Consider the following 230686-nt stretch of genomic DNA (forward strand, 5'->3'; position numbering starts at 1 on the left):
AGATCGCCAGAGCGGCGCGGGCGGAGATCAGCGCCAAGAAGAGCGAGACCAATCTTGCGGCCGTGCGCATGAAGCGGCTGGTGGATAGTGATGTAGCCTCAATCCGGGAGACCGGAGCGTCGGTTTCTTATGGTGGTGACGCGCTGAACGTTGACCATGTTTCGGCGTTGCTAAGCGAAAAGGATACGCTGAAGTGGCTTGCTGAGCGTAAACAGGCTGCCGCGTTTCATGATGCCACCCAAAGCATGGCGCAGCTTCCTGAAGACGAAGTTCTGGCGCGGGTGGATGCATTGGAGCCGCAGGCGGGTTCTCCCGACTATGAAAGCCAGGCGGCGCTTTATGATGATGTGGCAGATGCGGCCGGCGATATCCTCAAGCTGCGCAAAAACGATCCGGCGCTAGCGGCCTCTGAAGCCTTTCCCGAACTTGAACAACTGGACAAGGAAACGGATCGCTCTGATCCGGAGGCGATGCAAAGGCTGATTGAGGCGCGCCTGGATGCACAAGGGGCAATTGGCCTCGCCCGTATCAGCCAGCAGCCCCTGACGAAGCGCGAGATACGGCAAGAGCGATTGTTGTTCTTGAACACCATGTTGCCGTTTCTGGACGCCAAGAGTGGGCTTAATGATGACCGGCAATCGGTGCTGCAGGAATACGCCGAGATGATGACGGACCGCTTTGGGGCCCATGCTGCGCGCGTTACTGAACAGCTCTCGGCTTCCTACAACTTCTCAGAGAGCGGGACCAGGCTTATTGGCGGTGTGGCGAGCATGCTGGCGCGTGGAAGAGTGCCCGGCATGACGGAAGTCGAAAGTGTTGCTGATGCCGTCGAGGCGGCCCGTGCTGAGGCCGCATATGGCAATGCCCCGACGGTCGATGAGGATGCGGGCCCCGTCAAGTTTGATAGCCGATTACAGCGCGGGGTGATTGGCCTTGGTGTGGCCGGTGTGACGGGTGAGCGCTCGGCACCGCAACAGTCGACCGAAAAGGAAAGCCGGTCACTCATGGACAGCCGGTTCATGCGCACGGGTGGCGGTGTGGATGTACCGGCCGAGCAGAAGGCGACCGATCCGGTTGCCATGACAACCGGCCATGTGGAGTGGCTTTTGGCCAACCCACAAGCCTCTCAGGCATTTGACGGTATTTTTGGAGAAGGGGCTGCTGCCGACGTGTTGGGCCGCTTTGACGTTTCACAGAGCATGGGTGCGCCAGTTGAGCAGGGCGGCCTGACCGTAAGGGGCCGCAACGGGGCGACCTTCATTCCAGCTGATGAACTTGCAAAGGAGTATGGCCGTGGCCGCCGATGACATTCAAAGCCAGATTGATGAACTTTTGGAAGCGGGCAAGACCGGTTCGCCGGTTGCCTTTGGTCACGCCCTGCGTGCCGGCCCCCGGCGTTCGCTGGCGGATCGCTTTGCGATCAACTTTGAGGCCGGCCAACGCTACAACACGCTGGCCGGTGCTGCGGTGGATACACAGTTTCCGGAGGAGCGGGCCCAGTTTGATGACGAGTATGCCGGGTTTGAGGCATGGGACGGGTTTATTGAAGGCCTGACGGCGCTGTCCGGACAGTTGGCGGGATCGGCGCTTGCGGTCGAAAACTTTATTCCTGTGGGGCTTGGAGCCAAGATGTTGCGCGGCGGCCAGGTTGGTTACAACACGTTGCGCGCCCGCATTTTTGCCGGAGCCGTGGATGCTGGCATAACCAACCTGGCTGTTGACAGTGCGATCCAGGGAATGGAAGTGGGTTCAGGTTATCGGGAAGGATTTTCCGCCACTGATCTTGCCGCTTCAACTGCACTGGGCTCTGTGGCAGGTGGTGCCTTTGGAGCTGTGAGCCGCAGCCCTGCGGGCACTCCAGCCAAGGTTGAGGCGGTAGCCGGGCAACTGGAAAAAGGCGCAGAGGCGCTGCCCGCGCAGCGTACGCCACTGGATGCCAGCGTGCGGCAATCCGTGCCAGAGGAGGGCACAACCGCATCGCCCCGCCAGCCGCTTGATGTGACCCTGCGGCCACGGCCCGCACCTGATCGGGGTGTTTCCATTGCCGCATCCGCCAAGGCTGAGGCGTTGCCTGCCGAGGAACGCATTGCACGCGGGTTCAGGTTTTTTGATGAAGAGGCACCTGTGCCAGACGCCCCCCGCTCAGAGGACGGTACTCCAAAGGCGCTGGGGGATCAGTTGTTTGAGGAGGTTGGTCTTGCACAGCCCGAAGTGAAGGCCATGGCGGAGCCACCTGCGGCCAAGCCAGAGGATGTGCTGACTGATGGGCCGTTTGGTCCTGTGATTGATGCCAAGGCCTATGCGGGCAATTGGCAGGGGCTTGTTGCCCGCCTTTCGGAGATGGAAAGCGGTGAGGCGCGCGGGGCGCTGCAGCATCCGGAGGTTGGGCCGATTGATTTGATGTGGGGCTATTATGATGCGGAGGTGGACAAGGGGTTTGGCCTCAAAAAGTTGAAGGACAAACATCCTGAGGTTGTCGATGACTTGCCTGAGATCGTCGCTGGTAGTGAGGTTTACTACAATGATGGCGGGCGGGTTAAGCTCAAGAACGACAAGTATCGGTCCATTGTCAATCTTCAGTATGATGGACGGGACAAGGTGTGGCTCATCACGTCCTACGACAACACGCTGCCACGAAAGAAAGGGAAGCAGCGGCGTGCTGATGGAGATTCGACGTCCCACCGCAGTTACCAGGCAGATACGAACTCTTCTTCTGCCTCGCCGCCGGAGAGTAGATTATCACAAGATCCAGTCGCGGACCAAGGCGGATCCTTACGTGGTGATCGAGGGAGCGATACAACCAAGGCCCGGTTGACCGGTGCCTTGGGCCAGCCAAGTAGGCCGGACCAGGGGCGGACCACCGCGCAGGCCGTCAACAAGCCGCAGGCACTTGCCCGGGTTTCTGATCTGGCGCAGCGGTTGAGCGATGTGACGAAGTTGACCGCGACGCGGCAAGGGCGCTTTGGCCCTCGTGCGCCGGGGAGCGGCAAGCCGCTTGGAACCTACAACCTGCGCAGTGGTGTGGTGCGCATCCGCCACCAGGATGACTTTGACACCTTTGCCCATGAGGTGGGGCACCACATTGAGGAGCGTTTCAAGGAAGATGTCCTGGATCTGTTTCAGCGCCACCCGCTGGAGCTGGAACGGTTGGCCTATCCGGGTGTTCCTGACGAGCTGAAACTGACGGAAGGCTTTGCCGAGTTCTTCCGTCTCTACATGACAAACCGAGCGTTCCTAAAAGAAAAAGTTACCAGTCTTTTCAACCGCTTCGAGAGCCTTCTTGCAAAAAAAGATAAGGCACTTAAGGCCGAGATCGATGATATCTATCTTGCTTACCAGGACTGGATTTTTGCCCCCAGCTCTCAAGTAGTTGATGCAACCATTGTCAGTAGCAAGAAGCCCGGACCGTTCAAAAAGTTCAGCGAGAGTATCAAACGATATGGACTAGGGGGCACAATTGCCGAGCGGCTTTACACTGCCTATGGTTCCGTTCTGGATGACTTTAACCCCATCAAACGTGCGGTGCGGGAGTTGTTGCGGATGCACCACGCCAATACGGGAGAAGTGTTTGACCTGAAGGTGGCCGACGATGCGGGCAAGCTTGTCGATCTAACGAGGGGCGCTCAGCAGCGCGGGCATATGGATTTGATGTATGGGGTGCATGGCTATCGAACACTCGCCCCTGAAAGTCGCGGTATGCATGATGCGCTTGCGGTGGCGCATGGGCCGGGTAAAAACCGCTTTTCCAAGTACGATGAGGACGTGGTGACGAACCTGGGCGCTTATCTTTGGTCGCGGCGCGTCGTGTTTGAATGGGAGCGATATGAGGCTGGCGAGATACCTAACCCCCCGGACAAGCTGAGCAAGGGGGATCATCTTACGAACATCGCTGAAACGGAAGCCGCCAGCCCGCAGTTCATCGAGGCGGCCGAGATTGTCTATGAGTTCGTGCGGGCCTTATGGAAAAAGAAGCTGGATTCGGGCCTGATCAACAAGGAGACATATGAGGCGGGCTTGCGGATCCGGGACTATGTGCCCGGATTGCGCGCTTTTGACTATGATGGCGATCCGGTTGGTAGTGGCGGCCGGGGTGCGAAAGGAGCCGCGCCGGCGACATTGGGCGACAAGCGTTTCAAGGGATCGAGCAGGGACGTGATCAATCCGCTGGAGACCATCATGGCGGATGTCTATGAGACGAATGCGGCCATTGCTCGCAACGATGTGGTGAAGGCACTGGCAAAGCTGGCTCGGGTGGCGGGCCCTGGAGCGGGCCGGGTGGCCGAATTGGTGCCCGCGCATGAAATCCGGGCACTGGTTGTTGATCCACTGGAAGCGCTCAAGAGCGCGGGTGAACGTGCTGGCCTGAGACCTGCCGAGGTGGAGATGATGGCGGACAGCATGGAGGGCGTTCTGGGGGATGCAAAGGCCACCTTGTTCCGACCAGAGCAAACCAATGCCAAGGGCGAACCCATCATCTTTTTCCGGGAGGGCGGCCAGATCAAAGCCTTGCGGCTGGCGGATGGTCAGTTCGGGCAAGAGATGATGGGGGCATTTTCCATGATGAGCCCGCAGCAAAGCCATTTGTTTACCCGGTTGTTGGCCGGACCCGCTCTGGTGCTGCGACAAGGCATTACCACGCACCCCATGTTCATTCTCGTCAACGTTGTGCGAGATCTGATGACCTCGTTCGTTTACTACGATGACCCGCTGAGGATGGCTGGCAACATCGGGCGGGGCTTTTGGGATGAGGTGAGTAACAGCAAGATGGCGCAGGAGTATAATGCGCTTGGCGGTATCATGGGAGGTGCTAACTCGGCATCTGTTCGCGACGGGTTGGTGGAGCGCGACTTGAATGCGTTGCGCGCCAAAGGCTGGCTGGCGCGCCGGGTTTCGAGCTGGAAGGCGTTTCTTGAGCTCACCGAAGTGTCCGAGACTTCAGTTCGAGTGGGACTGACACGCACCTTCAAGAATGAGGCCATGAAGCGGGGGCTGAGCGAAATGGAGGCTGCGCTGGAGGCCGTGTGGCGCGCGCGTGATCACATCAATTTTGACCGGCGCGGGCACCAGATGACCGGGCTTAACCGCGTGGTGCCTTTCCTGAATGCGGCCTTGCAGGGCACGGACAAATTTGCGCGCCACATGGTGGTGCCGTTTGTACGCAAGATGCGGGGTGACATAGTCAGCGCCGAAGACGGGCGGGCGCTAAATACGGCGAGCAAAGCCTGGGCACGGCTGGCGGCCGTGACCGTGGCCGGCATGGGCTTGCATGCCCTGATGAGTAAGCATGAAAAATACAGCGGCTTTCACGAGTATACGCGTGCCACCCACTGGATGTTGAAGTTTGGTGAGGAGTGGTTTGCAATTCCCAAGCCATTTGAAATGGCGGCGGTGATCAACGCGGCCGAAGCGGCGTGGGATGCTTTTGCCAAACAAGACCCAACGGCGGCCGAGCGCTGGATTGAAGGCTTGATGCATGTGGCGGTGCCGCCAAACATCATGGAAAGTAACCCGGTCGTTCGATCCTATTTTGAAGTACGCGCAAACAAGGATTTTTTCACCGATCGGGAAATCGTGCCGGCTCACCTGCGCGGTCTGGAACCTGCCTTACAGTATACGGAGCGGACGGGAAAGTTTGCCAAACAACTGGGCGCTGCTCTTGATATGTCTCCTGCCGTTGTCGAGCAGGTTATACTGAACTTTTCTGGCAGTTGGGGGCGAAGTCTCAGCGCCCTTTACGAGTATACCGATGAGACGCGGCTGGGGAACAGCCTGGATGACATGCCGTTTGTAATGCGGATCGCCAAAGACCCGTCCAAGGGGTCGCGAGATGTTCGTAAGTTCTGGGATCTGATGGCTCCTACAGGGGGACGGTTTGAGCAAGTGGCTCAGAGCTATCGGGCCATAGTGGAGGGCGGTGATGCGGCTGGCGCTGCGGCTTATCTTGCCGAGTTGACAGAAAACGAGCGGGCTTATGTCACGGCGAGTATGCTGCCTGCAAGCGCGCGGCGTCTGCATCCGATGGTGCGTGCGCGCAGTGTCATGCGGGCGGCTTCTGCCTTGCGCAAGGAGCTGCGCGGGCCCTATATCACCTCCGCCTTTGCCCGAACGGATTTTAAGGAGCTTTCCGCCGCCGATCGAGGCGCGGCCAATGACATTCTCCAGGAGCTTGCGATGGCAGAGGCGCGCAATGCGCTGATTGCCCTTGGCGTGCCGGGGTGGGCGCATCAAAAGCCCATGGATACGGCGAGCTATCACCGGGAGCTACAGGGCCTTTCGCCTGTTCTGTTCCAGGCACTGGCAGACAGGTTTGCCACGGCGCGGGTGTGGCCGGCAAAGCAAGTGATCCTTAGTTGGCCGGAGTTGAAAAAACGACTGTTGATGGATGGCACCGACGCGGTGACTGTTGATCTTGAGGTCGTTGCCGAGGCGGGCGGGCCGGAACTCGCCGGGTTTAAAATCGGCCGCTCTGAAAAGCCGGCGGTGCCGGGCCTGCGAGTGCGTCCCTGATCGATTGACGGGCTGGCCGGCATGACAGCATGGCGCTTGAGATTAAACAGGACAGGCACGCCATGTCAGAGCGCATTCCAGAAAACGTGCGGCGGGCGGATTACACGGCCGCCGCCGGTCAAACCGATTTCATCATTTCCTTTCCTTATCAGGATCCTGCGGACGTTGCCGTGGCGCGTTACATCGGCGCTGGCGGTGATGAAGACGGGTTTTTGTTTCTGTCTCAGCCAGATGATTTTGAAGTCGTGGGCCAGCAGATTGTGCTGGTTACACCGGCGGCGGCTAACGATGTGATCCGCGTAGAGGGATCTGCGGCGCTGAAGCGCGTGACCGGAATTGCCCAAAGTGGCAAGTTCGCGTCTAAGCTGCTCGATGGTGAGCTGGACCGCCGGGTGATGGTTGAGCAGGAACTGGGGCGGGACCTTCTGGACTTGCGTGGCCGCGCATTTGTTGCCCGGTTTGATGAAGAGGGCGGCACCTTGCCTGGCAAATCTGCGCGGGCCGGGCGGACGCTGGCTTTTGACCAGGCTGGCGAGCCGAAGCCCGGCCCAACGGCTGATGAGGTGGCACAGGCGCAAAGCCATGCGCAGGCGGCAGCCGGATCCGCCGGGGCTGCGCAGGCCTCTGCAACGCAGGCCAACACTGCAAAGGCGGAAGCGATCAGTGCGCGCGATGCCGCCTGGGCACAGGTGAAAGCGGCAAAGCCGAAGAATTGGGTAATCAATGGAGGGTTTACGGTAAATCAGCGTAATCCTGGAGTTGCAACTTTTTCTTCTGAAGCTTTTTTTGCCGATAGATGGAAGTTTTGGCCGGGCGCAGGGGGGGCTGCTCAAGTAAGTGCGTTCACAGACAATGCCTCACGCGTAGATGACACTTATCCGTCTCCTGTATCATACCTTAAGTGCGATGTGACACAGCCCGGTCGGTACTTAGGGGTGCGACAAGACATTCCAGACTTGATGCAACTCGCAGGTAAGCGGGTTACTGTAATGTTCAAATCAGCCTCAAACTCACGTGATATGCGCCTTGAGCTCAAGTATGATTTTAAAAGCCAGACCCCGCAACGAACGGTTAGGGATGAAGTAGTTTCTTTTCAGGGTCCTTCGAGTTGGGAGGTTATCAGCTTAGTTACCGACCTTCCTGCATTAGAGACTACAGATATCGTAAATGATCTATCTTCGGTATCAGTCAGACTTTGGCAGAATGACGACAATACAAACCCTTATACGTTTCGCTTAGGAGAATTTGGGCTTTACGAAGGTGATTGGAGTGGTCATCTTCAACCTTTCACTTATGAGACGTTTGAAGAAACGTTACAAAAGTGCCTCCCTTACTACACTTCGTCATACTGTTTTCAAGAAGGTGATGCTCCTGGTTCAGTAACCAATAAAGGCGCGATTGGTTTTTTCACCGGTGATAGCACATTGGCGTTAAGTACTTTTGGACGCAGAGTTCTTGTTAATTTTCCTACTCCTTTGGTGCGGACGCCAGATGTTACGATTTATTCCCCCGGCTCAGGTGTAGCGAGTAAAATCGAAGATGTATCATCTTCTTCTGATTTAGATGCCAGTATATTCGGCGTCACTCCTCAACAATTTTACGGTGGGGCTGATGTAGGGGCTAAGGATCGCCTGTACCATTTCCACTACACAGCAGATGCGGAGATCTAACAATGCCTCTCAACTCAATCCAGTTTACAGGGTCGGAGCAGGTGAGCGTTGCGATTTCATATGCTAGCGGTGAGACGGTGTTTTGTGCGTATCCAATTGTTGGTTGGCGTGCTGAACAAGTTGCGGAATGGCTTGCTGCCGGCAACGAGATTCAGCCGTATGTAGCACCAGCCCCAACTGAAGCCGATTATGAGGCTGCCATTCAGGCGGTGATTGATGAAGCTGCGGCAACCAGGCGATACATGCACGGCAACTCGTTGGCTTCCTACACCGCATCAACAAACCCCAGGTGGGCGGCAGAGGCTCAAGCGTTTGTCGCTTGGAGGGACGCTGTATGGGCCTATGCCTACGCTGAACTGGACAAGGTGCTAGCAGGTAAACGAGCCCGGCCAACCGTTGAGCAGTTCTTGACCGAGTTACCGGTCATAGAGTGGCCTTCCTGATCCATTGACGCGGCTTGCGCGCCTCTAAGCTGTGAGGAGCAAGGAGGCGATAATGGCTGGTGGCTTTGAAAAATCATTGAAGGTGGTGCTTGGCTTTGAAGGAGGCTATGTGAACCACCCGCGCGACCCGGGCGGTGCAACAAATCGGGGTGTCATTCAACGCAGTTATGATAGGTTCCGCAAGGCACGGGGCTATCCCTCGCGCCCGGTGCGACAGATCACAGACGCGGAAGTCTATGCCATTTACAAGCACGACTATTGGGACCGTGTTGCTGGTGACTTGCTTCCACCCGGGCTGGATCTCGCAACGTTTGACGGGGCTGTCAACTCAGGCGTGAGCCGGGGTGCCAAGTGGCTTCAAGCGTCAATCGGTGTGGCGGCCGATGGCATTGTGGGGCCGCAAACGGTCTCAAAGGCTCGGGAGGTCCTTGAGCCAACAAAGGTAATCCGCGCCATGTGCGCCAAGCGCCTTTCGTTTCTTCAACGTTTATCCCATTGGTCCACCTTCAAACGAGGCTGGAGCCGCCGTGTTGCCAAGGTCGAAGTGCTGGCCACTGAAATGGCGCTGGATGATCTGGGCTACACGGCTAAATCCAAGGCTGCCCACATGGCCGGTACGTCACAAAAACTGGAGAAGGGCAGAAAGCAGAGCGGCAAAGCCGCTGCCGGGGCGGGCAGTGGGGCCACTGGCGCCGGCCTTGGTGCCGAGCAACTGGATGCAGCCAGCTCAAGCGGCGCGATCTGGCTTATTGCATTGGTACTGGCGGTGGCCGCCGGGGTGTACCTCTACAAGCGCGCGTCTGCTTCTGGTCGGCTGGCCGCCTATCGCCAGCGCTTGGCCGAACTTGCCGAGGAGTTGTGAGCCATGAGCCTTTCCATTCTTCTTCCGATCCTGACTGAAGTTGGCGTTCCATTGCTGCGCAACGTTGTGGGCCGCGCCCTGGGCGCGCCCGCCGGCGAAATCGCTTCAGGTGTTGTGACGCTGATTGCTGATTCACTCGGGGTGGAGCGTACCCCTGAAGCGATTGCCAATAAGTACAACCGTGATCCGCAGGACGTTGCAGAGAGCCTTCGCTATGTGGAGACAAGCCAGAAAGAGTTTCTGGTGACCATGCTCGATACGATCAACCAGACCATGCAGAAGGAGCAAAACGCCCGTGGGTTGCTGACGCGAATTTGGCGGCCGGTATTCGGCCTAATCTTCGGGATGGTGTATGGCCTGCTTGGCTTTTGCCTGGTCTATGCGATTGCGACCAGCGCCGATCCTATTCAGGCGCTTGGGTTGATCGGCGGATATCTGACAACGTATCTGGCCTGTGGCACCTCCGTTCTAGGTGTCTATGTCTGGCAGCGTAGTGCAGAGAAGAAGCAGGGCGTGGCCTGAAGGGAGTTTATTTATGGCGACTGGTTCAGGTAGCGGCTGGCTTCGAATGGATATTTCGCTGGGGAACATCATCACCATTGGCGGCATGCTGGTGGGTATGGCTCTCGGATGGGGGCAGTTACAATCCAAAATCACAGAGCACACTCGTCGAATTGACAAGCTTGAGCAGGCCGAAAGCGATCGTCTCAGCGAGCGCGTAGTGCAGGTTCAATTGTTCGCTGAGATACGGGCGGATATTAAATACTTGAGACAAGCTATTGAACGGTTGGAGCGTGATCCACAACCATGAACGGGGCAAGAACGCGTGAGACTTTCGTGAGACTTTTTTTTGGTCTCACAGGTCTCATGTTCTCGTAGTGTTCTTTTGGGATATTTTGCTAACCAATTGAAATCTCTGTGAGATTTTTGGTGAGCCCGCACGGGTTCGAACCGTGGACCTACTGATTAAAAGTCAGTTGCTCTACCAGCTGAGCTACGGGCTCTCTTGGCTTGGCGTTGCGCCGCTGCCGTGAGGCGTCTTCTAAGGATTTCAGTTTCTTACCGCAACCCCTTTTTTTCATTTTCCACATTGAGCCAAAAAACTGTTTTGTGAGGTGGTTTGGTGGGCTGGATTTTGAAAGGGGCAGCTGGCCAATGCTGATGCGTACAGCAATGCGTGGTCAGTTGGGATACTTGTTATCCCTCAACTTGCCAAATTCAGGCGGCCAATACACCAAACATTCCCCTTGCATTTTTATTGAGAGAATCCCTTCGATTGTGATAGGTATTTTGCATGATCGAGGCTCTGAACCTGTCGCAATCTGTCGCCGCAAGAATGCAGGCTGTTGCTGCAAGCCCTTCCGTGCGTCCTCAGACAGAAGAAACGGCGAAGTTCAATATCGATTATGCGGTTCCTAAGGATTCCGTAGAGATAGGCAGCAACCTATTCAACAATCCCGTTGCTGCGTCCTCTGAAAGCAATGATGCCTCGGGAGAGCGTTTATCGGAAAGCGAGCAGCAGCAGGTAGAAGAGCTGCAAGAACGTGACGCAGAGGTTCGCACGCATGAACAAGCGCACGTTGCCGCTGGTGGGCCTTATGTCAGTGCGCCGACCTACACCGAGCAGCGTGGTCCAGACGGACGTAGCTATGCCATCGGTGGTGAGGTGTCCATTGATGCGTCACCCATATCTGGCGATCCAGAGGCCTCAATTGCAAAACTGCAGACTGTGATTGCTGCGGCACTTGCGCCAATGCAGCCTTCCGCTCAGGATCAAGCGGTTGCCAATCAGGCGCAGCAGAACCTGGCGCAGGCCTATGCGGACCAGCGTGATCAGAAGGGCAATCTTGTAGAAGGCGAGGAAGAGCGGGGCGGTGCGTTGCAGTCTTTGCTTCAGCTTCAGGAAAATGCAGGAGCCTCCGCCGCTTCTGAAGCGTCAACTCAAGTCTTCACTGCCATTCAAGCGTATCAAAGCGTCGGTGCTTAACGCCGCTCTTTTCCGACAGAGCTTCTTACCTGAGGTTTGTTCTTTAAATGGTGCCCCTAAAGGCCTGCCTTTAGGCGTCTCGCGCTTCAAATTCTTGTGTGTTTGATCGTTGAGATGAGTTCACTGGTTTGGGGTGCTCCCGGCTTTGCGGATGTTTCGAGAATTCATGCCGACGGCGGGTGAGGCCAGTTGCCGATTGTCGCCATCGAGTGCCGATGTAAAGGCGCACGCAAAATTACATCACAGAAGTTGAGTGTTGATGATCGATTCTCTTGATCAATGGCTGAGGGTTGCGTATTGCCCTCTACGGGGTTTTTCATAAACAAACCTGAATCGTAGAGGATTTATGCCACCCCACAGGCGTGTCTCCTGCAGATGGTTTATCAAGAAATCTAGCTGTTTTTATCGAAAACTAAGTACTGATTTTGGAAAGATTGTCAGTCTTGTGGCGCATTAGTGTTCCTGCGACTGTTCAATAATCTATCTCCTAGTTATCAATCGGTTTTGTTGTCGGCGCACCCAGTTATGTTTTCGCCCTGCATGGATTCCCTTGGAATGGGGTGGGGCTCAGGAAAAAAATATTACCAATTCTTTTCAGTGGGGATTTTTCTCTTTAATTGTATGGGGTAAGGGTTGTATCCTACGTACGACAACCACGCGTTCAGACTACGGGTAATTGCGTCCGTCCTTTTTGAAGGGTAATGAGCGTTTTGGAGGGTGGCCTCAAAATCACCGGTTTGTTGGTTGGGCGCACCTGCGTTTAAACCGGCGTCCTGTTCAGTTCTTGAATGGGGCTCAACTATAAAAGTTAACTTGGAGGATTCGATGAAGATCAAATCAGTTGCACTTGGTGCCGCACTTGTAGTGGGTAGCATGTCCGGCGCAGCAGTTGCGCAACAGCAGTTCATCTCCATCGGCACCGGTGGTGTCACCGGCGTTTACTATCCAACGGGCGGCGCGATCTGCCGTCTTGTAAACAAGGACCGTCGCGACCACGGTATTCGCTGTTCTGCTGAATCTACCGGTGGTTCGGTTTACAACGTGAACACCATCCAGAATGGCGAGTTGGAGTTCGGTGTTGCCCAGTCTGACGTTCAGGCAAATGCCTACGAAGGCCGTGCTCAGTGGGATGGCAAGCCATTTGAAGAGTTGCGCGCTGTGTTCTCCGTTCACCCAGAGCCGCTGACAGTTCTGGCTTCCCAAGGCGCAGAGATCCAGGGTCTTGATGACTTTGCTGGCAAGAAAGTAAACATCGGCAACCCTGGTTCCGGTCAGTATGCGACTTGGCAGCTGATGAATGAAGAGGGCGTTGTCGACACCGCTGCTTTGGCACTGGCGACCGAATTGAAGTCCGCTGAAGCTGGTCCAGCTCTTTGCGATGGCAAGATTGATGCGTACATGTGGCTTGTTGGTCACCCATCTGCTTCCACTCAGGAAACCATCTCAACCTGTGACGCGCAGCTGGTGAACATTGGCGGCGAAAAGGTAGATGAGCTTGTCGACAAGTACTCCTACTTCCGTAAGGCAACAATCCCAGCAGGCATGTACAACAACGAAGAAGACGTAACCACTTTTGGTGTTGGTGCGACCTTCGTAACTTCTGCTCAGGTTCCTGAAGATGTCGTGTACATTGTTGTGAAAGCAGTCTTTGAAAACTTCGATGATTTCAAGAAGCTGCACCCAGCTTTTGCAAACCTCAAAGAAGAAGAAATGATCAAAGACTCTCTGACAGCTCCGCTGCACGATGGTGCAGTGAAGTACTACAAAGAGCGCGGCTGGATGTAATCATCCAAACGACTTGTCATGATGAGACGGGGCGGACGTGTTCGCCCCGTTCCTTGTTAAACACTTTAAAAACAACAAGTTAAAGAAACCCAATTTCTGTTTGTGGGGAGTGTAGTATGAGTGTAGAGCGGCATAAGGCGCAGGTTGATGCGCAGGAGCTCGTCGCCCAGACGGATACCGGCGCACGGATGCTGACCGGCAATGTTGGACGATTTGTAGCTATTGTTGCGTTTACGTGGTCGGCGTTTCAACTCTATGTGGCGTCGAGCTTGCCGTTCTGGCTGGTGGATACATTCGGGATCAATCTGATCTTCAACAATTCGGAGATCCGTTTCATCCATGTGGCCTTCGGTCTGGCGCTGGCTGCATTCGCCTATCCGCTGTTCGGCAACAGTCCAAGAAGCCGTATTCCCTGGTATGACTGGATTTTGGCCGCACTCGGCGTTTTTGCCTGTCTGTATCTCGTGGTGATGAAAGACGGCATCGCCATGCGCGCAGGGCAGCCCACGCAGATGGACTTGATTGTTTCGACAATCGGCATGGTGGTGACCGGCATTGCGGTGTTCCGCAGCCTCGGCTTGGCGCTTGTTATCGTTGCCAGCGTGTTCCTTTTCTACGTTTTCTTTGGCAATCAGCCATTTATCCCGGAAGCCATTCAGTGGCGTGGCGCCTCCTATGGCAAAGCCATGTGGCACTATTGGATGCAGCTTGAAGGGGTGTTTGGTGTTGCGGCGGGCGTTTCCGCCTCCATGATCTTCCTGTTTGTTCTGTTTGGCTCGCTATTGGAAAAAGCTGGAGCCGGGAACTACTTCATCAAGGTTGCGTTTGCGCTCCTCGGTCACCTGCGCGGCGGTCCTGCTAAAGCCGCTGTTGTGGCCTCTGCCATGAGTGGTCTTTATTCTGGATCATCCATTGCAAACGTTGTGACGACCGGTACCTTCACTATTCCGCTGATGAAGCGCACGGGTTTTCCTGCTGAAAAGGCCGGGGCGGTTGAAGTGGCGTCCTCAGTCAATGGTCAGCTGATGCCGCCTGTGATGGGTGCTGCGGCTTTCCTTATCGCCGAGTTTACCGGTGTTGGCTATCACGAGGTGGTCAAGCACGCGTTCATTCCGGCGGTTATCTCTTATATCGCTCTGGTTTACATCGTTCACCTTGAAGCGCTTAAGATGAACCTGCGCGGTCTGCCAAAGCCGCCAATTCACCTGACGATGATGCGCCGTTTGATGGGCGTACTGATCGGATTTATTGGAATTTCCGTTCTTGGTATGGCGGTCTACTACGGGCTGGGTTGGGTGAAGGTTGCGTTCCCACAGCTCACCTTCACAGCTGTGCTTGGTATTTTCCTGCTGGCCTATCTGTTCCTGATCAATGTTGCAGCCAAGTTGCCTGATCTGGAAGTCGATGACCCGAACGCGCCAATTACTGAACTGCCTCTGGCAGGAGATGTGGGCAGAACGGGATACTATTTCATTTTGCCGATTGTCATTCTGATCTGGTGTATCCTCATCGAACGTTTTTCTCCGTCTCTGTCAGCGTTTTATGCGACCGTTGCGATGATCTTCATCGTGTTGACGCACCGCCCTTTGAAGGCGCTCCTGCGCCAGTCAAACTGGCGCGCTGAGGTGAGACAGGGCATTGCCGACTTCGTGGATGGCATGATTGGCGGGGCACGAAACATGATCGGCATCGCGGTTGCAACTGCGGCGGCTGGTGTGATCGTGGGCACGGTGTCTTTGACTGGTGCGCACCAGATGATTGGTGAGCTGGTGGAGTTCTTGTCCGGCGGTAATCTTCTGGCCATGTTGCTTCTGGTTGCGGTGATGAGCCTGATACTTGGTATGGGGCTTCCAACCACTGCAAACTATCTGGTGGTGTCGTCGCTGATGGCGCCCGTTATTGTGGAACTGGGGGCGCAGACTGGCTTTCTGGTACCGCTGATTGCCGTACACTTTTTCGTGTTCTACTTCGGTATTCTGGCGGATGTAACGCCGCCTGTTGGGCTGGCGGCCTTTGCTGCGGGTGCGATCAGTCAGGGAGACCCAATTCGCACCGGCGTGCAGGGCTTCTTCTATTCCATCCGTACGGCGTTGTTGCCGTTCCTGTTCATCTTCAACACGGATCTTTTGTTGATTGATGTTGGGCCGGTACAGGCGATCTTCGTCTTCATCGTTGCAACCATCGCCATGATGCTGTTCGCAGCGGCGATGCAGGGATATCTTCTGGCCCGCTCCAAAGTATGGGAGAGCCTTGTTCTTCTGCTTGTTGCATTCACGTTGTTCCGCCCGGGTTTCTGGCTGGATATCGTTGATGATCGTTACATCACGACAGCTGGACCTCCGGTAATCGAGAAAATTGGCCGAGCCCCAATCGATACGGAGGTACGCTTGAACCTCGCAGGGCCGGATTTTGACAATCCTGATGATATCATCACGCTCACCGTACCGTTTACCGTTCCTGCGGAGGCAACGGTGGATGGCATGGCGCGTCTTGAGGATCAGGGGCTGACGATCTTTGAAGAAGATGGCAAGTTGTTGATGGATGAACCGTTCCCTGGAACGCCATTCGCACAGCAATTGCAGAAGTTTGACTTCTACGGGGATGAGCCTGTTACAATGGTTTCAGCCCAGGTTGAGGCGGAGCGGATGCCGAAGGAAATCTTCTATATTCCGGCTCTCTTGCTTCTGTTGCTGGTGGTGGTGTCCCAGAGACGCCGGCAGACGCAGCCTGCCTTCTAACTGATAAGATTGGATAGGGAATATGTATTCCAATATCTTGCTTCCTGTGGACTTGAACGAGGAGAGCTCCTGGAAGAAGTCGCTTCCGATAGCCATCGATCTGTGCCGACACTACAAAGCGGAGTTGCATGTGGTGTCGGTAATGCCCGATTTCGGAAAAGCCATCGTGGGTGGTTACTTCAAGAAGGAGTTTGAGCACGACGCTCTTGAAGCGGCGAAAAACGCTTTGGAGGCTCTTCTCGACAGAGAGCTGCCGGACGATACGCTGAATGTAAAAGGGCATATCGCACACGGCACGATCTATGAGGAAATCAACAAGGCTGCGGACAAACTGGGCTGCGATTTGATCGTTCTCGCTTCTCACCGTCCTGAGTTGAAAGATTACCTTTTGGGCCCCAACGCCGCACGTGTTGTGCGTCACGCCAATCAGTCAGTCCTTGTTGTAAGAGATGACGATTGATCACAGGGATTTGTGTGCGCGCGATCTCGTTTGTCGCTAAATAGAAAGCGAGAGCGGCGCGCATGCCAGAACTTTCCTGCAGGTTTGCAGGGTGGCCCGCTCAGTGCTCTGGGCGGGCCTTGTTATTTGAAACGGGAATTCTTTGATGTTGGAACAGGTGACGATTTTAGGGGCTTTTTTGGCGGGGATCTTGTCCTTTGTGTCTCCTTGCGTATTGCCGCTCGTGCCTCCTTATCTTGGGTACATTGCAGGCATGTCGCTTGATGAACTGACTCAGGATGAACAGGAAGCGGCGCGCCGAAACAAGGTCATCATCGCAGCAATGTTCTTTGTTGCAGGGTTTTCGACTGTGTTTGTCTTGCTGGGTGCAAGCGCTTCGTTCCTCGGCCAGTTTTTCCTTCAGCACTCTCAAGTTCTTGGCTATGTCGCTGGTGGGATGATCATCCTGATGGGACTGCACTTTCTTGGTGTTTTCAAGATTGCTTTCCTCTATCGGGAGGCAAGAGTACAGGTGAACTCAACGCCTGCAGGCTTTGCTGGAGCTTACATCATGGGGCTGGCCTTTGGCTTTGGCTGGACGCCATGCATCGGGCCTGTTCTGGCATCTATTCTGCTAATTGCAGGGACTGAGGCTTCCGTTGGCAATGGCATGGTGCTGCTTGCCAGCTATGCGTTGGGCATTGGCGTGCCGTTCCTGATTGCAGCAGCGTTTGCCGGGCCTTTCATGAACTTCATGAAGGGGTTTCGCCAACACATGCAAACGGTGGAGCGTGTCATGGGCGGTCTTCTCGTTCTTACCGGAATCGGGTTTTGGACCGGCTACATGCAGGCGTTTTCTTTCTGGTTGTTGGAGACTTTCCCAGCGCTCGGAATGATTGGCTAGTCGGCGTATGCCTCAGGCCCTTCGTCTGCCCAGGATCTGGAAGGCGGCGGCTGGAAGGGTTGCCAATACGAGACCGGCCATGATTGGCAAGAATCCGGCCAAATGAAAGAGCGCGAGTTTTTCGCCTAAAAACACCACAGCCATCAGGACGCCGTAGGGCGGAAGCAAATACATGAAGAGGCCAGCGATTGAAGCGCCGACCATCTTGATGCCGTATTGGTAAGTGGAGAAAGCCAATACTGACGCCACAATGGTCACGCCCGCAATTGAACCCCACGCTTCGGGGGTTGTTGGTATTGGAGCGACCCAAATCATCTCTGCGATGGCAAACGGGAACAATAGAAGCGCACCAAAACCCGCAAGAGTTGCAAACAGGACGAAAACCGGGATCTCCTGCAATGATCGCTGCCGGATCAGGACAGAATAGGTGGCCCAGCTGAGTGTGCAGACGCCGAATACGAGGTCGCCCCAGCTCAGCTCCAGGGAAATAAGATTGGCCAGAGAGCCTTTAGTGACGATGATCGCGACACCGATAAGTGCGAGCGCTATGCCTATTAGTTCACGGGGGGACATGCGGCGACCGCGAAACACCCACTCGATCAACATGATGAATACAGGTGCAGCGGAATAGATCAGCGTTCCATTGGTGGCGCTTGTGTTCTTGAGCGCAAGATATACGAGAGCGCCGCAAATCCACATGCCAAGAAACGCCATGAAAAGAAGCAGTTTCAAATTCGCCTTGATGGTGGGCAGAGCTGGTGGGAGTTGGCGGTAAGCAATGGGTACCAGAATGAGAAATGCCAGAAACCATCGCAAGAAAGCGAGCGTCCATGGTTCTGTTTGCTCGATACCATACCGGCCAATTATGATGTTTGAACTCATAAAGACCGGCATGATGAACAGCAGGGGGTATATGAGTCTATTTTGTTGAGATTGACTAAACATTGCCTCATCCCTCAAACTGCTACAGCTCAATAAAAGCTGATCTTTTGAGGGGTGGATTTTGCAGATTATTTATCTAAAGTCAAAGATTACTTTGGGTGAATTACCGTTCTGCATGTGGCATCCATCCCCTTGATCTGAGCACAGGCCAGAACGCTGTCACGGGCGTTTGCAAACGGACCCGCCAAGGCCTGATAGAGGATGCCTTGCTCCGCCGTTGGTTTTCCTGGGCGGATGCGTGTGCCCACCTGGTCAATGAGGGTCGACAGTTCCTCGGCACGGCGCAAAATGTTTTCCGCTTCCTCGCGGTCTTCGTAGCTTCCAAGATCTACGGCGAAGGCCGAGCGGGTGAACACTGATCCTGCACGACCATAAACAATGCCCGCTGCTGATGTCACTTCGAGCTGTTCTTGCGGTGATGGAATGGACGCGACCAATTGAGGCGGTGTTGCGTCTGGAAGAGTGACGGATGTCTGGTTGGGAACAAGGGCAGCGAAGGCCGGAAGGTTCTCGTAAACCTCTGGTGCGATTTCCGGTGCGGGCAGGGTGGCAATCTCTGGATTAATGATTGCTGCTTTCGGGCGCGGCGTGGGGACGGTTTCATTTGCGGCTAGCTGAGATGGAGCTTGGGTTTCAGCTGCATCCAGCTTTGGGGCTGCATTCTTGACCGGTCTTTCCGCGATTATCGATTGCCGTTTATCTGGTGCCGGTTGTTTCGCGGCTGGTTCAGAGGTTGCGGTATCAATCGCAGGCTCTGCCTCGGCCGCGGGTTTCGCTGGCGGAGGCAATAGTTCGTCATCCAAGTCCGCAATGCGTTCACGTAATGGGCGCGGGGGTTGGGACTTCAGAAGTTCAATAGTGTCTTGGAGAGCTGCATTGCTCTGGCGCAGATCGACGACGGTTTGCTGAAGAGAGGCCATTTGCAGCTTGATTTCCTGCATGTGAGCGGAAACGGGCTGTAGGCCTGTGAGTTGAGGGCGGTAGGTCGCGACCTCATTGTCTTTATAGACGCGCAAATACTGTGGTTTGCTTTCCATCAGCAAGCTGCGTTCACCGGGTATGGCGATCTCCACCGTGTCATTGAGTGAGCCAGGGGTGAACATAACGGCGCTCAAAGCGACTGTCGCAAAGCAAACGGCTACGAAACCCCAGAACACGATGGTGCTGTTGTTCGGCACGGATGCGTCGGCCACGGTATGGCCGTTATAGTCGACAGAGCTTTTCAAAACGCGTGTCTATTGCAAACGATGATTCCTATGGCAAAAATGCCCCATAACTCTTGTGGGTTTATGGTTAACAGAATGCAAATGCTAATTTAAATGAAGGCGGAGTTTTTTACGTATTCTGCTTAAATCATTGAAAGATGTTGGTGATAGCATGCTGAACTGCATTGAATTGTTTGCTTATGGCTGCTGTGTCACAGCATGAGATCTGGATGAACTAAGGAACAAGAAATGACCGGTGAAAGCTGTTTAGCAATCGTCCTTGCGGCCGGACTGGGTACGCGGATGAAGTCGGCACTGCCAAAGGTTCTGCATGAAATCGGCAACTTTCCGTTGGTCGGTCATGTTCTGAAGGCTGTTCAAGCGGCGGGTGCGGACGAGGTTGCAGTTGTTGTCGGGCCGGACATGGAAGCACTTGAGAAGGCGAGCAGGGAAATTGTTCCTGATGCCAAGTGTTTTGTTCAGGTGGACCGGCTGGGCACGGCTCATGCTGCCAAAGCGGCTGAAGGTGCCTATCTGGAGAGCACGGTCGATCACGTTCTTGTTCTATTCGGTGACACACCTCTTGTTACTCCCCAAACCTTTCGCGCCATTCGGGCGGAGCTGAGCGCAGGATCGGACCTTGTGGTTCTGGGCTTTGAGGCAGCGGACCCGCACGGATATGGGCGGCTTATCACAGATGGCGATAAGCTTCTGGCAATCCGCGAAGAAAAAGATGCAAGCGATGAAGAACGCAAGGTTACCTTGTGCAATGCTGGCATTATGGGGTTCCGCCGCGAGCATTTTGCGTCGCTCGTAAACCGTATCGAGAACAATAATGCGAAAGGCGAATACTATCTGACGGACGCTGTTGAGGTGGCCCACGCTGATGGTCTCAAAATATCCGTCACCACCGCAGCTGAAGCGGAAGTGCAGGGCATCAACAACCGAGCACAGCTCGCCGCCTGTGAGGCGGTGTTTCAGGAACGCATGCGCCAATCTGCCATGGCTGATGGCGTGACCTTGCAAGCTCCCGAGACGGTTTATTTTTCCCAGGATACCCGCATTGCACCTGACGTTGTTGTGGAGCCGAATGTGGTTTTCGGACCCGGCGTTTCAGTGGAAAGCGGTGTTCGGATCAGAGCCTTTTCCCATCTAGAAAGAGCGAGCGTTGCAAAAGACGCAACGGTTGGCCCCTATGCCCGCCTGCGCCCCAACGCAAAGATTGGTGAGGGCGCCCATATCGGCAACTTTGTAGAGATCAAGAATGCCTCAATCGAACAAGGCGCCAAGGTGAATCATCTGTCCTACATTGGGGACGCCCGAGTGGGTGCCAAGACCAATGTGGGTGCTGGCACGATTACGTGTAACTATGATGGCTACTTCAAGTATCACACAGATGTTGGCAATGGCGTTTTCGTCGGGTCCAACAGCATTTTGGTTGCGCCCGTTTCAATTGGTGATGGCGCCTTGGTTGCGGCAGGGTCCGTGATAACCGAAGATGTGCCTTCTCAGGCCATGGCCTTCGGTCGCGCTCAACAGGTTGTGAAAGAAGGCCGCGCCAGCGAGATGCGTGCCCGTCTTGAGAAAGAAAAAGAACTACAAAAAGCCAAGGCGAACTCTTAAAGCTGCTTAGGTATTAGTACGATAATACCGCTGAGCTGTAACGAACCGAAACATCTATTGATTTCACTAAGTTACAGGAGTGCGGCTAGACAAGCCTAAAGACCATTGCGATCCGGTGGCGAAAAGCCATCGGGTATCTCAGGAGAAGATTTATGTGTGGCATCGTAGGCATTCTCGGCCAAACCCCGGCAGCCCCTCTACTCGTAGACGCGTTGAAGCGGCTCGAATACCGCGGATATGATTCTGCGGGTGTTGCAACATTGGAAGAGGGTATGTTGGTGCGCCGGCGAGCTGAGGGAAAGCTGCGCAACCTAGAGGCGCTGTTGCTTGACGAGCCACTACGGGGGACTTCCGGTATTGGCCACACCCGTTGGGCGACCCATGGTGCGCCAACTGTTCGCAATGCCCACCCACATGCCGCTGACGGCATTTGTGTGGTACACAACGGCATCATCGAGAATTTTTTGGAACTGCGTGAGGAAATCGTCGGTGCCGGGATTGCTCTTGAAAGTGATACCGACACCGAAGTGGTCGCTCACCTTGTTTCTCTTGGCGTCAAAAGCGGCAAGACACCGGTTCAAGCTGTGTCTGATGTGCTTTCGAAGCTGAAGGGCGCGTTTGCGCTTGCCATCCTTTTTGACGGCGAGAACGACCTCATGATTGGCGCCCGTCGCGGCTCTCCATTGGCATTGGGGTATGGCGAAGGCGAGATGTTCCTGGGCTCGGACGCCATCGCACTTTCGCCGTTTACCGACAAGATTTGTTACCTGGAAGAAGGCGACTGGGTGGTGATGAACCGCGAAGGCGCTGAAATCTTTGACTCCACTGGTAACGCTGTTTCTCGCCCGATCAGCAAATCAATGGTCAGTGCCTCTGTCGTGGACAAAGGCAACTACAAACACTTCATGGCCAAAGAGATCTACGAGCAACCAGAGGTGATTGGCCACACGATCTCGCGCTATCTCGACCTTGCAACCGGTGAAACCAAGTTGCCTGAAGGGGCTGAGGTTGACTTCACCAAGATTGACCGCCTCGTTGTTTCAGCATGTGGTACGGCCTACTATGCGGGCCTTGTTGCCAAGTATTGGTTTGAAAAATACGCCCGCATTCCCGTTGATATCGATGTGGCTTCGGAGTTCCGATATCGCGAAATGCCAGTCAAGGCGGGTGATATGGCCTTGTTCATCTCGCAGTCCGGCGAGACGGCTGATACGCTGGCTTCGCTTCGCTATTGCAAAGTCCAAGGCATGGTCATTGGCGCGGTCGTGAACGTGCCAGAATCAACGATCGCTCGCGAAGCAAATGTGGTGTTCCCAACATATGCCGGCCCCGAGATAGGCGTTGCCTCGACCAAGGCCTTTACCTGCCAGCTCACGGTTCTGGCAGCGCTCGCAGTCCATGCTGGTGTTCAGCGTGGAACTCTGAGCGAGGCTGATGCGCGCTACATGATCACCGCGCTCTCTGAGCTTCCAAGCTACACCAACAAGGCACTGAAACTTTCTGATCATGCGGAAGAGATCGCGCATTGGCTGTCTCAGGCATCGGATGCTTTGTTTCTTGGGCGCGGTACGAGCTTCCCAATGGCGCTGGAAGGCGCTTTGAAGCTCAAGGAGATCTCGTACATTCACGCGGAAGGTTATGCGGCTGGTGAGTTGAAACACGGCCCCATTGCGTTGATTGACGAAACCATGCCGGTGTTCGTGGTAGCACCGTTTGACAATATCTACGAAAAGACGGTTTCCAACATGCAGGAAGTCGCCGCTCGTGGCGGCCGGATCGTTCTGTTGACCGACGAAAAGGGTGCTGAGGCAGCCGGTCTGGAAGCCGATCACATCATCACTCTACCTGACGTTCCGGAGATTGTGTCTCCAATCGTTTACGCCCTGCCGTTGCAGCTGATCTCGTATCACACAGCCGTCTTCATGGGGACGGATGTGGATCAGCCAAGAAACCTTGCAAAATCAGTTACAGTAGAATAGCGGAAAGGGAGCGGGCTCGACCCGCTCTTTTTCTTTGTCGTTAGCGCTGTAAGAGAGATTGCTGCATGGACCATCTGTTTGTGTATGGCAGCCTGGCTCCCGGAGCCTCGCATGAGTATTTGCTTACGCAAGTTTCAGGTGTTTGGACACGAGCGTCGGTTCGGGCACACTATCAGGATCGCGGTTTCTCCGAAGGCAAGGGCTATCCGGCGCTGGTGCCTGATGAGCAGGCGGACTGGTTGCGCGGGTATGTTTACTCCTCACAGTCTCTTCATGAAATCTGGGATGATATTGATGAGTGGGAGGGCGAAGAATACGTTCGCGTGCCCATAGAGGTGCAGTGTGAAGATGGTTCACTGCTTCATGCACAGGCCTACGTTCTCAGGACGCTCGAGCAGTCCTAGAGCCAGATGGACGGGTCACAACGTAAGACGCGCAAGCTACAAGCACCGCAAGCACAATAATGGCAAGCAGCATTGACGGCGCTGTTGTGATCACAAAGACAGCATAGCCGACCGTCATGCCGAAGACTGCCATGAGTTTCCCTTTGACAGAGATGGCACCATGATCTTGCCAGTCACGCACACTTTTTCCGAATTTGGGGTGGTTCAGCAGCCATTTTTCCAACCGTGGGTTGGAGCGAGCAAAGCAGCCGGTTGCAAGAATGAAAAAAATGGTTGAGGGCAGAAGCGGCAAAACAATGCCGATCAGTCCGATGCCGACCAGGAGAATTCCTGCAATCATGTAAAACGTTCGCGGCACCACCTATCTCCTTGTGGCCATAAAAAAGTGCTGCCTCACCAACAATTTGTAGAGCTCTTGCAATAAAACACTCTCACTTTCACCATATAAAGCAATAGGATGGTGGTTGCCAATCACGCTTGCTTGTCAGGTCCTAAGGAAAGAAAGTGAACATGAAGCCTTCAGATTTCAATCAGAACCGGGAGGGAGATGCAACCGGTATCGGGGTCAAATCAGGTGGTTTCACAAAACTGCGCAACTACTTTTTGACCGGCCTTGTCGTGACCGGGCCCATCGGCATCACGTTGTATCTGAGCTGGTCTCTCATACAACTCGTGGATGGTTGGGTGAAGCCGTTTATTCCTGAGGTCTATAATCCGGATACCTACCTGTCCATGGAAGTGCCGGGTGTTGGACTGATAGCCGCTCTCCTTGCTGTGACTGTTATCGGCTTTCTAACTGCGAATATCGCAGGGCGCAGCCTGGTTAGTCTTGGTGAAAACATCGTTGGGCGCATGCCATTGGTGCGCAACATTTATTCCGCATTAAAGCAGATCTTCGAGACGGTGTTTCAGGAAAATGGTCAAAGCTTCAAGAAGGCAGCTTTGATCGAGTATCCGCGTAAAGGGCTATGGGCAATCGTGTTTGTGGCGACGGACACCAAGGGGGAAGTGGCTGCCCGACTTGAGGATGAAGCCGAGACTGTTTCGGTGTTCCTTCCGACGACACCAAATCCGACTTCCGGTTTTCTGCTATTTGTACCGCGTTCTGAAGTTATTGAACTTTCCATGAGCGTGGAGGACGCTGCGAAGCTTGTGATTTCGGCTGGGCTGGTGAACCCGGAATACCCGAAAATTCTCAAAGAGAACGGTGAGGAAGTTGCTCAAAAGGCAGCGAAAGGTGGACGCGAACAGGCGCAGCCAACGGAAGCGGCCGAGTAGCTACCCAGCACGAAGCAGCTTGACTGCTTCGTCTCTCGAGAAGAGATAGAGCAGGTGACGCAGGGCATCGCCTCTGGGGGATTGGAGTGCAGGGTCCTTCGCAAGAATCAGTTTCGCGTCGTCCCGCGCCACTTCCATAAGGTCACCATGGGCTTCCACATTTGCGATCCTGAAACCTGGCATGCCGGATTGCCGCGTGCCGAGTAGCTCACCTTCTCCGCGCAGACGCAGGTCTTCTTCGGCAATTAGGAAGCCATCGTTGGTTTCGCGCAGGATGTTAAGCCGCGCTGCTGAGGTTTCTCCAAGGGGCGCCTTGTACAGGAGGAGGCAGGTGGAAGCTGCAGACCCGCGACCAACACGGCCGCGTAACTGGTGAAGCTGGGCCAGGCCAAAGCGCTCCGCATGCTCGATGACGATGATGGTGGCGTCGGGAACGTCCACGCCGACCTCAATGACAGTCGTTGCAACGAGAAGCCGGGTGCGACCTTCCTTGAAATCATCCATGGCCTGTTGTTTGTCATCGGCGCTTTGTCGACCGTGAACGAGTGAGACGACAGGGCCCAGCGCGCGCTGCAGGTCTTCAAACCGCTCCTGCGCTGCTGCAAGATCAATCTTCTCCGATTCTTCGACCAACGGGCACACCCAGTAAGCCTTTTCACCGCGATGAATGGCAGCGCGCAGCCGATCCACCACCTCACTGATCCGGTCAAGTGAAACACTGACCGTCTTGATGGGCTGGCGGCCTTTGGGCTTGTCGGTGAGACGAGACACTTCCATGTCGCCGAAATACGAAAGAACCAGCGTACGGGGAATTGGTGTGGCGGTCATCACCAGCACTTCGACATGGTCTCCCTTGGAAGACAGAGAGAGGCGCTGATGCACCCCGAAGCGGTGTTGTTCGTCTACTACTGCGATGCCAAGGTTCTTGAAGTTTACAGAACTCTGAAAAAGCGCATGGGTCCCGACAATAAGATCGATTTCACCGGCTTCCAGTGCTGCGTTGATCTCGCGTTTGGTCTTTGCTGTGTCTTTGCCGCTCATGACAGCAACACGTATGCCTGCAGCCTTGCAAAGCGGCTCCATGGAGGCGAAATGCTGACGGGCGAGAATATCCGTTGGTGCCATCATGGCCGCCTGTGCACCGCTTTCGATGACCTGTGCCATGGCCATCAGGCCGACAACGGTTTTGCCCGAGCCTACATCCCCTTGCAAAAGTCGAAGCATTCTTGCTGGAGCTTCCAGGTCCTCCGAGATCTCCTTGAGCGCTTCAACCTGACCATCAGTGAGTTGAAAAGGCAGTGCTGACAATATTTTTGAGCGCAGGGAGCCGTTGCCATGGCGCTCTGTACCGCCTTGTTGACGCATGGAATTGCGAACAAGGGCCAGAGCGAGTTGGTTGGCCAGATACTCGTCGTAGGCGAGGCGGCGGACTGCTTTGCTTTCCGCAACAAGGTCAGAGGCTTCCTCCGGATGGTGGACGGAAAGAAGCGCTTCTTGAAAAGATGGGAAACCCTGCTTGTCCATGAAGCTGGCGTCTTGCCACTCTGGCAGACTGGGGATCACCTTGACTGCCATCTGCATGGCTTTTGTGATCATGCGCCCGGAAAGGCCGGCTGTGAGCGGGTAAACGGGCTCGATAACAGGAAGGCTGGCGGCGTCTTCCTCTGTGACGATATAGTCCGGATGAACCATCTGGGCGCGGTCGTTGAACCACTCAACTTTTCCGGAGACGAGGCGCTGTTCCCCTATTGGTAGCACGCTTTCCAAATAGTCCCGGCGGGCGTGGAAGAACACCAGTTCAATAGAACCGGTTTCATCATGAGCGAAAATCTTGTAGGGCGCACGACTGTTCCTTGGCGGGGCTCGGTGCTGATCCACATGAAGGGTGAGGGTGACAATCATGCCTTCCGGGCTTCCTGCGATGCCTGGGCGCAGGCCGCGATCGATCATCGAGGTTGGAAGGTGGAACAAAAGATCGGCAATGCGCGCTTCACGCTCGGAATGGCCCACAAGCAAAGATGTCAGTGTCTTTGCCGTTTTGGGACCAATGCCCGGCAACTTGGTTACAGGAGCGAAGAGAGGATCAAGACGAGTTGGGCGCATTCAAAAAATCGGACTATAACGTGAACAGAGGCTTGATTGGTCGCATGTCTTCGCTATTTGTGCAACCGCAGATGAGAAAACACTGACAGATGTGTTTCCGCTCGTTATACACGGCTCTCTGATCCTTTGCGGCGGATTAATCCGCCGGCAGTCAAAAGTTGAGGCTCTCTCATGATCAACGACAATCAGCCCCCAAGTGATGCGCAGACCGCCAACCTTGATCCTCGCCGCAAGCGGATTTTGTTCCGTTGCTGGCATCGAGGGATGAAAGAGATGGACCTGTTGCTCGGCGGTTATGTACAGACCCATGTGGCGATCATGGCAGATGAAGAACTCGATGAGCTTGAAGAGTTGCTGCAGCTTAATGATCAGGATTTGTTCTCGTGGTTCATTGGGTCAAAACCCGTTCCCGAGGACCGGAACACGGAGCTGTTCCGCCGCATTCTCGCGTTTCACAACAAGTAAGAGCGATCAGTCGCCCATTTCATTTTGAGCCAAGGAAGTCTTGACGGTGTTTGAAAGCCTGCTCTCCGATCACGCCAATATCTTGCTGTCGTCTGTGCCAGATGGAGCGGAAGCCTATGTGCTCGCAAAGATGCTGGAAGAGACCAAGGAGGAGGGGCTCGTCCTCACCTATGTTGCGCGGGATGCGACCCGCATGTCTCAGGTGGCCGAAGCGCTGGCATTCTTTGCCCCTCATGTGAAAACACTGGAGCTTCCGGCATGGGACTGTTTGCCCTATGACCGCGTTTCGCCAAACAGTTCCATCGTAGCCCGACGGCTGACGACGCTCGGACTGCTGGCGCGCGGTGTGGAGGCCAAGGGTCAGACCGTGCTGCTGACCACCGTCAATGCTGCGTTGCAACGCCTTCCTGCCCGCGAGTGGGCTGCTGCTCAGGCTCTGACCCTTGTGCCGGGCAACCGGGTGCAGCTTGATTCCATAATCCAGTGGCTTGAGATCAACGGCTTCTCCCGCACGCCCACTGTGCGCGAGACGGGTGAGTATGCGGTGCGCGGTGGCATTGTGGATCTGTTCTCCCCAGGAGCTGAAGAGCCGGTACGTCTGGACTTCTTTGGTGACACGTTGGAATCTATCCGTTCCTTTGACACGGAGACCCAACGAACTCTCGCTCAGAAAAAGAGCCTAAACCTTGTGCCCATGAGCGAAGTGGTTCTGGAACCTGAGACCATTTCCCGTTTCCGCCGCAACTATGTCTCCACATTTGGCGCGGCAGACAGGGATGACGTGCTTTATCACACCATCAGTGAGGGGCGCCGCTATCCGGGAATGGAACACTGGCTTCCGCTGTTCCATGAACGTCTGGAAAGCCTGTTTGATTATGTGGGAGATGTGCCCATCGTTCTCGACAGTTCTGATGAGGACGTAGTCAAAGAGCGTTTGGAGCAGGTTAGCGAGCATCATGCCGCCCGCGATGAAGCGCTGGGCGGATCTGCCATTTCCAGCGGCGTACCTTATAAGCCTGTTGAGCCCAAACTGCTTTACTTTGGTCAGGATGAGTGGACCACCACGCTTAGTGATCGCGGCGTGGGGCGTTTGTCGCCCTTTGCAGCGCCTCCGGGTTCAGCGCTTTCAATTGATTTGCAGGGACGGCAGGGCCGAAGCTTTGCGGCGGAACGTGCGGCCGGAGATGTCAACATCTTCGAAGCGCTTGCCAAGCACGCTTCGGCTTTGCGCGGTGAGGGCAAAACGGTTGTTATTTCTTGCTGGAGTGAGGGCTCCCGCGAGCGTCTTGTACAGGTATTGGCGGATCACGGGCTTGATCGCACCGGGTATGCAGGCTCCATTGAAGAGTTGGAGAAGCTGCCAAAAGGCATGAGTGGCCTCATTGTGCTTGGGATCGAGCAAGGCTTCGAAATCGGCCCCTACGCCTTTATCGGTGAACAGGACATTCTCGGGGATCGGCTTGTTCGTCAGGGGCGCCGCCGCAAGAAAGCTTCCAACGCGCTGACGGAAGCGACCAGTCTTCATGAGGGGGATCTGGTCGTTCATGTGGAGCACGGTATTGGTCGCTTCATCGGCCTGAAGACCATTGAGGCTGTTGGGGCTCCGCACGACTGCCTTGAGCTTCAGTACGCTGGCGGCGACAAGCTTTATCTGCCCGTTGAGAACATCGAGCTTCTTACGCGATATGGTTCCGAGGATCAGGAAGCGCAGCTCGATAAGCTGGGTGGGGGAGCATGGCAAGCGCGCAAGGCGCGCATGAAGAAGCGCATTCTCGAGATCGCCGATGGATTGATCAAGACCGCAGCAGAGCGCGCGCTGAGGTCAGCGCCAGCACTCAACGTGCCGGATGGGGCCTATGACGAGTTCGTTGCCCGATTTGCCTATGACGAGACCGATGATCAGTTGAACGCAATTGATGCGGTGTTTGAGGATCTGGCATCGGGCCGCCCCATGGATCGATTGATTTGTGGCGATGTGGGCTTTGGTAAAACTGAGGTCGCGCTGCGTGCGGCGTTCCTTGCCGCCATGTCCGGTCGTCAGGTCGCAATTGTGGTTCCTACAACTTTGTTGGCACGCCAGCACTACAAGACGTTCTCTGAGCGTTTTCAGGGGCTACCACTCAATGTGCGTCAGGCATCACGGTTGGTTTCTTCAAAGGAGCTGAGCGAGACCAAAAAGGGCTTGAAGGACGGTTCTGTCGATATTGTTGTGGGGACACATGCTCTGCTGGGAAAGAGCGTGAGTTTCCGTGATCTGGGTCTGTTGATCATCGATGAAGAACAGCATTTTGGCGTAAAACACAAAGAGCGCCTTAAAGAGTTCAAATCGGATGTTCACGTCCTGACCCTCTCGGCCACTCCGATCCCGCGCACGCTTCAGCTGGCTCTGACCGGGGTGCGTGAGCTGTCCTTGATCGCAACGCCGCCGGTGGATCGTCTTGCGGTGCGCACCTTCATTTCGCCTTTTGATCCGATGGTGATCCGTGAATCTCTGCTGAGGGAGCACTATCGCGGCGGTCAGAGCTTCTATGTGTGTCCACGTCTTGCTGACCTCGCGGAGATACAGCAATTTCTGGAGCAGAATGTTCCTGAGGTGAAAGTTGCGGTGGCTCATGGTCAAATGGGCGCTGGGCCACTGGAAGACATCATGAACGCCTTTTATGAAGGTAAGTTCGATGTGCTGCTTTCAACGACAATTGTTGAATCCGGATTGGATATTCCGAACGCCAACACGCTGATCGTTCATCGGGCGGATATGTTCGGCCTTGGCCAGCTCTATCAGATCCGAGGGCGCGTAGGGCGGTCAAAGACACGTGCCTATGCGTTGTTTACCGTTCCAGCCAACAAGAAGCTCACAGTGACCGCGGAGCGTCGATTGCGCGTGCTGCAATCCCTTGAGAACCTGGGCGCAGGTTTCCAGCTGGCCAGTCATGATCTGGATATCCGCGGGGCGGGTAACCTGCTTGGCGAAGAGCAATCTGGCCACATCAAGGAGGTGGGGTTTGAGCTTTACCAGCAGATGCTGGAGGAGGCGGTTGCCCAGCTAAAATCTGGCGGTGAAGAGTTTGGTGAGGAGAAGTGGTCGCCGCAGATTACTGTCGGCACGCCTGTTCTCATCCCAGATACCTATGTGCCCGATCTGCAAGTGCGGCTTGATCTCTACCGCCGTCTTGCTGATGTGACGGAAGCAGATGAGATCGAAGGTTTTGCTGCGGAGATGATTGATCGCTTCGGCTCTATGCCGGTCGAGGTCAATCACCTCCTCAAGATTGTTTACATCAAGGGACTATGCCGCAAGGCGAACGTGGAAAAGATCGACGCGGGACCAAAGGGCGTTGTGATCTCCTTCCGCAATTCGGAGTTCCCAAACCCAGCCGGGCTTGTTTCCTATATTGCCGAGCAGGGCTTCTTGGCAAAAATCAAGCCGGACCAGAAGGTTGTGTTGACCAGAGACTGGCCGGGGCCGGAGGACAGGCTGAAGGGAACTGCGACCATATTAAACAAGCTGGTCAAGCTGTCAAAAGCTGCATGAGGAATATTCAGGCTCGCTTCTCACAAGCGGGCCTGATTTTTATAGCTTCACTCGAAAATCAGGGGATGCGGAAACTCTTGGTTAAGGCTATTTCGGCATAGTCTCAACCAGTGACCAATTTGTATTTTGTAGGTCGTTCCCTTGCTAGCAACTACTCGTCAACGCAGAGAATCCTCTCTCAAAAAGATGCTTGGCCCCGCTGTCGCTGTGGCCTTGCTCAGCTACTTCGGCTATCATGCATTCAACGGTGAGCTTGGTCTCGTCGGTAAAGCAGCCATTGAGAATCAGGTTGCTGAACTGGAAACCGAACTCGCGGCTCTAAAAGAAGAGCGTCTGGTCCTGCAACGTAGGGTCTTCCTGCTTATGCCGGACAGTCTGGATCCGGATATGGTCGATGAGCGCGCACGCGCCAGCTTGAACCTGGTGCATCCAAATGAAGTCGCAATCTTACGTCGATAGCCTCGTTTGGAGGTATATTAACTCATATCTGGTTATGTGTAGGTAGATAACCTGATGTTGGTTAATTGCAAATAATCCATATATGTCAATCCTGTAGCCGGTGAATTGTTCTAAATCGTCAGGCTTGGCGTGAGTGGTTCTCCGGAGTACTGTCCTTCCCATAATTAGCACACGTCACGAAAGACGAGGGTCATGGCTGGAACAGAAACCAAGTCTACCGGAGGTCGCTCAAGAGGCGCCTCTAAAGCCCGCGGGGCGATGAAAAATACGCCCGCTATCGCTGAGTTCTCCAAGGAAGAAGAGCTGAAGGCATACCGCGAGATGCTGCTTATCCGCCGCTTCGAAGAGAAGGCGGGTCAGCTGTACGGCATGGGTGTCATCGGTGGCTTCTGCCACCTCTACATCGGTCAGGAAGCCGTTGTAGTTGGCATGGAGATGTCCAAGGTACAGGGCGATCAGATGATCACCAGTTACCGCGATCACGGTCACATGCTCGCTTGCGGTATGGACCCAAATGGTGTGATGGCGGAACTCGCCGGCCGCCAGGGTGGTCTGTCCAAGGGTAAGGGCGGCTCCATGCACATGTTCTCCAAGGAAAAGGAATTCTACGGCGGCCACGGTATCGTTGGCGCTCAGGTTCCTCTTGGGACAGGTTTGGCGTTCACCAACAAGTACAAGGAAAATGGCAATGTTGCCTTGACCTTCTTTGGTGATGGCGCAGTGAACCAGGGGCAGGTCTATGAAGCTTTCAATATGGCGAAGCTCTGGAACCTGCCTGTGATCTATGTGATCGAAAACAACAAGTACGGCATGGGCACCAGTGTTGAGCGTGCCTCATCAACCACCGATCTGTCCCAGCGTGGCCAGTCCTTTGGTATTCCGGGTGTTCAGGTGGACGGCATGGATGTTCGTGCAGTGAAAGCTGCGACCGACTATGCCATGGAATGGTGCCGTGAAGGCAACGGTCCTTACATCCTCGAGATGATCACTTACCGCTACCGTGGTCACTCCATGTCTGACCCGGCCAAGTACCGCTCCAAGGACGAAGTTCAGAAGATGAAGTCCGAGCACGACCCAATCGAGCAGGTTCGTGCACGCCTTCTTGAAAAGAAGTGGGCGAGTGAAGACGAGCTCAAGGCGATCGACAAGGAAGTTCGCGGAATTGCGTCAGCAGCGGCTGACTTTGCGCAGAGCGACTCTGAGCCGGATGCATCTGAGCTTTACACGGACATTATCCTCTAAGGGTGGGAATACAAAGTTATGCCGATTGAAATTTTGATGCCGGCTCTTTCTCCAACCATGGAAGAGGGTAACCTCTCCAAGTGGGTCAAGAAAGAAGGCGATACCGTTTCGGCTGGCGATGTTATCGCTGAGATCGAAACCGACAAGGCAACCATGGAAGTGGAAGCCGTCGATGAGGGTGTTCTGGGCAAGATCCTGATCGAAGAAGGCGCTGAAGGCGTGAAGGTGAACACACCAATCGCCGTTCTTCTGGAAGAAGGCGAAGATGCTTCGGCCATCAACACCGCTGCAGCTGCTCCAGCAGCAGAGGCTGCGCCAGCCGCAGAAGCAGCACCAGCATCGCCTGCTGTTGTGACTTCTCCGGCACCTGCCGCAACGGGTGATGAGTACGTCAGCCCATGTGCGCCAATCAAGGTCGAAGTTGGTCAGGATCCTGAGATCCCAGCTGGCACCGAAATGCGTAGCACCACCGTTCGTGAAGCGCTTCGTGATGCGATGGCAGAAGAAATGCGTCGCAACGAGAACGTCTTCCTGATGGGTGAAGAGGTCGGTGAGTATCAGGGTGCCTACAAGATCTCTCAGGGTCTTCTGGATGAGTTCGGTGAAAAGCGCGTAATCGACACGCCAATTACCGAGCATGGCTTTACCGGCCTTGCCGTTGGTGCTGCTATGTCTGGTCTGAACCCAATCGTGGAGTTCATGACCTTCAACTTCGCCATGCAGGCCATCGACCAGATCATCAACTCTGCTGCCAAGACGCTCTACATGTCCGGCGGTCAGATGGGTGCTCCGATCGTATTCCGTGGTCCAAACGGCGCAGCTGCGCGCGTTGGTGCACAGCACTCTCAAGACTACGCCGCATGGTATGCAAGCATTCCGGGCATGAAGGTGATTCAGCCTTACACTGCGGCTGATGCCAAGGGCTTGTTGAAGGCTGCAATCCGCGACCCGAACCCAGTTGTGTTCCTTGAAAACGAGATCCTTTACGGTCAGCACTTTGATGTGCCTGTCATGGATGACTACGTGCTGCCAATCGGCCGTGCGAAAGTCGTTCGCGAAGGTACTGATGTGACGCTCGTTTCCTGGGGCATCGGCATGACCTACGCGTTGCCAGCTGCAGAAGAGCTTGCAAAGCAGGGTGTTTCTGCCGAGGTGATCGATCTGCGGTCTATCCGCCCACTGGATATCGACACTATCCTTGCTTCAGTTCGCAAGACTGGCCGTCTGGTAACGGTTGAGGAGGCATTCCCAATTGCTTCCGTTTCTTCGGAAATCGCATTCCAGACCCAGGAACAGGCTTTCGACTTCCTTGACGCCCCAGTACTTCGCGTGACTGGCAAGGATGTCCCAATGCCTTACGCTGCGAACCTTGAAAAGCTGGCTCTGCCAACTGCCAAGGAAGTAATCGACGCGGTGAAAGCCGTGACCTACACCGCATAAGGCGAGGGGCAACTCGATGTCTATCAAAATTCTGATGCCTGCGCTCTCTCCAACCATGGAAGAGGGTAACCTTGCCAAGTGGCTGGTTAAGGAAGGCGATTCAGTTTCTGCTGGCGATGTGATCGCGGAAATCGAAACTGACAAGGCAACAATGGAAGTCGAGAGCATCGACGAAGGTGTTGTTGGTAAAATCTTGGTACCGGAAGGTGCTGAAGGTGTGAAGGTAAACGAGCTGATCGCTGTTCTTCTCGAAGAAGGCGAAGATGCTTCTGCAGTAGATGCGGCAACCGACGCACCTGCTGCTGCACCGGCCGCTCCAGAAGCTCCGGCTGCCGAAGCGGCTACACCTGCTGCGCCGGCTGCACCAGCACCAACTCCAGCTGCTGCACCTGCTAAGCCTGAAGGGGAGCGCGTGTTCTCTTCTCCTTTGGCACGTCGTCTTGCAAAGCAGAACGGTCTGGATATCTCCAAGATCGCTGGTTCTGGTCCGCGCGGCCGCGTTGTGAAACGCGACATTGAAGCTGCGCTGGCATCTGGCACTGGTAAGGCAGAGGCGCCAGCCGCTGCCGATGCTGCGCCTAAGGCCGCCGAAGCACCAAAGGCTGCGGCACCTGCTGGTCAGTCTGATGAGCAGATCCTCAAGATGTTCGAGGAAGGTTCCTACGAGGTTGTCCCACACGACAACATGCGCAAGGTTATCGCCAAGCGCCTGACGGAATCCAAGCAAACCGTTCCGCATTTCTACCTGACTGTAGAAACTGAACTGGATGCGCTTCTGGCCCTTCGCGCTCAGCTGAACGCTTCTGCTCCGAAGGACAAAGACGGCAACCCGGCCTACAAGATCTCCGTAAATGATATGGTGATCAAGGCGCACGCGTTGGCGCTGCGCGCTGTACCGGGCGCAAATGCTTCCTGGACTGAAGGTGGCATGCTGTTGCACAAGAACGCTGACGTCGGCGTTGCGGTTTCCATCGATGGCGGTCTGATCACACCGATCATTCGCCGTGCTGATGAGAAGACACTGTCCACCATCTCCATCGAGATGAAGGACCTTGCAAAGCGTGCGCGTGATCGCAAGTTGGCACCAAACGAATTCCAAGGCGGTACGACTTCCGTATCGAACTTGGGCATGTTTGGTGTGAATGACTTCTCTGCAGTCATCAACCCACCTCATGCAACCATCCTTGCGGTTGGTGCGGGCATCAAGAAGCCTGTGGTGAAGGGTGATGAGATTGTTCCTGCAACAGTCATGTCCGTCACGTTGTCTACCGACCACCGCGCGGTTGATGGTGCACTGGGCGCTGAGCTGCTTCAGGCCTTCAAGGGCTTCATCGAAAATCCGATGAGCATGCTGGTCTAACGACTTCATGTAAGGCGGTTGGCTCAGGCCGCCGCCTTACCTGTTCTGGTGCGACGGTTATACGGAAGGCTGCTCCCAAGGGGCGCTGGAAGTTGCAGGTGAGGGTGCCGAATGGGAAGAGTGATTGACGGTTTTACGTTCTTTAATGAGCTTGATGTTCTCGAACTCAGGCTGGGAGAACTTTATGATGTTGTCGATCAGTTCATCCTTGTTGAGGCTACTCAAACTTTTACCGGAGGGGCCAAGGCTCTTTTTTACAGCGATAACAAGGAACGGTTCTCAGCATTTGCCGACAAAATCACCCACGTGATTGTCTCGGATATGCCCGAGGATGCGCCATCAGCCTGGACACGTGAGTATCATCAAAGGGATGCGATCGGTCGAGGGCTGCCGAATGGGGCACCTGACGATCTGATCCTTGTGTCTGATGTTGATGAGATCCCAAAGCCTGAAGCTCTGGAAGCTGCCAGGGCTGACAAGCGGTCCCAATATGGCCTGACCTGGTTTGGAACGGATATCTTTCGGTACCGTCTGAACTACAAAGATGATGTGAATGATCAGACGTCTTGCCCACGCATGATTGCGCGTCGGCATTTCAGAGGGGCTCAGAACCTTCGACGTGAGCGCGTGATTAGAAGTCGTTCGGCGCCGAAGTTCTTGGAGGGCCTCATGTGGCATGCTTCAGCACTGCGCAAGTACGGACGTCCGATGCACCGCATCATCCGACCATCTTCGAGTTGGCACTTCAGCTATCTTGGAAACATGGACAAGGTTTTGACCAAAGTTGCCGCCTATTCGCACACGGAACACATGAATGACGCGTATCTGGGCCGAGCGGAACGCACGCTGAAACGCCTTGATACGGGAGATGGAGGCTCCAAGCTGATCGACAAGAACAGCCCGGAACTTCCCCGATACTTTCGAGAGAACTTTGACCGGTTCTCTGACCTTTATGTCGAGCCTCAGCTAAAAGAGGCGGCAACAACGAGGATTGATCGATGAGTGGCACTGCCTATGACGTCATCATTATCGGCTCTGGGCCCGGTGGCTACACCACGGCTATTCGCGCAGCTCAGCTTGGGCTGAAGACCGCGATCGTTGAGCGCGAGCACATGGGTGGCATCTGCCTGAATTGGGGCTGCATTCCAACCAAGGCGCTTCTGCGTTCCGCAGAGATTTACCACTACATGCAGCATGCCAAGGACTATGGACTGTCTGCCGACAACATCAGTTTTGACCCGACTGCAGTAGTCAAGCGCTCACGCGGCGTTTCCGGCCAGCTTAACGGTGGTATCGGGTTCTTGATGAAGAAGAACAAGGTCGACATCATCTGGGGTGAAGCCAAGCTTTCAAAGCCGGGCGAGATCGTCGTTGGTGCACCAAGCCGCGCGGCTTACGAGCCGCAACACCCAACGCCAAAGGGCGTGAAGGGGCATGGCACCTACACCGCAAAGCACATCATTGTTGCAACAGGTGCACGTCCTCGCGTGATCCCAGGTCTTGAGCCTGACAAGGAGAACATCTGGACCTACTTCGAGGCCATGGTTCCGCCTAAGATGCCAAAGTCTCTCGTTGTGATGGGTTCTGGCGCAATCGGCATCGAGTTCGCTTCGTTCTACCGCACCATGGGTGCGGATGTGACCGTAGTTGAGATGATGAGCCAGATCATGCCGGTGGAAGACCCGGAAATCTCTGCTCTTGCCAAGAAGAACATGGAAAAGCAGGGCATCAAGTTTGTGCTTGAAGCCAAGGTTTCCAAGGTCGAGAAGGGCAATGGTCAGATTACGGCAACGGTTGAGACCAAGGACGGCAAGACACAGCAGATCACAGCTGAAAAGCTGATTTCTGCGGTTGGCGTTGTTGGCAACATTGAGAGCCTTGGTCTTGAGGAAGTTGGCGTCAAGACCGAACGTGGCTGTGTGGTAATCGACGGTTATGGCCGCACAAACGTGCCGGGCATCTATGCGATCGGCGACGTTGCAGGCCCTCCAATGCTGGCGCACAAGGCAGAGCACGAAGGTGTGATCTGCATCGAGAACATCGCCGGTCTGCATGTTCATCCAATGGACAAGGGGCAGATCCCGGGCTGTACCTACTGTAATCCTCAGGTGGCTTCGGTCGGTCTTACCGAGCCTAAAGCCAAGGAAGCAGGTTATGAGGTCAAGGTTGGTCGCTTCCCATTCATGGGGAACGGCAAGGCGATTGCTCTTGGTGAGCCAGAAGGCCTCGTAAAGACGATCTTCGACGCAAAGACCGGTCAGCTTCTGGGTGCCCACATGGTTGGTGCTGAGGTAACCGAGCTCATTCAGGGCTTTGTTGTTGCCATGGGTCTTGAGACCACTGAAGAAGACCTGATGCACACCGTGTTCCCGCATCCAACACTCTCTGAAATGATGAAGGAAAGTGTTCTTGATGCGTACGGACGTGCGTTGAACATGTAAGTTGTGATGCCCACCTGTTGTTTGCAGCGGGTGGGCATGACGTTGCTTGGACGTTCATCAATGGCGTGTACTTCGGTGAATGGCTCAAGCGAGGTACTCATTGATCTGGCGAATTGAACCGCCAAATGAGGTTCTGCCGTGTTCCGGCGGGTCGGTTTGTGATCGACAGGCCGCATAAAGTGGTGGTGCCGGGTCCGCTCATCAAATGCTATGTGTTTGGGCGAGTTGAGCTACGGAGAATGTAAATGGGTATCTTTCTTTGGATTATTGTCGGTCTTATTGCTGGGTTTATTGCGCATCGGGTTTTCGACAGTCGCGGCGGTATGATCGGTAGCCTGGTTCTTGGTCTAGTTGGAGCCCTTGTTGGAGGGTATCTGGCAAATATCTTGAATCTTAATGTAACTGGCGGGTTTATTGATCAGCTGATCATAGCTACCTGCGGGGCTGTTCTCTTGTTGTTTTTGAAGCGCAAGGTGTTTTAGGTCCCTGTTTCCCGGCCGGTTTGTAAATTGCATAGGGTGTTCGGAGAGAAGGGGCCTTGACCTTTCGCTCTGAAAGCAGCATGTGAGTGCCATGGTCACCATCGTAGATACACTGAATAAGCCAAACGCAAAGCCAGCGACACCAGCTGCAGTAAATGCAGAGATCGCAGGTGAGAAGGACGCGCGTCCACGCCACCCGGAAAAGGCACACCGCCCGGACAACCCGGTGCAGCGCAAGCCCAAGTGGATCCGTGTGAAAGCGCCCACATCCCCTGTCTATCGGGAAACGCATGAGCTTGTTCGCGAAAAAAAGCTCGTTACCGTTTGTGAAGAGGCTGGCTGCCCCAACATTGGTGAGTGCTGGTCAAAGAAGCACGCAAGTTTCATGATCCTTGGCGATACGTGCACCCGTGCTTGTGCGTTTTGTAACGTGCGTACCGGTATGCCGGGCGCTGTTGATGAAACCGAACCTCAGCATATCGCCGAAGCGGTTCAGACCATGGGTTTGGAACATGTTGTGATCACTTCAGTGGACCGCGATGACCTTGATGATGGTGGTGCCACGCACTTTGCCAATGTGATCAAGGCTATCCGCGAGGTATCTCCAAACACGACCATCGAAGTGCTGACACCTGACTTCCTGCGCAAGGATGGGGCACTGGAAATCGTTGTGAACGCAAAGCCAGACGTGTTTAACCACAATCTGGAAACTGTGCCTTCCAACTATTTGAAAGTTCGTCCGGGCGCGCGCTACTTCCACTCCATCCGTCTGTTGCAACGGGTGAAGGAGATCGATCCGAACATGTTTACCAAGTCGGGTATCATGGTCGGTCTTGGGGAAGAGCGGAACGAAGTTCTGCAGCTCATGGACGATCTTCGCAGCGCTGATGTTGATTTTCTTACTGTTGGTCAGTATCTGCAGCCAACCAAGAAGCACCATCCAGTCATGAAATTCGTGACGCCGGAAGAGTTCAAGGCGTATGAGCGCATTGCTTACTCAAAGGGCTTCCTGAAAGTCTCTGCAAGCCCACTTACCAGGTCATCGCACCATGCTGGCGAAGACTTTGAAGACCTGAAGAAGGCGCGCGCAGCCAAGCTGGGGAACTGAGTCCTCAGCAAGAGTTGAAGACGGCCACGCCTTGCGCGTGGCCTTTTTGTATTTACATTTTTTCATGTAACTAGTCGCATCATGGCATGTGGACAGTGCGAACTGATGATCGGCCACGTGTTGGCAGTCAGGCTTTCCTGAAGTATGTCAGGGCGCAGAATGCGAACGGAAGAAGGCTTCGGTAGACGATTATGCCGTCATTCAAGACAGTACACCGTGTTCAACATACAGCAGAGGATATGTTCCATCTCGTTGCTGATATTGAACAGTACCCGCGATTTGTTCCGCTTTGTCAGAACCTTGTGGTCCGTGGACGACGCCCTTTGGAGGCGGAACGGGAAGTGCTGATCGCCGATATGACGGTGGCTTACAAGGTGGTGAAGGAGACTTTCACCAGCCGAGTTACTCTTGATCCGTCGAATCTGGAGATTCTCGTTGAGTACCTTGACGGGCCCTTCAAGCATCTTGAGAACCGTTGGAACTTCCTATCTCCAGAAGATCACCTCTGCGATATCTCGTTCTACATTGACTATGAGTTCAAGAGCCGAACGCTCGGGGCTTTGATGGGAACGATGTTTGATCGTGCTTTTCGAAAGTTCTCTGAAGCCTTCGAAGCACGGGCAGATGAGGTTTATGGCGCTGCTGCCTGAGGTGTGTCCTCCCGCTCTATACAGAGCGGAAAGCGTCAGGGCCTTGCATCATATGGTTGCGTTGGCAGAAGGGGGCTTTCTTCTTCCTTCTTCGAGCCAAGGCTGCGATCGTTGAACGTTTTTCGAATGGCCTCAAACCGGTTCTTACGATCGGTTGTTATGTTCCGGGCGTTGAGCATGGCGTCTTCCAAGGAAACATAAACGCCGACTTGACGCAGGCTGACATGCTCAGTTGGATTGTCGCACAGGATATCCCAGCGTCCATTCTTGTGACCCTCCAACGTGACCTGCCGACCAGATTGCTCTTCCCATTTCGACCAGACCACTGTGTAGGGGCGCAGCCAGAAGTTCGAGCCGCAGATCTTGACACGCTTGTGGCCATCCTTTGCCACGCTGAACATCTTGTGGCTGCCGACAAACTCACCTTCATTATCTCGTGAAATCATATAGACCTCCGAAGCAAGGCCGGAGGTCGAAAACAGTGCGCCGAACAGAGCAAGGGCGAAAAGACGCTTCATAAAATATCCAGTAAAATATTCGGTAGTATTTACACTGGATGAAGCATAGGCATGCTGTGTTTTGAAAGGGTTAAGATTGCTCTGCGGCGATCTTTAGCAGTTTTATGGCCGTGGCTACTGATTTGTGTCGGATAACTTCGCGGCCAAGGTCGCCGAAGCGAGCTTCTTCATGGTGCTCGAAGCCACTGCTAGCCTTTACGGCAAAATGCACAAGGCCGACTGGCTTGTCGGGTGAGCCGCCGCCAGGGCCCGCGATGCCAGTAATGGAAACAGCGATCTGGGCACGGGCACGGCCGAGGGCGCCATGAGCCATGGCGAGAGCCACCTGTTTGCTTACAGCGCCGTGTTCCTCAAGAAGGGGCAGGGGGACGCCGATCATTTCATTTTTTGCTTCGTTGGAATAAGTGACAAAGCCTCTGTCGACCACGGCTGAAGAGCCCGCGATTTCCGTAAGCAGTCCGGCCACGAGGCCGCCCGTGCATGATTCTGCTGTAGCGATCATCAGAGACTTTTCGGCGCATAGTGCAATGAGTTGTTCTGCCTGCGGCCGCAATGAAACAAGGTCTGTCATTTGAACCCTACCAATCTTCGTTGCCTGGGAGGCGGATAGTGGCGGTCGCCATGGATGCTATGCCTTCTTCTCGCCCAGTAAAGCCGAGTTTTTCGGAGGTGGTTGCTTTTACGGCTACCCGTTCGATTGGCAGCTCGCAGATCTCTGAGATGCGAGCGCGCATTGCATCGCGATACGGCCCTATCTTGGGGCTTTCGCAAATGATCGTGCAGTCAAGATGCGCGATGCGTCCCCCGCGCTCTGTAACCTTGTCGACGGCATACTTAAGAAACTGGTCTGATGCTGCGCCCTTCCACTGCGGATCAGAAGGGGGGAAGTGAGATCCGATATCGCCATCTGCCAATGCACCAAAGATGGCGTCGGTTATGGCATGAAGAGCCACATCCGCATCCGAATGCCCCTTGAGCTTCATCGTGTGCGGGATGGAGATGCCGCCAAGGATCACAGCGTCCCCCTTTTCAAAGGCATGAACGTCGTAGCCCGAGCCGACACGAATATCCGAGAGCATGAGAGTGTTCTCCATTGCCACCTTCTGACGTGCAAGTTCCATATCACGAGGGGTTGTGAGTTTCACGTTGGCGCTATCACCCTCAACGATCAGGACCGGTATGCCGACATGCTCCATGAGGGCGGTGTCGTCGGTAAAGTCGTTGCGGTTTTCTGCGTTTACCTGTCGATGAGCCCCTGATATTGCATCAAAGTCGAACCCTTGCGGCGTCTGTGCGCTCCAGATGCGTGTGCGATCAATGGTGCCCGCAATGGTTCCATCATCGCCTCTGCTTTTGAGAGTGTCGCTGACTTTTGTTGAGGGCAGGACGGCTTTACTGCCATTTTTGAGCTGATTGACTACCCTATTAATGACGTCCTGAGTGATAAAGGGACGGACCCCGTCATGAATGAGGACAAAGTCAGGGGAAAGCTCCGCCAACGCGGCGAGGCCGAGACGAACGGATTCTTGGCGCTCCCTCCCGCCTACAACAGGGGGAAGAAGCTTGTGGCTCTCCAAAGACAGGGTGGCCTTTTCATAAAGGTCAAAGTCATCTGCATGAATAACGCAGAGAACCCGGGAAACGTGCTCGTTGTCGATGAACTTTTGACAAGTGCGTTGCAAAACCGACTGCCCGGCTAAATCCCGATATTGCTTGGGACTGGAGTCAGTATCGGTCAACATGCGGGAGCCACGGCCTGCGGCCACAACCAGCGCGACAATCTGCGGTTCTTGGGTCAAGAGCTGTCTTCGTCCTTTGTCTGTTGCAGGCATGCCATGCAGGGCCTTCATGCGCCAGTGGCCGCTTGTTCTTGGTGTTTTATTGGCTTATTCGGAGCGCTTGCTCAATACGCTGAGTGAGTATGAAGTGGAAATCGTCTGCTTGATTATTAAGAGTGATTACATTATAGGCAAATAATGCAATGCATACGGAATGTGCAGAATCTTTCGGCGCTCAGAAAACAACCATGACACTCATCGGCACGATCCCTCTTAGAAACAGGTGCGTTCTAGCGCCGATGTCAGGTGTGACTGACTTGCCGTTTCGCCAGCTTGCCTGGCGTTTTGGCGCCGGCCTCGTGGTGAGCGAGATGGTAGCCAGCGAGGCGTTGGTAACAGGGCACCCGGAATCCTTGATGCGCGCAGAAGGGGAAGGGATTTCTCCGCACGTCATTCAGCTTGCAGGCCGAGAGGCGCATTGGATGGGTGAGGGCGCGCGGTTGGCTGAAGCAGCTGGTGCTGACATCATCGACATCAACATGGGATGCCCTGCCAAAAAAGTGACAAGCGGTTACTCTGGTTCAGCGCTCATGAAAGATCTTGACCATGCTTTGACATTGGTCGAGGCCACAATAGCTGCCGTGAAGGTGCCCGTTACCTTGAAGATGCGGCTTGGCTGGGATGAGAATTCCATTAATGCGCCTGAACTTGCGCGCCGTGCAGTGGATGCCGGTGTGCAGATGATTACGGTGCATGGGCGTACGCGCAGCCAGTTCTATAAGGGCAAAGCCGACTGGGAAGCGATTGCCATGGTGCGCGAGGTCGTTGATGTGCCTCTGGTCGCCAACGGCGATTGTTGCAGTTTTGATGATGCGACCGAGATGCTGCAAAAGTCAGGCGCGGACATGGTGATGGTGGGTCGCGGTGCTTATGGGCGGCCATGGTTATCCGGGCATGTTGGGCACTTCCTTGAATCTGGGGAGCGGCTTGAAGCGCCAAAGGGCAAGGATCTGGCAGATTTGGTTGTAGAGCACTACGACGCCATGCTGGATCATTATCCGGGCGATATCGGGCTTCGATCAGCGCGTAAGCATATTGGCTGGTACATTGAGGCCAATCTTGAAAAGGCACAGGTGTCGGGTGCTGTCATGAAGCAGCTAATGACGTCGCAAGATCCGGATTGGGTTCGGATGACTCTTCACCAACTTTTTTCCGACAATACAAACTATGTGCGGAGTGCTGCATAATGAATGACGTTTCTCGGGCAGCTGGTGCAAAGGGGCTCGGCACCACAGGGCAGCAGGTTCTGGATTCACTGCCGCACCCCGTGGTGGTTGTCGGAGAAGACGAAAAAATAAGCCGGGCAAATGCCGCCGCGGAGGCTTTCTTTCAAGCAAGCCTCGCAGTCCTGCAGCGTCATGACCTTTCTTACTTCGTACCGTTTGGCAGCCCGCTCTTGAGCTTGATTGCTCAGGTACGCGAGCGCGGGGCGCCGGTAAATGAGTACAAGGTTGATATCGGCTCGCCTCGCATTGGGTCGGAAAAACTTGTCGACATTCACGCTTCGCCTTTAAGCGATCAGCCAGGGTCGGTTGTGCTGCTCTTTCAGGAGCGCACGATGGCTGAGAAATTGGACAAGCAGCTCACCTCTCGAGGTGCTGCGCGCACTGTTACTGGCCTTGCGGCCATGTTGGCACATGAAATCAAGAACCCGCTTTCGGGCATTCGTGGTGCAGCACAACTCCTGGAAAGTTCGGCGGACGAGAATGACCGGGCTCTTACGCGCCTCATCATGGAGGAGACCGATCGGATCGTGAAACTGGTGGATCGTATGGAAGTGTTTTCCGATGAGCGGCCGATTGATCGCGAGCCAGTCAACATCCACGTGGTTCTGGATCGGGTGAAGCAGGTTGCGGAGAACGGCTTTGCCAAAGACATTCGGATTGTCGAAAAGTATGACCCTTCATTGCCGCCGGTTTATGCCAACAAAGATCAACTCATTCAGGTGTTCCTGAACTTAGTCAAGAATGCAGGTGAGGCGCTATCGGCTTCTTCGGATGCGGAGATTACAATAACAACAGCTTTCAGACCTGGTGTTCGCCTCTCTGTCCCGGGCGCGCGGGAGCGTGTCAGCCTGCCACTTGAGTTCTGCGTCAAGGACAACGGACCGGGCGTACCACAGGACCTTTTACCTCATCTCTTTGAGCCTTTCATTACGACAAAAACAAACGGATCGGGGCTTGGCTTGGCGCTGGTTGCGAAAATTGTAGGAGACCATGGTGGTGTCATCGAGTGTGACAGTACCGGGCGGGGAACAACGTTTCGCATTCTCATGCCGGCCTTTTCAGCTTCAGATGCCGTTACAGAGGAATAGGAATAATCAGCGATGCCAAGCGGGACTATTCTTGTCGCCGATGATGATGCGGCGATCCGCACCGTTTTGAATCAAGCGCTCTCCCGTGCCGGTTACACGGTACGCCTCACATCCAATGCCACGACCTTGTGGCGATGGGTGAGTTCTGGAGAGGGGGATCTGGTTATCTCGGATGTGGTGATGCCGGACGAAAACGCGTTCGATGTGTTGCCACGTATTCGAAAGCTGCGTCCGGAATTGCCTGTGATCATTATGAGTGCCCAGAATACATTCATGACCGCAATAAAGGCCTCAGAGCAGGGCGCCTACGAATATTTGCCAAAGCCCTTTGACCTCAAGGAGCTCACAAACATCGTTGGGCGTGCCTTGGCAGAGCCCAAGTCCCGCCGGGTGCCCGCGGGAGAAGAGGGGCAGGACAACATTCCTCTGGTGGGGCGTTCTCCTGCAATGCAGGAGATTTACCGCGTTCTGGCGCGGCTTATGCAGACCGACCTCACCGTGATGATCAATGGTGAAAGTGGTACGGGTAAGGAACTTGTAGCCCGAGCGCTGCATGATTATGGCAAGCGCCGAAATGGACCCTTTGTCGCTGTGAATATGGCGGCCATTCCGCGGGATTTGATCGAGTCCGAACTGTTTGGGCACGAGAAAGGCGCGTTCACAGGGGCTCAGGCGCGTTCGTCCGGGCGGTTTGAACAAGCTGACGGCGGTACGCTGTTTCTGGACGAAATTGGCGACATGCCAATGGAAGCGCAAACGCGTTTGCTCCGTGTGCTTCAGCAAGGTGAATACACCACCGTTGGGGGGCGTACCCCCATCAAGACGGATGTGCGCATCATTGCCGCCACCAACAAGGATTTGCAGCACTTGATTGCGCAGGGGCTGTTTCGCGAGGACTTGTACTTCCGCTTGAACGTGGTCCCAATCCGCTTGCCACCTCTCAGAGAGCGTACCGAAGATATCCCTGATCTGGTGCGCCATTTCTTCTCTTTTGCGCAAAAGGAAGGGCTCCCATCCAAGCAAATCGAGTTGAATGCACTGGAAAAATTGCGCCGCTATCGCTGGCCTGGCAACGTGCGTGAGCTGGAGAATCTGGTTCGCCGTTTGGCCGCCTTGTACCCACAAGACGTTATCACCTCCAGTCTGATCGATCTGGAGTTGAGCCAGCCAGCCATGGCGCAGTCCAGTGACGAGAGTGCTGCCGACAAAGACCTGAGCAGCGCGGTCGAGAGATTTATGGGAGAATACTTCGGCAGCTTCGGTGATGATCTGCCACCTCCAGGCCTCTATCATCGTATCCTGCGAGAAGTTGAGTATCCGCTTATCTCAGCGACCTTGGCAGCCACCCGAGGCAACCAAATCAAGGCCGCAGAACTCTTGGGCGTGAATCGAAACACCTTGCGCAAGAAAATTCGTGATCTCGATGTTCAGGTTATCAGGACATCCAGATAAGGCCCTGATCTCGTTGGGAGAGCTAGACAATTTCTTGATGAGGCCGCTTTCTGAGCTTTGGTAGCGGCCTTCTTTTCCCCAGTGTCATCCGCATGAATAACCGGGTGTCGCGCATCGGCAACATGTGTGCTAATGATGCAACTGTATTTCGTAGTTTTTAGGTATCCCACGACACGTTGCGCATGATTTTCAAAGCAAACCAACAAAAAACCGAACGTAAATCTGGTTTGATGGGGCACCGAGCACGCTTGGCTGGGTTGCTCGTGGTCATTGTTTCTCTTTTGTCGATTGGGATCTCCTTCACAGTCCTTATGGGACTGACCCCGATCGTCCCCAATGCAAATGTTGTCTATGCCGCGCTTGTGTTGAACAGCGTGCTGGTGGCTTTGCTTGTCGGCCTGATCATGTGGGAGTTTTTCAAGCTCCTTAAAGCGCGCCGGCGTGGGCGCGCTGCAGCTCGGCTTCATGTGCGCATCGTCACGATGTTTTCTCTCGTGGCAGCCATTCCTGCAATTCTCGTGGCAGTTGTTGCGACAATCACGCTTGATCAGGGGCTGGATCGATGGTTCGAGCAGAGGACGCGTCAGATCATCGGCAATGCTCAGTCCGTTGCCGCGGCATACGTTCAAGAGCATGGCAATGTACTCCGCAGTACGTTGATCGCGATGGTCAATGATGTGGATCTCAACCGAAACGCTTACCACTACGAGCCGTCTCGTTTTGACCGCTTTTTCGAGACCCAGACATGGGTGCGCGGGTTGCTCGCCGCCTATATTTTAGAGCGCGACGGGACAGTGGTTACGCGGGTGTTGCGCGATCCGGATGTCGAGCCCTTGCTGCCTCCAGAAATTGCCATGGAACAAGCGCAGGCGGGCGCTCCCGTTTTGATTGCGCCTGGTGTTTCGAACCTTGTTGGCGGCGTCATGAAACTCACCGCCTATGACGATCTCTATCTATATGTGACAAGAGCGCTCGACCCGCGTGTGGTTGAATACCAGCGTCTGGCAGAGGCGGGGATCAACGAGTACGCCGAGCTTGAGGCGCGCCGGTTCGGGGTGCAGCTTGCCTTTGCTCTGGTTTACGTTGGGGTGGCGCTTGTCTTGCTGTTGTCTTCCATCTGGGTGGGCTTTGGCTTTGCCAACAACCTCGTAAAGCCGATCCGAAATCTGATTGGCGCGGCGGATCAGGTTTCGCAGGGCAATTACCTTGTTGAAGTTGAAACCGACAAGGCAGCTGGTGACCTGTCAAACCTTGGCACCACGTTCAACAACATGACCTCGCAGCTGCGCGGACAGCGCGCCGCACTGCTGGCCGCAAATGATCAGATTGACAAGCGCCGCAGGTTTACCGAAGCGGTGCTTTCTGGCGTTTCTTCTGGCGTCATCGGTATTGATGATGAAGGCCACATTACCCTGATCAACCGTTCAGCCTTGAATCTCTTGGATCAAGATGAGAACGAGTTGCTTGAAAGGCCGATTGCAGAAGCGGTGATTGAACTCAATGATGCCGTGGAAGAGGCTCTCAATGGCCGCGGGGATCATCGTAAATACGCTCAGGTTTCGCTGGTTCGAAATGGCCGAGAGCGAACTGTCAATGTTCGCGTGACAACGGAAGAAGCAACCCGGTCTGAGCACGGTTTTGTTGTGACACTTGATGACATCACAGACCTTGTGGCCGCGCAGCGCAATTCGGCTTGGGCAGATGTGGCTCGTCGTATCGCGCACGAGATCAAGAACCCGCTGACACCGATTCAGCTTTCGGCAGAACGTATTCGCCGCCGCTACGGCAAACGCATCAGTGAAGACGACCGGCAGGTCTTTGACCAATGCGTGGACACCATCGTCCGTCAGGTGGGAGACATTGGCCGCATGGTCGATGAGTTTTCTTCGTTCGCCCGCATGCCGAAGCCGAAGATAGAGCAGGGCGATCTTCGCGCTATGGTGCGCGAAACAGCCTTCATGCTTTCCGTCTCGAACTCCGAAATGCAGATCAAGACAGAGTTGCCAGAAGAGCCGGTGCTCGCTCAGTTTGATAGCCGCTTGGTCGGGCAGGCCGTTGGAAATGTGATCAAGAACGCGACCGAAGCTGTCGAAGCGTTTCTTGAACAGACTGACACCGAGGAGAAGGGCGAGATCCGTGTCCGCCTTTATGAGCAAGGCGACAACCGCGTGATTGAGGTGATCGACAACGGAATCGGTCTGCCTTCGGAACAGCGCACCAGATTGCTTGAGCCATACATGACAACCCGAGAAAAAGGGACTGGTCTGGGCCTCGCGATTGTACGAAAAATTATGGAAGATCATGGCGGGGGGATCGAGCTGCTTGATGCGCCTGCCGTTAGCCGAGGGGGGCATGGGGCTATGGTCCGATTGACACTAGCTGCATCTCTCAACCCATCCAGTGAATCCAATCGGACAGAAGAAGTGGTGGATACAAGCCATGGCAAGTGACATTCTTATTGTGGACGATGAAGCCGATATCCGTGACCTTATCGCGGGTATCCTAGATGATGACGGCTATTCAGCACGCACTGCTGGCGACAGCGATAGCGCGTTGGAGGCCATTGCCGAAAGGCGCCCGTCGCTCGTCATTCTTGACATATGGCTTCAAGGAAGCCGCCTGGACGGATTGGAGTTGCTTGATATCATCAAGCAGCAAAACCCTGATCTGCCGGTGGTCATCATCTCCGGTCATGGCAACATCGAAACAGCCGTATCGGCAATCAAGCGCGGCGCTTACGACTACATCGAAAAGCCTTTCAAGGCGGATCGACTGGTGCTGATCGTTGAACGCGCCCTTGAGGCTTCGAGCCTGAAGCGTGAGATCAAGGAGCTGAAGCAGCGCAGTGCGGATGCCGCTCAGCTCGTCGGCTCTTCGGCGGCCATGAACAGTCTGCGCAACACCATTGAACGCATTGCGATGACAAACAGCCGCGTCCTTATCAACGGCCCGTCCGGGGCAGGTAAGGAGTTGGTAGCACGGACCATTCACGAATCCTCTTCCCGCTCTAAGGCCCCGTTTGTGGTGATGAGTGCTGCTAACATCACACCAGAGCGCATGGAGGAAGAGCTGTTCGGGATTGAGGAGACCGACAGCCAGCCACGAAAAGTTGGCGCACTGGAGGAGGCGCACGGTGGAACGCTCTATCTCGATGAGATCAGCGATATGCCGCGCGAAACTCAGAACAAGATCCTGCGCGTTCTTGTCGACCAGAATTTTTCTCGTGTCGGTGGATCTTCCAAAGTGAAGGTTGATGTTCGTATTTTGTCTTCAAGTGCGAGCAACCTGGAAAGCGAGGTCGCGGAAGGACGGTTCCGAGAAGATCTTTATCATCGCCTCGGTGTTGTGCCGATCCGTGTGCCGGCACTGGAAGAGCGCCGCGAGGACATCCCGCAGCTCATCCATTATTTCATGCAGCAGATCTCTAATTCCACTGGCTTGCCGATGCGCCGAATTGGGGAAGACGCTATGGCGGTTTTGCAAACCCATGACTGGCCTGGCAACATCCGGCAGTTGCGGAACAACGTGGAACGCCTGATGATCTTGACCCGCGGAGAACCGGATGCAGTGATCACGGCCGACCTTCTGCCCTCTGAGGTGGCGTCAACACTGCCAAGTATGCCGGGTGCTGGTGGCAACACAGAGCTGATGTCCTTGCCATTGCGAGAGGCCAGAGAGCAGTTTGAGCGCGAATATCTCAAGGCGCAGGTCAGCCGTTTTGGGGGCAATATTTCGCGGACTGCGGAATATGTTGGCATGGAGCGTTCAGCGCTACACAGAAAGCTGAAATCGCTCGGACTTTCATGATAGGGTCGCGAGCAATGACTCGCGAATTGTAGGACAAAGCAATGAAAGTCGTGATTTGCGGTGCCGGGCAGGTTGGCTACGGCATCGCCGAAAAATTGGCTTCTGAGCAGAACGATGTATCCGTTATCGATACATCGCCTCAGCTGGTGAATGTTATTCGCGATACTCTGGATGTGCGGGGTTTTGTGGGCCACGGTGCGCATCCGGATGTGCTTGCGCAGGCAGGTGCGGCGGACGCGGACATGATCATCGCCGTTACGCTCTACGACGAGGTCAACATGGTGGCCTGTCAGGTCGCGCACTCCTTGTTCAACGTGCCGACCAAAGTCTCTCGCGTGCGTGCTCAAAGTTATCTGGAAAGCCGGTATAGCGACCTGTTCTCCAGAGAGAACATGCCGATCGACGTTATCATTTCGCCGGAAATCGAAGTGGGAGAGATGGTGCTGCGGCGCTTGTCGCTGCCTGGTGCCATGGAAACGGTTCGGTTTGCCGATGACCGTGTTGTGGTCGTCGGCATCGATTGTCAAGCAGACTGCCCGGTGGTTGATACACCGCTGAGGCAGCTGACAGACCTGTTCCCAGATCTCAAATCGACCGTGGTTGGTATCTTCCGTGACGGTCAGATTTTTGTTCCGCACAGCAGTGATATGATGCGCGAAGGGGACCTGGTCTATGTATGTTGTGAGCGCGAACAAGTGCGCAGAACGCTTGGTATTTTCGGTCACGAAGAGCCAGAGGCCAGCCGCGTCATCATTGCTGGTGGTGGCAATATCGGTTCCTACGTAGCCCGCCGTCTCGAAAGCCGCCAGGTCAGAACCAAGGTGAAAATCATTGAGCAGTCCCGCGAGCGCGCGATGAGTATTGCCGATGAGCTGCGCCGGACGGTTGTTCTGCACGGCAGTGCTTTGGACCAGGTGCTGCTTCAGGAGGCGGATGTAGAAGATGCGGACATGATGGTTGCCTTGACCAACGAGGATGAGGTCAACATCTTGTCGTGCGTTATGGCCAAGAAGCTGGGCTGTGAGCGCAACTTAACGCTTTTGAACAACTCCAGCTATCCGGCATTTGCGCATGCGTTGGGCATCGATACCTTCGTTAATCCACGTCAAGTGACGATCTCGAAGATCTTGCAGCACGTGCGTCGTGGCCGTATCCGCTCTGTTCACTCGCTGCAAAATGGTGTTGCTGAGGTTATTGAGGCAGAAGCTCTGGAAACATCGCCGCTCGTAGGACAGCCTCTCCGCGAAGTTGAGCTATCAGAAGGCATTCGCATTGGTGCGATCTACCGTAATGGCGAAGTCTTGCCGCCAAGTGGAGAAGACAAAGTTCGCGCAAATGACCGTGTTGTTATTTTCGCTCTGGCCGAGCGCGTACGACAGGTTGAGCAGATGTTCCGTGTATCACTTGAGTTTTTCTAGGATAACGATGAGTGTATAACAGCACTGCTTGATGTAGAACTTCTGTAAAATGCCAACTGCTCTGGGATGATCGGGTAATGTTTCACTAGGAATGCCATGGCGCTTCCTTGGTGCCTTTACCCGGTTCCAATAAGATCAATCAGGAGAAACCGATGAGCAGGGTTGCATATGTCAATGGCCAGTACGTGCCCCACTCACGGGCAGCGGTCCATATTGAAGACAGGGGATACCAGTTCGCAGATGGCGTTTATGAGGTCTGCGAAATCTGGAAGGGACAAATCGTTGATCAGACGGAGCACTTGGAGCGACTGGACCGTTCTCTAAGAGAGTTGGCTATTCGTGCTCCAATGGCACGAGGCGCGCTCATCAGGGTCATGAGAGAAGTGATAGAGCGCAATCGCGTCAAGGATGGTCTGATCTATATTCAGGTTACCCGCGGGGTTGCGCGTCGTGATCATTACTTCCCGCCCGAGGATACGCCGCCTTCAATTGTGATGACCGCCAAGTCAGTCTCTGCCACGAAGAATGAGGCAGCGGCAGAGCAGGGCGTTTCAGTAATCACGACTCCTGAGAATCGCTGGGCCAGGGTTGATATTAAAACCGTAGGTCTTTTGCCTAATGTACTTGCTAAACAAAAGGCTAAGGAAGCTGGGGCAAAAGAAGCCTGGTTTGTGGATAAAGACGGGTTCGTAACCGAGGGTGGTTCTACTAATGCATGGATCGTTCTTAATGATGGGACACTTGTCACTCGTCCGGCGGACCACGGCATTTTGAGGGGTATTACACGCTCTGTTGTGATGAAACTGGCGGAAATGAAGGGTATTTCTGTTCAAGAGCGTGCTTTTACCGTAGAAGAGGCCAAGTCGGCACGGGAAGCGTTTATCACGGCTGCGTCTGCACTTGTAATGCCGGTGACCAGAATTGACGATACAGTTATCGCAAATGGGGCACCGGGCTCGATTGCAAGGGACTTGAGAAAAACGTTTCATGACGCGGCTGAGTTGATTAAACTCGGCGGTGCCTGAAGCGTAAGCTTCTTGGGGGCAATAACAAACTAAAGGTATTTCGGCGGTTCCAATCTAACTCGGGCAATTCTTGTGTTTGTTGGCGTCAGAGGGAGCCGTTTGAGGATGGGAACATTAAACACAGTGGATGCCGCGGCCGCGTCCGCTGAGAAATAGGATAATAAGAGAGATGGCTGACCGCGCTCAAAATCTTCAAGACACATTTTTGAATCATGTTCGTAAGCAGAAGACACCGCTTACAATTTTCTTGATCAACGGCGTCAAACTGCAGGGCGTCGTCACTTGGTTTGACAATTTCTGCGTATTGCTGCGTCGGGACGGACACTCCCAGCTCGTGTACAAACACGCAATCTCCACAATCATGCCAAACACGCCAGTACAATTGTTCGATCCTCAGGACGAAGAAGGCGAAAAAGCAGGAGGCTGATTGAAGCCCCAATCCCCAAAAGACACCGGCCTCTCGCGCAAAGATTTGGATGCGAATGTTGAGGCCGGTGAAACCGAGGTGACCCGGGGAACCCGGTCTCTCGTTGTCGTACCTGTTATCAGTTCGCGGGCGTACTCCTCCGCAAAATCCAACGAGCGTCCTTTCGGGGCCGGGCGCAGCGATGCAGCGCGCCTTGAAGAGGCCGTTGGCTTGGCCGCAGCCATTGAGCTGGACATTGTTTCCTCAGGTCTTGTCAAACTCAACACCATTAAGCCGGGTACTCTGATTGGGTCTGGCAAGGTTGAAGAAATCCGTCTTCAGGTGGAGATGGAAGACATCGCCTTGGTGGTGGTGGATCATCCTCTTTCTCCGATCCAGCAGAGAAATCTGGAGCGCGAGTGGAAGGCAAAAGTGATCGACCGGACAGGCTTGATCCTTGAGATCTTTGGTGAGCGTGCTCAGACAAAGGAAGGCCGCCTTCAGGTGGAACTGGCCCATCTCACATGGCAAAAGAGCCGTTTGGTGCGCTCCTGGACCCACTTGGAGCGACAGCGCGGTGGATTGGGCTTCGTTGGTGGTCCCGGCGAAACCCAGATCGAGGCGGACAGGCGCATCATTCAGGAACGCATCGCGCGCCTGCAAAAAGAACTGGAACAGGTTCAGCGCACTCGTGCCCTCCATCGCAAACAGCGCAAGAAAGTGCCGCATCCGGTGGTTGCCTTTGTTGGCTATACCAATGCTGGCAAATCGACGCTTTTTAATCGGCTAACAAACTCGGAGGTATTTGCAAAAAACCTCTTGTTTGCGACCCTTGATCCAACGCTGCGGCGCCTGAAGCTGCCTCATGGCAAAGAGGTTATTCTTTCGGACACTGTGGGCTTCATTTCAGAGTTGCCGCACAATCTGGTGGCGGCGTTCCGTGCTACGCTGGAAGAAGTCATTGAGGCGGATATTGTGCTTCATGTGCGCGACATCGCCCATGAGGATACCAAGGCGCAAGCCGCGGATGTCGACGAGACGCTTGAGCTGTTGGGTCTGAAGGTTTCAGAAGCTGATCACGTGATCGAAGTTTGGAACAAGATTGACCTGCTGGATGAAGGTTACCGTGAGCGTCTTCTGGAAGTGAACAGCGCGGATGAGGGGGCGATTGCCGTCTCTGCCATATCAGGGGACGGGACGGATGTTCTTCTCGAGCGCATTGAGGCGCGGCTGACGGAAAAGCTGGACTCTGTCTCCATGAGCCTGCCTCTTAGTGCTGGCGCTGAGTTGGCTTGGCTCTACCAGCATTGTGAGGTGTTGGAGCGTGAGGATGGTGAGGAGGCCATTCATCTGGTGGTTCGAGTTCCCGATGCGCACCGGGAGCCCGTCCGCAAGCGCTATGCCAAGTACTTCGATGGTGAAGTTGAGCTTGATATGCCCGATGAGAATGCGGGTGGCAACCAAGGCTACTCACCCATCTAGCGAGGCTCAGAAGGCGGCTATTTTTTCTTTGCAGCCTGCCAGTAAGCTTCCATTTCATCGAGAGAGAGGTCGGCAAGTTGCCGACCTTCTTCATTTGCTCCGCGTTCAATGTGCTCGAAACGCGCTCTGAACTTCCTGTTGGTGCGTTTAAGGGCTTCTTCGGGTGAAATGTCCAGATGTCGTGCCAAGTTTGCTACGGCGAAGAGCACATCCCCGAGTTCGTCTTCCAGTTTATCGCGATCCGGCGTATCTGCGTAAACCTCGTCAGAGAGTTCCTCGAATTCTTCTTTGATCTTCTCAAGAACCGGGCCGGCTGCTCCCCAATCGAAACCTACAGTGGACGCTTTGCGTTGCAGTTTGTCTGCTTCTGTAAGGGCGGGAAAAGCGGTGGGGACGCTGTCCAGAAAGTGTTCTTGCTTTTCTGGTAGCCCCATTGCGGCGCGGCGCCGACTTTTTTCCGCGCGTTCCTCAGCCTTGATGCGTGCCCACATGCCATTTTCCATGCCGGTCGCGCGCGCTTCCTCATCTCCGAATACATGCGGGTGTCGGCGGATCATTTTGGTGGTGACAGCCTCAACTACATCTGAGAACTCGAAACTGTTCTCTTCCTCCGCCATGCGGGAATGGTAGACGACTTGCAGAAGAAGGTCGCCAAGCTCTTCGCGCAGCTCATCCATGTCACCGTTCTGGATTGCCTCCGCCACCTCATAGGCTTCCTCAATTGTGTAGGGTGCGATGGTCTCAAAAGTCTGCTCGAGGTCCCATGGGCAGCCTGTTTCAGGAGTTCTGAGAGCGCGCATTATTTCAATGAGGCGGGAGATGTCGCGGCTTGGAGTCATGATTTGATTTAAGATCCGGGAAAATGAGTGATTTCACGGCACACTATCAGCATGAAATGGCCGAGACCAGTGTCGATTACCTAGTGGTTGACCTCTGGTGATAAAGTTCAACTTTATTACATAATTTCAAAGGGATGTATGGGTTATTTAGTGTGATACCTGCATATTCGAGTGTGGCGCTCAGAGATTGCTTTTGGATGTCGATCATGTAGCTTAAAGTTGCATATCTAACGTCGCGATTGTAGTTATATAGGCTAAGCACTTCATGTGATTTCTTGGGATTTTGGTGGGTTCGGTGGATGGCCTTGGATGGAATGCAAGAATGGCATGCTATGGTTCCTTAACTTGAGGCAGTCGATAATCCTTTCTGTGCTTCTAGTTGAGGGGACCTTGAAATGAAAAATGGTGGTTCCAACGGTGACAAAACGCGCATTCAAAAAATCAATCGTGCGCGGATCATAGAGGCGGCGCTACAAACCTTTTCCCGGTCAGGTTTTCATGGTGCTACGCTAGATGAAGTAGCGGAAGCAGCGGGCATGTCCAAGTCCAATATGCTCTACTATTACCGGTCCAAGAAGGAGCTCTATGAAGCGGTAATGGAGCATATTCTTGAAGGTTGGTTGGAGCCATTGGAGCGTCTGCACAAGGACGATGATCCAGAAGAAGCGCTTGGTAGTTACATCGAAGAAAAGCTTCAGCTGTCTATCGATCACCCGGAAGCATCACGGTTGTTTGCCAATGAGGTTCTGCAGGGTGCGGGAGTGGTTGGAGACGTTCTCAAGGGATCACTAAAGAAGCTTGTTGATGAGAAAGCTGCCGTGTTGAGGGCTTGGATGCGAGCCGGCAAGATGCGGACCCTTGATCCTTATCATGTAATCTTTATGGTGTGGGCCACAACCCAGCATTACTCGGATTTTGATGTGCAGATCAAAGCCATTACCGGTAAGGGGCTGGCAAACAACTCTTTTGCGCGGGAGGCGAAACGTACGCTCAAGACCGTGCTTTTAAATGGACTTTTAGTGCGATGACTGAACAACGCCTTCTCGACGTCGGGGACGGCTATCATATCGACAAGGACGACATTCACCTGGATTTCATTCGCGCATCAGGACCAGGCGGTCAGAACGTCAACAAGGTGTCATCGGCAGTGCAATTGCGCTTTGACCTTGCTGGCAACACAAGCTTGAAAGAAGGCCACAAGGCAAGATTGGCGCGTGCTGCGGGCAGTCGTCTCACAAATTCGGGTGAAATTGTCCTCACAGCAGATCGGTTTCGGACACAGGAGCGAAACCGTGAAGATGCTTTTGAGCGGTTGTTTGCACTCATCCGGCAGGCAGGTTACGTGCCTAAAGTACGCAAGGCAACTCGACCGACGCTTGCCTCCAAGAAGAGGCGCCTGGAAGGCAAGAAACAACGATCTTCCACGAAAAAAATGAGAAGCCGGAAAACCATTGAGTACTAGATGTAGTCAATCCTGTTCATTCTACGGCTGATGCACATTTCCCACTCCACTTAAGATGAGGCTCTAAGGGCCATAGGAGCTTTCGGCAGAAAGGCTCGGGTTAGGGGAGTGTTGCAGCCACATGCCTTTGCGCGAAGATCCATACTATGCTGCGGAGGTTCTGTATCGAAGCCGCTTTTCACTTATTTTGATCAGGCCGGCAGAAGAACATCGGCTTGGCGCTCTGTCCAGATGGCTGGGAAGACAGCCCGCATCAGCAGTGCTTTGTCAGTTTGAGGCTGTGTCGGACGAATGCCGCAAAGACTTTATACTGGGTCCGTCCGTTGCAATTGAAAGTCATGTGTTTGATGAGCGCCGAAGCCGGATTCCTATCAAGAGACTGGCCCGTCATATCAAGCGTACGGGAGCTTCTGCACTGGCCGTTCTTGTGCCGGTTTCAGAGCGGACTTTAGACCGAAGCCTTGAGCTTTACGAAGATCTCACTTCGCTTGGTATTCCCTGCTGTTTGAACCTCAGGGGTGGTTTGGCGCGAGTTGGTCAGGTGCTCAGGAGTGGTAAGGCAGGAAGATCGCTAACGTGCTTGCGCGGAGTGCCCACACCTGCATTGCTTGGCGAGATTTTGGAGGATGCTCACTGCGGAACGCTTGGCCCAATCTACCCAAGCACACTGTCGCGTTTGAATGGGAACACTTCAACGCCAAAGCAGGGCCTGCTCGCAACGGTGTGCAGCGGTCCTGAGCTCAAAGGAGTTTGAGCGTCTCGAAGCAAATCTTATTGTTTGCATCAGGCAAGCCGTCGCGGCTCCAGCTATGTGCAGAAAGAAAAGGACAGTTGCTGTCCAGTGTCTCTTCATTGGCAGGCAGGGGATCAATCAGCCAATAAGGGCGCTACTGCATCGATTGCGAGTATGTAACCGTGCGGGCCCAAGCCGCAGATCATGCCTACAGCCTGTTTCGAAACGTAGGATGTGTGCCGAAACTCTTCACGCTGGTGAATGTTTGAGAGATGCACCTCAATGACAGGGCGTTCAACGCTGGCAATTGCGTCCATTATTGCAATCGAAGTATGCGTATAGGCACCCGCATTCAGCACAATACCTGTGTTTGTTGCACGGGTCTCGTGAATCCAGTCGATGAGCTGACCTTCGTGATTTGATTGCTTACACTCTACGTCGAGGCCCAAAGAGGCCCCGTGCTTGTGGCAGGCCTGTTCCAGTTCCGGCAGCGTGGTCTTGCCATACACTTCAGGTTGGCGCAGGCCGAGCAGGTTCAGATTTGGGCCGTTCAGGACCAGCACTTTCTTCGACATTTTCGATGGACCGCTTGCGTTTTAAGATGTTTTGACAGAACAGCATTTGCTCCTAAGAGTTCTACACTGCCGACCATCTGGTTAAAAGAGTGTTTTGCAGCTGGTTTATGCCAACTTTGCACCAAGTGTTGTTGTAATTTCATCCTCCACGATTTCAAGAGCGGTCTCTCGCGTGAGGTTTGTCTGGGGCATTGAGGAGACGTCCATGATGGTGAAGCACGCACTGATGAGCTTCCATGCCGCTTTATCCGGTTCCATCCGTCGTTCGAACTCTCCAGTCTCGATGCCCCGACGTATGACTGAGGCAACAGCTTTCTGCGTGTCGTTGTTCACCTGCGCAAAGACCTCTGCCATCTCCGGTGAGCGCTGTGCCTCATCTGCGGCGGACATCCAGATGCGTATCTCAAGTTCTTCACCGTGCTCCGGATAGCTGGCCAACAGCTTTCTGATGGCAGCCTTTGGTGTCAATTCCTCTGCCTCTGCCACCAGCTTATTGAAGCCTTTTTCGTTGGAGTATTGAAAGGCGGCGCATTTTAGTTCAGTGAGTGATGAGAAGTGGTGGTGCAGGAGACCGGTCGCCGCACCTAATTCCTTGGCTATGGCCCTAGCTGTAAGGCCAGCAAAGCCGTTTTCTCCCGCCAGTTTTATCGTCGCTTCAAGGATTGCGCGGCGGCGTTCCTCTTTCGGCATGTAGGACATTTTATTTCCTGAACACTTGACCAATTTCAAATTTGAGCATATGTCCAAGTTGTCTTGAACATCTGTTCAAAACACTAGGTCATAGAACCAAGTCAGGTCAATTCTTAAGAGCCGAGTGACCCAGTTCCGCACAGCTGGAGAGCGAAAACATGTCGAATAATGCAAAAATAACAACCGCCGAACCGTTTGGCTTGTTCGCGCGATTTGCCGTTCCAGCCATCCTGGGCCTGATCGCTGTCCAATCTGCCTTCATGGTTGATGGCATTTTTGTCGGGAACTATGTTGGGCCAATCGCACTGGCTGCCATCAATCTCATGTTGCCTTTTTTCGCGTTGTTCATGGGCGTGACCATCATGCTCGTGGTAGGGGCAGCTGTTATCTGTGGCAAGTTCTTAGGGGAACGGAAGACAGGGGATGCGGCTCAGGTTTTTACAAAAGCGTTTATCTCTGTTCAGGCATTCGCGTTTCTGTTTATGGTGCTGTGCTTTTTTGGCGCGAACACGTTAGCAGGGCTGCTGGGTGCCGATGGAGACGTTTCCAGCCTTGTGGTTTCCTATATCCGGGTTGTCGCGCTGTTCCTGCCGTTGTTTGCGGCCTCCATGGCTCTTTGCATCTTTGTTCGGGTTGACGGCCGTCCCGGGTTTGCACTCGGGGCTATGTTGAGCGGCGCTGCGCTCAACGTTGTTCTTGATGCTCTTCTGATTGCCTGGCTTGATATGGGAATAGTTGGGGCGGCTTTGGCAACCGGTATCGCGCAGGTTTTGGCTACCGCGATCTTGGCAACGCATTTGCTGCGCAAACAGTCCCTGCTCAGATTTGTTAAACCGAAGGGGTCTTGGCGCGTTATCGGGCGGGCTGCGTTCAACGGACTGTCCGAGTTTGTTAACGAGAGTTCTGCTGGCGTCGTAGCCTTTGTGTTCAACTGGATCTTGATGCTGGAGTATGGTGCAGAGGGCGTCGCAGCCTTTACAATTGTAAACTACATCCTGTTTCTAGGGATCATGGTGTTCTACGGGGTCAGTGAAGCGCTGGGTCCCTTGGTGAGCATCAATTATGGAGCACGGTTGCCCGAACGCATTCTGACATTCCTTGGCTTTGGTGTTGCCACCAATGTCTTGGCGGGTCTTTGCATTATTGTGCTTCTTCTGAGTGTTCCTGAGGTCCTGGTTGGCGTTTTCTTGAGGGATGGCAGCACGCAGACACTTGACCTGACGCTCGGCTTCATTGCCGTAGTCTGGCCGGTTTTTTTGTTCAACGGCATAAACATCGCGCTTTCTGGTTACTTCACCGGTATGCAGTGCGCGGGCCAATCTGCTGTGGTTGCTGCGCTCAGGGCGCTGGTGCTACCCGTGCCGCTGATCTTCATTGCAGCGTACTATTGGGGCCCCACAGGTGCGTTTGTTGCGCTACCTCTGGCTGAGGCCATGACCTTGGGAATTGCTTTGTTGATGCTTTGGTCCAAGTTGCCCAAGCGGCTTGTCGGCTCTGTTGCCCCAGCGGCTGCCTAGTGAATAGAAGAGGTAGTGGCTTACCGTTGAGCTTAACGCCGAAGCACTTGATGATTTCTCTGGCGGCAAAATTGCCGAAAAGAATAATTGCCTTGTTGTCTAAGTGAAAATGCGGCCTTATCTGCTGTGAAATATTATCACAAGTTGAAGTCGTGGAACCACCGACAAATGAGCCACATTTTCCCTCGACATACCGCCATGCAACTGCCACGTGCCGTGAAGGGTGACGGGTGTTACATCATCGACCAGAACGGCAAACGTTATCTGGATGCATCGGGTGGAGCTGCCGTCTCCTGCCTTGGTCACTCCAACGAAGCGGTTCGCGACGCCATAAAAGCACAGGTAGACCGGATCGCCTTTGCTCATACAGGTTTCTTTACCAGTGAGCCTGCAGAAGAACTGGCAGATCTGCTTGCTTCCAAAGCACCAGAAAACCTTGATAGGGTATACTTGGTTTCTGGTGGGTCAGAGGCTACGGAGGCCGCGATCAAGCTGGCGCGCCAGTATCATGTTGAAAAGGGTGATGTGAGGCGTAGCCGGATTATTGCTCGTCTTCAAAGCTATCACGGCAATACTCTCGGCTCGTTGGCAGCAGGGGGCAACATGTGGCGGCGTGAGCCGTTTGAGCCGCTGCTGGTCGACATGTCCCATATCGATCCTTGCTACGCGTATCGTCACAAGCGCGACGACGAATCCATTGAAGACTACGGCATGCGTGCTGCCAATGCGCTTGAAGAGGAGATTTTGCGGGTAGGACCGGAAACGGTAGCCGCATTTATTGCAGAGCCTGTTGTTGGCGCAACCATGGGCGCTGTTCCGCCCGTGCCGGGATATCTTCGCCGCATCCGCGAAATCTGTGACACCTATGGTGTCCTGCTGATCCTCGATGAGGTTATGTGTGGCATGGGCCGAACGGGTTATCTTTTTGCCTGTGAGGCGGATAAGGTTACGCCAGACATCCTGTGCATGGCCAAGGGGCTGGGGGCTGGGTATCAGCCGATCGGCGCGATGATGTGCTCATCTGAGATCTATAGTGCCATTGAAAATGGTTCAGGGTTCTTCCAACATGGCCATACCTATGTTGGCCACCCGACGGCCGCAGCTGCCGCGTTGGCAGTCTTCAAGCAGTTGAGTGCGGCCGAAACCATGCCTGCGGTAAACATAGCCAGTCAGAAGCTGTTTGCTGCTTTGCGCGCGCGCTTTGGTGACCACCCACATATTGGCGATATTCGGGGGCGGGGCTTGTTCATTGGTCTGGAGCTGGTATGGAACCGGGAAACCAAAGAACCGTTCGTACCTGCCTTGAAGCTCAATGCGCGGGTTAAGAAACATGCCTTTGCCAATGGTCTTGTTTGCTATCCCATGGGAGGGACCATCGATGGCAAGCACGGTGACCACATTCTGTTGGCGCCTCCGTTCATCATTGAAGATCAGCAGATTGAAGAGATCATGGACCGGCTTGATGTTGCTTTGAAGGTCAGTCTTGAAGAAGCAGGCATGCCATGAGCAATGTTCGGCTGATCATGTGTGCGCCGAACGGAGCTCGGCGAACCAAAGAGGACCATCCTGCAATCCCGATTGATATTGCCGAGAGTATTGCTGCTTCTCAAGAAGCCGTAGCAGCCGGGGCGCAGGCAATTCATCTGCACGTGCGTGATGAGGAAGGGCGGCACACCCTTGATGGCGCGCGCTATGCAGAGCTGCTTCAGGAGTTCAAGCTTCAACTGCCAGACGCCGTCTGTCAGATCACAACGGAAGCGGCTGGCGTGTTTTCGCCGCAGCAACAGGCTGCGGCAGTAGAACAGGCGATGCCGGAAGCTGTTTCGGTGGCCCTATCGGAAATGGCCAGTGACCCTGCAGTTGCTGCGAGGTTTTACGGCTTCGCACGAGAGGCCGGTATCGCGCTTCAACACATCCTTTATAGCCCGGCGGATCTTCAGTCCTTGTTGCGGCTTCAACAAGAAAACATCGTTCCAAGTGGCTTTGGAACCTGCCTATTCGTGTTGGGACGCTATTCAACCGGGCAGCAAAGCAGGCCTCCAGACTTGCTTTCTTTCTTTCATGCGAAAAAAGAGGGTGGCCAGACTGAGTGGTCAAAACCTTTTATGCTCTGTGCCTTTGGTCAAGCAGAAACAGCTTGTTTAGCGGCGTCTTTCACTATGGGCGGAAATGCTCGTGTGGGGTTTGAAAACAGCTTGTGGCATGCGGATGGGCGCATTGCCAAGAACAATGCGGAGCGCGTTGCCGCTGTTGCCGACATTCGTCAAAAGCTGGGGTTTTCGGCCCCCAAAGACAGAGAGCAAGTGCTGTCCATGCTGGGCAAGGACTAGTGACCTAAAATTAAAAAAAAGGCCGGTCTATCTTGGGTCCGGCCTTCTTGAAACTCTATGTGGGAGCGTTCTTAGTGAACGTTCAAACCATATTTGCGGAAGGTGTCGCGGGCAGCTTCAGTTTGCTCATGGGAGGGTGCTTCCGTATCATTGAGTTGGTACTTCATGCCGAGTTCATCCCACTTGTTTTCACCCATCTTGTGGAATGGCAGTACGTCCACGCGGGTGACGTTACCAAGTTCTGAGACGAATTTCGCGATGCCCTCAATGTTCTCTTGGGCGTCCGTAAGACCTGGAACCAGAACAAAGCGGACCCAAACCTCTTTTTTCTCAGCAGCAAGGCGCTTTGCGAATTCAAGCGTCGGCTCGACCTCGACACCTGTTACGTGTTTATAGGTCGCAGGTACCCATGACTTGATGTCCAGAAGGAACAGATCGATCAGATCCATCAGCTCCTCGTCCACCTTCTTGCCAAGATAGCCAGAGGTGTCGACCGCAGTGTGCACGCCCATTTGCTTGGCGCCCCACAACAAGGTCTTCAAGAACTGAGGTTGGGCGAGGGGCTCTCCACCACTCACTGTCAATCCGCCGCCGCCGGTTTGGAAGTAGGTGCGATAGCTGGCTACATCCTTCAGAAGCTTATAGGCAGAGGTCTTTTCGCCCCGTTTCATTTTCATGGTGTCGGGGTTGTGACAGTACAGGCAGCGAAGTGGGCAGCCAGAGACGAACACGATGTACCGGAGACCCGGTCCATCGACGCTACCGCCAGTTTCTACTGAGTGTACATAGCCTTCGATGTCTTCCATGGGGATGCACCTTAGAACAAATGGGGCCGAATAAGAACGGGGAGCGCGATGAAATTCACCGCGCTCCCCGCTTTAGAGCACTTGGTGCTTTATTTTGATTAACGCTGACCGTGGAAAGTACGGTTGATCACGTCAAGCTGTTGTTCACGGGTCAGCTTGATGAAGTTCACAGCGTAACCGGATACACGAACCGTCAGCTGTGGGTACAGCTCTGGGTGTTCCATTGCGTCTTCAAGAGTTTCACGGTTGAAGACGTTTACGTTGATGTGGTGACCCATGTCGTGCATGTAGCCGTCCAGCAGGTTGGACATGTTCTCAATGCGCTCTGCTTCATCGTTTCCGAGTGCGTTCGGTACGATGGAGAAGGTGTAAGAGATACCGTCCTGGCTGTCTTCGTAAGGAAGCTTGCAGAGAGACTTCATGGAAGCCACTGCGCCCTTCTTGTCGCGGCCATGCATTGGGTTTGCGCCCGGTGCAAATGGCTCGCCAGCCTTACGACCGTCTGGAGTAGAGCCAGTCTTCTTGCCGTACACCACGTTAGAGGTGATGGTCAGGATAGACTGAGTTGGCATTGCATCGCGATAGAAGGTCTGGTTGCGGATCTTGCCCATGAACTTCTTCACGAGGTTTTCTGCAATGCTGTCTACGCTGTCGTCGTTGTTACCAAAGGTTGGGAAATCACCTTCGATTTCGTAGTCGACTGCCAGACCAGCTTCGTTGCGGATCACCTTGACCTTTGCGTTCTTGATCGCAGAGATACTGTCAGCAACAACAGACAGACCAGCAATACCGCACGCCATTGTGCGCAGGATGTCGCGGTCATGAAGCGCCATTTCGATGCGCTCATAGTTGTACTTGTCGTGGCTGTAGTGGATGCAGTTCAGCGCGTCCACGTATACCTTGGCGATCCAGTCCATCATCTGGTCGTAAAGTGGTTCCAGCTCGTCCCATACGAGAACGTCACCGGTGTAGGCTCTCAGGCGAGGACCGATCTGCTTGCCGGTCTTTTCGTCAACACCACCGTTGATGGCATAGAGAAGAGCCTTTGCAAGGTTAGCGCGCGCACCGAAGAACTGCATCTGCTTGCCGATGGCCATAGCGGATACACAACATGCGATGCCGTAGTCGTCACCCCAGTAGCGACGCATCAGATCGTCGTTTTCGTACTGGACAGAAGAAGTTTCAATGGAGATCTCGGAACAGAAATCCTTGAAGCCCTTCGGCATGAACTCAGACCACAGAACAGTCAGGTTTGGCTCTGGTGCAGGGCCGAGGTTAACCAGGGTCTGCAGAACGCGGAAGGAGCTCTTGGTTACAAGAGTACGACCGTCGATGCCCATACCGCCGATTGCTTCGGTTACCCAAACAGGGTCGCCAGAGAACAGTTCGTTGTACTCTGGTGTACGCATGAAGCGAACCATACGGAGCTTCATGACGAAGTGGTCCATCAGCTCCTGTGCCTGTTCTTCGTTGATCAGGCCTGCGTCCAGGTCGCGCTGGATGTAGATGTCAAGGAAGGTAGAGGTGCGGCCGAGAGACATGGCTGCGCCGTTCTGTTCCTTGATTGCTGCCAGATAGCCAAGATACAGCCACTGGAAAGCTTCCTGTGCGTTTTCAGCAGGGCGAGAAATGTCAAAGCCGTATGCCTTGCCCATTTCCAGGAGTTCTTGAAGAGCACGGGTCTGTTCAGACAGCTCTTCACGCAGACGCATGACGTCTTCGGTCAGAACGTTGCCATCCAGAGAAGCCTTCTGTGCTTTCTTGTCTTCGAGCAGACGTGTAATGCCGTAAAGCGCAACGCGGCGGTAGTCACCGATGATACGGCCACGGCCATATGCATCAGGAAGACCTGTTACGATACCTGCAGAGCGAGCTGCGCGGATCTCTGGGGTGTAAACGTCGAATACGCCGTCGTTATGTGTCTTGCGGTGCTTCTTGAAGATCTCCGCGGTTTCCTTGGAGATTTCGTAGCCGTTGCTTTCCAGCGCAGCTATCGCCATCTTCAAGCCGCCGTATGGCTGCAGAGAGCGCTTCAGAGGCGCGTCGGTCTGGAAGCCAACTACCTTTTCAAGGTCTTTGTTCAGGTAGCCAGGGCCGTGAGAAGTGATCGAGGACACTACTTCGGTGTCTGCGTCGAGAACGCCCTTTTTGTTCTCTTCCTTCATCAGTTCGAGAACCTGGTCCCAAAGCTTTGTTGTTGCCTTGGTTGGACCAGCAAGGAAGTCCTTGCCGCCTTCGTAAGGGGTGTAGTTCAACTGGATGAAGTTACGAACATCAACTTCCTTGTTCCAATCGCCTTTTACGAAACCCTTGTATGCTGCAGGGGTGTCGTCGTCGAGGAATGGAAGGCTGCTGTCTGTAACCTTGTTGATGTCTTGATGGACGCCCATCTTATTTTCCCTCATTCTTGCAGTTCGGCGCGATCGACCACAAAACACCCATCCTCGGATCTGTAGTGCAACGCCTTAGCTGCGTTCCAATGCTTGGTGACCCCAATTTACGCTTCTGCGGGGGCTGTAACTTGATCTAGGTCAACAGTAAGCCGGGTAGCAGGGATGCGCGAAATGCAGACCATGTTCATGCAAAAGTATACCAACGCTGTGCTGTTTAATCTTATTCTAAAGTATGTAATCAATAAAAATGGCAGAATTCAGCCGAATTTATTTTTGTTGTTTGGATTTTTCTAAGTGTAATTACTGGAGTTAGAATGATTTGAAACTGTCATATATTAAAATTTGGCCAATTCTAATGTATACGATGCCACATTTAAACGGTTTTAGCTTAGGGGAATATGCGTAAATGGAAGATATGCAAATGAGTCGTATCTGCCATGCAAAAACTGAAATATCTTGAATCGGGCCGTAAATGGACGCCAGGGGTGGAAAATAAGAGGTATGACTACGTAGGATTTGCCTAAACAGCGCGATTCAGATGCCTTATCTCTAAGCCTTTCAGAGACCCAAAAAAAAGCCAGCCCGCGTTCGGGCCAGCTTTAAAGAAGGCTTGTTCGTAAAGGCGATCAGACTAGAACCTACTTCCTTGATGGTCCTTCACGCTCTGCAGATTGGGCCCAGATGTTTATGTCCGCATCTTTTGCATACTTATCAATCAGGGTTAGCTCCTCTTCAGAGAACTCAAGCTTCTGGATTGCACCGACGCAATCGGATACCTGCTCTGGTCGACTGGCACCAATGAGGGCTGATGTGACACGGCCACCGCGAAGAACCCATGCCAGTGCCATCTGAGCCAATGTCTGGCCACGGCTTGCGGCAATGTCATTAAGTGCCCGAATGCTCGCCAGAGTTTCTTCTTTCAAGAAACCTTGAGGCAGGGACTTGCCTTGAGCGACGCGACTTTCTTCCGGAATACCGCCAAGGTATTTGGTGGTCAGCATACCCTGCGCCAGCGGCGAGAACACAATGCTGCCGACACCTTCCTCATCAAGCGTGTCGAGCAGCCCATCTTCCTCAACCCAGCGGTTCAACATGGAATAGCTTGGCTGATGAATAAGAAGCGGGGTGCCAAGCTGCTTCAATATGGCAATTGCCTCTTTTGTTCGCTGGGCGTTGTAGGAGGAGATACCAATATAGAGGGCCTTGCCCTGGCGCACGATCTGGTCCAGTGCGCCCATTGTTTCTTCAAGTGGAGTTTCAGGATCAAAGCGGTGGGAGTAGAAAATGTCGACGTAGTCCAGCCCCATGCGTTTTAATGATTGGTCCAGACTGGAGACAAGATACTTGCGGCTGCCCCACTCACCATATGGGCCGGGCCACATGTCATATCCGGCCTTTGAGGAAATGATCATCTCATCTCGGTAGCCACGGAAGTCCTCGCGCAGGATCTGCCCGAATGCTTCTTCAGCTGATCCTTTCGGTGGGCCGTAGTTATTTGCAAGATCAAAATGAGTGATGCCGGCGTCAAATGCGGTTTGGCAGATCGCGCGCTTGTTTGCATGTGGGAAGTCTTCCCCAAAGTTGTGCCAGAAACCAAGCGAGATCGCCGGGAGCTTTAAGCCGCTTTTCCCGCATCGGTTGTATTTCATGGTGTCGTAGCGCTGGTCAGATGGGATATACCCCATGGCAGTTGCTCCCTGAATGCTTGCTAGAAAATGATTACGCGGCGAGGTTCACCCAGACCGGTACGTGGTCGGATGGCTTTTCCCAGTCTCGAACATGTTTGTCGATGCCGGTACCCGTCATAATACTTGCGGCCTCGGGCGACAGAAGGAGATGATCAATTCGGATGCCGTTATTTTTTTGCCAAGCACCAGCCTGGTAGTCCCAGAAGGTGTAGACACCTGCATCCTTGTTGGTTGCGCGGATTGCCTCGGTGAAGCCCAAATTTAGGAGCGCGCGGAACTTGGCGCGGCTTTCCGGTTGGAAGAGGGCGTCGCCGACCCAAGCTTCCGGTTTGGCGGCGTCTTCAGGCTGAGGGATCACATTGTAGTCACCCAGCAATATGAATGCCTCTTCCTTCTTCAGTGTCTCCATGGCATGGGCGTGAAGGCGATCCATCCAGCTCAATTTGTATGGGAACTTTTCGGTCTCAATCGGATTGCCGTTTGGCAGGTAAAGGCAACCAAAACGGACCGGCTGCGTGTCGCCAGCGACCACACCTTCGATGTACCGGGCTTGCTCGTCGCTGTCGTCACCCGGCAAGCGTCGATTGACTTCCTCAAACGGGCGTTTGGAGAGCAGGGCTACGCCATTGAAGCCTTTCTGGCCATGGGTCTCAAGATTATAGCCAAGCTCTTCAAAGGGCTGTCGTGGAAAGTTCTCGTCCACTGATTTGATTTCCTGAAAACATGCAATGTCCGGGCTTTCTTCTTTTAGCCACGTCAGAACAGTCTCAAGGCGCGCTTTGACGCCGTTGATGTTCCAGCTTGCAATTTTCATGGGAGCCCTCATCGTTTTCGAACCTGTGATTTGTACAGGGTTTCTACCACGTAAACGAAAGAGGGTGGAAGTGGAGTGAGAGGGCACTGCCCAACCAATTTGGTCGGGCAGCCGAATTGTCAGATGGAAAAGCTTGTTCCGCAGCCACAGCCCGCAGTTGCCTGAGGGTTTTTGATCTGGAAAGACTGTCCCATGATGTCATTGACGAAGTCGATGGTGGAGCCGTCCATGTACTGCACGGAGATCGGGTCGATCAATACCGTTGCGCCGTCTTGCTGCAAGATAAGGTCATCCTCCTCGCGAGAAGTCACGAGGTCGTATTTGTATTGGAAGCCGGAGCATCCGCCACCTTCAACGCTTACACGCAGGACGGTGCCATCCGGCTCATTAGAGAGAATCTTGGCTACGCGTTTGATCGCTGCATCTGTGATAGCCACTGGTGTTTCGCTCATTCTCTTAGTTCCCGTCGAGGCTATAGTGCCCAATCTCTTGTAGTTTCAGCCTGTATCTGTTTTACCTGAGGCAAATCACCTCAGGATTCTGGGGAGGCTGTCACCTATCGGTTTCATTGATGAACTACCTCAATAGGTATGTGTCTCAGAGCAAAGCGTCAATGCCCTTAAAAGGTGTTGCATTGGGGGAAATGAACAAATGACCGTTACACTTGGATATGGCGCGCAGCCCCGTGCTGCCTATGCTGTTGACCCCAACCTCACACGCGATCGGCTTTTTCCCGAGGCTTCAAGCCCGACGCGTACTCCGTTCCAGCGCGATCGTGATCGGATCATCCATTCCACCGCATTCCGCCGGCTCAAGCACAAGACCCAGGTCTTTGTTTATCATGAGGGGGATCACTTCCGTACGAGGCTTACGCATACTATTGAGGTTTCGCAGATCGCTCGTTCGCTCGCAAGAGCGTTGCGTCTTGATGAGGACTTGGCAGAATGCCTGGCGCTTGCCCACGACCTCGGCCATACGCCGTTTGGTCATGAGGGGGAGGATGTGATGCACGAGTGCATGCAAGGCCATGGTGGATTTGATCACAATGCTCAGTCATTGCGGATTGTGACGGATCTTGAGCGTCGCTATGCGCAGTTTGATGGCCTGAACCTCTCGTGGGAGACGTTAGAGGGTCTTGTGAAGCACAATGGGCCTATTACGGACAGGGCAGGGAATGCTGTTGGCAAGCTGGCAAAAAACGGAATTCCATTCGCGATTCAAGAATATGCGAAGCGTCAGGATTTGATGTTGTGGTCCTGGCCGAGTGCGGAAGCACAGGTGGCGGCAATTGCCGATGACATTGCCTATGATGCGCATGATCTTGACGATGGTCTGCGCGCGGGTCTTTTGAGCTTTGATGCGATGCATGAGGTTCCATTGCTCGATGAAATCCTGACGGAAGTAGATACGCTTCATCCAGGGCTTGAGGATGGACGCCGGATCCATGAGATGGTGCGCCGTTGCATTACACGTATGGTCGAAGATGTCATCTCTGAGAGCATCCGCCGATTGGAGCTACTTGCGCCAAGTCGCGTTGATGAAATTCGCTTTGCAGATCATGCGGTGGTCTCGTTTTCAAGCGATATGGCCAAGAAGGAAAAGGCTTTAAAGGCTTTTCTTTTCCAGAATTTGTATCGTCATCCAGATGTTCTTGAGGTGCGAAAGAAAGTTGCGCAGGTAACGCGTGATCTTTTTGATCTCTACATGAAAAAGCCGATAAAAATGCCAGAGCCGTGGTCTGAAGGGTTGGCTGGCATGGATTCCACCTACATTGCGCGACGCGTTTGCGATTTTATTGCTGGAATGACAGACCGTTACGCAATCGACGAGCACCGCAGATTATTTGACGATACGCCAGATTTGCGCTAGTGCCGCCAAGCAAACAAAAAATCTATCCTGCCTTAGTGGCTGCTGGGGAGCCTTCAGCGCGGGCAGGGTGGCAGACACACATTTAGGCTAGAAACAATGAACATCTTCGCAGATTTTGCTGAGCGGATAAGTGCGGTTGTTGCTGCGCTTGGGTTGGAACCGGAAGCGGGAGCGCTTGACCTCTCCCGAGTAACGGTTGAACCGCCGCGAGATGCTGCACATGGTGATTTGGCGACGAACGCTGCCATGGTGCTCTCCAAGCAGTTGAAGATGAAGCCGCGCGATCTTGCTGAGAAGATCGCTGAAGGTCTGCGCTCTGACAGCGACGTAGCTGCTGTTGATGTTGCCGGGCCAGGCTTCATCAACATCCGCGTCAATCCAGTCGTCTGGTCCCGTGTGCTGGGCGCTGTTGTCTCTGCTAGACAGAATTTTGGCCGCTCAGCTCGCGGGCAAAACACCAAGGTGAACGTTGAGTATGTCTCAGCCAACCCGACAGGGCCCATGCATGTGGGGCACACCCGTGGGGCCGTGGTCGGTGATGCGCTCGCCAACCTCCTTTCATTTGCCGGTTACGATGTAACCCGTGAATACCTCATCAACGATGCGGGCTCTCAGATCGACGTTCTGGCACAATCTGCATACCTTAGGTATCTGGAAGCCCTTGGCGAAGATATTGGCGAGATACCAGAGGGCTTGTACCCTGGTGAGTATCTGATCCCGGTTGGGCAATCCTTGAAGGAAGAGTTCGGCGCGTCTTTTAAAGACAAGCCTGAAGCAGAGCGCCATGCCTTTTTGAAGGATTTTACTGTCTCCAAGATGATGGAGATGATCAAGGCCGACCTCGATCTTCTCAATGTGCATCACGATGTGTTCTACTCTGAAAAGTCGATGCATGGTGAGGGGAAGGCCATCGACCTGACGCTCGACTCCTTGCGTGCGCGTGATCTGGTTTATCAAGGCACCTTGCCGCCCCCTAAAGGCGAGTTGCCAGATGACTGGGAAGATCGCGAGCAGACACTGTTCCGCTCTTCCAACTATGGCGATGATATCGACCGACCGCTGGTAAAGTCTGATGGCAGCTACACTTACTTTGCCGCCGATGTTGCCTACTTCAAGGACAAACTCGATCGTGGTTTCAAGGAAATGATCTTCATCCTTGGTGCAGACCATGCGGGCTATGTAAAGCGTCTTGAAGCTGTGGGCCGTGCCGTTTCCGGTGGTTCTGCAGAGGTGATTTGTCGTCTGTGCCAGTTGGTAAAGCTCTTCCGCGCTGGTGAGCCAGTCAAGATGTCCAAACGCTCGGGTAACTTCGTAACTCTTCGCGATGTTGTGGAAGAAGTTGGAAGAGATCCTGTGCGTTTCATGATGCTTTATAGAAAAAATGACGCACATCTGGACTTTGACTTCCAGAAAGTTACGGAGCAGTCAAAAGACAATCCCGTCTTTTACGTGCAGTATGGTCACGCCCGCTGTAAGTCCGTTCTACGCCAGGCTGCCGAAGAGTTAGGCGGGCTTTCTGTTTTTCCTGAAGGTCTTAGAGCTGCTGACTATGCTTTGCTGGAGGATGAAGGTGAGCAAAATATCATTGCTAAACTTGCTCAATGGCCTCGGATAGTTGACGGCGCAGCTGAAGCTCACGAACCTCACAGGGTGGCGTTTTATCTTTACGAGCTGGCAAGTGCACTTCACGGACACTGGTCAAAAGGCAAGGAAAAGCCGCAATTACGCTTTATTAATGATAAAAAGCCAGAATTAACCTTGGCTCGACTCGCATTGGTATATGCGGTTTCCCAAGTGATCGCTTCCGGCCTGAAGGTACTGGGTGTGGATGCTCCTGAGGAAATGCGATAGTGCAGTCAATGACTTAGTGTATCAGAGTACAGAGGTTCGCGGTATTGGTCGCGAGCCTCTGCTTTAGGGGAAGACTTCGCTGCTATGTCCAAACGCACCGACTACGATATTCCGGGTGGCGCGCAACCAGCACCTGAAAAGAACACAGGACAGCAAGGCTGGGTGCCTGACGAAGATCCGTTGGTGGAATTGGCCCGCATCGTAGGCGAGAGCGCCACACGTTACCGCCCAAGCTCTCGTTTGGATGATGGTACCCCTGACAGCATTTTACCGCCGCCACCAACAAGTACACCGGCCGAGACACCAAACTCCGATCCATTCGCCGCTTTGGATGCCGCGTTTCGCAATCTGGGGACTCCAGCAGAACAGGAAGTAACGCCTGAAGAGCAGGCAGCTCAGAGCTCAGATGAGCGGGTTGATGCGCCATCACCGTTGCGCGTTTCGGAATCGCCGCGAGCTACTTCTCCGTACGTCCCGCCCGTTGAAACTGGTGAGCCGTTTGATCCCGAGCGTTTTGTAGCGAATGAACCATTCGTCGCGCCGCCTGCTCCGAATGACAGCGCACCTGAAGTTTACGCATCACCAGCGCCATCTGTTGAGCTCCCAACCCATCGTGAAGCGCAGCTGGAAGTGGCCGAAGCTTCGTCTGCTGATCCGCGCTCCGGTGATACGTTTTATGAGTATGGCGTAGACGAGCAGCCTCAGTCGCCGTCGTCTACACACGATTTTTCGGCGAGTTCTGCCAGTTCGCAGCCGTCCCCAGCCAAGCCTGCTGAAGTAGAGGGGCCTGTTTCTGCGGCGGCTAGTGCTTCGTCAACAACTTACGCAGCTTTTGAGCCTGAAGTCTTTCCAGAGTCTGAAGTCTCTCCTGAAATGCCTGCTGAGCCAAATTTTGGCGAGCCGGAAGAGCCTGTAGCGCCAGCCTTGGTTGGGGATGCAGCGGCTCGTCCTAACGAGCCGAACTTTGACTTTGAAGCCGAACTTTCTCGTGACCTGGAAAGCAGCCTGGCTGCAAGCCTTGGCGGAGAAAAGTCTTCCGACGTTGCTGAGCCGGTTATAGAACCGCCTCTGCCTGAACAGCCAAGTGTGAGCGCGCCAAACGCGGCTGCTCCAACCGTCGCGGCACACGTACCTGTTACGACTGCGCCGGGTGCTGGTGTTGCGGCCAGTTCTAATGAGGTGACCGGTGCTTATGAGTTGGGATCGGGCATTGAGCCAACAAGACCTCAAGCAGTCGACCTGCGTTCCTCCCTTGACGAAACGCACCAGCATCCAGGCGAGTTGGACACTCCAGCCCCCTCTAGCGGTTTCACTCCTGACTTCGGTCAGTTTGAGTTGGACACGAAGGGCGAAGATGAGACTGCCGTTTCTCCGATACCTCTGGAGCCAGCGTCAGTGCGCGCTGCTCCAGAAGTGCCGGAGTTTGAAGCCGATCTTCTTGCAGAGCTGAATGCGCGGCACGTGTACGATACTGGTAACAACGCACCTGAGGTTTCGGTAGAGCAAAGCGCGTCAGAGGAACAGAGTGCACCTGATCCGCTGGCAAGTTTTGAAGATGAGTTGATTGCCTCAATGGATCGCAGTGCCATTGAACGACCTCTTGCAGATGCGCAGGACGACGAGCTGTTTGCCCCTCCGGGTTACTCCGCCGCGCAGATGAAGAAGGACGAGGAAGATATTGATGAAATGACTTGGCCAGCTGCTGCCGAGCACATTTCAAACAGTGAGTACGACGACAACGAAGATCAAACACCACCTCCGCAAGGATATGATCTGGATGCGGTTGCGCAGGCCATGCGCGCCGAGGATCCGTCCTTGAATGGAGAAGGCATTTTGCCGGCTGTCGCGCCCGCTGCTGCCACGCAGAGCGCCTATGACGAGGAAGAGGAAGCTCTTCGCAAGAGCGGTGGTTTGAAACGCGGCCTGTTGGCGGCGGCATCCATTGGCGGTGTACTCATCCTCGGCGGTGCAGGGTACTTTGTGCTCGGCCTCGGCGGTGAGGTTGCAGACAGCACTCCTCCGCGCATCATTCTGGCCGAAAACACTCCGATGAAAGAGTTCCCGGATCCGGCTGAGCAACCCTCGGACAAAAATCAGGCTCAGATCCTTCTTCCAAACAGCAGTCAGGAAGCTCCAGAGGGCGAACGGATGTTGCCTCGGGACACCGCGAGGGTAGATCCTCTGCCACCTGCACCTGATGCAGAGGCGGAAGAAAATAACGCTCTGATCGTCAATACACCAAAGCGTGTTCGCACCGTTGTTGTGCGCCCGGACGGGACAATCGTTTCTGCAGACAGCCTGTCTGAAAACGCCCAGCAGGACAGCACGCGTTTGTTGTCACAGCAGCAGACGGCTTCGCTCGGTACCATTGGCAGTGATGCCTCTGGTTCTGGCAACCAGCCAACCGTTGGGGCGTTCTCTGGAACGACGCAGGCACAATCTTCGTCTCTTGGTATTCGCAGTACCTCACAAGAGCCTGCGACACCTGCGCCTTCGAATCCGTTTGACGTTTCTGCGCAAAATGGCGACGAAGAGGTGACTGAAGTTGCACCTGAAGCAATTGTAGAGGCAACGCCTCGCATCAAGCCAGAGGTTCCGGCAACTCAGGTTGCCTCCGCTTCGTTTAGCGGTAACACCTCAGGACCACTTGTGCTTAGCCCAACCGCCGCACCTCCTGCGCCAGCTGCCGCTGCTCCATCTGTTGGAGGCTCAATACCGGCTGGGGCGTACATTGTTCAGGTTTCCTCTGTGCGCACGCAGCAAGAGGCGAATGGCGAAATTCGTAGCCTTAGAAACCGTTTCCCAAGCCTGATGTCGGGCGTAAACCCTGTCGTGGTGCGTGCTGATCTTGGTGACAAAGGGATTTTCTACCGGGTGAGAATTCCGTTTGACGGGCAGGGCAGCGCCAACCAGTTCTGCACAGATCTGAAAAATGCTGGTGGGGATTGCTTCGTTCGCCGGAACTAAGCTGCTCTCTTGCTTGACGCGGCGGACGCGTCAAGCTACCCCGAATGGGTAATGAGCTACAAAACCTTTATCAGTGGATGCGCGGGCACCTCACTTTCCGAGGATGAGATCGATTTCTTCAAGACTGAAAAGCCTTGGGGTTTGATCGTTTTTGCGCGCAACATAGACACCCCAGAACAGATTTCACACCTTACTTCTCAGTTTCGCATGGCTGTGAAACGAGAAGATGCACCTGTTTTCATAGATCAGGAAGGCGGGCGTGTTCGCCGCCTTCGGCCGCCGCATTGGCCGGAGTATCCGGCCATGGGAAAGCTCGCTCGCCTTTGGGACGTAGACCCGGAGAAGGCCAAGCGAGCCGTATACCTCCAGAGCTATCTGATGGGTATTGATCTGATTTCCCTCGGGATTACAGTCAATTGCCTCCCGGTTCTTGATGTGCGCACTGAAGGGGCGAGCGATATCGTCGGAGACAGGTCCTATGGGACCAGCCCGGATGTTGTCATCGCGCTTGGTCGTGCCGCTATCGATGGAACACTTGCAGCTGGCGTTGTTCCGGTCATGAAGCACATGCCGGGTCACGGCCGGGCGCTTGTTGACAGCCACCTTGAACTCCCGAGAGTGAAAGCGGCTTTGGCGGAACTCGAAACAAAGGATTTCGTTCCCTTCAAGGCGCTCGCGGATTGTCCAATGGCCATGACTGCTCACATTGTTTTTGAGGCGATCGATCCTGACAATCCGGTAACGCAGTCACCCTGCGCCATTTCTGAAGTGTTGCGCGGGAAACTGGGGTTTCAAGGATGCCTGTTGAGCGATGATATCTCTATGAAGGCACTTGGTGGTGATGTTGAGCAACGGGTAAAGCTCATCATTGAGGCCGGGTGTGACATGGTCTTGCATTGCAACGGCGATATGCAAGAAATGGTGGCAGTGGCACGGGCTGTGCCATGGGCGAAGGATGGCTGCTTCATGCGGGCTAATGAAGCAATGCAATCTGCTCTGGCACCACAGCCTGTGGCGAATGCTTCAGGGCTTAGAGATGAATTTGAGGAACTGGTCCGTCAGGCTGGGGAGCTGACCTAATATATGTCTGATACGTCCATCGCAGAAGGTGGGGCGACGGAGGTTCAGGATGATTTTCTGACCCCTTCAGCGCCGGAAAACGCCGGGTTGTCCGAGCCGAGCCTTCGCGTGGATGTGGAGGGCTTTGAGGGGCCGTTGGACCTGCTCCTTACACTTGCACGTTCGCAAAAGGTGGACATTACCAAAGTTTCCATTTTGCAGCTGACTGAGCAGTATCTTTCGTTTGTTCGCGAAGCGCGGCGCTTACGCCTTGAACTCGCAGCGGACTATCTGGTTATGGCAGCTTGGCTTGCCTATCTGAAATCGCGTTTGCTTTTGCCGGTCGAAAGCTCTGACGACGAACCGAGTGGCGAGGAACTGGCCGCGGCTCTGGCCTTCAGATTGCAACGTCTTGAGGCAATGCGTGACGCTGCTGCCAAATTGATGAACCTGGACCGGCTTCGGCGTGACGTCTTTCCTCGCGGGACGCCGGAAACAGTTTCGATCGAAAAAACCAGTGTCTGGTCTGCAAGCCTTTATGATTTGCTCACGGCGTATGCTTCTCAGCGCCAACGGAGCTCGGTAACATCAGTGCACTATGAGAAGCGCCAAGTCTGGTCGCTTCAAGAAGCGCGGGCACTGTTACAGCGGCTGATTGGCGCTGCGGCCGACTGGACACCCATTGATCGCTTTCTGCTGCAATATATGGACGACCCGCGACAGCGCTCGACAATTTTGGCGTCCACCTTTTCTGCCAGTCTGGAGTTGGTTCGGGAGGGGCAAATCGAGCTTCAGCAATCGGAACCATTTGAACGGCTCTATATGCGCTCCAGGCCGAAATCACCCGAGGCCGACGAGCAAGCACAAGAGCAGGGGGTACTTGAATGAGCAAGACTTCAGGTAGCGTTAGCGAGACGGCTAATCCTTTCGAATTGCCACTCAATGATGAAGCTTTTTTTGAGGCAGTAGATCTGCAGCGCAAGATCGAAGCGATCCTGTTTGCCTCTGCCGAACCAATAGGCACAAGCGAGCTTTCTGAGCGTCTGCGGGCTGCCAAGCGCGACGTGGAAGCTGCCATGGATGTTTTGGTTGAGCACTACGCCAAGCGCGGCGTTGTACTGCGAAAGATTGCGGAACGTTGGGCCTTCAGAACGGCTGATGATCTTAAGCACGTGCTCCACAGGGAAGCTGTCGAGCAAAAACGACTTTCCCGTGCAGCGCTGGAGACACTTGCTATCATTGCATTTCACCAGCCTGTGACCCGAGCAGAGATTGAAGAAATTCGGGGCGTTTCTACATCAAAGGGTACGCTGGATGTTCTGATGGAAACGGGGTGGGTGCGAATGCGCGGACGCCGGCGGACACCAGGGCGACCAGTTACTTACGGAACAACAACTGAATTCCTTGATCACTTTGGCCTTGAAAGTATCCGTGACCTGCCGGGACTGGATGAACTGAAAGGGTCCGGGCTTCTGGACAGCGCGATTCCGGCCAGCTTCAAGGTGCCGGTGCCAGACGACAATGCGGAACTCTCCGAGGATGAAGATCCGTTGGATGAGGACGATCTTTTTGCCCTGTCAGAGAGCGAAGAGGAAGGCGGCGCTACGGAAAGCAAGGCGAACAAGGGTGATGCTTTGAAGTGAACCAGGTCAGGCCGGTTGACCTAAACGGCCAGCTGGGGCATGAGGGGCGTAAACTAAGGTAAACTTGGAGACCCCATGGCGCGGTTAGCGTTTGAGCACATAAGCCACTCCTATGGCACTCTTCCTGCCGTCAACGATGTGTCCTTAAGTCTTTCTTCTGGCGAAGTTCTCTGTCTTCTGGGCCATTCGGGCTGCGGTAAGACAACCTTGCTGCGCATCGCGGCAGGCGTCGTTCGCCAAGAAGGCGGGCGGGTTCTGCTGAACGGCGAGGTCGTTGCTGACGATGCACGGTATCTACCGCCAGAACAGCGCGGTGTGGGCCTCATGTTCCAAGACTACGCTTTGTTCCCGCATCTTACGATCCTTGATAACGTGCTTTTTGGCTTGAAGAGCTTGCCCGCAGTTGAAGCGCGGAGCAGGGCAATGGACGCGCTCAACATGGTCGGCCTGGCCCGCTATGCGAATGAATATCCGCATGGTCTGTCCGGTGGAGAACAGCAACGCGCAGCGCTTGCCCGTGCCATGGCACCGAAACCTCATACGTTGCTTATGGATGAACCCTTTTCAGGTCTTGATAGCCGGTTGCGCGATGATGTGCGTCAGCACACGCTCGATATGATCCGCAAGCAGGGAGCGACCGCCGTGGTGGTCACCCACGATCCCGAGGAGGCTTTGCGTGTTGCGGACCGCATAGCTCTTATGAGCGCTGGTAAAGTGGTGCAAGTGGGAACCCCTGAAGAGATCTACTTCCGACCAGTCAACCTTTTCTGTGCCCGATTCTTCTCAGATCTCAACGAGGTTGAAGCTGTGGTCAAGAACAAAACGGTGAACACACCATTAGGTTCTTTTGAAGCCTCAGAATTTGAAGAGGGTGATTCAGTTCTTATCTGTGTAAGGCCTCATCATGTTCGCACCCAGCGAGAAGCAGGGCCTCTGACCCAGCGTGGAACGGTACTAAAGCGCAATATGGCAGGAGAGGTTGACCTGTTAGAAGTCAAGGTAGAGGGCTTGGACAAGCCAATTCGGGTTCGAACCAGCGATGTTTTGCAGTTTTCTGCTGGTGAACAGGTGAATTTCGCCGTGGATCAGAGGGATGTGCTTGTTTTTTCAAGGTGATCCTGACAGATCTTGTGTTTAGGAGTTTGGGCTAGCTCTACCCCTTGCAAGAGGCGGTATGTTAATCTGACTCATGGAAATGAATAGTCCAAGAAACAGGAGTTTGGTCTATGGGCTCTATTGGTATTTGGCAGATCGTCATCATCGCAGTGGTTGTGGTGCTGTTGTTCGGTCGCGGTAAGATTTCCGAGCTGATGGGTGACGTCGCTAAGGGAATCAATAGTTTCAAAAAAGGCCTGAAGGATGATGCTCAAGAGGCGGCTTCCGAGGAGAAAGAACCGAAGGTTCTGGACCACAAGGCCTCAGAGACCGTTTCTCCTCAGTCCAGCGCTGAAAAGACCGGCGACCAGACCAAGGCGAGCTAAGACCGTACTCCGTCGGTCTGCGGCCATCGCGGCCGCAGATGTGGGTTCGGCTGGCGTCGTGTATTTTGAAAGCGGCTTGAGTACATGTTCGATATCTCCTGGACAGAATTGCTGCTCGTTGGTGTGGTAGCAATCATCGTTGTGGGGCCCAAGGAATTGCCCGGTATGCTGAGAACACTCGGCAAGACAATTGGTACTGTGCGACGCATGGCGGGTGATTTTCAGTCCACGTTCAATGATGCGATCAAAGAAGCTGAAAAGCAGGCCGGTATCGATGAGATGCGTCGCAAAGCGGATGCCGCCCAAAACTTTGATCCGCTGGGGGATTTGAAGAAGTCTCTTTCTGAAGAAGAGCGTGAACTCAAAAAGAGCATTGAAGCCAAGCCTGACACATCAACAAAATCCGACGCCCCCAAGAGCGAAGCGTCTGATGATAGCGTGAATGGAGTCAGCAGTGTTCCGGTCGCTGCGCCAACAGTTCAAGAGGCTCCAGAGCCCGTGCTCTCGACTGATTCTGTAGAGGGATCAAACTCTTCCAAGAAAACTCATAAATCTGCTGGAGGGGAAGCGCATGAGTGAAAACGAGATCGAAGCCTCGCGCGCTCCTTTGATTGAGCACTTGATTGAGCTGCGTTCACGTCTCGTGAAGTCGGTGATTGCACTATCCATTGCGTTCATCATCTGCTTCATCTTTGCAACGGATGTGTTCAATATTCTGATCTGGCCTTACGAGCGGGCTGCAGGTGCATCACGGTCCATTGAGCTGATCTATACAGCGCCACAGGAGTACTTCTTCACTCAAATGAAGCTGGCTTTGTTCGGAGCGCTGTTCGTGTCATTCCCGGTTGTTGCAACGCAGATTTACATGTTCATGGCACCCGGGCTTTACAAGCACGAAAAGCGCGCATTCCTGCCATATCTGTTCGCGACCCCAATCCTTTTCGGCATCGGTGCGGCTCTGGTTTATTTCCTGATCATGCCAATGGCCATGCAGTTCTTCCTGTCCATGGAACAAGCTGGCGGAGAAGGGAAGGCAGCCATTCAGTTGCTGCCGCGCGTGAGTGAATATCTCAGCCTGATCATGGTGCTGATTTTTGCCTTTGGTTTGGTCTTTCAGCTTCCTGTTGTGCTGACACTTCTGGGGCGGGCAGGAATGGTGAGTGCTGATACGCTCAAGTCCAAGCGCAAATATGCCATTGTGATTGCGTTTGCAGCTGCTGCAATTTTAACACCTCCTGATCCGATTTCGCAGATCGGTCTTGCGCTTCCCACTTTGCTTCTCTACGAAGTCTCAATCTATTGTGTTCGGCTCGTCGAGCGAAAGCGGGAACGGCAGGATGACCAGGACGAACAAGACGCCTGATCATTTTGGTTTCTAAGCTCCGGCGGGCACAACTACCAACCCTGCCGGGACTAAGATAGCCATGTTTGACATCAGATGGATACGCGAGAACCCAGAGGCTTTTGATGCCGGTCTGAAGGCTCGCGATCACGAGCCACGTGCTGCACAACTCCTTGAACTGGATGATGCGCGCCGATCTCATGTCACCAAACTTCAAGAGGCGCAGCAGCGCCGCAACTCCGCATCAAAGGAAATTGGCAAGGCCAAGGCTTCTGGTGATGAGGAAGGCGCGCAGGCGCTCATGAAGGAGGTCGCCGAGATCAAGGCGTTCATCCAGGCCGGTGAAGAAGAAGAACGCAAGCTCGACGCAGCGCTTCAGGAAGCTCTCAGCAGAATCCCGAATATCGGTCTTTCTGACGTGCCAGTGGGTGCGGATGAGAACGACAACGTTGAGCTTCACATGTGGGGCGAAAAGCCGTCTTTCGATTTCACCCCGAAGGAACATTACGAGCTGGGCGAAGCGCAGGGCGGAATGGACTTTGAGACCGCCGCGAAACTCTCCGGCTCAAGGTTCACCGTGCTGAAAGGCCAGATTGCACGTCTGGAGCGTGCTCTGGGCCAGTTCATGATCGACCTGCATACGGAAGAGCACGGTTACTTGGAGGTTTCTCCGCCGCTGCTGGTTCGTGATGAAGCGTTGTTTGGTACGGGTCAGCTGCCGAAGTTTGCGGACGATCTTTTCCGGGCTACCGAAGGCCGTTGGCTGATTCCGACTGCGGAAGTACCGCTTACCAATATGGTTGCCGGTGAGATCCTCGATTCCACCGCACTGCCAATCCGCGTTACGGGCCTGACCTATTGTTTCCGTTCTGAAGCGGGTTCTGCGGGCCGCGATGTACGCGGCATGCTTCGTCAACACCAGTTTGAAAAGTGCGAGCTTGTTTCCATCACAGATGTGGACAGTTCTTTGGATGAACTGGAACGCATGCGGGAATGCGCGGAGAAAGTTCTTCAAAAGCTCGGTCTTCATTATCGTGTCATGACCCTATGTACGGGTGATATGGGCTTCAGTGCGCGCAAGACCTATGACATTGAAGTTTGGCTGCCGGGGCAGGATGCTTATCGTGAGATTTCATCTTGCTCTGTCTGTGGGGACTTCCAGGCACGCCGCATGAATGCCCGCTACCGTGTTGACGGTGACAAGGCGCTTCAGTTTGCACACACCCTCAACGGGTCTGGTGTTGCTGTAGGGCGCTGCTTGATCGCCGTTCTAGAGAACTATCAACAGGCTGACGGCTCTATTGTGGTGCCGGAAGTGCTGCGGCCATACATGAATGGCCTTGAGAAAATCGGATAATTTGAGGACTGACGCGCAATGCGGATTTTGCTTACGAACGATGATGGAATTCATGCCGATGGTTTGGCGGCACTTGAGCGCATTGCGCATCAGCTATCCGATGATGTGTGGGTTGTTGCACCGGAAACGGACCAAAGTGGCGTTTCCCACTCGCTTTCACTAAACGACCCACTGCGCTTGCGCGAGATTGAAGACAAGAAGTTCGCACTGCGGGGCACGCCGACTGACTGCGTGATCATGGGTGTAAAGAAGGTTCTGGATACGCCTCCGGATCTGGTTCTTTCCGGCATCAATCGCGGTGTGAACATTGCCGATGACATTACCTATTCCGGTACCGTCGCCGGTGCGATAGAAGGCACGCTTCTGGGTATTCCTTCTATTGCGCTTTCCCAACACTATCGGTTCGGTGAAGATGCAGGGCCAAACTATGATCCAGCTGAAGCGCACGGCCCAGGCCTGCTAAAGCAGCTGCTTTCATTCGACTTGCCGCGGGACACGCTGCTCAACATCAACTTCCCGAAACGCAGTCCTGAAGAGGTGGAAGGCGTTCGTGTGGTGCCGCAAGGCAAGCGTCCAGCGGACTCCATGTATATCGAGAGCCGCAAAGACGGGCGCGGCAATCCATACCATTGGCTTGCATTCAACAATCGCTGGTTTGCAGGCGACGCGGGTACCGATATTGAAGCTATTCAACAGGGCTACATTTCGGTGACACCTTTGCACCTCAATCTAACGGCTCGTGAATTGATGGCCTCCCTCGATGAAACATTGAGGGGCGCTCTCTAGACGCTCTCCCGCATGGGGAGCGGTCTTGGACAGGATGGCAATGGACCAAACCGATCTTTCAGAGGTTCCAGGGGCGGCAGAAGCTCATGAAGCGGAACGGGAACGGCGCGCAGCGTGGGTTATGGATCTGCGTTCAAACGGCGTTTCCGATTATGCTGTTCTTGGTGCCTTGGAAGCGGTTGATCGGCGCATGTTCCTCTATGCCAAGCATCAGGCGCTTGCCTATGCCGACAGGGCGTTTCCGATCGATTGCGGCCAGATGAGCACGCCGCCATCCATGACCGGAAAAATTTGCGGCCTCATGGAGCTTAAAGGCGACCACCGCGTTTTGGAGATTGGCACAGGCTCGGGCTATCAGAGCGCAATCCTCTCGAAGTTGGTAGGTGAGGTTGTGACGTTGGAGCGTTACAGAACTTTGGCTCAACTGGCCGAAGACCGAATTCGCTCCTCACGGATCACAAACGTAACCGTGTTGCATGCGGATGGCCTTTCTGCGGTCAGCGATGAAGAGGAGCGGGGGCAGTTCGATCGAATCCTTCTCAATGGATGTGTCGATCGATTGCCGGGTTTTTTGCTCGATGAACTCTTACCCGGGGGCAAAATATATGTCCCAATTCGGGGCGAGGGGCGCTTACCGATTCTAACGGTATTTGAAAAGGCCGGAAGATCCACAGAGCAGAAACCTCTTGGAGCCTTTCGCTTTTTGCCTCTGACACCGGGTATCGCGGCAAAGCTTTAGCTAAACAATTTCTTAAATTAAGCAAATATCAACCGTAGTTGGACTACAAAAAACTAGAGTTTGCCTTTTCTAGTTTTGTGTGGGGCGGTTATGCTTTCCAAATCTGAGTCTTCTAAAAAGCTAAAGCGCGGCGTAGCTGCTTGCGCGTTGATCGTGGCGACTGGCCTTGCTGGCTGCAGCTCGCGCATTGATCGCTTCGAGGTCTCTGAATACGAGAACCAGTCGCTTCCACCTGCAGCGCAGGTCAAGGCGCAAGAGTTGACTTCTGCGCCAACACAAGTGGCGTCTTTGCCGCCGGTCTCTGAGCCGTCGGAACCAATTACAACAAGTTCACTGCAGCCCATTGCAAGTGCACCTCAAAGCTCCGCGTGGCAGCCGGACTTCTCGTCTAGCTATGCGGCTGCTGAAGGTTCACAGCGCGGTTCGTTTCCATCAGCATCGCTTCAGCGCAGTGCGAGCCAACGCGTTCCTGCAAGCCTTGCCAAGGCTCCAGACAAGAACCTCGGTTGGCAGGCGAAAGGCGGGTCGATTGTCGTGCTTCAGCGCGGAGAGACCCTCGACAGTCTAGCCCGTAAACACAACGTTCCTGCTGCTGCCATCATGCACGCAAACAGGGTGACTTCTCCCTCGGCATTCAAGGCCGGAGACAGTGTTATCATCCCGGTGCGGGAGCAAACCCTGCAAGCTTTCAACTCACCTCAGGTGGCAACTAATCCATCGAACGTATCTAGTAGCGGGATTGTACCCAGCTCCGAGACGGCCAGTCTCGCGGTTGCCACTGATACGGACCTGATTCAGGCAGAACGCCAAGAGTTTGGAGCACAGTTGGCGCAGTTGCGCTTACCGCCTGGTAATGTTGGGCAGCCGTCCAGTGCGGGTCAGCAAACCTATCAGCCGCAATACCAACAGCCTGCGCCTGTCTATCGGCAGCCGGTTCAGCAGCAGCCATTGCAGCCAACCTACCAACCACAACGTGGTCAGCAGGCGGCTAATCCGCCAGTGTTTCAAAATCAGCAACCGGTCTACCAAGAACGGACTGTGAAGATTACTGCGTTGCCAAAGTCCAAACCAGGAACAATGCAAGTCGCACAGACCGTTACCCAGCCGGTGTCTTTGGCGGGCATTTCGGCGGTCCCTGAGCCAAAGCGTGTCGGTTCGGTTGCAGCGCCTACACAGCCAGTACAGGTCGCCCGTGCACCTCAACCTGAAACGGTTCAGCGTCAAACACAGCCGACAGTTACGGCTCAGCCCGCCGTGGCATCATCGAGAGTGAACTCGTCTGGTGTGCGCCAAGTATCCACCTCAACGGTTTCTCAGCCGGTACAGCGTGTAAGTGCTCCTGCGACCCAGATGGAGGTAGCTCCAGCTGTTCAGCGTGTCGAGCCAGTGCAACAGGCACAGCCTCAACAGGCAGAGGAGGTGAAAACCGCCTCTTTGAACCCGCAGGAAGGTACGGAACCAAAACGCTTCTTCCGTTGGCCTGTAAGTGGTCGGATCATTTCCGACTTTGGCCCGAAGCCGGGCGGCGCACATAATGACGGGATCAACCTTGCTGTTCCGGAAGGAACAGAGATCAAGGCGACTGAAGATGGCACTATTGTCTATTCCGGTAATGAGCTGAAAGGCTTCGGTAATCTGGTTTTGATCCGTCACTCCAATGGCTGGGTGTCAGCTTACGCCCACAACAGCGAACTTCTGGTCCGCCGGGGAGATTCAGTGCGGCGTGGTCAGGTTATCGCCAAGGCAGGCGCGACGGGATCGGTATCTCAGCCTCAGCTTCACTTTGAGCTGCGCAAGGACAACAAGCCCGTTGATCCATTGCAGCACCTGCCAAATTCCTAGTTGCGAGAAGTTTGATTTGAAAAAGGCGGCCCTTATGGAGCCGCCTTTTTCATATCTCCAGGTAGATTACAGTGTCTGATGGCAGGCCTGAGACCTACGATAGGTTTTGGCCCAGTCGGCCCGCCAGATCCTGGATGAACTGCCACGCAACTCGGCCTGATCGTGCGCCTCGTGTTGTGGACCATTCAAGCGCCTGCGTGCGCAACTCCTTTTCGTCGATCTTCAATCCGTATTGGGCTACATAACCGGAGATCATCTCCAAATAGTCCTCCTGCGAGCACTTGTGGAAGCCGAGCCAAAGACCGAATCGATCTGACAAGGAGACCTTTTCTTCCACGGCTTCCCCGGGGTGAATGGCAGTGGAGCGTTCGTTTTCCATCATATCGCGCGGCAGCAGGTGCCGCCTGTTAGACGTCGCATAAAACAAGACATTTTCAGGCCGTCCCTCAATGCCGCCCTCCAGTGCAGCTTTCAAGCTTTTGTAGGTGGCGTCATCACCATCGAAAGACAGATCATCGCAAAAGACAATGAAACGGAACGCGCTATCGCGAAGCCGACTCAAGAGGTCGGGTAGGGTGCTTATGTCTTCCCGGTGAATTTCGATGAGTTTAAGGGCAGGGGTGTTTTCTGGCCGATCTTCATTGATGCTCGCGTGTATCGCTTTGACCAGCGACGATTTTCCCATACCACGAGCGCCCCACAGGAGCGCATTGTTCGCAGGAAGGCCTCTGGCAAAGCGCTGTGTATTGTCAAAAAGAGCAGTTTTAGAATGATTTACGGCCTTTAACAGGTCAAGTGGTACCTTGTTTACTCTTGCTACAGGTTGTACCCCTTTTGGCAAGGGGTGCCAGATGAAAGCATCTGCGGCCTCAAAATCTGGCGGCCTGTCTTCTTGCGGGACAGCGCGTTCAACGAGTGAAAGAAGTCGGTCAAGTCGCTCGGTCAGAGCAGTAAAATCGGCGTTCTGATTTGTCATATTCTGGAAGTCTTATGATTTGAGTTGGCCGGCTGCGGTTGCTCACAACATAAATTTTCAGAGAACAAGCATCGCGGCAATATTTCGATGCCACAAGCACTAGCATGTCGGTTGTGGCTGGGGAAAGTCCTCTTGAGAGCCGCAAAATCTTGAAAACATTGTTATGGCTTGTATAGTCCGGCGCAAACTAACCGATTTCGGTTGAACGGGGCCACAAAGCCTTTACATAAACCGGTGGTTTGAACTCCCGCTGCAGTTGGCAGTTTCGGGCTAAGGAGAAGAGAATGTTTATTACCCCCGCCTACGCGCAGAGTGCTGGTGGCGCACCGGACATGCTGATGTCCATCCTTCCATTCATCCTGATCTTCGTGATCATGTGGTTTTTGATCATCCGACCACAGCGTCAGCGCATGAAGGCACATCAGGAGTTGGTCAACAATCTGCGCCGTGGGGATACCATCGTTACTTCTGGCGGTCTGATTGGTAAGGTATCCAAAGTAGTCGACGATAACGAAATTCAGGTCGACATTGCTGAGAACGTCCGAATTCGCGTTGTGCGTGCAATGGTTCAAGAAGTCCGCTCCAAGTCTGAGCCGGTAAAAGAAGGCGAATAAGCCGCTTCTTGATTGCAACTTTGAACTCTCCGTAGGCGTATGGACTTTGTCGATACGCGTGCGGGGAGTTTCCTAAACCAGGCAGAGAAACATGCTTTATTTCGCGCGTTGGAAGATCGCCTTGATCCTCCTCGTTGTCCTAGCCGGCGTTTTGGCAACACTGCCAAATTTCTTCTCGAAGTCTACGCTTGAGAGTTGGCCCGATTTCCTGCCCAAACGGCAGATTGTATTGGGTCTTGATCTTCAAGGGGGCGCATATCTGCTCTATGAAGTCGATAGTGAAGACTACAAGCAGCAGCAATTCCGCCAATTGGTTGGCAATGTTCGCCAAGCGCTTCGTGAAAATCCCCGCATTGGCTACACCGGGCTGGGTATTCAAGGAGATTCGGTGCAGGTGCGCATTCGTGATGCCGCCAAGATCGATGAAGCGCGCGCCCGCCTGAACGAGCAGTTGAACCCACTGAACACCGGCGTTTTTGGCGGTCAGACAGTGAATGAGTTCCAGCTCGATGACCAAGGCGATGGTCTTTTCCGGTTTACGTTCACTGATGATGGTTTGCAGCAGCGCCTCGCGAAGGTCGTTGAACAGTCCATCGAGGTTATTCGCCGCCGCGTTGACGAACTTGGTACAACCGAGCCAAGCATTCAGCGTCAGGGCACCGACCGTATTCTCGTGGAGGCTCCGGGTGAAAGCGATCCGCAGCGTCTCAAGGATATCATCGGCCAGACTGCTCAGTTGACGTTCCATTTGGTTGACGATTCCATGTCTCCCTCGCAGGCGCTCCAGTCCCGCCCTCCGGCAGGTACAATGATCGTCTATGGAGTGGAGGATCAACTTCCGTACCTTCTTGACGAAACACCGCTGTTGACTGGTGAAGAGCTTCAGGACGCCTCGGTTGCTTTTGACCAGCAAACCAATGAGCCGGTAGTGAACTTCCGCTTCAACACCGCTGGTGCGCGCAAGTTCGCGGATGTGACCCGTCAGAACGTAAATCGTCCTTTCGCAATCGTTTTGGATAACGAGGTTATCTCTGCCCCGGTAATTCGTGAGCCAATCACAGGCGGCTCTGGACAGATTTCCGGCAGCTTTACCGTGGAAGGCGCTGACAACCTTGCCGTCCTGCTGCGCGCTGGTGCGTTGCCGGCAAAGCTCAATGTGATCGAAGAGCGTTCCGTCGGTCCGGGTCTTGGTGCTGACTCCATTGAGAGCGGTAAAATCGCGTCCTACGTTGGTGCTGCAGCAGTCGTGATCTTCATGATTCTGACCTATGGCGTCTTCGGGGTCATGTCGAACGTTGCACTGTTTGCGAACGTGACATTGATCTTCGGCGTTCTGACAACACTTCAAGCCACGCTTACGCTACCTGGTATCGCAGGTATCGTGCTCACAGTCGGTATGGCTGTGGATGCGAACGTGTTGATCTATGAACGTATTCGCGAGGAAATGCGGGCAGGGCGCTCCGCCGTGAGTGCCATCGATGCGGGCTATCAGCGTGCCATGGGAACCATTCTTGATGCGAACATCACGACCCTTGTTGCAGCACTGATCCTGTTCTTCATCGGTTCCGGTCCAGTGAAGGGCTTCGCCGTTACCTTGATGGTTGGTATTTTCACGACGGTGTTCTCCGCGGTGACGTTCTCGCGCTTCCTGGTGTCCACGTGGTATCGCCGCAAGCGCCCATCTACATTGCCGATCTGATCTGGAGACAAAAAATGAAATTGCTACGACTGGTCCCAGATAAGACCAACCTTCGTTTCATGAGCTGGCGGCGCGTGAGCTACCCGTTTACGGCTTTTGTTGCGATTGCCTCTATCGCGCTGTTTCTGACGGTCGGCCTCAACTATGGTATCGACTTCAAGGGCGGCTCCCTGATTGAGATCAAGACCACCGATGGGCCTGCGAATATTGGCGAAATCCGCGGCAAGCTCGGCGACTTGAATCTCGGTGATATTCAGGTGCAGGAGTTCGGAAGCCCCGAGGAGGTGCTCATTCGTATTGAGCATCAGGGCGATGCAGATGCCGATCAACAGGAAGTCTTGACCAACGTGCGTCAAGCTCTTGGAGAAAATGTAGAGTTCCGCCGTACAGAAATTGTGGGGCCTCGTGTTTCCGGCGAGCTGGCTCAAGCGGGCATCATGGCTGTTGGCGGTGCTTTGGTATTGATCCTGTTCTACATCTGGATCCGCTTTGAGTGGCACTTTGCGGTTGGGGCTATTCTGACGACCTTGAACGATATCATCGTGACCATCGGCTTGTTCTCACTGCTCCAGCTGGACTTCACATTGTCCAGTATTGCTGCCGTCCTAACGATCCTTGGTTACTCCTTGAACGATACCGTGGTTGTCTACGACCGCGTGCGTGAGAACTTGCGCCGCTACAAGAAACTGCCCCTTGATGAGCTGCTGGACCGCTCCATCAACGAGACACTGGCGCGTACGGTGAACACGTCTCTCACCACCTTGTTGGCGTTGTTTGCGCTCTACATCTTTGGTGGGGAGGTCATTCAGTCCTTCGTTCTTGCCATGATCTTCGGTGTCGTTATCGGCACTTACTCCTCGGTCTTCCTGGCATGTCCATTCCTCATCATGCTGAAGCTGCGACCATCGGCTTTCCGCAAGGAAGAGGACGACAACAAGGCCATTCAGGCCTAAGGAGACAAGAGATTGGCAAAACGCGGCGAACCCCTGATCATTCGAGATGCTCACCTTCCGCAACAGGTCGAACTGTCGGCCTATGGGGAAGGCGGCTTCCGGTTCGCCGACATGTCTCATCGCGGCTCCCTGTTAAGTGTGCCTTCAGGTACCTATGGCTGGGAGCCGTCGACCTTCGAAGATATTACATTGAAATCTCTTCAGCGGGTGCTGGATGAGAGCGAGCAATTGGAAGTGCTCCTGATTGGAACAGGGAACAGCCTTGTACCGTTTTCCGATGCTTTCAAAGCACCTTTCCGCGAGCAAGGCATTATGGTTGACAGCATGTCGACCGGAGCTGCCGTTCGCACATTCAACGTTCTTTTTTCCGAAAAGCGGGCCATCGCAGCGGCATTCCTCGCCGTCGATTGAGGCGGCCTGACCTGTTGGCTTGAGGAGCCCGCATGGACCACGCGACTTATTGCGCCGAAGTGGTGCGTAAATTCGATTATCCTCGATACCTGAGTGTTCTTTATGCCCCGCGTGAAGCGCGGGACGCCCTGATGGCGCTTTATGCGTTTTCATCAGAGATCGCGCGCGTGCGCGAACTGGTGCGTGAAGCATTGCCCGGCGAGATGCGTTTGCAATGGTGGCGTGACACCTTGGCCGGACAAGGGCACGGATCTGTCGGCGACAATCCTGTGGCTGCGGCGCTTCTGCAAGCGATCGATACACATGATCTGCCAGTAGAGGCATTTTTGCGTCTCATCGATGCTCGGGTTTTTGATCTTTACAACGATCCGATGCCGAGCCAACAGGACCTTGAAGGGTATGCTGGAGAGACCAGCTCAGTCCTTCTTCAACTCGCTTCACTCGTTCTGAATCGCGATCTGTCAGGCCGCGCGTTTGCGGATGCCTGTGGCCACGGCGGTGTTGCCTATGCCATGGTGGGCCTTGTACGCGCGCTGCCTTGGCATGCTGCGCGCCAGCAGTGTTTCCTCCCTAAAGACCTTTTGGAAAAGCATGGGGTCTCCTCAACCGAGATGTTTCGCGGCAATTCAACACCTGAACTCACAAGCGCGGTGGAGGAGTTTCTGGGCATTGCCCAGATTCACTACGGTAAAGCACAGGTTGCCTTGAAAGAAACACCCAGCGTTGCTGCGCCTGCATTTCTTGTGCTCACGAGCGTGCCTGCACAGCTAAATATCCTGACAGCAGATGATGTGGATTATCTCAAGCCTGGAAAGAGTGAGTCACCGCTCAAGCTGCACTGGACCTATTGGAAGGGCGTGCGCGCCTTGAAAAAACTGATGGCCTAGATGGCCGATACGCTGGAGTTTTGAATGCCTGATTTGGATGGGGATATAGAGCTCAAGCAGTTCTTTGATGCGGATGATCTTGATCGAATACTCGCTTTGGAAGCCGCCTGCGAAGCTCATGATGGGGCTGCGCTAAAGCTGGAGCTGGACTACAAGCGAAGCCTTGCCAGCACACGTCCCGAGGAGGACATGGTCACCGGCATCAACGAGTTCTTCTATATGTTTGAGGGCGAGCTGATTGGCTACCTTGGCCTTTGTGGATTTGGCGGCGCCGCAGCTCCCGTTGAAGCGAACGGCATGGTGCATCCTGACTATCGCAGGAAGGGTGTTTTCTCAAAGTTGGTACGCCTTTCCATCCAAGAATGGCGTCGGCGTGGGTCATCGAAACTCTTGATGCTCAGTGACCGTCACTCAGAGAGCGGTCAGGCCTTTCTGAAAGGGTTTGGCGCGACCTACTCCTTCTCAGAGTATGAAATGGTACTTGTGGGAACTGCAGGTTTTGAAGAGCAAGATGTGGCTTCGGACCTAACCTTGCGGATCGCCATGGCAGAAGATGCTGACGAGATCGCACGTCAAAATGCGATTTATTTTGGCGCCGCAAGGTCTGCTCAAACCACTGCGGAGGTGCGTGTTGAGGAGGCGCTTGGGTTTAAAGTGGATCCGGCGCAGGAGGCCAAGCGCGGCATGAGCATCTTTCTGGCGGAGGTGAACGGTCAGGTCGTCGGGAAGATCAATCTTGAACGCAGCTCCAACCCTGCAGGCATTTTTGGCCTTGGCGTTCTTCCACCTCACCGAAACAAGGGATATGGCCGGGCAATTCTTACCAAGGGGGTCCAGAAGCTACATGAGTTGGGCATACAAGATGTTTTGCTTCAGGTGGCTCCTGATAATGAAAACGCGCTTAATTTGTATCGGTCTGTTGGCTTTCAGGAAACATCGACCATGGATTACTTCGAGTACCCCGGTTAGGTGAACTCGATTATCCGGTTTAAATCGCAAAAAGCCCCTCTGCATGGCAGAGAGGCTTTTTTGTTTCTCATGTACACCAAGCTTAGTGGCCGGTCTTTGCGATCCACCCTTCAAAAGCAGTAAGGCCGCGTTTTGACATGGCCTGCTTCCTGGCGCGGCTTTTTTCTTTGCCACGCAAGCGCTTGCCATCTTCTGTCTTCGGCAACTCTTCCAATGGTGGCAGCAAGCCGAAGTTGATGTTCATTGGCTGGAAGGAGCGGGGCCCTTCGTTATCAGTGCGCGAAATATGGCCGCCAGTAATATGGTTCAGAATCGCACCCATGGCCGAAGTCGCTGGCGGCAGCTCCATGGTTTCACCAAGGAGCTCGTGAACAGCGAACAGGCCAGCAAGGCACCCAACTGCCGTGGACTCTACATAGCCTTCACAGCCAGTGATCTGCCCTGCAAAGCGCACATGCGGCGCCGCCTTGAGCTGTAGTTGCTCTGTCAGCAGCTTTGGCGAGTTCAGGAAGGTGTTGCGATGCAGACCGCCAAGACGGGCAAACTGAGCGTTTTCCAAGCCTGGAATCATGCGGAAGACATCGGTCTGAATGCCGTACTTCAACTTGGTTTGGAAGCCGACCATGTTGTAGAGCGTGCCCAACGCGTTGTCCTGGCGAAGCTGAACGACCGCATAAGGCTTCACCTCCGGGTCGTGGGCATTTGTCAGACCCATGGGTTTCAATGGACCGTGGCGCAGCGTTTCGCGTCCGCGTTCCGCCATAACCTCGATTGGCAAGCAGCCATCAAAGTATGGGGTGTTTGCTTCCCATTCCTTGAAATCGGTCTTTTCACCACTGATCAAAGCATCAATGAATGCTTCATATTGCTCCTTGGTCATGGGGCAGTTGATGTAGTCCTTGCCGGTCCCACCCGGGCCAACCTTATCATAGCGTGACTGGAACCAGGCAACATCCATGTTGATGCTGTCTTTATGCACGATCGGTGCAATGGCATCGAAGAAAGCCAGTGCATCTGTATCGGTGTGCTTGAGAATGCTTTCGCTCAACGACGGCGAAGTGAGCGGGCCTGTTGCGAGAATGACTTGTCCCCATTCTTGCGGTGGTACACCGGGCACTTCCTCACGGCGAACCTCGATTAGGGGATGGTCTTCAATCGCTTTCTGAACCGCTTGAGAGAAACCATCTCGGTCCACTGCGAGTGCGCCACCTGCCGGGACCTGGTGCGCGTCAGCGCAGCTCATGATGAGAGATTTGGCCATGCGCAGTTCCGCATGCAGCATGCCCACAGCATTGTTTGCGGCATCGTCAGAGCGGAAGGAGTTGGAGCAAACAAGCTCTGCCAGTCCTTCTGTCTGGTGCGCATCAGTCTTGCGGTGTGGGCGCATTTCATGAAGTACGACGGGATGGCCTTTTTGCGCGATTTGCCATGCGGCCTCTGATCCGGCAAGGCCGCCGCCGACCACGTGAATTGGTTTTTCTGTCATTCCGAGTCCAGTTGGTACAATAAGATGGAGGCGCAGCGTGTGCGCTCTCTCTGCGGGCCTGACTTCAGACCTCAGTCGTCCAAGGCTTACACACAGCCATGATTTGTTGCCCTTGATTACAGCGCAAACCTGTCGCATGCAATAATTTGAATAGCCAACCGGGATATGCTGTCCCTCGGTTTCTTCGTCAAGTCTTGGAGTTCTTAGTTGAAGCAGATTCGCTTAGGCCTGATTTCGGCCCTGTCCGCGTGCGCTGTTCTTGCCGGGTGCATGACCTTGGCCGGGACCAATCCGAGCACGTGGTATAGCTCCATGAATGGCCGGGAGCCCTCAGGAAACCGGATCTATATCTGCCATGGTTTTGGTTGCACCTACAAGACCGTGGTAGCTTTCTCTGAAAAGGACCGAAAAGCGCTGGCGCGGATCTTCAGCAAAGGCAAGGCGTCGTCTCCCTCAGCAGAGCGTGAAGCTCTCTCAAAGGCGATCATCTGGCAGGAGAGGCGCGTTGGGCGCATTGTTGGCTCTTCAAAAGACATAGGTGGTCTTGATATGCGCAATTCTGGCGTACGAGGCCAAATGGATTGCATTGATGAGGCAACTAACACGACCAGTTTGCTCATCTACGCTCAAGAACAAGGTTTCTTGAAACACCATACGGTCTCTCGCCCGGTAGCGCGTGGTTTCTTCCTTGATGGACGCTATCCGCACGCGACGGCGGTTATCACTGAAAAAGAGAAAGGGGTACAGTGGGCAGTGGACAGCTGGCGTCTCGCCAATGCAATGCCGCCGGATGTAATGCTCCTGGAAAAATGGTTCCGTGTTCGATCCAGTGAGCTGGAGGTTCCTCGACCTGAGAGTTGATCCGCAAAGGCGCGCGCTGGCCAGTGCCAAGGGTGCTAAGCCTCAAACAAATCACGTCAAAAATTTGTCCTGAAAAAGCGAACGCCCGCCGGTGGGAGGAATCGGCGGGCGTAACTCTTGTACGACGAAATTGGGAGGAGGTATCGCCGTACGCTTTTGCCTTTGGGTATGGGAGGAGGTTACCCGCAGGCTATGTTTTGACGCTTGGGGTTTGGGAGGAGGTCCCCGTTGCGTCTGAAAAAAGATATAGAACAGTTCTTGGATTATTGCACCACATCATTGTGCATGTCAGATATGCATTAGCAGCATGGCAATCCAAAAGACGTATTTTTATGAACTGCGACAAATGGTGCAATTCCGGGATTTATTCTTGGAATACAACAAAATACGGACCAATAAAATGCATGCCTTATCTCATGAATCCCTAGGATTCGCAGGAATTTTCGGCGTGTGAATATTTCTCTATATTGTGCACATGCGAAAAACCCCGGAAACGATCCGGGGTTTTAATCAGGTACTTTTAGGGGGGGGGCAGCTACGGGTTGCTATTCGGCAGCGTCCCTGCGCTTGGCCTTGGTGCGGCGCTCAAACAGTTCTGCAAGAAACACGCCTGTATAGCTGCCGGGTGTTTTTGCAATTTCCTGTGGTGGGCCGCTGGCCACAATCTGTCCGCCGCCATCGCCGCCCTCGGGGCCGAGGTCGACCACCCAGTCGGCAGTTTTGATGACCTCCAGATTGTGCTCGATCACAAGGACAGTATTGCCTTGCTCAACAAGCTCATGAAGCACTTCGAGAAGCTTTGCTACGTCATGAAAATGCAATCCGGTTGTCGGTTCATCCAGAATGTACAGCGTGCGGCCTGTTGAGCGTTTAGAGAGTTCCTTGGCCAGCTTGACACGCTGAGCTTCACCACCGGAGAGGGTGGTTGCTTGCTGGCCAACCTTGATGTAGCCCAGCCCCACACGGGCCAGAGTTTCCATCTTGTCTCGAATAGCCGGTACCGCACTAAAGAACTCTGCTGCTTCTTCCACGGTCATGTCCAAGACATCGGCAATAGACTTGCCTTTGAACTGCACTTCAAGGGTCTCGCGATTGTACCGTTTGCCCTTGCAAACGTCACAGGTCACATAAACGTCTGGCAAGAAGTGCATCTCGATCTTGATGACACCGTCGCCTTGACAGGCCTCGCAGCGGCCGCCCTTCACGTTAAATGAGAACCGTCCGGGGGCGTATCCTCGGGTTTTTGCTTCCGGCATCCCAGCAAACCACTCACGGATCGGCGTAAACGCCCCCGTGTAGGTGGCGGGGTTGGAGCGCGGGGTGCGACCGATTGGGGACTGATCGATGTCGATAACCTTATCGAGGTGCTCAAAACCTTCAATACGGTCATGAGGACCGGGGTTTTCGCGCGAACCGTTCAGATGTCTCGCTGCAGCCTTGTAGACAGTGTCGATGAGGAACGTTGACTTTCCGCCACCTGATACCCCTGTAACGCAGGTAAAGGTGCCAAGTGGCAGTGTCGCGTCAACGTTCTTCAAGTTATTGCCGCGGGCTCCGAACACCTTCAAGGAACGCTTCTTGTTCACCTTGCGCGGTTTCGCGGGCATTGGAATCTCCATGGCACCGCTCAGGTACTGTCCAGTCAACGATGCGGGATCGGACATGATGTGCTGTGGTGAGCCTTGAGAGACAACCTGGCCGCCATGAATCCCTGCGCCCGGGCCAACGTCAACCACATGGTCTGCGGTCAGTACGGCGTCTTCGTCGTGTTCGACCACGACCACCGTATTGCCAAGGTCCCGAAGGTGCTTCAACGTTTCCAGCAATCGGGCGTTATCGCGCTGGTGGAGACCGATAGACGGTTCATCCAACACATAGAGAACGCCCGTCAGGCCAGAGCCGATCTGTGATGCCAGACGGATGCGCTGGCTTTCACCACCGGAAAGGGTGCCAGAAGATCGGGACATGGACAGATATTCCAAGCCCACATCATTGAGGAACTTCAGACGCTCGCGAATTTCCTTCAAGATGCGATAGGCAATCTCGTTCTGTTTCGTGCTCAGCCTTTGATCGATTTCATCAAACCAATGGTAGGCCTGCCTGATTGAGAGCTGAGTGATTTCGCCAATGTGTTTGCTGTCGATCTTGACCGCAAGGGCTTCTGGTTTCAGGCGATAGCCGCCGCAGGCGTCGCAGGCATGGTCAGATTGGAAGCGCGAAAGTTCTTCGCGGACCCACTGGGAATCCGTCTCACGCCAACGGCGCTCGATGTTGCCAATCACGCCTTCAAACGGCTTGGCAGTCTTGTACGAGCGCGTGCCGTCGTCGTAAACGAACTCAATCTTTTCTTTGCCCGTTCCATGTAGAACCTTGGCGCGGAAATCTTCTGGCAGTTTGGACCAGCCGGTTGTCATGGACTGACCATAGTGCCGGCACAGTGCTTCCAGCGTCTGGGTGTAGTATGGCGAGGTGGACCCCGTCTTGGCCCAAGGCAGAACCGCACCGCCGCGAAGGCTCAGGTTCGGGTCCGGAACAACAAGATCGGCTTCGAATGCAAGCTGAGTTCCAAGGCCATCGCATTTTGGACAAGCCCCAAAGGGGTTGTTGAACGAAAAAAGACGTGGTTCGATTTCGGCAATAGTGAAACCGGAGACCGGGCAGGCGAACTTTTCTGAGAAGACAAGTTGTTTTGGGTCGCCTTTCTCATCGGTCTGATCCGCGAACTCGGCTGTTGCCAATCCTTCGGCAAGCTGCAAGGCAGTTTCCAGTGAGTCAGCCAAGCGTCCGGCGATATCCTCACGCACAACGATCCGGTCTACAACCACATCAATGTCGTGCTTGTATTTCTTGTCTAGGGCAGGGGCCTCGCTGATTTCATAGAAGGTGCCGTCGATCTTGACGCGCTGAAAACCCTTCTTCATCAACTCCGCCAGTTCCTTGCGGTATTCACCCTTTCTGCCGCGCACGATGGGCGCCAGCAAGTAGAGGCGCGTGCCTTCCTCAAGGTCCATGATCCGATCAACCATTTGGCTGACGGTCTGACTTTCAATGGGAAGGCCGGTGGCGGGCGAGTAGGGAACACCAACACGGGCGAACAAGAGACGGAGATAGTCGTAGATCTCCGTTACTGTACCAACTGTTGAGCGCGGGTTCTTCGAGGTGGTTTTCTGCTCGATGGAGATGGCAGGCGACAGGCCATCAATTTGATCCACATCGGGCTTTTGCATCATCTCAAGAAACTGGCGCGCGTAGGCGCTCAGGCTCTCCACGTAGCGGCGCTGGCCTTCGGCATAGATGGTGTCGAAGGCGAGGGAAGATTTGCCCGACCCGGACAAGCCCGTCATCACAATCAGACTGTCGCGTGGAAGGTCCAGATCCACATTCTTCAGATTGTGCTCACGGGCTCCTCGAACGGAGATCATCTTCGCTTCGCCGTGGGCGGCCTTGGAAAGGGCCGTATCTTGCGATGGTTTCGTAGTCATTTGCCCTTCCCGGGTATGGCGGCCTGCGTGGTTTGGCGGTTCATGCAGATAGCAATCTGTGTCTGTTTTTGTCGAGGGGCAGGCTAGAGGGATGCGTTGGTGAAAAATTTAACTGGAACATATACGGAACACACTACAGCATTCAAGGGATTTCTTGGAGGCTTTATAATTGACCGCCACCAAAGAAAAGGGTGTTGCCGCGCCGCGTCAATCCCGGTTATATTTAGAACAATGTGTGAACAACCTCCGGTCGCTGCGCGCTCCAACAGGTGTTCAGCCTCCCTCGTGTGGACAAGACAGGCTGTGAAGAGCTCGCCGTTTGCTACCTTGGTTCGGAATAGATAGGTTGCGCAAAAGATTTTTGAATATGGCGATGGCGCATTTGCGCTCGCCAAGACTTGCAGGAGTTTTAAATGGCGGGAAGCGTCAACAAGGTCATTCTCGTAGGTAATCTGGGAGCTGATCCAGAAGTGCGCCGCATGCAGGATGGTCGCCCAGTGGTGAACCTACGCATTGCCACCTCTGAAAGCTGGCGCGACCGTGGCACCGGTGAACGTCGTGAGCGCACGGAATGGCACCGGGTTGTTGTCTTTAATGAAGGTCTTGCGAAAGTGGCTGAGCAGTACTTGCGCAAGGGCTCCAAGGTTTACATCGAAGGCCAAATTCAAACTCGCAAGTGGCAGGATCAGGGCGGTCAGGACCGCTATTCTACTGAGATTGTGCTGCAGGGCTTCAACTCCACGCTGACCATGTTGGACGGTCGCGGTGAAGGCGGCGGCCAAGGTGGTGGCTTTGGCGGCGGTCAAGGCGGCGACTTCGGTGGCGGTGGTGGAAGCGGCTATGGCGGTGACTTTGACGGAGGCCAGGGTGGCAGTCAGGGCGGCGGCTTTGGCGGTGGAGGCCAGCAAGGCGGCGGCGGCTTTGGCGGCCCCGGCGGCGGAATGGACGACGAGATTCCGTTCTAAGGTTTCGCACAACAGTACTTTTTGAGCCTTGCACCTTCGGGTGCAGGGCTTTTTTATTTCGTTCGCCAGAACACAGCACGAAGTGAAGAGCTGCGTGCACGACGCCACGAAATTCATCTGATAAGCAAAAGTCGGGAATTTGGAGGAGGAGAGTGGCACGCCCAAGGGGAATCGAACCCCTGTTTCCGCCGTGAAAGGGCGGCGTCCTAACCGCTAGACGATGGGCGCACTCTGTTCGAACCGTGGGCGTTAGGAGCACCCCGTTCGTTTGTGTGGGGCGGTTTATATTCAGATTGCCGTTGGCTGGCAATAGTCAGTCCAACAAAAATCCACAGTTTGAAATAAAAAAAGATAACCTATTGAAATTGCAAGGGAAGGGGCGTTGATAATTCGCATAGAAAAAGCGCGACTGATCAGCCGCGCCCTCTCGTTCAGATCAGGACCTGTTACCAAGTGCCGGTGTTGGCCATGGATGCCCATGGTTCTTGAGGCTCAATGGGCCCATCCTTCTGGATCAGCTCGATGGAGATGCCATCTGGTGACTTGATAAAGGCCATATAGCCGTCACGTGGCGGGCGGTTGATGGTTACACCTTTGCCCTGCAGTTCAGCACATGTCTTGTAAATATCGTCCACCATGTAGGCGAGGTGACCAAAGTTACGCCCTCCGGTGTATTCCTCCGGATCCCAGTTGTAGGTCAGCTCGAGCAAGGGTGCTTTGGTCTCACTTGCGGTCTCCTTGTCTTGGGGCGCAGCCAGGAAGACAAGAGTGAAACGACCCTTTTCGCTTTCGGAGCGACGTACTTCTTCAAGGCCGAGCTTGTTGCAATAGAAATCGAGGGACTCGTCCAGATCTTTGACCCGAACCATCGTATGTAGGTAACGCATTAAGTCAGCCCTTTATTTGGAGTGAGATACTGTTACGCTCTGGGAATATAAAAGAGCGCGGCTGGATATCAATGCATGCTAAAGTGAAGCAGGTGACCTTTAGGGTAAAACCATGAGAAAGCACCTTCCGCTAAAGTCACTTTCGCAGAATAAACTGGTTAATACGAAGTGATCCACAAACTTACCCTGATCTATCCACCAATTCAGGATGTGTAGGATGTGCTAATCTTGTAATCAGTACTCCATAAGACCTACTGGATCTTGTGCCTACTGTGAGAAAAAGAACAAAACAGCAGGGGATCATTTAAGCTTTTTTAATTTTTCATCTGGAGCAGCCGTTGGCGAATGATATCCTCGAAGGCGAGGAATCAATCAGGATCGCATTCCCTGTACGGACTGATTGGTCTTGATGCGGCAACGACTACGGGGCATTAAAATGGCTATAAAAACGACGCCTGAAACAGGTTTCGTTGAAGATGTGAGCGACGACGTAGCAGTTGACGTTCTGCAGATTGGCGGAACGATCAAGTGGTTCGACGTCGGCAAAGGCTTCGGATTCATAAAACCAGATAACGATTTGCCGGATGTACTGTTGCATGTGACTTGCTTACGTCGGGATGGTTTTCAGACAGCATACGAAGGGGCCCGTGTTGTCTGTGAAGTTCTGAATCGACCACGCGGCTTGCAGGCAATGCGCATTTTGTCCATGGACGAAAGCACAGCTGTTCATCCGTCACAGCTTCCTCCATCGCGTACACACGTGCAGGTGGTTCCGGAAGGTGGTTTTGTAGAGGCTGAGGTGAAGTGGTTTAACCGGGTAAAGGGCTTCGGCTTCCTGACCCGTGGTGAAGGCACTGAAGACATTTTCATTCACATGGAAACACTGCGGCGCTATGGCATCACCGAGCTACGTCCTGGGCAAAAGGTTCAGGTTCGTTTTGGCGATGGCCCAAAGGGCAAGATGGCAGCAGAGGTACGTCCGATGGGACTGGGGATTCATATTCCTGCCTCTCATTGATGCTTTGTAGCGACTGGAAACTTTTCTTTCAGAGGCCGAAAGAGAACTCCAGTCGTTCTGGCCAGTCCGTTTCAGCTTGGCGGCACGAAACTGATTGGCAGCGTAAAGTGAAAAGAGTTGAGTTTGATCCGTTCTATCCTTGGTAGCTTTGGGATTTTGGTTGCTCTATGGGCGACGCTGTTCTCTTCATGGGCATCTGAGGTGAAAGTGCGCGAGCTCGATCTGGTGACTGCGCGGGGAACCTACGCGTTCACTGTCGAACTTGCGGAAACACCTGAGGCTCGCGGGAAGGGTCTCATGTATCGCAAGAGCCTGCCTGAGAACCACGGCATGCTTTTCATTTTCGAGCGCACCCGGGATCAGCTTTTTTGGATGAAGAACACGCCTCTGCCCTTGGACATCATCTTTTTGACGGATGATTGGCGTGTACACCACGTTCATGAGAATGCAGAGCCCTTTTCTGAGTCTGTAATCTCATCACGCGGGCCCGTTCGCTACGTTGTGGAGTTCGAGGCAGGTATGGCTGCTCGCACCGGCTTGAGCCGTGGTGATCAGTTCCGCTTGGGCGTTGAGGTTTCTGAAGTGCCAACCCGATAGTAGTCAACGACGGGTAGAAATTTAAAAGGCCGCTTGAGAGCGGCCTTTTGTATCTAGATCCGGTTCAGGCGGGCTTAGACCTCAGTATTGCGCTGAGAGAGCTTCTTTTCCCAGTTCAAAGCATGCTCCACGATCTTAGGCAGGTCGTTGTGCTTTGGTTTCCAACTCAGTTCCTTAAGCACGCGATCATTCTTGGCGACCACCTTGGGGCTGTCACCAGGACGGCGTGGTTGTTCAACAACCTTAAAGTCAACGCCAGAAACGGCTTTCACAGCTTCGATGACCTGTCGCACGGAGTAGCCTTCGCCGTAGCCACAGTTCATTACGAGGCTGTTTCCGCCGTCACGCAGACGGTTCAGTGCAAGGTAGTGGGCGCCAACCAAATCGCTGACGTGGATGTAGTCGCGCACGCCCGTTCCATCCGGCGTGTCAAAATCCGTTCCAAAGATGCCGAGTTCGCTACGCTTTCCGAGAGCAGCCTCTGAGGCCACCTTTATCAAATGGGTCGCATTCTTTGTTGATTGGCCGGTTCGTCCCTCGGGATCGGCGCCAGCCACGTTGAAGTAGCGCAGAGCTGTGTAGCGGAAGTCGTGCGCTGCAGCAACGTCGCTCAACATGAGTTCCGTCATGAGCTTTGACGTACCATAGGGGGAAAGAGGGCGCAGTGGGGCGTCCTCATCCACTGGAACCGTTTCCGGGTCGCCATACACAGCGGCAGTCGAGGAGAAGATGAACTTGCCGACGCCGTGATGTACACATGCTTCGATCAACTCGCGGGAGTTGGCGGTGTTGTTCTTGTAGTACTTGAGCGGATCAGACACGGATTCTGGAACGATGATCGAGCCAGCAAAGTGTATGACTCCTTCAATGGAATGCTCGGTTAACACCTTGTCCAACAGCGTTCGATCACCAATGTCACCCCGTATCAGGGGAACGTCACCTGGCAATGCCCACTCAAAGCCGGTCGAGAGGTTGTCGATGACAACAACCTTTTCTCCTGCATCTTTAAGCAGCCAGGTCATGTGGCTACCGATATATCCAGCACCGCCTGTTACCAGAATGGCCATTTTAACGTCCTTTGGTTTTAAACCTATTTTGCATTCAGGTTATTGGCGCAAATGTTTCGCAATGGTTGACGATAGCGGAATTAGAAGTGGGCTTCGATCAAATTGAACAGCCCATCAGCAACAAACTGCACAGACAGAGCGGCAAGAAGCACACCGAACAACCGCGTAATGATCAACTGGACCGTGGAGCCCATCACCTTCTCAATCTTGTCGGCAAGAATGAAAACGAAAAAGGTGATGATGAGAACAACCAACATGACCGCCAGAAGGCCCATGATGCCAGCTGCGCCCGGCGCCTGTGCTGTCAGCAGGATCAATGCTGAAATGGAAGCTGGACCGGCAATAAGGGGGATTGCCAGCGGGAACACAGCAACGTGTGAAAGGTCGTTATCCTCTTCCACCGCTTTCTCTGCGCTCTCTGCTTTGCGCTTGGTGCGATGTTCGAACACCATCTCGACGGCAATGATGAAAAGCAGCAAGCCCCCAGCTACCTGAAATGCGGGCTGTGAAATGCCAAGCACACTCAGGACTGATTGACCGGCGACAAAGAAGACCATCAGTGTTGCGGTAGAAATGATAATGGTTTTGATAGCAATTGATCGCCGTTCTGCTGTGGTTGCGCCTGCAGTTACCGCCAAGAACATGGGGGCCAGGCCGATTGGATCGATGGTCACAAACAGCATGGCGAAGGAGTTGGTGAGGAAGTCGAGCAAGGCTCTCTCCTGAGTCAGTAGTATAGCCAATATCGGTATTGGTTCGTCGCTAACAAATCCGTATGAAACTAGCAACACGAACCCCGGAAACCGGTGATTTTCATTTGTGCTTTGATGGCTAAGCGGTGCCTTTGCGGTGGATAACGCAACCTATTAAAAATGCCCTGTGATCTCTTGAGGTTACGGGGGCTAGGGAATTTGGAGATCGCCATTGAATCGGCTATAACCTAGCTCAAATTAACTCAACGAAATTAATGAGAATATTCCTTGGCAGATCAGGACAATAGCACCCCTGAGGGTGGTCTCCCCAGCGATATCAAGCCTATTTCCATTTCGGAGGAAATGAAGCGCAGTTATCTCGATTACGCCATGAGTGTTATCGTGAGTCGTGCGTTGCCAGATGTGCGAGACGGTCTCAAGCCCGTGCACCGGCGCATCTTGTATTCCATGCATGAAAATGGCTACGAGTGGAACAAGCCTTATCGCAAGTCCGCCCGTGTTGTCGGTGACGTGATGGGTAAATACCACCCGCACGGTGACAGCGCCATTTACGATGCGCTGGTTCGCATGGCGCAGGATTTCTCAATGCGTCTGCCACTCGTGGACGGTCAGGGTAACTTTGGTTCTGTTGACGGTGATCCGGCTGCAGCCATGCGTTACACCGAATGTCGCCTTGAGAAGGTGGCGCATACGCAGCTGTCTGATATTGACAAGGACACTGTCGATTTTCATGAGAACTATGATCAGTCCGAGACTGAACCGGAAGTGCTGCCTGCACGCTATCCCAACCTTCTTGTAAATGGTGCGGGTGGTATTGCGGTTGGTATGGCAACCAACATTCCGCCGCACAATTTGGGAGAGGTGATTGATGGTGCGATTGCTCTGATTGAGCGTCCCGACATCACGCTGCCAGAGCTCATGGAGATCATTCCAGGGCCGGATTTCCCGACAGGTGGTTTGATCCTTGGTCGCGCAGGCATTCGCAGTGCCTATGAAAATGGCCGCGGTTCCGTTGTCATGCGCGGCAAGGTCGACATTGAAGAGACCCGTAGCGGCCGTGAAAGCCTTATCATCACCGAGATTCCTTATCAGGTGAACAAGGCTTCCATGATCGAGAAGATCGCTGAGCTTGTTCGAGAAAAGCGCATTGAGGGTATTTCGGACATTCGCGACGAATCCGACCGTCAGGGCATGCGCGTTGTTATTGAGCTGAAGAAGGACGCCGTTGCTGACGTGATCCTGAACCAGCTCTATCGCTTCTCGCAGTTGCAGCAGTCATTTGGCGCCAACATGGTGGCTCTGAATGGTGGCCGTCCAGAGCAGATGAACCTTCAGGACATGCTTCGGGCATTTGTCCATTTCCGCGAGGAAGTGGTCAATCGCCGCACGCGTTTCCTTCTGAACAAGGCGCGCGACCGCGCCCACGTTCTCGTTGGTCTTGCTATTGCGACTGCCAACATTGACGAAGTCATTCAGCTCATCCGTACTGCGCCAGATCCTGCCACAGCTCGTGCCCAATTGATGGAGCGTAACTGGCCGGCAAAGGATGTAACGCCGCTCATTCAACTGATTGATGATCCGCGCCACCGCGTTCAGGAGGACGGAACCTACAAGCTCTCCGAGGAACAGGCCCGAGCGATCCTTGAATTGCGCCTGCAACGCCTGACTGCTCTTGGCCGGGACGAGATCGGCGACGAGCTTGATGGCCTTGGTAATGAAATCAAGGACTATCTGGATATTCTCCGCTCACGTGAGCGGGTTTTCGAGATTGTTCGCAACGAGCTTGAAGAGGTCAAAAACGAATTTGCCACCCCGCGCCGTACGGAAATCACCGAGGGCGGCGGAGATCTGGACGATGAAGATCTGATCCAGCGTGAAGACATGGTCGTGACTGTGAGCCACGGGGGCTACATCAAGCGTGTGCCTCTTGACACTTATCGGGCACAGCGTCGTGGTGGCAAGGGTCGTTCCGGCATGCAGACCAAGGATGAGGATTTCGTCACCCGTCTATTCGTTGCCAATACGCACACGCCGGTCCTGTTCTTCTCTTCGCGCGGAATCGCCTACAAGATGAAGGTATGGCGTCTGCCGTTGTCCAGCCCGCAGGCGCGCGGCAAGGCCTTGATCAACCTTCTGCCACTGGAGCCAGGTGAAAACATCACCAGCATCTTGCCACTTCCTGAGGATGAGGAGACGTGGGCAGAGCTGGACGTAATGTTCGCGACGACACGCGGTACAGTGCGTCGGAACAAGCTCTCAGACTTTGCTCAGATCAACAAGAACGGCAAGATCGCCATGAAGCTCGAAGAGGGCGATGGCATCGTGAACGTCATGACCTGCACCGAGCAAGATGACGTTCTGCTCACGACTGCAGCCGGTCAGTGCATTCGCTTCCCAACGACAGATGTGCGTGTCTTCACCGGCCGTAACTCTGTTGGTGTTCGCGGCATTGCGCTAGCTGATCAGGACCGCGTCATCTCCATGACCATTCTGCGTCATTTCGAGAGCGATTCAGATGAGCGTGCCGCGTTCCTCAAGCTGTCCCGTCAAATGCGCGGAGAAACAGATGAGGGTGAGGAAAACGGCGCGGTGGCGAATGGGGCTGGCATCAGTCAGGAGCGCTACATCGAGATGAGCGCTGCCGAGCAGATCATCCTTACGATTTCCGAGGAGGGGTATGGCAAACGTACATCCTCCTTTGAATATCGGACCACAGGCCGCGGCGGTAAAGGCATTGTTGCAATGGCGGTGAACCAGCGCAATGGCCAGCTGGTCAGCTCCTTCCACTGCGAAGAAAGCGATGAAATCATGCTCGTCACCAACGGTGGTCAGTTGATCCGCTGTCCGGTCAACGGCATTCGTATCGCGGGCCGCTCTACTCAGGGTGTCATCGTCTTCAAGACCTCAAAGGGCGAGAAGGTGGTCGCCGTGGAACGCATCAGCGACGTTGAAGGCAATGGCGACAGTGCCATTGATCTGGATGCCGAAGGCGAAGGGCCCGAGAGCCCTGATGCGCCCGAGGCACCTGAAGCTCCACAGGACGGCTCTGACGAGTAAACGCCTGAACTGCTTTGATTTATGACAGATTACGGGGCCTATCGGGCCCCGTTTTCGTAGGATCAACCGTTCTGTTGAGCTTGTGCCAGAATGGAAAGCTGCTGTGCTTCCACGCGGGTTTCCTCAACAAAACTTCCCGGTATCGGCTGTGTTATCGCCTCAACATACCGGTCCTGCTTTAACGTGCTGCTGGTTGCGCAAAGGACTATGTCACTGTTGACCGGTGTCGTCTTGCTCTGCTCTTCAGCTTTGCCGGGCAGGGCGCTGAACGCGAGTGTTGAAAGAACCAAAGCAGTTAAGAGAGCGGGTGTTCGCTCCCTGATGCACGGGATCGTTTGGTGTGGAACGTGCGCGTATGCCATGTCACCCCCTGTTGTTTATCGGGTGCCGGCCCCTGTGCGGTCTTCCAGCTCTACTGGGGCTGGCTGTTGGCCCTTTTTTATGGCCATGCGCTCATACTAGGGGTTTATGCGCAGTATTGCTCTGCTACCTATTTCTACAGGAAACGAGAGTCGGACAATGTTGCGCAGAAAACACAAGCCGTGGTGCGCAAACGATTTGCAACACACATCCTTTGCACATAAGGGGAGCGGGGCCCGTGAGGGCCCCGCAAGACAAATAGAGAGGTTTTTTTGAGGATTAGGACCCTGCTTGGCAGCAGAGAAATCTCTTTACCAACCCCGTTGTGTCGGGGGTTTTGTCGTTATGTTGATATCGGGCCAGGAATGATTTGCTCAATGACATCAACATATTGGTCTTTTGATCGGAGCAATCTGCAAAACCGGGGGGCGCCGGTCACATGCAAACTCCTAGGCTCCGTTTAGAGGAAGTGCTGAAAGACAGGGGCAGTCTTGGCAGCACTTAGATGGGGGATGTTGCCGGACACTTGTTGTTTTGGGGGGCTATTTTTGTCCAGCACCTCTAAAGTTCGCTTGACTGTGATAATATTGAAATCCCGATCAAGTGCTGTGATAGCCGTCACAAAAAGCCTTCTTTTAAGAAAGTGGTTCTTCGCACAATTTCCGGTTGGTTCCCCTGTTGTTTTCCGTAGGCATTGATTGTTAAGGTCCAGCCCAAGGGTTCGGGCCGAACCATCCAAAAACAGGGCTGGCAGATATGAAGCGAATTGCACTTTATCCGGGATCATTTGACCCAATGACCTTTGGCCATCTGGATATATTGGAGCAGTCACTTAGTCTGGCCGATGAAGTGATTGTGGCAATTGGCATTCATCCCGGAAAAGAGCCTCTTTTCAGCTTTGAAGATCGCGTGGCAATGATTGATGAAGCTTGCAATGAGGCCTTTGGCGATGTCGAGGCAAAGCGCATCCGCTGTATCTCATTCACCGGCCTGGTGATTGAGGCCGCCAAAGAGTACGGCTCCAAGATCCTGGTTCGCGGCCTTAGAGACTCCACAGATCTCAATTACGAAATGCAGATGGCAGGCATGAACGGAACATTGGCACCTGAAGTCAAAACCGTGTTCTTGCCCAGTTCACCGCCAATGCGGCCCATAACGGCCACATTGGTTCGTCAAATCGCGAAAATGGGCGGCGACTATGCGCCCTTCGTCCCGAAATGCGTGGTTGGTCGTCTTCAGGCACGCTTTTCCTAATAACCGCGTATCAATTCAGCTTTACCCAAAAGAAGGAACCAACAGTGGCTCGCTTATTTGCTGTAATTGCCGTGATGTTCGCATCGCTCTTTGGAACTTCGGCAGCATTTTCTCAGGATCTGGAAAACACTCTTTATCTGGACCTGAAGGACGGACGCGTTGAAATTCAGCTGCGGCCAGATCTTGCTCCAATGCACGTTGAACGCATTAAACAGCTGACCCGCGATGGCTTTTACGACGGCATCGTCTTTCACCGTGTGATTGATGGTTTCATGGCTCAAACTGGCGACCCGACCGGCACCGGTCGTGGTGGTTCCGATCTGCCAGACCTGAAGGCAGAGTTTTCTCAAGAGCCATTCAAGCGCGGGACACTCGGCATGGCGCGCGCCTCCAATCCGAACAGTGCAAACTCTCAGTTCTTCATCATGTTCGCGGATGGTGCCTTCCTTAACGGCCAATACACCGTTTTTGGTGAGGTCATCTCCGGCATGGAACACGTTGACAAGATCAAGCGTGGGGAACCTGTCCAAAACCCGGATAAAATCATCAAGATGCAGGTTGCGGCTGATGCCCAATAAGGGCTAAGTGGTGCACCGTAAATTTTCACAGGAACTCAAGGAATAGCCCGTGGCTGACATTAAAGATCCAGAAAACACCCTGCTGATGGAAACAACACAGGGTAATGTTGTCATCGAGATGCGCCCAGACTTGGCACCAACACACGTGGCTCGCATCAAGGAACTGGTGCGTGACGGCTTTTACGACGGCATCGTCTTCCACCGTGTGATCGATGGCTTCATGGCTCAGACTGGCGATCCAAACGGCACCGGCACGGGCGGTTCCGGCAAGAAGCTGGCTGCTGAATTCTCCAACGAAAAGCACGTTCGCGGAACTTGCTCCATGGCACGCGCAATGGATCCAAACTCTGCTGACAGCCAGTTCTTCATCTGCTTTGAAGATGCCTCTTGGCTTGATGGCCAGTATACCGTTTGGGGTCAGGTCATCGAAGGCATGGAAAACGTCGACAAGATCAAGCGCGGCGAACCAGTCCAGAACCCTGACAAGATGGTTTCTGTAAAGGTTGCTGCTGACGCCTAATTCGGCGGATTGCAGTTAGTTTCTTCAGAGGCGGTGGCCCTTCAAAAGGCTGCCGCCTTTGTTTTTGGAAGGTGCACTCCGGTTCCTGTTGACCATATGGCTTATTCCACGCTAAACCCCACACCGTTCTTGGGGTTTGGGCTGGTGACAGCGGCTCACCTCAAACATTTCCAACAGAGAACAAATCAACACGCGTCTGGCGATCTTTCAAAGTGTGCCGGACGTTTAGCCCTGAACAAGGCGACTAATGCGCGTAGACGATTTTGATTTTGACCTTCCCACGGAAAACATCGCACTGCGGCCTGTAAAACCGCGGGATGCTTCCCGCATGCTTGTGGTGCGTCCGGGAGCCGATCAGCTTCTTGAGGACAGTGCCGTGCTGTCACTGCCAGACCTTTTGGAACCTGGCGATGCACTGGTCTTCAACAACACCAAGGTAATCCCAGCTCAGCTATTGGGCTTCAGGGACCGAGACGGAGTTCGGGCCAAGGTAGGCGTGACTTTGCACCAGAAGGTGAGTGCCAATGAATGGCGTGCCTTTGTGAAGCCTGCGAAGAAGCTCAGACTGGACGATACGGTCAAGTTTTATGGCAATGATGATGGTGAAGGTGAGCTAAAGCTCTCCGCTCTCATCTGCGAGAAATCCGAGGCTGGAGATCTTTTGCTGCGCTTTGACAAGAGCGCCGGTGAGTTGGACGCGGCCATCGCGGAAGTTGGCCATATCCCATTGCCGCCTTACATCGCTTCAAAGCGAGCGGAGGATGCGCAGGACCGGGAAGATTATCAGACAGTCTATGCTGAGCACAAAGGTGCTGTGGCGGCACCAACGGCAGGGCTGCATTTCACCGATCGCCTGTTTGATGCTCTGAAAAAACGCGGCATCGAAAGCCACTTTGTGACCCTTCATGTGGGGGCAGGTACGTTTCTTCCTGTCAAAGTAGACAAGACTGAAGATCACAAAATGCATCATGAATGGGGTGAGATCTCTGAAGAGACCGCCCAGAAGCTCAATGAAATTCGCGCTCGAGGAAATAAAGTGGTTGCCGTTGGCACCACATCGCTTCGCATTCTTGAGAGCGCAACGGGCGATGACAAGGTCATCAAGCCGATTTCTGGCAGCACAGATATCTTCATCACACCAGGCTACAAGTTCAAGGCGATTGATGGCCTGATGACCAACTTTCATTTGCCGAAGTCTACGCTGTTCATGCTGGTGAGCGCGTTCTCCGGCATGGATGAGATGCGCGCCGCATACACGTTTGCCATCGAAAACGGCTATCGGTTCTACAGTTATGGCGACAGCTCTCTCCTGTTTCCCAAAGGTGATTAATGAGTGAACAAACCCAAGCGCGGTTTTCCTTCAAGCTGCTAAAGACAGATGGCGGTGCCCGCCGTGGTGAAATCAACACGCCACATGGTGTTGTCCGCACGCCGGCTTTCATGCCGGTTGGAACGCAAGCAACGGTTAAAGCCATGTACCCGGAACAGGTCCGCGATCTTGGCGCCGATGTTATTTTGGGCAACACCTATCACTTGATGTTGCGACCAACGGCTGAGCGTGTTGCAAAGCTCGGCGGTCTGCACAAGTTCATGAATTGGCCGCATACGATCTTGACGGACTCCGGTGGCTTTCAGGTGATGTCATTGGCTCAGCTCCGCAAGATGAGCGAGGAGGGGGTTACCTTCCGATCTCATCATGATGGCTCCGTTCATGAGATGAGCCCTGAGAGGTCCATCGAAATTCAGGGGCTGCTTGGCGCTGACATTCAGATGCAGCTTGACCAGTGCATTGCATTGCCTGCCGAGCGCAGCGAGATCGAGGAAGCCATGCAGCTGTCCCTCCGTTGGGCAGAGCGCTCTCGCACTCAGTTTGAAAAAATGGGTGGACCTGAAAAGGGGCAGGGTCTCTACGGCATCGTTCAAGGCGGCGACAATCCCGAACTGCGTGTTCAGTCTGCCAAAGCACTGGGTGACATGCCGTTCGAAGGCTACTCCGTTGGCGGTCTGGCCGTTGGTGAACCTCAGGAAGTCATGCTCAAAATGCTGGAGGTCACTACTCCGGTCATGCCGGTTGACAAGCCACGCTACCTGATGGGCGTGGGCACGCCAGAGGACATTTTGGAAAGCGTCGCCCGCGGGATTGATCAGTTCGATTGTGTGATGCCAACGCGCGCTGGTCGGCATGGCCTGGCGTACACACGCTTCGGCAAGGTGAATCTGAAAAACGCACGCCATTCAGAGGATCCGCGCCCGCTGGACGAGGCCTCAAGTTGCCCTGCCACGCGTGAGTATTCACGCGCTTACCTGCACCATCTGGTCCGTGTGAATGAGGGCCTTGCTGCAATGCTCCTGACTTGGAACAATCTGGCTTACTACCAGTATCTCATGCAGGGCATTCGCGATGCAATTGATACAGGTACCTTTGAAGAATTCCGTCAGAAAACCAAGGAAGATTGGGCTCGAGGAGACATCGAGCCCTATGTCTGGTCCTAGGCCTCATGAAGGCAGTCAGCTTGCGGTTGACTGCCTTTTTTGCAGCATCACGCCGTTGATCTTCCAAATGCCATCTTGCTGCTGGTTCAGCTTGTAAATGCCGAGCCAGGACTCACCGTCGGTGTCGCTCAGCCAAACCTCTTGAAACAGAGTGCCATCGGTTTCGACAGTTCGTCCAAAACCAATATCTTGAGCGGTCAACAGTGGCTGATACCCTGCGCGTACCATCTCGATGAAGTCGCGTGGTGACGGAAACTGTGCCTTGATGGCGCTTGCTGCGTAGCTGTAGGCCTTGGCTGCATCGCTGCGTTTGAGCGCTTCGATCTGCTCAAGTATGATTGACTTGATTTGCTTGCCAGCGGTTAGCTCGTCGGCCTGTGCCTTGATGGGGTGCGCGGTGATGCCTGCGAGGATAAGCAGAAGCGCAAGTACGGTGTGGCGCATCTCTTCGGTCCCTGTTTTTATGCCATATACCCTAACGTAACATAGGGCGTGAGGCTAGAGACCCAAGAGAAGAATGCAGTCAGAGAACGCAGGGCGTCATCACAAACGCCACAACTCCACTTGATCGGGCTTTTCTTCGCGGCAAAGTTTGTCGTGCAGATCTGCAACAAACACGCGCCCGTCTGCCGAGAAGGGTAAAACGGACGCCCAAGCGGTTTCCTTGTTCAGAAGAAGGCTGTGCGGAACGGCAAGCACGACGGCATCAGCTGGAACTGCTTCTGATGCCGGTGTTAGCGCCAAGCCGTACTCCTCCTGAACTTCTGCAGGATCTGCGAGAGGATCGATGATCTGCACGTCTGCGCCAAACTTTTGCAGCTCGCGCACCAGATCGACCACCTTTGAGTTGCGCGTATCGGGTACGTCCGCCTTGTAGGTGATACCCAGAACCGTAATACTCGGCGGCATCTGGCGGCCCAGGCGCACACACCCTTGAATGATCTCACCCGCCACGAACCGGCTCATGGCTTCATTGGTGCCGCGGCCCGCCAATATCACCTGCGGTGAAAAACCCAGCTCGTAGGCTTTGTGCGTCAAATAGTAGGGATCGACGCCAATGCAGTGGCCACCCACAAGGCCCGGCTTGAAAGGCAGGAAGTTCCATTTTGTCCCAGCGCCTTCAAGCACATCACGGGTATCAATGCCCATACTATTGAAAAGCATGGCAAGTTCATTCATGAGCGCAATGTTCAAGTCGCGCTGTGTGTTCTCGATGACCTTGGCTGCCTCTGCAACCCGAATGCTCGGTGCCCTGTGAATGCCAGCGGTAACAACTGTGCCGTACAGCTCACTCAAGGTGTTCAGAGCTGCTTCAGAGGAGGCTGAAACGATCTTGAGAATGCTTTCAAAAGTATGCTCAGTGTCGCCCGGATTAATGCGCTCAGGGGAGTAGCCAACCTCAAAGTCAACTTTGAACTTGAGCCCGCTTTGCGCCTCAAGAATGGGCACTGCAATTTCTTCGGTTGCGCCGGGAAAAACGGTCGACTCAAATACGACAATGTCGCCGCGCTTCATTTGGCTGCCGACAGTTTCAGCTGCTTTTTCCAATGGTTTGAGATCTGGCCGCTTTGCCTGATCGACGGGGGTTGGCACGGCGACAATGTGAATGTGCGCGCGCTTCAGGTCTTCAGGGTTTGCTGTCAGTTGCAGATGGTTGTTTGCAAGGCTGGATGGTTCAACAGATCCGGTGACATCATGACCTGCTTTCAGGGAAGCTATGCGTGCTTCATTGATGTCAAACCCGATGGTCGAGAAACCCTTGTTTGCAAATGCGCTTGCAACAGGCAGGCCCACATAGCCAAGCCCAACAACTGAGACTGTCAAAGACATTGAATTCCTCTGACGGCTTTTAAACGCCGTAGTATTCGCGGTACCACTTCACAAAGGCGGCGACGCCGTCTTCAACACTGGTCTGGGGTTTAAACCCAGTGATGTCAATAAGATCTGTTACGTCTGCCCAGGTAGCAGCTACATCGCCCGGCTGGAAAGGCAAGAGTTCGCGTTTTGCCGTTTTGCCCAGAGCCTTCTCTATAGCTGCAAGATAGGTGAGGAGCTCAACAGGTTCGTTGTTGCCAATGTTGCAGATGCGATAGGGCGCGCTGCTTGTTGCTGGGTCGGCTGCAACCGCATCCCACTCGGCATCCGCCTGCGGTGGAACGAAGCTGACGCGAACAATGCCCTCTACAATATCGTCGATGTAAGTGAAGTCTCGCACCATGTTACCGCCATTGAAAAGCGGCACTGGTTTGTCTTCCAGAATGGCTTTTGTGAACTTGAAGAGCGCCATGTCCGGCCGCCCCCAAGGCCCATAGACGGTGAAGAAGCGCAGGCCCGTGCACGGAATGGAAAACAGATGCGCATAAGAATGCGCCATCGCTTCATTCGCTTTTTTTGTAGCAGCGTAGAATGACACAGGATGGTTGCCACCTTTGTGGGGTGACAACGGCATGTCCTTGTCGAGACCGAACACGGACGACGTGGATGCGTAAACGAGATGCTTGACGGGGTGAGCGCGCGCGCCTTCAAGGATATTCAGGAAGCCGGTTACGTTTGAGTCTACGTAACTTTGAGGTTCTTCTAATGAATATCTTACACCCGCCTGAGCTGCCAGATGGATCACGTAGTCTGGCTTTGCCTCGACGAAGACCTTCATGACAGCATCTCGGTCTTGCAGGTAAACACGGCTTTCTTCGAAATGGTTAGATCCTTGAAGCCTTTTGAGACGGTTCTCTTTCAGATTGACATCGTAGTAGTCGGTTACCGCGTCAAGACCAATGACGTGATAGCCCAATTCGAGCAACCTCAGGGCCACGGCGTTGCCAATGAAACCCGCCGTGCCCGTCACAAGGATCTTTTCCATCTAACTCAATCTCGTAGCAGGCGCTTCGCCTAGTTTTTCAGCAGCTTTTCCAGGAGAGGGCGCACTTCAGCGGCCAACTCCTCATTGTCCATTGCATAGGCAATATTCGCCGCGAGGAAGCCTGCTTTCGAGCCACAGTCATAGGTCTCACCGGTATACTCAACGCCGAAGAAATCCTGTTTGCCCATCAACGTGAGCATTGCGTCCGTTAGCTGGATCTCGCCTCCTGCACCGGTGGCCTGATTTTCCAAAAGGCCAAAGATCTCGGGTTGCAAGATGTAGCGGCCATTTATGTAAAGATTGCTTGGCGCAGTTCCTGGCGCGGGCTTTTCAACCATACCCGTTACTTTGAACGTGCCGTCTGCCATGGGTTCTGATCGCTCGATAATGCCGTAATTCTGCGTTTGATCCCATGGCACTTCTTCGACAGAAATCACGTTGCCGCCATTCTTTTCATAGGCTTCGACCATCTGAGCCAGGCAGCCTTTTTCCGACTTCATGACCATATCTGGAAGAAGCACGGCAAACGGCTCGTTGCCAATGATTTCACGTGCACACCAGACCGCATGTCCTAGACCCAGAGGCTCCTGCTGACGGGTGAAGCTGGTGCTGCCCGCTGCGGGCCGCATGTCTTCCAGCAGGCCTAGAGCCGCCTTTTTGCCGCGGCTGCTCAGGGTTTCTTCCAGCTCATATGCAATATCAAAGTGGTCTTCGATGACGTGCTTGTTGCGGCCAGTCACGAAGACGATGTGCTCAATACCCGCTGCAAGCGCTTCGTCGACAACATACTGAACAATTGGCCGATCCACGACAGTCAGCATCTCCTTCGGCACAGCTTTGGTGGCTGGCAAAAAGCGGGTCCCAAGACCTGCAACGGGAAGAACTGCTTTGCGAATTGTTTTGCTCATATCGGCCTCATTGTTACTAATGTACCTCGGTTTTGATAGGCGCTTCCGCTGCCCTTGGTCAATGCTTTGAATTGTTTCATGGCATTTCGTCCGGTGAAAGCTGTGAAACCTGTCTAATAATGACTCGCGTCGGTCATATGGGCTCAATAGTGTTGCCCGGCTTAAGTATAACTCCTCCATACCGTTGGATCTCGAAGATGATTGAGAAATTCAAAGAAGCCGCCTTGGTCGCTGGTCAAGAAGCCATGAAGATTTATGAGACTGATTTTATGGTGGAGGACAAAGAGGATGGCTCACCGGTTACCATAGCCGACCAAGCTGCTGAAGATGTCATCATCAAGATTCTTGGAGAGGCCTTTCCAGATCTGACGGTGATTGGCGAAGAAAGCACCGCTGCGGGCAAGGTTCCTGAAACCTGCAACCGCTTTGTCATCGTCGACCCAATTGATGGCACGAAAGAGTTCATCAAGAAGAATGGCGAGTTCACGGTCAACATCGGCTTGATTGAGGGCGGTGTCGCCATCGCAGGCGTCGTATATGCGCCAGCGCTGGGAGAACTCTATTGGGGCGACTGCCACAATGGGGCATTCAAGGCGACAGTTGAGAACAACAAGATCGTTTCAACGAAACCCATTCGCTCGCGTGGCCTTGATGAGAATAATGTTGTTGTGCTGGCAAGCCGTTCTCATCGCACACCAGAAACTCAGTCCCTGATCGACCGCCTCGGTAATGTCGAGGTGATGGCCGCAGGCTCGTCTCTGAAGTTCTGCAGATTGGCTGAAGGAGCCGCTGACTTTTACCCGCGCCTAAGTCCCACAATGGAATGGGATACCGCTGCTGGGCAGGCGGTTCTAACGGCAGCCGGTGGCGCGACAATCGTCTCCGGCGGCGGGCCTTTGCTTTACAACAAGCGCGATGAGACAAATCAGCGAGCCTTCGAAAATCCATTTTTCATTGCTGTTGGTGATGAGCAAATTATTTCCCGGTTCAGCTTGAAGTCAGGCTGGTAGACTTCGGCATCTCTGGAAAAACCGTCTAGCTTTCAGTGCAACGACTGACCTTTACGGTTTTATCCGGAGAATTTGATGCCGATTAATCCATCCTCGCATTTAAAGCGTCTTGAGAATGAGAGTATTCAAATCATTCGCGAGGTTGCGGCGGAGTGCCGGAATCCTGTCATGCTGTATTCCATCGGCAAGGATTCCGCCGTCATGCTGCATTTGGCGCTCAAGGCGTTTTATCCGTCCAAACCGCCGTTTCCCTTGCTCCATGTAGACACCACCTGGAAGTTTCGAGAAATGATAAGCTTCCGCGATACGATTGCGGAAAAGTACGGTTTGGAACTTATCGTGCACACCAATGAGGAAGGTGTACGGCAGGGCATCAATCCGTTTGATCATGGCTCCTCAAACTACACCCATGTGATGAAGACCGAGACGCTGAAGGCGGCTCTTACTGAACATGGGTTCGATGCAGCCTTCGGTGGGGCCCGGCGTGATGAGGAAAAGTCGCGCGCCAAGGAACGAGTTTTTTCTTTCCGCACATCCTCCCATTCGTGGGACCCCAAAAACCAGCGTCCGGAGCTATGGAACAATTACAACGCTCGGGTCAAGCCGGGCGAGTCCATTCGAGCATTTCCGCTCTCCAATTGGACCGAACTTGATATCTGGCAGTACATTCTTGCCGAGGAAATCGACATTGTTCCCCTTTATCTGGCGGCAAGACGTCCGGTGGTGAACCGGGGCGGATTGCTGATCATGGTTGATGACGAGCGCTTCCGCTTGGAGCCGGGTGAACAGATAGACGAGAAGATGGTTCGGTTCAGAACCCTTGGCTGTTATCCGCTCACCGCGGCAATTGAATCAGAAGCCACCACACTTCCTGAAGTGGTTCGCGAGATGCTTATTGCTCGGACCTCCGAGCGTCACGGGCGCCTTATTGACCATGACGATGCGGCCTCGATGGAAAAAAAGAAGCGGGATGGGTATTTCTGATGAACATTAATCCGGACATCAAGGCGGAAGACTTTGCGGAGTATATTTCCTCTCAAGAAGACAAGGGGCTCTTGCGTTTTTTGACCTGCGGCAGTGTGGATGATGGCAAGTCCACTCTCATCGGGCGCTTGCTATTCGACACGAAGTTAATTTTTGAGGATCAGCTCTCTGCTCTTGAGCGCGACAGCAAGCGCCACGGCACCGTTGGCGAAGAGATGGATCTGGCGCTACTGGTTGACGGTCTGGAAGCAGAGCGAGAGCAGGGCATCACCATTGATGTTGCTTATCGGTTCTTTGCAACGGACAAGCGCAAGTTCATCGTTGCCGACACTCCGGGCCACGAGCAATACACCCGGAACATGGCAACGGGCGCCTCTACCGCCGATCTTGCCGTGCTGTTGGTTGATGCGCGCAAGGGCATTCTCACACAGACCAAACGCCATGCGTTTATTGCTTCTCTTCTCGGGGTACGACACGTGGTTCTGGCCCTCAACAAGATTGACCTTGTTGACTACAGCCAAGAGCGTTTTGAGGAAGTCCGCGCGGAGTTCGACCAGTTTGCGGAGAGCTTTGACTTTGACAGCGCGGTGGCCATTCCTCTTTCTGCCCGTTTTGGCGACAATGTCACGCAGCGCAGTGACAAGCTTTCATGGTTCAACGGACCGACCCTGCTCGAACACCTGGAAACCGTTGAGGCTGAAAAGGAAGAGGAGGGCGGGCCCTTCCGGCTTCCTGTCCAGTGGGTCAATCGCCCGAACCTCAATTTTCGAGGCTTTTCAGGAACAGTGACTGGCGGTCCCATGCGGGTGGGTGACGAGATCGTCGTGGCAAACTCCGGAAAGACCACGGTCGTCGACAAGCTGGTGACCATGGATGGGGAGCTCAGCGAAGCGCCGTCAGGGCAGGCTGTAACGGTCACCTTGAAGGACGAGATCGACATTTCACGTGGTGATGTGCTGGCACCCGCCAATAATCGGCCGGATGTCTCCGATCAGTTTGCAAGCCATGTGATCTGGATGTCCGAACAGCCCATGTATCCAGGGCGACCATACCTGCTCAAGATTGCCGGGCGAACGGTTTCAGCCCAGGTCACCGAGATCAAACACAAGATTGACGTCAACACCTTCAAACACCTTGCAGGCAAGCAGCTGGAACTCAATGAGATCGCGTTTTGTAACGTGGCTTTGTCTCATCCGGTGGCGTTTGATCCCTACGAGGCCAACAAGGAGACGGGCAGCTTCATCTTGATTGACCGCATGAGCAACGAAACCGTTGCAGCGGGAATGGTGTGGTTCGGCCTTCGGCGCGCAACCAACGTGCACCGACAAGCGCTCGACATCAACAAGGCGGAGCGCGCATCGTTAAAGAACCAGCGTCCGGCCCTCCTGTGGTTTACGGGCCTGTCTGGGTCTGGCAAATCCACGATTGCGAATGCGCTTGAACTGAAACTGAGCGAGCGCGCGAAGCACACGTATGTTCTTGACGGCGACAACATTCGTCATGGCCTGAACAAGGACCTCGGCTTTACAGAGGCTGATCGGGTGGAAAACATCCGCCGGGTGGCCGAAACGGCAAAACTCTTCGTGGATGCTGGGCTGATTACGCTGGTGTCTTTTATCTCACCGTTCCGATCGGAACGCCAGCTGGCGCGGTCTTTGGTGGAAGCAGGGGAGTTCTACGAGATCCATGTAGATACGCCGCTGGAAGACTGCGCAAAACGCGATCCCAAAGGCCTTTACGCCAAGGCAAAGGCAGGAGAAATCCAGAACTTTACGGGAATCGACAGTCCTTACGAAGCGCCGGAAAACCCGGAAATTCGCGTCAGCACCGTGGGACGGACACCAGAAGACATTGCTGATGAGATTATTGATCGTTTGGAAGAAAATGGCGTTCTGGAGCGTGCACTGGAGTGGCACATTTAACTGCAGAAAACACGGTTATCCTTGGATCAAAAGGGGCGGCATGTGCTGCCCCTTGTTTTTTCCATATTCTGCCTCTACCAGAACTACAGACGATTCTACGCTTAGGAGCCTGAAGCCGTGACCCAGCCTAATTCTGAAGTCATTGTTGGAAATGCAAAATTCTCCAACTCCGCCCCATTTGCCTTGATTGCTGGTCCTTGCCAGCTGGAAAGCCGTAATCACGCCATGGAGATGGCTCAGGCGGTAAAGGAGATCACCGACGAGCTGGGCATTGGGTATGTGTTCAAGGCTTCCTATGACAAGGCAAACCGCACCAGCCTTTCTGCGTCTCGTGGTATTGGCATGGCAAAGGGTCTGGAAGTCTTTGCGGAAATCAAGGAGACCTTTGGCCTTCCTGTGATCACCGATGTTCATGAATCCACCCACTGTGCGCCTGCTGCCGAAGTCTGCGATATTCTCCAGATCCCAGCTTATCTATGCCGACAGACCGATCTGCTCGTAGCAGCGGCTCAGACCGGTCGGGCCATCAACGTGAAAAAAGGTCAGTTTCTTGCCCCTTGGGACATGAAAAACGTTCAGACCAAGCTCGTGGAGAGTGGCAACTCGAACGTCCTGTTGTGTGAACGCGGCGCCACCTTTGGCTACAACACACTGGTTTCTGACATGCGCGCGCTGCCAATCATGGCGGCCATGGGCTCTCCAGTGGTTTTTGATGCGACGCACTCCGTGCAGCAGCCTGGTGGCCTCGGTGGTTCCTCAGGTGGTCAGCGCGAATTTGTCGCCACCTTGGCCCGTGCAGCTGTCTCCGTCGGCATTGGTGGTCTCTTCATTGAAACCCATGACGATCCGGACAACACCAAGTCCTCTGACGGACCGAACATGATTCCTTTGAACCGATTGAAAGAGCTTCTTTCTTGGCTTCAGGAGTACGACAAGATCACAAAGGCACGTAGTTTTACTCTTTGATTTCGAAAGGGTTTCGGGGTAATTACGTACCGTCATGGACATATCCACCGCGTGCAACAAAAAAATCAGCGGTGAATGTCCATTTGCTCTCAGGTTGTGAGGTTCGGCTCTTTAACTTTAGTCGGACCTCGGGTACAAGCGCAGCGAGCCAAAATTCCTCACTCGACCAGTACACTGGAGTTTTAGATGACTGCTATCATCGATATTATCGGCCGCGAAATCCTCGACAGTCGTGGTAACCCGACTGTAGAAGTCGACGTCCTTCTGGAAGACGGCTCTTTTGGCCGGGCGGCTGTTCCGTCTGGTGCCTCTACCGGTGCTTTTGAAGCTGTAGAACGCCGCGATGGCGGCGAGCGTTACCTCGGCAAGGGTGTTGAGGACGCAGTAGAAGCTGTAAACGGCGAACTGTTTGACGCTGTTGGCGGCATGGATGCTGAAGATCAGATCAAAGTTGACCGCGCAATGATCGAACTCGACGGCACCGACAACAAGGGCCGCTTGGGCGCAAACGCGATCCTCGGCGTTTCTCTGGCTGTTGCCAAGGCTGCGGCCGAAGCTTCCGGCCTGCCACTATACCGCTACATCGGTGGTTTCGGCGCACGCACTCTGCCAGTTCCAATGATGAACATCATCAATGGCGGTGAGCACGCTGACAACCCAATCGATTTCCAAGAATTCATGATCATGCCTGTTGGCGCTTCTTCCCTTCGTGAAGGCGTGCGCATGGGCGCAGAGATCTTCCACACCCTGAAGAAGGGCCTGTCTGCTGCTGGTCACAACACCAACGTTGGTGACGAAGGTGGCTTTGCTCCAGGCATCGGTTCCACCGACGAAGCCATCAGCTTTGTTCTGAAGGCAATCGAAACTGCTGGTTACACCCCAGGCGACGACGTAATGCTCGCTTTCGACGCTGCTTCCACCGAGTTCTACAAGGATGGCAAGTACAACCTGAAGGGTGAAGGCAAGGTTCTGGGTTCCGACGAAATGGTTCGTTACCTCGAAGACCTCGTCAGCAAGTACCCAGTATTCTCCATCGAAGATGGTATGGCTGAAGAAGACTGGGACGGCTGGAAGGCTCTCACAGCAGCAATCGGCGACAAGTGCCAGCTGGTTGGCGACGATCTGTTCGTGACCAACTCTGAGCGCCTGGCTCGCGGTATCGCAAACGACACTGCAAACTCCATCCTCGTGAAAGTGAACCAGATCGGTTCCCTGACCGAGACCATGGAAGCTGTAGAAATGGCGCACCGCGCATCCTACACCTCCGTCATGTCTCACCGTTCCGGTGAAACCGAAGACAACACCATTGCTGACCTCGCTGTTGCTTTCAACTGCGGCCAGATCAAGACCGGTTCCATGTCCCGTTCTGACCGTATGGCAAAGTACAACCAGCTCATTCGCATCGAAGAAGAGCTCGGCACAATGGGCATCTACGCAGGCCGTTCAATCCTGCGCAAGTAATCGGTTCGGAGCGTATCCAGACCAAACGAAAAGCCGGGTTTCGACCCGGCTTTTTTGTTGTCTGGATTTAGCCTCATGGCGCTTAGTCAAAGCTCTTGCGAACCCACCACACCAGTCCGCAAACAAGAGCGAAGGGCAGGGCCGTGTAGCCAAAGAACAAAGGCACCATCAGCAGCCCCCAAGCGGCTATCATGCCAATAGAGTAGAGGGTGTCGCCCACGTCCACCCCCGCGATCATGCATGGATTGGGAAAGCCCTCGTGCACCATGCAATCTGTGAAATTTCCAACCAAGATCATGATGGCCACACAGCCAAGCCAGATGGCAAAGGGAAATGCCACATAGAGAATGAGGAGAATCTTTGGGCGTAGAACAGCAACAAAAAGGCGTCGCATGGCGCTGTCCCGCGTCTTCAGCTCAAGGACCGGGTCTGGTCTGCATGCATCAGCGCTGCAGCGATGGTTTCGGGTTGCTCGGCCCCGGAAATGCCAAACCGGTTGTCAACCACGAAGAACGGCACCCCAGTAACACCCATCACTGAAGCTTGCTCAACAGCGGCACTGACATTGGCGAGGTCTTCATCGCTTTCCAGTCTTCGACGGATCGCCTCAGTCTCAAGGCCTGCATCCCCAGCAATCTCAGATAACGTGTCGATACGGCTCAAATCTTTTCCGTCGATAAAGAAGGCCTGAAACAGAGCTTCCACCATCTCTTCCTGCCGGTCGTTTTCTTGAGCCCACAGGATGAGGCGATGTCCGTTCAAGGTGTTGGGGGACTTGGTGATCTTGTCGAAGGCAAATGGAATTTCTTCCTGCTGGCCTGCGGCCTCGATCCGGGAATAGACTTCCTTGGCTTGCTCCGCCCCGCCGAATTTCTCTGATAGGTAAAGCTGACGGTCTTTGCCTTCCGCTGGCAGCGTACTGTCGAGCTGAAACGGAAGCCATGTGGTTTCAACTTTGATGTCCGGCACCAATGCCAGCGCCTTTTCAAAGCGCCGTTTTCCGATGTAGCACCAAGGGCACATCACGTCTGAAATCACGCTGACTTTGAGGGGAACAGGTCCAAACATCTTTATGCTCTCGTTGAGTGGCCGGGGACGCCTATGGTCAGTTACCAAGACCTGTTGTGCGTACCATCATCATGATGCGGCTGGAAAGCTGGTCCATGCCCTTTTTGGTGCGCAAAAGCGCGATCGGCCCCCGGTTTTCGACATTGGCGACAAAGTCCTCATCCCGGCACACGGCCATTGCGATAGAAAGAACTGTCCCTGTCCAAGCGTCTCTATTACGAGACATCAGTGAATCGTCGTGAGCCGTAAAACGGCCAATCAAATCGAGAAGGTCCAGCTCAAATACGGACTCGCCGCGTCGACCAGTGGAGTCCTTGAGCATCTCCAGGTAATCGAGATAGATCTGCTCATCCAACAATCCATTGGACTGCCCCCGTGAGAGCAGCTTGCTGGATGCCGTCAAAATTCCGTTGGAGAGGCGCTGGCGCCGTCCTGCGCGCAGAGCTGACATCAGATGCCCATAGACAGCCGGATCGGCCATGTTGCCCACCAGCACGTCCGTAGCGCCTGCTGCGTACAAAGTTTCCGCATCCTCTCGGTTCGAGGCATAGGCAAGGGTGGGCAAGCTGTAAAAGCGCGGGTCAGCTCTCAGGCGCGAAATTGTATCGCAGCTTTCCCAAAGAGGCCCATCCAGCATCAGTGCCTCAAAGCTCCGCTGTCCGAGGAACTCCAGTGTCATGTCAGCGGTAAAGGTTGCAATCACTTCTGCCTTGCGGTCAGTCAGGCTCTGTACCAGCGCAAAATGCCCGCCCATCCCGGCAAGCAGCAGGGTGGGCTTGTCATCAATGTCGCTGAAGGTTTCCGAGGCGATCTGTGTTCCCAGCAAGCGGCGGCGCAAACGCGCTTCTTCCGAGCGCAAGGCCATTCGCCGAACCATGGCAAGGCGGGGGATCAATACGCTTGGGGGAATGGCATCACTAAAGCACGCACTGGCCTTCATGTTGAGCGGCACCTGCGCGTTGCCTGAGGTTATGATGACCAACGGCACTTCAACATGCTGGTTGCGTCTGTATCCCTTCAGATACGCGGCCATTTCCGTCAGCTCTGGTGGGTTTGCCACCGACCACGGCAGGATGACGCAGACCGGCAACGGCGCAGCATGATCAAGTTCATCCTGAAGCGCTGAAAGACTGCGGATGATGGTGAGCCGGTCTGAAAGCTCCGCAAGCGGTGCCAGCATGTCAAGAACGTGCGTCTTGACGGGAGACAGGAGCAGGATCTTCCCGAAGCTGCTGGTCTCTTCTACTTGCAGATTTACGGAGCTCAGATGGGTCATATGTCCTCTCAGGCCACCGCGGTTTTCTCTCTTGGCTGAGAGCGGCGTGCCAATCTTGTTCTATCGACTTCACCCGCTTCCGAGCGTGGCAGCGAGCGCAATGAGAAGATGCGGTGGGGCAGCATCGCCAAGCTGACGCGTTCTGCATCCAGATACGCATAGAATGCGTCCACATCTACCGTTGCACCCTCGCTGGGCACGACTGCGACCATTAAACGGGCACCCAGTACCTCATCTTCTACCAGAAAAGCAGCCGCTTCGCTTACCCCCGGGAATGCACTGTAGATCATATCAAGGTGTGGCAATTCAGAGGAATCAGGTGCAATCGTCCCGGTACGGCCAAAATCGGAAATCGCACCGTTTGCGATCTGAACGGGAAGATTGGTTTGCGTACAACCACTTTCGGTGAGTTCAAGGCAGGTTTCCGCGTCCGGCCAGTTGGCGCTCGGCACCATGGCCCCCTGCAAAGTGATTAGGGTTTCATCCCCGTTATCCAGCGTATCCAAAGACATGAGCACCGGGCCATGGATGTTGCCGGAAGGCGCATGCACGTTTCCAAGTTCCAATTTGTTTGGCAGAACATTGGTGCCGCGCAGTTTGGCGACAAAACCAAAGTCCTCCAGCACATGAAGATCTATGAAGGTGCCATTTGACTTGTAGCGGGCAGGGCGCGTTGAGGTCGGCGACCAGACAGCGGTTACGGCCGTGTTCCAGCCTTGCAAGGCTTCATCGATGTGCGGGGCCAGCGCCCCTGGCACCAGAACATAATCCGCGTCCACCGTTCTGGCATGGTCGGTGAGGCTGTGAAGGGCAATCGGGTGATGAAGGTGCAAGGTTCCTTCGCTCAAAAGCCAGGGAACCAGCCCTGCGCCGATTCCAGTCATGCCACAGGCCACAAAGGGCACGACCAGATTGGCCTTGGTCTTCAGCCGCGCCTCCAGAAATGGCATCAATCCCGCCGAGATCCAGTGGTTGTGGCTTCGAGGTACAGGTGCCGGACCATGTTTGGTCTGGATCCAGGTAAGTGTGGCGATGTGGTTGGCGGCGTTCTTGTCCGCGCTGCGCCCAACTGTTTCTGCAGCCTCCGCGTACTGCTGCACGAGCGGGGCCAACTCCAGCACCCCATCTGGAACGGAACTGCCAAGGCCAAATACAAACTTCAGCGAGAAATAATCCGCAGCGGCATCTCGCGCATCTTCGCCGAGGAAACGCGCTTCAATACGGTCAGCGGTGATGAAAGCCTTAGCGCCCACCGTGCTCAAAGCCTGAAGGATTTCCCGGTGACGCCAGTGCAGCGGGAAGGGGGACACAATCAAACCGGCCCGCCATGCGCCCAGCATGGTCAGCACCGTGTCAACTGTGTTGGGCGCTTGAATGCCGATCACCTTGTCGGGTTCCAGCCCCACGGCAGAGAAAAACGCCGCAATGCGATTGATCTCTTCTTCTGCCTGCTTGAACGTCAATTTGCGCGGCTTGCCGCCGGTCCATTGGGCGCGGTCCGGCGCGTCCACCAGTGCCAATTGGTGCGGGTTTGTCTGCGCGGCGCGTTTCACCAGCGCATCCAAGGTTACCGAGCCCCAGACACCGCTGGTGGTGTATTGCGCGATCGTCTCTTCGCTACAAAGGATCATGTTGCCCCCGTCAGTGACCCTTATTGAGAAGCGGTGGCTGACCACCAATTGTCGTATTGATGACCATAGGTCGGGCTCTTTTCCGGGTGTTCCAGCGTGGTCCAGCGGCCCACCCATTCATTGGGAACGTGGTAAAGAGGTATAGCATAAGCACCGGAAATGAGCACACGGTCCATGGCGCGAACAGCGGCAACGAAGTCTTCACGGCTGCGGGCCGCGACCATGGCGTCAATCAAAGCATCCAGTGCAGGTTCTTTTGCCCCAACAATATTGCGCGAACCTTTGATGTCTGCAGCTTCAGACGACCACCGGGCATATTGTTCACCGCCCGGTGACAGGGAAGCGGACCAACTGTTGAACAGCATGTCGAAATCAAAGTTGAAGCGGCGCTCCTCGAACTGAGAGGCATCAACGGAGCGAACCTGCATATCCACACCAACCAGTTTCATGGTGCGTTGCAGGGTCAGCGCCACACGTTCTTCATCTTGAGTACGAACGAGAATTTCGAAGGAAAGAGGCTCTCCTGTTTCGGCGTTTACCAGTTTGCGGTCCTGCAGCTTGTATCCGGCTTCTTGCAGCAGAGAAAGCGCGCCTCTAAGTACCGCGCGATCGCGGCCAGAACCATCCGCCTGAGAGGGACGCCAAGTTCCATCCATTACATCGCTATCAACCGCGCCTTCAAACTCAACAAGGAGATGGCGTTCTTGTGCACTGGCCGGCTGGCCAATGGAAGACAGCTCGGAATTGTCCCAATAGCCCGCCGTGCGCTGGTAGAGACCGCGGAAGAGCGTGCGATTGATGAAGTCGAAATCAACGAGCATACCCAGCGCCTGCCGGACGCGCTTGTCTTGAAACTGCGGACGACGGGTGTTGAAGGCGAGGCCCAGCATTGGGGCTGGGGTTCCTTTTTCAAAGACGTCTTTGACGACCCGCCCTTCGTTGAATGCTGGAAAGTCGAAACCGGTCTCCCAGGTGGCTGGGTTCCCAATCTGCAAAGCTTCCACATCGCCTTTCTTGAATGCCTCCAACAAGGCATTGCTGTCGCGGAAGTAGTCGATGGAGATCACGTCGAAATTGTCAAAGCCGACTTTTACAGGCAGGTCTTTAGCCCAGTAGTCAGGATCACGCTCATAAACCACGCGGCGGCCGGGATCGACTTCTTTAAAGGTATAGGGGCCCGAGCCGACCGGAGGCACCAAGGTGCTTTGGTCAAAGGTGTCTGGATTCGTATCGCTTTTGGAGAAGATCGGAGCCAAAGCAATCAAGAGGGGCAGTTCGCGATCCTTACCATCGGCGAAGTGCAACTTGATGGAGCGTTCTCCGGTACGTTCAAACTCCGTGATGCGGCTGTACCAGCCTTTGAATGGCGGGCGTCCTTTCTCACTCATGATCTTCAGTGAGAACTCCACATCTTCCACAGTCACAGGCTTGTCATTGGAGAATTTGGCGGCTGGATTCAGGCGAAATTCTATCCAATTTCTCTCGTCTGGCATCCGTACGGCTTCGGCCAGATGGCCATAAAGCGTGAACGCTTCATCATTAGATCTTATGAGAAGGCTTTCAAAAATGTTCTGCCCCATCTGGCGCTCTTTCATGCCGCGCGCAGAGGTCCAGGCCCCTTTCAGGATGAACTGGTTCAAGCTGTCGAAGGTACCCTGAACACCAAGCCGGATACGGCCACCCTTGGGCGCATCGGGATTGGCATAAGGAAAGTGTGTAAACCCTTCCGGGAGCGCGGGTTTTCCGTGCATGGAAATTCCGTGACCCCATGGAACGGTCTCATCGGCGAAGGCGGGGGCGCTCACGCTCAAGGGGGCGGCCAAGGCCATGCCGAGAAATGCAGTAAGCATAAAGCGCAGCCTTTTGGTGGAGACAGCGCTTGGGGAACTGCAGAAAGAGACCATTCAGATTTCTCCTAGGGAACTGTTTAGGAATTATGTTTAATATGATTCTGTCACAACGCCAGCCTACCGACCTTTGGAAAAGCCCCCATTCACGGGTATTCTATGCCTAGAAATTTGCCGTGGACATGTTTAAACAGGGGCTAAATGGCATTCCTCTTCGTGCTTTGGTGTTTACTCTGAACCCTTCAAGCGGGTGCACTGGCGCAATCAGCCGCTGTGTTTATGTGGTGGAAGAGAGCTTGTCTCACAGATTTACAGGTCGCCGACATGCACTGTCTTCAGTTATGGTCGGCCGCAAACAATTGAGGGAATTTGGAATGGCCAATCATTTGAAGCGCATTGTTGCTGGTGGGGCAATGGCTGTCGTGGCGGCACTCGGCTTTTCGACTGCTGCGTCCGCACAGGCTCAGCCTGATGATGCTTGGGTAAAGGTGTGTAACACTGATCCGAACTCTAAGAAGGAATTTTGCCTCATTACCCAGGAACTGCGTACCGACACTGGCCAGTTCCTTGCTCAGGCAGTTGTGCGCGAAGTGACCGGCGAAAGCCGCAAGCTTCTGCACCTGGCAGTTCCTCCAGGAATGCTGATCCAGCCTGGCCTGCGTGTTCAGATCGATGCTGCAAACCCGACCGAAGCCAAATACACCATCTGTTTCCCGAATGCGTGTATCGCTGAACTCGTGATCGACGACGCATTCATCGGTTCCATGAAGCGCGGCAACAAGCTGGTCATCACGACGCTGAACCAGCAGGGCAAGCCACGTCCGTTTGACATGACGCTTTCTGGTTTCACCCGCGTTTACGACGGTGAGGCAATCAAGCCGGAAGAACTGCAGCGCAAGCAAGAGCAGCTTCAGTCCGAACTGCAAAAGCGCGCGGAAGAAGCACGTCAGCGCCTGATCGAACAGCAGCGCAAGGCGAGCGAAGCAGCAAACAACTAAGTTGTTGTTGAGACAACGTTGAACAAAAAACGCCGCTCCGATTGGGGCGGCGTTTTGCGTTTATTGTAGATGTTGAAGACCGAGCTTTAGTGGATCTCTACGTCCCTCGGGATGTAGCTGCCGTCTTCTGCTTCATCAAAAATCTCGTCGATCTGAGGATGGCGCACAGGTTCGCCGCTCTCATCGCTTTCCAAATTCTGCTCCGAAACATACGCGATATACTCGGTCTCGGAGTTTTCGGCGAGAAGGTGATAAAACGGCTGATCCTTGCTTGGTCTGACATCTTCCGGAATGGAATCGTACCATTCTTCGGTATTGTCAAAGGTCGGGTCCACATCAAACACAATACCCCGGAACGGGTAGAGCCGATGGCGTACCACCTGACCAATGCGAAACTTTGCCGTTCTTATCTTCTCCATCACAATCCCATTTCTTCGCCCATGCATATTCATGGACTTCAGGGCGCTCTAAAAGTCATGGGGAGCCGTGAAAGTCAAGTCACAAGTCCCTTGTTGACTTAGTTTCCATCACTCAACCTGATAGAACTTTGCATATTCAGGGTCTTTATCGGCCACCAGTTTTGCCAAATCATCCAGCACCTTAGCCTGCTTCCACGTGGCATCATCCTGCATCTTCCCATCAATCATCACAGCTCCTGAGCCATCCGGCATGGCCGCCAGGATGCGCCGCGCCATGGCAACTTCTTCCGGCTCAGGGGAAAATACGCGTTTTGCGATGTCGATCTGGCTCGGATGCAGCGTCCATGTACCGGCACAGCCCATAAGAAAGGCGTTGCGGAACTGGGCCTCACATGCGGCTGGGTCCGAGAAGTCGCCAAAGGGGCCGTAAAACGCCTTGATGCCAGCCGCCATGCAAGCATCCACCATTTTGGCGAGGGTATAGTGCCAGAGGTCCTGCTGGTAGCTGGCGCGCGGTGCATCGCCAGCATCATCTGCAAGTACCTTGTAATCCGGATGGCCACCGCCGACGCGAGTCGTTTTCATGCCCCGCGAGGCGGCAAGGTCTGCAGGTCCAAGGCTGATGCCCTGCATACGGGGGCTGGCCTCAGCAATGGCGGACACATTGTTGACGCCCTCTGCCGTTTCCAAAATGGCATGGATGCGGATGGGCCGGGAGATCGCTGCCTTGGCCTCCAGCTGCGCCAGCAATTGGTCCAGATAGTGGATGTCCCAGGGACCATTTACCTTGGGCAGCATGATCACATCCAGCTTCTCACCGCAGGCCGGAACAATCTCCATAAGATCATCAAGCACCCATGGGCTTTCCAGAGAGTTGATGCGCACCCAAAGGCCGGTTGATCCGAAGTCGTTGTCGTTTGCGAGTTGAATAAAGCCCTGTCTGGCAGCCTGCTTCGCATCCAGGGGGATCGCGTCCTCAAGGTTTCCAAGGATCACGTCCACTTGCTTGATGAGCTGCGGAACCTTGGCGCGTACCTTCTCCATATGAGGCGGGACAAAATGGATCATCCGCTCCAGCGCAACGGGCATGCTCTGAAAAGGGGCAGGGGCGCCGATCGCAAGTGCTCGATAAAAGGAACGGTGTGATTTCATGCGGCTCTCCGACTGCACCTATGAGGTTGCACTGGGAGAAACTATACCTCAGCTTGCAGCGGGCTAAATCAGGCCATTGGGCTAAGTCGGGTCAGCGCTGCCACTTTTTCAAGATCCACATCCATTGGCTGGGGTCTTCGCGAATCCAGGCTTCAAACTGGTCGTGAATGGCCTGCGTGCCGTCAATGGCGTCCTGCTTCTTGTTGTCGGTGCGGGGCACCGGAACGTCTTTGCCCTCGATCACATAGCGCGCCCCCTTGGTGCGGATGGCACGTACGGCGATCACGGGAACGTTGCCAGCCCGTGCGAGGTAGGCTGGAATGTGCGTAGCGTAGGCCTTTTGGCCGAAGAAGGTGATTTCAACGCCGCGGCGATCCCGAACATCGGCAACGAACGCGGTTGAGCCGCCTTTGCGGATGATGGATATGAGCTTTTGCGCGGTACGGTGGCTCTTGTGGAACAAGCCGAGTTGATAGATTGGGCGGCGTTTTGCGGCCAGATACTCATCTGAAAGCGGATTGGCGAGAGCCTGATAGACACCGGCGATAGGCAGACCCAAACGGCCACTTTCCATGCCGACAACTTCCCAGTTGCCGCCATGCATGGTCACAAACACACATCCGGCATCAGAAGCCTTGATCTTCTCAAGGATCTCCGGGTTCTTGAATCTGACGCGGTCCCTTGCGGCGAACAGACGGTCCAGAAGAAGCGTTTCGGCAGCGACACGACCTAGGTGTTCCCACATTTTCCGGATGGTTTGATCTGCCTCTTCGGCACTCATGTCCGGGTAAGCCTTGCGAATGTGATCTACGGCTCTTGGATGGCGCTCAGTCATTGGTGCGAAGAGGCGCCAAGCCTTGCCCATGAGTGCCGAGGCCGTATCCAATGGCATGAGGCCAAGCAGGCTCGAAACGCACACAAGCGCGAACCATTCCAGCCTCAGCTTCAGTTTTTCAAAAAATTGCATTCGCGCTAAGGATCCGCAGGTTTATTTGTCTTCCGGCATTAATGCGTAGTTGTGCTCAATTCATTGACCGGAAGCATGTATCCCGATAAGGCAGGTTGATTAGCCAATCACTCCGGCAAACGCAACATTTTCCGCAACTCATTTGCCCATTACCGGGGGAGAGGGAAGCAGAATCTCTGCTTAGGTTCAAATGATTGATGTTCTCAATTTGGCGCTGCCATTCTTTCTTCTGATATTTATCGGCTTTGCATCCGGCAAACTCATGAAATTGCCTCAGGAAGGATTGGCGTGGATCAACTTTTTCGTTCTCTACATTGCCTTGCCAGCCTTGTTCTTTCAGTTGCTTTCCGAAACGCCGCTGGAGCAGCTGGCAAGCTTTGAGTTCGTGGCCGCGACCACGGCGTCTACCTTCATCGCTTTCATCATGGCCTTTTGCATTGGCCGGTTTATCGTGCGTGAGGAAATCAACAGCGCTACGGTTCAGGCGCTCATTGGGTCTTATTCGAACATCGGGTACATGGGCCCCGGTGTCACTCTTGCGGTCCTTGGCGCATCGGCAACGGTGCCAACGGCGCTCATCCTGTGTTTTGACACCATTCTCCTGTTCGTTCTTGTGCCTACGATGATGTCGCTCGGCGGCACGGCAACCCAGCCGCTCCACGTTGTTGTGCGCCAAGTGCTGTTCAAGATCGCGACGCACCCTTTTATTCTCGCCGTGTTTGCGGGCATTCTGGCGGCGGCTGTGGAGTTCAAGCCACCCGTTGCCATCGACACGTTGCTGACGTACCTGCGCGGTGCAGCCGCGCCATGCGCGCTCTTTGCCATGGGCGTTACAATTGCGTTGCAGAAGGCAAACAAACGCCCCGCCGAGCTTCCCGTGCTGCTTTTCATCAAGCTGGTGGTGCATCCCGTGGTGGTCTACGTCATCCTAAGCGCCATTGGCGGCATCGATCCGCTTTGGGTGTTCACCGCAGTCCTGATGGCAAGTCTGCCGCCAGCGGCCAACGTCTACGTGCTGGCGCAGCAGTATCACACCTACGTGGAGAGAGCCTCTACCGCCGTTCTTATCGGCACCATCGCCTCGGTGGTGACGGTGCCGGTAGTCATCTATCTCATCACCAACGGCTACCTTTGAGGCGTCACGAAGAACGCATCAGACGGGGCAGACGCCACGATGGGGCAATGCCTTCGCGCATCAACAGCTTGCGCAAGGGACTGATTGTTGCGGCAGTGTAAAGGCCAATGGAACGTAGCACTTGAACGGGCAGGGCGCTGCTCAACAACGAGCGGTTCAGAAGATCAACCGCGCTGGTGCGGGATGTAATGTCGCTCCAGCGGTGCTTCTCATAGGCCTTGAGCACGTCTTCCGAGCCAAGATCGCCGTCTTGCTTCTTGGTGCGCTCCGCAAGATCGGTGATCACGGCCACATCACGAAGGGAAAGGTTCAAGCCCTGAGCCCCAATTGGCGGAAACGCGTGCGCGGCTTCACCAATGAGAACAGAACGGTTGCCCGCCAGTTTCAGAGCCTTCAGACCGGACATCGGGTACACTTGGCGTTCACTGATCACTTCAAATTTGCCAAGCACCGAATGGCAGATCTTTTCAAGTTCGAGGGCCAGCTCCTCATCGGACAGCTTCTTCAACCGCTCTGCTTCTTCGGGGCGCTCGACACACACAAGCGAACTTTCCCGGCCGGGGAGCGGCACCAATGTGAACGGGCCGGTCTCGCGGTGAAACTCCGTCGATACATTGTAGTGGGGCAGGTGATGGGCAAGGTTCAAAACCAATGCGGACTGCTCATAGGTCCATGTTTCCACTTCAATGCCAGCACACTCGCGGACCACAGACCGGCGACCATCAGCACCAACCACCAACGGTGCCTGCAGCTTTGCGCCGCCTGCCATCGTCACGCTCGCAGTCTTCGCGTCAGATCGTACCGCGGAGATCGTACCGGGCACGTGGGTCAGGTTGTCGGTCTGCTCTATGAGGTCACCCAGCAAGCGGTTAAGGTTCTTGTTCAAGATGTTGTAGCCGAATGCTGGCAGTTTCAGTTCGGCCGCATCAAAAGTTGTTTCGCGGGCACGGATCAGGCGATTTGTGCCATCGATCAGCCGCATCTTTTCAAGTGACGTGAAGTCCTGTTCCAAAGCGGACCAGATACCGATGTTGACCAAGAACTCTTTGGAGGCCGCCATGAGCGCCGTAGTGCGGCTGTCTTCAAGGTTTGGGGCGGGGCCTACAATTGCCGTGTTGATCCCTTTTGCCGCAAGCGCCAACGCGCAGATCATTCCGGCAGGGCCTGTGCCAACAACAATACAATCATAGGGTCCTTGGTTCTGGGTCATTTGATTTTCACTGTCCTGCGTGCTTTTGCATCTGATTCAACACTTTAGAACTTGGAGAAATTCTGCCAAAAGACAAGGCGAAAGATCGGCATGGCGATTCATTTCGAAACACCGTTTAATGCGAAACAGGAAACCCTTCGAGTTCAAGGCTGTACAGCATGGCTGACAATCTCTCCACTTCCCATCGGTTTTGGCGCGATGCGCTGCCCGTCGTGGTGCTTACAGGTGCCATTGCCATCGGGTGGGCCTATCTGGGCTACATGGTTGTGGATATGGTTTCCCGCATGGACATGGGGGCCATGGGCCCGGGCATGGAGATCTTCAATGAGTTCAACATGTTCAATGGCTTATCGCCGGAGGTTCGCGCACAACTTGCGGTTTTGTGCCTACCGATGGCCAATGAAGCCTTTGGCATGCCCGGCCTTGTCGACAGCTCGCTCTCCGATTTTCTGCTGATCTTTCTGATGTGGCTGATGATGGTGCTCGCCATGATGTTGCCAAGCGCCGTTCCCATGCTGAGCGCCTATCGCAAGGTTCGTCCCGGCAACGCGGTATTGGGCGTGACCTTCGGCTATCTGGCGGTTTGGACCGCCTTCAGCGTGCTGGCAACAGTCCTTCAGATGCTGCTGCACAGTGTCGGGGCCTTGACCACCATGATGGTTCCCACCATCAGCATTTTGGCCACCTCTACCGTTTTTGCTGCAGGCATCTATCAGTTCACGCCGTTCAAGATGGCATGTCTTGTGCGCTGCCGGCTGCCCAATACAATGCTGGCGGGCTATGCTGCGGAAAATGAGCCGTCATCCTTCAAGTTCGGCATCGAGCAAGGGCTTTACTGCCTTGGCTGCTGTTGGGCGCTCATGGCGCTGATGTTTGCTGTTGGCATCATGAACATCATCTGGATTGCGCTGCTTGGACTTGTTATGGCGCTTGAGAAGACATCCAACTCACGCCCTGTGACCTATGGTATCGGTGTGGCCCTCATTCTGTGGGGAGCTGCAAACCTCTACTTCTCCTCCGGGGCAACGCCGTTTATGAATGCAATCGCTGGTCTGTTCACCATGTAGGTGTACGCGCATTGCAATCAGGATCAAAAGAGAACAATTTTGGCTGACAAATCTGAAAACAAGCTCTTCATCATTCACCTGTTTACAGCGCTTGGCGCGCCTTTGGCGCTGCTGGCGTTGATTGCGGGTGCGCAGGGCGACTTGGCCATGATGTTCTTGTGGCTTGCGATTTCCCTGTTTGTTGATGGGGTTGACGGACCGCTTGCCCGTCGTTTTCAGATTCAAACCCGGTTGCCGCGGTGGAGTGGCGCAATCCTTGATCTTGTCATCGACTATGCCACCTATGTGTTCCTGCCTGCCTTTGCGCTTTATCAGAGCGGGCTATTGAGCAACTTCTGGGCGTTGGCAAGTGGCTCAATCATCGTGTTCAGTGGTGCAATCTACTTCGCCGATACAGACATGAAGGTGGAAACTGGCCACTTCAGCGGCTTCCCCGGTGTTTGGAACATGGTCATCGTTGCGTTGATTGCCATTCAGGCGTCGCCTTGGCTCATTCTTACACTTGTGGCGCTGTGCACGGTTCTCACCTTCCTGCCAGTCCATTTCGTGCACCCGGTCCGCACCGTTCAGTGGCGTCCGCTTACATTGCTTGTGTTTGCCCTCTGGACCTTTGCCATCGCCTATTCAGTGCTGCTCAATTTCCAGGTGGGCGAAACGCTGACTGTGGTGATCACGGTTTCAAGTCTTTACCTGTTCCTTGTCGGCGCTGTTCAGCAGCTTATCGCGAAACTTGCCTAGCCCTGACCTCGCGCTCCGTTTTCTATTGGCCAATAGACTGAGTTAGCGGGCTATGGCCTTGCATTCACGGGTGTTTTTGAGAGACAACTACCCGAAAGAACCCGCGTAGGCTCAAGATTGAAGTGGAGGAGTGAAGTCATGGTGAACGCAATCAGGGTGCATGAGACTGGCGGCCCGGATGTCTTGAAATGGGAGACCATTGATCTTGGGCCACCAGCGCCGGGCGACGTTCGGATCCGCCACACCGCCGTTGGCCTGAACTTCATCGACACGTACTTCCGCTCAGGTCTTTACCCTGCGCCATTCGGCATGCCGTTCATTCCGGGCAACGAGGGCGCGGGCGTCGTCATTGCCGTTGGGCCTGATGTTACCGAGATCAAAGAGGGCGACCGGGTCGCCTATGCCGGTCCGCTGGGCGCCTATACTGAAGAGCGCAACATTCCAGCGGCGAACCTCGTCAAGGTTCCAAGCACTGTCTCGGATGAGACAGCTGCAGGCATGATGTTGAAGGGAATGACGGCTCGCTATCTTCTCAAGGCAACCTATCCGGTGGGTGAGGGCACGACCATGCTGTTCCATGCAGCTGCTGGCGGCGTCGGGCTCATTGCCGGTCAGTGGGCTTCCAAACTTGGTGCGGTCACGATCGGCACAGTCGGCTCAGAGGAAAAGGCAGCGCTCGCCAAGGCAAATGGCTACCAGCACGTGATCAACTACCGCAGTGAGAACTGGATCGAGCGTGTTCTGGAAATTACTGGCGGCAAGAAGTGCGACGTGGTTTACGACAGCATCGGCAAGGATACCTTTCCAGGATCACTTGACTGCTTGAAGCATCGCGGCATGTGGGTCAGCTTCGGCCAGTCTTCCGGGCCTCTGCCAGAGATTGATCTGGGCATTCTGGCCCGAAAGGGCTCCCTGTTTGCCACCCGTCCAACGCTGTTCAACTACATTGAGAAACACGAGGACCTCGTGGAAACCGCCAGTGACTTGTTCGAGGTCGTTGCATCGGGTGCGGTCAACGTGCCCATTAATCAGCGCTATGCCTTGAAGGATGCGGCTCACGCTCACCGCGATCTGGAAGGGCGGCGCACCACAGGGACCACCGTCCTGATCCCTTAACAGGAAGCACTGCATTAATGGACCGTTCCCGGTTTCTTTATGGCCCTGCCATGCGATATTTCGCCTGTACGGCGGAAGAGGGCTCCATTCGTGCCGCTGCCCGGCGGCTCAATGTGGCCTCTTCTGCCGTAAATCGGCAGATCCTGACGCTGGAAGACCAGCTGGGGGTTCAGCTGTTTGAGCGCGTAGGCCGCACCATTCGCCTTTCAACGGCGGGTGAAATCGTGCTGGCGCACATCAAACGCACGCTCTCGGACTTTCAAAGCACCTTTGAAGAGCTGGAAGCCCTGAAAGGCGTGCGGCGGGGAACGGTGTCCATTGCCAGCGTGGAGAGTGTCAGCCAGACACTGCTTCCCGAGGTCATCAGCGCGTTTCGCAAGTCATTCAGCGGCATTCACGTCTCCTTGCACATCACCTCGTCCAAGGGCGTGATTGAAGCGGTCGAGAATGCCGAGGCCGATGTGGGCTTTACCTTCGATCCCACAAGCTCCGGCTCGGTGGACGTGGCCTTCCAGCGTTCATTGAAGATTGGGGCGATCATGTCGCCCCAGCATCCTCTGGCCGAAGTTTCTCCTCTGACACTCGCACAGTGCTTCCTTTACCCGGTAGCCCTGCCGAGCAAGGGCCTTTCTTTGCGCACCCAGCTGGACGCCATCCTTGAAAAGACCATGCCCCGGTCAAAGACATGCATTGAGGCCAACTCCTTGAGCTTCATGCGTCTGTTGACGCGGGACGATCAGACGGTTTCGTTCCAGACCATGATCGGCCTGGAGGAGGAGATTGCCGCCGGTCGCATTCTGTTCAAGGAGCTGGACGAACCGCAGCTCAGTGAAGATCGTTTGTCCGTAATCACTTCTGCCATGCGTGGTCTGCCCTTGGCGCCAGCCATGTTCTTTGACCATGCGGTGGCCAACTTGAAAAAGATGCTGCCCGCCATCAGCTTGCCACCCGACCTGCGGGAAACTTGACGAGGCTTGGCGTCCGCCAGATAGTGTGAGGGCCTACCTTTTAAAACCTCACGTTTCAGGATCCTGCCCGTGTCACACATCATTCGCTCCATCGAGGCCTTGGAGAACATCTATGGTCACCCGCAATTGGCTTCCACGGCCAAGGTCAGTGACCGGATTACCCCGAAGTACCGCGATCTGATCGAGGCCTCCTCTTTTTGCGCGCTGGCCACCGTAGGCCCGGAGGGTGTGGACTGCTCACCGCGTGGTGACGAGGGGGCCTGTCTGATCGTGGAGGATGAGAAGACGCTTCTGTTGCCGGATCGGCGTGGCAACAACCGCATCGACTCCTTGCGCAACATTGTCCGCGACCCTCGTGTTGCCCTGATGATGCTCATTCCAGGCTCAGGAACCACTGTGCGTATCAACGGTACGGCAGAACTCACCACCGATCCAGAATTGCTTGCCCGCTTTGCCAAGGAGGGGAACGCGCCGCGCTGCGTGGTTCGGATCACCATCAATGAACTCTATTTCCAGTGTGCCCGTGCCGTCATTCGGGCAGGCCTTTGGAACATGGAGACCCATGTTGACCCCAAGACGCTGCCCACGCCCGGATCGATCCTTCAGGAAATGTCGCAGCGAGAGATTGATGGCAAAAAGTACGACCGCGAGTGGCCAGAACGGGCTGCGAAAACCATGTGGTGAGGACGGGCAGGACAGGCCTTTGAAGCCCATTACGGCTTAAAATCGCCACAAATGACCGAGCGTTTCCCTTGAAAAATCAGAGGTGATGCCAAAAAAGCATCACCAAGCGCCAAAATTAATTCTTTCTCGATCAGTAATTTTACGGCTAATCTCTTGGCTAGGAGAGAGACGCGCAGAAAGCGCGCTTGAAAACCTAGCCAAAGAGAGACTTCGATGGGGCGCATCACCACGCATGTTCTCGATACGGCCCTTGGGCGGCCGGCTCAGAACCTGAAGATTACCCTTCACAGGCTTGAGGGAAATGACCGGGATCTTCTCGGCACATTCACCACAAACAGTGATGGGCGCGTGGATACCCCCTTGATTGAGGGCGATGCCTTGAAGAGGGGCACCTATGAGCTGACGTTTCACGCTGGCGCCTATCTGCGCCATACCCGCGAGGGCTGTGACGCGGTTCTGTTCCTTGATGAAATTCCAATTCGGTTTGGAATTGAAGCGGCGGATCAGCATTATCATGTGCCGCTTCTGCTTTCTCCGTTTGGCTACAGCACATATCGGGGGAGTTGATCATGCGCCACAACATCCGCTTCTTATGGTCCGGCCAAGTGATCGAACTGAAGGATGTTGGGCCAACTGAAACTCTACTGGACTACATTCGCCTGAGAGCGCGGCAAACCGGCACCAAGGAAGGGTGCGGCGAGGGGGATTGCGGCGCATGCACGGTGGCTCTTGGACGGTTGCGCGACGGTCAGCTTGTCTACGAACCGGTGAACAGCTGCATCCTTCTTCTGGCGCAGATCGATGGCTGCGAGCTGGTGACCATCGAAGACCTGTCGAGAGACGGTACGCTGCATCCGATCCAAAAGGCCTTCGTTGACGTTCACGCCTCACAGTGCGGGTTCTGCACACCCGGGTTCATCATGAACCTCTTCACGCTTTATCATCGGGATACGCCGGGCCTTGACCATCAGGATGTGGCCACGTGGCTTGCAGGCAATCTGTGCCGCTGTACGGGATACCGTCCCATTGTTGAGGCCGCGCTTGAGACCTGCCGGGACGCTGCAAACGACGCGTTCAGTGCTCGTGCCTCCAAGACCATCGCGGCTCTGGAAGACCTTAACGACGGCGATGACATCTTCATCCGCTCCAAGGATACCGGCTTTACGGTTTCTCCCAGCACCATTGCCAGCCTGTGCGCGGTCTATCTGCAGCACCCCGATGCCACACTCGTGTCTGGCGCAACAGATGTGGGGCTTTGGATCACCAAGCATATGAAGGAGCTTCCCAAGGTGATCCTGTTGAACCGCATTGCGGACATGCAGGAGATTAAAGAAAGCCCGATTGGTACCCACATCGGGGCCGGTGTCACCTTTGCTCAGGCTGCAACGGTTCTTGCCAAGCAAGACCCTGATCTTGGCGAAGTTCTTCGCCGCCTTGGCTCTGTGCAGGTCCGCGCCTCCGGTACCATCGGCGGAAACATTGCCAATGGCTCTCCCATCGGGGACAGTCCGCCGCTGCTTATAGCTCTCGGTGCCCGCATTACCCTGCGGCTGGGACGTGTGGAGCGGGAACTGCCTCTTGAAGATTTCTTCATCGACTACGGCAAGCAGGACATCGCAGAGAGCGAAGTGCTGACCGGCATTTTCGTGCCGCGTCTTGATGCCAATCAGGTCTTCCGCGCCTACAAGGTTTCCAAGCGGTTTGATCAGGACATTTCCGCAGTCATGGCAGCCTTCCGCTTCTCTTTGGTCAAGGACCGGGTGGTGGATGCGCGGATCGCCTACGGGGGCATGGCAGGAACGCCCAAGCGTGCGGCCCATTGCGAAACCGCTCTGATCGGGGCCTCCATAAGCAATGAAACCTCGTGGCAAAGCGCCGTTACGGCGCTGGAAAGCGACTTTACGCCGCTTACGGATATGAGAGCGAGCAACACCTATCGGATGGATGTGGCCAAGGCCTTGCTCACCAAGGCACTGCTTGAGGTGGGCGGAAGCACAACAACGCAAACCCGCGTGACCGGGCACCGTGAACGGGAGGTGCGCGATGTTGCATAAGACCCACAGCACACAGGAAGCCATGGCCCTCACAGGAGGGCGCGAAACCGTCTCCGGCAAGGCTCTGCCTCATGACAGCGCCGTCAAACACGTTTCGGGCCACGCGACTTATGTGGACGACGTCCGTGAGCCGGAAGGGACGTTGCATCTGGCCCCGGCCTTTGCCCGCAACTGCGTTCACGGGCGCATTCTCTCGCTTGATCTGGACGCAGCTCTGGCAGTGCCCGGCGTTCTGGACATCCTCACCGCCAAAGACATTCCAGGTATCAACGATTGCTCGCCCTCCATGGGCGATGACCCGGTTCTTGCCGATGAGATCATCCACTTTCATGGTCAGGTTGTCTGCCTCGTTCTTGCAGAGACCCGAGAAGCGGCACGCCGCGCGGCCTCTCGCGTTTCCATTGAAGTCGAGGACTTGCCAGCAGCTCTGACGGTTGATGATGCGCTGGCCAACAATGCGTCTCTTCTACCTGATTATCAGTTCGAGCGCGGCGATCCTTCCGCAACCATTAAGGCCTCCGCCCATCAAGTGGAAAGCCGGTTCTATATCGGCGGTCAGGAACACTTTTATCTGGAAGGACAGGTGGCCATGGCGCTGCCCGGTGAAGATGGCGACATGACGGTCCTTTCGTCCACCCAGCATCCCAGTGAAGTCCAGCACTCCGTTGCCAAGGTTCTGAACACCATTGAGGCGGCGATCACCGTGGAGGTGCGACGCATGGGCGGAGCGTTTGGCGGCAAGGAATCTCAAGCCAACCAATGGGCAGCGCTTGCAGCCCTTGCCGCTCACAAGACCGGACGCCCCTGCAAGCTCCGTCTTGACCGGGATGACGACATGATCATGACCGGCAAGCGCCATGACTTTCGTGTGGATCTTGCGGCGGGGTTTGATGAAAACGGCAAGCTCACGGCCACCGAACTGCAGTTTGCCTCCCGATGCGGCTATTCGGCAGACCTGTCACTTGGCATCAACGACCGCACCATGTTCCACGCGGACAACTGCTACTATTATCCGCAAACAACGATCCGCTCCAAGCGGCTGCGCACGAACACCGTCTCCAATACCGCATTTCGTGGCTTCGGAGGGCCGCAGGGAATGCTTGCGGCAGAGCGCCTGATGGACACGGTTGCCATCACGCTCGGCAAAGACCCACTCGATGTGCGCTATGCCAATCTGTACAGCGCGGGCCGTGATCTGACGCCCTATGGCATGGTGGTTGAAGAACATGCCCTTTTGAAAGACCTTATGGAAACGCTGGAAGCGGACTGCGCGTATCGCACCCGCCGCGAAGAAGTCGCAGCATTCAACGGGGAAAACCGGTTCCTGAAAAAGGGACTTGCGCTGACCCCAGTCAAGTTCGGCATTTCCTTCACGCTCACCCATCTCAATCAGGCGGGCGCGCTGGTCCATCTTTACAGGGATGGTTCGGTTCACCTCAATCACGGCGGCACGGAGATGGGGCAGGGCCTTTACCAGAAAGTCGCCCAGATCGCAGCGGACGAAATGGGTGTCTCCCTGGACAAGGTGAAGATCACTGCCGCCAACACCTCGAAAGTGCCGAACACTTCGCCCACGGCTGCATCCTCCGGCACCGATCTTAACGGTATGGCGGTGGTGCTGGCGTGCCGGGAGATCAAAGGGCGCATGCTCGCCTTTGCTGCCCGTCACTATGATGTGGTGGAAACCGAAATCCATCTGGAAGACAATCGGGTCTACTTCGAAGGTCAGAACAGCATGAGCGTGGCGGACCTTGCCCGCGCGGCTTACTCTGGCCGCGTGTCTCTGTCTGCTGCTGGGTATTATGCCACGCCGAAGATCAACTGGGAGCGGGAGACCCAAAAGGGGCGGCCGTTCTTCTATTTTGCCTATGGCGCGGCCTGCGCCGAGGTCACAGTGGACACCCTGACCGGTGAGAACAGGGTCGACCGGGTGGACGTGATCCACGACGTTGGGCGTTCTATCAATCCAGCCATTGATATCGGTCAGATCGAGGGCGGATTTGTTCAAGGCATGGGCTGGCTGACCACGGAAGAGCTGTGCTGGGACAAGCAGGGGCGTTTTCGCACTCATGCGCCGTCCACCTACAAGATCCCGACCGCCACGGACGTTCCTGAGGCCTTTCACGTCAAACTCTATGAATCCAAGGGCAACCCTGAGGAGACGGTGTTCAACTCGAAAGCGGTGGGCGAGCCGCCTTTGATGTTGCCAATATCAGTACATTGTGCCATCAATGATGCCATATCGAGCCTGAAACCCGGTTTCATCCCGCGTTTGAACGCTCCGGCAACCCCGGAAGCGATTCTTTCTGCTGTTCATGAGATTCGACGCGGAGTGGGCTCATGAACGTCTGGCAAGCTGTTTCACGCGCATTATCCGTCGGCAAATCCTGTGCCCTTGTGACTATTTCACAGGTTCGTGGATCGGCCCCTCGTGAGGTCGGCGCGCGGATGGTGGTGCATGCAGACGGGCATTTTACCGGCACCATTGGTGGCGGTCAGCTTGAGTATGATGTCATACATCAGGCTCAAACCTTGATGGCTAAAGAAGCCATTGGCCTGCACGCCACCAGCTTCTCTCTTGGGCCAGACCTTGGACAATGCTGTGGGGGTTGGGTTGAGGTCTATATCGAAATCGTCCCTCGCGTCCTTATTGGCTTAGCAAACGAACTTGAAGCGTTGGAGCAACGCGGTCCGTTTTCAACGCAGGCACAGATCCGCGAAGGCGAGCCGGTACTACGCGAAGTGACGCAGTGGGCACCACCTCGGGTTTTGAACCTTGAAAAGGGTGTTCTGAAAGAGCAGTTCGGGCAAGCCTTCAGCCAACTGTTTCTTTTTGGGGCAGGGCATGTGGGCCGCTCCATGATGCTGGCGCTCGCTCCTTTGCCGTTTAACGTTCAATGGGTGGACAACAGGCGCGACCTTTTTCCCGCTCATGTCCCTAGCAATGTGAGCTGTATTCATCTAAACGACCCCGTAAACGCAATCGCATCGGTTCCAGCCGATGGATACGTTGTGGTGATGACGCATGACCACGCTCTGGATCAGAGATTGGCTGATGCAGCTCTTCGCCGGAACGACCTCGCTTACGTGGGGATGATTGGCAGCAAAACCAAACGAGCACGAGCACTAAGCAGACTTCGAAGCGCAGGCCTGGCAGATGAGCAATTAGAACGGCTCGTGTGTCCTATTGGTATTCCCGGAATTTCCAGTAAGCAGCCCGCCCAGATCGCCGCTTCAGTGGTCGCTCAGCTATTGCAGGTTGCTGATCAAAAACAGAGCAAGGAACGGTCAAACTTTGCGCTTGCCAAGTCGGGGACACCCGACCAATAAGGGCCTTTACGAAGGAGAGTTCGTGGCGTGAGCAAACAAGGGGTGCCTTCGTCGGACGCGGTTGACCAACCGGTTCTTGTGAAGGCTGTTTCGATATCCAAACGGTTCGGGGAAGTCCTGGCCAATGACAGTGTGGACCTGACAATCCGGGAGGGCGAAATTCACGCGCTTCTGGGTGAAAACGGTGCAGGCAAATCCACGCTGGTCAAGATCTTGTACGGCGCGCTGGAGCAAACTTCAGGTGATATCGTCTGGCGCGGAAATACCGTAAAAATAGCAAATCCTGCTGACGCCCGCACGCTGGGTGTCGGTATGGTGTTTCAGCATTTCTCGCTGTTTGAAGCTCTGAGTGTTGCTGACAACATCGCGCTCGCACTGCCCAAGGACACGGACCTCAAGGCCCTGCCAGAGCGCATCATTTCGGTTTCAAAGAAGTACGGCCTGCCGCTTGATCCCAATGCCATGGTGGCGGATTTGCCCGTTGGGGTGCGTCAGCGCATCGAGATCGTCCGCTGTCTGTTGCAGGAGCCGAGCCTCCTGATCATGGATGAGCCGACCTCGGTTCTGACCCCTCAGGAAGCTGACGAGCTGTTCAAGACACTTCAGCGTCTGGCCTCTGAAGGCTGCGCAATCCTTTACATCTCGCACAGGCTTGAGGAAGTGCAGCGCATCTGTCAACGTGCCACCATCATGCGGCATGGCAAGGTGGTGAACGAGTGCGATCCCCGTCAGGAAACGCCTGCAAGTCTGGCGCGCATGATGGTGGGTGCAGACGTACACGCAATTAAATCTACCTCTGAAATAACCACAGGCAACCCACTGATCACGCTACGCGATCTGAACCTGCCAGCAGACAACGCCTTTGGTATTGAGCTCAAGGACATCAACCTTGAGGTCTTTGCAGGCGAGGTTGTCGGCATTGCGGGTATCGCGGCCAACGGTCAAAGTGAACTGTTCGATGCGATCTCTGGTGAGCGCCGTGTTGAGAACGTTCATGCCGTCAATCTTCTCGGCGTTCCGGTCGGCAAGAAGAAGATCAACCCACGGCGCAAACTGGGCGCAGCTTTTGTTCCTGAAGAACGTCTTGGCCATGGTGCTGTGCCGGGCTTCCGGCTGTCCGACAACGTGATGCTGACCCGGTTCAGCACCGAGCCCAGCCTGCTTTTGCGTGGCATCCTGAAGCGTGGCAACGCAGCGGAGATGGAACAGCGCATCAAGGTGAACTACGACGTGCGCATGACCCACGACAACCCCGAGGCGCGCTCGCTGTCGGGGGGCAATCTGCAAAAGTTCGTTGTGGGTCGTGAACTGGACCGCAAGCCGCGCGTCATGGTCATCAACCAACCCACCTGGGGTGTTGATGCCGGTGCTGCGGCGCTGATCCGACAAGCGCTGATTGATCTGGCGCGCACGGGGGCGGCGGTTCTGGTTATCTCTCAGGATCTTGATGAAATTTATGAGGTGAGTGATCGGATTGCGGTCATCTCCCGTGGCCAACTGTCTCCAGCAGAGCCTGCGAACGTGATGACACGCGAGCGCATCGGCATGCTGATGGCGGGCATGGGTGAAAAGAACACCTCAAAATCGGACGAAGGGCAGGCACATGCGGCTCGAGCTTGAAAAACGTTCTGAGCACTCCGCGTTGATGACCGTGCTGTCGCCGGTCGTCGCTCTGGGTCTCACAGTTGTCGCGGGCGGCATCCTGTTTGCCGCCATGGGGTATAACCCCGGTGAAGCGCTTTATGCATTCTTCATTGAACCCCTGACCAACCAGTGGTCCATTGAAGAGCTGCTGGTCAAGGCCGGTCCGCTCATCCTCATCGCGGTAGGGCTATCGGTCTGTTTTCTATCCAACAACTGGAACATTGGCGCAGAAGGTCAGTTCACCATCGGTGCGCTTGCCGGGTCCATGATCCCAATTCTGTTTCATGAATACACCGGGCCAATGGCCATGCCTCTCATGGTCCTCATGGGGGCGCTTGGCGGCATGGTCTGGGCTTCCGTTCCCGCGTTTCTGAAGACGCGGTTCGGCACCAACGAGATCCTGACCAGCCTCATGCTGGTCTATGTGGCTCAGTTCCTGCTCGACTATCTGGTGCGCGGCCCATGGCGCGATCCGGATGGCTTCAATTTCCCCGAAAGCCGCATTTTCGACGATGCACACACGCTCATGACCCTTGGGGATGGCCGTTTGCATCTGGGCTTCGTGTTTGCGCTCGTGGCTGTCTTCGTGATCTGGTTCATGCTTTCGCAGACCCTGAAAGGCTTTGAAATCAAGGTCATGGGTGAAACGCCGCGGGCAGGGCGCTTTGCGGGCTTTTCCCATCGGGGCATTGTGTGGTTCGGCTTCATGGTTTCTGGCGCTTTTGCCGGCATTGCTGGCATGGCCGAAGTCTCCGGTTCCATCGGCCAGCTCACTCCCGTCATTTCGCCGGGCTACGGCTTTACCGCGATCATCGTTGCCTTCCTTGGCCGTTTGAATCCGATCGGGATCGTGTTTGCAGGCTTGCTTCTGGCGCTGTCTTACATCGGTGGTGAATCCGCGCAGGTGGCCCTCGGCCTGTCTGACAAGATCACGCGCGTTTTCCAGGGCATGCTGCTGTTCTTCGTTCTGGCCTGTGACACCCTCATTCTTTACCGCATCCGGCTGATCAAGTCGGCACCAAAGGCAGGAGGCGCTCATGAGCGCGCTTGAACCTATTCTGCTGACCATCATCACCGCATCAACGCCGCTGCTGCTCGCCGCTATCGGTGAACTCATCACCGAGCGCTCCGGGGTTCTCAATCTGGGCGTCGAGGGCATGATGATCGTTGGCGCCGTCATGGGCTTTGCCATCACCGCCATGAGCGGCTCGCCTTATCTTGGCGTGGTGGCCTCCATGTTCGCTGGCATGGCCATGGCCTTGCTGTTCGGGTTCTTGACCTTGAACCTCATGACCAACCAGGTGGCAACCGGTCTGGCGCTGACCATTCTCGGTCTTGGCCTTTCGGGCATGCTGGGTGAAGCATTCATTGGCCAGCCGGGCATCAAACTGCCGGTGCTGCACATCCCCGGTCTTTCCGATATCCCGTTTATCGGCACGGTGCTGCTGTCTCAGGACATTCTGGTTTACATCTCGCTGGCGCTGGTTGCGGCTGTTTACTACTTCCTGTTCAAGACGCGGGCAGGGCTTGTCATCCGCGCTGTGGGTGACAACCACACCTCAGCCCACGCTCTTGGCTACTCCGTGTTGAAAGTACGCTATCTCGCGGTTTTGTTTGGCGGTGCGTGTTCCGGTCTTGCCGGCGGCTACCTGTCTCTCGTCTACACCCCGCAGTGGGTGGAGGGCATGACCGCAGGCCGCGGCTGGATCGCGCTGGCGCTTGTTGTGTTTGCAAGCTGGCGCCCGCTGCGTCTTCTCGTGGGTGCTTATCTGTTTGGTGCGGTTTCCGTGCTTCAGTTCCACGCCCAAGCGGCTGGCATCGGCCTGCCGTCCCAGCTCATGTCGGCTCTGCCATATCTGGCGACTATCGTTGTTCTGGTCATCATCTCCCGCAATCAGGCGGTGACCCGAGCCAACACGCCAGCCTGCCTTGGCAGACCATTCTCGCCCGATCGATAGGGCCCTCACTGGCCAGCGGTACGGTCCATGCCGGTGGCCAGCATCTTCCTCCAGTGGACCCAATGACTAGATGGGATCGTGCATCCATGCGCAAACTATCAAAATTTCTCGTTACTGCTGCACTGGCACTCGGTCTGGGTGCCGGATCATCCGTTGCCGACGAAGCGCTGAAAGTCGGCTTCGTTTATGTAGGACCGGTATCCGATCATGGCTACTCCTACCAGCATGACCTTGCCCGCAAGGCCGTTGAAGCCCATTTCGGCGACAAGGTGGAAACCACATTCATCGAAAACGTGCCGGGTGGCGCAGACGCTGAACGGGCCGTTGAACGCCTTGCGCGTTCTGGCCACGACCTGATTTTCTCGACTTCCTTCGGTTTCATGAACCCGACCCTGAAAGTGGCGAAGCGGTTCCCGAAAGTGAAGTTCGAGCACGCCACCGGCTTCAAGCGCGCCAAGAACATGGCGACCTACAATGGCCGCTTTTACGAAGCCCGCTATGTCATGGGCCAGATCTCGGCCAAAGCCTCCGAAACAGGAACGGCTGGCTACATTGGCGCCTACCCAATCCCAGAGGTGGTGCGCGGCATGAACGCCTTCATGCTGGGTGCTCAGTCCGTAAACCCTGAGTTCAAGGTGAAAGTTGTTTGGGTCAATTCCTGGTATGATCCGGGCCGTGAAGCTGATGCGGCCAAGGCTCTGGTAGATCAGGGCGTTGATGTCATTCTCCAGCATACGGACAGCCCGGCACCATTGCAGATTGCACAGGAGCGCGGCGTTCTGGCATTTGCGCAGGCCTCTGACAACATCAAGTTCGCAGAGACCTCTCAGGCTTCTGCACTCCTTAACGACTGGACGCCATACTACATCGAGCGTGTACAGGCGTTGCTTGATGGCACATGGGAGCCGACAGACACTTGGGGTGGCATCGACACCGGCATGGTGAAACTGGCCCCGATCCGCAACGTGTCCGATGAAGTCAAGGAAGCGGCAGAAGCAACCATTGCCAAGCTGGAATCCGGCGAGTTCGAGCCCTTCACTGGTCCAATCTACAAGCAGGATGGCACGCTGTTTCTCGAAGAAGGTGTTACAATCACCGATGAGCAACTGCTTGGCATGAACTTCTTCGTCAAAGGTTTTGACGCGGCCCTGCCGAACTGATCGAGAGCTGCCCTAAGCAGCCCGAACGACATGGTCCCAAAGGACTGCCCCGCGCGGTCCTTTGGCACCCGAAACAAACAAAGACCGGCTCATGTTGATGGCGAAGGAGAGCGCTCATCCGTGACGATAAGATCGGTCTCAGGAGATTTGGCTATTCTTCCCGAACCGGGTTGCAGTCCGACTGGTTCAGGAAGGCCTCAAAAATTTTGGACTGCCGTATAGAGAGGGGAGGCGCATAATGCGCAAACTGTTGAGCCTGGCCGCAACGGCTACTCTTGCACTTGGTCTTACTGCGGGTATTGCCTCTGCAGAAGATCCACTCAAGGTTGGCTTTATCTATGTTGGTCCGGTTTCCGACCACGGCTGGTCTTACCAGCACGATCAGGGCCGTCTAGCGATCGAAGAGCACTTCGGTGACAAGGTGGAAACCACCTTCATCGAAAGCGTGTCTGAAGGACCAGATGCGGAACGTGCGATTGAACGTCTTGCTCGCTCCGGCCATGATCTGATCTTCACCACTTCCTTCGGCTACATGAACCCGACTGTGAAGGTTGCCAAGCGTTTCCCAGATGTGAAGTTTGAGCACGCCACCGGTTACAAGCAGGCTGAAAACGTCGCCACCTACGGCGCCCGTTTTTATGAAGGCCGCTACATCATCGGTCAGATTGCAGCAAAGGTTTCTGAAACCGGCACTGCAGGCTACATCGGCTCATTCCCAATCCCGGAAGTTGTGCGCGGCATCAACGCCTTCATGCTGGGTGCTCAGTCTGTAGACCCGGACTTCAAGGTGAAGATCGTATGGGTAAACTCCTGGTACGACCCGGGCCGCGAAGCTGACGCTGCCAAGGCACTGGTTGATCAGGGCGTGGACATCATGGTCCAGCACACCGACAGTCCTGCGCCGCTTCAGGTTGCTGAAGAACGTGGCATCAAGGGCTTCGGTCAGGCATCCGACATGATCAAGTTTGCGCCAAACGCGCAGATGACAGCCATTGTCGATGACTGGTCCGAGTACTACATCGCACGCGTTCAGGCGGTGATGGACGGCACTTGGGAAGGTGGCGACACCTGGGGCGGTCTGGACCAGAAGCTGGTTCACATTGCACCCTTCACCAACCTGCCAGAAGAAGTGGCAGCAGAAGCTGCAGCAACCACAGAAGCAATCCGCAAGGGTGAACTGGTTCCGTTCAGCGGCCCAATCACCAAGCAGGACGGTTCTGTGTTCCTGGAAGAAGGTCAGCAGGCGACCGACGAACAGCTTCTGGGCATGAACTTCTACATCAAAGGCGTTGACGACCAGCTTCCAAAGTAAGCTGCTCAACCAATCTACATTCCAGTTTCAAAAACAGACAGGGCGGCGTACCACCGCCGCCCTGGCTCTGGACCATGCCAAGTTTCACAGAAAAGCAGAGCCATGACCGTCACATTTGCTATGGACTGGCTCAATCTGCTGTTCCGATGGGCTCACTTGATCGTCGGCGTTGGTTGGATTGGGACGTCCTTTTATTTCATTGCACTGGATCTCTCCCTCAAAAAACGGGAGAAAATGAACCCGGGTGTCGCAGGCACCGCTTGGGAAGTTCATGGTGGCGGCTTTTATCATGTCGAAAAGTACATGGTCGCACCAAAGGAGCTTCCAAGTGACCTGATCTGGTACCGCTGGGAAGCCTATCTGACATGGGTCACGGGCTTTGCGCTTTTGGTCGTGCAGTACTACTTCAACGCCTCGGCCTATCTGATCGATCCGAGCGTGATGGCAATCCATCCGTCAGAAGCAATCGTGATTTCCATCTTTTCCCTTGGCGTGGGGTGGGTGATCTATGACTTTTTGTGCCGCTCGCCAATTGGTCAGAACACGCCTGTATTGGCTGCCTGTCTTTTTGTTCTCATTGTTGGTGCAGCCTGGTTCTTCTCCCACGTGTTTTCCGGAAGGGGCGCACTCATCCACGTGGGGGCACTGGTCGGAACGATCATGGCCTTCAATGTGTTCCGGGTGATCATCCCGAACCAGAGGAAGATTACTGCAAGCCTTCTGGCGGGCCACGACCCTGACCCGCGTCTGGGACAAATTGGCAAACAGCGCTCCGTTCACAACAACTATCTCACGCTGCCCGTGTTGTTGATGATGGTCTCCAACCACTATCCCATGCTCACGGGCCATCCGCAGATCTGGCTTGTTACTGCGCTCATTCTGATCATGGGCGGGATGCTGCGCCACTTCATAAACCGCCACGATGCGCACGACAATTTCGCCCGGTTCTGGTGGAGCTTGCCAGCGGCGGCCGTGGCGCTTGTTGCCGCCATCATCTACACCGCACCGCGAGATGTCAGCTCAGCAGAACGCATTGCCGACATTGAGGCGGTTTCACTGGCCCAGACCCATTGCGCTGCCTGTCACGCGGCCTCACCAAGCGATCCGGCCTTCGAGGAGGCACCCAAGGGCATTCTTCTGGAAACCGCGGCGGATTTGCGACGCTACAGCGATCTGGTCATGGCCCAAGCGGTTCATTCCGATGCCATGCCCCTTGGCAACTTGACCGGCATGACACGGGAAGAGCGGGACAAACTTGGCGCGTGGCTTTTGAGCAAGTAAGCTGGACGGGTTAGCCGGACAACAAAATCAAGTCGGCGAGGAGGGGCATGAGCTATTCACTGGTTGAAGTCAATCAAATGGACAAGGAAACGTTCGTCGCCGCCTTTGGGGACGTGGCCGAACATTCCCCCTGGGTCGCAGAAAAGGCTTATGAGCTGGGACCATTTCGGGCCCGTGATGATCTGGCGGACGCTTTTAGCAAGGCGATGGACACAGCCCCGCAAGCTGACCAGCTGGCGCTCATACGCGCCCATCCTGATCTTGCAGGAAAAGCTGCGCTGGCGGGAGAGATTGCCGAAAGTTCGAGAGATGAACAAGCCGGAGCCGGGCTGGATCGGCTCACCCGGGAAGAGTTCGCGCGCTTCTGCGCGCTTAATGACGCGTACAAGGACAGGTTCGGCTTCCCCTTCATTTTTGCGGTAAAGGGCGCAACCAAGACGCAAATCCTTGCAGCGTTCGAGCCGAGGTTGCACAATAGCCCGTCTGAGGAATTTTCTGAAGCGCTTCGGCAGATCGCCCGGATCTTCCGTTTTCGTCTGGAAGCGCTTGTCGAGGCTCCCCACGAGAGAGGATCGGAAGGATGACACTGGCTGTATCGGAGACCGTCCGCGCGCTTGGCAATCGCTCTGAAGAGATGATCCGCGCCCTTGCAGAGATCACCGAAACGGAGGGCCAGATCACCCGCCTTTTCCTGAGCCCTGAACACAAGCGGGCCGCAGCTCTGGTTTCCGACTGGATGGAGCAGGCGGGCTTGACGGTGTCCAACGATGCCATTGGCACGGTGTGTGGCATCCTTCCTGCCAACAACAGGTCTTCTTCCAACAAGACGCTACTGATTGGCTCCCACATTGATACCGTGATCAACGCGGGCGCTTATGACGGCCCGTTTGGGGTGGTGGCCGGTGTTCTGGCTGTCAGTGAAATCCAGAAGCGCGGCATCGAGCTGCCGTTCGCCGTTGAAGTACTTGCCTTTGGCGACGAGGAGGGCGTGCGTTTTCCATCTACGCTGTTGTCCTCCAGCGCGGTTGCAGGCGTGGCAAAGCCCGAAGATCTGGAAGTCACCGACGCCGACGGCGTTCGGCTTTGCGATGCCTTGAAGGACTTCGGCGGCGATCCTGCTGCCACAGCTAAGGCGGCCCGCGACCCTGACAGTGTGCTTGGCTACCTTGAGGTTCATATCGAGCAAGGCCCAGTGCTTGAAGCGGAGCGCCTGAGCGTGGGAATTGTCACGTCCATTGCCGGTGCCAACCGCTACCGCGTTACGCTCTCGGGCATGGCCGGGCATGCGGGCACTGTTCCCATGCATTTGCGCAGTGACGCCCTTGTGGGGGCCGCAGAGCTGATTTGCGCCATCAATCAGATCGCCCACGAGGCCAATGATCACGGTGTTGTTGCCACCGTGGGTGAGCTTTCCGTGGAGCCGGGCGCTGTGAACGTGATCCCGGCGGAAGTGGTGCTGTCGCTTGATCTGCGCGCAGCAACTGACGAACCGCGCCATGAAGCGGCACGGGCGATCAAGCAAGCGGCGGACAAGATTGCAGCAAAGCATGGCCTTTCTGTCGGCTTCGAGCAGTATCATGAGGTCAGCACCTGCTTGTGTGCGGATCGTTTTCAGAACACCGCCGAAAAGGCGATCAAGTCGCTGGGGCTGCGCCCGCTGCGCCTCATGTCCGGTGCCGGGCATGATGGTCAGGCCATGTCCCAGCTAACCGATATCGGTATGATGTTCGTCCGTTGTCAGGGCGGCATCAGCCACAACCCGCTAGAATATGTAGAACCCCACGATATGGGGCTCGCCGTCGAGGCTCTGGTTCGATGGATCGAGACGATTGCCGAGGAGGAAAGGGCAAAATCATGAAGGCCTTAATAGAGGCGCGCTTTGAAGAGCAGGTGAAGTTCCTGCGCAAGCTGGTCAAGGTACCGAGCGACAATCCCCCCGGTGATACAGAGCCCCATGCAATGAAAGCCGCCAAGCTTCTGGAAAAGCTTGGTTTTGTGGTCGAGCAACATCCGGTACCGGAACCGTTCGTGCGCCAGAACGGCATGGTCTCCGTCACCAACCTGATTGTCCGGGAAACCTTCGGCAAGGGGAAGGGGCCGGTGATTGCCCTTAACGCCCATGGGGACGTGGTGCCTCCCGGCGATGGCTGGACCAAGGACCCCTACGGCGCGGAAATCGACAATGGCGCAATGTATGGCCGCGGTGTCGCCGTCTCCAAGTCTGACTTTGCCACATACGCCTTTGCGCTTCTGGCACTCAAGGAAAACGCCAAGGGCCTTAACGGCACCGTCGAGCTGCACCTGACCTATGATGAGGAAGCTGGCGGGTTCGTTGGGCCGAAATGGATCCTGGAGCAGGACCTTTCCAAACCCGACATGGCGATCTCCGCAGGCTTTTCCTACGCCATCACCACAGCCCACAACGGGTGCCTTCACATGGAGGTCATCCTGCGAGGCAAGCAAGCCCATGCGGCCATGCCCGAAACCGGTCACGATGCACTTGAAGCGGCCACGCACGTGCTTCAGGCGGTTTATGGCGAGCGCGCCCGCCTTGCCAAGATCAAGAGCGCGCAGAAGGGCATCGATACGCCCAAAATCACCGTGGGCCTGATTTCGGGCGGCATCAACACCAACGTGGTGCCAGACCGTGTTGCCCTGCGCCTTGATCGCCGGCTGATCCCGGAGGAAAACGGCGAGCAGGTCGAGGACGCTCTGATTGAGCTGATCGAGGGTGCGTTGCCGAAAGGCTCCAAGGTTGAGGTGGAGTGCCGCCGCATCATGTTGGCGGAGCCTTTGCGTGAGCTTCCGGGCGTTGAGAAGATGGTCGCGGCCATTCAAAAGCCTGCCAAGGCAGAGCTCGGCGTGAAGGTGCAGCCCACAGGGGTGCCGCTTTACACCGATGCCCGGCATTACAGCGAGGCTGGCATTCCGACGATCCTCTACGGGGCTGGTCCGCGCTCAATCCTGGAAGCCAATGCCCATGGCGCGGATGAACATCTGCAGCTTAGCGACCTGAAGTCAGCAACGGTAATTGTGGCGGAGGCCTTGTCTGAACTCTTGAAGTAGCCACAACGGGCGCGGCGACAAAGTGGCGGACGCCGCGCCCTCATCAGCCCTTGCCATCAGCTCCTGCATGTCACAGGGCCTGTCAGACAGCACGGTGGATGCCAATGGCAGATCACTTCCTGCGGGCTGTTGGTTGGCTTTCTGGTGTGTTGCCTTGGGCGAGGGGCATTTGCTTTGCAGCCCCCCATGCGCCCCCCAATGCGCCCGCCATGTACCCCAATGCACCTAAGTGGATCAGCGTCTTCAGCTGATCAGCGCGCGAACCGGCGTTTAGTGAACGACCTTGGCCACCAGTTCAGCGACGGGAACAAAATGCTCCTCACGGATCGGCTTGTTTGCGTCCACGCTGGTGTAGAGCTGCATGGCAAGCCCTGTGCTCTTGAAAACCGGGATGTCCAGTTCACGTGCGATTTCGAGGATCTTTACGCCCTTCACCTCTTTGCCCTTGATGGTTACCAGAGGCGTTGCGCTGCTTCCATGTTCATACCGAAGGGCAACTGCCGTGTGGTTTGGCGTCGCAATGACAATGGTGGAGCGGTTCAGGATTTGCTTATAGCGTTTACGCTCTTCCTTGCGCAGCTTTTCAGTGACCGGATGACCGGCATGAACCGGATCATAGTTGCGCCGAGGGCGCTGATTGCCTGCAAAGGAGCGAGGGCCGTTGTGGCGTGGCCCAGAAGGAAGAGGGGCCGCCACGGTTGCCGCGCGGGTTTTCACGATGTGCGTTACCATGAGTGCACATGTCATCAGACCAAGTGTGGCGATGACGAGGAATTCACCAAGAGACTCTGCCAGTTCTATGATCATGTTTGTACGCCGCCCATAACGTAAAACTCAATGAGGCGCCCAGATGGGTCGGACACCTGCTGGTCAGAGACAGTCCCGAAAGTGGTTCTTCCGCTTCTCGGGATGCTTTCAATTTGCGGTGCCCTCAAACCTTGAAACAAACGATTACAATTTGTCTCAAGTTTAAGAGGCTTTGTGCAAACGTCAGCTATTTGCCTCGATTTTTAATTTATCTGTTTGGAACCGACGATAAAAGTAAACCAAAACCTAAATTCACATAATAATCTTGAATGTTTGGCCCCAAAATTACGTAGAAAAATCAAATATGTATCAAAATGAAGCAAAAATGGGGCAATTACAATTTTAGTAAAATGCAATTACAAATATTTATCTCTAATTTTCTTCAATATATGCACTAAACAGGCTTCAAGACTTGTTTCACCTCAGAATCATCAGGCTTTCTTCGCCCTCTAACCTGGAAAACATTGAGTTTTCGATGGTTTCTCTCCGGGCTCCTCAGCAAGAACAGGAGGGGTCAGGCGAGGGCTCCTCAAAATAGACCAATCAGTCTATAGAGCTTGACAAAAAGTAGACGACTGGTCTATTTTGGATCCCAGACGCAGGTTTTGCCGCGGGGATTGATGCAAACCACCGCGCCAAGGCCGCACAGACCCAGGGGCTGTGGAGGCACCATTCAAGCAAAAACCTGATCGGAGCAGGGAGCGTGCGCTCCCAAGGAAACCGAGAATGCGCCAGAAGGAAGCAAGGTGTTTTCATGCCGACAGGCGTAAAAGAAGCCCAAAACACAGCCAAGGGACTGCAGACCCGAGAGAAGATTTTCCAAGCGGCCGAGCAGTTGATCCTTGCCAAGAGTTTCAATGGCATTGGCCTCTCTGAAATCCTGAAGGCATCGCACATACCAAAGGGCTCGTTCTATCACTACTTCGCGTCCAAAGAGGACTTCGGCGCTCGGTTGATAGAGCACTACGCAGCACAGAAGGGGCCGCAGGTACACAAGCAGCTTTTTGAGGCCGGCGGCACCGCGCGCGATCGCGTGTTGGGCATCATCAGGGCCGAGATGGAAAAAACAAAGAGCGCGTCGTTCCGGATCTCTTGTCTGGTGGTCAAACTCTCTGGTGAAATTGCCACGACGAGTGAACCCATGCGCACAGCGCTAGAGCAGGCATCCGCCAGCTGGATCAAGAAGTATGCAGATGTGGTGCGGCAAGGCCACCTTGATGGTTCCATGCCATCTGCACTTGATCCAGATGCAACTGGTCAGGTGATCCACTTGGGCCTTTCAGGGGCCATGATGCAGGCGTCTATCCAGAACTCAACCGAGCCTTACGACGCCTTAATGAAGACAATGGAGCGGTTGACAGCGGCTTGAAGCCCCGTCTTACTCAACCGGGCTTGGACACCACCTCAAGTGGCCCATGATCATCGCAGTGGCCATCGTGTGGGTGGTGGAGGCGCCCATTGACCAGGTAGCAGATGTGGCCGCCGTGCGGCACCGCTTCATGGCCGCATCCGGGTCCGTGCACATGACCTGGCTCATGCCCCAGATCATCTGTGCTCAGGGGCGCACACTTTTCAGGATTCTTGTCGGAGACCTCGATAACGTGCTCTTCAACATCATCGCCATTTTGGTGATGCAGGTGGCCATCGTGCAGATAGTCCACGTGATCACCATGCCTTACGGCCGTATGCCCACACTTGGGTCCATGCACATGATCGTGGTGTGTATCCTTGGGTTTGGTGCTCACTGCGTTCTCTCTGTTTTTGTTGTTGTCGAGCGCATCTCACGGTCATCCAAGAAGGCTTAGTGACCGTCTGTTACGATAGTGACCGAGAAGCACAGTCTGCTTCCAATCCGAATTCGTTGCAAGTCCATCAGGCGAAGGCTCGAGAAACGATCAGCCAGACTTGGTGCGCACATGAGAGATCAAAACTATGATCCGCGAATGCCATAGAGCGCCGTCGCAGCAACACATTTGTAAGGAGAGCAAAGTCTTGTTTGAGAGGCAGAAAAGGCAATTCTGGTACAGCAAGAGTGGACCAACAACCGATCAGCCCTCGCTAAATCCATATTTCGCATAAGCTAGATTATGGAACCTAAGCATATCATAAGGATATCTGAGCTCTCATTGTGCCTGGGATTGAGCTTACGAGGATAACACTCTTTGAAGCCGTCATACTACGGCGCCAACAGACTGGACATGAGCCAACTGTCAGGATCACACAAATCATCGATCACCGTGAAATGGTTCTTGCCGATTGCTTCGTGCTTGGACACGGTCATATCAAAACCACGCCACACTTCGTATAGCGCCGCATTCTGACGACGGAACTCATAGAGCTCATCGGCACCCACCCAACACATCAAGGATGAGCCTTCGACTGGGTCGCACAATATGGGGCTCTCAGATCGGGCGTCCTCAGGGCTCAAGCCCAGGACCTCGTTCATTTGCGTCTTGAGCAACGGCCTGAGGTCCTGAACGCCGCTAATGGAAACCACTCTGCGAAGCCGTGCTGAAACGTCATCGGACAGTTTTACATCCTTACACAACAAACGGCTGACCAAATGTCCACCTGCTGAGTGTCCAGCCACGTAAATGGGTCCATTTACCTTGCGGGCGGCAGCTTCCAAAGCCATGACAATTTCGGCAGTAATTTCAGAGATGCGCGCTTGCGGACACAAGGTGTAACTGGGCAAAACCGCAGTAAACCCGCGTTTTACAGCCCCTTGCGCCACGTGACTGAACGCGTTTTTGTCAAGCGCCTTCCAGTAGCCGCCATGGACATAAAAGAACAGTCCTCGCGCCTTGTGCTCAGGTCGGAACAGATCAAAGCGATGGCGCTCTCCTGGGCCATACGGACAATCCGCAGATGTATTGGCGGTTGCCTTGAACTCGATTGCCATGGCTTGCCGCTGGGCAAAATAGGCGTCGACTTCCGGAAATGCGCCGCTGTTATCGTAGGCCTTATCCCAATCTCGCACGGTCATCCTATCAACTCCCGAAAATGTTCACGTTTTGTCTGTGCCATCATCTGGGGTTGCTGTCAACGCGCTTGAGCTACCTAGGATATCGATCTCAGGGTCTTGTTGAGGAACTCGGTTTCTGCCCCATCAAAGCAACCAAGCAGTTCGTCCACCCAGCATTCATAGTGGGCAGAAATGATCTCATAGCTTCTGCGGCCTTCTGCTGTGAGACGCACCAGATGCGTACGTTTATCTCCATCACGTGAGCGCCTTTCAGCCAAACCGTTGCTAACCAGCCGCTCCACGATGCCAGTAACGTTGCCATTGGAGACCATCAGGCTCCTGGAGAGCTGAGACATCAAAAGCCCCTCCGGCTCCTCATAGAGAGCGGCCAAAACGTCATAGCGCGGCAATGTTACGTCTGCGAAATGAATTCGCATGCGTTCACGCAGTTCAGCTTCAATGCGCGCACTTGCACGCGACAGGCCAGACCAGAGCCGTAGGCGTTCATGTTTCAATTTCTGTTGGTCCAGAGACTGACCGGCAACGTGGTTCTCTCTCATGGTCTCCCTTCCGAGGGGCAAATTCAGCCCCAAGACCCCAATGGGCATTTATTTCAAAAATTGCATGAATAATGCAAATATAAAATCAATTATGGCCATTAGGATAGCCAAAATTTGCGCAACCGCTGCGCACATGGCGCCCATCAACAAGTAATGATCTCCTTGCGGCATCATCGGTTTTGCAGAGGTTGGAAAGCGAAAACCCTGAACTGCCTTTCTAAATCACCGAAAACATGTAGGTATTAGTCGCTGAACGTGCCATTCAAACGCTCCCCAAAACATAATCAATAATCGATTCTTGTTTCGGAATATTCTCAGGGTCATCCTCCGGGTTCACCCAAAGGAATCAGCAGTTTGTCACTGGCAGAAGCGGGAGATTTTATCATCACAAAATTCATTTCGAATACGGTATGATGTGAGCTGAAAATCGTTTGACGGAACCCTCAAAGCCCATAGATGCAACGAGCATGTGTTTGATCTGATGCGTTGATTAGACGCCTATATAAATGCGCTTGGTTTTTGTTGCATTCGACGTAAATCGCAGACGCGACTCACGGCTTTCTGACTGGCAGAGGCGCAAATAATGGTCAGAACGTCGTTTTCCGGCAGTTGGACAGATGATCCTGTGCGTTTTTGAAAGCCGCCTCAAGATTTCTTCAAATTCATCTATATTTTTTAGCGTATCGCCTAGCTGATGTCCTGATAAAGGGTCATGCCGTCAAATGCGGGCTCCACCCCCTCGGGGACCTCTGCCGATAGCGCGTTGTAGTCCAGATCGCAGTGCAGATTGGTCAGGACTGTATGCCGTGGCGCGAACCGTGCTGACCATCTCAGCGCGTCTTCCACGTTGAAATGCGACTGGTGCGGCTTGTGACGCAGCGCATCGATGATCCAGATGTTCAAGCCCTCCAGCGCGCTGAAGGCGGCCTCGGGAATGTCGTTGACATCCGGCGAATAGGCCAGATCACCAAACCGGAACCCGAGAGCGGTGATATCGCCATGTTGAAGCCGGAATGGGAGTGCCTGGATTGAACCACCCTTCCCTTCGACAACGATGGGCTCGCCCTCCGTTATGCGGTGCTCCTCAAGAATGGGCGGATATCCGGAACCGGGAGGTGTTGTAAAGCAGTACTCAAACGCGGTGCGCACCCGGTTGGAGGTTGGTTCATCCATGTGAACGGGTACGCGTGCGCGCTGCATCAGTGCAAAGAAGCGAAGATCGTCAATGCCATGAATGTGGTCTGCATGCGGATGTGTGTAGAGCACCGCATCCAGCGCCTTCACATCCGCGGATATCATTTGTTCCCGCAGATCAGCGCCCGTGTCCACGACCAAGGTAGTGCGGCCGGTCTGCGAGATGCGCTCCACCAGCAATGAACATCTGCGCCGGCGGTTCTTTGGCTCCAGTGGGTCGCATGCGCCCCAATCCCCGCCAATGCGCGGCACGCCGGTTGAGGATCCGCATCCAAGTATCGTGAATTTCAGCTGATCGGCCATATGGAGTTTTATCCTTCAGAGCGAATGTGAAGCTCCTGAGGCACCTTCGAGAAGAGCTTAAAGAAATTATCGGTTGTTTGGGTCGCCATGGTTTCCTCAGAGACACCATGGACCTGCGCCAAAATCTTGTTGGTGTGGGCAACATAAGCTGGCTCGTTGCGCTTGCCGCGCCACGGCTGCGGCGCCAGATACGGTGCGTCGGTTTCAACGAGCAACCGATCCATCGGCAGGTCAGCAACGATCTCACGCAGTTCCTCAGACCTCTTGAAGGTCAGAATACCGGAGAGCGAGTAATAGGCACCCAGATCCTTTGCACGCATCGCCAGCTCACGGCCAGAGGAGAAGCAGTGCAGCAGGAACTTGAACGCCCCCTTCCCCATTTCCTCTTCCAGGATGCGCGCCATGTCCTCGTCCGCGTCGCGGGTATGAATGGCAAGTGGCAATCCGGTCTCGCGGGCAACGGCAATGTGCCGTCGAAACACGGTCTGCTGTTCATCACGCGGAGAGTTGTCGTAGTAGTAATCGAGACCCGCCTCACCGATCGCGATCACCTTCGGCTCCGCGCTCAGTTTCAAGATCTCGTCGGCGCTCACATCGATCTCTTCTGCGGCGTTGTGGGGGTGCGTGCCCACCGAACAGAAGACCGACGCATAATTATTCGCAATCTCACGAATTTGTTCAAACCGACGCACGCGCGTGCAAATGGTGACCATCAGCTTTACATCAGCTTCATGGGCGCGCGTGATTATCTCATCGCGTTCTTCGGCAAAGTCCGGAAAGTCCAAATGGCAATGGCTGTCGATCAGCATGGTCGAAGTCGAGTCCTATCAATTCCAAGGCCCATATGCGCCGAAATGCGCGCAGTTTCCAGAGGCCCATCCGTGTTTACACGCAAAAAAGGGGTGTCGGAACACCCCTTCAATAGTTGCAGGAACCCAAAGGGCGATTACTCTGCAGTTTCCGGTTCCACATAGCGTGGGAACACGCCCTGTGGCTTTGGCAGCTCCTTGCCCGGCGCCAGACGGCCCTGCGCACCTAGCTTGTCAAACTGACGTTCATCTTCAGAAAGAACGAGCAAATCCAATAGCTTGGAAGCTGAGCCCGGCATCACAGGCTGAGCCAGAATACCCACCTGGCGGATGATTTCAGCCGTTACATAGAGCACGGTTGCCATGCGCTCAGGGTCGGTTTTCTTCAGTGCCCAAGGTTCTTGAGAGGCGAAGTAGCGGTTCGCTTCACCCACAGTTGCCCACACGCAGCCAAGCGCCTGATGGATTTCCTGACGCGCCATGGCAGCACGGCAAGTCTCAAGCATCGCATCGGCCTGATCCAGAATGGCTTTGTCAGCCTCTTGCAGTTCGCCAGGTTGCGGCAGCTTCGCCGCACAATTCTTGTGAATCATGGAGAGAGAGCGCTGCGCCAAGTTACCGAGATCATTGGCCAAATCCGCATTGATGCGATTGACCATGGCCTCATGATTGTAGTTGCCGTCCTGTCCGAATGGTACTTCACGCAGGAAGAAGTAACGGATCTGATCCAGCCCGTAGTTCTCCACCAGATCAGCTGGAGCGATCACGTTGCCCAATGACTTGGACATCTTCTCACCAGAGTTGAACAGGAAGCCGTGAGCGAACACGCGGTTCGGCACAGGAACACCGGCGGACATGAGGAAAGCCGGCCAGTAGACAGCATGAAAACGAATGATGTCCTTGCCGATGATGTGAACATTGGCAGGCCAGAACTTGTCCATCATGCCATCCATCTCAGGATAGCCGAGCGCCGTGATGTAGTTGGTCAGGGCGTCAACCCACACGTACATAACGTGTTTTTCGTCACCGGGAACCGGGATACCCCAATCAAACGTGGTGCGCGAAATAGAAAGGTCCTTCAAGCCCCCCTTGACGAAGCTCATCACTTCGTTCCGGCGTGTAGATGGGCCGATGAAGTCTGGCTGGCTTTCATAAAGCTCGATGAGCTTGTCCTGATAGGCGGAGAGACGGAAGAAATAGCTTTCTTCTTCCACCCACTCAACAGGTGTTCCCTGCGGGCCATAGCGCACGCCATCTTCGCGCAGTTCCGTTTCGCCTTCCTGATAATAGGCTTCATCGCGCACGGAGTACCAACCGGCGTAGCTATCCTTGTAGATGTCGCCGTTTTCCTGCATTTTCAACCAGATAGCCTTGCTGGCCTCGTAGTGGCGCGGCTCATTTGTCTGGATGAAATCGTCGTTGGAACACCCCAGAACCTCGACCATTTCGCGGAAGCGCTTGGAGTTCATATCAGCGAGATCGGAGGGTGACATGCCTTCCTTGACGGCGGTCTGAAGCATCTTCTGGCCATGTACATCGGTACCGGTCAGAAAGTGTACTTCACGGCCGTCCAGTCTCTGGAATCGGGCCAGCACGTCAGTTGCGATTGCCTCATAGGCGTGGCCGATGTGCGGCGCGCCATTGGGGTAGGAAATCGCTGTCGTAATATAGAAAGGCGATTTATCTGTCATGTTGTTCGATCGATCTCGAAGGGTTGGATCGTAAGGCACTAAAAGCTCCCGCGTTTCAGACGGAAGCCTTCGACGAGGGATTGACCGGCGTGCAGAAGCGGGTCAGCCCCGCAGGTCCTTCAGGAAGTTGAGGACAACCTGCTTACGATCAAGGTTCAAAGCATCAGCAGCTGCAGCCGCTTGGCCCACCTTTTCCCACACCTCGGCCCACCTGACAAGAGAGCGTGCCCCGTGTTGCGCATCTTTCCGGACCTGTTCCGATAGAAAACTGCGAGCCAAATCAAGGAAGGTAGCCCAGGCATCGTCAGCTCCCCGGCTTGCAACCAGATCTGCAAACCGGTGCCCTTCACTCATGTCCACATGCGGTAAAGAAGAGACTAGCTGGAAGAACCTTGTTGCCACCTCTTGCCCCTCACCGCCAATGGCCAGCATGGCGTGCCGCGGACTGCCATCGGCCATTGCCATCAGTGCCTCTGAGTAGGTTTCGCCGGAATCTGGCGGAAAACCGAAGGTATGGAGCGCTCCATACATCTCCTGATTTTCAAGGCGGCGCAGTTCCAGACGACGGCAACGGGACCTGATTGTTGGCAGCAACCGGCCCGGATTGTGGGAGAGCACCAGAAACAGACAGCGTTCCGGCGGCTCCTCCAGCACCTTCAACAGGGCATTGGCCGCGCTTGCATTCATGTCGTCGGCCGCATCGACGATGCAGATGCGCCATGTGCCACCTGCAGAGGTAGAACCGAAGAAAGATACGGTTCGCCGCACCTCATCAACAGGTAGCTCTTTCTTGAAACGCTTGCCTTTTTCGTCCCATGGACGCTTCAGGTGCAGCAGGTCCGCGTGAGATGCGGCTGCGATCATTCGGGCAGCATGGCTGTCCTCAGGCACGGCCAACGAGGTAGCCTGCGCCACTTCAGGAGCATTTCGGTCCGGATGTGTCAGCACAAAGCGGGCAAAGCGGAATGCAAGGGTTGCCTTGCCTACGCCTTTGGGACCACCCAGTATCCACGCATGATGCATGCGCGTGGAGCGGTAGGCATCCAGAAGCTCCTGTTCCGCCTCTTTGTGGCCGAACAGATGGCCATGCTCACGGGGAAGCGGCACGCCATCGATTGAATCGAGAATGGGAATTTCTTGTATTGCGGGCGCTCTAGCCATTTTCTGCGGCTCCCTGCGCCTCGCCTGCTGGCGTCTTTGCCTTCAAGAAACGGTCTTCTACCGCCTGCCAGATGGCCTGCTCTACCGCGTCCAAGGATTGACTGCCGTCAATCACCACAAACCGGTGTGCGGCATTTTCCGCAATCTTCAGAAACAGTTGTCGGCGGCGCTCATGGGTTTCAATCGTATCCTGCTCAAACCGGTCTGGAGCATGCTCTGCGCCTTTTTCCGAGCGCTGGGTAACGCGCGCAAGCCCCACCTCGGTGGGCACGTCAATGAGAAGGGTCATATCCGGCTCATGGCCATCAATAGCAACTTCCTGTAGCTGGTCGATCAGCGCATCAGATACCCCAGCCTCGCCCTGATAAACGCGAGATGAATCCGCAAATCGGTCGCACAACACCCACTTGCCCGCCTCAAGCGCCGGCTTGATCAACGTATCCACGTGATCAGCCCGGGCAGCGTTGAAAAGAACCGCCTCGGCCTCCGGGCCATAAAGGCGCGCCGCGCCGGACAGGAGAACAGAGCGCACCATTTCAGCGCCAGCCGTACCTCCGGGTTCGCGTGTTGCGATCACATCCACGCCGGACTTTTCAAGCCTGTCCTTCAGACGGGCAATCTGAGTGGACTTGCCTGCGCCCTCACCGCCTTCAAAGGTGATAAATTTTCCGGCCACGCTACCTCAATCCCTTGGTCAATCTCACGTAAGAGACCGGACCTTAAAACAATTTCCAGAACAGCTCAGCAATAGCGTCCATGCTGCGCTGTTGCAATGTTCCTTTCTGGACCGACTCCCCTGTAATCAGCGGGCTTGTGAAAATAACCGTGTCTTCTGCGAGCAGTTGAAGCTCTCCAACCTGCTTGCCCGCCTGTACCGGGGCCGGCAACGGCCCGTCGTATACAACACGCAGGCCATACTCTTCCTTCTTTGAGATATCCAGCAGAGCATGGAGCGCGCCCGGCGTCACCAGCGCCACTGTTGGCTGCTTTCCGCCATAAACTCTGGCTCTTGCTACTTCTTCGCCCTTCAAGAAAACTGGCCGTATGCTAAGCCCGGAGAAGGTTGAAACAAGTAGGGTTTTCAGGTCCTCAAGCCGCTCCTCCTCATTGCGAGCGCCAGCAACAGCGGCCACATAGCGGTTGCCATGCACCAGCAGTGTGCCAATGCCTGAGTAACCGGAGGTTTCCGCAAAACCCGCGGTGAAGCCATCAAGCCCTTCGATTTCCCGCAGGAGCGGGTTTTTATTGCGCTGAGTAATGTTATTCCAAGTGAATCGGTGCACACCAAAAAGACCGTGCAGCTCTGGCTCTTCCTTGATGATGTGCAACACCAGCTTCAACTGGTCCGCCAATGTGGTGGTATTGTTTGGATCCGGATACCCCGTTGCGTTGGCGTAGGTTGTATTGGTCATGCCCAGTTCTTGGGCTTTTTCGGTCATGCGCTGCGCAAATGCGGTCTCATCCCCGGCAATGCCTTGAGCAAGGGCGATAGCTGCATCATTGGCGCTATGAACAACCAGCCCCTTGAGCAAGTTCTCGACGGAAACCGAACTGCGCACATTCGCGAACATGGTTGTAACGCGTGCAGGTGCCCCGCCCCGTCGCCATGCATCTTCGCTGATGGGAAGCTCTGTTGAAGCGGCTACCTGCTCAGCACGGATCGCATCAAGGACGACGAGCGCCGTCATGAGTTTCGTCAGGTTTGCAGGTGCAAAGGGGGTCTGCGCATTCTTGGAGTAAACCAGCGCATTGCGGTCCGCGTCATACAAAAAGGCAGAGGTAGAGTTCAACTCGACCGCTTGCGTTGCGGTCAGACTCATCATGAGAGCAGTGAGGCTTAGAAAAGCCCACCTTAGAAATACGCGAGGAGTATCCATTCAACCAAGGCACCTGAGTGTTTTCTTTGGTTCAAGATACTCCTCGAGAATTATTCAACAAGGGTTACTGTTGCCCTTTTGCAGTTGCAATTAGCAGTCTTTTCAACCCCATTCCGCCTGAGACATTGTCAAAAGCATCATGTGCTGTGGCGACGCGGTCCTCTGCGGCGAAGGAAGAGACCGCATTTCCTGGTGTCCATGTTGGCTGAACCGGACCGGACGATGGCGGCGGCAGAAGCCCACTGTTAAAGCTTGGCTGCGCTGGTTGATACGTTGGCTGGGGTGCTGGCGCTCGATACGCGGTTGGCGTTTGCTGGCGCTGCAGCGCCTCTTGAACCTGATTAGTGAAGCCGTTGTTGGACGCCACCTGAATGGTCGCAGCGCTCTGCTCGAACACGATGCCCGGATCAAGAGAAGCGACCTGCTGTGCTGGATATCCAGTCGGGCTGGCGGACGCGACAAGAGAAGGCGCAGCGTATGGGCGCATTTTTGGTGCTGGAACCGGGCCGGTTATGCGTGTGGATGGCCGGTTGAAGGCCAGCATGGTACCTGGTCGGGTTGCACCCGGCGCAACGGAGCCCGGCCCCGTGTAGGACGCCATGAGATAACTCTCGTCCTGGCCATGCAAAGGAGCGCGGCCAATGTACTCGACCTTTACCTTTGCAACACCATGCTTCTTGGTATCCAGCATTGTCGCAACGCGCTCTGACAAGTCGATAACGCGATTGCCGTGGAATGGGCCACGGTCATTTACGCGCACGATCATGGAACGGCCATTGGTGACGTTGGTTACGCGCGCATAGGATGGCAGCGGCATGGTGGTGTGCGCAGCGGTAAGACCATTGCGGTCAAAAATCTCACCGTTTGCGGTCATGCGTCCGTGAAATGTCGGCCCATACCAAGAGGCCATACCCACCTTGCGGTAGTTCGGATCATCCTTGGGATAATACCATTTGCCAGCGATCTTGTAGGGCTTGCCTACAACGGCACGCCCTCCCCCTTTGGGGACCGGTTTGGCGTCAGTCACCATACGGGGACTGGCTTTCACGCCATAATCAGATTCGCTGAACTTCACCTTGCTGGAATCACCGCCGCAGGCTGCAAGCACAAGACAGCTTGCCGCTACCAGCAGGATGGATCGTGTCTGCTTGGCAGACGTGGTTCCACGTCCTGTCTTTGCTTTTGCAAAAACAAGGGCTTGCCCGCTCTTGGCAGGTGTACACAGAGCATTATTCATCGCGTTTGACTCAATACATTCACGCTGTTGGGGAGATGACGGATACAGTGCAGCAATCCCCGTTCATGAGTGCAGTTTTCACATAAAAACATTAACCAGTTGCAAACCTAAGTGCGCCCCTTGGGTTTTCGCGGGTTAATTGCGGTGATGCGATCCGTGCTACCAGCTTTGCCGGGGCATATCTAGAGTTAACTAACCCCTTCGCTTTATTCACAGTCTCGTTGGGGAGTAGAAAAGAAATGCGCTTGACTTATGCCGTGTGATGATCGAAAAGGTGCCCCACCACGAAGGCCGGAGAGGTGGCAGAGTGGTTGAATGCACCGGTCTTGAAAACCGGCGGGCGTGGAAGCGTCTCGTGGGTTCGAATCCCACCCTCTCCGCCATACTTCCAACGCGAGAGCGTTTCCAGAATCCGGCCTAGGCCGGATTTTTGCGTTTTAATGCGCGTTGGGCGTGACGAGCTGATACATAGCCTTGGTGCCAGTTAGCTCGAACGATGTACCTCAGTGCCGATAGTCAAAGGACTTAACCACCGCACTGATTTCATCTTCTCCCGCAAGAAACAAATCATATTGACCAATGCGCAGTTGATCTTCACCGAGACTGGCCTCTGATAGGCGTTGTATTTTCTCTCACAGCACCCCGGTTACTCCGAGAACAACGAGGGTCAACGATCAACCTTGCTGGCGATGACGTCACCAAGGATGGCGCAGACCTGTTCTGGCTGCTCAACGACGGAGATATGCTTGCCATCAACGGGCTCAAGGTGCGCTATGGCGCAAGGAAAGCCGCTTCTGCCTGCATCGGGATGGGATAGATATCGTCTTTTTCCAGCAATCACGAGGGGCTGCCCCTTCAGCCGGTTAGACTATTCATGTTTCGAAGGAAACTAACGGCCCTACGGCATTTCTTGCCCTAAACCATAAAGGAAACTGTGGTCACTAGTGGCGAGCCAAGGCCGCCATCGCAGGGTCAAGCTGCGCTTCCAGTTGCTCCCGGCTCAAGCCATCACGCGCCTGCATCGAAATTGCCTGCATCATTCCACTGTAAAAGCGCGCAAGCACCGGAATGTCCACTTCCGGCGCAACGTCACCTTCCTCGCGCCCACGCATCAGACGCTTTTCAATTAGGGCGATACTCTCCTGCCGAATGCTTTTTAGGAGCTCTGAAAGCGGGGCGCTCTCTGGCTGACAACTCAAGACGCCTGTAATCAGCATACAGCCAGCGGAATTGGGCGAACAAACTGCCACGTCAATACTGGCTTTAAGCATGGCACGGATGCTGTCTTGTGCCGTTTCCCCGGTTTCAAGGGCGCCCAGGAACACCGAAGCCGTTGTTGCCTTGTAAAGGTCGACCGCCTCACGGAAGGCCGCCTCCTTCGATCCGAAGGCAGCATAAAAACTCGGTGGTGTTATGCCAATCGCCGCTGTTATGTCGTTGAGTTGAGCGGCTTCATACCCCTTTTCCCAAAACACTTTCATCACGGTACGCAAAGCGTCGTCACGGTCGAAGCTGCGGGGGCGTCCTCTTGATACAGCCATCCTCACCCTTTCTGTAGTAGGAATTATATAAATTCCTTGACCCTTTCTGGCAAGCCCGATAGTGATTTATGTAGTCACATTTATACAAAAGGAATAATTGATCATGTCATGCGAAACGGCGGGCACTTGCACCGGCAGCGCAATGGAAAATTTCCCGGCCCGTCAAGGAATGAGACTCCCCATTGTTGTCTATGTTTTGGGGCTGACAATCTTTGTCCTTACGACTTCCGAATTCATGGTCGCGGGGATGATGCCCTCCCTGTCTGCCGCTTTCGGTGTAGGCCTGGGAGATGTGGGGTACCTGATTTCGCTCTACGCAGCTGGAATGGTTGTAGGCGGTCCGGTCTTAACCGCGGTGTTGCTGCGCCTGCGTGTCCCGAACAAGCGCGCGCTGATCTCGCTTCTGGGTCTTTATGTGGCAGGTGGCACGATCGCAGCAACCGCTGCTGACTACGAGATTATGGCATTTGCCCGTGTGGTGACCGGGGTGGCGGGATCGGCGTGCTTTGGCGTCTCCCTTACGATATGCGCAGAACTGGTAGCGCCCGACGCGCGTGGGCGGGCATCATCCATCGTACTCGGAGGCCTTATGCTGGCAACGGTCTTGGGCGTGCCGTTCGCCACCATTGTCGACCAGAATTTCGGCTGGCAGGTCAGTTTCTGGATCGTCGCTCTACTCGCCTTGGCATGTGCACTGGCCGTTATGTTCCTTGTCCCTGCATCACGAGTGTCGGCAGGGGTAAGCCTGCGCGAAGAACTCGCCTCGTTTCGAAAAGGACGACTGTGGGCTGCATATGCCACCAGCGGTCTGATCATCGGCGCGACCTTTGCCGCCTTCAGCTACTTCTCGCCAATTTTCACCGAAATTTCGGGCTTCGCACCCGGCGCCATCCCTCTCCTGCTCGCTGTCTATGGCGCGGTTAACGTGATCGGCAACATCGTTGTCGGGCGTTATGCTGATCGCTATACATTCCTCATTCTGATCGGGGGGCTTGTTCTTCTCGCCATCGGGCTTTCGGCGTTCGCTCTCTTTGCTTGGAGCCCGGTCCTCAGCGTTGCAGCGTTTATCGTCATCGGCTTTGTCGGGGTCCCTATGAACCCGGCCATGGTGGTGCGCGTCATGCATGCCGCCCATCCTGGGCCGCTGGTAAACACCGTGCATACCTCCGTCATCAACATCGGTCTGGGCTTCGGAGCTTGGGCCGGCGGCTTGGGCATCGAGGCCGGATATGGCCTTGTGTCTCCGCTCTGGATTGGCGTTGGCCTGGCACTGATTGGCTTGCTCTCCCTTGCCCCGGCAGGTGCAAGGCGGCTTGATCCGTAAGCGACACATTCGACTGCAAGCAGACCACAAGACCCAACGGGGCTCCCTGCCCGCTTTACGGCGGACAGGGAGCGTTTTGTTAAGGCAACTAGGCGCCTTTTGGCTGAAATTCCAATGCCTTTTGCCGTTCTTCCTTGCTGCGGCGATCCACTCCAAGCATGAGCACAATGTTCTTCGCCACGTAAAGTGAGGAATAGGTGCCGATGACCACGCCGAAGGTAATCGCAAAGACAAAGCCACGGATCACATCGCCGCCAAGGACGAGCAGCGCAATCAACGCCACCAGCGTTGTCAGTGAAGTCATCATGGTGCGGCTGAGTGTTTCATTTGCAGAAAGGTTCAGCAGATCGCGCAATGGCATCTTCTTGTAACGGCGAAGGTTCTCTCTAACCCGGTCAAACACCACCACCGTATCGTTGATTGAATAACCAAGGATGGTGAGAAGCGCAGCAACGGTTGTGAGATCCACTTTTAGGCCGAACAAGGCGAAGACCCCGAGCGTGACGACAATGTCGTGTACGAGAGCTGAGACAGCCCCCAGAGCGAACTGCCACTCGAACCGGAACCAGATGTAGACAAGGATCGCAACGATCCCCCCGCCAATTGCCCAGAGCGCGGCGCTGACGAGTTCTGGCGACACCTTGCCCCCGATGCTTTCGACTGAAGAAAAGGAAAGCTCAGGATCAACGCTCAACAGCGCTTCCTTCACCTGTGCCAGTCCCCCTTCGGCGGCCTCGCTGTCCCCAGCAAGGCGGATTGACGCCACATGGTTCGTGGTTGCGCTGTCAGCGGTGAAGACTTCAGAGATCACCACATCCTCATAGCCCAGCTCGGCTAGAGCGCCGCGGTAGGCTGGCAACTGCAGCTCATGCTGTGTTTCCACGCGCATGCTGGTGCCCCCGGTAAAGTCGATGCCCAGGTTAAGCCCGGCGGTGAAGACCAGCACCAAGGCAGCAACGACTGCAATCAGTGAAAGACCAAAGGTCGCCCACTGGACCCGGAAGAAGTCTATGCTCGTTTTTTCCGGTAGATACCGCAGCAGGCCGGTGACCTTGAGCTTGGCCGTGCCGCGCCAATGCAACCAGGATTGAAGCACCAGTTTGGTGACAAACACGGCCGTAAACATGGAAGTCATGATGCCAAGGCCCATGGTGACCGCAAAACCGCGCACCGGTCCAACGCCTAACCAGAACATGAGTCCGGCAGTCAGAAGACCCGTAAGGTTTGAGTCCAGAATTGCTGAGAACGCATGATCGAACCCACGTCCAACGGCCCGCCACGTGTTCTTGTCGGCACGCATTTCTTCGCGAATACGCTCAAAAATGAGAACGTTGGCATCAACCGCCATACCGATAGTAAGCACGATACCTGCGATACCCGGCAATGTGAGCGTGGAGCCGATGAGCGACAGCAAGCCGATCAATAGGGTCATGTTTACGATTAGCCCAAAGGTGGCAACCAACCCGATCGAGCCGTAGCAAGCAACCATGAGCACACAGACCGCGATGATGCCGACTATGGCCGCTTGAGCCCCTGAATTGATGCTATCTTGTCCAAGCTCTGGCCCAACGGTCCGTTCCTCAAGGAAATTGAGCTCGGCGGGCAAAGCCCCTGCCCGAAGCAATGTTGAAAGCTCAACGGTTTCCTTCACCGAGAAATTGCCGGTGATGATACCGCTGCCGCCAGGAATGTGGCCCTGGATGACCGGCGCGGACAGCACCTTGTCATCAAGTACAATGGCAAACGGTGCCCCAACATTTCGCGCAGTGTACTCGCTGAAGGCCCGTGTACCACTTGCATCGAACCGGAACGAAACGGCAGGCTGACTGTTCTGATCAAAGCTTGCATGAGCGTCCACCAACTGTTCGCCCGTCACCACAGCTCTCGGATCGAGCTGGTAGTAGACATCCGGGGTATTGGCTGCTGGCAGCACCAAACCGGTGCTGGCGACGCTGCGGCCCATATCAAGGACTGGATGGAAAGACAGGTGAGCTGTTGTACCAATAAGGCTCTTGAGAGCCTCTGCATCGAAGATGCCTGGCACTTCAATCACAATCCGGTCAGCCCCCTGCCGCACAATGGTTGGCTCTCGGGTACCAGCCTCATCAATACGCTTGCGGATCACCTCCAAACTCTGAGCCACGACGCGGTCGCGCAATTCTTGCAGGCCTGCCTCCGAGTACTTTAGCGTGATGCGGCCGTTTTCCTCTGACACCACAAAGCGCCGGTCTGCGGTGCCGGTAACAAAGCCCTGCGCGTTTGCAAATGTGGTTGCCGCCTGCTTTGCAAAATCAGTGTGGCTTGTGTCTGAAAGCATCAGGCGCAGTTCGCCTTCTGGTGCCTCAAGACGGCGGAAACCGCCGACCCGGTCACGCTGCTCGCGGAGCGCGGTCCGAAGCTCTGGCCACATGGCGTCCATATGGCGTTTTGCAACGCCCTGTACATCTACTTCAGCCATAAGGTGGGCACCGCCGCGCAGGTCGAGCCCCAAGTTGACCAAGCGCGAAGATAGCCAACTGGGCCAGTTGACCTCCTGATTGGCGGCGACGCTCTGCCCCTGCTCTATCAGGTCGTTGTGGCGTTCTACATGAGAGTAAAATGCATTTGGCAAGGCAAGCCAAAGGCACAAGATACAGATGCCCCACACCGTGAGGCGTTTGAATAACGTTGGTCTTTGCATGAAATCCCCATGGCGCAGTTCATTGGCTCAGCCGAGAAAAGCGCCGCATACTCTTAATTTTTTTGAGGTTTTGCCGCCTGCAACAACCGAGATGATCCGTGCAGCGGCTGGGAATTCAAGCGAAAGGTGGTGCGCGGGGTTGGTTGGCTTGTCCGCAGCGTCCAAACAGAACCACTTGATCTGCGGCGAGCTGTAGCTTTTTCCGCAAGAACTGCGGCACCCCATCTGCAAGGGCTACGGCCTTCAGAACAGGTTCAGAGCCGCCCTGAGAAAGCGTGGTCGCCCGTTCATAGCGGGTTTCGGCAAGCTTGTGGCTGGCGTTGGTTCCTGCGGACGGTGAGCCCGCTTGAGTGCTGGCAAGCTCTGCAGTTTGCAATAGTGATCGTGGCCCGGCTGGCAGCTGCCCACCCAGGGCAACCGACAGGACCACAAAGAAGCCAAGGACGGCTTTCAGCGATCGGTTCACTATTGCAAGATCATGTTTCACGAGCGCCATCTACGCGCTTTGATGGGAGGCTGTCAACGCAGTGCTAACGCTGCTCCCATTCAAAGGCCTTATACCCATTACAGGACGGTAGGCCGAATAGGCGCCGGCAAATGGCGACATGATGTTGTTGCTATCAGCTCTTGGGATGTGAACCGCAATGCCTGAAACGTATTGATGCATGAACTCCCGCATCCAGCTGCGCTGTTTTGGTGACCCAAGCCCGGCCAATCCCCACTGCGCAGCTTTATAATGACCAATTGGTCATAATAAATTGACGGGAGGATTGCAGCTGCGCCATAGTGCCTTGCGAAGCGACAAGGAGTAGACATGAAAACCGTCGTAATTGCCGGGGCAACAGGATATTTGGGGCGACACTTGGTGTGGCGCTATCTGGAAGAAGAATGGCACGTGCGTGCGCTGGTGCGCGATGCAACACGCGCAGCTCGTTTGGACCTCGGCCGTGCAGAACTGGTGGAAGCACAGGCCACCAAACCACAGACCTTAAAAGGGGTTCTTGACGGTGCGGATCTGGTGATCTCAAGCCTTGGTATCACACGGCAGCGAGATGGCCTCACTTATCAGGATGTTGATTATCAGGCGAATGCCAATCTGCTTGAGGAAGCCCTGGCAGCGGGTGTTCCCCAATTTGGTTACATTCATGTCATCGGCGCAAAGCTTATGAAAGGCGTTCCGCTGGTTGACGCCAAGCAGGCCTTTGTAGACCGCCTGCAGAGCACTCCAATTCGATCCACGGTGGTCGCCCCTTCAGGCTTTTTCTCCGACATGAAGGACTTTCTGGAGATGGCGCGCGCTGGCCGCGTGTGGCTGTTCGGCGAAGGGTATTTAAAACTCAACCCCATACACGGTGAGGATTTGGCCGCGGCGGTTTTCAACGCGGTAGAAGCAGAACAGCCCTTCTTTGAGGTGGGCGGTCCCGACATTTTTACCCATGAAGAACTGGCCCAGCTCGCCTTTGCGGTAATCGGAAAGCCTCAGAAGATTGCGCATTTACCAGACGGACTTCGGCGCTTTTTGATCAAGATACTGCCGTGGGTAACGCCCGCACATATCCATGGGCCAGCCAAATTCTTTTTATCGGCAATGGGATCCAACATGGTTGGACAGCCAATGGGAACTCATCACCTCAAGTCCTATTTCGAAGAACTGACTTAGGGCACTAGTCCCAACGGGCTTCATTTTCTCTGCGCGAGAAAAACACCTGTTCTCCGGTCGTCAGGAGCTGGCTGATACGTTTCGGGCCGCCGTTCTCGTCAAATTCCACCAGACCTATGCCACTGGCGTTGAGCAAACGACGCCCGTGGGGCATGCCCTCAGGTTTTCGGGGAATGACCTTCATGCCACGGCGCCGTGTTAGCCAGTTTAGTGGTGAGCGTGGTGAATAAAGCCAGCGGTTCAGGTGATCCAGCTTGCTCAGCAGCGACGCGGGAAACTCGTTCTTGATGCCGCTGCTGCAGATCTGCCAAATGTCGGGGCCGCCAGAACGCCCCCGCAACTCCACATCATAGACAAAGGAGTAATGCACATCTCCTGACAGAATGGTGAAACGGTCAGGCGTCTTGCGATGGCGGAAAACATTCAAGATGCCGTCAGCGGTGCCCGGGTGAGCCATCCAGTATTCAGCATCGACCATCAACGGCTTGCCCAAATAGGTCATGAGCTTTTGCAGCGTCTCGATGAGTTTGACGCCAAAGATCGGCGCAGCGGACACAAGCATGACGCTGTCCCTGCCCCTCAGCTCCCGCTGCAGGTCCGTTACCGCTTCCCAGTCCAGCAGACCTGAGGGCTTGTAACCTGCGCTTTCTGAACGCCAACGCCGGGTGCGGGTATCAAGCACAATCAATGGCGGATCTGTTGGCCACAGATAATCCCATTTTTCGAAATCGTAGAGATCGTCCAAGAACGCGTCGTGGGCTGGCGTGCCGGGTGCGGCAAGCGTTTGATGCAACGCCTCCATGTACTTTGGCTCGAACACTTCCGGCCGATTGCCCCAGCCTTGATTGAGCATGTAAGCCGCCAACGCATTTCCGATGATCCGCCGCGAAAACGGATGGCTATATGCCGTCTCTTCCCAATCGCGGTTGAGATTCCAGTCGTCGGTTACATCATGATCATCAAAGATCATAGCAACTGGCAGGTGGGCAAACAGTCGGCGTACCTGCCCCAGCCCTTCCACAAACCCTTCGATCACTTTTCGCTCTTTTTCATAGAGCGCGGCATGTTCTGCACTCAGGTTCTCCGGCGCTTCCAGAGACAGGCCTTGCCAAACTGCAGGCGACCAGATGAGCAGATACATGCACAAAAATTCGGAGAGCGTAATCAGATGGTTGTGGGCGTGATCGGCTGTGAAGATCGGCTTTTCGACACCGCCAAACAACACCATCCAAAGGGCACGGTTTTTCTCCAGATTGGGAAGAAAGTTCTCGCGTTTGTAATAGGTGTCGTGGTGGGCAAAGAGGTCTTCAGCGGTTGGCGGAATCCGACTTTCCAACTCGCCAAGCTTTTCACCGTGAACACCAAGGCGATTTATCAACTGATGGATGGCCTTGAGCATGGGGCCCGCCACATCATCGGCGTAGACCTGATCGCCGCTCATCACGAGTACGGCAGGCCACTGTTCGCGCGCCTTCGGACCTCGGCCAGCTTCCATCAGGCCTTGCAAGTGTGCATCGGCAGCAACAAGTCCATCGCCGCCATCATGGTGAGGCTTGCGGCAAGACCCATGAAGCAACGTCCCTACTCTCGACTTGATCATGAAGCCGGGCAGTTTCTGCCCCTCATAGGTCAGGTCCGGGGCCCAAACCGAATGATCTTGCCAACCGGTCTCCTCGTCATCCTCCATGAGCAACGACAGGCGATAGCTGACCCATTCATCGAGCGGGAGCTGCTTGTCCAGCGACACGTTCACAAGAAGGTAATGAAGATTGGTTCCGGCAGACAGAAGCTGCAGTTCAGAGGTGCCAGGCACCAGTCCGATGGACTGTGGCTCGCCAGACTCCGGATAGAGCTCCAAGCGCACCTTTGCAGGCGCGCGGGTTGCAAGCCAAATGGTCAGTTGCTCTGGACGCATCCGGCGAAGGATCGGACCGGCAAGAACTGGTGGTGTGTACGCGGGATCTGGCATATTCCAATGAAAGTTTTTCAAGACGTGTTTTTATAATGTAGGTGTACAAAATGCGCTAACAACCGTTAGAGCAGAGATAAGCGCTTACAATAAAAACCAAAACTCATCAGAGTATTTACATTATCAATAATTTTAAGATGTAACGAAATAAATTATTACAAAAATAATGACTATATCATAAATGTTATTGATCTATAAAAATCCATAATGAGAAAATGAAGTATTAGCATGCGGTCCGCACACGATTATATACGGAGACCGACATGTCCAACTACAAGTATTTACTGAATAAAACTTCAGCGATTTGCAGCTCCTTACTACATCTCACATTTACTACAGCAGTCAGCCTCTTGCTTCTTGCTAGTCATGCGCCCTCGATGGCGGAGGATAGTGCCAGTATTGAATGGGGGGAAATAAAACTATTTCGCGCAGACGGACAAACACCTGGCCGGATCATTACTATGGTCAATGAACATGATAGGCCGGCTGGCCTGCTCACCGCAGGCGATACGATCCTTCAAACATTTAACAGCACGCAGGAGATTGCAGACTACATCGCACGAATGCCATTACATTTTAGGCGTTTTTTTAAGGTTGTAGACCTGAATGGCAAGACATTGATGCCTGGCTTTGTAGAGCCTCACGTCCACCTGCCTCTGATGGTTAACTTCTCCGCCGGTGCCGATCTTTCAACCTGTCTACCTGAACCCTACCACTACCGTCTTTACGGCGATGACACGATGATGGTTGATGGTCGAGAGGTTTCTACCTGCGGTGACTTTCCAAATTTTAAAGATGACCAAGGCAACTACTTTACGAGCGACGGCTGGCAAGCTGAGAACCCCCACCTAACAGTTCTCGATTGGACAATGACAGTCCTGAATGAAAGCGAAAGTCGCCTGATCGGCGGCAAGAATGGCAAAACCGAATGGATCGTGGGCAATGGAATTGATCCTGCGCGCTTTGGGGTAACCGAAGAAGCGATCGAGATGACACAGGCTTTTCGTCAAAATCCGGCAGTTTCCATTGAGGAAAATGTAAAAGGCGCAGGCCCTGGTGAGTTACCTGTTTTCCTTCTCGACCAATCTGGACACGTTGCCTACGTAAATGGACAAGCGTTCATCGCATCAGGCATTTGCGAACGCTGGCCGTGTGGTCCTGATGATGCCAAAAAGGACCCTCCCGTTCTCGGAAAATGGGCTGTAGGTGATGATGGAAACTACACCGGCCTACTTCAGGAAGAAGATGCATACGCTTTGTTCCTAAAGGCTATTCAGGAAGCAGTCGGGGCTGATGAGAGCAGCCCGTTCTACTTCATGAATAAGAAAGATGGCGTAGAGGCGACTGGCAAAATCGTCCAGAGGATCGCAGAAAAGGGTGTGACCACCTTGATCGATGCGGGCGGTTTTTCCGAGCCAATGATCCAGTATTTGGGGGCTGTTGCCGTCGGCAGCGAAAAGGTTGGCTATGAAGGAAACATGAAGGCCGCTCCCTTCCGCATCCGCACTCTGGTTGCTTCGAACGTAAACCACAGCAACAGCGAGGAAGCCGCCAAGATTGCTGAGCGCTTGTACACCGGGCCATGGCCTGAAAAAGTGACGATCAATGGCAAAACGATTGACAACGAGCTGGGCACCTTTGGCGTCAATGGCATCAAGTTCTGGATCGATGGCTCGACGCAAGGCTGCAGCGCCTTTCTGGTAGATTCTTACGCATCGAATGGGATCTGCACTGAAGCTGGCGAAGGTGTGCATGGCTCTCATGGTGCGAACTACATTGTCTTCGCGAACGCAGCCCATGATGGCACTCAACATCCAGACAACAATGCAGCTGCACTTACTGCTTCCATCTACACCGGACCGGACTCCGATGAGGGCGTGGCCTTTTACAATGCCATGAAGCCCTTTGTTGAGAAGGGAATGCAAATTCAAGTGCATGCAAATGGTGACAAGGCCATGATAGGCGCTGCGAGAACAGCTCAAAAGCTTGTCGAGGATTGCCACTGGAAATTTGACGACGGATCCCTTCCGATGATCTTACACCATGCAACCGTTGGAGGCGGATTTGCGCAGAGCTATGGACGCACCCCTGTTGCAGAGCTGTTGAGCAAAATTCGTGGGGAGACACGAGACGTTGAATGCGACGGCGAGAAAGTCGCGCAAAAATATGACATCGGCCTATCCCATACATCTGGGCACGTCGCCTACTGGGGCGGCGGCTTCTTGAGCTTGCTTGACGGCAAAGTCAACTTTACAGCACTCGGGACAGACAGCGATGAGGAAGGCCGCGCTCCGTGGCTGGATGCAAACAAAGCGGAACTGGGAGGCGACAAAGCATCTGATGAAAGCGCTCAGAACAGCTACGAACCCTTTGACGTTTCGTTTCATAGCGATGCGCCGATTACACCTGTGAGCCCGCTTTGGTATGTTTCCCAAATGGTGACGAGAAATACTTGGACATACCCAGATATCAAGTCCGATGCCAGCTATGAGCTCCCTTCACCGGGCAGCAATCTGGCTCAGAAAATCGATGTTTATCAGGCGCTCAAAGGCATAACCACGATCCCCGCCAAGCAAAATGGTCTTGATCCGTACATTGGGAGTCTGGAACCAGGCAAACGAGCTGACCTCGTAATACTGGACAGTGATCCTCTGTCAGTTAACAAGATGGACCTACCTTACATCAAGGTTTGCGCCACCTACCTCAATGGTGAAGAGTGGAAACCAGAAAAAACGAGCGAAAAGTGTAAATAATAGGAATTTATAGCCATTGTTTTGCTTGAGGAAGAGAGCCCGCAGACGTTGCTGCGGGCTTTTTTCTATTTATAACTTCAACGCATCTGGGTTGTCATTATTTGTCGCCAAGGAGTTTATGGATCTGAAACCATATGGCATACCAGATATCACAGGCTAGCAACCTCTGACGTCTCTCCTGCTGCCATCAACACAAGGAGGTTCGTTATGGCTCCAATCAAATCCCCATTGAAAACGGCTGGCATCTCACTGCTCGCAGGCTTGCTGAGTTTCAGCTCTGCGTTTGCAGAAGGGGCCGTACTTCTTACCAAACAGATTTGTGCGAACCCGGCGGACATTATGGTTTCGCATTGGGCAGCGACAAAGGGCGCTACAGACGTTTTCTTCATGGCAAGCGATGGCACCGTGTCCAAAGTAAAGACTGACAAGAGTTTTGATGACTTCAGCACGGTCTACATTTCCGCCCACAGCAGCCCTGAAAACGTTGGCGGCATCGCTAACGCAGACTTTGCCACATACTTCAAGGCAGCTCACGCCAGCACACCGGAAACCGTGTTCTTCAGTGGCTGCTATACAGGATCAGGAAATGCGCGCAGCAAGCTGAACGCCGAGTATGACGACAACATCAATTCACTATACGGCCCCAAGGGTCCTTGTGCGCTGGTTGGCGATGGCAGCGCCGTGCTCTCGGAAGCCAAGGATCTATACGATGTCACGAATTCGAACAACGCGGGTTTCAACAAGGTCGTCGACAACATCATGAAGATCTGGTCAGGTGATACCAATGCGAGCGAGTACAACCAGACTGGAAAAAACTGGCAAAAGGCCTGTGAAGCATACACAGACCCATTGAATGCGGCCAAGCTCTCTGAATTTCATGATGAGGTGCTGAAGATGTTCGTCACCGACGCCGCCACAGATCCAGAGGAAGACAGCTACAATTACGGCCTTCTGATCAAATGGAACAACGCTGGCACCGCGTTCTCTGTATGCGGCAAAGAGCACGACGCGTGCTGAAACGTTTGCGTAAAATCTTATGAACAAGTCCCGCCAAACCTAACCTCTTGGCGGGCCTTACCTAATCGTAAATAAAAGTATTTATTTTCGCGATAACAGTTATTTAGCTCGATTTTGCAAACAGGATAACGTAAGGTCACCACGTTAGAGACAAGAAGCTTCATGGAAGGAGCTCCCTATGCAGGTCAAGAACCTCGTCTTCACAACCGCCGCCTACGCTGCCATGTTTTCATCAGTCGGCTTTCTTCTCCTCATTACCACAAAGATTATCGGCTAGGATCTGTTCCAAGGACACAGCTCAGAAAAGCTCTCCTGCCCTTTTCCGGACAAGAGAGCCTTCCTATGTGCGTGTCATGAGGTGAAACGCTGGCTCACTCAATGGTTGTGAGGCTCTTCAGGTTGTCAGCAATCGACTTGCCGCTCTTGAAGACCGCACTGCCGCTGACAATGATATCCGCCTGCATGGCCGCGGCCATTGGAAATGTTGTTGGCGTGATGCCGCCGTCTATGCAGACAAGCGGATCAACGCCCGCCTCTCTTGCCATGGTCCGGATCGCTTTGACTTTTTCGGCCGTCGCCTCGTTGGGGGATCCCCCGCTCCAACCCGGATCAACGGCGATCAAGGTCACCATTTCAAGCGATCGTATCACTGGCCGCACAAGCTCTGCTGAGCTTCCGGGGTTGAGGGCAACGGAACGAATAATCTTGCGGTCGCTTTTCGCTCCAACTACGGGCACATCCAACTCGACCAGCGCGCGATGCAAATGGCGGGTGCCTTCTGCATGCACATGAACGATATCCGCACCAGCCGTGATAAATGCCTGAATGTGGCTCAGCGGATCATCCACCATCAGGTGAACGTCCTTGAGCATGGTTGTTTCAGTTGCTTTGACAAGACCGGCGCCCGCTGTCATTTGCGGACAGAAAACACCGTCCATGACATCGTAATGCAAGAGGTTGACTCCTGCCTGCTCCAATTCTGAGACTGCGGCACCATAGGCCATGGCATTGGCCGCCATCAGCCCGACGCTCAAATGAGGAGCAGCGCTGCGCAACCATGCGACCAGAGCTTCGCGGGAGATCAGATCCTGAGGGCCAGGACGTTGGTGTGATGAACCGGATTGCATGAGCTGGGCCCCTTAAACTTCTGGCAGAATGCCTTTAAAGACGCGGTGTGTGCGCGGACCGGTCATAATGTCTTCCAGCTCAGCCTTCACCTTCAGATAATGAGGCGTCTGCTTGTGCGCCAGAACGGCATCCTGGTCGACATAGGCTTCATAGATGGAAAACTTGGTGGGATCTTCCGGGTCTTGCAGAACGTCAAACCGCAGGCAGCCCGGTTCCTGAATGGACCCTTCATGATTTGGGCGAAAGACGCGCAGAAAGTCTTCGATGCGGTCTGGCTTTACCTGAATTTCGACGAGGGTTACGTGCATGGGTTCAAGTCCTTTGCTGCCCGACAAGGGCACAGTTTTTTGACGTGAGGAGGCGCTGGATGCGCCTCCCCTTGCCGATGAGTTGTGGAGATTGAAAAGCCTCGATTAGAAATCGAAGTTGTCGATGTTTTCCTTGTTGAAGACCTGACGTTCTGGCAGCAGGATGATGCCATTGCCGTCAGCTTCGTACTCGTAGCCCTGAACGCTGTTCGGGCTGACTTCGATGGTGCCAACGCCCGGAATGTCCATGGTGTCACCAACGTTCATTGGGCCTTCATTGAGAAGATGCTCAGCAACGAAGGTGGAGATGCGGCCTTGCTTGGTCACGTCCCACAGCCCAAACTGCTTGACGGTGTCGCGCTTGACATAAGGACGCATGACGTTTGGCGTGGAGAAACCAACGATGATCACTTCACCAGCGCGTCCAAGGTTTTCTGCAGCTTGTGCAGCGGCAGGCAGTGCGTTTGCATCTGGCGCGATGATGATGTCCAAATCCTTGTAGGCCTGAAGAATACCTTCACCGGTCTGCAGAGACTTTTGTGCATCATTGTAGCCAAACTGGGTTGTCACGACTTCCCAACCCGGATGCTCAGCTGCGATCTTCTCCTTTGCCGCCTTTACCCAGGCGTTCTGATCGGTCACCGTCGGGCTTGAGTAGAAAAAGGCAACCTTCGCCTTCTCTTCCTTGTGCTGGTCTGCCGCCATATCCACCAGAAGGGTACCAAGTTGCGCTGGTGTGCCCTGATTGATGTAGTAGCTACGGCATTCTGGGTTCACGTCGGAATCCCACGTCAGAACCTTTACGCCACGCTTCATGGCGCGCTTCAGGGCCGGACACAGGCCATCTGGAGAGACGGCGGAAATAGAGATTGCGTCATAGCCCTGATTGGCGAAGGTGTTGATGTACTGGACCTGTCCGGATACCGAAGGTTCGGTTGGCCCATCATAGGTCACGGTCACGCCAAGCTCCTTGCCAGCCTCGACAGCCCCCTGACCGCCGGAAGTGAAGAAGCCAACGCCGACCAGCTTTGGAATGAACGCAATGCGCTTTTCCGCAGCATTTGCGGTGGTGAGCATGGTGGATGCTGCAAATGCCAATGCCAGTGCTGTAGAAATCGTACCTAGGCGTTTCATAGTGTTTCTCCCGAAGTTTGATTATGTAACCCGCATCCCTGCCAGCTCTCCCAGAAGGCGTGCGGACCGTCTCCCATTGGTGCGCTGGATCAGCTTGTCTGCTGCCCAACGCTCTTGAGCACGCGCCACTGGAGGTAATAAGCGCGTCCCATCTCACTCAGGCTGCGCAGGGCAACCACCAACACCAGCAACCCGCCAGAGAGCGCGTTGGAGACGTGACTGGAAACCCCGATGATTTGCAGACCTGTTTGAAAGTAGCCGACCAGCAATGCTGCCAATGCTGTGCCAAGAATGGTGCCAGAGCCGCCGTAGATGCTGGTCCCACCCAGAACCACTGCGGTGATGGCGGGCATCAGCGCCGCAGAGCCAAAATCTGAACGGGCTGAGCCGAAGTAGCTTGCCAGTACCAGCCCCGAAAGCGCTGCCATGATACCGGTAAGGGCATAGGCAATGGTGAGCGTGCGGAACTGAGGCACCCCTGCATACCGTGCTGCCCGGTCGTTCTGGCCGATCAGATAGATGTAGCGACCAAAGCGGGTGCGATGCAGGATGACCATGAAGATCCCGGTCGCCACAAAGAAGATGACAAGCGGAAATGGCAGGCCGAGGACCTCCAGGTTCGCCAATTCCACAAAGCTTGCATCAAAGCCGCTGATGCCCTCATAGCCGGAGGCCCCACCAAGACCGGAAAGAACCAGTGCTGCCCCGCTGAACAAGAAGCTTGATCCAAGCGTAATCACAAGCGGGTTGACCTTGGCCACATGAATGGCCACCGAGTTAAGAACACCGGTTGCACAGCCAACACAAAGGGCACCAAAGCAGGCGATCCAAATGTTGACGCCGTTCACCCAAAGCAGCCCAAGAGTGATCGCTGCAAGCCCCATTACAGCCCCGATGGAAAGGTCAATGCCGCCGGTGATGATCACCAGAGTAAGGGCAAGAGCCACAATGCCGATATGAACGAAGTCGCTCGTTGAAAACAGCAATGTTGAAGGGCGCAGGAAAGCCGGATTGATGGCGCCAAACACCAGAATTTCGCCAATCAGGAGGATAGCCAGCACTGTCTCCCAGCGCTTCAAGAAGTGGAGCCTGTTCATTTGCGCACCTCACCGAGTTCCTTGATGGTTGGAGTTTCGACGGACTTGTCGTTCTGGGCGTCTGTCTCAATGAACTTGCGGTACTTCTGATAACGCAGAGCGGACCCCATGGCTTCGCGGATCTTTCCGTCGGCGATCAGGACCACCAGAAGGATGCCGCCCGCGATCATGTCGTTCCAGAAAGCGTCAAGGCGCAGCATGACCAGAACACTGTCGATGGAGGTCATGAAGTAGGCCCCAAGACCAGCGCCGATGACCGTTCCGGTGCCGCCAAGCAGGCTCACGCCACCCAGGACACTTGAGGCAATTGCGCGCATTTCCATGCCGTTGCCAGCGGTGTTTGGAATAAAGCCGATCTGGGCTGCGAAGATGATGCCGGCAAGAGCTGCAAGAACGCCGTTGATCGCATAAGCAGTGAGCTGAACCTGCCTTACCTTGATACCCAGCAGGCGGGCCCCTTCCCGATTGTCACCAACGGCGAAAAGCGAACGACCAAAGGCGGTGTACCGAAGCCAGCAGTGGGTGCCGACAAGCAGGAACAGAACAATCCATGCAAAGGCTGAGAGCCCCAGAAAGCCTGCATGAGACAGGCCTTTGAAACCCTCCGGCAAGCCTTCGATCCAGCTACCGCTTGTAACCAGATGCACAAGACCGCGATAGAGACCGAGTGTGCCAAGGGTAGCCACGATGGCAGGCACCCGCAAAATGGCAACCATGAAGCCATTGAAGAGACCGCAAAGCAGACCAACGAACAATGCGATGGCAATGCTGGGGCCGATACCGAATTGCCCGTTCATCAGTATTCCCGCCACAGCGGCGGACAGACCCATGATCGAGCCAATGGAGACATCCAACCCGCGGGTTGCCATGACCAGTGTGGCGCCGATGGCAATCACCAGCAGGATCAGGCTGTTGTTGTAGATGGACAGTACCGTCTCGAAGGAGAGATACGATGTATCCACCACCCCCAGCACGACGAATAGCAGCAGGATGATGACCGCAACAGAAGCTTCGCGGTTGGTTTGCAAGAACCGTATCAACATTGTTTGGCCCCCTGTTCTGCGGTAACGCCGAAGGACAGCTGTGCGATGGTATCGACGCTGATTTCCGCTCCCCTGAGCTCACCACCTGGATGGCCGTGATCCATCACCAGAACTCGATTGCTCAAGCGCTGGACTTCTTCATGGTCCGAGGAGATCAAAAGGATGGCGACACCACGCGCGGCAAGGTCATCGATCAACCTGTAGATATCAGCGCGAACGGCCACGTCTACGCCGCGGGTGGGCTCATCAAGGATCAAAACCTTGGGGTTGGCCGCAAGGCATTTGGCCAGAAGGATCTTCTGTTGATTGCCACCGGAAAGAGTGCGCACAGCCTGGGAGGAAGATGCGCAGACAATTCCGAGCGACTTCACATAGTCTTGGAAGCGCTGCTCTTCCGCGCCCAGACGAAGCCATGCGGGCTCGCGGTACAAGACCAGCGAGGATGAGTTCCAGCACAGCGATGCATCGACAAACAGGCCACTGGATTGACGGTCCTCCGGAAGATAGACCACGCCATGGTCAAGGCTCTTGATCGGCGAGGTTTCTGTCAGATCCAAACCGTCAACTGTGATGCGGCCTCGGGCAGCTTTTCGGATGCCATAAAGCGTTTCGGCAAGCTCGGTGCGGCCGGAGCCAACAACGCCCGCCAACCCCAAGACTTCACCCGCATGCAAGCTGAAAGATATATGGGCGAAGCCTTCGCCGCACAGATTTTGAACCCTGAGCACTTCCATGCCTTCGGTGAACTCTGGCCGAGCTTCATCAATCTCGAAGGCAGACTTGCCTTCAATCTGAGTCATGGCTCGCACGATTTCGGCATCAGAGAAGCTCTTGGGTGGGCCTGCGAGCACGACCTTGCCGTCACGCAGGATGCTAACCGTCTCGGCGATCTCCCGAATTTCGCCAAGCTTGTGGCTAATGAAAAAGATGCCGACGCCCTGGGCAGAGAGTGCCCGCATGCGGGTAAACAGCTTGGCCACTTCCCGCGGTGTCAAAGCCGATGTGGGTTCATCCAGTATAAGGATCCTGGCATTGCGAATGAGGCCGCGCAGGATCTCCACCATCTGTTGATCAGCCACTTCAAGCTGGCCAGCTGGTGTGTGCAATTCTAGGGATGATCCGACCTCTTTGATCAGGTCGATCAGCCGGGACTTCAACTCCGCCCGATTGCCGGGCATGTGCATCAGCACATTTTCTTCTACCGTAAGGTTTGGGAACAGCATGGGTTCCTGAGGAACCAGATGAATGCCCAATTGCCGTGAAAGAACTGGTGTTAGATTGTTGGCCTTTACGCCGCCCACATAAAGATCACCGCGATCAACCGGATGCAATCCGGCGATGATTTTCATCAACGTGGACTTGCCAGCGCCATTTCCTCCCAAAAGTGCATGGATTTGACCTGACTCAAGCGTGAGATCCACGCCTTTCAGAACCGACACGCTTCCGAAGAATTTCCAGATGGCATCGGCTTTGATGAGTGTTTCGCGTAGAGTAGACGGTATTTGTTCCGTCATGTCGAACGCACTCCCTGGTTTTGAGCAGTTTCCCGCTATTCTCCCCTATCGCGGAGAGGCTCCCCTCTCCGCGTGTTGTGTCGTTGGGCCAACGGCCGGGCTCCTCAGAGCGGCAAAAGGCAACGGTCACCCGTCTCCCAACCTTTCGCGTTCTGCTGGAGCACTCCTCGATTACTCAGCGGCTTGTGCTTGAGCGGCCTTTTCAGCCTCATAGAGTTCGATGGCTTTCTCTGGCTTCTCGCCATCGTGAACAACAGCGCGTACCGCCTTGATCATCCCAACCGGGCTGTCGGACTGGAAGATATTTCGGCCCATATCAACGCCATGCGCGCCCTGATCGATCGCCTTGTAAGCCATGTAGAGCGCATCCATTTCCGGCAGCTTCTTGCCGCCCGCAATCACGATCGGCACGGGACACCCTGCGACGACTTTCTCGAAACCCTCTTCGACAAAGTATGTCTTGATGATGTGCGAGCCGAGTTCGGCACAGATGCGTGTTGCGAGGCCGAAATAGCGAGCGTCGCGTGCCATGTCCTTGCCAATCCCGGTTACGGCCATTGTTGGAACGCCGTACCGATTGCCGGTGTCAATCAGCTTCACAAGGTTTGCCAGAGACTGGTGTTCGTACTCCGCACCGACATACACATTGGTGGTGATGGCAGAAGCATTCAGACGCACAGCGTCTTCAATATCGACCGCAACCAGCTCGTTTGAAAGTTCTGTGAGAACGCTCATGCCGCCAGAGCAGCGCAGAACCACCGGCTTACGGCTATCTGCAGGCATGGTGGCGCGCAGACCACCGCGGGTGCACATCAAAACATCGGTGTAAGGAACCAGCGGGCGAATGGTGAGATCCAGACGCTCCAACCCTGTTGCCGGACCCTGAAAGTATCCGTGGTCAAACGCCAGCATGACCGTGTTGCCACTCTTTTCCTGAAAAATGCGCGCCATACGGTCCTGCATCCCCCAGTCCAGCGCGTTGGAACCTCGGATAGGAAACGGCTTCACTTCAACCGGAATGTCCTCACAAAAGTTCTTGCCTTCTTTTACATCGTCCATGTCAGCCATAACGCTCTCCGCTCATTGTTGTTAGGCCGCATTCACTCCTCACCGAGAAGCGTCGTTCATGTGAACAGCGACTCATCAATTGCTCACCTGAGTATTGCCGCTGAGAGGCATAGGTCAACCCGATTCACGTTACAAAAATGCGCGCACCGAAACATATGATCACTATCCACTATGGTGAAATTTCACTCAAACCCTTCCAAAAGCGAGGGAAATTCATTTAAAATTTTTAAAATTACGGGATAATCCGGATATATGAAAAACTCATTCCGCAATGAAGGCTTGATCATTTATCTTTGAAGTGATCATATGCACAGCAACAGGGCAGTTGGAGAGACGCTGTGAACGAGATGACCGAAGACCAGACATTTGAACCTCAGGAAGAGGAGCTCATGAGCCGCGTGGCGTGGTACTACTACCACGACGGCATGACGCAGAGCGAAATCGGCACGCGTCTAAACCTGTCACGTATCAAGGTGTCGCGCATGCTTGAGCGCGGCCGCCGTATGGGCTTAATCCATATTCATATTAATTCCAGCTATGGCGGGTGTTTTGAACTCGAAAATCGCCTTCAGCAGCTCTATGGGCTGACTGAAGTGCGCGTCATTCCTGCGAACTCCCAGGAAAACTCCGGAGACAGGCTCTCGGAAGCGGCCAGCCAATACTTCATGGGAAAGCTCAAGAAGTCAGACCTCTTGGCGGTCGGCTGGGGAGCCATGGTAATGGGCGCCTTGCAGAGACTGGCGCAGACGTTGTCGCATCGCGACATCTCACTTGTAAGCCTTACGGGCGGGGTTGCTGCTTACATTGAAGGTATTGCTTCTGGGCGCACTTCTCAAAACGTGCACCTGATCCCTGCCCCATTGCTGGTCTCAAACCCGGATCTGGCAGCAAGCTTGCGCAACGAGCGCCATGTCATGGACGTGATGAGCATGGCAAAAACGGCCAACTACGCTCTTGTTGGCGTCGGCTCAGTGGCCAATCAGGCGACCTTGATCACATCAGGCTATGCAACAGGCTCGCAGTTTGAGGCGTTTCGCCGCCAAGGCGCTGTCGGCGATATCATAGCTGTATTTTACGATGAGAACGGTCAGGTTCTCGACCTGCCGTTTCACAACACTCTTGTCGGGCTGGATTTGGAGGCTCTGCGCAACATTCCTCAGGTGGTTGCTGCAGCATGCGGTCAAGACAAGGTGGACGCCATTCGGGCTGCGGCCAAAGGCAAGCACTTCAATGTGCTGATCACAGATGAGCCGACGGCGCAGGCCATCATCAAGGGAGAAACATCATGAGTCAAAACCAGGGCTATGTCCTGGCTATTGACGCCGGAACGGGCAGCGGGAGAGCTGTCATTTTCGACGCCGAAGGCAGGCAGGTTGCCGTGGGGCAGGAAGAGTGGAGCCATTTGAGCGATCCGCAATTTCCGGGCTCCATGGCTTTCGACTGCGAAGCCAATTGGGCTTTGCTGTGTCGCTGCATCAAGAAGGCTTTGGGAGAAGCCAAACTGAAGGCAAGCGACATCCGGGCCGTAAGCGCCACCAGCATGCGCGAGGGTATCGTTCTTTATAGTAAGGATGGTTCTGAACTTTGGGCCTGCGCTAACGTGGACTCAAGGGCCGCCGAAGAAGTGCGCGCTTTGCAGGCCAATACTCCGGATCTAGAGAAGGACGCCTACCGGATTTCAGGCCAGACATTTGCTCTGGGCGCGATACCGCGTTTGAAGTGGATCGAAAAACACTTGCCGCAGGTCTATGAGCAGACAGACAAGATGTCCATGCTCTCGGACTGGATGCTGGCACGCCTTTCCGGTGTCATTGCCTCCGATCCATCCAACGCTGGAACAACCGGCATCTTTTCTCTAGAAACCCGTGACTGGTGTCCCGATATCGCAGCCCGCGCTGGTATCAAAAACACGATCTTCCCGCCTGTTGTCGAGACAGGCACGCCAATAGGTGACGTCACCGCCAAGGCCTCAGAGGAAACCGGCCTCGCAACGGGGACCCCTGTCATTATGGGCGGCGGTGATGTGCAATTTGGTGCGCTGGGCCTTGGAGTTTCCCGCCCCGGTCAGGCAGCTGTTCTTGGTGGCACCTTCTGGCAGGAAGTGGTGAACATGGGCAGCGCCAAGACAGATCCGGAAATGCGTATTCGTGTCAATCCACATGTGGTGCCCGGCGTAAGTCAGGCAGAAGGTATTGCCTTCATGGTGGGCATGACCACGCGCTGGTTCCGGGACGCCTTCTGCCAAGAAGAACAGCGTGTTGCACAGGAACGGGGTCTGGACGTCTATGAACTACTTGAGGCCATGTCCAGCGCTGTTCCAGTTGGGGCTGGTGGCATCCTTCCCGTCTTTACGGACGTGATGAACTATGGCTCATGGTATCACGCAGCCCCGTCTCTATTGAACCTTTCACTGGATGCCAACACCTGCGGCAAGGCAGAGATTTTCCGCGCGCTACAAGAAAACGCTGCGATCGTTGCAAATGAAAACCTTCGTCTGGCAGCAAACATGGCTGATGTCGAACTTGACGAGATCGTGTTTGCAGGGGGGGCATCCAAGGGCAAGCTTTGGTGCCAGATCCTGTCCGACGCAACCGGCATGCCTGTTAAGGTGCCGGAAGTGACTGAAGCGACTGCATTTGCGGCAGGGCTAGCGGCTTGGGTTGGCATTGGTGTCTATGGTTCGCTGATGGAAGCGGCAGACAAGACCGTGCGGTGGAAGCGCCGCTACACCCCTGACCTGGCTAATCACGCGCTTTACGGCGAGATCACCGAGAAATGGCGCACCGCCTACGCAGCGCAGCGTGCGCTGGTTGATCAAAACATCACCCGGTCCATGTGGAAGGCCCCTGGGCTTTAAGAACGAGGAGGAAGGCGTGGCAATCCTCGGTTTGCGCAGGCGCCTCAAGTAATCATGTTTAAAACAAGCGAAAGCGATCATTCCTATCGGTTTGAAGATCATGGCCCAAAGTACCTGCAACGCGGACCTCGATCTGACATTGGCGTTGTGACCTTGCAGCCCGGCCAGCATTTTCCAGCCCACAAGCACTGCCGCATCGAAGAGAACTTTCTGACCATTGCCGGTGAAGTACACATGTATGTGGACGGCACTCTTCATGTGCTCGGCGTTGGCGATTTTCTCCGCTGTGAGCCCGGGGAAGCCCACTACGTGGAGAACAAAGGCGACGTGCCGTGGAAGGCGGTGTTTATCAAGGCACCTTTCGATCCCAAAGATGGTGTTCCGGTGGATTGGAAGCCAGGGGACGCTGCCTAGTTTGCAGCCCCACCAACAATCAAGGCCGCCGTCATGGCGGTCTTTTTGTTTTCTTGTCCGCGGCTGCTCTTCAAACAACCAAGTGCTCAAATGACGCCCGCACCCCAAAGCCGTTCGCATTTCATGAACAGTCATTCAACCAGACCTGTTGGTGCCCTGCCCACCCAAAAAAGCTAGACTTGTTCCAGAGTGAAATTCCGAGCTGGAGGGTGTCATGGGCAAGCTTGTCGAAGGGAAATGGGTCACCGGCGAAGTTGGCGCGGCGAAGGAAGACGGCGCGTTCAAGCGAGCAGATGCCGTCTGCCGTGACTGGATCAAGGCCGATGGCTCCACCAAGTTCGCACCGGAAGTTGGCCGTTATCACCTCTACGTGGCGGACGCCTGTCCGTGGGCCCACAGGACACGTATTTTTTGCAAGCTGAAAGGCCTGGAAGACGCCATTTCGCTCTCTGTTGTGGACCCCTACATGGGCGAAAACGGCTGGTGGTTTTCAGGGAAAAATGGGACCGATCCAGACCCGATTAACGGCTTTACCTATCTGCATGAAGTCTACATAAAAGGAGACTCCGACTACACAGGTCGCGTAACGGTTCCAGTGCTTTGGGACAAGAGGCTCAACGTTGTTGTGAGCAATGAGTCTTCAGAGATCATTCGCATGTTGAACTCGGAATTTGTAGGCGTTGCCGGTAACGACATCGACTTTTATCCAGAACACCTTCGCGAGAAGATTGATGAGCTCAATGCCTGGATCTACCCGACCATCAACAACGGCGTCTATCGCTCAGGTTTTGCACGCTCTCAAGAGGCTTATGAGACAGCTGTTTCAGAGGTTTTTCAATCCCTCGACAGGCTGGAAGAAATTCTCTCATCTCAACGCTATCTGGCGGGTGATACCATAACAGAGGCGGATTGGCGTTTGTTCGCGACCTTACTGCGGTTTGATGCCGTGTATGTTTGCCTATTCAAGACCAACTTGCGCCGCATCAGCGACTACCCAGTCATCTCTGCCTACCTCCGCGAGTTGTATCAATGGGAAGGCATAACTGAAACGATCCACATGGAGAATATCAAGGCGCACTACTTCAAGTCACTGAGGACGATCAACCCATTCGGTATTGTTGCCAAAGGACCTGATGGCATTGATTTTACAGCGCCTCACGACCGTAGCCACATGCCTTCACAGGTGGCACGGTTCTGAGCATCGGTTTGTGGAAGCGGAACAGGGGCGATGCTGAGGCACGCCCTGGTTCACTTGATCTCGTCGTTTGAACGCATTTCAATTTGGCGCATTGGCATGGCATCAATGATTGCGAACAGATCAGGCGCTTCGATTACACCCTCGCGCCTGTGCTTTACGCCTCCGTCTTTGCCAATCAATACGACCTGCTTTTCTTGGCTTTCCACACTCACCAGGGATCTCAACTTCGCCGCATCCATCTCAGGCGCAGGCTTTCCGATGACACGGGCCCTGTCCTTGGCGACTTCAAAAAACAGAAGATTCCGCTCCTTCATCTCTGCCTGGTTTTCATCATAGATCTTGCGTTGTGTGCGCAGCAAAGCCGCGTCCTTACTATCGTCAAAAACCAATAGCAGGCGGTTTTTCCATTGAAACTCTGAGAGGTCGGCATAAACGGCACTGCTTGTTGCAAATACCGCTAACGCACTCAGTCCGATCATCCATGAGGCAGTCCGTTTGGAAGGCATATAAGCTCCTTGGTTTGATCTGCATTACGGAGACCGGCGGATTGGGGTTCATTTTGCAGCAAAATCCGCTGCCTAATCTTTCAAGTTTCAAATATGTTCCATATTTGTTCCAATCTCCTTTTGGTTGTGCTAGATACAAGCCTCTTGCACTAAGGAGAGCGCGAAATGGTTGTGGTCAGGCACCTGGAAAAAACAGACCTGGATGAGCTTTTTGCTGTTTCGGTAACGGAAGAGCAGCTTAAATTTGTTGGCACCACTCAGGAGATCGTGGAAGCAGCGCCGGACACAAGCCACCTGCACGTGATTGTCGACGGGGACAAGATCGTCGGTATGTTCAACCTCGACACCGCCTACCCCAATACCTACGACTTCGCGAAGACGGGTGAGCTGGGCTTCAGAGCATTCTTGATCGGCCATGAGTACCAAGGGCGCGGACTGGCGAAAAAAGCCATGGAAGCCCTTCGAAAGCACCTGGAGGCCCACTACGCCAAGCACGGATCCATCGTCTTGACGGTGAACTGCAAAAACCCAGTAGCCTATAGACTATACCTAGCCACCGGTTTCGAGGATACGGGCGAGCTCTATCATGGAGGTGCGGCGGGACCGCAACATATCCTTCGCATGGTCTATGCAAAAAACAGCGACTGAAACAAAAACGCCGACCTCATTTCGAGGTCGGCGTCATGAATGCCTATCATTTGTTCCGATCAGCTTTCGCGCAGTGCGTGGGCAATCTGATCACGAAGCGGCTTCAGCAGATAAGATAGAACCGTGCGAGAGCTGGTCCTGATGAAACCTTCAACCGGCATTCCGGGCACCAGAATTTGACCCTCGAGCCGCTCGAGTTCGTCCTCACTGATCTCCAGCCGCACCTTGTAATACTGCTCGCCGGTTTTCTCATCCTGTGTCAGGTCTGGAGCAACGTGCTTGACCGTGGCAAACAGCTCCGGCGTTACGCGCTGATCCAGCGCAGCAAGGCGCACCCGCGCCTCCTGCCCGATTGTGACCTGATCCACATCAGTCGGACGCACCCGTGTTTCAACAACAAGGTCTACCGTGTCGGGAACGATCAGCATCAACAAAGCACCTGCCCCAACAACACCGCCCTCGGTATTGACTTCCAACTGGTGAACCAGTCCTGATGTTGGAGAGATGATCTCGATGCGGTTCAGCCGGTCTTCAGCTGCGGTTTTCTGTTCTTCCAACTGGGCAATTTGGGAACGGGTATCCTGCAGTTCGGACAGAACATTTTCAAGAAAGCTTTCATCCAACTGAAGGATTTGAATGCGGCGCTCGCTGATCCCTTCTTTGGTTTGGGCAATCTGGGAAATCAAAGCCCCTCGATCACCAACCAACTCAGCTCTGTCACGCTTGATCGCGGTCACCTGAGAGGCATTGACCAAACGCTTTTCCATGAGCGTTTCAAAGTCTGCGAGCTGGTCTGAGATCAGCGCAATGCTTTCAGCCTTTGCATCTCGCTGCACTTCAAGCCCCTTGATCTGCTCTTCAAGCTGAGAGATCTGCTCTACCAACTGGCGCTTCCGCCCTTCCAAAGCCCGTGCGCGGGCCTCAAACAAGGCTCTTTCACCATTGACCGCCGTCGCTGCGTTTGGGCTCGTGAGTTCCCGCGCTGTCAGGTGGAGTGGGAACTTGACTTCATCCAGCTGCTGCCACTCGGCATTCAGGCGCGCTTCACGTGCATAGAGTTGGTCCAGTTGCTTGGAGGAAATCTCCAAGTTCGCCCGCACGACCGTGTCATCGAGGCGCACCAACAAGTCACCCGCCTCAACACGGTCGCCCTCTTCCACATAGATTTTGCCAACAATGCCGCCTTCCTGATGCTGAACCTTTCTCGGTTGCCCTTCGACGACCACAGAGCCAGAGGCAATCACGGCACCGCTGATTTCTGCAACGGCTGACCAACCGCCAAGCCCACCAACAAGTACCCCGACCATGGCGAGGCCAAGCCAAGTATGCTTGCGCCGGGAGGCACGTGCTTTTTCAAGAGCCCTATTTTCTGTCATGAGCAACGGCCCCCACTGGTGCTGGCTTTCCTACGCTCGCACCAACCTTTTGTAGTACTTCATCTTTCGGTCCAAACGCCACTTGCTGACCTTCTTTGATCACCAAGAGGTAGTCCACCGTCGCAATTGCACTCGGTCGATGCGCGACCACGATCACGATACTGCCCTTTTCACGAAGCGCCTTGATGGCTTCCATAAGCGCGGCTTCACCCTCTGAATCGAGGTTCGAATTGGGCTCATCCAAAACAACCAGAAAGGGCTCTCCATAGAGTGCCCGAGCCAAACCGATGCGCTGTCTTTGCCCCGCAGAAAGACGGGCTCCCCCATCCCCCACTTGAGTGTCGTAGCCATCCGGCAGGCTTGTGATGAGATCATGAACATTGGCCATTCGAGCGGCACGCAGAACATCCTCATCCTGACGCTGAGCGCTAAAACGCGCGATGTTGTCGGCAATGCTTCCATCAAACAACTCGACATCTTGAGGCAGATAGCCGATCGCCGCGCCAAGCCGCTCCTCACTCCACTGATTGGGCTCAGCCCCATCAAACCGAACGGACCCGCGCAAGATAGGCCAAACGCCGATAAGCGCCCGTATCATGCTTGTCTTTCCGCTGCCAGACGGGCCGATCACGCCCAAGCCATCCCCTGCGCGCAGCTGGAACGTTGCCCCCTTGAAGGTGAGCACCTTCTCGCCGGGCGCTGCGGTGGCAAGATTTTCGACGGCAAGATTGTCCTTGGGGAGTGGCAGTTCGGTCTGCGGCTCCTCCTCGTCCATGGCCTGCAAAGCTTGTTCGAGCCGGGTACGACTTTGACGAGAGGCCAGAAACCCGCGCCAATGAGCAACTGCCTGTTCAACAGGTGCAAGCGCACGCGATGTAATGATCGAGGCTGCAATCATTACACCGGGAGAAACTTCTTGCTTGATGGCCAGCCAAGCCCCTACGCCAAGCACAGCAGATTGAAGGATGAAACGCAGGGCTTTGATGACTGTTGCAAAGAATGACTGCCGGTCCGCCGCCTTCGACTGGACGTCATAGTAGTCTTCATTGGAGCGCTGCCACTGTTCCACCAGAGTTTGGTTCATGCCCATGGCCCGGATCACCTCCGCATTCCTGCGGGTGCCGTTTACAAAGCCGCTGCGCTGGCCGTTCATCATACTCAGGGCGCGGCTAGGCTCACGTGAGAGAAGCTCATTCGCAATAACCAAAGCTAAAATCACCACAGCGCCAGCAAGGGCAAGAACGCCAAGCCAGAAGTGAAGCGCGAACACGATGGCCAGATAAACTGGCATCCACGGCACATCGAAGATTGCCGATGGACCCTGACCGCCCCAGAACTGGCGCATGGTTTCAAGATCCCGGACCGGATCCACGTTCTTGCCTTGCGCACCGAGCCGCAGAGGAAGCTTCAAGCTGGCAGCATAAGAGGCTGCGGAAAGCTGCGCATCGATCTCCTGAGACACGCGGTTCAAGCTTCGCGCCCTGATGCCCTCCAGCAGAGCAAAGAAGACATAGAGCACACCTGCGAACACCGCGATGACAATGAGTGTGGGGACGCTGGCACTGGACAGCACCCGGTCATAGATCTGCAACATGAAGATCGGGCCTGTCAGCATCAACAGGTTGATGACCAGACTGATAGCCCCGATTGACAGGTATGCAGAGCGGCAGGACTTGAAAGCCTCTGTTATGGGAGAGCGCTTTGACCTACGGGAAACTGATTGAAGCATCAAACAACTCAAATCGATAAAAGATGGGGCAAACAATAGCCAGAAGATGCCTATAACGCCATGATATTCCTACTACACATCTGTATAAGTCATGGCTTGTACCCGCTGCCCACAGACTACTGCAAGCTGCTGGAGTTCATTGGTTAAAATTAGAGTGTTCGAGCCAGTATCCAAAACACTCGGCAATGCTGCACATCAGAACTACCCTAGGACAGATGGCCGGTTATTGTTGCCCGCCAGTTCTGTCACTCGGAGCTAGAAAGTTGCATGGCGTTTTTGCGCTTCAGTGGATGTTCGATCCGTGATGTGGGTCTCAAACTCTTCTTGCCATGCACTTCGGTTACCCGAACCTCAGGCATCCATGCTGGCTTTAGGTGCGCCCCGCAAAAACCGCAGAGGATCGCCTGCCGGATTAAACACTAAACCCTTCCCTGAATTCTACTCAGAGAAACCGTGTAGGAGGCCCTGTCTTCGGCAAACGACTTCTGCCTCACAATTGCAACTCACTCGCATTTTCAAATAGAAATAAAATAAACCATCCAAACAGAAAATATTCGTAAGTAATAACCGAAACGGCTATCAACAGAGGCCAAACAAATCAGTAGTTTTTATATTTTACAAATCAAAAAATCCAATAATTTCAATATAGTAGTGTCTATTACTTATATTGCCAAGATCATATATCTCATCGCAATATCCAGAAGGAGCTAACACTAGGCACGGAGTGAACCAAGAGCCTATCCATGAACCGCATTGCAGCATGTTGGTCTGGGTCTCTTGGTAAAGCCTGTTAGTGAGGGAGTTTTGGGGTTTTCTGGATTTGGAGCAGGCCCCATCAAAAAAAGGCGAGATCATCATGTTCAAATCCACTACAAGCAAACTGGCATTGGGGGTCGTTGCACTGGTCGTAGTCGCGGGCTATCCAGCTTACCGCTACATCTTCGGGGCAACTGTTGTAGACGTTAACTCTACGGAACAAGCGCAAAAGATTGAAGACTACGCAAATCCAGCGGCATTTACGACACCACTTCAACTCGCAAAGATGATGAAGGAAGACGACAAGCTGATCGTCATTGGCGCGTTGAACCCTGCAAAGGGCGATACCCCGATCAGTGGTTCCTTTACATTCTGGCGGGGCGATTACTCTGCGCAAAAGAGCGCCTATGACTATGGCGGAATGCGCAATACAGCAGAAGAAATGGAAGACCTGCTGAGCCGAATTGGCGCCTCTCCAGACAGCCCGATTGTAGTATATGCAGCCAACAAGCATCATGACGCCGCCCGCCTCTACTGGCAGCTCGGCCTGCTTGGCCATGAAAACGTAAAGTACCTTGACGGCGGCCTGAACGCATGGCTTGGCGCAGAGCTTCCTGTCGGCAATGCAAATCCAACAGTTGAGGCGACCGACTACGTGGCCCCAAACAAGAATGAAACCAAGCTTGCCACAATCGAAATGGTACGGAATGCGATTACAGATGATGACTGGGTCATCATCGATACCCGCGGCACCGACGAATTTGATGGCACAAGCGTCAAGTCCGGTGCTTATGGTCCGGGCGCCATTCCGGGCGCTGTCCACATCAACTGGACCAAAGCCGTCAACGAAGACAGTACCTTGAAGACTGCTGCCGAGTTGAAAGCTCTTTACGGTGATCTCATCAAGGGCAAGAAGGTCATTTCCTACTGTCAGTCTGGTGTTCGGTCTGCCCACACGACAATGGTTCTGGAAGAAGTACTGGGAGCAACAGACGTCTACAACTACGACGGATCCTGGATTGAATGGAGCCACGCTTTTTATGAGGAAGGCCGCGAAGGCATAGAAATCATGAATGGCGGGAAGAGCTGATCCCAAGAACAGGGGCATCTCTAACGAAGAGATGCCCTTTCCTCCTCATTCAAGGGAACGGTAGAAATGAAACACGTCAACTTCAGTCAGCCTCTTTATGACACGGCTCAAGAGATCGTGGACGGCTGCATGGGTGATGCAGCTCCCGCCTGCCAGAGCGCATGCCCTATGCACACTGACGTGAAACAGTATGTGAAACTGGCCGCCGAGGGCGAATACCAGCAAGCTGTCGACGTCATCAGACAAAAGATTTTCATGCCGCAGGTGCTTGGCCGCATTTGCGCGCATCCTTGCGAGGCTGCGTGCCGTCGCAATGAAGAGTTCTCGCAGCCGATCAGCGTTGCCGCGATCAAGCGATTTGTTGCTGAAAAAGCGGACAAGAAAGAGAACTGGAACCTTGCTCAAGCTCCAGCAACGGGCAAAAAGGTTGCTGTTGTAGGTGCCGGACCGGCGGGCGCACAGGCCGCTGTTGAGCTGCGCCGTCAAGGCCATGCCGTGACCATCTTCGAAAAACTCAAGGTGTTTGGCGGTATGATGCGCGTGGGCATTCCTGAGTACCGCCTGCCGCGTGATGTGATCGACTTCGAATATGGCTATCTGGACATGATGGGCGTTGAGGTGAAGTTTGGCGTTGAGGTTGGCAAAGACATCACCTTCGATGAACTGCGCAGCGACCATGACGCGGTCATTCTGGCTCATGGTGCCCATGTGGGCTCCATCATCCCGATCAAAGGTCACGAGGCCGAGGGCGTCTATTCGGCCGTTGAGTACCTCAAGGAAATCTCCGAGACACGGGCGTTCCCGCGCGCAGGCAAGCGGATCCTCGTCATTGGCGGTGGCGACGTTGCCATGGACTGCGCCCGCTCCTCTTGGCGCATTGGTGCCGATGAGGTTCATCAGTGTTCTTTGGAGGAAATGGAGGCCCTGCCCGCCAGTCAGGTTGAAATTGACGAGGCAATGGAAGAACGCGTTGCTTTCAACGCTGGTTGGGGGCCGAAGGAAATCCTTGTTGAAGATGGCAAGGTGGTCGGCGTGGTTCTTCAAAAGGTGTTGAGCATCTTTGATGGAGACGGAAATTTCTCACCGGCTTACAGCGATGAAACCCGAGAGGTAGCTGTAGATACAGTGATCTTCGCAACCGGACAGGTTGTCGCCGATATTACTGACGGTGCGCTGGAACAAGGACGCGGTGGCCGCTATGTGGTGAACAAGGATACCCTTGCCACATCCCTGCCAGATGTTTTCGTTGCCGGCGATGCCTCTGGCGGTGCCATTGTGGTTGAAGCCATGGCACTTGGCCGCAAAGCTGCCCTCAGCATCGAACGCTTGTTTACTGAACGCGCTTTGGAGGCGGATCGGAACCTTGAAGAGGAAGGCGCCTACAAGACCCGCCTTGATGTTCCTCTGCCGGAAGGTACCGTTGACACGCCGCGCATTCACCACAACACCCGTCCGGCCGAAGAACGCAAGCGGGACTTCATTCAGGTAGATTTGGGGCTCACCGAAGAGCAGGTCACGAGCGAAGGGGATCGCTGCCTCCAGTGTGAATGCAAGCTCTGCATGAATGAGTGCGTGATGATGAACGATTTTGGCGATTGCCCAAAATCTCTGTTCAGCGACTTCATCGAGAAAAAAGAGATGGAGCCGTTGCTGGCATACTCATGCAACGCATGCGATCAGTGTACGATTGTTTGCCCAAAGGACTTCCCGATGAAGAGCATCTTCATGGGAGCCCGCGCAGACTTCGTGAAAGCCAACAATGGCCACTCGCCAATTCCGGGCCACAAGGCCATCGAGATGCACCAGAAACTTGGTTTTTCTCGGATCTTCACAATGGCAAAGAAAGCAGTGGGGCGGTAACGATGACAAACAAGATTTTCATGCCGGGCTGCAGCCTGCCCTCTTACAATCCAGAGGCCGTCTCCAAAACAGCCGCCTATCTGAAGTCCGTCTACCCAGACATGGGTGCCGTGCAAAAGTGCTGCGGCAAGCCAACGGCGGCAATTGGTCAAACAGAGAAGTTCAAGGAACGCTTCGCTGACCTGCAGAAGGATTTCGACAAGGTCGAAGCAGAAGAAGTGATTGTGGCCTGCCAGAGCTGCTTTGGCATGATCACGAAGAACGCCAGCGGCCAAAAGCCGGTGTCTCTCTGGGCGCTGCTGCCGCAGATCGGCCTGCCGCCTGAGCTGGTAGGAAAAGCAAAGAATAGTGACGTGACTTTCACCATTCACGATTCCTGCTCCACCCGTTTTGAAACCGAGCTTCAGGAAGGTATTCGCTGGGTCCTCAAGGAACTTGGCTACAAGGTCGTGGAACCCAAACACACGCGCGAGAATGCCCGTTGCTGCGGCTTTGGCGGCATGGTTGTTCCGGCGAATCCCGATCTTGCAGATCGCGTCATTAAACGCCGTGTAGAAGAGTTTGAAACCGACTACGTGGTGGTTTACTGCGCGGCCTGCCGTGCCTCCATGATGGGCATTGGGACGAAGTCCTGGCACATTCTGGACCTTCTGTGGGGGCCTGTGGTGATGCAAGGCGACGAGCCGCCTGCCAACGTACTGGCCAGCCCCGTCAAATCCTGGATGAACCGATATCGCAGCAAGGTTGGCCTCAACCGCTGCATGGCTTGCTAAGCCAAGTGATAACCTGAGCGCCCGTGGGGAGGAAATGGGCGCTCTGGTTGCTTGAACCAACGCCTTTGGGCCAACTCTACTAATAAATTGGAAAGATAGGCCAATGAAATATGTCTATATCGTCATTGCCGCAATTGTTGTCGCCGCGCTGATCTACGCTGCCAAGCAGACGGGAATGCTGGCACTTCTCACTGATGTACAAGGACTACAGGCCTGGATCTCCAGCTTTGGTGCCTGGAGCTACATCGTCTTTTTCCTGGCCTTTATCGCAGCCTGCGTGTTCATGCTGCCGGGAAGCGCCTTCACAATTGTCGCGGGTATCGCATTCGGGCCCATCATTGGAGCCATCATCTCGCTTCTGGCTGCAACCGCCGGCGCAACCGCCGCGTTCATCGTTTCACGCTTTCTGGCGCGTGGTCTCATCCTTGACAAGTTCGGCTCCAACCCGATTTTCAAGAAAATTGACGACGGCGTGAAAGAAAATGGCATGAGCTTCCTCATCCTGACCCGTCTTGTACCGGTGTTTCCTTTCAGCTTGCAGAACTATGCCTACGGCCTCACAGGTATCAGTTTTTGGACCTATGTGCTTGTATCGCTGGTGACCATGGCCCCTGGCGCCTTCATCTTCGCCTACATGGCAGGTGACATTGCCACCAACGGCGTCTCTGTGATGTTGCTGGTGAAGTTCGCAGTGGCTGGGCTCATTCTGTTCGGCGTGTCTCTCATTCCAAAATACATCGCCAAAAAACGTGGCATCGACCTTCAGGCACTCTCCAAGTAGGACCTGAACAAGCCAACACGAAACGCCGCTGCAGCCCATGCTTCAGCGGCTTTTTTTTGCCTGGAGCCCACGCACGACGGCGCAAGCCAAGCCATTCAACATAAGAGAAGAAATAATGGCGACCCCTGCAGGATTCGAACCTGCGACCATCGGCTTAGAAGGCCGGTGCTCTATCCAGCTGAGCTAAGGGGCCGTATCGCGCGCGAAGGCCTTGCCCACACGCGTCTTGCTGGTGTGGCGTTTCATAAGCCACTCACCAAAATATCTCAATGCCCAATTTCAATGAGTCCACGGCGCAGCGCGGTCATAGCGAAAATTGTCTGAGTAGGACGCGATACGTACCTTGCGCGGCTGCTTTTCAACCACACGATAAGGAATCTGATTGCGCTGTGCGAACTCAATCGCCTCTTCTTTGGTCTGAAACGTCAGGCGAACCTGCTGCTTCATGTCCGAGGAGGTTGTGTAGCCCATCAAAGGCTCAATGCTCTTAGCTGCGGATGGTTCGAAGTCGAGAACCCAGTTCTCGGTCTTTGCCTTTCCGGACTGCATTGCGGTTTTGGATGGCCGATAGATGCGCGCAACCATGTTCGAGCCCTGCCCTTCAATTCTTTTGGAAACGGGCCTCACGATGAGGCTTCAGGTCGTTTTTTCCGAAATTTCTGTTGCTTGTCAATGAGCCAATCCAACTAGCCACCGTATTTGCCCCGATTAGCCAGCGAATCTGTTCCCGCTGAACTGTTCTTGCATGCAGAAGAGATGCACTGGTTGCTCCTGTCGAGCCGATATCCGTGAATTGGGTGCGAGTGCTTTGTGACGACGGCATTTAGTTGTTGCCTGCCGCGTTTTTATCGAGCTATGCCACCGTCATAAAATTGTAACATTGCAGCTTAAGCGCCACTGATCACTCCCCTTTCGCCAGTATTGCGACAGTTAGAGGTCAGCGGCCCCTGGAAAGCTCGTAGTGGGACAAAATCTTCACTTAAAAGCACTGCCAGAAAGCCAGAATCTGCATGAGCAACACAACGCTTAAGCCCACACTGGATAAAGATCTTGAAAAGGTTTCCCGCCTTCAGGGCGCCAACACGTTCCTCACTGCCCGCTTTGCAGCACCAAGCCTGAGCTTTGTGTTCCTCCTGCTGGCCATGGGCATATCCAGCATTTACATGACCGGCGAGCTTGGCACCGGAATTGTCATTGCAGCAGCCGGTGTTGGGGCCTATCTGGCGCTGAATATTGGCGCAAATGATGTTGCCAACAACGTCGGCCCCGCCGTTGGTTCTCAAGCACTTTCCATCACCGGAGCCCTGATAATTGCCGCTATCTTTGAGAGCGCAGGAGCGCTGATTGCTGGTGGCGATGTGGTTGGCACCATTTCCAAGGGCATCATCGACCCTGCCACCGTATCGCAAAGCGATGTGTTTGTACGGGTGATGCTGAGCGCCCTCGTTTCTTCCGCACTCTGGGTCAACCTGGCCACCTGGATTGGCGCACCGGTCTCTACCACGCACGCGGTTGTTGGCGGTGTGATGGGCTCTGGCATGGCGGCATCAGGCTACAGCTCGGTCAACTGGGATACGATGGGCTCAATTGCCGCCAGCTGGGTAATCTCTCCAGTCCTCGGCGGCTTGATCGCAGCCGCATTCTTGTTCTTCATCAAGACTTTCATCATCTATCAGAGTGACAAGATTGCTGCTGCCCGGCGCTGGGTCCCTCTCCTCATTTCAATCATGGTGGGCGCTTTTTCAGCATACCTAGCCATGAAAGGCTTGAAGAAGGTTATTTCCATTGCGTTGTGGCAAGCGCTGCTTTTCGGCTTTGCAGCCAGCCTCCTCAGCTATCTTGTCGTCAAGCCGCTGATTGCGCGGCAGGCCGAAGGACTGGAGAACCGAAACCAATCGCTGCGCAAACTGTTTCGTATGCCGCTGATTTGTTCTGCCGCCCTTCTTTCTTTTGCCCACGGCGCAAACGATGTTGCGAATGCCATCGGCCCCCTGGCGGCCATTGTGCATACCATCAGCGCTGGAGAGGTTGCCGCCAAGGTTTCCATTCCGCTTTGGGTCATGGTCATCGGCGCCTGTGGCATCTCGTTCGGCCTGTTGCTTTTCGGCCCAAAACTCATCCGAATGGTGGGAGAACAGATCACCAAGCTCAATCCAATGCGCGCGTACTGTGTAGCACTCTCCGCAGCCATCACAGTCATTATCGCCTCTGGCTTTGGTCTACCTGTCAGCTCGACTCATATTGCTGTGGGCGCGGTGTTTGGCGTTGGCTTCTTTCGAGAATGGTACACCCGCTCCTCAAAGCGCCGCGTGGACTACATGCACTCAGAAACCGGCCGCAGCAGCTATACTCAGCTTACAGCCAAAACCAAGCGCCCAAAGCTGGTGCGGCGTTCGCATTTCACAACGATTGTGGCGGCCTGGGTGATCACAGTTCCGGCTTCAGCCGGTGTATCGGCCATGGTCTATGCCGCGCTTACCGGCCTCCTGATGCCGTGAGCGGTCACAAGCAAGCAATGCAATGAGAACGAAGCTCGCCTCAATGGCGGGCTTTTCTTTTGCTCTTCCAACAGTTTCTGCGAGAAGAAACGACAAAACCGCCATGAGCCGTCGTAACCGGCGCATTGCGTTGAGCATGAAAGATATTTTTGGAGAAATGGTCGGGGCAGCAAGATTCGAACTTGCGACCCTCTGGTCCCAAACCAGATGCGCTACCAGGCTGCGCTATGCCCCGACTACAGAGATTTCAAGAAATGGTCGGGGCAGCAAGATTCGAACTTGCGACCCTCTGGTCCCAAACCAGATGCGCTACCAGGCTGCGCTATGCCCCGACAGCAGAGATTTGAAGAAGTGGTCGGGGCAGCAAGATTCGAACTTGCGACCCTCTGGTCCCAAACCAGATGCGCTACCAGGCTGCGCTATGCCCCGTGGCTTCTTCAGTGCCCTGCACTGTTTCTTGAGGGGCCTTATATTCAGATGACAGGTTTATGGCAATACCAAAAATGCGATTTATCCAAAACGTCGGTGGATCAATCTTATTGGGATTGTAGATAACCGGATAACTCCTAAGCCTCTGAGAGATATCTGAAAAAAGAGGCAGGTCCAGCCTGCCCCAAGGTGTTTCCAGAGTTCCGCCAAACCAAAAAGAGATAAGGCGACACGTAAAACATGAGTTTTACAATCATATTTATAGCCAGCCGCAGCCTTTCCTGTCAACCGAACCTTAGAAAACTAAAAAGCCCGGCTTGGGGCCGGGCAATTCAATTGCTGAAATTCTGAATTATTGGCTCGCAGCAGCAGCTTGAGCTTGCGGTCGGTGAACGGACAACCAGTTATCCGCCCATTCGGCGGCGCGGCGACGCTCATTTTCAGAAGCAAGCGCGAAAGCGCGCTCGTGGGTCTTTACGATCCAGTCATCGGTGCTCGTTGTGACCTGCCTGCGGGCCAACGTCATCCACTGAAGACCGACAAGCTTGGCATTTCGCATGGAACCAGAGGTATAAATCAACTCACCAAACTTCGCCTGGGCCCCCACGTGCCCTTTGGCGGCTGCAAGCTTCAGCCAGCGCGCGGCCTGACGGGCATCATGCAATGATGTATCCGGCGACAAATAAAGGTTGCCAAGGTTGAACTGCGCGTCTGCATCACCAAAGTAAGAGGCCGCATAGGTAAACAACTGGCGTGCTTTTGCAACATTCGGCTTCACCGGGCTGTCGCCAATGCCAGTCATGTAATAGGAACCCAGCGCGACGATGGAATCCGCCACGAGAGAAGCTGATGGCGAATCCCGACGATCCTCCGAATAGGAACTCGCTACCTGAGAAAAATACCGGAACGCACGAAGGTCATCTTCCTTCACACCATCGCCAACTGCATACATCTGGCCGAGTTTCCAGGCTGCAAGTGGCTGGCCATGCTCTGCTGCATAATGCAAAGGATCAATCGCGGCTGCCTTGTCACCTGCGAAATAGGCCTTAGCACCCATCTGCAGTGCCTGAAGTGGCGTAATTGCGCCAGTAGACTTAGGCGTTGACTTATCGAGTTTCTCAATAGCTTTCAGCGGGTCATCATTTTGATGATCGATGCCCTGCGCATACGCCGCCTGCGTTGCGCCAGCCAGCATCAAGACCGCTGCACAAAGTCCTGCACCTGCACCCATAACGTGTCGAGCACGTTTGTTATGTCTGCAAAAATTACTCATGACCCAGTATGGCTCACTACCCTTTATTGCGTGCGCATATGACGCCCGCTACTCCCCTCAAGCTAAATGTCAAAAGTGTCAATTTTGGCACTAAAACCCATCGAGCCTGCGGCTTTATTAGGCCCACCAAGATTCCTGACAAATTTACCCCTGTCAGAAACTAGCAGAAAATTGAACAAGTTAACAATCAAGCGGGGCCAAACTAATCTGGAAAATTTGGAGAAACTGTGAAGACGATGATGCTGAGGCGGATCATATCTGCGCGCTGTTGCAGATCCGGCACACTACCCGTATGGCGCTACCTACGAACAAACACACCCAAGCTAGGTGGAATAAGGGCTGAATAACTTGGGCACGTCGCCCACAGCTTTGTTAAACGCCTTAGACAAAACCGTGGATCTACCGCTATAAAGCTCCCTGAGGATGAATGGGGCTGAAATCATTTTACAGAACGGAAACTGCGAAATCTTGTTTTCCGTGTGTACAGAGCTTCTTCGCGGAGCTTTTTTGGAAAAGTGCCCGGCCCCAATTTGCGTTGCCGTCCCTTTATCGACGCGGCTGCAAACCTGTTTCAAAGAGAACCAGAACTGACCATGAGCTCAAAAGACGACCTTTTTGCAAACGTAGACCTGACTGCCTTGGACACAACGCCAAAGCCAGAAGGGACATCCGTGCAGGGAGGAGCTGCGCCAACCAAGCCGAAGGCAGCCAGCAAGCCGGCCCCAAGAAACGGCGAAGCAGGTGCTGAGCAAGCCTACTCGGCAGCAGATATTGAAGTTCTGGAAGGTTTGGAACCGGTCCGGCGCCGCCCAGGCATGTACATCGGCGGCACCGATGACAAGGCCCTGCACCATCTGTTCGCGGAAGTCATCGACAACTCCATGGACGAAGCGGTTGCGGGTCACGCAAGCTGGATCGACGTCAACCTCGACAAGGACGGTTATCTGACCGTCACGGACAATGGTCGCGGCATTCCGGTTGACCCTCACCCGAAATTTAAGGATCGGTCCGCTCTGGAAGTGATCATGACCACGCTGCATGCCGGTGGTAAGTTTGACAGCAAGGTCTATGAGACATCAGGCGGTCTGCATGGTGTGGGTGTCTCTGTTGTAAATGCCCTTTCAGAAGAACTGGTGGTGGAGGTCGCTCGAAACCGGCAGCTTTATCGCCAGATCTTCAGCCGCGGCATCCCAACGGGCCCCTTGGAACATGTGGGTGATGTACACAACCGCCGCGGAACTCAGGTGCGTTTCAAGCCCGACCATCAGATCTTTGGCAAGAGTGCCCGCTTCCGTCCAGAACGCCTTATGAATATGGCGCGCTCAAAAGCGTACCTGTTTGGCGGCGTGGAGATTCGGTGGCGGTGTGCGCCCGAGCTTTTGGAGAACGTGAAGAACGTTCCCTCTGAAGCTACATTCCATTTCCCTGATGGTCTGAAGGATTACCTGGCAGAAACACTCGCTTCTGAACGCCGTGTCACAGATGAGAGTTTTTCTGGTCGCACTTCAGCAACTGGCAAACACGGTGCCGTTGAATGGGCTGTTTCCTGGTTTGCAGGCGATGGTTTTGTGAATTCATACTGTAATACGGTACCAACACCTGAAGGAGGCACCCATGAGGCCGGTCTGCGTTATGCATTGCTGCGTGGCCTCAAAGCCTACGGCGAGCTCACTGGCAACAAGAAAGCCAGTGTGATCACCGGCGATGATGTCATGACTTCTGCTGGTGCCATGCTGTCCGTTTTTGTGCGTGAACCCGAGTTTGTTGGCCAGACCAAAGACAAACTGGCCACGAATGAGGCGACCCGCATTGTTGAAAATGCCGTGCGCGATGCCTTTGACCATTGGCTGACAGCCTCTCCAAATCAGGCAAACAAGCTCCTTGAGTGGGTCATTGACCGAGCTGACGAACGGCTGCGACGCCGTCAGGAACGGGATGTGGCGCGCAAGACCGCTGTGCGCAAGCTGCGCCTTCCGGGCAAGCTGGCGGACTGTTCCACCAGTCAGGCGCAGGGAACTGAACTCTTTATTGTTGAGGGTGACTCGGCTGGCGGCTCGGCAAAGCAAGCGCGGAACCGCTCTAATCAGGCTATCCTGCCCTTGCGAGGAAAAATCCTGAACGTTGCCAATGCAGGGCGTGAAAAGCTGGCCAGCAACCAGCAGCTTGCTGATCTTATTCAGGCACTCGGCTGCGGCACCCGCTCCAATTACCGCGAAGAAGACCTGCGCTATGAGCGCATTGTCATCATGACTGATGCGGACGTGGATGGGGCGCACATCGCCTCACTGCTGATAACGTTCTTCCACCGCGAGATTCCTGAAATCATCCATGGCGGGCACCTGTATCTTGCCGTACCGCCGCTTTACCGCATCAGCCAGGGCGGCAAGACGATGTATGCCCGAGATGACGCTCACCGCGATGAGCTTCTGGCAAAGCACTTCAAAAAAAGTGGAAAAGTCGAAATCGGCCGCTTCAAAGGTCTTGGTGAGATGCTTCCGGCGCAATTGAAAGAAACAACAATGGATCCAGCCAATAGAACGCTGCTGAAGATTGTTGTAAGTGACGAGCATGCCATTGAGACAGGTAGTTCTGTCGAAAAGTTGATGGGTAATAAACCCGAGGCGCGCTTCAACTTTATTCAAGAACGTGCAGAGTTCGCCACTGATCTCGATATCTGAGTATATGACCGCCCCGATCTCTTAAGGTAAACAGGATGTAGTTTTAACCTCTTGAGATTCGGGTCGTCATCGGATGCTTCGAGCCCTTTACAGCCTTTATGATCGTTCACGGCGCCCTTTACGCGACCGGGTGTTTTTCATTCTTCCCAACTTGAAGATGGCCTACGGGCGTATACCCGGCGCAAGTGGATGTGCAGGTGATCCGATTTTGCGCCGCTTGAACTCCATCGAATTTGCCCTGGAGCACGGATCTCCTGACTTCAAGCCAGACCCTGAGTTTCCCTATGAAGCGTTAGAGTGCGTCAAAGCAAGAGACTTGCTGCGCACACCCAACAGGCTGATGACCATTGCAGTCCTCAAACATCCGTTGCATCGCCTGATGTCGTGTTATCGCCAGCACTTTGGTGCTGAGGGCATCCCCTCGCCCCGTCTTGAACATTACGGCCTTGATCAGTCGACGAGCTTCGGAGGCTTCGTGCGCCGTATATGCAGGGTGCCCGATTATCGGGCAGACAACTATTTTCGTAGCCAGATCGATATTTTAAGCCATAGGGGACAGTTCGTACCAGACTTTGTCCTAACAACAGATCATATGGAAGAAGGCCTACAAGGTTTACGTGCAATCATTAGCCGCCGTACCGGCGTAGATATGGGCAGTTTCGAGCGCTCCGAGCTTGAAAATTACTTTTCAATCAGTTTTCCTAGCCACAGCAATGCTGAAGAGGTTGAGTTTCATCTCGCAACTCGGTACAAGAGCGACCTAGAAATGTTTACTCGACATGCTGCAGGTTCAGCTTAGGGCGGTATTTTAAAATAACGTTCGAGACATGACCCTATGGAAGTCGCATAGAGCTGCGGGTCACATCCGATTATTACGGAGTGAAACGTAGATCTGCGGGATGGCGAGCCAATAGACGAATTCTGGTCCAATTAAGGTGTAGGCACTCAGACTTTTAGTTGCCGCCGCAAAGATCGCGTACATATGTCATTTTCTTCACTAGGCCTCAGCGAGAAAGTTCTCTCTGCAGTAGAATCTTCTGGATACAAAGAACCTACCGAAATTCAGGCACAAGCCATCCCGCATGTTCTTGAAAGAAAAGATGTTCTTGGGATCGCGCAAACGGGCACAGGTAAGACGGCATCCTTCACCCTGCCGATGATAACGCTTCTCGAAAAAGGCCGAGCGCGGGCTAGAATGCCACGCACCCTCATTCTGGAGCCGACCCGCGAACTTGCCGCGCAGGTGGAAGAGAACTTTCAGCGTTACGGCATCAATCACAAGCTCAACGTTGCGCTTTTGATTGGCGGCGTGTCCTTCGCAGAGCAGGACCGTAAACTGGAAAAGGGCGCCGACGTGCTTATTGCAACGCCAGGCCGCCTGCTTGACCACTTTGAGCGCGGCAAACTGTTGCTTCAAGGCGTCGAGATTCTCGTCATCGATGAAGCAGACCGCATGTTGGACATGGGCTTCATCCCGGATATTGAGCGCATCTGCAAGCTCATCCCCTTCACGCGTCAGACGCTGTTCTTCTCAGCCACCATGCCAAACGAAATTCAGCGTCTGGTGGATACATTCCTGCACAATCCAGAACGTGTGGAAGTAGCGAAGGCTTCATCAGCAGCAGATACAGTGACACAGCGCCTCGCCGGCACCGGCTTTGAAGACTATGAGAAGCGCGCCACGTTGCGTGAACTCATCGACAACGCTGAAGACCTGCAGAACGCCATCATTTTCTGCAACCGTAAACGCGATGTCGCCACCCTGTTCCGCTCTCTGGACAAGCATGGCTACTCTGTTGGTGCTCTTCATGGGGACATGGATCAGATGTCGCGCATGGCGATGCTGGAAAGCTTTAAGACCGGCAACATCAAGATCCTCGTCGCCAGTGATGTGGCGGCACGCGGCCTTGATATTCCGTCCGTATCTCATGTGTTCAACTTCGATCTTCCAATCCATGCGGAAGATTATGTGCATCGCATCGGCCGTACGGGCCGCGCGGGGCGCGAGGGTGCCGCGTTTTCAATCGTGACAGGCGACGATGAGAAAGCTCTGGACGCCATCCAGAAAACCATTAACCGCACGTTGGAATGGATTGGTGAGCCTGTCGACTTCGAAGCAGCTGCTGAGGAGAAAAAGGCTCGCAAGAAGAATCGCCGCGGTGAAAAGTCCAAATCCGTCAAGGAAGGACGCCGTGGGAAAAAAGATTCGAGCGCAAAAAAAGATAGCCCGAAGTTGAATACAGATGAATCTGTGGAATTTTCTTCAGCCAGCGAAATAGATTTCCAGCCGATTCCGATCTCTCAACCCGTTCAAAGACGCAGTCCAAATCGGCGAAATTCCGGGAATGGTGAAGGTTTAACCTTCAAGGAAAGCGGCCACATTCCCGCGTTTCTGCTCAGGGACACCAAGCGTAAGGTCGCTTCGTAGCTCCGCGGAAATGCACCTTAATTTTAAATTAGGTATATACTAATAATGATCTTTCAGAGGGTTGGTGATCAAAGCAGGCACTGGGGCAGTGTCTGCTGCTAAACTGCGAGAAGCTTATGAGCAATGGGGACGATTTTCTGCGTACGATCGCTTATGGCGAGACCGCGCTAGATTTCATCAAAACCAATAGTTTGCCTGCATATCCGCGCAACTATGAGCTGTGGTACAGCTATGCTTCTGGCTTCAATCAGTCCCTCAATCGGGCCATCAATAAAATCATCGAGAAAAACGGCAAGATCACTGCTGATGAAACGCAGAAGATCTACAACCGTTTTCTGTCCCCCAACCGCTTGGGGGAGCGCATTGATGACGTTGGCGAACAGATCTCGATTGAGGTCAAAAATCTGCTGGCGTCGATTGACAGCGGCAAGGTCGCAACCGACGAGTACGGCGGCAGACTTCGCACCGCACTTGAGTCACTTCAAGAGGTGAATACTCGGGAGGAGCTTGAGCAGGTCATTCGCGGCCTGATCAATGCAACCACCGCCACAGCTGAAACCAACGGCGATCTCAAGAACCAGCTCATTTCGGCGCGCAAGCAGATTAGCACCCTAAGGGATAGCCTTGAGGCCATTCGCTACGAAAGCCTCACAGATGAGCTGACAACCCTCAACAACCGCAAGCATTTCGATCAGTCTTTGGAAAAAGAGTTGCAGGAAGCGGCCAATACTGGCCGTCCAGTTGCCCTACTCCTAACTGATATTGATCACTTTAAGCAGTTCAACGACAATTATGGTCACCAAACCGGCGATCAGGTACTGCGACTTGTGGCGCTGTCGGTAAAACAAAACATCAACAGCCACGACATCGCCTGCAGGTACGGTGGAGAAGAGTTCGGCATCATCATGCCGCATTGTACACTGGAGAAAGCCAAGGAAGTAGCTGAACGTATTCGACGAACAGTCACCTCCAAGGAACTTGTAAAACGATCCACCGGTGAAAACCTGGGGCGTATTACAATCTCAATCGGCGTTGCCATCTCCCACCCCGATGACACACTGCATTCGATCGTCTCGCGAGCAGATGATGCTCTTTACACAGCAAAGAATGCCGGGCGAAATTTGGTGAGATCTGAAAAAGACATCGACCGCGGCCCCGCCAAAAATCACGTGGCCTGATCACTCCTCATAGACTGGCCGAACGTTGAACTCCGTCCATTTAGCGAAGTAACGATGCCTTGCCTTGTCTGGGTTTTTGGAGACAGCTTTGGCTTTTTCCGCCCACTCTTTCAGTGTTTGATGTTCCAACTGAACGAAATGAGGAACTGAGTAGTAGGGCAAAGCGAAGAAACTACCAAAGCATTTGTGAATGTAGGGGGTCTGCCCTTGCTTCAGGTAGTCGGCGACGTTGCTGCACCCTGCCCTCAGATAGAGCTGACTTTCCTTCACCAAACCGAACATGGTGGCTTCATGGAAAATGCCTGTTCCCCCAAACATCTCCCGCGTTCGCACTCCGTCGAGAGTCTTCAGGTAGTTCAATGCAATCCTACTGAAACCAACTGTCATAACACCACGCCATCCACCAACTTTCCCAATGATGGACTCGTGCGACCGATTATCGCAATTAGCCGTAGGACTGATTAAAATTTATCTTATGCAATTTCCACAATGTTCATCGAGTAGGTAAGCGCTTCAGACCCATTTGCCAAAAATCTGTCTCCAACCTTGTCGCTTGATCAAAGATGGTCACGAGACGCTGGAACTGGTCGGCCTCAATGTGGCTTGGTGCAAGTTCATCCAGCTCGGCGATGGCGTGGCTTCGAAGCTCCTGATACTCACGACCGGCATATTCGCTAATCCACTCAGCATAGGGGTTGTCTTTTGCCAACGCCCCAGGCACCTCGGCCAGGCGTTCCGCTATTTCACCATAGCCAATGACGCAGGGTGCCAGTGCAATCTTGAGATCGAGCAGATCGCCACGCATACCGGCTTCTAGAACATAGCTGGTATAAGCCAGCGTTTCTGTCTCCAACGGTGTTTGCTCAAGATCTGCGGGAGACAGCCCCCACCTTTCGCAAATCCGGACATGGAGATCCATCTCCACCTCGAGCAGTCCCTTGAGCCCGAGAAGATTGCTACGCATCTGCTTAAGATTTCGGCTTTTATAAATGGCGAGCGCATAGGCGCGAGAAAAGTCGATCAGGAACAGATAATCCTGGACCAAATAGGTCTGGAAGGCTTCCTTAGGAAGGGTCCCTGCAGCCATCTGCTCCACAAAGGAATGATGAGTGTACTCCCGCCAGCTTTCGCTGGCGGCATCTTTTAGGCGGTCAAAAAGTTTCATGATGTTCAATTCGCGAGCGGCGCGCCTTCAGACGGGCGAAGCTCAACAGATTCACCACAGCCACAGGCAGACACCTCGTTAGGATTTTTGAAGGTAAACCCAGAACGGAACTTGGTTGTTTCAAATCCCATTTCGGTGCCAAGGAGGTACAGGACTGCTGACGGATCAACGAACACCTTCACGCCTTTGTCCTCAACCAGATCATCGCCCGGCTTGTGTTCAAAGGCCAAGCTCATATCGTACTCCATGCCGGCACAGCCACCCTTCTTGACACCAATGCGCAAACCAAGCGCGCCGTCGGCATCACTCAGCAGCTCGCGCACTTGCTCTGCGGCTTCGTCGGTCAGAGACAGAACCTGAAACTTGGCTGCATTCATCATAACTGTGCTGTTCCTCTCTCAGAGGGCCTCATACCCGTATTAGAAGAAGTTCAACGCCACACGCGCTTCGTCAGACATGCGGCTGGGATCCCATGGTGGATCAAACACCATGGATACATCCACGTGCCCAACGCCTTGCACAGAGGCGACTGCGTTTTCAACCCAGATCGGCATTTCTCCTGCAACCGGGCAGCCCGGTGCCGTGAGGGTCATGTCAATCTTAATGGAACGATCGTCTTCGATGTCCACCTTGTAGATTAGGCCCAACTCATAAATATCGACCGGAATCTCCGGGTCATACACGGTCTTAAGCGCACCGATAATGTCGGTAGTCAACCGCTCCAACTCATCTGCCGGAATGGCAGATTGCTGAGTGACTTCGGTGGCCTTGATTGGCTCGCCGGAGAATTCACTCACTGCTGGCTGTTCACTCATCGCTCTTCCTATCCAAATAACCTCAGGGCCTTGTGCAACGCTTCGACCAAAACATCAACTTCTCTAGTTGTGTTGTAGAGACCAAAGCTCGCCCGGCAGGTGCTTGTTACACCATATCGTGTCAACAAAGGCTGTGCGCAATGGGTTCCTGCTCGAACCGCGACGCCTTCCCGGTCAATCACCATGGAAACGTCGTGAGCGTGGACCCCTTCTATTTCGAAGGAGAAGATTGCGCCTTTATTCGCCGCATTGCCCAAAATCCGCAGAGAGTTGATTTCCGAAAGCCGCTGTTGGGCATAGTCTCTCAGCACCAACTCGTGGTTCGCGATGTTTTCTCGACCGAGCGCTTCAACATACTGAATCGCGGCTCCTAGGCCAATGGCCTGCACGATCGGCGGTGTGCCTGCCTCAAAACGGTGTGGCGGATCTGCATAGGTAACCGTGTCTTCGTAGACGTCCTTGATCATCTCACCGCCGCCATTGAACGGGCGAAGACGATCAAGAGCCTCAGGCTTACCGTAGAGAACGCCGATACCGCTTGGCCCATAGAGCTTATGGCCGGTAAAAACATAGTAATCACAGCCAATGTCCTGAACATCGACCGGCATGTGGACGGCCGACTGGGAACCGTCCAGCAAGACCTTGATCCCGCGATCCTTGGCCAACCCGCAGATCTCTTTTACCGGAACCACAGTGCCAGTTACGTTGGACATGTGGGTCACGGCAATCAGCTTGGTACGATCTGTGATGAGCTGCTCAACCGCATCAACGGTCAGATTGCCCTCCTCATCAATCGGTGCCCACTTGATGACAGCGCCTTTGCGCTCCCGCAAGAAATGCCAGGGCACGATGTTGGAGTGGTGCTCCAGAATGGAGATGATGATTTCATCGCCTTCTTGGATCTCATCCGCCAAGCCATAGGAAACCGTGTTGATGGCCTCCGTGGACGACCGGGTAAAGACAATCTGGTCGATACTTGAGGCGTTCAGAAAGGCACGTACGATCTCACGAGCGCCTTCGAAGTTATCCGTCGCCGTATTGGACAGATAATGAAGCCCACGGTGAACGTTCGCATACTCGTGGGAATACGCCTTTGTGATCGCATCAATTACCGCCTGCGGCTTTTGCGCAGACGCGCCATTATCCAGATAAACCAACGGCTTTCCGTGAACTTCACGAGACAAGATCGGGAAGTCCTTTCGGACTTCCTCGACATTGTAGCCTGTGTTTACTGGTTGGCTTGAAGGGATATTCATTTTCTCATTCCTCAGAACCGAGCAACGCGCGCAGCTGTGTTTCCAGCAGAGCAACAACACGCTCGTTCTCGATCTCTTCAATGGCCTCTGCCAAAAATGCCAGTACAAGCATTTTGCGCGCTTCGGCCTCAGGGATCCCGCGGGCTCGCAGATAGAACAGCAGATCTTCGTCGATCTCACCGGTGGTGGAACCGTGCGCGCACTGTACATCGTCGGCAAAGATCTCAAGCTCAGGCTTGGCGTTCATCTCAGCTTCTTCAGAAAGCAAAAGAGACTGCACCATCATCTGGCCATCTGTTTTTTGTGCATCCGGCCGCACAATGATCTTACCCTGGAAAACCGAACGTGCCTTATCTGCAATGACGGACTTGTAAAGCTCACGGCTCTCGCAGTTCGGCACCGCATGATCCACAAACAACGTCACATCCGAGTGCTGGGTATCGCCCAAAACAGAGATGCCTCGCGCACCAAGGTTGCTCTCTTCGCCCTCAAACTCAACAAACAGCTGAGTACGAGACAGATCGCTACCGGCATTTAGTGTGAAGTGGTTCACATCTGCATGCGCACCAATCTTCAAGGCCACACTGTCCAGATGCTGTGCCTTGCGGCTTTCATCCTGCAGCTTGATGAAGGTTGCGGATGCCTCATCACCAACACGGATTTCTGTAGCCGCGTTCGTCTGGTACACCGCACCTGCTTCGCCTAAAAACCGTTCGACGATAAGCACATTTGCGCCGTTGCCAACCACGAAGCGATTGCGCGGATAGGTTGCCTTCTCCGCACCTGTGGTGATGTGGGAGATCTCGATCGCGGTGGCGACTTCCACTCCCTCAGCGACCTCGATGGACACACCCTCCTGCTGGAACGCTGCGTTCAAGCTGATGATGGCATCCTTGGCCGGAAAGAGTGAGGCACCCTCTGCAATTGGAGAGATCGTTACACCTTCCGGAAGCACACCTGAGGACAGATCCGCTCGATAGTAGCCATCCACAATGGCGATACGAGCAGTTGCACCATCATCCAGAAGCTCTGGCAGAGCAACGGCTTCACCAGCGTTCGCGGCTGGCGCAAACGCCTGCCGCATCTTGGCGCGCAGATCGGTGTAGTGCCATTCTTCCACTCGGCGATGAGGAAGCCCGGCCTCTTTGAACTCGGCAAAGGCTTTCTCGCGCGTTTCTGCAGAAACGCCACCCTGATCCTTTGCAAGACCTGCAAACTGTTCAATCAGGCTGGCTTCCGCTTGGGTTTCCTGAACCCGTACTTCAGCGTTCATATTTCACCTCACCTAATTAAGCAGCTTCTTCGCCGACGTAATCCGCATACCCATTGGCTTCCAGCTCAAGTGCCAGCTCTTTGCCACCAGACTTCACAATCTTGCCCTTTGACAGAACGTGCACAAAGTCCGGTACGATATGGTCAAGCAGACGCTGGTAGTGAGTGATGACGATCATGCCGCGGCTCGGGTCGCGCAGCTTGTTAACGCCTTCAGACACGATACGCAGGGCATCAATATCCAGACCTGAATCCGTTTCATCGAGCACACACAGAGTTGGCTCCAGAAGCGCCATTTGCAGGATTTCGGCGCGCTTTTTCTCACCACCGGAAAAGCCAACATTCAGCGGACGGCGGAGCATTTCGGGGCTCACATTCAGGTCCTTGGACTTTTCCTTGACCAATTTCATGAATTCTGGTGTCGGAAGATCTTCCAGACCACGAGAGCGGCGCTGAGCATTCAGCGCGGTCTTCAAAAAGGTCATGGTTGCGACACCTGGAATTTCGATCGGGTACTGGAAGGCCAGGAACATACCGGCAGCCGCGCGCTCATCGGCGCCAAGCTCAAGCATGTCTTCACCGTTGTAGGAGATTGAACCCTCGGTGATCTCATAGTCTTCCTTACCGGCCAGCACGTAGGAGAGAGTGGACTTGCCGGAACCGTTTGGCCCCATGATTGCGTGCACTTCACCCGGCTTTACAGTGAGGTCGATGCCACGGAGGATTTCGTTGCCTTCTACGTGGGCGTGCAGGTTTTTAATCTCTAACATTTCTCAGATCCTGTTTAGTCTGACGCGCCGCTTTTAAGCTTCGCCGTCCCAATAGTTGACGTGGTTTTCACTTTCTCTCCCGCAATGACGCAACCGTCCTCCGGGCTTGTAACTGGTGACCTGAAACTTGCCGGAGTCTGGGTATTCGCAGACTTCCGTCTCAGATTTGTTGGCAATGGCCAGATATTTAAGGGTCATTGAACCTGTGTTGATGATCTGGTGCGCGGTCTCGGGACCGCCTGTTGGTGCACCAAGCACATCTCCTGCGGAGAATGACACTTTGTTTTGCCCGTACCTGTATGTGCCTTTCCCTTCCAAAATAACGAAGATCTCCTCTTCATTATGATGGCAGTGAAAAGGGCAAGCAGACTTGCCGGGCTGTACTTCGTTGTAACCGATGCCAAGCTTTTTCAGCTTCAGCAGGTCGCCAAAGGCGGCATCCTTTGCTGAAAAGAAGTCGCCCTGGCTCCAATCATCAAGAGCAAGCTCAGACAGAGTAGCAATCGGCATGTCCGAGGCACTCATCAACCTACTGATCCCTCAAGACTGATCCCGATGAGCTTTTGCGCTTCCACGGCAAACTCCATTGGAAGCTGCTGGATTACGTCACGCACAAAGCCATTCACGATCAGCGCCACAGCTTCTTCCTCATCAAGACCGCGGGCCTGACAATAGAACATCTGATCATCAGAGATCTTGGAGGTGGTTGCTTCGTGCTCGAACACAGCCGTTGCGTTCTTGCTCTCGATGTAAGGCACGGTATGCGCGCCGCACTTGTCACCAATCAACAGCGAGTCACACTGAGTGAAGTTACGCGCGTTTGACGCCTTGCGGTGCGCTGAGACCTGACCGCGATAAGTGTTCTGAGAAACACCTGCGGAGATACCCTTCGAGATAATACGGCTTGAGGTATTCTTGCCGAGATGGATCATCTTGGTGCCACTGTCCACCTGCTGGTGGCCATTTGAAATGGCGATTGAGTAGAACTCACCTACGGAGTTGTCACCGCGCAGGATACAGCTTGGGTACTTCCAAGTGATGGCAGAGCCTGTCTCAACCTGTGTCCATGCGATCTTGGAGTTCTTGCCACGGCAATCTCCACGCTTGGTCACGAAGTTGTAGATACCGCCCTTTCCTTCTGAATCGCCCGGATACCAGTTCTGAACAGTCGAGTACTTGATTTCCGCATCATCCAGCGCAACCAGTTCCACAACAGCCGCGTGCAGCTGGTTTTCGTCGCGCTGAGGTGCCGTACAGCCTTCCAAATAGGAGACGTAGGAGCCCTTCTCAGCGATGATGAGCGTACGCTCAAACTGGCCGGTGTTCTGCTCGTTGATACGGAAGTAAGTGGACAACTCCATGGGGCAGCGCACGCCCTCTGGGATGTAAACGAACGAACCGTCAGAGAACACAGCAGAGTTGAGCGTGGCATAGAAGTTATCGGAAACCGGCACAACGGAACCGAGGTACTTCTGGACCAGCTCTGGATGCTCACGAATGGCCTCAGAGATCGGACAGAAGATCACGCCAGCTTTTGCCAGCTCTTCCTTAAAGGTGGTCGCGACAGACACACTGTCGAACACGGCGTCGACTGCAACGCGGTGCTCAGGCGCGACGCCTGCGAGGATTTCCTGCTCTGAAAGCGGAATACCAAGCTTCTTGTAGGTCTCCAGAATTTCCGGATCCACTTCGTCAAGGCTCTTGAGGCCTTCCTTGGCTTTAGGCGCCGCATAGTAGTGCAGCTCCTGAAACTCCACAGGCGGGTAGTTCACGCGGGCCCAGCTTGGCTCTTTCATGGTCTGCCAGCGCTTGAAAGCCTCAAGACGCCAATTCAGCATCCACTCCGGCTCTTCTTTCTTTGCAGAAATGAAACGAATAATGTCTTCGTTCAGACCTTTTGGAGCCAATTCGGACTCGATGTCTGTCACGAAGCCGTATTTGTATTGATCTACGTCGATCGCTTTGACCTGATCAATTGTTTCCTGGACTGCCGCCATAATCTACTCCGTATGCGGGTTATCCGCTTGGAGAACGCTTTTGCGTTCCGTTATTTATCTTCGACTGTTTGCCAACTTTGACGTTGGTTTGAGTGCCCTAATTCGTTTTAGTCACTGGATCGGCATTCAGACCACATTGGCCTGTTTCTGCCGTGGGCTTATGCGCTCGTAAATGCGCTGCCACGCCTTCAACGCCGTATCCAAATCTTCCGGTCTTGTCGCCCAACCCATACTCAAGCGGATCGCGCCGCGAGCAGCCTGTTCATCAACCCCCATTGCGGTGAGGACATGGGACACACCCACCTTGCCGGAGGAACACGCCGATCCGGAAGAAACCGACACGCCTGATAAATCGAAAGAGATCAGCGCGGTCTCTGCTGGAACGCCCGGCACGGAAAAGCAAGTAGTATTACCTAGACGTGGCGCATTTTCACCAAAAATCAAGAGGTCTGGGTAGTTGGATTTCAATTTGTTTTCAAAGTCTTGCTGATATTCCACCAACCTCAGAGAACCACGCTCTGAACAAGCCGCTTCGCTTGCTGCTGCAAAGCCCGCGATGCCTGCCGTGTTTTCCGTACCCGCACGGCGCCAACTTTCCTGACCACCGCCAGTAAAGAGAGGCGCCGGACGCAGAATGCCTTTCGCCAAGACAAGCGCACCTACCCCTTGAGGGCCACCGATCTTGTGCGAGGAGATTGAAAGCGCCTGACAGCCGATCATGGCCATGGACAGATCAAGGCGCCCGGCCCCTTGAACCGCGTCTACGTGAAACAAGTGACCGGCGTCCTCAACAATCACACCGATCTCTTTCAAGGGCTGTATGACGCCGGTCTCGCTGTTGGCCGCCATAACTGAAACAAGAGCTATTTCGCCTTGTGGCACGGCCGCCAGGCTGTCCTGCAATGCCGCAAGATCCACACGCCCTTCGCCGTCCACCGGCAGAACATTGACGTGATCTACAGCAAACCTGCCGCCAGCAAGAACAGAAGGATGCTCAACAGCGCTTACAAACAGGTGCTTCACGTCAAACGGCTTGCCATCTCTCATCCAGACAGGAGAAAGTGCTGTGACGTTTGCTTCAGTCCCACCGCTGGTGAAGATGACGTTCTGCGGATCCCCATCAACCAAAGCCGCAACACTCTCGCGTGCTCTTTCAATAACGCTGCGCGCGCCGCGGCCATTTGCATGGATGGAAGATGCATTTCCGGGAGAAGCAAAAACCTCCCGCATGGCCGCAAGAGCCTCTTCGCGCAACGGGGCTCCGGCATTGTAATCAAGATATGTTCTGTTGTTCTTCAAGACAGTAATCTCTGCTTGCTCTTTGACCCAATTGCACCGTTACCCGCCTTACAAAGCGATGCCAGCTCCAGCAAATCGACGCTTTGTGAGAAGTTGCGAGAATCATTCAGGGTTCTTGCTTGCGATATACCGCGCACTCATTTAAATGAGCGAGTAGGTTTGTTGGCGAAGCACCAACCTCTTTCGAATAATTCTAAACTGGACCCTATTAAACCTGCGTTTCTGAGTCAAGTTTTATCGGAAAGCAGATGCGCGGTCTATACATTCAGCTGTGAAAACAGCCCGTAACCTAGAGGGATTTCTCGCGCCTATGCCTGAGGTGATCTTTAACGGCCCTGCCGGACGACTGGAAGGACGCTTCCATCCTGCGAAACAGCGCAACGCGCCGATCGCACTGGTACTGCATCTGCACCCGCAATTCGGCGGCACGATGAACAACCAGATCGTCTATCAGATGTACTACATGTTCGCGAAGCGTGGCTTTGCGGTTTTGCGTTTCAACTTCCGTGGCGTGGGCAGAAGCCAAGGTCAGTTCGACCATGGTCAGGGTGAACTTTCTGATGCCGCTGCGGCGCTTGACTGGGTGCAAACTGTGCATCCAGATGCACGCGCTTGCTGGATCGCTGGCTTCTCCTTTGGCGCCTGGATCGGCATGCAGCTGCTGATGCGTCGCCCGGAAGTAGAAGGCTTCATTTCTGTGGCGCCACCAGCCAACCTTCACGACTTCTCATTCCTTGCACCGTGCCCCTCTTCCGGCCTGATCATCCACGGCGATCAGGACAAGGTCGTGCCGCAAAAGGACGTGCAGGCTCTGGTGGATAAGTTGAAAACCCAGAAGGGTATCACGATCGATCACCAGATCATTCCGGGAGCAAATCACTTCTTTGAAGACAATGTTGATGTTCTGATGGAGGACTGCTCCTCGTATCTCGACAAGCGCCTAGGACTGATCAACGAAGAAATGTAAGGCCCTCGTCCTCAGGGCGAAGACCAACAAAAAACCCGGCTCTGCAGGCCGGGTTTTTTCGTTGTTCGAAACTTTTCATCAGTCGCCAGGGGACCAAGCTTCATAGTCGCCAGTCACACGCGGGCGGCTCTCCGGTGTAAGGATGGAGCCTTTTGGACGATACGCATTGGGCGTACCCGTCATGTTCGGCACATATGCAGCTTCCCATTCGCGGGGCTTGTAGCTGTCCTCGGTTGGCGGCACGTCGGTTCGGTGATGCATCCACCCATGCCAGCCAGCAGGAATGCGAGAAGCCTCTGCCGTGCCATTGTAAAGCACCCAGCGGCGCTTACCTGCACGCTCACGGTAGTACTTGTTGCCAAATTCGTCTTCGCCGACAAACTCACCCTTGCGCCATGTGAAGAAGCGCGTTCCCATGGTCTGGCTATTCCACCACGTGAACAGCTCGAGCACCCATTGCTTCATAGCGGCAGCTCCTAATCGTTTTTCCGCTTACCGGTTCGCTTTGGGCGCGAATATGGCCCCATGACACGCGTCTGTCCACCCTTTGCGCCTAGTAAAAGAGACTATGCACCGGAACCAGGGTCTTTTGGACGCCGCCCTTCGCCAAATGCGCGCGACGAACGCTCCTTTTGCGTACGAGGCTCGTCACGCTGCGCATCACGATCTTTATCCGCCTCAAAGTCAGGATGAAGGATCAAGGAAGCAAACTCGTGCGCGGCGAGCTTGGCCTTTCGGTCAACCATCTCCTTGTTGGCAGTCTTGTTCATTTCTTCTGCCCTGAGCAAAGCCGCGTATTTTTCCTCACCTTGATCGAGAAGTTCCCGGACGCCCTCCACGATAAGACCACCATCGTCGGATTCGATGATTTTCCGAGCGTCTCTGGTCACCCATTCCAGAGTTTGCTGCAGACCGGCGGCGGAGAGCGGCTTGGCCAATACATGATGCGCCCCTGCCCGCATCGCCTTACTGATGAGGCCGCGCGTCCCATGAGCGGTCACAAAGATAAGCGGAACATGGGTAAGTGGTGCCATCTTCGGATTCCGCAGCAGGCACAACATCTGGTAGCCAGAGACGGGCTGCATATGCCAGTCACTCAAAATGAGGTTCGGCGGATCCGCAAACATCTGTGGCACCGCTTCTTTGGGAGAATCGAAGATGCGGAACCGTTTCACCTTCATGGTATTCATGAGGCTTCTCAGAATCGTCTGTGCCGCGCGCGAGTCTTCAACAATCGCGACATCCAACTCCGAAATCTGCTTGCCATAGGCTCTATGGTGCTCGCCCAAATCGCCGACCTTTCTGCCAAGACCCCGCGCCTTTGCGCGGTTCCGCTCTGATATCCCAAAACAATTACCAGCACAGCCTTGTGCCAGTATAAAACACAGGCGTTTTCCACCCGTTTTCTGCTGGTCAATCCATTAGAATTTCTCCCCAGCTTAATTCAAGGGGCACAGCTTGGTAAATCCACTCACTTCCACATGCAGAAGCACACCGGAAAACAGCCATTACAGCAACCTTTACCGGCCATTTGTTAACCTGGCTAAACCACAATATCTGGTGGGGCCAACAATTTTTAAAGCACCACACTTAGCGCCCCACCGCTTGACGCCTATGTCCGATTCAATCTACTTTTGCCCGGTGTTCGGGGTCGGGGCAAATCGGCGCGTTCTTGCCGAGCGTTCTCTATAAATACGAAGTTTGATCGGTGCTTGCGTTTCTTAAAATGAAATCGAGCAGCCGTAGACTTTTGCGCGAGCAAGACCTATCTATTGTGTGTTAACCAAAAATAAACACAACATATGGTAGGCCTTGCGCAGATTTATCGTGAATGTGTCTCGACCATACTATATTGGCAACCAGCTTCGTGATTAACACCTGATCCAGCGGCGGAGACGGGCGCGAAGCAAATTTCTTACCCGTCACCAGTGTGGCATGCTGGTGGCTTGTTAAGGGGGCATGTATGAAGATCGAACGGCGCTATACGCAGGAGGGGCAATCCCCCTACGCCGATATCGAGTTCCGTGAAGCAACGAGCGAAATCCGCAACCCGGATGGTTCCGTTGTGTTCCGCCTGGAGAACATTCAGGTACCAACTCAGTTTTCACAGGTCGCCTCCGACATTCTTGCGCAGAAGTACTTCCGCAAAGCCGGTGTGCCTGCCCGCCTGAAGGCCGTGGAGGAAAACTCCGTGCCTTCATGGTTGTGGCGCAAAAAGCCTGATACCCGCGCTTTAAAGGATCTGCCTGAAGAAGAACAATTCGGATCTGAAACCGACTCCCGTCAGGTATTCGATCGTCTTGCCGGTACTTGGACCTACTGGGGCTGGAAAGGCGGCTACTTTGATAGCGAGGCTGATGCTCAAGCGTTTTTCGACGAACTGCGCTACATGCTGGCGACCCAAAAGGTGGCGCCGAACTCTCCGCAGTGGTTCAACACCGGCCTGCATTGGGCCTATGGCATTGATGGTCCAAGCCAAGGCCACTACTACGTGGATCATGAAAGCGGCAAGCTGACCCGCTCTTCTTCTGCCTACGAACACCCACAACCGCACGCCTGCTTCATTCAGTCCGTAGACGACGACTTGGTGAACGAAAACGGGATCATGGACCTTTGGGTTCGTGAGGCACGCCTGTTCAAATACGGTTCTGGTACCGGCTCCAACTTCTCTCGCCTTCGCTCCTCTGGCGAAAAGCTTGCAGGCGGCGGCAAATCCTCCGGCTTGATGAGCTTCCTGCGCATTGGTGACCGCGCAGCTGGCGCCATCAAGTCTGGTGGCACCACCCGCCGGGCTGCCAAGATGGTGGTGGTCGATGTAGACCATCCTGACATTGAAGAATACATCAACTGGAAGGTGACCGAAGAGCAGAAGGTTGCGGCTCTCGTGACCGGCTCCAAAATCTGCCAGAAACACCTTCAGGCGGTCATGCGCGCCTGCGTGAACTGTGAAGGTTCAGGCGACGATTGCTTCGACCCAAAGAAGAACCCTGCCCTCAAACGCGAAATGCGGGCGGCAAAGAAGGCACTGGTTCCAGACAACTACATCCAGCGCGTGGTTCAGTTTGCGCGTCAAGGTTACAAGACCATCGAGTTTCCGACCTACAACACGGATTGGGACTCTGAAGCCTACCTGACCGTAGCGGGCCAGAACTCCAACAACTCCGTTCGCGTGACAGACGGCTTCCTCGACGCAGTCACCAACGACGGCGACTGGGATCTCGTCGCCCGCGTCAAGGGCGACGTTGTGAAGACCGTCAAGGCAGCGGACATCTGGGAACAGATCGGCTATGCCGCATGGGCTTCAGCTGATCCGGGCCTTCAGTACCACACCACCATCAACGACTGGCACACCTGCCCCGCTGGTGGGGAAATTCGCGCGTCCAACCCATGTTCTGAATACATGTTCCTGGACGATACCGCGTGTAACCTTGCATCCCTGAACCTGCTTCAGTTCCGCATGGAAGACGGCTCCTTTGACCACGAGCGTTTTGAACACGGCGTGCGTCTTTGGACCATCGTTCTGGAAATTTCCGTTCTGATGGCCCAGTTCCCTTCCAAGCAGATCGCGCAGCTTTCTTACGAGTACCGCACCCTTGGTCTGGGCTATGCCAACATTGGCGGCTTGCTCATGACCTCCGGCATTCCTTACGACAGTGAGGAAGGACGTGCGCTGTGTGGTGCAATCACCGCAATCATGACCGGCGTTTCCTACGCCACCTCCGCCGAAATGGCTGGCGAGCTTGGGGCGTTCCCGCGCTATGACGAAAACGCAGAGAACATGCTCCGCGTGATCCGCAACCACCGCCGCGCCGCCCATGGCGAAACCGCGGGCTACGAGGGCCTGAACACCCTTCCCGTTGCGCTTGACCACAAGTCATGCCCTGAACCGATCCTGATCGACCGCGCCAAGAAAGCATGGGACAACGCCTTGTCTCTTGGTGAGAAAAACGGCTACCGCAACGCACAGACCAGTGTGATTGCGCCAACCGGCACCATTGGTCTGGTGATGGACTGCGACACAACCGGCATTGAGCCAGACTTTGCGCTGGTCAAGTTCAAGAAGCTTGCCGGTGGTGGTTACTTCAAGATCATCAACCGCGCGGTTCCGGAAGCGTTGAGTGCACTGGGATACTCGGCCTCTGAAATTGCCGAGATTGAAGCATACGCTGTTGGTCACGGGTCCATCAATCAGGCACCGGCCATCAACCCAACAACATTGAAGGCCAAGGGCTTTGATGATGAGGCACTTGAAAAGCTCGCAGGGTCTCTGGGTTCTGCGTTCGATATCAAGTTTGTCTTCAACCGGTTCACGTTTGGCGATGCTTTCCTGACGGAAAAGCTCGGCGTTCCAGCGGACAAGCTCGACGACTTCGAGTTCGACCTGCTGGCCCACCTTGGTTTCTCCAAGGCAGACATTGAAGCCGCCAACACCCATGTGTGCGGTGCCATGACCCTTGAAGGTGCGCCGCACCTGAAGGAAGAGCACTATCCGGTGTTTGACTGCGCGAACCCATGTGGTCGTATCGGCAAGCGCTACCTGTCCGTTGAAAGCCACATCCGCATGATGGCAGCGGCCCAGCCGTTCATCTCCGGCGCGATCTCCAAGACCATCAACATGGCAAATGCAGCCACCGTTGATGATTGTAAAGACGCCTACATGCTCTCATGGAAGCTTGGTCTGAAGGCAAACGCCCTTTACCGCGACGGCTCCAAACTGTCTCAGCCGCTGAACTCTCAGCTGCTTGAAGATGATGAGGAAGAAGCCGAAGATGTTGTTGAGGCCATTGCTGCTCAGCCGCAAGCTGCCCGCGCTGAAGTGATTGCAGAACGCATCGTGGAGCGCATTGTCGAACGGTCCGTGCGCACCCGCGAACGCCTGCCGAACCGCCGCAAGGGCTACACCCAAAAGGCATCGGTTGGCGGCCACAAGGTCTATCTGACCACTGGCGAGTACGAGGATGGCCGCATCGGTGAAATCTTCATCGACATGCACAAGGAAGGCGCGGCTTTCCGCTCGTTGATGAACAACTTCGCCATCGCCATCTCACTTGGCCTGCAGTACGGCGTGCCGCTTGAAGAATACGTTGACGCCTTCACCTTCACCCGTTTTGAACCTGCGGGCATGGTAATGGGCAACGACGCCATCAAGAATGCAACCTCCATTCTTGACTATATCTTCCGTGAACTGGCCGTGTCCTATCTGGGTCGCAACGATCTGGCCCATGTACCGCCAGAGGCGATCGGCTCGGCAACCGCTCTGTCTGAAGGGGACGCGGAAACTGAAAGCCAGCCGGCTGTGGTCTCTCACGGTCTTGTCCGCGGCCAGACCGAACGCTTCCGTCTGGTACCGGGTGGAGAGCCTGCCGGGCTTGCCGATGGCGAGATCGCAATCAAGAGCCAGGCCATTGCCACAGCGTTCAGCCGTGATGGCAGCGCATCGGCAGCGGTTGTGCAGGAAGTCGGCTTGGCAGAAGCGCAACCTCAGCCATCCGTCGCCTCTCAGGTCGCGCAGGCCCGCATGAAAGGCTATGAGGGCGAGAGCTGCTCGGAGTGCGGTAACTTCACCATGGTGCGCAATGGCACCTGCCTGAAGTGCGACACCTGTGGCTCCACCAGTGGCTGCAGCTAACGCTTCAGCCCCTTGGTGTCCCGAGCTGCATAGGACGCCCAAATTAGGCCAATAAGCGGCTCAAACCGGCTTAGATAACAAAAGAACCCGCCCATCGGAAACGATCGGGCGGGTTCTTTTTAGCGTGTAAACCCATCAGTGGCTTGCGCAAACAAGACGACTAATGGGTCTATGAGCCCTAGTCGGATCTGTTTGATCTGGCTCCTCATTGAGCTGTGTCGCGCTTCGCTTCAATCGATGAGGAGCATGATCCTACAGGACTGAAGAGGCTCACGACACCTTAGCGGTATGTGCATGATGCAAGGCTTTACCTACTCTAGATAAATCTTTGTAAATAAATAACTTTCTACTTTAAGACGTGAAGATCAAACCACAGCCGATGACCACCAGAGCGGCGCCGATCCACGCGCCCATGGCTGGCTTTTCTCTGGTTCGCCACCACAGCATGGGCAGCAGCAACGCCGGGCTTGTGGCGGACAGTGTTGAAACGATACCCACCTCACCACCTTCCAGTGCAAACAGCAGCAGGGTCATGCCCAGGCCCATTCCTAAGAATCCAGAGAGCGCTGTGCGCCTGACAATCTGTCCTGTTAATGGGTTGGCCAGTTTGAACCGAGGATTTGGCAGTTGCATGAGCATCGTCAAACATGTGGCCGCCATGAGGCAGCGAAGCAATGCGACCACAACGGGATCAGCGCCGCCCTGCATCACGGGGCGGATGACAAGTGACCCAAGAGACTGGGAGAGCGCAGCCACAAGGCCAAGGGCAACGCCAACAACCACGGGCCCTTTGATGCTTTCCCATTGGTGCAGCTGATCTTTGCGCTTGCCGAATACGATGGCCAGAACAACGCCCACAACAACAGTCAAAATGCCGATGCTTGCCAAGGCAGAAAGATCTTCTCCCAAAAAGATCCAACCCAGCACGGCGGAGATCGGTGCGTTCATTGCGAACAGGATCGAGGTCCTGCGCGGCCCCATGCGGTTCAACGTCAAAAACAGGGCGGTATCGCCAAGGAAGATGCCGACGAAACCGGAGATCAGGATGATATCCAGTGTACCAAAGTCAAAGTCCAACAAGGCACCGGACACCAGCGCATACGCCAGTGTCATGGCCACGACGAACCACATACGTACGCAATTGAAACCGATTGCGCCAAGATGTGCGGAGGGGCGTGAGGAGATTAGTCCGCCGACTGCCCAGCAAAGCGCTGCACCAAGCGCGGCCATTTCGAACATAAACATGGGAAAACTCAAAAAGCGTTGGGACCAAGATTGTTAGTACGCACAAGGGCGCAAGGAAAGACTGCATTCCGGTTCCCCACCCAAATCTTGCATATGTTGCAGGTGTCGCCCGAAACGGCTCCATTTGCGGACCAAGTTCGACGGCCGATGGGCTCACGCATGGCGTTTGTCCCATTGCATGGAATTTCGGTGTTTGCTAAACCGCGCTGAACCCTGCCATAGCCCTCGCGGTAACGCGCGAGAGATCAGACTGGATCCGCATGAACGATATTGCCATCGCCCGTGCCGCTTCCCTTAAACCGATCAGTCAGGTCGGTGAGGAACTCGGCATTCCGGAAGACGCCATCGAGCCCTTTGGTCGATACAAAGCGAAAATCAGCAATACCTATTTGGAGGGCTTGGCCGATCGCCCCCAGAGCAAGCTCATTCTGGTTACGGCGATCTCGCCCACAGCCGCAGGTGAAGGCAAAACAACGACCACCGTCGGGCTTGGAGACGCCCTCTCCCGCATCGGCAAAAAAACGGCGATCTGCTTGCGCGAACCCTCCCTTGGACCCTGTTTCGGGCTGAAGGGAGGCGCGGCTGGCGGAGGCCATGCGCAGGTGGTGCCCATGGAGGACATCAACCTCCATTTTACAGGCGATTTCCACGCCATCACCAGCGCCCACAACCTGCTTTCCGCCATGATCGACAACCACATCTACTGGGGCAATGCGTTGGAGATTGATCAGCGCCGCATTGTCTGGCGCCGGGTTGAGGACATGAACGACCGGGCTTTGCGTGAAATCACCACAGGCCTTGGCGGTATCAAGAACGGCCATCCCGCGACCAGCGGTTTTGACATCACCGTGGCCTCTGAGGTCATGGCGATCCTCTGTCTTGCTGAGAACCTGAGCGACCTTGAAGAGCGCCTTGGCGATATCGTTGTGGCTCACCGCCGTGACAAGTCTCCTGTCACCGCACGGGACCTCAATGCGCATGGGGCCATGACAGTGCTTTTGAAGGAAGCGTTGCAGCCCAACCTGGTTCAGACCTTGGAAAACACGCCTGCGCTCATCCACGGCGGCCCTTTTGCCAACATTGCCCACGGGTGCAACTCGGTCATTGCCACCAAAGCCGCCATGAAGCTGGCAGACTTTGTGGTGACAGAAGCCGGTTTTGGTGCCGATCTTGGCGCGGAGAAGTTTTTCAACATCAAGTGCCGCAGTGCAGGCCTCAAGCCTCAGGCGACGGTTGTGGTTGCAACGGTGCGGGCGCTGAAAATGCATGGCGGCGTGGCCAAAGACCACTTGGATGCGCTCAATCAAGACGCACTGCGCGCGGGCTGTGAGAACCTAAAGCGCCATATCCGCAACATGCAGCAGTTCGGCGTACCGGTTGTGGTGGCCATCAATCAATTCACTTCGGATCAACCGCAGGAGTTTGATCTCATCCGTGAGGCGGCCCGCAATTGCGGTGCCGACACAGTTCTGTGCTCTCACTGGGCGGAGGGCTCCAAAGGCACCGAAAAACTTGCAGAAGCGGTGGTTGCGCTCATGGAGACAACGCCAGCACAGTTTGAGCCGCTCTACACTGTTGAAAGCTCCATCGAAGACAAGCTGAACGCAGTTGCAACCCGGATCTACGGCGCAGAAGGTATTTCGCTCGGCAAAAACGCCAAACGTCAAATCAAAGAGACCGTGGCTCTCGGAAAAAGCACTCTTCCGGTGTGCATCGCCAAGACGCCCTATTCGTTCTCAACGGACCCGAAGAAGGTTGGTGCGCCATCCGACCACACACTTGACATCCGCGAGCTGCGTCTTTCAGCCGGGGCCCGGTTCATTGTAGCCCTTACCGGTGACATCATGACCATGCCGGGCCTGCCTAAACGTCCCGCAGCAGAACGCATCCGCCTCGATGAAAACGGCCAGATCGAGGGCCTTTTCTAGACCGGAAATTGTCATGGCGTGAGGACGGGGCTAGTCCACATCCTCACGGCTATGACCGCGGCGAAAACGGTCGAAATGGAGCACGGCCTTGAAATCGTGGCGGTCCGGGTCCCGATAGTGACCAAACTTGAAATACTGCGTCGGCCCTGCGAACTCATTATTTCCGATGAAACCGGTAACTCGGGCAATAAACCGGTCGTTGGCCCATATCTCGATGATTCCTTGCCCTTCCCGGCTCCCTTTGATGCGATAGCGCATATCCACCCAGCCTTCAGTGGGGTCTGGCAGGAAGGGGTTATCGGAGAGTTCTATATGAATGCCGGGATCATTCTTGAACTGAGCCTTGTCGTTCAAAAACGGAAACTTCGTTACATCCTGCGTCGCAATCGCTTCCTTGTACTTTTCAACCGCAACCTCATAGCTCGCAACTTCGCTCGACGCGATTGCCTTGTTCGCCTGCCTCAAGGCGTAGTTGGGATCGAGCAAAAGCAACTGCTTGAACTCATTGCGAAATAGCGCGAAGTCCTGTTCGAAGCTACCAGCGGACTTGGCCACAAGCTCCCGGGTTTCATTGTGCTGAACAGTGATGTGAAAGACGCCATTGTCAAAACGCTGCGCCAGGAACGGGCTGCCACCGCTGTCTTCCTTCCATTGCCCAATCACCCATCTTGTGCTGCCCGTGTTCCAAAACCGCCCTTCAATGCGAAAGCTGAAGGAATACCAGACCTCTTCACCAAAGTTACAGCGTTTGTCATTGGCCACCCATAGCTCATGCTTCAGGTTCCCCTCTCCGTCTACCTGGTCTTCACCACTAATGGAGATGGCAAGCGACGAACCGCCCTGTCGCACGGTGATGTTGTCCAAGTTAAAGGCGTGAGGTGGCTTTACCCGTCCAGGGTCCCAAACTTCTTGATCGGGGAAATGAGCGAAGTCATCGGCAAGTATGGCGCACTCGCGCACCATAAGCGGCTTTTCATTTTCCTTGCCTTCCCCGGAACCGGGGGTTTTGCGCGCTTCAGCGCTTTGCCCCAGGATGCCGGCAAGGAGAAACGCCGCGAGCAGTCCGTGAAGGACCCGTGACTTATCGAGCGCCATGTGCGGCCCCATTTATTGTTATAGGTCACTCTGCGAGAACGCGGAGAAGCCAAAGCGAAAGGCAAGGCTCACCCAACGTTCTGAAGGTACTATGCTGCTGATTTTGGAAGAAACAATGAAGGTCAGGGCAAAAAGCCATCAAGAAGCGCATTCTCGGCTTCTTCAAGGCTTAAGTCCCTGATGCGGCGGATGGTGTCATAGCCAAAGCCGGCGCGCGCAAACTTGGCTATCTCCCTCGCCTCATCGACCTGTGTATCCGGCCGGGCAAAAGGACCCAAGCGCCGACGCCTTGCCAGTCGCAGACATGCCAGATCTTCATCGTGATCGGATTGTTCAAGCGCATCCTTGGCAATCTCGTCAGCCACGCCCTTGGCCTTGAGCTCCATTTGTACGCGCCTTGAGGACTTACCCCGCGCAAGCCCTGCATTGGCTTTGACGCGAGCGAACTCAGCATCGTTGACGAAACCGTGGCCGACAAACCATAACACTGTCTCAGAGATGTCGGAGAGCCACTCTTCCGGTTCCTGCTCCAACGCTTCGGCCTTCCGACGCGCTTTGCGAACCAAAACCAGCCGAAGCTGTTCTTCGGATGCAGCGTGTTTGGAAAGATAGTAGGCGGCTGCGTTTTTCAGATACTTTTTACGTCGTTCCGGCGACAAAAATGGCCCCTGTTCAAGTCTCACCAGCAATCAGAACTGGTCACCTGAATAGAGGCCTTTCTAAAATACTTCTAGCCTACGAAAGCACGTTCCACGACAAACTCTGCCGGCTTGTTGTTGGCACCTTCGGTAAGACCGTTCTTTTCA

The 230686-nt window shown here is 54.6% G+C and carries 198 protein-coding genes and 7 tRNA genes (2 of these 205 running past the window's edge); 121 read left to right on the plus strand and 84 right to left on the minus strand.

Annotated features, from left to right (window positions below; all coding sequences use genetic code 11):
- From PUV47_RS02015 to PUV47_RS02045, 7 genes are all read left to right on the plus strand, one after another.
- A protein-coding gene (locus PUV47_RS02015; protein ID WP_274216775.1) for a hypothetical protein crosses the window boundary here: on the plus strand, positions 1-1307 show its final stretch. 1414 nt of this gene lie to the left of the window's left edge; the window shows 1307 of its 2721 coding nt (coding positions 1415-2721); its start codon lies off the left edge, out of view; the stop codon is at positions 1305-1307.
- Positions 1294-6507, plus strand: coding sequence for an LPD38 domain-containing protein (locus PUV47_RS02020; protein WP_274216776.1), 5214 nt, complete (start codon positions 1294-1296; stop codon positions 6505-6507). The genes PUV47_RS02015 and PUV47_RS02020 overlap by 14 nt, the downstream gene beginning before the upstream one ends.
- Before the next feature lie 62 nt (positions 6508-6569).
- Positions 6570-8177 (plus strand): hypothetical protein, encoded by a 1608-nt coding sequence (locus PUV47_RS02025; protein WP_274216777.1) that lies wholly within the window; start codon positions 6570-6572, stop codon positions 8175-8177.
- A gap of 2 nt (positions 8178-8179) precedes the next feature.
- Positions 8180-8620 carry a hypothetical protein gene (locus tag PUV47_RS02030; RefSeq protein WP_274216778.1) on the plus strand — a complete coding sequence of 147 codons (441 nt, stop codon included), beginning with the start codon at positions 8180-8182 and terminating at the stop codon, positions 8618-8620.
- A 52-nt stretch (positions 8621-8672) separates the two neighbouring features.
- Positions 8673-9482 (plus strand): glycoside hydrolase family 108 protein, encoded by an 810-nt coding sequence (locus tag PUV47_RS02035; protein ID WP_274216779.1) that lies wholly within the window; start codon positions 8673-8675, stop codon positions 9480-9482.
- A gap of 3 nt (positions 9483-9485) precedes the next feature.
- Positions 9486-10004, plus strand: coding sequence for a hypothetical protein (locus PUV47_RS02040; RefSeq protein WP_274216780.1), 519 nt, complete (start codon positions 9486-9488; stop codon positions 10002-10004).
- 13 nt (positions 10005-10017) lie between these two features.
- Positions 10018-10293, plus strand: coding sequence for a hypothetical protein (locus PUV47_RS02045; protein ID WP_274216781.1), 276 nt, complete (start codon positions 10018-10020; stop codon positions 10291-10293).
- A 117-nt stretch (positions 10294-10410) separates the two neighbouring features.
- On the opposite strand, the gene PUV47_RS02050 is transcribed toward PUV47_RS02045, so the two are convergent.
- Positions 10411-10486, minus strand: a tRNA-Lys gene (locus tag PUV47_RS02050).
- A 290-nt stretch (positions 10487-10776) separates the two neighbouring features.
- Here PUV47_RS02050 and PUV47_RS02055 point away from each other — a divergent pair.
- From PUV47_RS02055 to PUV47_RS02075, 5 genes are all read left to right on the plus strand, one after another.
- On the plus strand, positions 10777-11469 hold the full coding sequence (locus tag PUV47_RS02055) for a putative metalloprotease CJM1_0395 family protein (RefSeq protein WP_274216782.1): 693 nt from the start codon (positions 10777-10779) through the stop codon (positions 11467-11469).
- An 825-nt stretch (positions 11470-12294) separates the two neighbouring features.
- Complete coding sequence (locus PUV47_RS02060) at positions 12295-13254, plus strand: TAXI family TRAP transporter solute-binding subunit (RefSeq protein WP_274216783.1); 960 nt, start codon at positions 12295-12297, stop codon at positions 13252-13254.
- 116 nt (positions 13255-13370) lie between these two features.
- Entirely contained in the window at positions 13371-15992 is a 2622-nt protein-coding gene (locus PUV47_RS02065) for a TRAP transporter permease (protein ID WP_274216784.1), read from the plus strand.
- Positions 15993-16014: 22 nt separating this feature from the next.
- Complete coding sequence (locus PUV47_RS02070; RefSeq protein ID WP_274216785.1) at positions 16015-16452, plus strand: universal stress protein; 438 nt, start codon at positions 16015-16017, stop codon at positions 16450-16452.
- A gap of 145 nt (positions 16453-16597) precedes the next feature.
- The gene (locus tag PUV47_RS02075) at positions 16598-17335 is read left to right on the plus strand and encodes a cytochrome c biogenesis CcdA family protein (RefSeq protein WP_274216786.1); all 738 of its coding nucleotides are present in this window, start codon (positions 16598-16600) and stop codon (positions 17333-17335) included.
- A gap of 12 nt (positions 17336-17347) precedes the next feature.
- On the opposite strand, the gene PUV47_RS02080 is transcribed toward PUV47_RS02075, so the two are convergent.
- A complete protein-coding gene (locus tag PUV47_RS02080) occupies positions 17348-18280 on the minus strand; it encodes a DMT family transporter (protein WP_274216787.1) in 933 nt (310 codons plus the stop codon).
- 86 nt (positions 18281-18366) lie between these two features.
- On the minus strand, positions 18367-19503 hold the full coding sequence (locus PUV47_RS02085; RefSeq protein WP_274216788.1) for a hypothetical protein: 1137 nt from the start codon (positions 19501-19503) through the stop codon (positions 18367-18369).
- A gap of 228 nt (positions 19504-19731) precedes the next feature.
- On the opposite strand from PUV47_RS02085, the gene glmU reads away from it, so the two are divergent.
- The 3 genes from glmU (at position 19732) to PUV47_RS02100 (ending at position 23488) form a co-directional block, all read left to right on the plus strand.
- Entirely contained in the window at positions 19732-21105 is a 1374-nt protein-coding gene (gene glmU, locus PUV47_RS02090) for a bifunctional UDP-N-acetylglucosamine diphosphorylase/glucosamine-1-phosphate N-acetyltransferase GlmU (protein WP_274216789.1), read from the plus strand.
- Positions 21106-21257: 152 nt separating this feature from the next.
- Positions 21258-23084, plus strand: a complete 1827-nt coding sequence (gene glmS, locus PUV47_RS02095) for a glutamine--fructose-6-phosphate transaminase (isomerizing) (RefSeq protein ID WP_274216790.1) — start codon at positions 21258-21260, stop codon at positions 23082-23084.
- Positions 23085-23149: 65 nt separating this feature from the next.
- Positions 23150-23488 carry a gamma-glutamylcyclotransferase family protein gene (locus PUV47_RS02100; protein WP_274216791.1) on the plus strand — a complete coding sequence of 113 codons (339 nt, stop codon included), beginning with the start codon at positions 23150-23152 and terminating at the stop codon, positions 23486-23488.
- On the opposite strand, the gene PUV47_RS02105 is transcribed toward PUV47_RS02100, so the two are convergent.
- Complete coding sequence (locus PUV47_RS02105; RefSeq protein ID WP_274216792.1) at positions 23466-23846, minus strand: YbaN family protein; 381 nt, start codon at positions 23844-23846, stop codon at positions 23466-23468. The two genes, PUV47_RS02100 and PUV47_RS02105, sit on opposite strands and share 23 nt — an antisense overlap.
- Before the next feature lie 152 nt (positions 23847-23998).
- Between PUV47_RS02105 and PUV47_RS02110 the strand changes: the two genes are divergently transcribed.
- Positions 23999-24766, plus strand: a complete 768-nt coding sequence (locus PUV47_RS02110) for a DUF502 domain-containing protein (protein ID WP_274216793.1) — start codon at positions 23999-24001, stop codon at positions 24764-24766.
- Here PUV47_RS02110 and recG read toward each other — a convergent pair whose 3' ends face one another.
- A complete protein-coding gene (gene recG, locus PUV47_RS02115; protein ID WP_274216794.1) occupies positions 24767-26869 on the minus strand; it encodes an ATP-dependent DNA helicase RecG in 2103 nt (700 codons plus the stop codon).
- Positions 26870-27040: 171 nt separating this feature from the next.
- Between recG and PUV47_RS02120 the strand changes: the two genes are divergently transcribed.
- The 11 genes from PUV47_RS02120 (at position 27041) to PUV47_RS02170 (ending at position 40048) form a co-directional block, all read left to right on the plus strand.
- Positions 27041-27334 (plus strand): succinate dehydrogenase assembly factor 2, encoded by a 294-nt coding sequence (locus tag PUV47_RS02120; protein ID WP_274216795.1) that lies wholly within the window; start codon positions 27041-27043, stop codon positions 27332-27334.
- A 46-nt stretch (positions 27335-27380) separates the two neighbouring features.
- Positions 27381-30866 (plus strand): transcription-repair coupling factor, encoded by a 3486-nt coding sequence (gene mfd, locus PUV47_RS02125; protein WP_274216796.1) that lies wholly within the window; start codon positions 27381-27383, stop codon positions 30864-30866.
- Positions 30867-31052: 186 nt separating this feature from the next.
- The gene (locus PUV47_RS02130; protein WP_274216797.1) at positions 31053-31325 is read left to right on the plus strand and encodes an FtsB family cell division protein; all 273 of its coding nucleotides are present in this window, start codon (positions 31053-31055) and stop codon (positions 31323-31325) included.
- 192 nt (positions 31326-31517) lie between these two features.
- The gene (gene pdhA, locus PUV47_RS02135; protein ID WP_413697780.1) at positions 31518-32567 is read left to right on the plus strand and encodes a pyruvate dehydrogenase (acetyl-transferring) E1 component subunit alpha; all 1050 of its coding nucleotides are present in this window, start codon (positions 31518-31520) and stop codon (positions 32565-32567) included.
- An 18-nt stretch (positions 32568-32585) separates the two neighbouring features.
- Complete coding sequence (locus PUV47_RS02140) at positions 32586-34007, plus strand: pyruvate dehydrogenase complex E1 component subunit beta (protein WP_274216798.1); 1422 nt, start codon at positions 32586-32588, stop codon at positions 34005-34007.
- Between the two features lie 16 nt (positions 34008-34023).
- The gene (locus tag PUV47_RS02145) at positions 34024-35367 is read left to right on the plus strand and encodes a pyruvate dehydrogenase complex dihydrolipoamide acetyltransferase (protein ID WP_274216799.1); all 1344 of its coding nucleotides are present in this window, start codon (positions 34024-34026) and stop codon (positions 35365-35367) included.
- A gap of 111 nt (positions 35368-35478) precedes the next feature.
- Positions 35479-36369, plus strand: a complete 891-nt coding sequence (locus tag PUV47_RS02150; RefSeq protein WP_274216800.1) for an N-acetylglucosaminyltransferase — start codon at positions 35479-35481, stop codon at positions 36367-36369.
- Positions 36366-37808, plus strand: coding sequence for a dihydrolipoyl dehydrogenase (gene lpdA / locus PUV47_RS02155; RefSeq protein WP_274216801.1), 1443 nt, complete (start codon positions 36366-36368; stop codon positions 37806-37808). Before PUV47_RS02150 ends, lpdA begins: the two co-directional genes overlap by 4 nt.
- Positions 37809-38053: 245 nt before the next feature.
- A complete protein-coding gene (locus tag PUV47_RS02160; protein ID WP_274216802.1) occupies positions 38054-38290 on the plus strand; it encodes a GlsB/YeaQ/YmgE family stress response membrane protein in 237 nt (78 codons plus the stop codon).
- 91 nt (positions 38291-38381) lie between these two features.
- Entirely contained in the window at positions 38382-39398 is a 1017-nt protein-coding gene (lipA, locus tag PUV47_RS02165) for a lipoyl synthase (RefSeq protein ID WP_274216803.1), read from the plus strand.
- Between the two features lie 191 nt (positions 39399-39589).
- Complete coding sequence (locus tag PUV47_RS02170; RefSeq protein ID WP_274216804.1) at positions 39590-40048, plus strand: type II toxin-antitoxin system RatA family toxin; 459 nt, start codon at positions 39590-39592, stop codon at positions 40046-40048.
- 35 nt (positions 40049-40083) lie between these two features.
- Here the strand turns inward: PUV47_RS02170 and PUV47_RS02175 are convergent, their stop codons facing one another.
- The 3 genes from PUV47_RS02175 to PUV47_RS02185 form a co-directional block, all read right to left on the minus strand.
- A complete protein-coding gene (locus tag PUV47_RS02175) occupies positions 40084-40566 on the minus strand; it encodes a hypothetical protein (RefSeq protein WP_274216805.1) in 483 nt (160 codons plus the stop codon).
- Positions 40567-40636: 70 nt separating this feature from the next.
- Positions 40637-41137, minus strand: coding sequence for a CinA family protein (locus PUV47_RS02180; RefSeq protein WP_274216806.1), 501 nt, complete (start codon positions 41135-41137; stop codon positions 40637-40639).
- Positions 41138-41144: 7 nt separating this feature from the next.
- Entirely contained in the window at positions 41145-42365 is a 1221-nt protein-coding gene (locus tag PUV47_RS02185) for a bifunctional 2-C-methyl-D-erythritol 4-phosphate cytidylyltransferase/2-C-methyl-D-erythritol 2,4-cyclodiphosphate synthase (protein ID WP_274216807.1), read from the minus strand.
- Between the two features lie 227 nt (positions 42366-42592).
- Here PUV47_RS02185 and dusB point away from each other — a divergent pair, with 227 nt between their 5' ends.
- The 9 genes from dusB (at position 42593) to hflX (ending at position 54308) form a co-directional block, all read left to right on the plus strand.
- A complete protein-coding gene (dusB, locus tag PUV47_RS02190) occupies positions 42593-43591 on the plus strand; it encodes a tRNA dihydrouridine synthase DusB (RefSeq protein ID WP_274216808.1) in 999 nt (332 codons plus the stop codon).
- Entirely contained in the window at positions 43591-44718 is a 1128-nt protein-coding gene (locus PUV47_RS02195) for a two-component system sensor histidine kinase NtrB (RefSeq protein ID WP_274216809.1), read from the plus strand. The genes dusB and PUV47_RS02195 overlap by 1 nt, the downstream gene beginning before the upstream one ends.
- A 12-nt stretch (positions 44719-44730) precedes the next feature.
- A complete protein-coding gene (gene ntrC / locus PUV47_RS02200) occupies positions 44731-46170 on the plus strand; it encodes a nitrogen regulation protein NR(I) (protein WP_274216810.1) in 1440 nt (479 codons plus the stop codon).
- 248 nt (positions 46171-46418) lie between these two features.
- Positions 46419-48620 (plus strand): PAS domain-containing sensor histidine kinase, encoded by a 2202-nt coding sequence (locus PUV47_RS02205; protein ID WP_319621190.1) that lies wholly within the window; start codon positions 46419-46421, stop codon positions 48618-48620.
- Entirely contained in the window at positions 48610-49977 is a 1368-nt protein-coding gene (locus PUV47_RS02210) for a sigma-54-dependent transcriptional regulator (protein ID WP_274216811.1), read from the plus strand. The genes PUV47_RS02205 and PUV47_RS02210 overlap by 11 nt, the downstream gene beginning before the upstream one ends.
- Positions 49978-50018: 41 nt before the next feature.
- Entirely contained in the window at positions 50019-51395 is a 1377-nt protein-coding gene (gene trkA / locus PUV47_RS02215; RefSeq protein ID WP_274216812.1) for a Trk system potassium transporter TrkA, read from the plus strand.
- Between the two features lie 152 nt (positions 51396-51547).
- Positions 51548-52420, plus strand: a complete 873-nt coding sequence (locus PUV47_RS02220; RefSeq protein ID WP_274216813.1) for a D-amino-acid transaminase — start codon at positions 51548-51550, stop codon at positions 52418-52420.
- Positions 52421-52589: 169 nt separating this feature from the next.
- Positions 52590-52847: an RNA chaperone Hfq gene (hfq, locus tag PUV47_RS02225; protein ID WP_274216814.1), complete on the plus strand. Its 258-nt coding sequence runs from the start codon at positions 52590-52592 to the stop codon at positions 52845-52847.
- Positions 52848-54308, plus strand: coding sequence for a GTPase HflX (gene hflX / locus PUV47_RS02230; RefSeq protein WP_425313723.1), 1461 nt, complete (start codon positions 52848-52850; stop codon positions 54306-54308).
- Positions 54309-54325: 17 nt separating this feature from the next.
- Here hflX and mazG read toward each other — a convergent pair whose 3' ends face one another.
- On the minus strand, positions 54326-55147 hold the full coding sequence (gene mazG, locus PUV47_RS02235) for a nucleoside triphosphate pyrophosphohydrolase (protein WP_274216815.1): 822 nt from the start codon (positions 55145-55147) through the stop codon (positions 54326-54328).
- 395 nt (positions 55148-55542) lie between these two features.
- Between mazG and PUV47_RS02240 the strand changes: the two genes are divergently transcribed.
- The 3 genes from PUV47_RS02240 (at position 55543) to PUV47_RS02250 (ending at position 57363) form a co-directional block, all read left to right on the plus strand.
- Positions 55543-56175 (plus strand): TetR family transcriptional regulator C-terminal domain-containing protein, encoded by a 633-nt coding sequence (locus tag PUV47_RS02240; RefSeq protein WP_274216816.1) that lies wholly within the window; start codon positions 55543-55545, stop codon positions 56173-56175.
- Positions 56172-56609: an alternative ribosome rescue aminoacyl-tRNA hydrolase ArfB gene (gene arfB, locus PUV47_RS02245; protein ID WP_274216817.1), complete on the plus strand. Its 438-nt coding sequence runs from the start codon at positions 56172-56174 to the stop codon at positions 56607-56609. The genes PUV47_RS02240 and arfB overlap by 4 nt, the downstream gene beginning before the upstream one ends.
- Positions 56610-56730: 121 nt before the next feature.
- Positions 56731-57363: a hypothetical protein gene (locus PUV47_RS02250; protein ID WP_274216818.1), complete on the plus strand. Its 633-nt coding sequence runs from the start codon at positions 56731-56733 to the stop codon at positions 57361-57363.
- A gap of 113 nt (positions 57364-57476) precedes the next feature.
- Here the strand turns inward: PUV47_RS02250 and aroQ are convergent, their stop codons facing one another.
- Together aroQ and PUV47_RS02260 are read right to left on the minus strand one after the other, a co-directional pair.
- Positions 57477-57917: a type II 3-dehydroquinate dehydratase gene (gene aroQ / locus PUV47_RS02255; RefSeq protein ID WP_274216819.1), complete on the minus strand. Its 441-nt coding sequence runs from the start codon at positions 57915-57917 to the stop codon at positions 57477-57479.
- A gap of 105 nt (positions 57918-58022) precedes the next feature.
- Positions 58023-58616 carry a TetR family transcriptional regulator gene (locus PUV47_RS02260; RefSeq protein WP_274216820.1) on the minus strand — a complete coding sequence of 198 codons (594 nt, stop codon included), beginning with the start codon at positions 58614-58616 and terminating at the stop codon, positions 58023-58025.
- 149 nt (positions 58617-58765) lie between these two features.
- On the opposite strand from PUV47_RS02260, the gene PUV47_RS02265 reads away from it, so the two are divergent.
- The 3 genes from PUV47_RS02265 (at position 58766) to PUV47_RS02275 (ending at position 62454) form a co-directional block, all read left to right on the plus strand.
- Complete coding sequence (locus PUV47_RS02265; RefSeq protein ID WP_274216821.1) at positions 58766-60124, plus strand: MATE family efflux transporter; 1359 nt, start codon at positions 58766-58768, stop codon at positions 60122-60124.
- A 168-nt stretch (positions 60125-60292) separates the two neighbouring features.
- The gene (locus tag PUV47_RS02270; protein ID WP_274216822.1) at positions 60293-61630 is read left to right on the plus strand and encodes an aspartate aminotransferase family protein; all 1338 of its coding nucleotides are present in this window, start codon (positions 60293-60295) and stop codon (positions 61628-61630) included.
- The gene (locus PUV47_RS02275) at positions 61627-62454 is read left to right on the plus strand and encodes a 3-keto-5-aminohexanoate cleavage protein (protein ID WP_274216823.1); all 828 of its coding nucleotides are present in this window, start codon (positions 61627-61629) and stop codon (positions 62452-62454) included. The genes PUV47_RS02270 and PUV47_RS02275 overlap by 4 nt, the downstream gene beginning before the upstream one ends.
- A gap of 71 nt (positions 62455-62525) precedes the next feature.
- Here PUV47_RS02275 and pflA read toward each other — a convergent pair whose 3' ends face one another.
- The 5 genes from pflA to erpA form a co-directional block, all read right to left on the minus strand.
- Complete coding sequence (gene pflA / locus PUV47_RS02280; RefSeq protein ID WP_274216824.1) at positions 62526-63260, minus strand: pyruvate formate-lyase-activating protein; 735 nt, start codon at positions 63258-63260, stop codon at positions 62526-62528.
- Positions 63261-63358: 98 nt separating this feature from the next.
- Positions 63359-65650: a formate C-acetyltransferase gene (gene pflB, locus PUV47_RS02285; protein WP_274216825.1), complete on the minus strand. Its 2292-nt coding sequence runs from the start codon at positions 65648-65650 to the stop codon at positions 63359-63361.
- Between the two features lie 641 nt (positions 65651-66291).
- Entirely contained in the window at positions 66292-67338 is a 1047-nt protein-coding gene (gene mgrA / locus PUV47_RS02290; RefSeq protein WP_274216826.1) for an L-glyceraldehyde 3-phosphate reductase, read from the minus strand.
- A 34-nt stretch (positions 67339-67372) separates the two neighbouring features.
- A complete protein-coding gene (gene xth / locus PUV47_RS02295; protein WP_274216827.1) occupies positions 67373-68155 on the minus strand; it encodes an exodeoxyribonuclease III in 783 nt (260 codons plus the stop codon).
- A 119-nt stretch (positions 68156-68274) separates the two neighbouring features.
- Positions 68275-68607, minus strand: coding sequence for an iron-sulfur cluster insertion protein ErpA (erpA, locus tag PUV47_RS02300; RefSeq protein ID WP_274216828.1), 333 nt, complete (start codon positions 68605-68607; stop codon positions 68275-68277).
- A 199-nt stretch (positions 68608-68806) separates the two neighbouring features.
- Here erpA and PUV47_RS02305 point away from each other — a divergent pair, with 199 nt between their 5' ends.
- The 14 genes from PUV47_RS02305 (at position 68807) to PUV47_RS02370 (ending at position 85091) form a co-directional block, all read left to right on the plus strand.
- Positions 68807-70024: a deoxyguanosinetriphosphate triphosphohydrolase gene (locus PUV47_RS02305; RefSeq protein WP_274216829.1), complete on the plus strand. Its 1218-nt coding sequence runs from the start codon at positions 68807-68809 to the stop codon at positions 70022-70024.
- Between the two features lie 96 nt (positions 70025-70120).
- Complete coding sequence (gene argS / locus PUV47_RS02310; protein WP_274216830.1) at positions 70121-71875, plus strand: arginine--tRNA ligase; 1755 nt, start codon at positions 70121-70123, stop codon at positions 71873-71875.
- Between the two features lie 84 nt (positions 71876-71959).
- Entirely contained in the window at positions 71960-74842 is a 2883-nt protein-coding gene (locus PUV47_RS02315; RefSeq protein ID WP_274216831.1) for an SPOR domain-containing protein, read from the plus strand.
- A gap of 51 nt (positions 74843-74893) precedes the next feature.
- Positions 74894-75922, plus strand: a complete 1029-nt coding sequence (gene nagZ / locus PUV47_RS02320; protein WP_274216832.1) for a beta-N-acetylhexosaminidase — start codon at positions 74894-74896, stop codon at positions 75920-75922.
- Positions 75923-75925: 3 nt separating this feature from the next.
- Positions 75926-76789: a segregation and condensation protein A gene (locus PUV47_RS02325; protein ID WP_274216833.1), complete on the plus strand. Its 864-nt coding sequence runs from the start codon at positions 75926-75928 to the stop codon at positions 76787-76789.
- On the plus strand, positions 76786-77544 hold the full coding sequence (gene scpB, locus PUV47_RS02330; protein ID WP_274216834.1) for an SMC-Scp complex subunit ScpB: 759 nt from the start codon (positions 76786-76788) through the stop codon (positions 77542-77544). Before PUV47_RS02325 ends, scpB begins: the two co-directional genes overlap by 4 nt.
- A 75-nt stretch (positions 77545-77619) precedes the next feature.
- On the plus strand, positions 77620-78660 hold the full coding sequence (locus PUV47_RS02335; protein ID WP_274216835.1) for an ABC transporter ATP-binding protein: 1041 nt from the start codon (positions 77620-77622) through the stop codon (positions 78658-78660).
- A gap of 110 nt (positions 78661-78770) precedes the next feature.
- Positions 78771-79025, plus strand: a complete 255-nt coding sequence (locus tag PUV47_RS02340) for a twin-arginine translocase TatA/TatE family subunit (RefSeq protein ID WP_274216836.1) — start codon at positions 78771-78773, stop codon at positions 79023-79025.
- Between the two features lie 84 nt (positions 79026-79109).
- Positions 79110-79604: a Sec-independent protein translocase protein TatB gene (gene tatB, locus PUV47_RS02345; protein WP_274216837.1), complete on the plus strand. Its 495-nt coding sequence runs from the start codon at positions 79110-79112 to the stop codon at positions 79602-79604.
- The gene (tatC, locus tag PUV47_RS02350) at positions 79597-80388 is read left to right on the plus strand and encodes a twin-arginine translocase subunit TatC (RefSeq protein WP_274216838.1); all 792 of its coding nucleotides are present in this window, start codon (positions 79597-79599) and stop codon (positions 80386-80388) included. The genes tatB and tatC overlap by 8 nt, the downstream gene beginning before the upstream one ends.
- 61 nt (positions 80389-80449) lie before the next feature.
- Entirely contained in the window at positions 80450-81724 is a 1275-nt protein-coding gene (serS, locus tag PUV47_RS02355; RefSeq protein ID WP_274216839.1) for a serine--tRNA ligase, read from the plus strand.
- A gap of 18 nt (positions 81725-81742) precedes the next feature.
- The gene (surE, locus tag PUV47_RS02360) at positions 81743-82510 is read left to right on the plus strand and encodes a 5'/3'-nucleotidase SurE (RefSeq protein WP_274216840.1); all 768 of its coding nucleotides are present in this window, start codon (positions 81743-81745) and stop codon (positions 82508-82510) included.
- A gap of 40 nt (positions 82511-82550) precedes the next feature.
- On the plus strand, positions 82551-83249 hold the full coding sequence (locus tag PUV47_RS02365) for a protein-L-isoaspartate O-methyltransferase family protein (protein ID WP_274216841.1): 699 nt from the start codon (positions 82551-82553) through the stop codon (positions 83247-83249).
- Positions 83250-83339: 90 nt separating this feature from the next.
- Entirely contained in the window at positions 83340-85091 is a 1752-nt protein-coding gene (locus PUV47_RS02370) for a peptidoglycan DD-metalloendopeptidase family protein (protein WP_274216842.1), read from the plus strand.
- A gap of 94 nt (positions 85092-85185) precedes the next feature.
- Here PUV47_RS02370 and PUV47_RS02375 read toward each other — a convergent pair whose 3' ends face one another.
- Positions 85186-86067 (minus strand): ATP-binding protein, encoded by an 882-nt coding sequence (locus tag PUV47_RS02375; RefSeq protein ID WP_274216843.1) that lies wholly within the window; start codon positions 86065-86067, stop codon positions 85186-85188.
- A gap of 284 nt (positions 86068-86351) precedes the next feature.
- Between PUV47_RS02375 and yajC the strand changes: the two genes are divergently transcribed.
- From yajC to PUV47_RS02405, 6 genes are all read left to right on the plus strand, one after another.
- A complete protein-coding gene (gene yajC, locus PUV47_RS02380) occupies positions 86352-86681 on the plus strand; it encodes a preprotein translocase subunit YajC (RefSeq protein ID WP_274216844.1) in 330 nt (109 codons plus the stop codon).
- A gap of 91 nt (positions 86682-86772) precedes the next feature.
- A complete protein-coding gene (gene secD, locus PUV47_RS02385) occupies positions 86773-88380 on the plus strand; it encodes a protein translocase subunit SecD (protein ID WP_274216845.1) in 1608 nt (535 codons plus the stop codon).
- A 14-nt stretch (positions 88381-88394) separates the two neighbouring features.
- A complete protein-coding gene (gene secF / locus PUV47_RS02390) occupies positions 88395-89333 on the plus strand; it encodes a protein translocase subunit SecF (protein WP_274216846.1) in 939 nt (312 codons plus the stop codon).
- A 12-nt stretch (positions 89334-89345) separates the two neighbouring features.
- Positions 89346-89744, plus strand: a complete 399-nt coding sequence (locus PUV47_RS02395; RefSeq protein ID WP_274216847.1) for an Mth938-like domain-containing protein — start codon at positions 89346-89348, stop codon at positions 89742-89744.
- A gap of 32 nt (positions 89745-89776) precedes the next feature.
- A complete protein-coding gene (locus PUV47_RS02400; RefSeq protein ID WP_274216848.1) occupies positions 89777-90631 on the plus strand; it encodes a phytoene/squalene synthase family protein in 855 nt (284 codons plus the stop codon).
- A 24-nt stretch (positions 90632-90655) separates the two neighbouring features.
- On the plus strand, positions 90656-91600 hold the full coding sequence (locus PUV47_RS02405) for a GNAT family N-acetyltransferase (protein ID WP_274216849.1): 945 nt from the start codon (positions 90656-90658) through the stop codon (positions 91598-91600).
- A gap of 82 nt (positions 91601-91682) precedes the next feature.
- Here PUV47_RS02405 and trmFO read toward each other — a convergent pair whose 3' ends face one another.
- Positions 91683-93086 (minus strand): methylenetetrahydrofolate--tRNA-(uracil(54)-C(5))-methyltransferase (FADH(2)-oxidizing) TrmFO, encoded by a 1404-nt coding sequence (gene trmFO / locus PUV47_RS02410; RefSeq protein WP_274216850.1) that lies wholly within the window; start codon positions 93084-93086, stop codon positions 91683-91685.
- A 207-nt stretch (positions 93087-93293) separates the two neighbouring features.
- On the opposite strand from trmFO, the gene PUV47_RS02415 reads away from it, so the two are divergent.
- Positions 93294-93947 (plus strand): hypothetical protein, encoded by a 654-nt coding sequence (locus PUV47_RS02415; RefSeq protein ID WP_274216851.1) that lies wholly within the window; start codon positions 93294-93296, stop codon positions 93945-93947.
- Positions 93948-94492: 545 nt separating this feature from the next.
- Here PUV47_RS02415 and uvrA read toward each other — a convergent pair.
- Positions 94493-97429: an excinuclease ABC subunit UvrA gene (gene uvrA, locus PUV47_RS02420; protein ID WP_425313725.1), complete on the minus strand. Its 2937-nt coding sequence runs from the start codon at positions 97427-97429 to the stop codon at positions 94493-94495.
- Between the two features lie 413 nt (positions 97430-97842).
- Here uvrA and PUV47_RS02425 point away from each other — a divergent pair, with 413 nt between their 5' ends.
- Positions 97843-98394 carry a single-stranded DNA-binding protein gene (locus tag PUV47_RS02425; protein WP_274216852.1) on the plus strand — a complete coding sequence of 184 codons (552 nt, stop codon included), beginning with the start codon at positions 97843-97845 and terminating at the stop codon, positions 98392-98394.
- Positions 98395-98547: 153 nt separating this feature from the next.
- On the opposite strand, the gene PUV47_RS02430 is transcribed toward PUV47_RS02425, so the two are convergent.
- A tRNA-Glu gene (locus PUV47_RS02430) sits at positions 98548-98622 on the minus strand.
- Positions 98623-98840: 218 nt separating this feature from the next.
- Positions 98841-99281, minus strand: a complete 441-nt coding sequence (gloA, locus tag PUV47_RS02435) for a lactoylglutathione lyase (protein WP_274216853.1) — start codon at positions 99279-99281, stop codon at positions 98841-98843.
- 436 nt (positions 99282-99717) lie between these two features.
- Between gloA and PUV47_RS02440 the strand changes: the two genes are divergently transcribed.
- Both PUV47_RS02440 and PUV47_RS02445 read left to right on the plus strand, forming a co-directional pair.
- The gene (locus tag PUV47_RS02440) at positions 99718-100299 is read left to right on the plus strand and encodes a cold-shock protein (protein WP_274216854.1); all 582 of its coding nucleotides are present in this window, start codon (positions 99718-99720) and stop codon (positions 100297-100299) included.
- Between the two features lie 123 nt (positions 100300-100422).
- A complete protein-coding gene (locus PUV47_RS02445; protein WP_274216855.1) occupies positions 100423-100896 on the plus strand; it encodes a DUF192 domain-containing protein in 474 nt (157 codons plus the stop codon).
- 74 nt (positions 100897-100970) lie between these two features.
- Here PUV47_RS02445 and galE read toward each other — a convergent pair whose 3' ends face one another.
- Together galE and PUV47_RS02455 are read right to left on the minus strand one after the other, a co-directional pair.
- Positions 100971-101963, minus strand: a complete 993-nt coding sequence (gene galE / locus PUV47_RS02450; protein ID WP_274216857.1) for a UDP-glucose 4-epimerase GalE — start codon at positions 101961-101963, stop codon at positions 100971-100973.
- An 80-nt stretch (positions 101964-102043) separates the two neighbouring features.
- Complete coding sequence (locus PUV47_RS02455) at positions 102044-102676, minus strand: MarC family protein (protein WP_274216858.1); 633 nt, start codon at positions 102674-102676, stop codon at positions 102044-102046.
- 342 nt (positions 102677-103018) lie between these two features.
- On the opposite strand from PUV47_RS02455, the gene gyrA reads away from it, so the two are divergent.
- Complete coding sequence (gene gyrA / locus PUV47_RS02460; protein WP_413697783.1) at positions 103019-105733, plus strand: DNA gyrase subunit A; 2715 nt, start codon at positions 103019-103021, stop codon at positions 105731-105733.
- A gap of 62 nt (positions 105734-105795) precedes the next feature.
- Here the strand turns inward: gyrA and PUV47_RS02465 are convergent, their stop codons facing one another.
- Positions 105796-106095 (minus strand): hypothetical protein, encoded by a 300-nt coding sequence (locus PUV47_RS02465; RefSeq protein ID WP_274216860.1) that lies wholly within the window; start codon positions 106093-106095, stop codon positions 105796-105798.
- Between the two features lie 754 nt (positions 106096-106849).
- Between PUV47_RS02465 and coaD the strand changes: the two genes are divergently transcribed.
- The 5 genes from coaD (at position 106850) to tgt (ending at position 110938) form a co-directional block, all read left to right on the plus strand.
- Positions 106850-107347, plus strand: a complete 498-nt coding sequence (gene coaD, locus PUV47_RS02470) for a pantetheine-phosphate adenylyltransferase (protein WP_274216861.1) — start codon at positions 106850-106852, stop codon at positions 107345-107347.
- Positions 107348-107421: 74 nt separating this feature from the next.
- Positions 107422-107925 (plus strand): peptidylprolyl isomerase, encoded by a 504-nt coding sequence (locus PUV47_RS02475; protein ID WP_274217412.1) that lies wholly within the window; start codon positions 107422-107424, stop codon positions 107923-107925.
- Between the two features lie 58 nt (positions 107926-107983).
- Positions 107984-108445 carry a peptidylprolyl isomerase gene (locus PUV47_RS02480; protein ID WP_274217413.1) on the plus strand — a complete coding sequence of 154 codons (462 nt, stop codon included), beginning with the start codon at positions 107984-107986 and terminating at the stop codon, positions 108443-108445.
- Positions 108446-108692: 247 nt separating this feature from the next.
- Complete coding sequence (gene queA / locus PUV47_RS02485; protein WP_274216862.1) at positions 108693-109775, plus strand: tRNA preQ1(34) S-adenosylmethionine ribosyltransferase-isomerase QueA; 1083 nt, start codon at positions 108693-108695, stop codon at positions 109773-109775.
- A complete protein-coding gene (gene tgt / locus PUV47_RS02490; protein ID WP_274216863.1) occupies positions 109775-110938 on the plus strand; it encodes a tRNA guanosine(34) transglycosylase Tgt in 1164 nt (387 codons plus the stop codon). The genes queA and tgt overlap by 1 nt, the downstream gene beginning before the upstream one ends.
- 15 nt (positions 110939-110953) lie before the next feature.
- Here tgt and PUV47_RS02495 read toward each other — a convergent pair whose 3' ends face one another.
- The 4 genes from PUV47_RS02495 to galU all read right to left on the minus strand — a co-directional run bounded on the left by PUV47_RS02495 (position 110954) and on the right by galU (position 114706).
- A complete protein-coding gene (locus PUV47_RS02495) occupies positions 110954-111382 on the minus strand; it encodes a DUF4864 domain-containing protein (protein ID WP_274216864.1) in 429 nt (142 codons plus the stop codon).
- A 99-nt stretch (positions 111383-111481) separates the two neighbouring features.
- Positions 111482-112768 carry a nucleotide sugar dehydrogenase gene (locus PUV47_RS02500; RefSeq protein ID WP_274216865.1) on the minus strand — a complete coding sequence of 429 codons (1287 nt, stop codon included), beginning with the start codon at positions 112766-112768 and terminating at the stop codon, positions 111482-111484.
- A 19-nt stretch (positions 112769-112787) separates the two neighbouring features.
- Positions 112788-113798 (minus strand): NAD-dependent epimerase, encoded by a 1011-nt coding sequence (locus tag PUV47_RS02505; RefSeq protein WP_274216866.1) that lies wholly within the window; start codon positions 113796-113798, stop codon positions 112788-112790.
- Between the two features lie 29 nt (positions 113799-113827).
- Positions 113828-114706 carry a UTP--glucose-1-phosphate uridylyltransferase GalU gene (galU, locus tag PUV47_RS02510; RefSeq protein ID WP_274216867.1) on the minus strand — a complete coding sequence of 293 codons (879 nt, stop codon included), beginning with the start codon at positions 114704-114706 and terminating at the stop codon, positions 113828-113830.
- A 197-nt stretch (positions 114707-114903) separates the two neighbouring features.
- Between galU and cysQ the strand changes: the two genes are divergently transcribed.
- The 5 genes from cysQ (at position 114904) to eno (ending at position 121049) form a co-directional block, all read left to right on the plus strand.
- On the plus strand, positions 114904-115716 hold the full coding sequence (gene cysQ, locus PUV47_RS02515; protein WP_274216868.1) for a 3'(2'),5'-bisphosphate nucleotidase CysQ: 813 nt from the start codon (positions 114904-114906) through the stop codon (positions 115714-115716).
- 75 nt (positions 115717-115791) lie between these two features.
- Entirely contained in the window at positions 115792-116700 is a 909-nt protein-coding gene (gene cysD / locus PUV47_RS02520; RefSeq protein WP_274216870.1) for a sulfate adenylyltransferase subunit CysD, read from the plus strand.
- A complete protein-coding gene (gene cysN, locus PUV47_RS02525; RefSeq protein ID WP_274216872.1) occupies positions 116700-118622 on the plus strand; it encodes a sulfate adenylyltransferase subunit CysN in 1923 nt (640 codons plus the stop codon). The genes cysD and cysN overlap by 1 nt, the downstream gene beginning before the upstream one ends.
- A gap of 117 nt (positions 118623-118739) precedes the next feature.
- Positions 118740-119588: a 3-deoxy-8-phosphooctulonate synthase gene (gene kdsA / locus PUV47_RS02530; protein ID WP_274216873.1), complete on the plus strand. Its 849-nt coding sequence runs from the start codon at positions 118740-118742 to the stop codon at positions 119586-119588.
- A gap of 186 nt (positions 119589-119774) precedes the next feature.
- Positions 119775-121049, plus strand: coding sequence for a phosphopyruvate hydratase (gene eno / locus PUV47_RS02535; protein WP_274216874.1), 1275 nt, complete (start codon positions 119775-119777; stop codon positions 121047-121049).
- 82 nt (positions 121050-121131) lie between these two features.
- On the opposite strand, the gene PUV47_RS02540 is transcribed toward eno, so the two are convergent.
- Genes PUV47_RS02540 through PUV47_RS02560 form a run of 5 tightly spaced genes read right to left on the minus strand, consistent with a single transcriptional unit; the run spans position 121132 to position 126874 of the window.
- Positions 121132-121443, minus strand: coding sequence for a hypothetical protein (locus PUV47_RS02540; RefSeq protein ID WP_274216875.1), 312 nt, complete (start codon positions 121441-121443; stop codon positions 121132-121134).
- A gap of 17 nt (positions 121444-121460) precedes the next feature.
- Entirely contained in the window at positions 121461-122117 is a 657-nt protein-coding gene (locus tag PUV47_RS02545; RefSeq protein WP_274216877.1) for a DsbA family oxidoreductase, read from the minus strand.
- A 37-nt stretch (positions 122118-122154) separates the two neighbouring features.
- On the minus strand, positions 122155-123393 hold the full coding sequence (locus tag PUV47_RS02550) for a DNA-binding response regulator (RefSeq protein ID WP_274216879.1): 1239 nt from the start codon (positions 123391-123393) through the stop codon (positions 122155-122157).
- A gap of 8 nt (positions 123394-123401) precedes the next feature.
- A complete protein-coding gene (locus PUV47_RS02555; protein ID WP_274216880.1) occupies positions 123402-125024 on the minus strand; it encodes an AMP-binding protein in 1623 nt (540 codons plus the stop codon).
- A gap of 20 nt (positions 125025-125044) precedes the next feature.
- Positions 125045-126874: an extracellular solute-binding protein gene (locus PUV47_RS02560; RefSeq protein ID WP_274216881.1), complete on the minus strand. Its 1830-nt coding sequence runs from the start codon at positions 126872-126874 to the stop codon at positions 125045-125047.
- A gap of 371 nt (positions 126875-127245) precedes the next feature.
- Between PUV47_RS02560 and PUV47_RS02565 the strand changes: the two genes are divergently transcribed.
- Positions 127246-127869 carry an invasion associated locus B family protein gene (locus PUV47_RS02565; RefSeq protein ID WP_274216882.1) on the plus strand — a complete coding sequence of 208 codons (624 nt, stop codon included), beginning with the start codon at positions 127246-127248 and terminating at the stop codon, positions 127867-127869.
- An 86-nt stretch (positions 127870-127955) separates the two neighbouring features.
- Here PUV47_RS02565 and hspQ read toward each other — a convergent pair whose 3' ends face one another.
- The 3 genes from hspQ to PUV47_RS02580 form a co-directional block, all read right to left on the minus strand.
- Complete coding sequence (hspQ, locus tag PUV47_RS02570) at positions 127956-128288, minus strand: heat shock protein HspQ (protein ID WP_274216883.1); 333 nt, start codon at positions 128286-128288, stop codon at positions 127956-127958.
- A 108-nt stretch (positions 128289-128396) separates the two neighbouring features.
- On the minus strand, positions 128397-129440 hold the full coding sequence (locus PUV47_RS02575) for an HpcH/HpaI aldolase/citrate lyase family protein (protein WP_274216884.1): 1044 nt from the start codon (positions 129438-129440) through the stop codon (positions 128397-128399).
- A gap of 91 nt (positions 129441-129531) precedes the next feature.
- Complete coding sequence (locus PUV47_RS02580) at positions 129532-130407, minus strand: lysophospholipid acyltransferase family protein (RefSeq protein ID WP_274216885.1); 876 nt, start codon at positions 130405-130407, stop codon at positions 129532-129534.
- Between the two features lie 190 nt (positions 130408-130597).
- Between PUV47_RS02580 and PUV47_RS02585 the strand changes: the two genes are divergently transcribed.
- On the plus strand, positions 130598-131542 hold the full coding sequence (locus PUV47_RS02585; RefSeq protein WP_274216886.1) for an AEC family transporter: 945 nt from the start codon (positions 130598-130600) through the stop codon (positions 131540-131542).
- A 4-nt stretch (positions 131543-131546) separates the two neighbouring features.
- Here PUV47_RS02585 and PUV47_RS02590 read toward each other — a convergent pair whose 3' ends face one another.
- On the minus strand, positions 131547-132752 hold the full coding sequence (locus PUV47_RS02590; protein WP_274216887.1) for a UbiH/UbiF family hydroxylase: 1206 nt from the start codon (positions 132750-132752) through the stop codon (positions 131547-131549).
- 158 nt (positions 132753-132910) lie between these two features.
- On the opposite strand from PUV47_RS02590, the gene PUV47_RS02595 reads away from it, so the two are divergent.
- The 18 genes from PUV47_RS02595 to PUV47_RS02680 all read left to right on the plus strand — a co-directional run bounded on the left by PUV47_RS02595 (position 132911) and on the right by PUV47_RS02680 (position 153130).
- The gene (locus PUV47_RS02595) at positions 132911-133819 is read left to right on the plus strand and encodes a DUF2182 domain-containing protein (protein WP_274216888.1); all 909 of its coding nucleotides are present in this window, start codon (positions 132911-132913) and stop codon (positions 133817-133819) included.
- Between the two features lie 39 nt (positions 133820-133858).
- Complete coding sequence (locus PUV47_RS02600; protein WP_274216889.1) at positions 133859-134557, plus strand: CDP-alcohol phosphatidyltransferase family protein; 699 nt, start codon at positions 133859-133861, stop codon at positions 134555-134557.
- 138 nt (positions 134558-134695) lie between these two features.
- A complete protein-coding gene (locus tag PUV47_RS02605) occupies positions 134696-135673 on the plus strand; it encodes a quinone oxidoreductase family protein (protein ID WP_274216890.1) in 978 nt (325 codons plus the stop codon).
- 17 nt (positions 135674-135690) lie between these two features.
- On the plus strand, positions 135691-136641 hold the full coding sequence (locus PUV47_RS02610; protein ID WP_274216891.1) for a LysR family transcriptional regulator: 951 nt from the start codon (positions 135691-135693) through the stop codon (positions 136639-136641).
- Between the two features lie 69 nt (positions 136642-136710).
- On the plus strand, positions 136711-137325 hold the full coding sequence (locus PUV47_RS02615) for a pyridoxamine 5'-phosphate oxidase family protein (protein WP_274216892.1): 615 nt from the start codon (positions 136711-136713) through the stop codon (positions 137323-137325).
- A gap of 213 nt (positions 137326-137538) precedes the next feature.
- The gene (uraH, locus tag PUV47_RS02620) at positions 137539-137892 is read left to right on the plus strand and encodes a hydroxyisourate hydrolase (RefSeq protein WP_274216893.1); all 354 of its coding nucleotides are present in this window, start codon (positions 137539-137541) and stop codon (positions 137890-137892) included.
- 2 nt (positions 137893-137894) lie between these two features.
- Entirely contained in the window at positions 137895-139379 is a 1485-nt protein-coding gene (gene xdhA, locus PUV47_RS02625) for a xanthine dehydrogenase small subunit (RefSeq protein WP_274216894.1), read from the plus strand.
- 22 nt (positions 139380-139401) lie between these two features.
- Entirely contained in the window at positions 139402-141723 is a 2322-nt protein-coding gene (gene xdhB / locus PUV47_RS02630) for a xanthine dehydrogenase molybdopterin binding subunit (RefSeq protein WP_274217414.1), read from the plus strand.
- Entirely contained in the window at positions 141720-142709 is a 990-nt protein-coding gene (gene xdhC / locus PUV47_RS02635; RefSeq protein WP_274216895.1) for a xanthine dehydrogenase accessory protein XdhC, read from the plus strand. The genes xdhB and xdhC overlap by 4 nt, the downstream gene beginning before the upstream one ends.
- 27 nt (positions 142710-142736) lie before the next feature.
- Positions 142737-144329 carry an ABC transporter ATP-binding protein gene (locus PUV47_RS02640; protein WP_274216896.1) on the plus strand — a complete coding sequence of 531 codons (1593 nt, stop codon included), beginning with the start codon at positions 142737-142739 and terminating at the stop codon, positions 144327-144329.
- On the plus strand, positions 144313-145404 hold the full coding sequence (locus PUV47_RS02645) for an ABC transporter permease (protein WP_274216897.1): 1092 nt from the start codon (positions 144313-144315) through the stop codon (positions 145402-145404). The genes PUV47_RS02640 and PUV47_RS02645 overlap by 17 nt, the downstream gene beginning before the upstream one ends.
- On the plus strand, positions 145391-146311 hold the full coding sequence (locus tag PUV47_RS02650) for an ABC transporter permease (protein ID WP_274216898.1): 921 nt from the start codon (positions 145391-145393) through the stop codon (positions 146309-146311). The genes PUV47_RS02645 and PUV47_RS02650 overlap by 14 nt, the downstream gene beginning before the upstream one ends.
- Before the next feature lie 86 nt (positions 146312-146397).
- Positions 146398-147471 (plus strand): BMP family ABC transporter substrate-binding protein, encoded by a 1074-nt coding sequence (locus PUV47_RS02655; protein WP_274216899.1) that lies wholly within the window; start codon positions 146398-146400, stop codon positions 147469-147471.
- 238 nt (positions 147472-147709) lie between these two features.
- On the plus strand, positions 147710-148783 hold the full coding sequence (locus PUV47_RS02660) for a BMP family ABC transporter substrate-binding protein (protein WP_274216900.1): 1074 nt from the start codon (positions 147710-147712) through the stop codon (positions 148781-148783).
- Positions 148784-148885: 102 nt separating this feature from the next.
- A complete protein-coding gene (locus PUV47_RS02665; protein ID WP_274216901.1) occupies positions 148886-150064 on the plus strand; it encodes a urate hydroxylase PuuD in 1179 nt (392 codons plus the stop codon).
- Positions 150065-150111: 47 nt separating this feature from the next.
- Complete coding sequence (gene uraD, locus PUV47_RS02670; RefSeq protein ID WP_274216902.1) at positions 150112-150648, plus strand: 2-oxo-4-hydroxy-4-carboxy-5-ureidoimidazoline decarboxylase; 537 nt, start codon at positions 150112-150114, stop codon at positions 150646-150648.
- On the plus strand, positions 150645-151922 hold the full coding sequence (locus tag PUV47_RS02675) for an allantoate amidohydrolase (RefSeq protein ID WP_274216903.1): 1278 nt from the start codon (positions 150645-150647) through the stop codon (positions 151920-151922). The genes uraD and PUV47_RS02675 overlap by 4 nt, the downstream gene beginning before the upstream one ends.
- On the plus strand, positions 151919-153130 hold the full coding sequence (locus PUV47_RS02680; RefSeq protein ID WP_274216904.1) for an ArgE/DapE family deacylase: 1212 nt from the start codon (positions 151919-151921) through the stop codon (positions 153128-153130). The genes PUV47_RS02675 and PUV47_RS02680 overlap by 4 nt, the downstream gene beginning before the upstream one ends.
- A gap of 270 nt (positions 153131-153400) precedes the next feature.
- On the opposite strand, the gene PUV47_RS02685 is transcribed toward PUV47_RS02680, so the two are convergent.
- A complete protein-coding gene (locus PUV47_RS02685; RefSeq protein ID WP_274216905.1) occupies positions 153401-153937 on the minus strand; it encodes an EscU/YscU/HrcU family type III secretion system export apparatus switch protein in 537 nt (178 codons plus the stop codon).
- A 754-nt stretch (positions 153938-154691) separates the two neighbouring features.
- On the opposite strand from PUV47_RS02685, the gene PUV47_RS02690 reads away from it, so the two are divergent.
- Together PUV47_RS02690 and PUV47_RS02695 are read left to right on the plus strand one after the other, a co-directional pair.
- Positions 154692-155306: a TetR/AcrR family transcriptional regulator gene (locus tag PUV47_RS02690; protein ID WP_274216906.1), complete on the plus strand. Its 615-nt coding sequence runs from the start codon at positions 154692-154694 to the stop codon at positions 155304-155306.
- A 46-nt stretch (positions 155307-155352) separates the two neighbouring features.
- A complete protein-coding gene (locus PUV47_RS02695) occupies positions 155353-155742 on the plus strand; it encodes a hypothetical protein (RefSeq protein ID WP_274216907.1) in 390 nt (129 codons plus the stop codon).
- A gap of 371 nt (positions 155743-156113) precedes the next feature.
- Here PUV47_RS02695 and PUV47_RS02700 read toward each other — a convergent pair whose 3' ends face one another.
- The 9 genes from PUV47_RS02700 to PUV47_RS02740 all read right to left on the minus strand — a co-directional run bounded on the left by PUV47_RS02700 (position 156114) and on the right by PUV47_RS02740 (position 165734).
- The gene (locus PUV47_RS02700) at positions 156114-156923 is read right to left on the minus strand and encodes an alpha/beta hydrolase (protein WP_274216908.1); all 810 of its coding nucleotides are present in this window, start codon (positions 156921-156923) and stop codon (positions 156114-156116) included.
- Between the two features lie 74 nt (positions 156924-156997).
- Positions 156998-157462: a MarR family winged helix-turn-helix transcriptional regulator gene (locus tag PUV47_RS02705; protein ID WP_274216909.1), complete on the minus strand. Its 465-nt coding sequence runs from the start codon at positions 157460-157462 to the stop codon at positions 156998-157000.
- Positions 157463-158149: 687 nt separating this feature from the next.
- Positions 158150-158959 (minus strand): MBL fold metallo-hydrolase, encoded by an 810-nt coding sequence (locus PUV47_RS02710; protein WP_274216910.1) that lies wholly within the window; start codon positions 158957-158959, stop codon positions 158150-158152.
- 8 nt (positions 158960-158967) lie between these two features.
- Entirely contained in the window at positions 158968-159768 is an 801-nt protein-coding gene (locus PUV47_RS02715) for a TatD family hydrolase (RefSeq protein WP_274216911.1), read from the minus strand.
- Positions 159769-159905: 137 nt separating this feature from the next.
- The gene (metG, locus tag PUV47_RS02720) at positions 159906-161459 is read right to left on the minus strand and encodes a methionine--tRNA ligase (RefSeq protein ID WP_274216912.1); all 1554 of its coding nucleotides are present in this window, start codon (positions 161457-161459) and stop codon (positions 159906-159908) included.
- Positions 161460-161561: 102 nt separating this feature from the next.
- A complete protein-coding gene (locus PUV47_RS02725) occupies positions 161562-162620 on the minus strand; it encodes a DNA polymerase III subunit delta' (protein WP_274216913.1) in 1059 nt (352 codons plus the stop codon).
- Complete coding sequence (gene tmk, locus PUV47_RS02730) at positions 162613-163296, minus strand: dTMP kinase (RefSeq protein ID WP_274216914.1); 684 nt, start codon at positions 163294-163296, stop codon at positions 162613-162615. The genes PUV47_RS02725 and tmk overlap by 8 nt, the downstream gene beginning before the upstream one ends.
- A 43-nt stretch (positions 163297-163339) precedes the next feature.
- The gene (locus PUV47_RS02735; RefSeq protein WP_274216915.1) at positions 163340-164443 is read right to left on the minus strand and encodes a D-alanyl-D-alanine carboxypeptidase family protein; all 1104 of its coding nucleotides are present in this window, start codon (positions 164441-164443) and stop codon (positions 163340-163342) included.
- A 118-nt stretch (positions 164444-164561) separates the two neighbouring features.
- On the minus strand, positions 164562-165734 hold the full coding sequence (locus PUV47_RS02740; RefSeq protein WP_274216916.1) for a septal ring lytic transglycosylase RlpA family protein: 1173 nt from the start codon (positions 165732-165734) through the stop codon (positions 164562-164564).
- A 293-nt stretch (positions 165735-166027) separates the two neighbouring features.
- Between PUV47_RS02740 and PUV47_RS02745 the strand changes: the two genes are divergently transcribed.
- A tRNA-Ser gene (locus tag PUV47_RS02745) sits at positions 166028-166117 on the plus strand.
- Positions 166118-166401: 284 nt separating this feature from the next.
- Here the strand turns inward: PUV47_RS02745 and PUV47_RS02750 are convergent.
- On the minus strand, positions 166402-166575 hold the full coding sequence (locus PUV47_RS02750; RefSeq protein ID WP_274216917.1) for a hypothetical protein: 174 nt from the start codon (positions 166573-166575) through the stop codon (positions 166402-166404).
- 100 nt (positions 166576-166675) lie between these two features.
- On the minus strand, positions 166676-167275 hold the full coding sequence (locus PUV47_RS02755; RefSeq protein ID WP_274216918.1) for a TetR/AcrR family transcriptional regulator: 600 nt from the start codon (positions 167273-167275) through the stop codon (positions 166676-166678).
- A gap of 169 nt (positions 167276-167444) precedes the next feature.
- Between PUV47_RS02755 and PUV47_RS02760 the strand changes: the two genes are divergently transcribed.
- Entirely contained in the window at positions 167445-168599 is a 1155-nt protein-coding gene (locus PUV47_RS02760) for an MFS transporter (RefSeq protein WP_274216919.1), read from the plus strand.
- 88 nt (positions 168600-168687) lie between these two features.
- On the opposite strand, the gene secD (PUV47_RS02765) is transcribed toward PUV47_RS02760, so the two are convergent.
- Positions 168688-171279 carry a protein translocase subunit SecD gene (gene secD / locus PUV47_RS02765; RefSeq protein ID WP_274216920.1) on the minus strand — a complete coding sequence of 864 codons (2592 nt, stop codon included), beginning with the start codon at positions 171277-171279 and terminating at the stop codon, positions 168688-168690.
- 115 nt (positions 171280-171394) lie between these two features.
- A complete protein-coding gene (locus tag PUV47_RS02770; RefSeq protein ID WP_274216921.1) occupies positions 171395-171775 on the minus strand; it encodes a hypothetical protein in 381 nt (126 codons plus the stop codon).
- 318 nt (positions 171776-172093) lie between these two features.
- On the opposite strand from PUV47_RS02770, the gene PUV47_RS02775 reads away from it, so the two are divergent.
- Complete coding sequence (locus tag PUV47_RS02775; RefSeq protein ID WP_274216922.1) at positions 172094-172939, plus strand: SDR family oxidoreductase; 846 nt, start codon at positions 172094-172096, stop codon at positions 172937-172939.
- Positions 172940-172943: 4 nt separating this feature from the next.
- Here PUV47_RS02775 and PUV47_RS02780 read toward each other — a convergent pair whose 3' ends face one another.
- Positions 172944-174908 (minus strand): alkaline phosphatase family protein, encoded by a 1965-nt coding sequence (locus PUV47_RS02780; RefSeq protein WP_274216923.1) that lies wholly within the window; start codon positions 174906-174908, stop codon positions 172944-172946.
- A 263-nt stretch (positions 174909-175171) separates the two neighbouring features.
- Here PUV47_RS02780 and PUV47_RS02785 point away from each other — a divergent pair, with 263 nt between their 5' ends.
- Both PUV47_RS02785 and PUV47_RS02790 read left to right on the plus strand, forming a co-directional pair.
- A complete protein-coding gene (locus PUV47_RS02785) occupies positions 175172-177661 on the plus strand; it encodes an amidohydrolase family protein (RefSeq protein WP_274216924.1) in 2490 nt (829 codons plus the stop codon).
- 207 nt (positions 177662-177868) lie between these two features.
- Complete coding sequence (locus tag PUV47_RS02790) at positions 177869-178678, plus strand: hypothetical protein (protein WP_274216925.1); 810 nt, start codon at positions 177869-177871, stop codon at positions 178676-178678.
- 371 nt (positions 178679-179049) lie between these two features.
- Here the strand turns inward: PUV47_RS02790 and PUV47_RS02795 are convergent, their stop codons facing one another.
- The 7 genes from PUV47_RS02795 to lsrF all read right to left on the minus strand — a co-directional run bounded on the left by PUV47_RS02795 (position 179050) and on the right by lsrF (position 185970).
- Positions 179050-179805, minus strand: a complete 756-nt coding sequence (locus PUV47_RS02795; RefSeq protein ID WP_274216926.1) for a ribulose-phosphate 3-epimerase — start codon at positions 179803-179805, stop codon at positions 179050-179052.
- A gap of 12 nt (positions 179806-179817) precedes the next feature.
- On the minus strand, positions 179818-180114 hold the full coding sequence (gene lsrG, locus PUV47_RS02800) for a (4S)-4-hydroxy-5-phosphonooxypentane-2,3-dione isomerase (protein ID WP_274216927.1): 297 nt from the start codon (positions 180112-180114) through the stop codon (positions 179818-179820).
- Between the two features lie 105 nt (positions 180115-180219).
- A complete protein-coding gene (gene lsrB / locus PUV47_RS02805; RefSeq protein ID WP_274216928.1) occupies positions 180220-181248 on the minus strand; it encodes an autoinducer 2 ABC transporter substrate-binding protein LsrB in 1029 nt (342 codons plus the stop codon).
- An 89-nt stretch (positions 181249-181337) separates the two neighbouring features.
- Positions 181338-182345, minus strand: a complete 1008-nt coding sequence (locus PUV47_RS02810) for an ABC transporter permease subunit (RefSeq protein ID WP_274216929.1) — start codon at positions 182343-182345, stop codon at positions 181338-181340.
- A complete protein-coding gene (gene lsrC, locus PUV47_RS02815; protein WP_274216930.1) occupies positions 182342-183388 on the minus strand; it encodes an autoinducer 2 ABC transporter permease LsrC in 1047 nt (348 codons plus the stop codon). The genes PUV47_RS02810 and lsrC overlap by 4 nt, the downstream gene beginning before the upstream one ends.
- Entirely contained in the window at positions 183382-184902 is a 1521-nt protein-coding gene (gene lsrA, locus PUV47_RS02820; RefSeq protein WP_274216931.1) for an autoinducer 2 ABC transporter ATP-binding protein LsrA, read from the minus strand. Before lsrA ends, lsrC begins: the two co-directional genes overlap by 7 nt.
- A 171-nt stretch (positions 184903-185073) precedes the next feature.
- On the minus strand, positions 185074-185970 hold the full coding sequence (gene lsrF, locus PUV47_RS02825) for a 3-hydroxy-5-phosphonooxypentane-2,4-dione thiolase (RefSeq protein ID WP_274216932.1): 897 nt from the start codon (positions 185968-185970) through the stop codon (positions 185074-185076).
- A 347-nt stretch (positions 185971-186317) separates the two neighbouring features.
- Here lsrF and PUV47_RS02830 point away from each other — a divergent pair, with 347 nt between their 5' ends.
- From PUV47_RS02830 to PUV47_RS02845, 4 genes are all read left to right on the plus strand, one after another.
- Positions 186318-187259, plus strand: a complete 942-nt coding sequence (locus tag PUV47_RS02830; protein WP_274217415.1) for a sugar-binding domain-containing protein — start codon at positions 186318-186320, stop codon at positions 187257-187259.
- The gene (lsrK, locus tag PUV47_RS02835) at positions 187256-188827 is read left to right on the plus strand and encodes an autoinducer-2 kinase (protein WP_274216933.1); all 1572 of its coding nucleotides are present in this window, start codon (positions 187256-187258) and stop codon (positions 188825-188827) included. The genes PUV47_RS02830 and lsrK overlap by 4 nt, the downstream gene beginning before the upstream one ends.
- Before the next feature lie 54 nt (positions 188828-188881).
- On the plus strand, positions 188882-189241 hold the full coding sequence (locus PUV47_RS02840; protein ID WP_274216934.1) for a cupin domain-containing protein: 360 nt from the start codon (positions 188882-188884) through the stop codon (positions 189239-189241).
- A 214-nt stretch (positions 189242-189455) separates the two neighbouring features.
- The gene (locus PUV47_RS02845) at positions 189456-190439 is read left to right on the plus strand and encodes a glutathione S-transferase family protein (protein ID WP_274216935.1); all 984 of its coding nucleotides are present in this window, start codon (positions 189456-189458) and stop codon (positions 190437-190439) included.
- Between the two features lie 50 nt (positions 190440-190489).
- Here PUV47_RS02845 and PUV47_RS02850 read toward each other — a convergent pair whose 3' ends face one another.
- Complete coding sequence (locus PUV47_RS02850; RefSeq protein ID WP_274216936.1) at positions 190490-190945, minus strand: DUF4174 domain-containing protein; 456 nt, start codon at positions 190943-190945, stop codon at positions 190490-190492.
- 165 nt (positions 190946-191110) lie between these two features.
- Between PUV47_RS02850 and PUV47_RS02855 the strand changes: the two genes are divergently transcribed.
- Positions 191111-191593 (plus strand): GNAT family N-acetyltransferase, encoded by a 483-nt coding sequence (locus PUV47_RS02855; protein ID WP_274216937.1) that lies wholly within the window; start codon positions 191111-191113, stop codon positions 191591-191593.
- Positions 191594-191652: 59 nt separating this feature from the next.
- On the opposite strand, the gene PUV47_RS02860 is transcribed toward PUV47_RS02855, so the two are convergent.
- Both PUV47_RS02860 and PUV47_RS02865 read right to left on the minus strand, forming a co-directional pair.
- Positions 191653-192969 (minus strand): HlyD family type I secretion periplasmic adaptor subunit, encoded by a 1317-nt coding sequence (locus tag PUV47_RS02860; protein ID WP_274216938.1) that lies wholly within the window; start codon positions 192967-192969, stop codon positions 191653-191655.
- The gene (locus PUV47_RS02865; protein ID WP_274216939.1) at positions 192956-194698 is read right to left on the minus strand and encodes a type I secretion system permease/ATPase; all 1743 of its coding nucleotides are present in this window, start codon (positions 194696-194698) and stop codon (positions 192956-192958) included. The genes PUV47_RS02860 and PUV47_RS02865 overlap by 14 nt, the downstream gene beginning before the upstream one ends.
- An 856-nt stretch (positions 194699-195554) precedes the next feature.
- Between PUV47_RS02865 and PUV47_RS02870 the strand changes: the two genes are divergently transcribed.
- The 4 genes from PUV47_RS02870 (at position 195555) to PUV47_RS02885 (ending at position 199958) form a co-directional block, all read left to right on the plus strand.
- Positions 195555-196544 (plus strand): sulfurtransferase, encoded by a 990-nt coding sequence (locus PUV47_RS02870; protein ID WP_274216940.1) that lies wholly within the window; start codon positions 195555-195557, stop codon positions 196542-196544.
- A 66-nt stretch (positions 196545-196610) separates the two neighbouring features.
- Positions 196611-198404: an FAD-dependent oxidoreductase gene (locus PUV47_RS02875; protein ID WP_274216941.1), complete on the plus strand. Its 1794-nt coding sequence runs from the start codon at positions 196611-196613 to the stop codon at positions 198402-198404.
- Positions 198405-198406: 2 nt separating this feature from the next.
- Positions 198407-199177, plus strand: coding sequence for a (Fe-S)-binding protein (locus tag PUV47_RS02880; protein WP_274216942.1), 771 nt, complete (start codon positions 198407-198409; stop codon positions 199175-199177).
- Between the two features lie 103 nt (positions 199178-199280).
- Positions 199281-199958, plus strand: a complete 678-nt coding sequence (locus tag PUV47_RS02885; protein WP_274216943.1) for a TVP38/TMEM64 family protein — start codon at positions 199281-199283, stop codon at positions 199956-199958.
- A gap of 116 nt (positions 199959-200074) precedes the next feature.
- Here PUV47_RS02885 and PUV47_RS02890 read toward each other — a convergent pair.
- Both PUV47_RS02890 and PUV47_RS02895 read right to left on the minus strand, forming a co-directional pair.
- Positions 200075-200151 (minus strand) — tRNA-Arg (locus PUV47_RS02890).
- Between the two features lie 86 nt (positions 200152-200237).
- On the minus strand, positions 200238-200543 hold the full coding sequence (locus tag PUV47_RS02895; protein WP_274216944.1) for an ETC complex I subunit: 306 nt from the start codon (positions 200541-200543) through the stop codon (positions 200238-200240).
- 425 nt (positions 200544-200968) lie between these two features.
- Here PUV47_RS02895 and PUV47_RS02900 point away from each other — a divergent pair, with 425 nt between their 5' ends.
- Complete coding sequence (locus PUV47_RS02900) at positions 200969-202456, plus strand: inorganic phosphate transporter (protein ID WP_274216945.1); 1488 nt, start codon at positions 200969-200971, stop codon at positions 202454-202456.
- 158 nt (positions 202457-202614) lie between these two features.
- Here the strand turns inward: PUV47_RS02900 and PUV47_RS02905 are convergent.
- The 4 genes from PUV47_RS02905 to PUV47_RS02920 form a co-directional block, all read right to left on the minus strand.
- Positions 202615-202691, minus strand: a tRNA-Pro gene (locus PUV47_RS02905).
- A gap of 20 nt (positions 202692-202711) precedes the next feature.
- A tRNA-Pro gene (locus tag PUV47_RS02910) sits at positions 202712-202788 on the minus strand.
- A gap of 20 nt (positions 202789-202808) precedes the next feature.
- Positions 202809-202885 (minus strand) — tRNA-Pro (locus tag PUV47_RS02915).
- A 352-nt stretch (positions 202886-203237) separates the two neighbouring features.
- The gene (locus PUV47_RS02920) at positions 203238-204080 is read right to left on the minus strand and encodes a tetratricopeptide repeat protein (RefSeq protein ID WP_274216946.1); all 843 of its coding nucleotides are present in this window, start codon (positions 204078-204080) and stop codon (positions 203238-203240) included.
- 671 nt (positions 204081-204751) lie between these two features.
- Here PUV47_RS02920 and parE point away from each other — a divergent pair.
- From parE to PUV47_RS02940, 4 genes are all read left to right on the plus strand, one after another.
- A complete protein-coding gene (gene parE / locus PUV47_RS02925; protein ID WP_274216947.1) occupies positions 204752-206836 on the plus strand; it encodes a DNA topoisomerase IV subunit B in 2085 nt (694 codons plus the stop codon).
- Positions 206837-206909: 73 nt separating this feature from the next.
- Positions 206910-207635: a sulfotransferase family 2 domain-containing protein gene (locus tag PUV47_RS02930; RefSeq protein ID WP_274216948.1), complete on the plus strand. Its 726-nt coding sequence runs from the start codon at positions 206910-206912 to the stop codon at positions 207633-207635.
- Positions 207636-207818: 183 nt separating this feature from the next.
- Positions 207819-209264 carry a DEAD/DEAH box helicase gene (locus PUV47_RS02935; RefSeq protein ID WP_274216949.1) on the plus strand — a complete coding sequence of 482 codons (1446 nt, stop codon included), beginning with the start codon at positions 207819-207821 and terminating at the stop codon, positions 209262-209264.
- Positions 209265-209380: 116 nt separating this feature from the next.
- Positions 209381-210442: a GGDEF domain-containing protein gene (locus PUV47_RS02940; protein ID WP_274216950.1), complete on the plus strand. Its 1062-nt coding sequence runs from the start codon at positions 209381-209383 to the stop codon at positions 210440-210442.
- Here PUV47_RS02940 and PUV47_RS02945 read toward each other — a convergent pair whose 3' ends face one another.
- From PUV47_RS02945 to PUV47_RS02990, 10 genes are all read right to left on the minus strand, one after another.
- Positions 210443-210829: a TfoX/Sxy family protein gene (locus PUV47_RS02945; RefSeq protein WP_274216951.1), complete on the minus strand. Its 387-nt coding sequence runs from the start codon at positions 210827-210829 to the stop codon at positions 210443-210445.
- 106 nt (positions 210830-210935) lie between these two features.
- Positions 210936-211607 (minus strand): thiaminase II, encoded by a 672-nt coding sequence (tenA, locus tag PUV47_RS02950; RefSeq protein WP_274216952.1) that lies wholly within the window; start codon positions 211605-211607, stop codon positions 210936-210938.
- 5 nt (positions 211608-211612) lie between these two features.
- The gene (locus PUV47_RS02955; protein WP_274216953.1) at positions 211613-211987 is read right to left on the minus strand and encodes a HesB/IscA family protein; all 375 of its coding nucleotides are present in this window, start codon (positions 211985-211987) and stop codon (positions 211613-211615) included.
- A gap of 39 nt (positions 211988-212026) precedes the next feature.
- A complete protein-coding gene (locus PUV47_RS02960; RefSeq protein WP_274216954.1) occupies positions 212027-212422 on the minus strand; it encodes an SUF system Fe-S cluster assembly protein in 396 nt (131 codons plus the stop codon).
- An 8-nt stretch (positions 212423-212430) separates the two neighbouring features.
- Entirely contained in the window at positions 212431-213678 is a 1248-nt protein-coding gene (locus PUV47_RS02965) for a cysteine desulfurase (protein WP_274216955.1), read from the minus strand.
- Positions 213679-213682: 4 nt separating this feature from the next.
- Entirely contained in the window at positions 213683-214951 is a 1269-nt protein-coding gene (gene sufD, locus PUV47_RS02970) for a Fe-S cluster assembly protein SufD (protein WP_274216956.1), read from the minus strand.
- Positions 214952-214967: 16 nt separating this feature from the next.
- Entirely contained in the window at positions 214968-215720 is a 753-nt protein-coding gene (gene sufC / locus PUV47_RS02975; RefSeq protein WP_274216957.1) for a Fe-S cluster assembly ATPase SufC, read from the minus strand.
- Between the two features lie 33 nt (positions 215721-215753).
- A complete protein-coding gene (locus PUV47_RS02980; protein ID WP_274216958.1) occupies positions 215754-216245 on the minus strand; it encodes a cupin domain-containing protein in 492 nt (163 codons plus the stop codon).
- Entirely contained in the window at positions 216245-217717 is a 1473-nt protein-coding gene (sufB, locus tag PUV47_RS02985; RefSeq protein WP_274216959.1) for a Fe-S cluster assembly protein SufB, read from the minus strand. Before sufB ends, PUV47_RS02980 begins: the two co-directional genes overlap by 1 nt.
- 126 nt (positions 217718-217843) lie before the next feature.
- On the minus strand, positions 217844-219016 hold the full coding sequence (locus PUV47_RS02990) for a cysteine desulfurase family protein (protein WP_274216960.1): 1173 nt from the start codon (positions 219014-219016) through the stop codon (positions 217844-217846).
- Between the two features lie 310 nt (positions 219017-219326).
- Between PUV47_RS02990 and PUV47_RS02995 the strand changes: the two genes are divergently transcribed.
- A complete protein-coding gene (locus PUV47_RS02995) occupies positions 219327-219983 on the plus strand; it encodes an alpha/beta hydrolase (protein WP_274216961.1) in 657 nt (218 codons plus the stop codon).
- A 78-nt stretch (positions 219984-220061) separates the two neighbouring features.
- Here the strand turns inward: PUV47_RS02995 and PUV47_RS03000 are convergent, their stop codons facing one another.
- A complete protein-coding gene (locus PUV47_RS03000) occupies positions 220062-220448 on the minus strand; it encodes an NADH:ubiquinone oxidoreductase subunit NDUFA12 (RefSeq protein ID WP_274216962.1) in 387 nt (128 codons plus the stop codon).
- A gap of 101 nt (positions 220449-220549) precedes the next feature.
- Positions 220550-221272 (minus strand): response regulator, encoded by a 723-nt coding sequence (locus PUV47_RS03005; protein WP_337994490.1) that lies wholly within the window; start codon positions 221270-221272, stop codon positions 220550-220552.
- Positions 221273-221946: 674 nt separating this feature from the next.
- On the opposite strand from PUV47_RS03005, the gene PUV47_RS03010 reads away from it, so the two are divergent.
- Positions 221947-225612: a vitamin B12-dependent ribonucleotide reductase gene (locus tag PUV47_RS03010; protein WP_274216963.1), complete on the plus strand. Its 3666-nt coding sequence runs from the start codon at positions 221947-221949 to the stop codon at positions 225610-225612.
- A 351-nt stretch (positions 225613-225963) separates the two neighbouring features.
- Here the strand turns inward: PUV47_RS03010 and PUV47_RS03015 are convergent, their stop codons facing one another.
- The gene (locus tag PUV47_RS03015; protein WP_274216964.1) at positions 225964-226857 is read right to left on the minus strand and encodes a DMT family transporter; all 894 of its coding nucleotides are present in this window, start codon (positions 226855-226857) and stop codon (positions 225964-225966) included.
- Positions 226858-227117: 260 nt separating this feature from the next.
- On the opposite strand from PUV47_RS03015, the gene PUV47_RS03020 reads away from it, so the two are divergent.
- Entirely contained in the window at positions 227118-228785 is a 1668-nt protein-coding gene (locus tag PUV47_RS03020) for a formate--tetrahydrofolate ligase (protein ID WP_274216965.1), read from the plus strand.
- 30 nt (positions 228786-228815) lie between these two features.
- On the opposite strand, the gene PUV47_RS03025 is transcribed toward PUV47_RS03020, so the two are convergent.
- The 3 genes from PUV47_RS03025 to PUV47_RS03035 all read right to left on the minus strand — a co-directional run.
- A complete protein-coding gene (locus PUV47_RS03025) occupies positions 228816-229880 on the minus strand; it encodes a heparin lyase I family protein (protein ID WP_274216966.1) in 1065 nt (354 codons plus the stop codon).
- 122 nt (positions 229881-230002) lie between these two features.
- The gene (locus PUV47_RS03030; RefSeq protein WP_274216967.1) at positions 230003-230539 is read right to left on the minus strand and encodes a regulatory protein RecX; all 537 of its coding nucleotides are present in this window, start codon (positions 230537-230539) and stop codon (positions 230003-230005) included.
- Between the two features lie 71 nt (positions 230540-230610).
- Positions 230611-230686: the 3' end of a ferredoxin--NADP reductase gene (locus PUV47_RS03035; protein ID WP_425313726.1), read on the minus strand. The gene runs 737 nt beyond the window's last position; 76 of the gene's 813 nt are visible here — the last part of the coding sequence; the start codon falls outside the window, past its right edge; the stop codon is at positions 230611-230613.

The sequence above is a fragment of the Pseudovibrio exalbescens genome (assembly GCF_028737195.1).
GTDB classification, from domain to species: domain Bacteria; phylum Pseudomonadota; class Alphaproteobacteria; order Rhizobiales; family Stappiaceae; genus Pseudovibrio; species Pseudovibrio zosterae.

Bases quoted from the DNA above. Each gene is read 5' to 3' on its own strand.
- PUV47_RS02025 (WP_274216777.1), top strand. From the start codon at position 6,570: ATGTCAGAGCGCATTCCAGAAAACGTGCGGCGGGCGGATTACACGGCC.
- PUV47_RS02030 (WP_274216778.1), top strand. From the start codon at position 8,180: ATGCCTCTCAACTCAATCCAGTTTACAGGGTCGGAGCAGGTGAGCGTT.
- PUV47_RS02035 (WP_274216779.1), top strand. From the start codon at position 8,673: ATGGCTGGTGGCTTTGAAAAATCATTGAAGGTGGTGCTTGGCTTTGAA.
- PUV47_RS02040 (WP_274216780.1), top strand. From the start codon at position 9,486: ATGAGCCTTTCCATTCTTCTTCCGATCCTGACTGAAGTTGGCGTTCCA.
- PUV47_RS02045 (WP_274216781.1), top strand. From the start codon at position 10,018: ATGGCGACTGGTTCAGGTAGCGGCTGGCTTCGAATGGATATTTCGCTG.
- PUV47_RS02055 (WP_274216782.1), top strand. From the start codon at position 10,777: ATGATCGAGGCTCTGAACCTGTCGCAATCTGTCGCCGCAAGAATGCAG.
- PUV47_RS02060 (WP_274216783.1), top strand. From the start codon at position 12,295: ATGAAGATCAAATCAGTTGCACTTGGTGCCGCACTTGTAGTGGGTAGC.
- PUV47_RS02065 (WP_274216784.1), top strand. From the start codon at position 13,371: ATGAGTGTAGAGCGGCATAAGGCGCAGGTTGATGCGCAGGAGCTCGTC.
- PUV47_RS02070 (WP_274216785.1), top strand. From the start codon at position 16,015: ATGTATTCCAATATCTTGCTTCCTGTGGACTTGAACGAGGAGAGCTCC.
- PUV47_RS02075 (WP_274216786.1), top strand. From the start codon at position 16,598: ATGTTGGAACAGGTGACGATTTTAGGGGCTTTTTTGGCGGGGATCTTG.
- PUV47_RS02080 (WP_274216787.1), bottom strand. From the start codon at position 18,280: ATGTTTAGTCAATCTCAACAAAATAGACTCATATACCCCCTGCTGTTC.
- glmU (WP_274216789.1), top strand. From the start codon at position 19,732: ATGACCGGTGAAAGCTGTTTAGCAATCGTCCTTGCGGCCGGACTGGGT.
- glmS (WP_274216790.1), top strand. From the start codon at position 21,258: ATGTGTGGCATCGTAGGCATTCTCGGCCAAACCCCGGCAGCCCCTCTA.
- PUV47_RS02100 (WP_274216791.1), top strand. From the start codon at position 23,150: ATGGACCATCTGTTTGTGTATGGCAGCCTGGCTCCCGGAGCCTCGCAT.
- PUV47_RS02110 (WP_274216793.1), top strand. From the start codon at position 23,999: ATGAAGCCTTCAGATTTCAATCAGAACCGGGAGGGAGATGCAACCGGT.
- recG (WP_274216794.1), bottom strand. From the start codon at position 26,869: ATGCGCCCAACTCGTCTTGATCCTCTCTTCGCTCCTGTAACCAAGTTG.
- PUV47_RS02120 (WP_274216795.1), top strand. From the start codon at position 27,041: ATGATCAACGACAATCAGCCCCCAAGTGATGCGCAGACCGCCAACCTT.
- PUV47_RS02130 (WP_274216797.1), top strand. From the start codon at position 31,053: ATGCTTGGCCCCGCTGTCGCTGTGGCCTTGCTCAGCTACTTCGGCTAT.
- pdhA (WP_413697780.1), top strand. From the start codon at position 31,518: ATGGCTGGAACAGAAACCAAGTCTACCGGAGGTCGCTCAAGAGGCGCC.
- PUV47_RS02140 (WP_274216798.1), top strand. From the start codon at position 32,586: ATGCCGATTGAAATTTTGATGCCGGCTCTTTCTCCAACCATGGAAGAG.
- PUV47_RS02145 (WP_274216799.1), top strand. From the start codon at position 34,024: ATGTCTATCAAAATTCTGATGCCTGCGCTCTCTCCAACCATGGAAGAG.
- PUV47_RS02150 (WP_274216800.1), top strand. From the start codon at position 35,479: ATGGGAAGAGTGATTGACGGTTTTACGTTCTTTAATGAGCTTGATGTT.
- lpdA (WP_274216801.1), top strand. From the start codon at position 36,366: ATGAGTGGCACTGCCTATGACGTCATCATTATCGGCTCTGGGCCCGGT.
- PUV47_RS02160 (WP_274216802.1), top strand. From the start codon at position 38,054: ATGGGTATCTTTCTTTGGATTATTGTCGGTCTTATTGCTGGGTTTATT.
- lipA (WP_274216803.1), top strand. From the start codon at position 38,382: ATGGTCACCATCGTAGATACACTGAATAAGCCAAACGCAAAGCCAGCG.
- PUV47_RS02170 (WP_274216804.1), top strand. From the start codon at position 39,590: ATGCCGTCATTCAAGACAGTACACCGTGTTCAACATACAGCAGAGGAT.
- PUV47_RS02175 (WP_274216805.1), bottom strand. From the start codon at position 40,566: ATGAAGCGTCTTTTCGCCCTTGCTCTGTTCGGCGCACTGTTTTCGACC.
- PUV47_RS02180 (WP_274216806.1), bottom strand. From the start codon at position 41,137: ATGACAGACCTTGTTTCATTGCGGCCGCAGGCAGAACAACTCATTGCA.
- dusB (WP_274216808.1), top strand. From the start codon at position 42,593: ATGACACTCATCGGCACGATCCCTCTTAGAAACAGGTGCGTTCTAGCG.
- PUV47_RS02195 (WP_274216809.1), top strand. From the start codon at position 43,591: ATGAATGACGTTTCTCGGGCAGCTGGTGCAAAGGGGCTCGGCACCACA.
- ntrC (WP_274216810.1), top strand. From the start codon at position 44,731: ATGCCAAGCGGGACTATTCTTGTCGCCGATGATGATGCGGCGATCCGC.
- PUV47_RS02210 (WP_274216811.1), top strand. From the start codon at position 48,610: ATGGCAAGTGACATTCTTATTGTGGACGATGAAGCCGATATCCGTGAC.
- trkA (WP_274216812.1), top strand. From the start codon at position 50,019: ATGAAAGTCGTGATTTGCGGTGCCGGGCAGGTTGGCTACGGCATCGCC.
- PUV47_RS02220 (WP_274216813.1), top strand. From the start codon at position 51,548: ATGAGCAGGGTTGCATATGTCAATGGCCAGTACGTGCCCCACTCACGG.
- hfq (WP_274216814.1), top strand. From the start codon at position 52,590: ATGGCTGACCGCGCTCAAAATCTTCAAGACACATTTTTGAATCATGTT.
- mazG (WP_274216815.1), bottom strand. From the start codon at position 55,147: ATGACTCCAAGCCGCGACATCTCCCGCCTCATTGAAATAATGCGCGCT.
- PUV47_RS02240 (WP_274216816.1), top strand. From the start codon at position 55,543: ATGAAAAATGGTGGTTCCAACGGTGACAAAACGCGCATTCAAAAAATC.
- arfB (WP_274216817.1), top strand. From the start codon at position 56,172: ATGACTGAACAACGCCTTCTCGACGTCGGGGACGGCTATCATATCGAC.
- PUV47_RS02250 (WP_274216818.1), top strand. From the start codon at position 56,731: ATGCCTTTGCGCGAAGATCCATACTATGCTGCGGAGGTTCTGTATCGA.
- aroQ (WP_274216819.1), bottom strand. From the start codon at position 57,917: ATGTCGAAGAAAGTGCTGGTCCTGAACGGCCCAAATCTGAACCTGCTC.
- PUV47_RS02260 (WP_274216820.1), bottom strand. From the start codon at position 58,616: ATGTCCTACATGCCGAAAGAGGAACGCCGCCGCGCAATCCTTGAAGCG.
- PUV47_RS02265 (WP_274216821.1), top strand. From the start codon at position 58,766: ATGTCGAATAATGCAAAAATAACAACCGCCGAACCGTTTGGCTTGTTC.
- PUV47_RS02270 (WP_274216822.1), top strand. From the start codon at position 60,293: ATGAGCCACATTTTCCCTCGACATACCGCCATGCAACTGCCACGTGCC.
- PUV47_RS02275 (WP_274216823.1), top strand. From the start codon at position 61,627: ATGAGCAATGTTCGGCTGATCATGTGTGCGCCGAACGGAGCTCGGCGA.
- pflA (WP_274216824.1), bottom strand. From the start codon at position 63,260: ATGGAAGACATCGAAGGCTATGTACACTCAGTAGAAACTGGCGGTAGC.
- pflB (WP_274216825.1), bottom strand. From the start codon at position 65,650: ATGGGCGTCCATCAAGACATCAACAAGGTTACAGACAGCAGCCTTCCA.
- mgrA (WP_274216826.1), bottom strand. From the start codon at position 67,338: ATGGGGTATATCCCATCTGACCAGCGCTACGACACCATGAAATACAAC.
- xth (WP_274216827.1), bottom strand. From the start codon at position 68,155: ATGAAAATTGCAAGCTGGAACATCAACGGCGTCAAAGCGCGCCTTGAG.
- erpA (WP_274216828.1), bottom strand. From the start codon at position 68,607: ATGAGCGAAACACCAGTGGCTATCACAGATGCAGCGATCAAACGCGTA.
- PUV47_RS02305 (WP_274216829.1), top strand. From the start codon at position 68,807: ATGACCGTTACACTTGGATATGGCGCGCAGCCCCGTGCTGCCTATGCT.
- argS (WP_274216830.1), top strand. From the start codon at position 70,121: ATGAACATCTTCGCAGATTTTGCTGAGCGGATAAGTGCGGTTGTTGCT.
- PUV47_RS02315 (WP_274216831.1), top strand. From the start codon at position 71,960: ATGTCCAAACGCACCGACTACGATATTCCGGGTGGCGCGCAACCAGCA.
- nagZ (WP_274216832.1), top strand. From the start codon at position 74,894: ATGAGCTACAAAACCTTTATCAGTGGATGCGCGGGCACCTCACTTTCC.
- PUV47_RS02325 (WP_274216833.1), top strand. From the start codon at position 75,926: ATGTCTGATACGTCCATCGCAGAAGGTGGGGCGACGGAGGTTCAGGAT.
- scpB (WP_274216834.1), top strand. From the start codon at position 76,786: ATGAGCAAGACTTCAGGTAGCGTTAGCGAGACGGCTAATCCTTTCGAA.
- PUV47_RS02335 (WP_274216835.1), top strand. From the start codon at position 77,620: ATGGCGCGGTTAGCGTTTGAGCACATAAGCCACTCCTATGGCACTCTT.
- PUV47_RS02340 (WP_274216836.1), top strand. From the start codon at position 78,771: ATGGGCTCTATTGGTATTTGGCAGATCGTCATCATCGCAGTGGTTGTG.
- tatB (WP_274216837.1), top strand. From the start codon at position 79,110: ATGTTCGATATCTCCTGGACAGAATTGCTGCTCGTTGGTGTGGTAGCA.
- tatC (WP_274216838.1), top strand. From the start codon at position 79,597: ATGAGTGAAAACGAGATCGAAGCCTCGCGCGCTCCTTTGATTGAGCAC.
- serS (WP_274216839.1), top strand. From the start codon at position 80,450: ATGTTTGACATCAGATGGATACGCGAGAACCCAGAGGCTTTTGATGCC.
- surE (WP_274216840.1), top strand. From the start codon at position 81,743: ATGCGGATTTTGCTTACGAACGATGATGGAATTCATGCCGATGGTTTG.
- PUV47_RS02365 (WP_274216841.1), top strand. From the start codon at position 82,551: ATGGACCAAACCGATCTTTCAGAGGTTCCAGGGGCGGCAGAAGCTCAT.
- PUV47_RS02370 (WP_274216842.1), top strand. From the start codon at position 83,340: ATGCTTTCCAAATCTGAGTCTTCTAAAAAGCTAAAGCGCGGCGTAGCT.
- PUV47_RS02375 (WP_274216843.1), bottom strand. From the start codon at position 86,067: ATGACAAATCAGAACGCCGATTTTACTGCTCTGACCGAGCGACTTGAC.
- yajC (WP_274216844.1), top strand. From the start codon at position 86,352: ATGTTTATTACCCCCGCCTACGCGCAGAGTGCTGGTGGCGCACCGGAC.
- secD (WP_274216845.1), top strand. From the start codon at position 86,773: ATGCTTTATTTCGCGCGTTGGAAGATCGCCTTGATCCTCCTCGTTGTC.
- secF (WP_274216846.1), top strand. From the start codon at position 88,395: ATGAAATTGCTACGACTGGTCCCAGATAAGACCAACCTTCGTTTCATG.
- PUV47_RS02400 (WP_274216848.1), top strand. From the start codon at position 89,777: ATGGACCACGCGACTTATTGCGCCGAAGTGGTGCGTAAATTCGATTAT.
- PUV47_RS02405 (WP_274216849.1), top strand. From the start codon at position 90,656: ATGCCTGATTTGGATGGGGATATAGAGCTCAAGCAGTTCTTTGATGCG.
- trmFO (WP_274216850.1), bottom strand. From the start codon at position 93,086: ATGACAGAAAAACCAATTCACGTGGTCGGCGGCGGCCTTGCCGGATCA.
- uvrA (WP_425313725.1), bottom strand. From the start codon at position 97,429: ATGACTACGAAACCATCGCAAGATACGGCCCTTTCCAAGGCCGCCCAC.
- PUV47_RS02425 (WP_274216852.1), top strand. From the start codon at position 97,843: ATGGCGGGAAGCGTCAACAAGGTCATTCTCGTAGGTAATCTGGGAGCT.
- gloA (WP_274216853.1), bottom strand. From the start codon at position 99,281: ATGCGTTACCTACATACGATGGTTCGGGTCAAAGATCTGGACGAGTCC.
- PUV47_RS02440 (WP_274216854.1), top strand. From the start codon at position 99,718: ATGGCTATAAAAACGACGCCTGAAACAGGTTTCGTTGAAGATGTGAGC.
- galE (WP_274216857.1), bottom strand. From the start codon at position 101,963: ATGGCCATTCTGGTAACAGGCGGTGCTGGATATATCGGTAGCCACATG.
- gyrA (WP_413697783.1), top strand. From the start codon at position 103,019: ATGAAGCGCAGTTATCTCGATTACGCCATGAGTGTTATCGTGAGTCGT.
- PUV47_RS02465 (WP_274216860.1), bottom strand. From the start codon at position 106,095: ATGGCATACGCGCACGTTCCACACCAAACGATCCCGTGCATCAGGGAG.
- coaD (WP_274216861.1), top strand. From the start codon at position 106,850: ATGAAGCGAATTGCACTTTATCCGGGATCATTTGACCCAATGACCTTT.
- PUV47_RS02475 (WP_274217412.1), top strand. From the start codon at position 107,422: ATGTTCGCATCGCTCTTTGGAACTTCGGCAGCATTTTCTCAGGATCTG.
- queA (WP_274216862.1), top strand. From the start codon at position 108,693: ATGCGCGTAGACGATTTTGATTTTGACCTTCCCACGGAAAACATCGCA.
- tgt (WP_274216863.1), top strand. From the start codon at position 109,775: ATGAGTGAACAAACCCAAGCGCGGTTTTCCTTCAAGCTGCTAAAGACA.
- PUV47_RS02495 (WP_274216864.1), bottom strand. From the start codon at position 111,382: ATGCGCCACACCGTACTTGCGCTTCTGCTTATCCTCGCAGGCATCACC.
- PUV47_RS02500 (WP_274216865.1), bottom strand. From the start codon at position 112,768: ATGTCTTTGACAGTCTCAGTTGTTGGGCTTGGCTATGTGGGCCTGCCT.
- PUV47_RS02505 (WP_274216866.1), bottom strand. From the start codon at position 113,798: ATGGAAAAGATCCTTGTGACGGGCACGGCGGGTTTCATTGGCAACGCC.
- galU (WP_274216867.1), bottom strand. From the start codon at position 114,706: ATGAGCAAAACAATTCGCAAAGCAGTTCTTCCCGTTGCAGGTCTTGGG.
- cysQ (WP_274216868.1), top strand. From the start codon at position 114,904: ATGATTGAGAAATTCAAAGAAGCCGCCTTGGTCGCTGGTCAAGAAGCC.
- cysD (WP_274216870.1), top strand. From the start codon at position 115,792: ATGCCGATTAATCCATCCTCGCATTTAAAGCGTCTTGAGAATGAGAGT.
- cysN (WP_274216872.1), top strand. From the start codon at position 116,700: ATGAACATTAATCCGGACATCAAGGCGGAAGACTTTGCGGAGTATATT.
- eno (WP_274216874.1), top strand. From the start codon at position 119,775: ATGACTGCTATCATCGATATTATCGGCCGCGAAATCCTCGACAGTCGT.
- PUV47_RS02540 (WP_274216875.1), bottom strand. From the start codon at position 121,443: ATGCGACGCCTTTTTGTTGCTGTTCTACGCCCAAAGATTCTCCTCATT.
- PUV47_RS02545 (WP_274216877.1), bottom strand. From the start codon at position 122,117: ATGTTTGGACCTGTTCCCCTCAAAGTCAGCGTGATTTCAGACGTGATG.
- PUV47_RS02550 (WP_274216879.1), bottom strand. From the start codon at position 123,393: ATGACCCATCTGAGCTCCGTAAATCTGCAAGTAGAAGAGACCAGCAGC.
- PUV47_RS02555 (WP_274216880.1), bottom strand. From the start codon at position 125,024: ATGATCCTTTGTAGCGAAGAGACGATCGCGCAATACACCACCAGCGGT.
- PUV47_RS02560 (WP_274216881.1), bottom strand. From the start codon at position 126,874: ATGCTTACTGCATTTCTCGGCATGGCCTTGGCCGCCCCCTTGAGCGTG.
- PUV47_RS02565 (WP_274216882.1), top strand. From the start codon at position 127,246: ATGGCCAATCATTTGAAGCGCATTGTTGCTGGTGGGGCAATGGCTGTC.
- hspQ (WP_274216883.1), bottom strand. From the start codon at position 128,288: ATGGAGAAGATAAGAACGGCAAAGTTTCGCATTGGTCAGGTGGTACGC.
- PUV47_RS02575 (WP_274216884.1), bottom strand. From the start codon at position 129,440: ATGAAATCACACCGTTCCTTTTATCGAGCACTTGCGATCGGCGCCCCT.
- PUV47_RS02580 (WP_274216885.1), bottom strand. From the start codon at position 130,407: ATGCAATTTTTTGAAAAACTGAAGCTGAGGCTGGAATGGTTCGCGCTT.
- PUV47_RS02585 (WP_274216886.1), top strand. From the start codon at position 130,598: ATGATTGATGTTCTCAATTTGGCGCTGCCATTCTTTCTTCTGATATTT.
- PUV47_RS02590 (WP_274216887.1), bottom strand. From the start codon at position 132,752: ATGACCCAGAACCAAGGACCCTATGATTGTATTGTTGTTGGCACAGGC.
- PUV47_RS02595 (WP_274216888.1), top strand. From the start codon at position 132,911: ATGGCTGACAATCTCTCCACTTCCCATCGGTTTTGGCGCGATGCGCTG.
- PUV47_RS02605 (WP_274216890.1), top strand. From the start codon at position 134,696: ATGGTGAACGCAATCAGGGTGCATGAGACTGGCGGCCCGGATGTCTTG.
- PUV47_RS02610 (WP_274216891.1), top strand. From the start codon at position 135,691: ATGGACCGTTCCCGGTTTCTTTATGGCCCTGCCATGCGATATTTCGCC.
- uraH (WP_274216893.1), top strand. From the start codon at position 137,539: ATGGGGCGCATCACCACGCATGTTCTCGATACGGCCCTTGGGCGGCCG.
- xdhA (WP_274216894.1), top strand. From the start codon at position 137,895: ATGCGCCACAACATCCGCTTCTTATGGTCCGGCCAAGTGATCGAACTG.
- xdhB (WP_274217414.1), top strand. From the start codon at position 139,402: ATGGCCCTCACAGGAGGGCGCGAAACCGTCTCCGGCAAGGCTCTGCCT.
- xdhC (WP_274216895.1), top strand. From the start codon at position 141,720: ATGAACGTCTGGCAAGCTGTTTCACGCGCATTATCCGTCGGCAAATCC.
- PUV47_RS02645 (WP_274216897.1), top strand. From the start codon at position 144,313: ATGCGGCTCGAGCTTGAAAAACGTTCTGAGCACTCCGCGTTGATGACC.
- PUV47_RS02650 (WP_274216898.1), top strand. From the start codon at position 145,391: ATGAGCGCGCTTGAACCTATTCTGCTGACCATCATCACCGCATCAACG.
- PUV47_RS02655 (WP_274216899.1), top strand. From the start codon at position 146,398: ATGCGCAAACTATCAAAATTTCTCGTTACTGCTGCACTGGCACTCGGT.
- PUV47_RS02660 (WP_274216900.1), top strand. From the start codon at position 147,710: ATGCGCAAACTGTTGAGCCTGGCCGCAACGGCTACTCTTGCACTTGGT.
- PUV47_RS02665 (WP_274216901.1), top strand. From the start codon at position 148,886: ATGACCGTCACATTTGCTATGGACTGGCTCAATCTGCTGTTCCGATGG.
- uraD (WP_274216902.1), top strand. From the start codon at position 150,112: ATGAGCTATTCACTGGTTGAAGTCAATCAAATGGACAAGGAAACGTTC.
- PUV47_RS02675 (WP_274216903.1), top strand. From the start codon at position 150,645: ATGACACTGGCTGTATCGGAGACCGTCCGCGCGCTTGGCAATCGCTCT.
- PUV47_RS02680 (WP_274216904.1), top strand. From the start codon at position 151,919: ATGAAGGCCTTAATAGAGGCGCGCTTTGAAGAGCAGGTGAAGTTCCTG.
- PUV47_RS02685 (WP_274216905.1), bottom strand. From the start codon at position 153,937: ATGATCATAGAACTGGCAGAGTCTCTTGGTGAATTCCTCGTCATCGCC.
- PUV47_RS02690 (WP_274216906.1), top strand. From the start codon at position 154,692: ATGCCGACAGGCGTAAAAGAAGCCCAAAACACAGCCAAGGGACTGCAG.
- PUV47_RS02695 (WP_274216907.1), top strand. From the start codon at position 155,353: ATGATCATCGCAGTGGCCATCGTGTGGGTGGTGGAGGCGCCCATTGAC.
- PUV47_RS02700 (WP_274216908.1), bottom strand. From the start codon at position 156,923: ATGACCGTGCGAGATTGGGATAAGGCCTACGATAACAGCGGCGCATTT.
- PUV47_RS02705 (WP_274216909.1), bottom strand. From the start codon at position 157,462: ATGAGAGAGAACCACGTTGCCGGTCAGTCTCTGGACCAACAGAAATTG.
- PUV47_RS02710 (WP_274216910.1), bottom strand. From the start codon at position 158,959: ATGGCCGATCAGCTGAAATTCACGATACTTGGATGCGGATCCTCAACC.
- PUV47_RS02715 (WP_274216911.1), bottom strand. From the start codon at position 159,768: ATGCTGATCGACAGCCATTGCCATTTGGACTTTCCGGACTTTGCCGAA.
- metG (WP_274216912.1), bottom strand. From the start codon at position 161,459: ATGACAGATAAATCGCCTTTCTATATTACGACAGCGATTTCCTACCCC.
- PUV47_RS02725 (WP_274216913.1), bottom strand. From the start codon at position 162,620: ATGGCTAGAGCGCCCGCAATACAAGAAATTCCCATTCTCGATTCAATC.
- PUV47_RS02735 (WP_274216915.1), bottom strand. From the start codon at position 164,443: ATGATGAGTCTGACCGCAACGCAAGCGGTCGAGTTGAACTCTACCTCT.
- PUV47_RS02740 (WP_274216916.1), bottom strand. From the start codon at position 165,734: ATGAATAATGCTCTGTGTACACCTGCCAAGAGCGGGCAAGCCCTTGTT.
- PUV47_RS02755 (WP_274216918.1), bottom strand. From the start codon at position 167,275: ATGGCTGTATCAAGAGGACGCCCCCGCAGCTTCGACCGTGACGACGCT.
- PUV47_RS02760 (WP_274216919.1), top strand. From the start codon at position 167,445: ATGAGACTCCCCATTGTTGTCTATGTTTTGGGGCTGACAATCTTTGTC.
- secD (WP_274216920.1), bottom strand. From the start codon at position 171,279: ATGCAAAGACCAACGTTATTCAAACGCCTCACGGTGTGGGGCATCTGT.
- PUV47_RS02770 (WP_274216921.1), bottom strand. From the start codon at position 171,775: ATGGCGCTCGTGAAACATGATCTTGCAATAGTGAACCGATCGCTGAAA.
- PUV47_RS02775 (WP_274216922.1), top strand. From the start codon at position 172,094: ATGAAAACCGTCGTAATTGCCGGGGCAACAGGATATTTGGGGCGACAC.
- PUV47_RS02780 (WP_274216923.1), bottom strand. From the start codon at position 174,908: ATGCCAGATCCCGCGTACACACCACCAGTTCTTGCCGGTCCGATCCTT.
- PUV47_RS02785 (WP_274216924.1), top strand. From the start codon at position 175,172: ATGTCCAACTACAAGTATTTACTGAATAAAACTTCAGCGATTTGCAGC.
- PUV47_RS02790 (WP_274216925.1), top strand. From the start codon at position 177,869: ATGGCTCCAATCAAATCCCCATTGAAAACGGCTGGCATCTCACTGCTC.
- PUV47_RS02795 (WP_274216926.1), bottom strand. From the start codon at position 179,805: ATGCAATCCGGTTCATCACACCAACGTCCTGGCCCTCAGGATCTGATC.
- lsrG (WP_274216927.1), bottom strand. From the start codon at position 180,114: ATGCACGTAACCCTCGTCGAAATTCAGGTAAAGCCAGACCGCATCGAA.
- lsrB (WP_274216928.1), bottom strand. From the start codon at position 181,248: ATGAAACGCCTAGGTACGATTTCTACAGCACTGGCATTGGCATTTGCA.
- PUV47_RS02810 (WP_274216929.1), bottom strand. From the start codon at position 182,345: ATGAACAGGCTCCACTTCTTGAAGCGCTGGGAGACAGTGCTGGCTATC.
- lsrC (WP_274216930.1), bottom strand. From the start codon at position 183,388: ATGTTGATACGGTTCTTGCAAACCAACCGCGAAGCTTCTGTTGCGGTC.
- lsrA (WP_274216931.1), bottom strand. From the start codon at position 184,902: ATGACGGAACAAATACCGTCTACTCTACGCGAAACACTCATCAAAGCC.
- lsrF (WP_274216932.1), bottom strand. From the start codon at position 185,970: ATGGCTGACATGGACGATGTAAAAGAAGGCAAGAACTTTTGTGAGGAC.
- PUV47_RS02830 (WP_274217415.1), top strand. From the start codon at position 186,318: ATGACCGAAGACCAGACATTTGAACCTCAGGAAGAGGAGCTCATGAGC.
- lsrK (WP_274216933.1), top strand. From the start codon at position 187,256: ATGAGTCAAAACCAGGGCTATGTCCTGGCTATTGACGCCGGAACGGGC.
- PUV47_RS02840 (WP_274216934.1), top strand. From the start codon at position 188,882: ATGTTTAAAACAAGCGAAAGCGATCATTCCTATCGGTTTGAAGATCAT.
- PUV47_RS02845 (WP_274216935.1), top strand. From the start codon at position 189,456: ATGGGCAAGCTTGTCGAAGGGAAATGGGTCACCGGCGAAGTTGGCGCG.
- PUV47_RS02850 (WP_274216936.1), bottom strand. From the start codon at position 190,945: ATGCCTTCCAAACGGACTGCCTCATGGATGATCGGACTGAGTGCGTTA.
- PUV47_RS02855 (WP_274216937.1), top strand. From the start codon at position 191,111: ATGGTTGTGGTCAGGCACCTGGAAAAAACAGACCTGGATGAGCTTTTT.
- PUV47_RS02860 (WP_274216938.1), bottom strand. From the start codon at position 192,969: ATGACAGAAAATAGGGCTCTTGAAAAAGCACGTGCCTCCCGGCGCAAG.
- PUV47_RS02865 (WP_274216939.1), bottom strand. From the start codon at position 194,698: ATGCTTCAATCAGTTTCCCGTAGGTCAAAGCGCTCTCCCATAACAGAG.
- PUV47_RS02870 (WP_274216940.1), top strand. From the start codon at position 195,555: ATGTTCAAATCCACTACAAGCAAACTGGCATTGGGGGTCGTTGCACTG.
- PUV47_RS02875 (WP_274216941.1), top strand. From the start codon at position 196,611: ATGAAACACGTCAACTTCAGTCAGCCTCTTTATGACACGGCTCAAGAG.
- PUV47_RS02880 (WP_274216942.1), top strand. From the start codon at position 198,407: ATGACAAACAAGATTTTCATGCCGGGCTGCAGCCTGCCCTCTTACAAT.
- PUV47_RS02885 (WP_274216943.1), top strand. From the start codon at position 199,281: ATGAAATATGTCTATATCGTCATTGCCGCAATTGTTGTCGCCGCGCTG.
- PUV47_RS02895 (WP_274216944.1), bottom strand. From the start codon at position 200,543: ATGGTTGCGCGCATCTATCGGCCATCCAAAACCGCAATGCAGTCCGGA.
- PUV47_RS02900 (WP_274216945.1), top strand. From the start codon at position 200,969: ATGAGCAACACAACGCTTAAGCCCACACTGGATAAAGATCTTGAAAAG.
- PUV47_RS02920 (WP_274216946.1), bottom strand. From the start codon at position 204,080: ATGCTGGCTGGCGCAACGCAGGCGGCGTATGCGCAGGGCATCGATCAT.
- parE (WP_274216947.1), top strand. From the start codon at position 204,752: ATGAGCTCAAAAGACGACCTTTTTGCAAACGTAGACCTGACTGCCTTG.
- PUV47_RS02930 (WP_274216948.1), top strand. From the start codon at position 206,910: ATGCTTCGAGCCCTTTACAGCCTTTATGATCGTTCACGGCGCCCTTTA.
- PUV47_RS02935 (WP_274216949.1), top strand. From the start codon at position 207,819: ATGTCATTTTCTTCACTAGGCCTCAGCGAGAAAGTTCTCTCTGCAGTA.
- PUV47_RS02940 (WP_274216950.1), top strand. From the start codon at position 209,381: ATGAGCAATGGGGACGATTTTCTGCGTACGATCGCTTATGGCGAGACC.
- PUV47_RS02945 (WP_274216951.1), bottom strand. From the start codon at position 210,829: ATGACAGTTGGTTTCAGTAGGATTGCATTGAACTACCTGAAGACTCTC.
- tenA (WP_274216952.1), bottom strand. From the start codon at position 211,607: ATGAAACTTTTTGACCGCCTAAAAGATGCCGCCAGCGAAAGCTGGCGG.
- PUV47_RS02955 (WP_274216953.1), bottom strand. From the start codon at position 211,987: ATGATGAATGCAGCCAAGTTTCAGGTTCTGTCTCTGACCGACGAAGCC.
- PUV47_RS02960 (WP_274216954.1), bottom strand. From the start codon at position 212,422: ATGAGTGAACAGCCAGCAGTGAGTGAATTCTCCGGCGAGCCAATCAAG.
- PUV47_RS02965 (WP_274216955.1), bottom strand. From the start codon at position 213,678: ATGAATATCCCTTCAAGCCAACCAGTAAACACAGGCTACAATGTCGAG.
- sufD (WP_274216956.1), bottom strand. From the start codon at position 214,951: ATGAACGCTGAAGTACGGGTTCAGGAAACCCAAGCGGAAGCCAGCCTG.
- sufC (WP_274216957.1), bottom strand. From the start codon at position 215,720: ATGTTAGAGATTAAAAACCTGCACGCCCACGTAGAAGGCAACGAAATC.
- PUV47_RS02980 (WP_274216958.1), bottom strand. From the start codon at position 216,245: ATGAGTGCCTCGGACATGCCGATTGCTACTCTGTCTGAGCTTGCTCTT.
- sufB (WP_274216959.1), bottom strand. From the start codon at position 217,717: ATGGCGGCAGTCCAGGAAACAATTGATCAGGTCAAAGCGATCGACGTA.
- PUV47_RS02995 (WP_274216961.1), top strand. From the start codon at position 219,327: ATGCCTGAGGTGATCTTTAACGGCCCTGCCGGACGACTGGAAGGACGC.
- PUV47_RS03000 (WP_274216962.1), bottom strand. From the start codon at position 220,448: ATGAAGCAATGGGTGCTCGAGCTGTTCACGTGGTGGAATAGCCAGACC.
- PUV47_RS03010 (WP_274216963.1), top strand. From the start codon at position 221,947: ATGAAGATCGAACGGCGCTATACGCAGGAGGGGCAATCCCCCTACGCC.
- PUV47_RS03015 (WP_274216964.1), bottom strand. From the start codon at position 226,857: ATGTTTATGTTCGAAATGGCCGCGCTTGGTGCAGCGCTTTGCTGGGCA.
- PUV47_RS03020 (WP_274216965.1), top strand. From the start codon at position 227,118: ATGAACGATATTGCCATCGCCCGTGCCGCTTCCCTTAAACCGATCAGT.
- PUV47_RS03025 (WP_274216966.1), bottom strand. From the start codon at position 229,880: ATGGCGCTCGATAAGTCACGGGTCCTTCACGGACTGCTCGCGGCGTTT.